This is a genomic window from Rhizobium sp. LCM 4573 (assembly GCF_001854865.1).
Lineage (GTDB): Bacteria > Pseudomonadota > Alphaproteobacteria > Rhizobiales > Rhizobiaceae > Neorhizobium.
Genome location: NZ_MDDW01000006.1, coordinates 1 through 190,138, shown reverse-complemented (window position 1 = coordinate 190,138; position 190,138 = coordinate 1). Strand labels below are relative to the sequence as shown.

Genomic DNA, 190,138 nt, shown 5'->3' with positions numbered 1-190,138 from the left:
CGGATCGGGGGCTGCGGTCAGCGCCAGCGGCGATGCTGAGTGTCGCATTTCTAACTGGCTGGCGGCGCCGCACCTCTAACCAGCTTTGACATTGGGTGTCGGGATGCGTTCTGCTTTGAACTGCGGCTAGCCGGGTGGAATCCCCTATTCGGTCGCCAATACCGACGTATTGATATTGGGCTGACGCCGGTGTTGGATCATCGTGTATGGAGCTCGACAATTCCGCCGGCGCGTACCGTTATTCCGCGGCTGTCTGCATTTCCTCGATTTCGATCTCGTAGGAGTAGCCTTCCAGCATGGCATAGGCCTGTTCTATGGCCTTTATATCGGCTTCTGCCTTGGTCATGGCCTCGCCGATCGTATCGCAGCGTGCCTTCAGCATGCGGCCGAGCACATCGGTTCCGGGTTTCCTGCCGATGCGGTCGATATGATTGCGAATGCGCGCGCGGTGACGCTCCATTTCGAGAATGTGGAAGCGCGCCTGGACGATCTTGTCCGTGAGCTTTCTGCGCATGGCGGCGACCGGATCGAAGCTGCCCGGCTCGCGCTCGTCGAGGATGACCTCGTTGACGAGCATTTCCAGCACCAGTACCCCCTGCAGATCCATGGGATCGGCAAGCGCCGGATCGTAGCCGGTATCGTCATAAACCTTGCGGCGTACGGGATCGTTGAGCAGCTCGTAGGATGTCGTGAGCTTGCCGAAGGCCTCCGCATCGCCGCCGGAATCGGGATGCGCCTTCTTCACCCGACGGCGGTAGGCAAGCTTGATGGCTGCGGCATCCGCATCGCGTGAAACACCAAGCGTCTCGTAAGGATCGATCACTGTTCCACCTGTCTCCGGGGAAATGAATCCAGCTTCGTCGCCGTCCTAACGGGTCCGGCTCCCGGCCTCAACCCCTTACGGAATCTTGTGGCCAATTAGCGGCAATGGCAAGGCCGCAGATCATCGACGCGAAAATCCGAGCCACGGCCGGCGGCCTTCCGATACGGGTGCCATGAGAAAACTCAGCAGGATGAAGGGCAGCAGAACCAGGAAGCTGGCGACGAGGCCGGCATGTTCCGCGATGAAGCCGAGCAGTGGCGGAACGCCGATCGTGCCGAGCATCAAGGTGAGCGCAAGGGCCGCCAGGCTTTCGGATGCCTGCCCCTTGCCGCGCTCGATCGCGGTGGAGACCGCCAGAGGAAATGCCAGCGCAACGCCGCAGCCGATGAGGAAGAGCGCAAAGCCGCCGGCAACCAGTCCCGGCGCGGAAACGAGCAGGATGACGCCCGCTCCCACCGAGATAGCCGAGCCGCGCAGGAGCGTCGCGGCGCCGAATTTATCGCGCAGCATATCGCCGCTGAGCCGTGTCAGGCCCATGCCGATCGTGAAGGTGGCGTAGAGCATTCCAGCTGCCGTAGGATCGGCACCCAGGACCTCGCGGATGAAGAAAATGCCCCAATCATAGACCGCGCCTTCGACGATGCAGAGACCGAAGACCATCACGCAGATCAACAGGATCGTCCTGTCGGGAAGCACATAGACCGGCCTCTTGCGATCCGGTTGAATTACCGGCGCAGAATCCCGGGGCATCATCCGGAAGGCGATGAGGCAGGAGAGGATCACGAAGGCGGCGGCCATCGCCTGGTGGAAGAAAGGCGTCACTCCTCTGCCCGCCAGGAACCCGGAAATCAGCGAGCCTGCAAGCAGGCCGATCGACCAGAAGCCGTGGCTGCGTGAGAGGATTTTTCTGCCGGTGCGCTGCTCGATGCCGGTTGCGATCATATTGGCGGCGACATCGAAAATGGTCCGAAAGAAGCCGAAGAGGAAAAAGCAGAGCAGGAAGCCGCTGATCGGGACAATCGTAAGCAATGGCGTGAGCAGAGCCGTAATCCACAAGGTGGCGACCGCCGTCAGACGGGGTGTCAGCCGGTCGGTCACGCGGCCGGCGATGGGCAGCGCCAGGAAGGTTCCCAAGGGCGCGCTGAGCAGGGTGAATCCCAGGATCGCCTTGTCGACGCCGAGCGAAAGCTGGATGGCCGGCAAGCGCGTGAACAGGGAAACGAAGAGGATGGCATTGCAGAAATAGAGCAGCGCGGACGGCGCGAGCGTAGACATGAAGGAATCCGGCGAATCGCAATTTGCTTCATTCCTGGCATTCGCCATGCGCGGCCACAAGATTTCATTGCGAAAGGCTGCATTGTTCAGCGCGCAGGCTTTCCATGGTAGGCTTCCTTCGTCACGTTTGGAGAACGCCTATGCCGGTTCGTTTCGCCTCCGCTTTCGTGTTTCTTATTCTCGTTTCCGCCCTGCCCTCGAGAGCCGAAGACCCGGTGGCGGAAGCCCAGGCCGTTATTGCCGAACAGATCGACGCGCTGATGGCCAACGATGCCGAGAAAGCCTATTCTCACGCTTCTCCCGGCATCCGCAGCCTCTATCCTGACAAGGACCGGTTTCTGGACATGGTGCGCAGGAGCTATCCACCGGTCTATCAGGCCGGAAACTATGCTTTCGGCCGCTCCAAGCTTGTCGGCGGCGGCGAGATGGTTCTGCAGGAAGTCATGATCACGGACCCGAAGGGCAAGGACTGGACCGTCATCTACGAGCTGAGGCTGATGGATGACGGCAGCTACAAGGTCAACGGCGTGCGGATGCTTGCGAATACCACCAGCACCGGTATCTGAGGCCGGTGCTGGCCGGTGAGATCAGACGTCACCCCTCGCCCAGGCTTCCTGCGTTTCGGCATAGAAGTCGGCAAAGCGTCCCTCGGCGATCGCCTTGCGGATGCCCTTCATCAGGTCCTGGTAATAGGAAAGGTTGTTCCAGGACAATAGCATGCCGCCGAGCGCCTCGTCGGAGCGCACGAGATGGTGCAGATAGGCGCGGGAATAATCGCGCGCCGCCGGGCAGCTCGACTCCTCGTCCAGCGGACGCAGATCTTCGGCATGTTTGGCGTTGCGGATGTTGATGCGGCCGCGGCGCGTGAAAGCCAGACCATGCCGGCCGGAGCGGGTCGGCATCACGCAATCGAACATGTCGATGCCGCGCGCCACCGATTTCAGAATATCGTCGGGTGTGCCGACACCCATCAGGTAGCGCGGCTTTTCGCTCGGGAGAACCGGAAGCGTCGTTTCCAGCATCTGCAACATCACATCCTGCGGCTCGCCGACCGCGAGGCCGCCGACCGCATATCCCTTGAGATCGAGCTCTCTCAATCCCTCGGCGGAGCGGATGCGGAGGTTCGGCTGATCGCCACCCTGGACGATACCGAACATTGCCTTGCCGGGTTGGTTGCCAAAGGCGATCTTGCAGCGCTCCGCCCAGCGAAGCGACAGTTCCATGGCCCGCTCGATCTCCTTGGGCTCGGCCGGCAGCGCCACGCATTCATCGAGCTGCATCTGGATATCGGAGCCGAGCAGGCCCTGTATCTCGATGGAGCGCTCCGGGGACATGTGGTGCAGGCTGCCGTCCACATGGCTCTTGAAGGTGACACCCTTCTCGTCGAGCTTACGCAGCCCCGCGAGAGACATGACCTGAAAACCGCCGCTATCGGTAAGGATCGGATGCTGCCAGCGGATAAGGCTATGAAGACCTCCGAGGCGCGCCACTCGCTCGGCTCCCGGCCGGAGCATCAGGTGATAGGTATTGCCGAGAATGATATCGGCGCCGGTCTCGCGCACCTGGTCGAGATACATGGCCTTGACGGTGCCAACCGTGCCGACCGGCATGAAAGCCGGCGTGCGGATCGTGCCGCGGGGCATCGAAACTTCGCCAAGCCGCGCCCCGCCATCGGTCTTCTTGAGAGTGAACTGGAAATTCTCGGTGGTCATCTAGTCTTTCCGGAAAAGCAGGCTGGAATCGCCATAGGAATAAAAGCGGTAGCCTGTTTCGATGGCATGAGCATAGGCCGAGCGCATGGTCTCCAGCCCTGAAAAGGCCGAGACCAGCATGAACAGTGTCGATCGCGGCAGGTGGAAATTGGTCATCAGCATGTCCACGGCCTTGAAGCGATAGCCGGGCGTGATGAATATGCCGGTTGCTCCGCTCCAGGGCTCGATCACGCCGTCATCGGTGGCGGCGCTCTCTATCAGCCGAAGCGAGGTCGTGCCGACGCAGATGATCCGCCCACCGCGTGCCTTCACCGCATTCAGCCGTGCAGCGGTATCGGCACTAACGTAGCCGATCTCCTGATGCATCTTGTGATCGGCGGTATCGTCGGCCTTGACCGGCAAAAAGGTCCCGGCGCCAACATGCAGCGTGACGAAGTGCCGTTCGATGCCCGCGGCATCGAGGGCGGCAAAGAGCTCAGGCGTGAAATGCAGGCCGGCGGTCGGAGCCGCGACCGCGCCCTCTTCGCGCGCATAGATGGTCTGGTAGTCCTGCCGGTCCTTGTCATCTTCGGCCCGCTTGGCGGCGATATAAGGCGGCAAGGGAATGTGTCCCACCGCCATGATCGCCTCGTCCAGCATCGGGCCGGAGAGATCGAAGCGCAGAGTGACTTCACCGCCCTCGCCCTTCTCTTCCACCGTCGCGGCAAGCGAACCGATCATGCAGGCATTGCCGCCGTGACCGAACTCTATCCGATCGCCTACCTTGATGCGCTTGCCGGGCTTGGCGAATGCTTTCCAGGCATCAGGCGCGGTGCGCATATGAAGGGTGGCGGAGACCTGCTGGCCGCCCGCCCCTTCCCTATGGCGAATGCCTTCGAGCTGAGCCGGGATAACCTTGGTGTCATTGAAGACCAGAGCATCGCCCGGTTTCAGAAAGTCCGGCAGTTCCGAAACGCGGTGATCGGCAAGCTCGGGTTCCCCATCCGGCCGCACGACGAGCAGCCGGGCGCTATCGCGCGGGCTTGCGGGCCTCAGCGCAATGCTTTCCTCGGGCAGATCGAAATCGAACAGGTCGACGCGCATGGGTCAGTTTCCGAACAAGCAAAGCCCGCTCCGACGACGATCGGCGGAGCGGGCTCTCATTGAATGACGATCAGACGTCGGCGGCAACCCGCATGGAGACGATCGAGTCCGGATCGCTGACTGGCTCGCCCTTCTTGATGGTGTCGACGACGTCCATGCCCTCGATGACCTGGCCCCAGACGGAATATTGCTTGTTCAGCCAGGGTGCATCGGTAAAGCAGATGAAGAACTGGCTGTTTGCCGAGTTCGGGTTCTGCGAACGCGCCATCGAGCAGGTGCCGCGCACGTGCGGCGTTGCCGAGAACTCGGCCTTCAGATCCGGCTTCGCCGAGCCGCCCATGCCGGCGCGAGCCGGGTTGAAGCTCTCGCCGCCCTTCTTGCCGTACTGAACGTCGCCGGTCTGCGCCATGAAATCGGCGATGACGCGGTGGAAAACGACGCCGTCATAGGCCTTCTCGCGGGAAAGCTCCTTGATACGGGCGACATGCTCCGGCGCCACCTGCGGCAGAAGCTGAATGACAACCTTGCCCTTGGTGGTTTCCAGGATGACAGTGTTTTCCGGATCCTTGATCTCGGCCATGGCCTTCTCCTTTATGTTTGGCGCATAGGCGATGCGCTTGGAATTTACTTGCCGACGGTGACCTTGATCATCCGGTCGGGATTGGAAACTTCTCCGTTGCCGCCCTCGCCACGCTTGATCTTGTCGACGTTCTCCATGCCCGAGACCACCTTGCCGATCACGGTGTACTGACCGTTCAGGAACGAGCCCTCGGCAAACATGATGAAGAACTGCGAGTTGGCGGAATTGGGGTCCTGGCTGCGCGCCATGCCGACGGTGCCGCGCTCGAAGGGAACCTTGGAGAACTCGGCCGGAAGGTCCGGCAGGTCGGAGCCGCCGGTGCCGGCGCGCGCGGGATCGAATCCATTCTCCATATCGCCGAACTGAACGTCACCCGTCTGAGCCATGAAGCCCTCGATGACGCGGTGGAAGGCGACATTGTCATATTCGCCCTTGGCGGCCAGAGCCTTAACCTGCGCAACATGCTTCGGCGCAACTTCCGGCATGAGCTGAACGACCACCGGGCCGTCCTTGAGCTGGATGGTCAGGAAGTCGTCTTCGGCGGAGAACGCCGGCATGACGAAGGAAGCCAGGGCAAAGGCGCCGGCAATGGCGAGACGAAGCAGTTTCATGCGGAACTCCGATGAGTGAAGGACGGATCAGCGTTTCAGCTTGGCATTCAGGGCGTTCAGGACCGCGGCCGGCACGAAGGCGCTGACATCGCCGCCCATGGCGGCGATCTGCCGGACCAATGTGGCCGTAATGGGCCGGGACGCGGTGCCGGCGGGCAGAAACACGGTCTGGATATCAGGAGCCATCTGGCGGTTCATTCCGGCCATCTGCATTTCATAATCGAGATCGGTGCCGTCCCGCAGGCCACGCACCAGAAGGCTCGCGCCGTGGGCGCGCGCGGCATCTACCACGAGTTTATCGAACGAAACGACCGAGATGTCCTTCGCCTTCTGCGGCAGGACTTCCGTCAGCGAGGCGAGGATCAGTTCCGCCCTCTCCTCGAAGCTGAACATCGGCGTCTTGCCGGGATGAATGCCTATTCCGACGATGACCGTTTCCGCGACATTCAGCGCCTGCACCAGCACATCGAGATGCCCATGGGTCATCGGATCGAAAGACCCGGGATAGAAAGCAGTCGTCATATGCAAGTCCAAGCTGGGTCAGCGATGAATTCCTGGGCCTTTTGTCACGGATGTTCCGGCTCTGCAAGCATGAACGGCGGATGAATGGCGCGTTCAAGGGCGTTTCACACCCGATATGTTTTCATGACCCCCATAGCGAGCAACAAGACTCGCGATCACAGGAGAGAAAGATGCTGGCCGTACTGGTGGCGATCGCCGTGGTTCTGCCGTTTGCCCTCGAGGCCGCACTTTCCCTTCTTGCTGAAGTTGAGGCCTTGGGCGATTCGAATCATGAACGCCAGATGAACAGGCCATTCAAAGTCGCTTCAGCGCGGATGGGTTAATTCTCTCTCAAAATGCGGTGGAACCTGTGCGTGCATCCGCGCGTTCAGGCAAACGAGAAGGACAACGGAGATGCTCGCGAAAAGGAAAACGATCGCGCTCGACAAGATCACGATGATCAATGTGGTTTGGACGGCAATGATCGCAGCCATGCTGACAGCAACGGTGACCCTTTATCAAGACAATTCCGGGCAGGCAGACCTGAACTATCCGCAGCTGACGGGTCGTTACTACGACACGAATTATTATAACGGCGGATAACGCAAACTGGAAAGGATGGCCATGTTCGTGACACTGACTGTACTTGCAGGTTTGATCAGCATCATGTTCGTGGCATCCGTGGCCTCCACCATTGGAGCACTTCGTCGCGAAAACGAAGACATGAAGGATTTTGCCCGGCGTCACAGCACGTTCTGAGGCAGACGAGTAGTGGAACTGCCTACGAGACTCTCCCGTCGCGTCGCAGTTCAAACAAAAGCCGGAGGATGAGAATCCTCCGGCTTTTTATCGTTCATGGGACCTGAAGACTGCGGCGCGACTATTCCGTCGCGCCTTCGTCTGTACCGCCGTTCTCCGGCGCGGCTGCGCCGAGATCGCCGGTTTCGGCATCGATCTCTTCCGGCAGGCCATTGCCGTTTTCCTCGTCGCCTTCCGGCTCGCTGATGCGCTCGACCGAAACCACCTTCTCATCCTTGGCGGTAGAGAAGATCGTCACGCCCTTGGTGGCGCGGCTCGCGATGCGAATGCCGCCGACCGGCACGCGGATCAGGACACCGCCATCGGACACGAGCATGATCTGGTCGTTGTCCTCGACGGGGAAGGCTGCGACGAGTTCGCCGATTTCGGCCGTCTTCGACGTATCCGTCGCTCGGATGCCCTTGCCGCCGCGGCCGGATGTGCGGAAATCGTAGGAAGACGAGCGCTTGCCGAAACCCTTTTCCGAGACCGTCAGCACGAATTGCTCGCGTGCCTTCAGCTCTTCATAGCGTTCGTCGGAAAGCTGTCCCTCCTCGGTGACTTCCTCGCCGACGAGAGCGATATCCTCTTCATCGACGCCCGCCGCACGGCGTTCGGCAGCCGAACGCTTGAGGTAGGCCGCGCGCTCCCAGGGCTCCGCATCGACATGGCCGACGATCGTCATGGAGATGATGCGGTCGCCGTCTCCCAGCGATATGCCGCGAACGCCGATCGAATTGCGGCCGGCAAAGACACGGACGTCGTCCACCGGGAAGCGGATGCACTGGCCGAGCGCCGTGGTCAGCAGCACGTCGTCGCGATCGGTGCAGGTTTCCACGGACAGGATCTCGTCGCCCTCATCGAGCTTCATGGCGATCTTGCCGTTGCGGTTCACCTGTACGAAATCCGACAGCTTGTTGCGGCGAACGGTGCCGCGCGTCGTCGAGAACATCACGTCGAGGTTATCCCAGCTCGCTTCGTCCTCGGGCAGCGGCATGATCGTGGTTATGCGTTCGCCGGGTTCCAGCGGCAGCATGTTGATCAGCGCCTTGCCGCGGGATTGCGGCGTGCCGATAGGCAGGCGCCAGACCTTCTCCTTGTAGACGATGCCACGGGAGGAGAAGAACAGCACCGGCGTATGGGTATTCGCCACGAAGAGGCGAGTGACGAAATCCTCGTCGCGCGTGGCCATGCCGGAGCGGCCCTTGCCGCCGCGTCGCTGTGCCCGGTAGGTGCCGAGCGGCACGCGCTTGATGTAGCCGAGATGCGAGACGGTGACGACCATGTCCTCACGGGCGATGAGATCCTCATCGTCCATGTCGGGGCCGCCTTCCATGATCTCGGTACGGCGGGGCGTGCCGAATTCGTCACGAACGGCCGCAAGCTCTTCCTTGACGATCGACTGGATGCGCAGGCGCGAAGAGAGGATGTCCAGGTAATCGGCGATTTCGGCGCCGATTTTGTTGAGTTCGTCGCTGATTTCGTCGCGGCCGAGCGCCGTCAGACGGGCAAGGCGCAGTTCCAGAATGGCGCGCGCCTGCTCTTCGGACAGGTTGTAAGTGCCGTCCTCGTTGATCTTGTGGCGCGGATCGTCGATCAGGCGGATCAGCGCCTCGACATCATGCGCCGGCCAGCGGCGGGTCATCAGCTGTTCACGGGCGGTCGCCGGATCGGGTGCGCGGCGAATGAGAGCGATGACTTCGTCGATGTTCGCAACGGCGATCGCGAGACCGACCAAGACGTGGGCACGCTCGCGCGCCTTGCGCAGCAGGTACTTGGTGCGGCGGCTGACGACCTCTTCCCGGAACGAGACGAAGGCGCGCAGCATATCGAGAAGCGTAAGCTGCTCCGGCTTGCCGCCGTTCAGCGCCACCATGTTGCAGCCGAAGGAAGTCTGCAGCGGCGTGTAGCGGTAAAGCTGGTTGAGGATGACGTCCGCATTGGCATCGCGCTTCAGCTCGATGACGACGCGATAGCCTTCGCGGTCGGACTCGTCGCGCAGGTCGGAAATGCCCTCGATGCGCTTTTCACGCACCAGTTCGGCCATCTTTTCGATCATCGTCGCCTTGTTCAYCTGGTAGGGAACTTCGGTGATGATAATCTGCTCGCGATCGCCGCGCATCGGCTCGACATGGGCACGGCCACGCATGATGACCGAGCCGCGGCCGGTCTCGTAGGCCGACCTGATGCCCGAGCGGCCGAGGATCATGGCTCCGGTCGGGAAATCCGGACCGGGGATGATCTCCATCATTTCGGGCAATTCGATTGCCGGGTTGTCGATCAGGGCAATACAGCCGTTAATGACCTCGGAGAGGTTGTGCGGCGGAATATTGGTCGCCATGCCGACAGCGATGCCGCCTGCGCCGTTGACCAGAAGGTTCGGGAATTTCGCCGGCAGCACGACGGGTTCCGATAGCGTACCGTCGTAGTTGTCGCGAAAATCGACCGTTTCCTTGTCGAGATCGTCGAGCAGCGAATGGGCGGCCTTTTCCAGCCGGCATTCGGTGTAGCGTTCGGCTGCCGGCGGGTCTCCGTCGATCGAGCCGAAATTGCCCTGACCGTCGATCAGCGGCAGGCGAAGCGACCAGTCCTGCGCCATGCGGGCGAGCGCATCGTAAATCGCCATGTTGCCGTGAGGATGGTATTTACCCATCACATCCCCGGTAACGCGGGCGCATTTGACGTATTTCTTGTTCCAGTCGATGCCGAGTTCCGACATGCCGTAGAGGATGCGCCGGTGCACCGGCTTCAATCCGTCACGGACATCGGGAAGCGCGCGACTCACGATCACGCTCATGGCGTAATCGAGATAGGACCGCTGCATCTCCTCCATGATGGAAATGGGCTCGATGCCGGGAGGCAGCTTTCCGCCGCCGGGTGTGCTTTGCTCAGTCAAATCGGATCAGATCTCTGTTCGGAATCAGTTGCTTTGTGTATATCGGAAAGCGCTGCGAAGCGCCAATTTCCGGCAGGGTTTTGAACAGCTTTTGCGGCCTTTGCGAGGCGCCGGGACAGCGTGCGGAGCGCCTTCGACAGGAAAGCGTTACGGCAGGCTTTACCTTCCCTGCCCGTCTGTCCTAACAATCTTCGCCATCACCCGCAAGGACTGCCGGCCCGGAGGTTATATGGCTACGCCCGACATGCTGATCAATGCCCTGACGACCATGCTGGTCACGCTCGACCCGCCCGGTCTGGCGCCGGTTTTCCTGGGGCTTACAGTCGGCATGACGGCGCTCCAGCGGCGGCAGGTCGCGTTCAGGGGCTCGCTGATCGGGTTCGGCCTTCTCGCCGCCTTCGCGATATTCGGATCGGGGATACTCGGGCTGCTCGGCATCTCCATCGGCGCATTCCGCATCGCAGGCGGGCTGCTGCTCTTCTGGATATCCTTCGAAATGGTCTTCGAGAAGCGCCAGGAGCGCAAGGAGAAGACCTCGCAGGCCGCGATTACCATCGATCACATCCACAATATCGCGGTCTTCCCGCTGGCGATTCCGCTGATTGCCGGGCCGGGAGCCATATCCGCGACGGTGCTTCTGGCCGGGACCTTTACCGACGCCCTGGACCGGGCCCTGCTTATCGCCGTCATCGCGCTGATCATGCTGCTGGTCTATGCGACCCTGCTCATCGCGGAACGGCTGGATCGCTTTCTCGGCGTCACCGGGAGGGCGATCCTCACGCGGCTGCTCGGCGTGATCCTCGCCGCCCTTTCCGTCCAGTTCGTGGTCGATGGGGTACGCTCGGCCTTCAATCTTTGATTTTTGGCTTTAATTTTTGATTATCGAAGACTGTCGTTTTTCGACGGGATGCGTTAAAGAGGCGCCGCCTCAATCATCCCCACGAAATCGAAAGCTCGGATAAATGAGACGCTTGCTGCGGCGATTCCTGCCGGAAGCCATCCTCATCAGCCAGAAGGAACGGATACGCTCGGCGATCGGCGCACTGACGGGGATCCTGATCACCGGCCTGCTCGGCGGGCTGGTCTTCAAGTCTGATCCGATGCTGCCGGCACTGATCGCGCCGATGGGGGCGTCCGCGGTGCTGCTCTTTGCCGTGCCTTCGAGCCCGCTTGCCCAGCCGTGGTCGGTGCTCGGCGGCAACATGCTCGCCGCCACGATCGGGGTTACGGTCGCGCTGCTCGTGCGGGATCCGCTGCTGGCGTCGGCACTGGCGATCGGAGTGGCGATTGCGGCGATGATGGCGCTGCGCTGCCTCCATCCGCCGGCAGGCGCGATCGCGCTGACCGCCGTGCTCGGCGGCCCGGCCATTCACGAACTCGGCTATGGTTTCGTCATCTGGCCGGTCGCCGGTAATTCCCTGGCGATGGTTCTGCTGGCGCTCGCCTTCAACAATCTTACCGGCCGCGCCTATCCGCATGCGATGAAGCCGCAGCAGACCGATCACGGCACGTCCGACCCGGCGCCGATCGAGCGCATCGGCTTCCGCTCGGAGGATCTGGACGAGGTGCTGAAGGAATATGATCAGGTTCTCGACATCGACCGCGACGATCTCGAAACCATTCTCAGAAGGACGGAGCTGCGCTCCTACCGCCGGCGGGCGGGCGATCTGGTCTGCGCGAGCATCATGTCGCGCGACGTGATCGCGGTGGCGCCAGACAACTCGTTGAAGGAAGCGCAGGATCTCATGCGCGCCCATCACATCAAGGCCCTGCCCGTCACCAATGACAGCGCCGAAGTCGTGGGCATCGTAACCCAGACCGATTTCCTCGAAAAGACGAACTGGGTGAAGGGCCGGGCGACGATCGGCCTTGCCCAGAGGCTGCGCCTGGCGCTCAAGGGCGCAAGCGCGCCGAACGACACCGTGAAGGACATCATGACCAGCCCGGTGACGACGATCGGCCCCGATACACCTGTTTCCGAGGCGATCGTGATCTTCGCCGAAGCGGGGCTGCATTACCTGCCGGTCACGCGGCAGAACGGCAAGCTCGTCGGCATCATTTCGCAATCCGACCTACTCGTCTCCATGCTCGCCGACAAAGCAGAGGCTGTCAGCGGCCCGCTTCTTTCGGCTCAGACAGGGTCGAAAGCAGAAAAATCCGCCATGCTGGCGGAAGTCTGACATCCCTCGCCGGCACGCATTCTGGCGCAGGAAACAAGAACGCCTCCCGCTCGCTGTCGAACGGGAGGCGTGTAGTGCCTTGGCTGCCAAATCGGCAGGTCTGATCAGAACGGGATATCGTCGTCCAGATCGCGCGAGAAATTGCCGCCGGAAGACCCGCCGCGGTTCTGGCTGCCGCCGGCAGAGCGACGATCATAGTCATCTCCACCAGAGCCGCCGAAGTCACCGCCAGCGAAATCGTTGCCGACCCGATTGCCGCCGCCGAAGCCGCCACGATCGCCACCGCCCTCGCCGCGGCCGTCCAGCATGGTCAGGGTCGAATTGAACCCCTGCAGGACCACTTCGGTCGAGTAACGATCGTTGCCGTTCTGGTCTTGCCACTTGCGGGTCTGGAGCTGACCTTCGATATAGAGCTTGGCGCCCTTCTTCACATATTGCTCGACGACCTTGCAGAGGCCTTCGTTGAAGACGACCACCGTATGCCATTCGGTCTTCTCGCGCCGCTCTCCGGAATTGCGGTCGCGCCAGCTTTCCGACGTGGCGATACGAAGGTTTGCGATGGGCCGGCCGTCCTGGGTCCGGCGGATCTCCGGATCGGCTCCCACATTCCCGATCAGGATCACCTTGTTCACGCTACCAGCCATAACTCTCACCTTGTCCGCCGCTTGACGCGGCCTTGAAATCCAATGCGGCACTCTAACCTATCGGCCCTTTCGATGGGGCCATGGCGAAGTTTAATCCACAAGCAAATTTGTTCTTTATTTGTTCTAATTAATCCCTATAGTGCTGTCAACCGACTCAGGAACAGCCCTGCACAGCCGCAGTTTCGTCTCGACAGGCGCTGATCAATCACTACATAAGGACCTTCGAACCTCCCCGAAGAGCATGAAGATGAGCGAACTGAAGACCATATCCATTCGTGGCGCGCGCGAGCACAACCTGAAGGGCATCGACCTCGATCTGCCGCGCAATTCGCTGATCGTCATGACCGGCCTTTCCGGCTCCGGCAAATCGTCGCTGGCATTCGACACCATCTATGCCGAGGGACAGCGGCGTTATGTCGAAAGCCTTTCGGCCTATGCGCGGCAGTTCCTCGAAATGATGCAGAAGCCGGATGTCGACCAGATCGACGGGCTTTCGCCGGCAATCTCGATCGARCAGAAGACGACTTCGCGCAACCCGCGCTCCACGGTGGGTACCGTTACCGAAATCTACGACTATATGCGCCTGCTCTTCGCGCGCGTGGGCGTGCCCTATTCGCCGGCGACGGGCCTGCCGATCGAAAGCCAGACCGTCAGCCAGATGGTCGATCGCATCCTCGCATTCGAGGAGGGAACGCGTCTTTATATATTGGCGCCGATGATCCGCGGCCGCAAGGGCGAGTACAAGAAGGAACTCGCCGATCTCATGAAGAAGGGGTTCCAGCGCGTAAAGGTCGACGGCCAGTTCTACGAGATCGCGGACGTGCCGGCGCTCGACAAGAAATACAAGCACGACATCGACGTGGTGGTGGATCGTCTGGTGGTGCGGTCCGATATCGGCGCGCGCCTGGCGGACAGTCTCGAAACCTCGTTGAAGCTTGCGGATGGACTGGCGGTTGCCGAATTCGCCGACAAGCCCCTGCCCGCTGAGGAGACGGCCGCCGGCGGGTCCGCCAACAAGTCTCTCAACGAGACCCATGAGCGCGTGCTTTTTTCCGAAAAGTTCGCCTGCCCCGTCTCCGGCTTCACCATTCCGGAAATCGAGCCGCGGCTTTTTTCCTTCAACAATCCGTTCGGCGCCTGCCCCACTTGCGACGGCCTCGGCTCGCAGCAGAAGGTGGATGCCGCCCTGATCGTGCCTGAGCCCGCGCGCACGCTGCGCGACGGTGCGATCGCGCCCTGGGCGAAATCCACGTCTCCCTACTACAATCAAACGCTCGAAGCGCTCGGCAAGGTGTTCGATTTCAAGCTCTCCAGCCGGTGGAACGAGCTTTCCGAAGCGGCGCAGAACGCCATTCTCAACGGGACCGAGGACAAGATCGAGTTCCACTATGCCGATGGCGCGCGCTCCTACAAGACGGTGAAGAATTTCGAAGGCATCGTTCCGAACCTGGAGCGCCGCTGGAAGGAGACCGACAGTGCATGGGCGCGCGAGGAGATTGAGCGCTACATGTCGGCGGCTCCCTGCCCCGCCTGCGACGGCTATCGCCTGAAGCCGGAAGCACTGGCGGTGAAGATTAACAAGCTGCATATCGGCGAAGTCACCAACATGTCGATCAAGCTGGCGCGCGATTGGTTCGAGGTTCTGCCCGAGGCGCTGAACACCAAGCAGAACGAAATCGCGGTACGCATCCTCAAGGAAATCCGCGAACGCCTGCGTTTCCTCAACGATGTGGGACTGGATTATCTCAGCCTGTCGCGGAATTCAGGCACGCTTTCGGGCGGCGAAAGCCAGCGCATCCGGCTGGCCTCACAGATCGGCTCGGGCCTGACAGGCGTGCTTTACGTGCTCGATGAACCCTCGATCGGGCTTCATCAGCGCGATAACGCGCGTCTTCTCGATACGCTGAAACACCTGCGCGACATCGGCAATACCGTGATCGTGGTGGAGCATGACGAAGACGCGATCCTGACGGCCGACTACGTGGTGGATATCGGCCCGGCGGCCGGCATCCATGGCGGCGAGGTGGTGGCGCAAGGTGCGCCGGCCGACATCATGGCCAACTCCAAGTCGCTCACCGGAAAATATCTTGCCGGCGAACTCGGCGTTCCGGTGCCGGCCGAGCGCCGCAAACCGAAGAAGGGCAAGGAGATCAAGGTCGTCGGCGCCAGGGGCAATAACCTCAAGAACGTCACCGCCTCCGTTCCGCTTGGCGTGTTCACAGCCGTCACCGGAGTTTCGGGCGGCGGCAAGTCGACCTTCCTCATCGAGACGCTCTACAAGGCAGCCGCCCGGCGCGTCATGGGCGCGCGCGAGATCCCGGCCGAGCACGACCGCATCGACGGCTTCGAGCATATCGACAAGGTGATCGATATCGACCAATCGCCGATCGGCAGGACGCCCCGCTCCAACCCGGCGACCTATACGGGCGCGTTTACGCCGATCCGCGACTGGTTCGCGGGCCTGCCCGAGGCGAAGGCCCGCGGTTATGCCCCCGGTCGTTTCTCGTTCAACGTCAAGGGCGGGCGCTGCGAGGCCTGCCAGGGCGATGGCGTCATCAAGATCGAGATGCACTTCTTGCCAGACGTCTACGTCACTTGCGACGTCTGCCACGGCAAGCGTTACAATCGCGAGACGCTGGATGTGCATTTCAAGGGCAAGTCGATCGCCGACGTGCTGGACATGACGGTCGAGGAAGGCGTCGAATTCTTCTCGGCGGTCCCCGCCGTGCGCGACAAACTGCAGGCGCTCTTCGATGTCGGCCTCGGCTATATCAAGGTTGGCCAGCAGGCCAACACGCTTTCGGGTGGCGAGGCGCAACGCGTCAAGCTAGCCAAGGAACTGTCGAAGCGCTCGACCGGACGCACGCTCTACATCCTCGACGAGCCGACGACGGGACTGCATTTCCATGACGTCGCCAAACTTCTGGAAATGCTGCAGGAGCTGGTGAACCAGGGCAATTCGGTAGTGGTGATCGAGCACAATCTCGAAGTCATCAAGACGGCCGACTGGATCATCGATATCGGTCCGGAAGGCGGAACCGGCGGCGGCGAAATCGTCGCTGCGGGTACGCCGGAGCAGGTCGTCCAGGAAAAGCGCTCCTATACCGGCCATTTCCTGAAGGAGCTTCTGGATCGGCGCCCGGCGAAGAAGGTGGAAGCGGCGGAATAGGCCGTCATTTCAGGGAGGAATTGATGACGAAATCCGGCACGATCCGCACGGGCATTGGAGGCTGGACCTTCGAGCCGTGGGAAGGCACGTTCTATCCCGACGAGCTGCCAAAGAAGAGGCAGCTCGAATATGCGGCGAGCAAGCTGAAGGTCATCGAGGTCAACGGCACCTATTACGGCTCTCAGAAACCGGAAACCTTCGCCAAATGGGCCTCCGAGGTGCCAGACGGATTCATATTCTCGCTGAAGGCGAGCCGCTTCACCACCAACCGCAAGGTTCTGGCCGAGGCGGGGGAATCGATCGAGAAATTTCTTGGTCAAGGGCTGACGGAGCTTGGAGATCATCTCGGCCCCCTGCTCTGGCAGTTCGCGCCGACCAAGAAGTTCGAGCCGGAGGATTTCGAGGCCTTCCTGAAGCTTTTGCCGAACAAGCTGGACGGATTGAAGCTGACGCATGTGGTCGAGGTGCGGCACGACAGTTTCAAGGTGCCGGAATTCATTTCGCTGCTTGCGAAATACAACATCGCCCCGGTCTGCGCCGAACATTTCGACTACCCGATGATCGCGGACGTGACCGGCGATTTCGTCTATGCGCGCCTGCAGAAGGGCTCGGACGACATCAAGACCTGCTATCCCGAAAAAGACCTCAAGGCCTGGGCGAAACGGCTGCGGACCTGGGCCGAAGGCGAGGTTCCGGACGATCTGCCCTTGATCGACGAGACGCGTGAGGTCAAGAAGCAGCCGCGTGACGTCTTTGCCTTCTTTATCCACGAAGGCAAGGTGAACGCGCCCTACGGCGCCATGGCGATGGCTGAGCTTCTTGAAGGCTAGAGACTGAGTTGCCCGACATGGGCGACGAGGTCTTCGGCCGTCATCCCCCTACCCGCCTGCCTGGCGGCTTCGCCGTGCTGATAGACCGCGGCGGCCGCAGATTCGAAGCCAGGCATGCCCTGCGCAAGTAATGCGCCGATCATGCCTGCCAGCACATCTCCCGAACCGGCGGTCGCAAGCCAGGGCGGCGCATTGGTGTTGATAGCGGCACGCCCGTCCGGGGCGGCGATCACCGTGTCTGCTCCCTTGTAGACGATGGCAGCATGGGCACGCTCGGCGGCTTTCACTGCCCGTTCCACCTTGCTGAGGTTCTCGTCTTCCGCCAGATCCGGAAAAAGTCTCGCGAATTCTCCTTCGTGCGGCGTCAAAACGAGGCGGGTTTCGCCTGCCGCAAATGCCTCGAACAGCTGCGAGGGATCGTTCTTGAAGGAGGTGATRCCATCGGCATCGAGCACGAGCGGCCGGTCCTTCACAGCGAGGACAAACTGGCGGGCTTTTTCTCCTATCCCGAAACCGGGACCGAGCACGAAGGCGGAGAGCTTGGCCGAGTTCAGCCAATCGTTCAGGTCCGCGACTGTTTCCACCTCGTGCAGCATGACTGTCGTCAGGGAGCTTGCATTGACCGTGATGGCATCCGACGGCGAAGCCACGGTTACCAACCCGGCCCCGTTTCGAAGGCCTGCGGCTGCGGAAAGACGGGCTGCGCCCGTCCTGCTTCCCTCGCCGGAGAAGACCGCGAGATGCCCGCGGCGGTATTTGTGTGAGCTTGGGTCGGGTCGCGGCAGATGCTCCCGCCAGAATTCCGGGCGATTCTCGCCAATCTTTCCGGCAACGCTTTTCAGGATGCGTCTCGGAATCCCGATATCGAAAACCTCCGTGTCACCACAGAGTGACCGGCCAGGCATCAGCAGATGTCCCGGCTTCCATGACATGAAGGTGACGGTGAGTTCGGCTTGAAACGCCCCGCCCAACGGCTTGCCGCGCCGCCCGCAAAGGCCGGAAGGCAGATCGATCGCGATAACAGGAAGGTTGGCCGCCTCCACCCGGCGGATCATCTGAATCACGTCCTCCGTCAAAGTGCGGGTCAGCCCCGCTCCGAAGAGAGCGTCGATAACGACGTCGCCGAATCGGGGTTCATAGGCCCGCAGCTCCGAGCCGACCTTTGGGCAAAGATCGAAGGCACGTTTTGCGTCGCCCTTCAATTTCGCGGGATCGGAGAGATGAAAAACCGCAACTGTAGCGCCTGCTTCCATGAGCGTTCGGGCGGCGACATAGCCGTCACCGCCATTGTTGCCGGGCCCGCAAAGCACGGCAAAACGATAGGCATGAGGAAATCGTCTTAGCGCAGCCGCAGCCACCGCTTGACCCGCCCGTTCCATCAGGTCGAAGGATATGATCCCGGAGCGGGCAGCCTCGGTATCTGCCGCGGCCATTTCTTCGGGCGTGAGAACCATGGTTTCGATGCCGGAGGTCATGGCTCCCATTGAAAGGAATCGTTGCACAGAAAACAAGCCGTCAATTGAAATAGAGGGTGATTATACATTAGGCATTTGATTGATAATTAATCATTTGCATGGCTGGAAAGCTGATCATCTCACCGACCGGAAATCTGCGAAATTTTCTCGAAATGAACTCTTCATCATCGAGTTTCGCAGAATTCTTGGTTGGTTTTACCCTGAAACTCGGCCATTCGACACGTTCGCACCTGCAAAATGCGAGTTTTCTGCAAATTCGGCTTTCCAGACTGGCACGATATCTGCATTAAGTAGGCCAAGCGGGTCGCGGCCCGCTTCAAGGGAGAAGCGGAGAGATATTTTCTCATGAAAAAGATCGAAGCGATCATCAAGCCTTTCAAGCTGGATGAAGTGAAGGAAGCTCTGCAGGAAGTCGGTCTTCAGGGCATCACCGTAACGGAAGCGAAGGGCTTCGGGCGGCAGAAGGGGCATACCGAGCTCTATCGCGGCGCCGAATATGTCGTCGACTTCCTGCCGAAGGTGAAAGTCGAAGTCGTGCTGGCGGACGAGAATGMGGAAGCGGTCATCGAGGCCATCCGCAATGCCGCCCAGACCGGCCGCATCGGCGACGGAAAGATTTTCGTCTCCAATGTGGAGGAGGTCATCCGCATCCGCACCGGCGAAACCGGTATCGACGCCATCTGACCGGCGCCTTTAAACGACTGGCCGCTCGGGTCAGGGTTCAACTCGTCATCTTGCAATCGAGGAAACGTTAAATGACGACCGCAAGCGAAATCATGAAACAGATCAAGGAAAACGACGTGAAGTTCGTGGACCTGCGCTTCACCGACCCACGGGGAAAGCTGCAGCACGTCACCATGGACATTTCCGCCGTTGACGAGGACATGTTCGCCGACGGCGTCATGTTCGACGGCTCCTCGATCGCCGGCTGGAAGGCAATCAACGAGTCCGACATGGTGCTGATGCCCGACCCGGCAACGGTCCACATGGACCCCTTCTTCGCCCAGTCGACCATGGTCATCTTCTGCGATATCCTCGATCCGATCTCCGGCGAGGCCTACAACCGCGATCCGCGCGGCACCGCAAAGAAGGCCGAAGCCTATCTGAAGGCATCCGGCATCGGCGACACCGTCTTCGTAGGCCCCGAGCCGGAATTCTTCATCTTCGACGACGTGAAGTACAAGGCCGACCCCTACAACACCGGCTTCAAGCTCGATTCTTCCGAGCTGCCCTCGAACGACGACACGGATTACGAGACCGGCAACCTTGGTCACCGCCCGCGCGTCAAGGGTGGCTATTTCCCGGTTCCGCCGGTCGACAGCCTGCAGGACATGCGCTCCGAAATGCTGACCGTGCTCACGGAAATGGGCGTGGTTGTCGAAAAGCACCACCACGAAGTGGCCTCGGCCCAGCATGAACTCGGCGTCAAGTTCGACACACTCGTGCGCAACGCCGACAAGATGCAGATCTACAAGTATGTCGTGCATCAGGTTGCGAATGCCTATGGCAAGACCGCAACCTTCATGCCGAAGCCGGTCTTCGGCGACAACGGTTCGGGCATGCACGTTCACCAGTCGATCTGGAAGGATGGCAAACCGACCTTCGCCGGCGACGAATATGCAGGCCTTTCCGAGAGCTGCCTCTATTACATCGGCGGCATCATCAAGCATGCCAAGGCCATCAACGCCTTCACCAACCCGACGACGAACTCCTACAAGCGCCTCGTTCCGGGTTACGAAGCTCCGGTGCTGCTCGCCTATTCGGCCCGCAACCGTTCCGCATCCTGCCGCATTCCGTTCGGCTCCTCGCCGAAGGCAAAGCGCGTCGAAGTCCGCTTCCCGGACCCGACGCAGAACCCCTATCTCGGCTTTGCGGCCATGCTGATGGCCGGCCTCGACGGCATCAAGAACAAGATCCATCCCGGCAAAGCCATGGACAAGGATCTCTACGACCTGCCCCCGAAGGAACTCAAGAAGATCCCGACGGTTTGCGGATCGCTGCGCGAAGCGCTCGAAAGCCTCGACAAGGACCGCAAGTTCCTGACCGCAGGCGGCGTCTTCGACGACGATCAGATCGACGCCTATATCGAACTGAAGATGACCGAGGTCATGCGCTTCGAAATGACGCCTCACCCGGTCGAGTTCGACATGTACTACTCGGCCTGAAACCGGTTTCTACCGGACCTCAACGGAAAACGGCGGGCTTTGGCCCGCCGTTTGTGTTTTGTGAGCTTTGCTGTCTGTCCTGAATGAATGACAGACTGCCGGCAGCCCTTTTCCGCCGCCTGCCCTCTAGCGATAGTCGCGGCAGAACGAAGGTGCGCCCTTCCCCAGGAGCCTGCAGGATCTTTTGATTTCGGATGTTATGAGCTCGCAGGAGTTCTGCGCGTTGCAGGGCGGCCGCGTCGCCGTCGTGACTGCCAGGCACATGCGCACAAGCCGTGCCGCTGCGGTCTTGCCTGCGACGGATTCACAGCTTGCCGGGCCTCCTCCGATATTGCCCTCCACCTCGTCGAGCCATTCCAGCTGGGTGGAAAGGTCTCTTGCTCTCTGGCTCGCAAGAGCCTTCTGGCAATCGGCATTCGAGGTCATGCTGGGAAAATTCGCCTGCCGGTAGCGGCATTCCGCATCGCGATACCGTTCCCACGCCCGCTGTGCTTCAAGCAATTGGCGCTTGCCGCTTTCCTGCAGTCTGGATGCGATCCTGGACTGCATGATCTCGACCTCCTTGATGGTTTGGGCCGTCGAAATCGATGCACTCGATATCAGGATAAGGGCGATCGTAGCTAAACGTTTCATGATCCGTCACCGGTTGTTGAACTGGTTCGGGATATAGCCGATTTTCCACCGCCTTGCGGCCGGAGATGGTACCAAACCGGAAGCAATCTGAAAGTTTGACAGGCAAGACCATGCCTCCGATCTTCCAGGAGTCGGAATGACATTCAATTGCCCGAGCGCATATGGAACGATATCTGCTTCGTCGCATTGCAACTCTTGATGCGGAATGAATTCATTCCCACATCAGGATGCGAAAGGACATCGCACCATGAAACAACGCAACGCAAAATTCAGGATCGGAGAAGTGGTTCGCCACAAGGTGTTCCCGTTCCGGGGCGTCGTGTTCGACGTGGACCCGGAATACTCCAACACCGAGGAATGGTGGAACGCCATCCCCGTGGAGATCCGTCCCAACAAGGATCAGCCCTTCTATCACCTGCTCGCTGAAAACGACGAAACGGAATATGTCGCCTATGTCTCGGAACAGAACCTCGAGCATGATGAGAGCGACACGCCGCTGAGAAATCCTCAGGTCGCGCAGATTTTCGATCGTGGCCCGTCCGGGCAGTTGAAGCCGAAGGTGATTCTGGCCCACTGACTTCCGATAGACAGCCGTGAATCGAAGGCGCCGGGCCTCCCACCGGCGCCTTTTTCCATTCCGGAATCGAAAAGCCCGGCGCGAGGCCGGGCTTTGAAACTTAAAAGCTTGAGAGCTTAGTTGCCCTGCTTGGCAGCGTTCTGGGCGTCTTCCAGCTTCTTGCGGGCCTCTTCAGCCTTGCGCTGCATTCCCTCTTCGAGGTTGCGCTGGCTTTCGGCGAGCTGCGCCTGCGGCATGGCCGGGCCGTCGAAGGCGCCGGTGAAGCCCTGCAGCGAAATGCGGATCGGGTTCGGCGCACGACGGAAGTTGATGGACGTAAAGACCACTTCGCCGCCCTTCTTGAGGCTTGCGATCATGGGATCGGTGAGCGGCACTTCGGCGGTGCACTTGTCGGGCAGGCAGACGGCGTAGTCGAGCTTCTGGCCCTTACCGCCATCAATCTGCATGACGATGCCCGGCGGGATCAGGCGCGCGGTCGGTACCGAAACCTGCAGGATCTTGCGGTTCACCTTGCCTTCCACCGTGATCAGGCCAACGGCGGTGATGAGCTGGCCGTTCTGAGCGAGAAGCACGTTCTGCACGACGCAGAGATCGCTGTCGTCCTGCTTGGTGCAGGTCTTGAACCAGCCGAGCGGCGGGGCGCCCGGAGCGCCGGCAGCCGGAGCCTGTGCGGCGGCAGTGATGGGCAGCGCGCTCGCGCCGATCGAAAGAGCGAGAGCGGACATCGCCGTCCGCATAACCTTGGTTGCCTTAAGCTTCATAACGAAATCCGTCTCCTGAAATCCGTTCGGGGCGACGTCCGCCGCCTCCCTCGGGGTGTCCTATTGCCCTTCACCTGTCGGTCAAATGAGGCAATTGAATGACCCGCCGTCCGGCAACCCTGTTACATCGCGGCCGCTCCGATATCCAGCCCTCATCACGTATTTTTTGGCGATTACCAGGGCTTTGAAGCCTATCTTTCCACTTGGYCGCAGTTGGTCGCCCCATCTCGATCAGGTATTTTGCAGCGAATCAGAGACTATTTCCATAGTAGGATGGACCATGCGCCRCATCGTTCCGCTCATCGCCGCACTCGCCCTCGCCGGACAGGCTTTCAGCCAGCCTCTGCACGGGATCGCCATGCATGGTGAGCCGGAGCTTCCCGCCGATTACAAGTATTTCGACTATGTCGATCCGAATGTGAAGAAGGGCGGACGCGTGCGGTACGGCGTCGTCGGCACTTTCGACAGCCTGAACCCGTTCAACCTGAAGAGCATACGCACGACGGCTCGCGGCATTTGGGACAATATCTTCGGCAACCTTATCTACGAACCGCTGATGCAGCGTTCCGGCGACGAGCCGTTCTCCCTTTATGGATTGCTTGCCGAAACCGTGGAATGGGACGAGGAGCGCAGCTTCATCCAGTTCAATCTCAATCCCAAGGCCAAGTGGTCGGATGGGCAGCCGGTGACGCCGGAAGACGTGATCTTCAGCTTCGAAGTGCTGCGGGATAGAGGCCGAATCCCCTTTTCCAACCGTCTGGACACCGTCGAGAAGATAGAGAAGGTCGGCGAGCACAGTGTGCGCTTCACCTTCAACGAGAAGGCGGATCGTGAAATTCCCCTGATCATCGCCTATGCGACCCCGATCCTGCCGAAACATGCGATCGATCCGGCCACCTTCGAGCAATCCACGCTCAAATTCCCCGTCGGCTCGGGTCCTTACAAGGTGAAGTCGGTAGTTCCCGGCGAGCGGATCGTCTACGAGCGCAATCCCGACTACTGGGGCAAGGATATTCCGTCCAAGGTGGGTCTCGACAACTACGACGAAATCGTCGTCGAATATTTCCTGCAGGAGAACACCCTGTTCGAGGCATTCAAGAAGGGCGTGCTCGATATCTATCTCGACGGCAGCCCGACTCATTGGGCGCGAGCCTATGACTTTCCGGCGGTCTATAGCGGCGCGGCGGTAAAGGAAACCTTCAAGCCGGACCTGCCGACGGGCATGCTCGGTTTCGCCTTCAACACGCGCCGGCCGGTCTTTGCGGACCGCAATGTCCGGGCGGGTCTTTCGCTGGCCTTCGATTTCGAATGGGCGAACAAAAACCTGTTCGAGAACTCCTATACCCGTACCGAGAGCTTCTGGCAGAATTCCAGCCTTTCCTCATTGGGCAGACCAGCGAGCGAGCGGGAGCTTGCGATCCTGGGCCCGATGAAGGACCGAATCGATCCGGACGTGCTTGACGGCACCTATCGCCTGCCGAAGACGGACGGCACCGGCGCGGACCGCAAGGTGTTGCGCAAGGCCGTGGACCTCCTGAAGGCCGGCGGATACACGATCAAGAACGGCCGCATGTCGGATGCTTCCGGGAGGCCCCTCGCCTTCGAGGTGATGACCCAGAACCAGGATCAGGAGAAGCTGGCGATCGCCTATCAGCGGACCCTGCGGATGATCGGAGTGGACATGATGATCCGTACCGTGGACGATGCGCAGTATCAGGCGCGTTCGGGCAATTTCGACTACGACATGATCCTGAAATCCTACCCCTCGTCACTGTCGCCGGGTATCGAGCAGGTCGGCCGCTGGGGCTCGGCTTCGCGTGACCGGCAAGGCAGCTTCAATTTCGTTGGTACCGCCGATCCCGATCTGGACAAGCTGATCGAGGCCATGCTCGTCGCGCGCAGCGAGGAGGATTTCGAGGCGGCGGTCCGGGCTTATGACAGGATGCTGATTTCCGGCCATTATATCGTGCCGCTCTACCATGTAGCAGAACAATGGGTGGCGCGCCGCAGCCATATCGGCTATCCGGAGAAGGTGCCGCTCTACGGCTACCAGCTTCCCGCCTGGTTCGACAAGCGGGCTCAGTAATCTAGCCACATCGAGCCGCTCGGAAGCGGCTTTCCGAAGAAAGGATGCGCCCATGGAACGGGTAACCATCGACGTCGTTTCGGACGTCGTCTGCCCCTGGTGTTATCTCGGCAAGGCGCGGCTGGAGCTGGCGATCGCCGAAGTGCAGGACGAGTTTGGGGTCGACGTCCACTGGCGCCCCTATCGCCTCAATCCCGATTATCCGCCGGAAGGCGTGGACCAGAAGAAGGCCCTGATCGCCAAGCTCGGCGGAGAGGAAGCTGTGGAGCGGGCGCATGCCACGCTGACCAAACTCGGCGAGGAGGTCGGCATCCGCTATAACTTCGACGCGATCAAGATCGGCCCGAATACTCTCGATGCCCACCGTCTTCTGCATTGGGCGCTGGTGGAAGGCCGCGAGGTGCAGGACCGGGTGGCGACCGCCCTTTTCAAGGCGAATTTCGAGGAAGGCAGGAATATCGGCGACCATGCCGTTCTGCTCGACATCGCCGAACAATGCGGCTTGGAGCGGAAAGTCATCGAGAACCTGCTGGCGAGCGATGCCGACAAGGACACGGTTCTCGACGAGATAGAGGCGGCCCAGAAGATGGGCGTCAACGGAGTACCCTTCTTCATTATCGACGGTCAGTATGCGGTCAGCGGCGCGCAAACGCCGGAGGTCTTCGTCAATGCGCTCAAGGAGATCGCACAGATGAAGTCCGAAGCCCGCAAAGGCATGATCTGACCGGAGGTTCATGTGCAGACGGACCACACGACGAAGGGCGTGCTTCTCGCCTTCGCCTCCTTTGCTGCGTTCGCCTTCAGCGACGCGGCCGTCAAGATGATCGAAGGCGCGTTGCCGCCTTATGAAACGGCATTCCTGGGCGCCATTTTCGGCCTTGCCGGCTTGCCATTCCTCCTGAAATCCGGCGATCGCTGGACGGACATCTTCCGGACGACGAACCGGCCGCTCTGGCTTCTCCGTTTCGTCGCCAACAGCCTCGGCGTGCTCGGCAGCGTCATCGCATTCACGCATCTCTCGATGGCTGAAGCCTTCGCGCTGATCTTCCTGCTGCCCTCCTTCGTCACCATCATGTCGGTGATCTTCCTCCAGGAGAGCGTGGGAATCCGGCGATGGAGCGCTGTCGTCATCGGCTTTGCGGGTGTGTTAATCGTCCTTCGTCCTGGCTTCCGGGAGCTTTCGATCGGACATCTCGGCGCAATCTTCGGCGGCCTTTCCGGAGCGATCTCTATCGTCATCTTCCGCGCCATCGGCCCGTCGGAAAAGAACATCTCGCTCTATGGCGCGGGTGTGCTGGGCGTGCTCTTCATCTGCGGCCTGCTGATGATTTCCGATTTCAGGGTTCCGAACGCGACCGAATGGGTGATGCTGGCGGGCTATGGCCTGCTTGCAGCGCTGGCGACCGTGCTCCTCATGTATGCCGCCAATCATGCGCCGGCGGCGATGATCGGCCCCACCCAATACAGCCAGATGTTATGGGCCGTTCTCTTCGGCTATCTGATCTTCGGGGACACGATCGACCTGCCCATGCTGATCGGCATCGTGCTCATCATCGGATCCGGACTTTTGACGCTTGCCCGTGAAAAGGCACGCAACGTTCCGCTGCCGCGCTCCGTCGCGACTGATCCGCAGGCATCGGTCGTCACCAAGCCGGAAATCGAAGCCGATCTCTGATCAGTTCTCCTGTTTTGCCAATTCCGCGAACTGCGTCATCACCTGGGCGGCGGCGGCGAGCCGCTTTTCCGGTGACGGCAGGTCGCGCGTCAGGAACACGCTCTGATCCGGCCGGATCTTCGCGAGCGTGCCTTGCTTGGCGATATAGCCGACGAGCGCCGCCGGATTGGGGAACTGCTTGTCGCGGAAGGAAACGACGATCCCCTTCGGGCCGGCATCGAGCTTTTCGACATTCGCCTTGCGGCAGAGCGACTTGATGTAGACGACCTTCAGGAGGTTCTGCACCTCGACCGGCATGGGGCCGAAGCGGTCCACCATCTCGGCGCCGAAACCGTCTATCTCCGGAAGTTCGGTCAGTTCGCCCAGGCGGCGGTAGAGACCCATGCGAAGATGCAGGTCCGGTACGTATGAATCCGGGATCATCACCGTGATGCCGACGGAAATCTGCGGCGACCAGCCGGTATCGACGATTTCGTCTTCGCCCTTCACCTCGGCGACAGCCTCCTCCAGCATCTGCTGGTAGAGCTCGAAACCGACTTCCTTGATATGGCCCGACTGCTCCTCGCCCAAGAGATTGCCTGCGCCGCGGATATCGAGATCGTGGCTGGCGAGCTGGAAGCCGGCACCCAGCGTATCGAGCGACTGCAACACCTTGAGACGACGCTCGGCGGTCGGCGTCAGCGGCTTGTTGACGGGCAATGTGAAGAGCGCGAAGGCGCGCACCTTGGAACGGCCCACGCGGCCGCGAAGCTGATAAAGCTGCGCCAGACCGAACATGTCGGCGCGATGGACGATCAGCGTGTTGGCCGTCGGCACATCGAGCCCAGATTCAACGATCGTTGTCGAAAGCAGAACATCGTATTTGCCGTCATAGAAGGCGTTCATGATGTCTTCCAGCTCGCCCGCCGGCATCTGCCCATGGGCGACGGCCACCTTCAGTTCCGGCACGTCCGATTGCAGGAAGGCCTGTATCTCCGGCAGGTCGGCAAGACGCGGGCAGACGTAGAAGCTCTGACCGCCGCGATAATGCTCGCGCATCAGCGTCTCGCGGATCACCAATGGATCGAAGGGCGAGATGAAGGTGCGCACCGCCATGCGGTCGACCGGCGGCGTGGTAATCAGCGAAAGCTCGCGGACACCGGTCATGGCAAGCTGCAGGGTGCGCGGGATYGGGGTCGCCGAGAGCGTCAGCACATGCACGTCGCTTTTCAGCTCCTTCAGCCGCTCCTTGTGCTTGACGCCGAAATGCTGCTCCTCGTCGATAATGAGAAGGCTCAGGTTGGCGAACTTGATGCCGGCGCCGAGAAGCGCATGGGTTCCGACGACGATATCCACCTTGCCGTCGGCGAGGTCCTTCTTCGTCTGCGCGAGCTCCTTTGCGGGGACGAGGCGCGAGGCCTGCGCGATGGTGATCGGCAGGCCGCGGAAGCGTTCCCGGAACGTCTTGTAGTGCTGGCGGGCGAGCAGCGTAGTCGGCACGACGACCGCCACCTGCGCTCCGTTCATCGCCGCGAAGAAGGCGGCGCGCAGTGCCACCTCCGTCTTGCCGAAGCCGACGTCGCCGCAGACGAGGCGATCCATGGGACGGCCGGCGCCGAGATCGTCCCGGACCGAATCGATGGCGTTCGCCTGATCGTCCGTCTCGTCATAGGGGAAGCGCGCGGCGAATTCGTCATAGAGGCCTTCCGGCGTCGTCAGAACCGGCGCGCGTCGGGTAATGCGCGCTGCGGCGATGCGGATCAGGCTGTCCGCCATGTCGAGCAGGCGCTTCTTGAGCTTGGCCTTGCGCGCCTGCCAGGCGCCGCCTCCCAGCCTATCGAGCTGCGCTTCGGCCGCATCCGAGCCGTAGCGCGAGAGGAGGTCGATGTTTTCGACGGGCAGGAAGAGCTTTGCCTGATCGGCATAGTGAAGTTCGAGGCAGGCGCGCGGGGCACCGGCGGCTTCGATGGTGACGAGGCCGACGAAGCGGCCGATGCCGTGCTCGGCGTGGACCACGAGCGAGCCTTCATCGAGACCCGCCACCTCGGTCAGGAAATCGGCGCCACGCTTGCGGCGCTTGCCGCGGCGGATCATGCGGTCGCCGAGGATATCCTGCTCGCCGATCACCGCGATCCGGTCCGTCTCGAAACCCGCCTCGAGGCTAAGGACGGCGGAAGCCGCCTCCCCTTTCTCCAGCTTGTCGAGATCGGCGAGCTTTGCGATCGGTCTGACGCGTTGAAGCCCGCGCTCCTCCAGCACCTGCATCAGCCGGTCGAGGGAACCTGCCGACCAGCCGGTAATCAGCACCCTGACGCCTTCGGCGCGTTTGTCCGCGATGTGCTTGACCACGAGGTCGAAGACATTGACGCGTTCGCCGCGATCCTTGTCCTCGGCTTGCGCCTTTGCCCAGCGCGGGCCGGCATGCGCATCCAATGTCACCACCGGGCGACCTTCGGCGTCGATCTCGTTGAACGGGGTCAACCGCAGCGCGTCGCAAGCGTCGAGCGCGGCGGAAAAAGCCTTGCCGTCGAGATAGAGCTGGCTTGGCGATACCGGCTTGTAGGGCGTGGCCTGCGCGGCTGCTCCCTTGCCCTGCGTGCCGCTGTCGCGCCGGGCGTCGTAATAATCGAGCACCAGCTTGGAACGCTCGTTCGCCGCCTCACGGGCAGTGTGGTCCGTGACGATGCGAAAACCCTTGAGATAGTCGAACGCCGTCTCCAGCCGGTCATAGAAAAGCGGCAGCCAATGCTCCATGCCGGCATAGCGCCGGCCTTCGGAGACGGCCTGGTAGAGGGCATCGTCGCGGGTCGCTGCGCCGAAGAGCGACAGATAGTTCTTGCGGAAACGGCTGATCGTATCGGGCGTCAGCGTCACCTCGCTCATGGGATTGAGGTCGAGCGAACGGGCCTGGCCCGTCGTGCGCTGGCTCGCCGGATCGAAGGAACGGATCGATTCCAGCGTGTCGCCGAAGAAATCGAGGCGCACGGGCTCTTCCGTGCCGGGCACGAAGACATCGAGGATGCCGCCGCGCACCGCGAATTCGCCCACTTCGCGTACCGTGGAAACGCGCTCGAAGCCGTTGCGCTCCAGGCGCGCGGCGAGGTCATCCATGCGGACCTGGTTGCCGGGCTTTGCCGAGAATGCGAGACTTTCGATCACCTCGGACGGCGCGATCTTCTGCAGCATGGCATTGACCGTGACGAGCACGATTGCCGGATGCGGTTTTCTGGCATGCGCGATGAGGCCGGAAAGTGCCGAAAGTCTCCGGGCGGAGACATCCGCACTCGGCGAGACCCGGTCGTAGGGAAGACAGTCCCAGGCTGGCAATGTCAGGACGGGAATATCCGGCGCCACGAAAGACAGCATTTGCTCGAGATCGGGCATGCTCTGCCCGTCGGACATCACATAGGCGACGGACTGGCCGGCGCGCACGAGTTCCGCCAGCAGGAGCGGCTCCATGCCGGGCGGCACATTGCCGACCGTCAGCGCGCTTCCGACCGTCGCTATACGTCCTGCATCGAAACCTGGGATCATGGGTATGGAGTTCATGGGGTCTGCTTGAGCCTCGCTTCCAACGAGGTCGTGGTCACCGGATCGAAATCCGGCTTGTAGGCGGCGACGCGCTCGTAAAGCGGCGTCTGCAAGTGGTCCGGGAGAGGCCTGGCACCGGTGATCCAGGCATGAAGATCGTGATCGTCCTCGCCCATGATCGCCTCGAATTCATCGAGTTCCGCATCCGAGAGAGTGCCGATCTCGGCCTCCGCGAAGCTGCCGAAGACGAGGTCCATTTCCCGGATGCCGCGATGCCAGCAGCGATAGAGGATGCGCCGGCGGCGAGGATCGAGATCGGCGCTCGTGCGCGCAAGTCCAGTCATGTCCGTATCCTTTGTTGCGGTTCATATAGGATGCTTTTCCGCCCCCGTCACCTTGCCAGATAGCCAAAATCCATCGCATTTTGCTGCCATGCGTCCTGCAGTCCTTGACCCTCTGTTCTCTTCCGTCGCGTCGCTTGCGGGCGTCGGCCCGAAGCTTGCCGAATTGATCGCGCGTGTGACGGGCCGCGAGGACGCAGACGATTGCCGGGTGATCGACCTGCTTTTTCACGCCCCCTACTCGCTAATCGACCGGCGCAATCGCCCCGGCATCGCGCTGGCACCCCAAGGGGCCATCGTCACAATCGAGGGACGTGTCGACCGGCATCAGCCGCCTCCGCGCGGCAAGCCGAACGTCCCCTATCGCGTCTTCCTGCATGACGAGACCGGCGAATTGGCGTTGACGTTTTTTCGTGCCAAGGGGGATTGGCTGCAGAAATCCCTGCCGCTTGATGAAACGGTGATGGTCAGCGGCAAGGTCGACTGGTTCAACGGCCGGCCGTCCATGGTTCATCCGGATTTCATCGTGAAAGCTTCCGAGGCGGAAAACCTGCCGCTGATCGAACCCGTCTATCCGCTGACCGCCGGCCTTTCGCCGAAAGTGCTGCGAAAGGCGATCGACGGCGCAATCGCACGGCTTCCGGCCTTGCCAGAGTGGATCGATAAGGCTCTTTTCCAGCGTCAGGGATTTCTTTCCGCCGCCGACAGCTTCCGTCGCTTGCACGATCCGCGCGACGAGGCGGATATCGATCCGCAGTCCCCCGCCCGACGGCGGCTTGCCTATGACGAGTTCCTCGCCGGCCAGGTGTCGCTCTCGCTCGTGCGCCAGCGGCTACGCCGGGTTCCCGGAGAACCGATCAGGGTCAAAGGCGATCTTGCCGCGAAGATCATCGCTAATCTGCCCTTCTCGCTGACCCCAAGTCAGAAGAGCGCCGTCGAAGACATCTTGAAGGACATGGCGGGCGACACTCGCATGCTGCGCCTTCTGCAGGGCGATGTCGGCGCGGGCAAGACGCTGGTCGCCCTGCTTTCCATGGCGGCGGCGGTCGAGGCCGGCGGACAGGCTGTGCTGATGGCGCCGACGGAAATCCTGGCGCGGCAGCATTTCGCGACGATTTCCAAGCTGGCGGGGCCGGCCGGGATCAATGTCGAGGTGCTGACCGGCCGCACCAAGGGCCGTGAGCGCGATGCCATTGCGGAAAGGATCGCCTCCGGAGAGGCGCAAATCGTTATCGGCACGCACGCGCTTTTCCAGGATGCGGTCAACTATCACAATCTGATGCTTGCCGTGGTGGACGAACAGCATCGCTTCGGTGTGCACCAGCGCCTTCGGCTGACGGCGAAGGGAGTTTCACCGCATATGCTGGTGATGACCGCGACGCCCATTCCGCGCACATTGGTGCTTGCCGCCTTCGGCGACATGGATGTCTCGAAGCTCACCGAAAAGCCGGCCGGCCGCAAGCCGATCCAGACCGTGACGATACCGACGGAACGTATCAACGAGATCGTTTCCCGGCTGAGAGCCGCGATCTCGGAAGGAAAGAAGGCCTATTGGATATGCCCGCTGGTCGAAGAGTCGGATGTATCCGACCTGATGTCGGCCGAAGAACGTCATGCCGTGCTTGCCCGCGAACTTGGCGCCGCCAATGTCGGCCTCGTCCATGGGCGCATGTCCGGGCCTGAAAAGGATGCGGTGATGACCGCCTTCAAGAGCGGCGAAATCCGGCTACTGGTGGCGACGACCGTCGTGGAAGTCGGCGTCGACGTGCCCGACGCGACGATCATGGTCATCGAACATGCCGAGCGGTTCGGACTCGCGCAGCTTCACCAGCTTCGCGGCCGTGTCGGGCGCGGTGACGAAGCCTCCACCTGCATCCTCCTCTACAAGGGACCGCTCAGCGAAACCGGAAAGGCCCGACTCTCCATCCTGCGTGACAGCGAGGACGGCTTCCTGATCGCCGAGGAAGACTTACGTTTGCGCGGCGAAGGCGAACTTCTCGGCACCCGCCAGTCCGGCACGCCCGGTTTCAGGATCGCCAGCCTGGAGGCGCATGCGGACCTGCTCGAGATCGCCCGCAAGGATGCCGCCTATCTTCTGGAGCGCGATCCCGAGCTCGTCAGCGAGCGTGGCCAGAACATGCGCGTGCTCCTCTACCTTCATCGGCGCGACGAAGCGATCCGGTTCCTGCGGGCGGGGTGAACGAAGTCTTCTCGCGAGCCGTCAGGAGCGGGAGGGCTCCGCGGGCGGTGCGGCTGGAAGCGCGACGGTATCTGATTTCCTGGGCTTGTATTCCGGTGCGATCAGACCTCCGGAGATCAGGAGCTTCGCCCCCTCCTCCGGCGTCATGTCGAGCATGATGATCTTGCTCTTCGGCACGAACATCAGGAATCCGGCAGTCGGAACCGGCGTCGGCGCCAAGAACACGGCCATCATCTCCTCGCCTTGCTCATTAAGGCGCGCGGCCACCTCGCCTTGCGCATTGCCGGCTATGAAAACCAACGCCCAGGTGCCGGGGCTCGGAAACTCGATCAGCCCGACCTTCTTGAAAGAGGTAGACTGCTCCTTCAGCACGGTCTCGAAGATCTGCTTCAGGCTCTTGTAGATCGTCCGGACGAGCGGCATCCGGTGCAGCAGGGATTCGCCGAAATTGACGATCGAGCGGCCGATCAGGTTCTTGCCGAGAAAGCCGATAATGGTGATGAACACCACCGCGATCAGCAGGCCCGTGCCGGGAATGGTGATGTTGAAGTAATATTGGGGGTCGTAGCGCTGCGGAATATAGGGTGTGACCCAGCTATCGGCCCAGTCGATCAGCGCGAAAGTCAGCCATATGGTGATGGCAAGCGGCGCGCAGATGATGAGCCCTGCCAGGAAATTATTCCGGATGCGCCCGGCCAGCGAAATTCTTTCCGGACTGTCGTTCATCCGCGTTCCGTCATGTCATGCTATGTCGTCATAAAAGGCCTTATGATAGGCGACAATGCCGGATGCCATCGGCCCATGCAAGGCCAGCGCCATGAAATAGTCGGGCGGAAAATCGGGCAATACGAGATCGTCATTCCGCGTGAAACCGAAGCGGCCGTAATACGCGGGATCGCCGGCCACCACGCAACCCGCGGCACCGATCGCGCGAAGCTCCTCCAGGCCTTTCCGGATCAATGCGCTGCCGATCCCCTCGCCTTGCCGTTGCGGGTGGACGGAAACCGGGCCCATGCCATACCAATCCATCACGCCGTCGGAGATTTCCACCCGGGAAAAGGCAACATGGCCAAGGATTTCCCCACCCTCGTCCGCGACCAGGGAGAGAACCAGGGCGCCGGCTTTGCGCAGCCGATCGACGATCAGCGGCTCGCTTCCGTCGCTGTGCGGATGGCCGGAGAAGGCCAGTTCCGTCACCGAATGGATCGCGGCCTCATCGCCGAGATTTTCCGGCCGGATAATCATTCCACCGTCACCGACTTGGCAAGGTTGCGCGGCTGGTCGACGTCGGTCCCCATGAAGACGGCCGTGTGATAGGCGAGCAGCTGAATGGGCAGCGAGAAGATCATCGGCGCGATGATCTCGTCCACATTCGGCAGCGTGATCGTCGCCATGGTCGGCAGCTTGGAGGCGGCAGCGCCCTTCTCGTCGGTGATGAAGATGATCCTGCCGCCGCGTGCGGCCACTTCCTGCATGTTCGAGACCGTCTTCTCGAAGAAGCGATCATGCGGGGCGATAACGATCACCGGCATGTTCTCATCGATGAGCGCGATAGGCCCGTGCTTCAGCTCGCCCGCAGCATAGCCTTCGGCGTGAATATAGGAGATTTCCTTGAGCTTCAGCGCGCCTTCAAGCGCCAGCGGATAGCTGGTGCCGCGGCCGAGATAGAGTACATCCTTGAAGCGGGAGAGATCGCGCGAGAGCGTTTCGATCTGCGGCTGAACCTCGTTCAATACCCGGCTCATGATACGCGGCATCTCGGCGAGATGCCGGACCATTGCCGTTTCCTGCTCGGCCGATACCGTTCCGCGCGCGCGGCCGGCGCCGACCGCGAGTGCGGCCAGCACAGCGAGCTGGCAGGTGAAGGCCTTGGTGGAAGCGACGCCGATTTCCGGCCCTGCCAGGATCGGGAAGATAGCGTCGGATTCGCGGGCGATCGTGGATTCCCGAACATTTACGATCGCGCCGATCTTCAGCCCTTCCTGCTTGCAGTAGCGCAGCGAGGCAAGCGTATCTGCGGTTTCCCCGGACTGCGAGATGAAGAGAGCCGCCTGCGAGGGCGAGAGCGGCAATTCGCGGTAGCGAAACTCGGAGGCGACATCGATCTCGACCGGCAAGCGTGCATACCGCTCAAACCAGTATTTGCCGATGAGACCGGAAAGGTAGGCTGTGCCGCAAGCGGAGATCGCAAGGCCGGAGAGCTTGCCGAAGTCGATCGCCGTGTCGTTTGCCTTCACCGTATTGGCGGCGAAGTCGATATAGTGGCTGAGTGCGTGCGAGATGATCTCCGGCTGCTCATAGATTTCCTTCTCCATGAAGTGCCGGTGGTTGCCCTTGTCCACCATGAAGGCGGAAGCCTGGGAAATCTGGCTGCGCCGCTGCACGGGCTTGCCGGAATAATCGACGATCTCGACGCCCCCTGCGGTCATGATGGCGCAGTCGCCATCGACCAGGTAGGTGATCTCGTTGGTGAAGGGCGAAAGCGCGATGGCATCCGAGCCGAGGAACATTTCGCCCTGCCCGTGGCCGATCGCCAGCGGAGGCCCGAAACGGGCGGCCATGATCGTGCCCGGATCGTTCTCGAACATCACCACCAGCGCATAGGCGCCGGCGACGCGGTTCAGCATGGCAAGCATCGCCGCGCGGCGGTCGAGACCCTGACGCAGATATTTGGCGAGGAGATGGGCAACCACTTCCGTATCGGTCTGGCTCTCGAAGACCGCGCCTTCGGAAAGCAGTTCATCCTTCAGCTCGGAGAAGTTCTCGATGATGCCGTTATGGACGACGGCCACACCCTCTACGAAATGCGGATGAGCATTGGTCTCGTTCGGCACGCCATGGGTGGCCCAGCGGGTATGGGCGATGCCGATCCTGCCCGGCAGCGGCTCGGCATCAAGCAGCTTTTCCAGGTTGAACAGCTTACCCTCGGCGCGGCGCCGGTCCATCCTGCCGCCGTGGATCGTCGCGACGCCGGCGGAATCATAGCCGCGATATTCGAGCCGCCGAAGCGCATCGACGAGCCGCCCCGCCACCGCTTCCCTTCCGACGATCCCGACAATCCCGCACATGAACAATCTCTCCGTTTGGTTGAACCGGGCGAATTCCTAGCGGATTGCCCGCTTTGCGCAATCCGCCCAGCGGTCACTTTCGATGTATGAAAGTAACGCGAACGCTTTAACGCCACCTTTCAGCCGAAACATCACTGCCCGGTGACATTGCATTCAGGGAACCACCGGCGTCCCATGCGGTTATTACGAGCGTGACGCAACCGGTCGAGGACCATGACCAATCAGGACAACGACCCCATCGTTCAACCGAGCGATCCCCCGGCAGAAAAGGCCGTGAAAAGGCAAGCAGGTCGCGGCCTCGTGCTGTTCATCATCGGCCTCGGCGTCGCGGCGTTCGTGCTCTATCTGACGATCATCCTCTACGCCGGAATTACGAGCTAGGCTTTCGCCTTCTTCGCAGCCTTGAAGGCAAGCGCCCGCTCGCGAATGGCTTTTGCGCGCTCCGGCTTCACCTCCTGCCGCGCTCGACCGAGCGCAAGAGCGTCGGCGGGAACATCGGCGGTGATGACGCTGCCGGAGGCCACATAGGCTCCATCACCGATAGAGACCGGCGCGACGAGAGCGGAGTTCGAACCGATGAAGGCATTCGCGCCTATGCGGGTCACATGCTTGTTCACGCCATCGTAGTTGCATGTGATGGTGCCGGCACCGATGTTCGAATGCGCGCCCACGAAGGAATCGCCGATATAGGTCAGGTGGTTGACCTTGGCGCCTTCGCCGATCTCGGCCTTCTTCACCTCGCAGAAATTGCCAACCTTCGAATCTGCTGCAAGATGCGCGCCAGGACGCAGCCGCGCGAAAGGCCCGACTGTCGCGCCAGCGCTCACATGCGCGCCTTCCAGGTGCGAGAAGGCGTGAACGACGGCGCCACCCTCGATCGTGACCCCCGGTCCGAAGACGACATTCGGCTCGATCAGCGCGTCCTGGCCGATCTCGGTGTCGTAGGCGAGGAAAACGGTTTCCGGCGCGATCATCGTAACACCCGCAAGCATCAATTCGTGGCGGCGCCGCTCCTGCCAAAGCTTTTCGATCTGGGCGAGTTCGGCGCGGTTGTTGCAGCCGGTCAGTTCGGCCTCCGGCGCATCCACCGCGACGACCTTGCCGCCGGCCTCGCGGGCTATCTCGACGATATCAGTCAGATAATATTCGCCCTTGGCGTTGTCGTTGCCGATCTTTTCGAGAAGCGAGAGCGCCTTGCGTCCGTCGATCGCCATCAGCCCGCTATTGCACCAGGTGACCTTGCGCTCCTCATCGGTCGCATCCTTTTCCTCCCGGATCGCGACAAGCTCACCGTTTTCGACAAGCAGGCGGCCGTAACCGGTCGGTTTATCGGTATGAAAGCCGATCACCACCACGTCCGCCCCCTCGGCGAGCTTCTGCCGCGCCGCCAGAAAGGGTGCCGAGGTAATCAGAGGCACGTCGCCATAGGCGACGAGGACATCATCATAGCCACGCGCGATCGCCTCCTTCGCCGCGAGCACGGCATGGCCGGTTCCGAGGCGCTCGGTCTGCAGAAAAGCCTCCACCGTGACGTTCTCGACGGCGCCGGCTTTGGCGACAGCATCGGCATCGCGCCCGACCACGAGCGCCGCATCCGTCATGCCCGCGGAGGCCACCGCCGCCATCACGTGCGCGATCATCGGCCGACCGGCGATCGGGTGCAGCACCTTCGACATGGAGGACTTCATGCGGGTGCTGTCGCCGGCGGCGAGGATCACGGCAAGGCAGGAGCGGCTCATCAGGGTTCTCCGATTCAATCCATTTTGCGGGCTTTTAGCAGCAAGACGGTTGAAGGGCGATAAACAGCTTGTATCCCGAAGAAACAAAAAGGGCGCCCGAAGGCGCCCTTCATCTCACCCTCCCCTCAAGGGGACATGAGCCCGGCACTACTGCGGGAGCTTGTCGTCCACGCCTTCGACGTAGAAGTTCATGCCGAGCAGCACGCCATCCTCCGGCTTTTCGCCGGCAGCGAGCCAGGCCGAACCGTCCTGCTTGTTGATCGGGCCGGTGAAGGGGTGCAGCTCACCCGACTTGATCTTGGCTTCGGTCTCTTCAGCCATTGCCTTCACGTCATCCGGCATGTTGGTATAGGGCGCCATGGTCAGGATGCCGTCCTTGAGGCCGTCCCATATCTGCTCGGATTTCCAGGTGCCGTCGAGCAGCGCGTTGGTGCGCTTGATGTAATAGGCGCCCCAGGTATCGACGATCGCGGTGAGCTGCGTCTTCGGACCGGCGGCGATCATGTCGGACGCCTGGCCGAAGGCGAGGATGCCGCGCTCGGCGGCAACCTGCATCGGCGCCGTCGTGTCGGTATGCTGGGTCAGGATATCGACGCCCTGGTCGATCAGGGCCTTGGCGGCATCGGCTTCTTTGCCGGGATCGAACCAGGTGTTGGCCCAGACGACCTTCAGCTTGAAATCGGGATTGATGGACTTCGCGCCGAGTTCGAAGGCATTGATGCCCATCACCACTTCCGGGATCGGGAAGGACGCGATGTAGCCGGCGAGGCCCTTTTTCGACATCTTCGCGGCGATCTGGCCCTGGATATAGCGACCTTCATAGAAGCGGGAATTGTAGGTCGCGACGTTCGGCGCGGCCTTGAAGCCGGTGGCATGCTCGAACTTGATATCCGGGAATTTTTCGGCGACCTTGATCGTCGCATCCATGAAGCCGAACGAGGTGGTGAAGATCAGCGCGCAGCCGGAACGGGCCATGCGCTCGATCGCGCGCTCCGCATCCGGACCTTCCGGCACGCTTTCCAGGAATGGCGTCTCGATCTTTTCGCCGAGCGCCTTCTGCAGCTCCTGGCGGCCGATATCGTGAGCCTGCGTCCAGCCGCCATCCGTCTTCGAACCGACGTAGATGAAACAAACCTTGGTCTTGTCCTGTGCGGACGCGCCGGTCGCAAGCCCGCCCAACAGGGCTGCCGAAGCGGCAAGGGCGATAATCAGTTTCTTCATTTCTAACCTCTATTGGCGTGAAGACGGATTGTTTTCCACCGCGGTCACCGGTCGGGAACGAATGGTTTCCCGAGCGAAGCCGGCGTATTGATGAGCGTCGTGCGGCGATTATGCGAGATGATGATCAGCACGACAATAGTAGCCGCATAAGGAAGTGCGGAGAGGAGCTGGGTAGGCACGCCGATGCCGAAAGCCTGGGCGTGCAATTGCCCGATCGTGACGGCTCCGAAGAGATAGCCGCCGGCCAAAACCCTCCGCGGCCTCCAGGACGCGAACACGACAAGAGCAAGCGCAATCCAGCCACGGCCGGCGGACATGTTCTCCACCCATTGCGGCGTGTAGACGAGCGAAAGCTGCGCGCCCGCCAGACCTGCGCAGGCGCCCCCGAACATGACCGCGAGATAGCGCATGCGGACGACATGGATGCCGAGCGCATGGGCGGAGCCGTGATTGTCGCCGATTGCACGCAACTTGAGGCCCGTACGGCTGCGGAACAGAAACCAGTGGATGCCGACAATCAGGGCAACCGAAAGATAGAAGATCAGGTCCTGGTTGAAGAGTACCTTTCCGAAGAAGGGAATTTCCGAAAGGAGCGGGATTGAGATCGGCTGCAGCTTGATGCCGGGCTGGCCGACGAAGCTCTCGCCGATCTGTCCGGAAAGCCCGAGCCCCAATATGGTGAGCGCAAGGCCCGTTGCGACCTGATTGGCAACGAGCGTCAGCGTCAGGAAGCCGAAAAGCAGGGAAAACAGCGCTCCGCCGGCAATCCCGGCCAGGATGCCGATATAGGGCGAGCCGGTGTACCGGGTGGCGGCGAAGGCGAAAACGGCGCCCATGATCATCATGCCCTCGACCCCGAGGTTCAGGACGCCGGAACGCTCCGCCACCAGCTCGCCGAGCGCTGCGACGACCAGGGGGGTGGATGCGGTGATGACCGTCAGGAGGATCGCTTCGAACATGTCAGCCCCTCGCCTCCGGCTTGGCTCCAGCGAATATCAACCGGATGCGATAGTGGATGAGCGTGTCGCAGGAGAGCACGAAGAAGAGCAGCAACCCCTGGAAGACGCGGGCCACCTTATCGGAAATGCCGATCGAAAGCTGCGCCGCCTCGCCTCCGAGATAGGTGAGCGCCAGCACCAGGCCGGCGGCGATGATGCCGAGCGGGTTCAGGCGGCCGAGGAAGGCGACGATGATAGCGGTGAAACCGTAGCCCGGCGAGATGATCGGCTGCAGATGGCCGATAGAGCCGGAGACTTCCGAAATCCCCGCAAGGCCGGCAAGCGCGCCCGACAGCAGCATGGAGAACCAGACCATGCGTCTCGCGGAAAAACCCGCAAAGCGCCCTGCCCGCTCCGATTGGCCGAGCACCGAAACCTCAAAGCCCTTCAGCATGAAGCGCATCATGAACCAGACGGCGATCGCCGCGAGGATCGCGAAAATGAAGGCCCAATGCGCCCGGCCGGAGGCAAGGATTTCCGGAAGCACCGCTTCGGTGACGAAAGCCTTGGTCTGCGGGAAGTTGTAGCCCTGCGGATCGCGCCACGGCCCGCGCGTCAGCCAGTCCAGATAGAGCTGGGCGATATAAACGAGCATCAGGCTCGTCAGGATCTCATTGGTGTTGAAGCGCGTCTTGAGAAGGGCCGGAATGCCGGCATAGAGCGCGCCGCCGATCATGCCCATGACGAGCATCAGCGGCAGGATCATCGGCGAATGCCATTCGGGATTCATGACCGGCAGGATCGAGCCGGCAATGGCGCCCATGGTGAACTGGCCTTCGGCGCCGATATTCCAGTTGTTGGAGCGAAAGCAGACCGAAAGGCCGACTGCAATCAGGATCAATGGCGCGGCCTTGATCGCGAGTTCATGCAGCGACCAGACTTCCAGCAGCGGCTCTACGAAGAAGCTGTAAAGCGCATCCATGGGGTCTTTGCCGAGGAGGCTGAACATGAGTGCGCCAAACGCCAGCGTCAATGCGAGCGCGAGCAGCGGCGATACTACCGAAAACAGGCCGGATACGCGCGGGCGCTTCTCGAGCTCAATGCGCATGAGCGGTCTCCGGAATAGAATGGCTTTCGTGAATGCCGCCCATCATCAACCCGATGCGCTCCAGCGTCAGCTCCCCGGCCGGATACGATTTGGACAGCCTGCCTTCGGAAATGACGGCGATGCTGGTCGCCACCTCGAAAATCTCATCCAGATCCTGGCTGATGACGACGACGGCGGAGCCCGCCTTGGCGAGATCGATCAAGGCCTGGCGGATATGGCTTGCGGCACCGGCATCCACGCCCCAGGTCGGCTGGTTGACGACCAGCACAGCCGGCTGGCGATCGAGCTCGCGTCCGACGATGAATTTCTGCAGATTGCCGCCGGAAAGAGAACCGGCCTGCGGGTCCTCGCCGCTCTTGCGAACATCCATGGCCTCGCAGATGCGCCGCGTGGCGGAACGGACGGCATCTTGACGGATGATCGACATGCCGCCGCCAGTCAGAAAAGCCCGCTTGTCCGACTGGCTGCGGGCAAGCAGCAGATTGTCGGAAAGCGGCATGGCGGCGACCGCCGCATGGCCATGCCGTTCCTCGGGCACGAAGCCGGCACCTAGCAATCTGCGACCGTTGATGCCAAGCCGCCCTACCGGCCTGCCCCGCAGCCGGATCGCGTTGTCGTCCGCTACCGGATATTCACCGGAAAGCACATCGAAAAGCTCGCCCTGGCCGTTTCCCGCGACACCTGCGATCGCCAGGATCTCGCCGGCGCGAACCTTCATGGAGATGTTCTTCAGCGACACGGCAAAGGGCGTGCGCGCAGCGACGGAAAGGCTATCCATTTCGATCTGCACATCGCCCAGCTTCGCGGTTTCGTCGCGATGCACCTCCGCCACGTCGGAGCCGACCATCATGCGGGCAAGCGAGGCCGGCGTCTCCTGCTTCGGGTCGCAGGCTCCCCTCACCTTGCCGTGGCGCAGGACGGTGGCGCGGTCGCAGATGCGGCGCACCTCCTCCAGCCGATGGCTGATATAGAGGACCGATCGGCCTTCCGCCTTGAGCTTGAAAAGCGTCTCGAACAGCCGATCGGCCTCCTGCGGCGTCAGCACCGAGGTGGGTTCGTCCAAAATGATGAGACTCGGATTCTGCAGAAGCGCCCGCACGATCTCGATGCGCTGGCGCTCGCCGACGGAAAGGTCCGCCACATGCGCCTTCGGATCGAGCGGCAGGCCGTAAGCCTTGGAAAGAGAGGCTGCCTCGTCGGAAATCTTCGAAAGGGAGATCCTCGGATCGAGCGACAGCGCGATATTCTCCGCGACCGTCAGGGCTTCGAACAGCGAGAAATGCTGGAATACCATTCCGATGCCGAGGCGGCGCGCCTCGCCCGGAGACCTGATCGTAACAGGCGCCCCGTTCCAGAGGATCTGGCCGGCTGTCGGCTCGAGCACGCCGAACAGCATCTTCACGAGAGTGGACTTGCCGGCGCCGTTTTCCCCAAGCAGGGCGTGAATTTCACCGGCCGCGACGTCCAATTCTATCGCGTCGCAAGCGGCAAAATTACCGAAAAGCTTGGTCAATCCCCGCACCGACAAGAGCGGAACAGCCGCCGGACCTTCGGATACAGTCACTGAACCCCCTCGTTCGCTCCGTTCCCGCCTTCTTCGAGGCTTTGGTCGATACGAAGCGCATTGTTTTGAACGCCGCCCGGCCCTTCAATCCGGACGTTCCATTGATAACGTTTTTGTTGCTACGCACAACTCCAAAGAAAGACTTCCCGGAGAAACCTTCGATTATCCACCGAGCTTCGGAAAGAGCTGCAGCACCGCGCCGATGCAGTAGAGATAGATGCCCGTCACGACGACGCCGAGAACCAGCCAGGGCGGCGAGTCAAAATGCAGAAGCAGCGAATAGCCGCCCATGGCACACCACAGGAGGAAGACGCCGAGGTTCAATATTCTCAACCGTTTGACCCGCACCGGATGCAGGAAATTGATCGGCAGGAAGGTCAGCACGACGGATATGGAAACCACGACCATCGCCGTCACAGCGCTCGCCTGGATCACGAAGAGGGTGAAGACCACCATGTTCCAGACGACCGGAAAACCGGAGAAGAAGTATTCGTCCGTCTTCATTCCCGTGTCCGCATAGTAGATCGCGCTCGACACGACGATCATGCCGGCCGCCACGAAGGACCAGGGCTCGCCGATCATGCCGCTCTGATAGAGCGCAAAGGCCGGCAGCAGCACATAGGTGACGTAGTCGATGATGTTGTCGAGCGTATCGCCGGACCAGTTCGGCAGGACCTCCTTGACCCGCACCTTGCGGGCGATCGGCCCATCGATCCCATCGACGAGCAGCGCCAGTCCCAGCCACCAGAACATATCCACGAAACGCCGTTCGGCCGCGGCAACCACGCCGAGGAAGGCGAGGAACGATCCCGATGCGGTCAGCAGATGGACGCTGAATGCCCGGATTTCGGCATAGGGCACGTTCCGGTAATTGAAGATTCGTCTGATCACGCGTCAGCCCCGCCTTTCCTCGATTGTCCGAGGTATGCGGCCAATCAGGGCGCTTTGCAACGGTCAGCGCCCGTAACACTCGGTTCCACCACAGCAAATTGGCGGTTTTTCCACGGGCGTGCCGACTTGTCCCATGGATATGGCCGGCTTCAGGCTCTAGATAGCGGAGAAGCGAATTCCCATCGCGCAGGTCGCGCGACGGGTCGAACGGGATGAAGGACATGCAGGATTTCGAGATCGCAGTCGTGGGCGGAGGACTTGCCGGTTCGATAGCGGCGCTGGCGCTCGCCCGCGGCGGGCGCAAGGTCGCCTTGGTCGCGCCGGCGGCGGAAAAAACCGACGAGCGTACAACCGCGTTGATGGACCAATCGATCCGCCTGCTCGAACGGCTCGGCCTTTGGGAAAGAATAGCGCCGCTCGCCGCCCCCCTCTCCGTCATGCAGATCATCGACGCCACGAGCCGCCTCTTGCGGGCGCCGACGGCCCAGTTCCGTTCCGCCGATGTCGGGCTTTACGCCTTCGGCTACAACATTCCCAACCGCGTCCTCCTGGAGACGCTTCAGGCGGCGGTTGCCGCCGAAGCAAATATCACCCGTCTGGACACCAGCGTCACCGTGCTTGACCACTCTCCCGAGCGCGCAACGCTGTCGCTTGCCAATGGCGAAACGATAGCGGCCGCATTCGTGATCGGAGCGGATGGGCGCAATTCCAAGGTCAGGGAAAGTATCGGGATTGGTGCGCGCCGCTGGTCCTATCGCCAGTCCGCGGTCGTGTTGAACTTCTCTCATACGCTGCCGCACGGCAATGTCTCGACGGAATTCCATACCGAGACCGGCCCCTTCACGCAGGTGCCGCTCCCGGGCCTGCGCTCCAGCCTCGTCTGGGTCGTGAAGCCGGAGGAAGCCGAGCAGCTGATGGCCTTGCCGATCGAGGAATTGTCGCGAGAGGTCGAGGCGCGCATGCAGTCGATGCTCGGCAAGGTCACCGTGGAGCCCGGCGCCCAGACCTGGCCGCTGTCGAGCCTGATGGCCGACCGCTTCGGCAAGGACCGGATGGCGCTGGTCGGCGAAGCCGCGCACGCCTTTCCGCCGATCGGTGCGCAGGGCCTCAACCTCTCGCTACGCGACGTCATCACGCTTTCGGAACTGCTTACCATCGCCGCAGACCGGCCGATCCCCACCGATGCGGGCGACCGTTTCAATCGCCGCCGCCGGGCGGACATCATGAGCCGCACCTTCGGCGTGGATCTCCTCAACCGGTCGCTGCTCAGCGATTTCCTGCCCACGCAAATGGTGCGCGCTGCCGGTCTTCACATCCTCAACAGCGCGCCGCCCTTCCGCAACCTGCTGATGCGCGAGGGGCTCGAACCCGGCGGGGGCTTCCGGGCCATTTTCGATACCCTACGGAAAGAGGTCCGGCGGTAGGAAACCGCCGGTGATCAGATAGAGCAGTACGGGTAGCGTCAGGACCGAAAGTGCAGTCGTGATCAGCACGGTCGCCGAGGCTCGCTCCTGCCAGATGCCGTATTGCTGGCTGATGACGAAGACGTTGGTGGCCGTCGGCAAACCCGCGAGTAGCACAGCCGAATAGACCCAAACGGGATCGAAACTCCCTGCCGCCGATAAGACCAGGTAGACGGTGGCGGGCAGGAGAACGAGTTTCACAAGCGAGAGATAACCGATCTCTACCGGCACGCGTTTCAGAGGCCGAAGCGCCAGCGTGACGCCCATGGCGAAGAGCGCACAGGGTGCTGCAGCTTGAGCGAGATAATCCACCAGCCGCTGGAATGCGAGCGGCGGCTCAAGCCCGGAAGCCGCCACGAGAAAACCCAGCGCCGTGGACAGAATGAACGGGTGAAGCGCCACCTTGCGCACAACCTCGAAGGCGACCTGCGTGGGCGGGCGCTTGTCGCCACCGGCAACGGCCATCATCGCCGGGGCAACGATGAAGTGCATGGCGTTTTCGAAACAGACGATCAGCGCGACCGGAACGGCCGCCGCCTCCCCGAAGGCGAGCAGAGCCAGCCCCGGCCCCATATAGCCGATATTGCCATAGGCGCCAGCGAAGGCTTGGATCGTGGAATCACCGAAGGAATTGCGCCGCAACCAGGCGATCAGGAACAGGACGGCATAGACGAGATAGGTCGCCGCGATGTCCGTGGCGATGAAATCGATCCGCGCCAGATCCTCGATCGGGGTTCGCGAGACAAGCTTGAAGAACAGCGCCGGCAGGGCCGCATAGATGATGAACGTGTTCATCCAGCCGAGTGCCTCGGCGGGCTGCCTGGTGATCCTGGCTGCGATATAGCCGATGAGGATCAGCCCGAAGAAGGGCAGCAGAAGGGCTATGATAGCGGCCATCGGTTCCTTCCGTGAGGACCACGGTGTGTTCGGAAGAACTTCCGTTAGCCGATTTGCATCAGGATTGGAAAGGTCTGCTGGAACCAGATCGCGACGGAACTGACGAAACCGAAGATGAAAGCGAGGCCGGTCAGTATCAGGAAGACGCCCATGATCTTTTCCACCGTTCCGAGATGATGGCGGAAACGGGTGAGGAAACGCATGAACGCGCCGGAAAAGCCCGCCGCAATCCAGAATGGCACCGCAAGCCCGAGGGAATAGATGGCGAGCAGCGTCGCCCCCTCGCCCACCGTGTCGCGAGAGGCGGCCACGCCGAGGATCGCTCCAAGCACCGGGCCGATACAGGGCGTCCAGCCGAAAGCGAAGGCGAGGCCCATGACATAGGCACCGGACAGGCTCGCCGGCCTGCCCGAACCCTGGAACCGCGCTTCGCGGGCCAGAAGACCGATTCGGAACACTCCGAGGAAATTGAGGCCCATGACGATGATGATGACGCCGCCGATCTTCGACAGGAGATCGAGATGCTGGCGCAGAAGCACGCCGATGGATGACGCACCTGCCCCGAGCGCGACAAAGACGGTGGCGAATCCGAGCGTGAAGAAAAGCGCCGAAGTCAGTACCGCGCGGCGTGTGGCGGCAGCCGCGACCTGCGTTTGGCCGCCACGGAACTGATCGACCGAAATGCCCGCCATATAGCAGAGATAAGGCGGCACGAGCGGCAGAACGCAGGGAGAAAGGAAAGACAGTGCGCCCGCCAGAAGCGCGCTCAGCAGGGATATTTCGGCAATCGACACGTCTTGCTCCGAACGGCGAACCTTGAAGGTTCTGATGCCCGCCCTCCTAAACAACGCAAGCCGCGAATGCCAATCACCTTTTCGCGCGAGCGGGCAAAAGCGGCAACAAGCCGCATTTTTGCTGTTTTTCCGGGTTGACCGCAAAGGGTCGTCTGCATATGTTCCGCGCACTTTCGGGGACGCACCATAGCGCACCCGGCGTGAGAGCGTAGCTCAGTTGGTAGAGCAACTGACTTTTAATCAGTAGGTCCAGGGTTCGAATCCCTGCGCTCTCACCATTTTTCGACCAATTCCCCGCCTAAATGACGACGCAGTTGTGGCCTCCTCATCCGCCCGGCGTCGACGGATTGATGGGAGGCGTCGATGATCCGGCGGGAGCCGGCTCGTTCGCGTCCGGAGGGGATGTCGTGGTCGATTGACGGGTCGAATCACGTCCTTCCTCACCGACCTGTGCCCATATCACCAGCCCCACCAGCGCAGTCAGAATGACGGCGATCCAGGCGCCCCACCGGGAGCGACGGCGGAGCTCCGGTCTCTCGTCGCTATCATATCTGGTCCGATCCGGATCGTGACTCATGTTCACCTCCTACCTGGGCGAACCGTTCAAGGGATCGCATGTTCCGAGGGAACCTCGAAGCGCCGGCGCGGTTCTTCAGTCATGGACGAGCGAGAAAAGCGATTGAAAGACACCGATCGAACGGCCGGCTTCAACATGATGAAGTTCGTCGCGATCATTTTCGTGATCGCACTGGCGATCGCCGCAGTCTGGTTTTTCGTCCTGACGCCGGCCGACCCCAATGCCGTATCGGGCTGACAAGGTTAGAGAAATGTTTGAAGGAAACATTCCGCTCATAGCGATGGCGGGGATTATTGTATTGCTTTGCGGGGCTATCGGCTACTGGACCCTGCGCTCAAGAAAATAGCAGAACCGCCAAGCACCCCCTCGAACAGAAACCCCGAAGCACCCCGCCGCGTTTTTCGACCGCAAGGGAGTATTCGTCATGAGCACGAAGAACGGATTTCTCACCCTGGCTATCGCTTTTGCGGCAGGTGTCGTCATTGCGCTTGCCTTGTTGCGGCCTCCGGGACCGGTCACGACCGAGAAGACGGATCGGCTTGCCGGCTCCTCTGTCGAAACGGCGTTCCTGCCGGAACGATTCGGCGTCCCACCGCGCAATCGATGAAGATCGAGCGGGGATTAGACCTGAACAAGGCTAAGTTCCGGAGCGCCGAGCACCCGCAACGCCTCGAGGAGCTTAGCGGCGACTTCTTCGTTTCCTTCATGTACGGCGAGTTCGTAGGCAGCCATGCAACGCCATGTCAGTTCCTGCGGAACCGCCGTCATTACCGGCAAGGGGCACAATACACCGGCATAATGAGCAGGCTCCCCCATCTGATTGCGAAAGCAGCGCCCGAAGGCCAGGACATTCATCACCGAACCGTCGCGATGGACCGTGCGAAATTCCTCGCGATAAGGTTCGCCGGTTATCACCGCCTCGCGAATCGCATGCGCCACCCTCTTGCGATCATCCTCGTGCATTCGATCCATGAACATGCCGAGCGGCAGGCCATGCGCTGCGTCCCGCTCGTCCAGGTCGAAGTAGCGGGCGACCGCGCTATCGCAATAGACCGCATCGATGGACAGATCCCAGGTAAAGATACCGGGCTCTTCGTAGGCATGCCCGCTCACGGGACCGTTCTGGTCGTTTCCGGCTTCAGATGCCATCCTCTTCTCCGACTCGGGCAACAACGGGCGGAAGTCTAAGTCAGTAGATTACAGTCTCAAGTGGTGCTCAATCAGCAAATAGAGGGATGAATATACGGAAGATGACGTAGTTTCGGCCGGCTCATCAACACTCTCGCTCGCGGTGGAAACAATGGCGCGGACCGTTCTGCCGCACCGCCGCATTACCGATTATTCACTAGGTTTGCGCCGTTTCCCATGGCATTGGAAACCGGATGCAGCCGCCGGTAGAAGATCGAATCACACGCTTTTCCCTTGGCTTCGGTGTGCCTGCACTTATCTAGATCGGGTCTCAACGAGGGTCATAGACGTGAACGTGCAGAAGAATATCGATGCGGCCAGCAAGGCGGACAAGAGCGCGGACCTCGCCGCCGTTCTTGCGGCTTCGGGCAACCGCCGCTCGCGTTCGCGCCTCGGTCTCTGGCTTCTTGTTCTGGCGCTCGCCGCCGGTGGCGGCGCTGCGGCCTATTTCTTTTTTGGCGGCAACGGGCCGCGCTATGACTACACCACCCAGCCGGTGAACCGCGGTGATCTCTCCGTCATCGTAACGGCTACCGGATCGGTGCAGCCGACGGACCAGATCGATATTTCCAGCGAGCTTTCCGGCACCGTGCGGAAAGTCAACGTCAGCTATAACAGCGGTGTGAAGGCGGGCGACGTGCTGGCCGAGCTGGACACCAACAAGCAGGAGGCCGACGTCCAGAGCGCGCGAGCCCAACTCGCCTCCGCAAAGGCGAACGTGCTGAAGGCCGAAGCCGAGGCCGCATCTGCGAAGACCACGCTCGATCGCCTTTCAGGTCTCGTCAGCAACCGGGTTTCCACTCAGCAGGAATTGGATGCCGCGCGCTTCGCCCATGATGCGGCGCTCGCTACGAAGGCGGTCAACGAGGCATCGGTTCTCTCGGCCGAAGCGAACCTTCGCCTCGCGGAAGTGAACCTCTCCAAGCTCAAGATCATATCGCCGATCGACGGCATCGTGCTGACCCGCGATGTCGAGCCCGGCCAGACGGTCGCCTCCTCGCTCAACGCGCCGGTGCTTTTCACCATCGCAGGCGATCTGCGCCAGATGGAACTGCAAGTCGCGGTCGACGAGGCCGATGTCGGTCAGGTGCGCGAGGGCCAGAAGGCGACGTTTTCGGTCGACGCCTATCCCGAACGCAATTTCCCGGCTTCCATAGAGGCTGTGCGCTTCGCCTCGGAAACCGTTTCCAACGTGGTCACCTACAAGGCGATCCTCACCGTCGACAATGCCGACCTCCTGCTGCGGCCGGGAATGACCGCGACGGCTGACATCGTGGTCGAGGAGGTTTCAGACGCCTTGCTCATTCCGAATGCGGCGTTGCGTTTTTCCCCGCCCGCGACGAACGCCCGCGGTCGCGGCAATTTCCTGACCCGGCTGTTTGCGCCGCCGCGCCGCGGCAACCGGGGAGCCAATGCGGAAGGGGCAGCCGGCAACGGCCGCGCCGTCTGGGTGCTGCGCAACGGCGCTCCTCAACGTGTGGCGGTCGAGGCCGGCGCGACGGACGGGCAGTTCACGGTTCTGCGCTCGGGCGAATTGAAGGAAGGCGATCTCCTGATAACCGATGCGGCCATCCGCGCGGGCTGAGGAAGGCGATGACCGAAGCTCCCCTCATCGAATTCAGGCAGGTCTCGAAATTCTACGGCCATGGCGAGGCGACCATCCGCGCTCTCGACCGGATCGACCTGTCGATCGCCCGCGGGGAGTTCGTCGCTATCATGGGGCCGTCGGGTTCGGGAAAATCGACGGCGATGAACATCATCGGCGGGCTCGATGTCCCCTCCTCCGGAGAATATCTCTTCCAAGGCATCCCGACAGGCAGTTTCGACCGCTCTCAACTGACATTGCTTCGCCGGCACATGCTGGGCTTCGTCTTCCAGGGCTTCAACCTGCTCGCCCGCACCTCGGCCGTCGAAAACGTCGAACTGCCACTCGTCTATCGCGGCATGGATGCGCGCGAACGCCGCGAGCGGGCGCTTGTCGCACTTGCCCAGGTGGGATTGAGAGGCCGCGAGGGACACACGACACAGGAGCTCTCCGGCGGCCAGCAGCAGCGCGTGGCGATCGCCCGCGCCATCGTCACCGATCCGGCTGTCCTGCTGGCCGACGAACCCACAGGCAATCTCGATACGAAAACCAGCATCGAGATCATGGAGCTCATCACGAAACTGAATCGGGAGCGCGGCATCACCGTCATCATGGTCACCCATGAGGAGGACATCGCCGCCTATGGCAAGCGGCTGCTGCGCTTCGTCGACGGACATCTCTCTTCCGACCAGTTGCAGGCGCAGGAGGCCGATCATGTTCTTTGAGACGGCCAAGCTTGCCTGGCGCTCGATCAGCCGCAATATGCTGCGCTCCTTCCTGACGGTGCTCGGCGTCGTCATCGGCGTTGCGGCGGTCATCGCCATGGTGACGGTCGGCAACGGCACGACCGCCAAGGTGCAGCAGGAGCTTTCCCGCCTCGGGACGAACACGCTCTTCGTTCGGCCAGGTCAATGGGGACCAGGACGCGCGAGTACGGAAGCCAAGCGTTTCACCGACAAGGACATCCTGGCGATCCGGAACCAGGTGAGCGGATTGCGGGCCGTCGCGCCCATCAATCGCGGAACGGCAACGGCGATCGCCGGCGGGCGCAATCATTCCACCAGCGTGATCGGCACCAACAACGACTATCTGATTGCCCAGGATTGGGAGATCGGGCTCGGCCGCAATTTCCTCGCCGCAGAGGAGCGCGGCCAGGCGGCCTGCCTCATCGGGGAAACGGTGCGGCGGGAGCTTTTCGGCGCCGCCAATCCCGTCGGCCAGAACATCCGCGTCAGCAACATCGCATGTCCGGTCATCGGTGTGCTCGCCGTCAAGGGCCAGTCCGGCATGGGAGATGACCAGGACGACACGATCATCATGCCGCTCAAGCTGCACCAGCGGCGGATCGGCGGCACGACGACCATCTCCAGCATCATCCTCTCCGCGCAGGACGGCGTCTCCACCGCCAAGGTCCAGTCGGACGTCGAAAGCCTGCTGCGGGAACGGCGGCGCATCGCCATCGGCCGCGAGGATGATTTCTCGGTCAACGACATGACCCAGATGGCCGCGGCGATGACGGGCACTACGGTCCTGCTCACCGGCCTTCTCGGCGCGGTCGCTGCCGTCAGCCTGCTCGTGGGCGGCATCGGCATCATGAACATCATGCTGGTTTCGGTGACCGAGCGGACCCGCGAGATCGGCATCCGGCTTGCGATCGGAGCACTGGAAGGCCAAGTGCTGACCCAGTTCCTCGTGGAAGCGGTGATGCTGTCTATCTTCGGCGGCGTAACTGGAATCATCGCCGGGCTGGCGCTCGCCTATGGTGTCGTCAGCTTCCTCGGCGTGCCCTTCGTGGCGAGCCCCACGATCATCGTGCTTGCCTTCGCCTTTTCCGCGGCGATCGGCATGATCTTCGGCTATTTTCCCGCTCGCCGTGCCGCGCAGCTCAATCCCATCGAGGCGTTGCGACATGAATAGAGCGGCGCCACGCGTGTGCGGCGGGTGTTTTTCGTCATTCTCGGGCTTGTCCCGAGAATCTGCGGCGGCCTAATATATTGAAATGGCTTATATCCTCGGGACAAGCCCGAGGATGACGACCGTAGTCGATGTCAGACCCGCGCTTCAGCTTCGCGCTGCTTTGCAAGCGCGGCGAGATCGGCGGGCTTGAGTTCGACGGACTCGCCGCAGCCGCAGGCCGAGGTCTGGTTCGGATTGACGAAGGTGAAGCCCGACCGCATCTTGGTGACTTCGAAATCCATCTGCGTGCCGAGGAGATAAAGCACCGCCGATGGTTCGACCCATACCTTCGCGCCTTCGCGCTCGATCAAGTCGTCCTTGGCACTGGGCTCGGTGACGAGATCGATGGTATATTCCATGCCGGCGCAGCCGCCCTTCTTGATCCCGACGCGAACGCCCTTGGCATCCGGTCCGGAATTCTGGACGATCTGCTTCACGCGCGCCGCGGCGGCATCGGTCATCGTCATCACTGCAAAGCCCATGGGCCCATTCTCCTTCCACAGCCGGGTTCAAGGTCCGGTGTTTCCGATTCAAATTTAATGCCGGTGTCCTAACGGATCAATACCAGCCAAGCGCTACCTGCGCTTCCTCGGACATCCGTTCTGGCGTCCACGGCGGATCGAAGGTCATTTCCACCTCGACGCCGGACACGCCTTCCACGGCACCCACCGCATTCTCGACCCAGCCCGGCATTTCGCCGGCAACCRGGCAGCCGGGGGCGGTCAGCGTCATGACGATTTTCACCATACGGTCATCTTCGATATCGATCTTGTAGATAAGGCCGAGTTCGAAAATATCCGCCGGAATTTCCGGATCGTAGACGGTCTTCAGCGCCGCGATGATGTCGTCGGAAAGCCGGGCGATCTCTTCGTCCGGGATACTGGACTTGATGATCCCCTCGCGGGCATCCCACTTCGGAACCGTTTCATCCATGGCCATGGCAGAATTCCTCAGGCAAAGAAGTTTCGCGCATAGTCGAGCGCGTCGGCAAGCGCGTCCACCTCGGCGCGGGTATTGTACATGCCGAAGGACGCCCGGCATGTGGAGGTGACACCGAAGCGTTTCAAGAGCGGCTGGGCACAATGGGTTCCTGCGCGGACCGCGATGCCTCTCCGGTCTATCACCATCGAAACGTCATGGGCATGAATGCCGGCGAGTTCGAAGGCGAAGATGCCGCCCTTATCCGGTGCGTTTCCGAAGATGCGCAGCGAGTTGATAGCCCGCAGCCGCTCGGTCGCATAGGAGGTCAGATCGGCCTCGTGGCGGGCGATCGCCGCACGGCCGATCTTCTCCATGTAATCCAGCGCATAACCGAGCCCGATCGCCTGCACGATCGGCGGCGTACCGGCCTCGAAACGATGCGGCGGATCGTTATAGGTAACGTTATCCTCGCTCACCTCGAAGATCATCTCGCCACCGCCCTGGAACGGCCGCATCTGTTTCAGCCGGTCCACCTTGCCGTAAAGCACGCCGATACCGGACGGGCCGTAGAGCTTGTGGCCGGTCATCACGTACCAGTCGCAATCGATATCGCGAACATCGACCGGCATGTGCACCGCGCCCTGGCTGCCGTCGACCAGCACCGGAATGCCACGCTCATGGGCAATGCGGCAGACTTCCTTGACCGGCACGATCGTGCCGAGCGCATTGGACATGTGGGTGATGGCAACGAGCTTGGTCTTTTCCGTGAGGCTCTTTTCGAAATCCTCGATGTGGAAGGCGCCGTCGTCGTCCACCGGCACCCATACGAGTTTGGCGCCCTGCCGCTCGCGGATGAAATGCCAGGGCACGATATTGGAGTGATGCTCCATGATCGTGACGACGATTTCGTCGTCTTCACCGATATTCGGCATGCCCCAGCCATGGGCGACCGTATTGATCGCCTCGGTTGAGGATTTCGTGAAGACGATCTCGTCCACGGAACCGGCGTTCAGGAAGCGGCGCACCTTCTCGCGCGCCCCCTCATAGGCCTCGGTCGCGGCATTCGAGAGGAAGTGCAGGCCGCGATGCACGTTGGCATACTCGTTCGAATAGGCGTTGGCGATCGCGTCGATGACGACCTGCGGCTTCTGGGCCGAGGCGCCATTATCAAGGTAGACCAGCGGCTTGCCATAAACCTCGCGCGACAGGATTGGAAAATCCCGCCGGACCGCTTCAACGTCGTAGGCCATTGCCGCCGGATTACCCTGGTCCATGTCAGACATGCCTTTCAAGCCAATGCGAGATGACGCCTTCCAGCGCCTCGACCAGCTTTTCTTCCTCGAGTTCCTCGACGATCTCGGCAACGAAAGCGTTGACGAGCATGGCGCGGGCCTTCGCCTCCGGAACCCCGCGCGCCATCATGTAGTAGAGATGGTTGCGGTCGATATCGGTGACGGTCGCACCATGGCCGCAGATCACGTCGTCGGCGAAGATCTCGAGTTCCGGCTTCGCGGAAAACTCGCCTTCGTCTGACAGCAGCAGCGTATTGCAGGCCATCTTGGCGTCGGTCTTCTGGGCATCGGGCGCGACCCGGATCATGCCCTGGAACGCTCCGCGGGCGCGATCGAAGACGACGTTGCGGAAGGTTTCCGTGGACGTCGTATGCGGCACGTTGTGACCGAGCACGAGCGTTACGTCCGTGTGCGTTTCAGCGCCCAGCAGGTTGACGCCGCGCAGCGTCAGCTCGGCGCCTTCACCTTCAACGTTGATGCGCAGCTCCTGCCGGACGAGCTTGCCGCCGGCATTGACGACGAAGAGCCGCAGCTTGGACTCGGAGCCGAGCTTGACGCGCACCTGGCCGAGATGGGTATCGGAAGCACCCTGCTCCTGCAGGACGATCCAGGTGATCTCGGCACCGTCTTCCACCGTGAGGTCGCTGACGGACGAGACGAACGCGCCCTCTTCCCCAACCGAGCGATGCCGCTCGATCACGGTTGCCTTGGAGCCGGCGCCGAAGGTTGCGGGAAAACGGGTGTGGATCTGGCCCGCGCCATGCAGCGCCTGCAGTTCCACCGGCTCCTCAAGTTCCGTTCCGGCGGGCACGGCAATGGCGAAACCATCACGCACGAAGCTGCCGTTGATCCGGCCGATCGCATCGTCCTTGTCGAGTGCCGTCAGGCCGGCAGCAGCGGTGCCTTCGGCGAGCGCATCCTTGAAGGTCGAGACTTCGATGCCATCGACTTCGGCCTTGGCATCGGCATCGCCCTGCCGCACGGAAAGCACCTTCGATCCCTCCACGAGGGCGGCAATCTTTTCGATTACCGGCGCCTGCTCATCGGCCGGGATTGCGCGCAACAGCGTCTTGAGATCGGTGTAGTGCCAGGATTCGATGCGGCGGGTCGGCAGACCGGCCTTTCTCAGATCGTCCAGCAGCCGGTCGCGGGCACCGATCACGGCGCCATTGCCGGGCAATTCTCCGACCTGCGCGGTATAGGCTTCCACGAGCGCCGTTTCGGCGGCTGTCAGCCGGTTTGTCGTCTGAATGTTCATGGACGGCTCCCTTCCGCGATCAGGCCGCTTCCCCGATGATGTCGGAGTAGCCCTTGGCTTCGAGTTCGAGCGCCAGTTCCTTGTCGCCCGAGCGGATCACCTGGCCCTTGTAGAGGACGTGAACCGTGTCCGGCACGATGTAGTCGAGCAGGCGCTGGTAGTGGGTGATGACGATCACGGCGCGATCTGGGGATTTGAGCGCGTTCACGCCGTCGGCAACGATCTTCAGCGCATCGATGTCGAGACCGGAATCGGTCTCGTCCAGGATGCAAAGCTGCGGCTCGAGCAGAGCCATCTGCAGGATTTCAGCGCGCTTCTTCTCACCGCCGGAGAAACCGACGTTCAGCGGACGACGCAGCATGGCCGGATCGATCTTGAGCTTTTCGGCGGCTTCCTTGACGCGGCGCATGAATTCCGGCGTCGTCAGTTCCTCTTCGCCTCGCGCCTTGCGCTGCTCGTTCATGGCGACCTTGAGGAATTGCATGGTCGCAACGCCCGGAATTTCGACCGGATACTGGAAGGCCAGGAAGATGCCCTTGGAGGCGCGCTCCGCCGCGTCGAGTTCCAGGATGCTTTCGCCGTTATAGAGAATGTCACCCTCGGTGACTTCGTAGTCTTCGCGGCCCGAGAGAATGTAGGACAGCGTCGACTTGCCAGAACCGTTCGGTCCCATGATGGCGGCGATCTCGCCGGGTTTCACGGTGAGGTTCAGGCCACGGATGATCTCGKWKSCSKYYTYSKSSWTGMRRRMRWRMAGGTTCTTGATCTCAAGCATTTGTATATCCTTTTCGGACGAATTTTGCGTACTCACGCTGTGCGTGCGAATTGTTAGGAAAGCCGATTAACCAACCGAACCTTCAAGCGAAATCCCGATCAGCTTCTGGGCCTCGACCGCGAATTCCATCGGCAGTTCCTGGATGACTTCCTTGACGAAGCCGTTGACGATGAGCGCGATGGCTTCCTCTTCCGGAATGCCGCGCTGCATGACGTAGAACTTCTGATCTTCGGAAATCTTCGAGGTCGTCGCCTCGTGCTCCACCTGGCCGGATGCATTCTTCACGTCGATATACGGCACGGTATGCGCGCCGCACTTGTCGCCGATCAGTAGCGAGTCGCAGTTGGTGAAGTTGCGGGCATTCTCGGCCTTGCGATGGATCGAGACCTGGCCGCGATAGGTATTCTGCGACTTGCCGGCGGAAATGCCCTTGGAAATGATGCGGCTCGACGTGTTCTTGCCGAGATGGATCATCTTCGTTCCCGAGTCGATCTGCTGATGGCCGTTCGAAACGGCGATCGAGTAGAACTCGCCGCGCGAATTGTCACCACGCAGAATGCAGGACGGATATTTCCAGGTGATCGCCGAACCGGTCTCGACCTGCGTCCAGGAGATCTTGGAATTCTTGCCGCGGCAATCGCCACGCTTGGTGACGAAATTGTAGATGCCGCCCTTGCCCTGGGCGTCKCCCGGGAACCAGTTCTGCACGGTCGAATACTTGATCTCGGCGTCATCAAGAGCAACGAGCTCGACCACCGCCGCATGGAGCTGGTTCTCGTCGCGCTGCGGCGCTGTGCAGCCTTCCAGATAAGAAACGTATGCACCTTCTTCGGCGATGATCAGCGTGCGCTCGAACTGGCCAGTGTTCTTCTCGTTGATGCGGAAGTAGGTGGAAAGCTCCATCGGGCAACGAACGCCCTTCGGCACGAACACGAACGAGCCGTCGGTGAAGACCGCCGAATTCAGCGTCGCATAATAGTTGTCGGAGGTCGGAACGACCGAGCCGAGATACTTCTTTACGAGTTCCGGATATTCGCGGATCGCCTCCGAGATCGACATGAAGATCACGCCGGCCTTCTTCAGCTCTTCCTTGAAGGTGGTGACGACCGAAACGGAATCGAAGACCGCATCGACGGCAACCTTGGACTTCTCGACGCCGGCCAGGATTTCCTGCTCGCGCAGCGGAATCCCAAGCTTTTCGTAGGTTTTCAGAAGCTCCGGATCGACCTCATCGAGCGACTTTGGGCCGGTCACGTTCTTCGGAGCGGCATAGTAATAGATGTCGTTGAAATCGATCTTCGGATATTCGACACGCGCCCAGGTCGGCTCTTCCATGGTCAGCCAACGCTTGTAGGCTTCCAGGCGCCATTCCAGCATCCATTCCGGTTCCTGCTTCTTGGCGGAAATGAAACGGATAATCTCTTCCGAAAGACCTTTCGGCGCCTTGTCCACCTCGATGACGGTTTCAAAGCCGTATTTGTACTGGTCGATATCGATCCCTCGGACCTGATCGATTGTTTCCTGGACAGCAGGCATGGTCATTCTCCAAAATCTTGCCGGTTCAAATTCCGGCAATCGGTCATTGGCTTGGGGAGGTCAAAGTTCCACCCCTATTTAGGGGCCAGAAGGCGGTTTTCACACCTTTTGGCAAGCGGAAATTTGCGCTTCCGCAAATTTGTCGGCGGTCACGCCGCCTCGCCGGCCGGCTTGCGTCGGCCCGCTATCTTGGTGAACGCGGCAAGCGCTCGTGCGATATCCTCTTCCGTCGTCGTCGGCCCAAGAGAAATTCTCAACGCGCCGAGCTTCGGATCGTGTCCCATGGCGGTCAGCACATGGCTTTCACCGACTTTGCCGGAAGAGCAGGCGGAGCCCGCCGACAAAGCGATACCCTCGAGATCGAAGGCGATCTGCCCGGTTTCCGATTTAAGACCCGACAGGGTGAAAAAGGTGGTGTTGGCCACCCGTGCCGCCTGAGATCCATGGATGAGCACGTCGGGAACAGTCTCCCGCATGCCTGCTTCCAGCCGGTCGCGCAAGGTCGCGATCGCTTCATTCCGTTCGGCAAGTCCTGCGAGCGCAGATTCCGCCGCCGCGCCGAAACCCACGATGGCATGGAAGTTTTCGGTCCCCGAGCGGTGACCCTTTTCCTGCCCGCCACCCCGGATCAGAGGTGCCGGCATCAGCACTTCGCCGCGGGAAATGAGCGCGCCAACGCCCTTCGGGCCGCCGATCTTGTGCGACGAGAGGATCAGAAAATCCGCGTCCAGTGCCGCAATATCGAGGGGAATACGTCCGGCCGCCTGGACGGCATCCACGACCATCAGCCCGCCATGGGCATGCACCAGACGGGCAGCCTCCGTCACCGGCTGGATGATGCCGGTCTCGTTGTTGACGAGCATGACGGCCACCATCGGCAGGCCTTCGGAACGATCATGTGCAGCAAGGAGCCGTTCAAGCGCGGCGATATCCACGATGCCTTCCGGCGTCACCGGCACCTCGGTCACCTGACCGGATGCAAAGCGGCCGCCCTCGCGAATCGCCGGATGCTCGATCGCCGAAACATACAGCCGGCTGAAGGCGAGCGGGGAGCGCCCCATGCGGTAATCCGGAGTGAGGACATGATTTGCCGCTTCGGTCGCGCCGCTGGTGAAGATCACGTGGGCCGGTTCCGCGCCGGCAAGCGCGGCCACCTGTCGCCGGGCCCTGTCGACGGCAGCACGCGCCGCGCGTCCCTCACCGTGCACCGAGGAAGCATTTCCCGGCAGTCTCAGCGCATCGATCATGGCGGAGCGCGCGGCTTCTCCCAAGGGAGCCGTTGCGTTCCAGTCCAGATATATGCGTGGCTGTGCCATTGCCTGATCCGGTTCCGTATCTAAATAGCCATCGAATTTCACAGAAGCTGCCCAGCGGACCGCATTTTCCTTGAAATTTCCGTCAGGCTTAGCTTATGAGACGTCCGAACGGCGCTGCTCAGCGCCAGTTTCGAATGGTTCTAAACTGTTTTAGAAAAGCTGACTGGCTTCGTCAAGTCAAACTCGATGCGATGATCAGTTCCGAACCACCACGCTGACCGGAGTACCGATGCCCGAAGTGATTTTCAACGGCCCCGCGGGCCGCCTGGAAGGTCGTTATCAGCCTTCCAAGGAAAAAAGCGCGCCGATCGCGATCATCCTGCACCCGCATCCGCAATTCGGCGGGACGATGAACAACCAGATCGTCTATCAGCTTTTCTATATGTTCCAGAAACGCGGCTTCACGACGCTTCGATTCAATTTCCGGAGCATAGGGCGCAGCCAGGGCGAGTTCGATCATGGCGCCGGCGAGCTTTCAGATGCGGCTTCCGCGCTCGACTGGGTGCAGAGCCTGCATCCGGATTCGAAGAGCTGCTGGGTGGCCGGCTATTCCTTCGGCGCCTGGATCGGCATGCAGCTTCTCATGCGCCGTCCGGAGATCGAGGGCTTCATCTCCGTCGCGCCGCAGCCGAACATCTACGATTTCTCCTTCCTGGCTCCCTGTCCTTCGTCGGGTCTCATCATCAATGGCGATTCCGACAAGGTCGCGCCGGAGAAGGACGTCAACGTGCTGGTGGAGAAGCTGAAGACGCAGAAGGGCATCCTGATCACCCATCGCACGGTGCCGGGCGCCAACCACTTCTTCAACGGCCAGGTGGAAACCCTGATGGGCGAGTGCGAAGATTATCTCGACCGCCGCCTGAACGGCGAGCTGGTGCCGGAGCCCGCCGCCAAGCGCATCCGCTGAACGACGAGGCCGCCGAGCAATCAATCGGCGGCCTCTTTCCTACTTCACTCTGCTGATATGCGGTTTGGCGGCCGTCGGTGACGAAACTTCCCGCGCAGCTTCCCGCACGCGGTTGCGCCCTGCCCGTTTTGCCTCGTAGAGCGCCACATCGGCATCCCGCATGGCATCTGCCGGCCTTGCACCCGGAACGAGTTCAGCCATGCCGAAGCTTGCCGTCACCGATAGGGCGTTGGGCAGGCCAGCGACCTTCATTTCCTCCGTTCCGCTCCGCAGTGCATGCGCGAACATGGCCGCCATCTCCATGCTCATGCCCGGCAGGAATACGGCGAACTCCTCGCCCCCTATGCGTCCCACCACTGATTTGACCGGCGCGCTCGAACGCAGGAGATCGCCGAAGGCGCGGATGACCTGGTCGCCTGCCTCATGGCCATGGGCATCGTTGATGCTCTTGAAATGATCCAGATCGCAGATGATGAAGGCATGGCGGACATCCGGCGACCTGGCGAGGGCCGCCGAAACGCCGTGGTCGAAGCCCCGCCGGTTGGCGAGGCCGGAAAGCGGGTCCTGCTCCGAAATGCTGCGTTCGTCGGCCATGATGCCCAGCACGAACACGGAAAGCAGCGTCAGCCCCACCGCAACGATCAGGATTGCCGTCGAGCTCTGGGAGACCAGCGCATAGTTGGTGCCGATATAATCCTTGGCCGTTTGCCCGGCGCCGACCGCGACCGCAAGACCCGCCTTGGCGAAGAAGTGCAGGCCGGTCAGTAAAAGGAGCCAACCCAAGGCTCGGTCCAAAGCGCGGCAATGCGGTAGCGCGTTCGCGTCGAGATCACGGCGAACGCCATCGCGAAGCAGATGGCGATAAAGAGATTAACCACCAGAAAGAAAGCTGCGCCGTTCATCGTTCTTCAGATGCAGGAATTCCTGCATGGCCCCCATGCCGTCCATGCGACAATAGAATGCCGACGAGAAGAAAATGTTAAAGTCCGATCCAGATGCGCCGGCAGATCAGGGTTTGGCGAGCACTCCGCCTGTTACCGGCTCTGCAACGCCAGTCGTTCCGGGAAAAGTCAGCGGCAGGTCCTTGAGCGACCGCACGGCAAGATAGGCCCAAGCCTCCGCCTCCATGGCGTCGCCGTCGAATCCTGCCTCTTCCGCGGTGATCACACGGGCATTCTGCTCTCCCGCAAGGGCCGCGAGATCCCCCATCAGCACCCGGTTCAGCCTTCCACCGCCGCAGATGATGTAAAGCGCCGGGCGCTCCGGCAGATGCGACGCCGATTTGAGGATCGCGGCCGCCGCGACATAGGCGAGCGTGCGCGCTCCGTCGGCGAGTTCCGCTTCGCTGCCCTTCGGCGGCAGAAAGTCGTTGCGATCGAGTGAGCGCCTTGTCGCAGCGGTAAAGAAGGGGTTCGAAAGATAGCGTTCCGCAAGCGCGGCGACGATGCCGCCTTCCGAGGCGATCATCCCGCCCTGGTCATAGGGGATGCCGGCATGCGTCTCCACCCACTGATCGATCAGCGTGTTGCCGGGGCCGCTGTCATAGGCGAGGATCGTGCCGTCACGGCCGATGAAGGTAAGGTTGGAAATGCCGCCGATATTGACGAAGCAGACCGGCGCCTCCCTCGCTGCGAGCCCTTGCGCCAGAGCTGCGTGATAGGCCGGCACCAGCGGCGCGCCCTGCCCTCCATGCTCCATGTCCTTCGCCCGCATGTCGTAGACAACGGGTATTCCGGTCTCTGTGGCCAATAGTTTTCCGTCGCCGATCTGGACGGTCAGCGCCTCGTCGGGCCGATGCAGAACCGTCTGGCCGTGAAAACCGATCACGTCGATATCGGCAGCACTCAAGCCATTCCCTTCGAGAAACAGGCGCACGGCTTCCGCGTGCCTTAAAGTCAACTCCTTCTCGATCGCGGCGAGATCACCCGGCCGTTCCGTCCTCACCCGGATTTCCCTGGCCTCATCGAGCGCGAGCTTCAATCGGTCGCGGAATGCGGGATCATAGGGAACGCCGAGAAACGCGCCGCGCTCCACCCTGCCCTCGCCGTCGGTCGCAAGCAGCGCCACATCGATGCCATCCATCGAGGTGCCGCTCATCAGGCCGATTGCCGTTTTCATTCCGTTCATTGATCTCACCCAGAATCACTTTTGAAGTGATTATGCGAAAAAACAATGCTAGACGCCGCCTCGCAAAATCAAAAACAAGTCCTTCCAGGGATCAATCATGTCCAGGTTCAAATCCGATTTTCTCCGCACGCTCGACGAACGCGGCTTCATCCACCAGATCTCCGACGAGGCTGGTCTCGACGAACTGTTTTCGAAGGAAACCGTGACGGCCTATATCGGCTACGATCCGACGGCATCGAGCCTGCATGTCGGCCACCTCACGCAGATCATGATGCTTCATTGGCTCCAGGCGACCGGCCATCGCGCCATTTCGCTGATGGGTGGCGGCACCGGCATGGTCGGCGATCCCTCCTTCAAGGAAGAGGCGCGCAAGTTGATGACGGTCGACATAATCGAGGAGAACATCACTTCACTGAAGCACGTCTTCTCCAGCTACCTGGATTACGAAAAGTCCGGCAATCCGGCGCTCATGGTCAACAATGCCGAATGGCTGCGGCCGCTGAACTACCTGGAATTCCTTCGGGACGTTGGCCGGCACTTCTCGGTTAACCGCATGCTGTCCTTCGACAGCGTGAAGACCCGCCTCGACCGCGAGCAGTCGCTTTCCTTCCTGGAATTCAACTACATGATTCTCCAGGCGTACGACTTCGTCGAACTGAGCCGCCGCTACGGCTGCCGTCTGCAGATGGGCGGCTCGGACCAGTGGGGCAATATCGTCAACGGCATYGATCTCGGCCACCGCATGGGCACGCCGCAGCTTTACGCGCTCACCTCGCCGCTGCTGACAACTTCGTCGGGGGCGAAGATGGGTAAATCCGCATCCGGTGCCGTCTGGCTGAACAAGGATCTCCTGCCCGTCTATGACTTCTGGCAGTACTGGCGCAATACAGAAGACGGTGACGTGATCCGCTTCCTCAAGCTGTTCACGACGCTGCCGATGGACGAGATCGCTCGCCTTTCGGCTCTCGCCGGCTCGGAAATCAACGAGGTCAAGAAGATCCTCGCCACCGAGGTTACCGCCATGCTGCACGGCCGGACCGCAGCCGAGGAAGCTGCGGAGACGGCGCGAAAGACCTTTGAGGAAGGTGCTCTTTCCGAAAATCTGCCTTCGGTCGAAATTCCGGGTGCAGAGCTCGATGCCGGCATCGGCCTGCTCTCCCTCATGGTCAAGGCGGGGCTTGCCGCCTCGAACGGCGAAGCCCGGCGGCATGTCCAGGGCGGCGCGGTACGCATCAACGATGAAGCCGTCACGGACGAGCGGAGGATCGTCGGTTCGGGAGAGCTGACTGCGGATGCAGTCATCAAGCTTTCGCTCGGCAAGAAGAAGCACTTCCTGATCCGCCCTGTCTGAGCGGATCATGAATCTCATTGAAAAAGGCCGCTGTTGCGGCCTTTTTCTTTACTGGAACTCGAAGATCTGCCGGAAGACGCCCGGCGCGATCAGCGAAAGCGGATTGACTGTCAGCTTCGGCGTATCGAATGGGCCTTCCAACTTGAAGGTGATGCCGAGGAGGCCGCGATCGGTGCCATTGCCGAGAAAGATGCCGATCAGCGGCAATTCGGCAAATAGGCGGTTCAAGCCGTAAGCTGGCATGAAGGTTCCGGTCATCCCCATATTGCCGGCCGCGTCGCGCAATACGCCCTGGAAGGTCGCGCCGATCTGTTCGCCGCGCACGACACCATTGTCGACCGCGAGCGATCCGTTGCGGTAGACGAGCCGGGCAAAGCCGCGCTGGAATTTGGCCGAACTGACATCGATATCCCGCTTGACCGCCGAGTTGAGGCTGCGGCCATCCTTGCCCACCGGCGTGGACACCATGGATTGAAGCCGGGATTCATTGACGAGGGAGAAGCTGCGGATATCGATCGAGCCGCCCCAGGCATTACCCTGCTGTGCCCTCAGCCGCAGGTTCAGAAGACCGCCGCGCATGTTGTTGTAGAGGTCCATGAAGCGGGCGACAGCTCCCGCGTCTCCGCTGGTGATCGATATCGTGTTGCCGCGGCTCATCTCGCTCACGACCGCCTGTCCGCTGCCCGTCACACCGGAGAAGTCAGCCGAGGAGACCTCGCCGTCGCGAACGGAAAACAGAAGCGAGACGTTGGAAAGGCTTTCATCGCCAAAGCCGATCATCCGGTCGAGCTTGGCGCGAATGGTTGCCCTGCCGGCGTCCTCCTTGTTTCCTCCGTTATCGGCCTTCAACCGTGTGATGACCGGCCTGATATCCGCCACCGCTCCCGAGATCGAGATGTCATAGGCGCCTTTCGCCCGCTTAACGGCAACGCTGTAATCGTCTGCGGGCGAAAGCTTCACTCGGGAGAATTCCGCGGCTGTCAGTCCGTCATCGATGAGCGTCAGATTTCCGCGAGCGCCGAAGCCGTCGCCCTTCAGGTCGAAACTGCGGAGATCCGCGCGGTTACCCTCGCTCGATAGTTCGAACTTCGCCGTGGCGCCGATCCCGCTGCCCTTTGTCCAGCCAAGCCACGGCACCGAAAGCGCCGCGCGCGTCAGGTCGAGCGAGACTGCCTGCCGGCGCTCGTCGAGCCATGTCAGCTCCGCCGCGATCGTGCCCTCCACGATATCGGAAAGCCCGGGCGCCAAGCGCTCGCGCTGTTCGTCGTTGAGGGTGGCCTTGATGACCCGCTCGCGCTGGACCTTGGAAACAGTACCCACCGGCTCCACGAGCTTTATATCCGCCGGAACATCGTCGACCGTGCCCTTGACCGCGAGCCGCGCCGCCTCGGTATCGACATCGAATGTACCGGTAAGCCCGCCGAAGCGACGGCCGGAAAGCTCCGGCAGAAGGTCCACATCATCGAGATTGAGATGGGCATTCCACGTGGGCTTCGGCGGGTTCTGATTGGAAATCAGGCCGAAACGCGCCTTGACGTCCGCCTTGGCTCCGCCGGCGAAATCCTCCGGCTTGAAACCGGTGCCTTTCAGCGCGTTGAGCGGCTGGAAATTTGCCAGTTCCGTCAGGGCGTCGGCGGAGCCCGATACCTTGACGGCGAGATCGGCCATGAGCGGCTTGCTGTAGGTCGAGGCGATGGCGAAGGTACCGCCATCCACGCTCACCGCGCGTCCGGAAGGAAAATAAGACCTGGCGTTCGCGACGGAAACGTTCAGCGCCTCGCCCTTCAGATCGAAATGCCCGGCTATGTCGCGCAGCGGGGGAATGTGGCCCGGCAGGTCCAGTCGCGCGTCGGCAATATCGAAGCTGATCCGAAGCTCGTTTTCGTCGAGTTCCAGCGGGATGCCCGGCCCATGCATCCGGCCGGCCGGAATGAAGACGGCGATCGATCCGTTGGTGACAGTGCCGCCGAACATGTTTTCGGCGACCCAGGTGCGCGGGTTCCTGGCCATCCAGAACGGCCATAGCTGCTTGACCCCCGTGACCTCCATGCTCGGAAGGCGCGCGCCGAAGCTGATCTCGGGCGATTGTTCGCCGAAGCGGATCATCAGCGAGCCGGCCATGGTGCCGCGCGGACTGGAGACCAGCATGTCATCCACCTGCAGCTCGCGCGCTTCCGACAGATATCGCCCACCCGCCTTCAAATCGAATCGCGTCGGCTCCTCCGAGGAATTCTCGGCGGCAGCCACTCCGCCGCTAACCAGCAGATCGAGGCCGTATCCCGGCCGCGTCTCATTCGGGTCGAGCCGGTTGAGATCGACGACGGCTCCGGTGATCGGCAAGCTGGTCGGGCCGAAACGCGCCTGCGACTTCAATATCTCGATGGAATTCTTTGCGAAATCGTAGGCGACATTGATCTCCGCGCCGGAGAATTCCTGCGCCACACCGTCGAAATAGAACTCGCCCGCCGACTGGCGCAATACCGCGGAAATGCGCGGCTCGGAATTTTCCCTGGCGCGGACGGCGGAGAGATCGAGGTTCACAGAACCGGTCAGCCCCTCGCGCGGCGCGCCGTTCTCCATCCGCTGCAGCAGAAAGGGCGTCGCATCGAGGCCCGTCAGCTTTGCCGAAAGCGAGCTGGCCACGCCGTTGATGGCATTTGCCGTCGCGGTGAGCTGTGCCGGGCGACCGTCCAGGCTCACCTCCCCCTTGACCTCGATCACGCTCTGCTCGCTGCGCGTAACCACCAGACCGTCGACGACCAGGGTGAGCGGTTTCTCGCCGGGCGCTGCCGGGAAGACCAGGTCGATGCCCGAGATGGTCATCGAATCCGTGCCGGTTCGTTCGATGAGGCCATTGGCCTCGTCGAGGCGCTGGAAAGCCTGTTCGAGCAGAGCCGGCATGGCATCGACCCGCACCTGCGACAGGGGAACCGGATCGCCGGAGGGCAGATGCGCCATATCGATGCTGATGGCATCCGCCTCGATATGCTTGATGGAAACGCGCCCGCCGATCAGCGCGAGCGGATCGATCGCGATGCGCATGGCGCCCGCGCGGCTGAAATGCTCGCCGCTCGCCTTCTCAACGATATCCACGTCCCGCGCCTCCAGCGCAAGACGCAGGCTCGAATCGAAACGCAGCACTGTCGAGCCGACGGTCGCCCTGTAGCGCGGCCCGATCGCATCGTTGAGGGCTGTCTGCGCGCGGGCCGAAAGCGTGCTGTCCACCGCTCCGCCTTCAATGGCGAAGATCGCGCTGCCGCAGGCAAGCAGCACCAGCAGCAGGAAAAGCGCCACTATCTTGCAGGTGCGCTTCACGCGGGAGCGTGGCGCCGGGCAATGGACGATGATGGGATCCTCGGTCTGCGCAGAGGGAAGTTCATGCAGCGGAACGATTTCATCCCTGCTGAAGCTGACCCTTTCTCCGCGAATTTCCGCCATATGTTCCTGAGAATCCGGTATTACCAAGCGCGCCCAGAATCCGACCGATCTGGACGTTCGCGCGGCCACTATATATCGATTGCGGCGACAATCACTCAATATACTGGCGAAAGAAAGGAATTTGATGTCGGACTTGGCGCTCGGCGATGTGGCCCCGGATTTCTCCTTGCCCCGCGACGGAGGCGGCACCGTCTCGTTAAGCGATTTTCGCGGACGGCCGGTCGTGCTCTACTTCTACCCGAAGGACGACACGACAGCCTGCACGGCCGAATCGATCGCCTTCACCGCTCTTCTTCCCGAGTTCGAGGCAGCAGGCGCGGCCGTGATCGGCATCTCTCCGGATTCCGTTGCCAGACATGACAAGTTCGCGAAGAAGCACAGCCTATCCGTCGTCCTCGGTTCGGACGAGGAGACGGAGGTCGCCAATCTCTACGGCGTCTGGAAGGAGAAAAGCATGTACGGACGCACTTTCATGGGGGTCGTGCGCACCACCTTCCTGATCGCCGCCGACGGGCGGATCGCCAGAATCTGGCCGAAGGTCAAGGTCGCCGGCCATGCCGAAGAGGTGCTGGCTGCCGTGAAGGCTCTTTGAGGCGGAGTTTCATATGCCGGGCGAATTCACCATCACCTCGTTGCGCGGCGGTGCGACCACCGCAATCGCAAGCGCCGACCTCGACATCAAGACGCGGCTCGCCCAGGAGACCGCAACGCGCTGGTTCGAGCGCAGGCTTTCGTTGCGTTCGCCACTCGACCCGCCGCTGCTCGATCGTCCCGGACGGCCGGAAAAACCCGAGCTCGTCCCTCCCAAGGCAGTCGAGAAACGTTCGCTTCACACCACGAACGGCCGCATCGCGCTCCTGCACGCGATCGCCCATATCGAACTCAACGCAGTCGATCTGGCGCTTGATATCGTCGCGCGGTTTGCGACCGAGCCGGTGCCGAACTCCTTCTTCGATGGCTGGATGCAGGTTGCGTTCGAGGAGGCGAAGCATTTCCGCATGGTTCGTGCTCGGCTCAACGATATGGGCGCCGACTATGGGGACATGCCCGCCCATGACGGGCTGTGGCAGGCGGCTCACTCCACCCGCAACGATCTCACGGCCAGGCTCGCGGTGGTACCGCTCATTCTGGAAGCGCGGGGCCTCGACGTCACGCCATCGCTCCAGGCGAAGATGCGCGAAACCGGCGATCTCGAAAGTGCCGCGGTGCTCGACGTCATCTACAACGACGAGAAGGGCCATGTGGCGATCGGCGCGAAATGGTTCCGGTTTCTCTGCGCTCGCGAACGGAAAGATCCGGCAGCGACGTTCAAGGAGCTCGTAAGGTCCAACTTCCGCGGGTCCTTGAAGCCTCCCTTCAATGATCTCGCCCGCGCCGAGGCCGGTCTCACGCCCTCCTTCTATCGGTCGCTCACCTCCACCAGTAATGCCTGAAGTTTCGATCTATGGCGAAGGCGCGCAGCTAAGGCTTTGTTAACCTTAAAATTGTGTAATTCCGGAACCGACAGACGGTCACTCACGAGTCGATTTTCCGGGAGAAGCAGGTGGCAAACCGAACCGAAAACCGTGTTTTTGGGAAGCGGAAGCATCAGCACGTCCTCATACTCGCCAGTGGCGAGAAGATCCGACACATGACGGTTCGGCCATGGATGGCCGCGCTGACCTTCTGCTTTCTCGGCACGATGTCGATCGGCTATCTCGCCGCCACCACCTATCTCGTCGTCCGCGACGACCTGATCGGCGCCACGATGGCCCGTCAGGCGCGCATGCAGTACGACTACGAGGATCGCATCGCTGCGCTGCGCGCCCAGCTCGACCGCCTCACCTCCCGCCAGCTCCTCGATCAGCAGGTGGTGGAGCGCAAGGTCGAAAAACTTCTCGAGCAGCAGAACGCGCTTTTCTCCCGTCACGGCAAGCTCGGCTCGCTTCTCGAACGCGCGGAGGAACAGGGTCTGCAGATGCCCGAGATAAAGCAGCCTGCTATCGAGGGGACTGACGGGGAGCCGTCCGGCAAACCCCGGCAAGCCGCGCTCAGCGGCGGAATCCAGGCGATCGAGAACCTTCTGCGCGACAAGAAACCGCCGAGCGCCGCTCCGATCGGTAATGCGCTTGCCTATGCGCCTCTCAGGGAAAACATGGCCGATCGCGCCGACCGGGTCTTCTCCCAGGTCACGCTTTCGCTCAAGGCAGTCGAAAAGGAACAATTCGCCAGGATCGCCAATCTCACGACAGACGCATCCGAGACCGCCGCCGCCATGGCCGCCATCATGCGCCGCACCGGCGTCGAAGTCGAAACCTCGCCGACCTCGCCGGAAAAAGGTCTCGGCGGTCCGTTCGTCGAACCGATGACCAGCGCCAGCGCCTTCGACGCCTCGCTCAACGAACTGGATACCGCGCTCAGCAGGCTGGAAAACATGCGCGAGACGGCGCGCGCACTCCCCTTCGGCAACCCGGCTCCGGGGCGCAGCGTTACCAGCCGTTTCGGCAATCGCATCGACCCCTTCCTCGGGCGGCTTGCCCTTCACGCCGGCATCGACTTTCAAGCCGAGACTGGCGCCAGAGTGCTGAGCACCGGTGCCGGCGAAATCATCGCCGCTGGCCCCTCAGGCGGTTATGGAAACATGGTCGAGATCGACCATGGCCAAGGCATCACGACCCGCTACGGCCATATGTCCCGGGTGCTCGTGAAGATCGGGGACAAGATCGCCGCAGGCGATGTCGTCGGCCTTGCCGGCTCGACCGGACGCTCGACCGGACCGCACGTGCATTACGAGGTGAGGCGCGAGGGCAATGCCGTCGATCCGGCTCGTTTTCTCAATGCCGGCATGAAACTCACCAGTTACCTGAATTGACCAAAAGCATTACTTCGAGGGCCGGAAATATAGCCGGCTCGCCTCCATCATCATTGCGTTCACCAATATAGCTGCCGATCCGGCGAGTTTCCTTGACTTTCAGGCATTTTGGGCCTATGTCGCCGCCAGTTGTCGCGCACGCCCCGTGCATCGACCATAAGTGTTCTTCACGAACCGAAACGGAAACAGAATTCCCTTTGACCACATTTGCTGATCTTGGCCTGAGCCAGAAAGTCCTATCCGCTGTCACCGATGCGGGCTATTCGGTGCCGACACCGATCCAGGCCGGCGCGATTCCCCATGCCCTGCAGCGCCGCGATATCTGCGGTATCGCACAGACCGGCACCGGCAAGACAGCCTCCTTCGTGCTGCCCATGCTGACGCTGCTCGAAAAGGGCCGCGCCAGGGCGCGCATGCCGCGCACGCTGATCCTCGAGCCGACCCGCGAACTTGCCGCCCAGGTGGCGGAGAACTTCGAGAAATACGGCAAGAACCACAAGCTTAATGTCGCGCTGCTGATCGGCGGCGTCTCCTTCGAGGAACAGGACCGCAAGCTCGAGCGCGGCGCGGATGTCCTGATCGCAACACCGGGCCGTCTGCTGGACCATTGCGAGCGCGGCAAACTGCTGATGACCGGCGTCGAAATCCTGGTCATCGATGAAGCCGACCGCATGCTCGACATGGGCTTCATCCCGGATATCGAGCGGATCGCCAAGATGATCCCCTTTACCCGGCAGACGCTGTTCTTCTCGGCCACCATGCCCCCAGAAATCCAGAAGCTGGCAGACCGTTTCCTGCAGAATCCGGAACGGATCGAGGTAGCGAAACCCTCCTCGACCGCGAAGACTGTGACGCAGCGCCTGGTCGCTTCGCATCACAAGGATTATGAGAAGCGCGCCGCCTTGCGCGATCTCATCCGCGCCCAGGACGACCTGAAGAACGCGATCATCTTCTGCAACCGCAAGAAGGACGTGTCCGACCTCTTCCGTTCGCTCGAGCGGCACGGTTTCTCGGTCGGCGCGCTGCACGGCGACATGGACCAGCGCTCGCGCATGACCATGTTGGCCAACTTCAAGGACGGCAATATTCAGCTGCTCGTCGCTTCCGACGTCGCCGCGCGCGGCCTCGACATTCCCGACGTCAGCCACGTCTTCAACTTCGACGTTCCGATCCATGCTGAAGATTACGTCCACCGCATCGGCCGTACCGGCCGCGCGGGCCGTTCGGGCCGTGCGTTTACCATCGTAACCCGCAGCGATACCAAATATGTCGATGCCATCGAAAAGCTGATCGGCGAAAAAATCGAATGGCTGAACGGCGATCTTTCGGCATTGCCGCCTGCTGTGGAGAGCCGAGACGAAGGACGTGGCCGCAAGGGTCGCGACCGTGATAAGGAGCGCGGCCGCGGCAAGCGGGGTGATTCGGGTCAGAAGGCTGACGCGAAGAGCCGGGACAACCAGATGGACGCCGACGAGGTATTCGTGGAAGCGAGAGTGGAAAACGTGAAATCGGAGCGCAAGGCCGACAACAGAAGGCCGCAGACCGGCAACCGCAACACGCGGCCGAACCCGGCCAACGACGATCATCGCGAACGCCGCTCGCGCCATCATCGCGATCACGACGACGGCCCGACACCGGTTGGCTTCGGCGACGATATCCCCGCCTTCATGCTGATTGCCGCCAACGCCAAGGCCTGACAGCCGATGAGCATGCCCGGCATCGATTTTCCGGGCCTCGGCGTGGGCCTGGTCATTTTGCGTGACCGCAAGATCCTTCTCTACAAGCGCATGCGCGCTCCCGAGGCCGGCCACTGGAGCATCGTCGGCGGGAAAGTCGACTTCATGGAACCCGCGGAAGCGGCGGCGCGCCGCGAGGCCGAGGAAGAAACCGGGCTGGAGATCCGGCGGATAAAGCTCATCGGTTCGGCCGAACTCATTACACCATCCGACAATCAGCACTGGATTTCATTGCTTTACGTCGCCGATGAATTCAGTGGCGAGCCACGGCTGACGGAGCCGGACAAGCTTTCGGATTTCGGCTKGTTCGATCGCAGCGAACTGCCGGAGCCGCTTTCCGCCTTCGCCAAGGCAGCGATCGAGGCGCTACCCGTCGGTGGTTTCCGTTGACGCGGACTTACTTGGCCCGCATAGCGGCCTCATAGGCCAACCGCACCCATTTCGCCATGATGTCCGGATCATCGAACGCATCCTCGGGTATCGACCAGTAGGGCATCGCCACCGGCGTCTTCTTCTTGTTCTCGTAGACCCATTGACGCGCGCCGGCCTCTTCGAATTCCGGGGCACTCACCTCGTCCGCCTTGAGCAGCATCTCCCCACGCAGCTCGATCCCGACGATCAGGCCTTGGTGATAGATGCCCTTGCCGCCGAACATCCGGCGGATCGAAACCGGGCCCAGCCCTTCGAACATCTCTTCGATTGCCGCGTTATCCACAAACTTACCTCTTGAGAACCCCGCCGGCGGCCGTCACGGCTTCGGGCGTATCCACATCAAGATGTGCCGCAGGCCCTATATCAATATCGAGCATCGGCAATCCAGAACTTTCAATGAGGGCCCGCGCGCCGACATCGCCTTCGAGCCTCATCACGGCATCGAAAGTGGCGCGCGGCAGGATAATGGGATTACCGCGCTTGCCATCCGATACGGATCGGACGATCACRCCGCCGCCGGCTTCCTTGAAGGCCGAGACGAGCTTATCCAGGTGCCCCGCCGTGATGCCCGGCATGTCCGCCAGCATCACCAGCACRCCGTCGCAGGGTTTCATGGCCGGCACGGAGAACCCGGCAATCAGCGAGCTGGCCATACCGGAGGCATAATCCGGGTTGAAGACCACGCCCAGATCAAGGCCCGTAAGGCTTTCCTCGATTTCCTCGCGGCGATGGCCGACGACGGCCACGACCGGATCAAGCTGGCTGGCGGCCAGCATGGCGGCCGTCCGGCGCACGAGCGGTACGCCCTCGAATTCCGCAAGCAGCTTGTGGGGACCGCCCTGCCCCATTCGTCGCGCCTGACCCGCAGCCAGCAGAAGTCCTCCGACCGTGACGTCGTGCGGCTTGCGTGCCTTCACATCGCGCGGCTGCGGTCTTGACGGGATTTCCATCAGCAGCCCCCCGACGCCCATGCCCTGAATGTCGAATGCGGTAGGCTCTTCACCGACCAGCAGGCGGTTCAGCACCCAGTCGAAACCGTTTTCCTTCGGCGAGCGCGCACAACCCGGCGCGCCGACCACCGGGGTCTCACCGATCCGGCCAAGCACCAACAGGTTTCCGGGGTCCACCGGCATTCCGACATGCTCCACCTCGCCGCCGGCTGCTCGGATCGCGGCGGGGATGACATCGTCGAAATCGGCCACGGCCGAGGCTCCGAAGACGATGATCATCGCCCGCTCGTCATTTCGATCGCGCGTAACCTGCCGAAGCGTTTCAGCAAGCGGTTCCGTTGCGTGAGGAACTCTTCTCTCATTAATGAGCCGGCTACCGGAAATCGAAAGCCGTTGCTCCAGCAGCCGCGCGGTGCGATCCATCACGGAAGTTTTCAGCGATGGCAATTCCGTAGCCACCAATGTCACCGTACGGGGACGGTAGGGTTTCACCTCGAAGGCGGTCGACCTCGAAAGGAGACCGGTAGCGGCCCTCACCTTGTCCCGCGATACCGCCAGCGGAATGATCTTCACGGTCGCGACCATGTCACCGGTCCGCACAGGCACATGATCGGCGAGACAGGCCAGCGTGATCGCTGGATCGATGCGGTTCAGTTCGTCCACGACAGCCTTGTCCGCCACGAAGATGCCGTCGATCTTTGCATAAACGTTCACGCGGCCGGTGGTGGCCTCGGAGAAGCGCAGGTAATCCGGAGCGATCGCATTGGCGATCTCGCGGGAGGCTTCGTCTTCCAGCAGGTCATCCGGTCCCACCCTCAGCGCGACCACGCTATCGATACCCTCTCCCACCAGGGTCTCGATGTCATTGACCGTCAGCACATGTCCCTTTGAGAGCCGACCGCTGGACAGACGGATGCTGTGGGCAAGCACCACCCCTTCCGCGTTCCGAAGCTCGAAGGTGCCGAACGGCATTTCGGTCACTCCCCGGTGACGAGATCGCTGACGAGATCGCGACGGCGGAAGGCCTGGACGATCTGGGCAAGGGTGGCGAGTGCGATTTCAGCCGGCGTGGAAGCACCGATGTCCAGGCCGATCGGAGCGGCGATTCGAGCGATCTCCTCGCCCGAGCGACCCATTTCCTTGAGCCGTTCCACCCTTTTCGCATGGGTCTTCCGGCTTCCGAGCGCGCCCACGTAGAAGCAGCCGGTACGGAGTGCTTCCGAGATCGCATAATCGTCGATCTTCGGATCGTGCGTGACGGCGGCGAGCGCCGTGTATGCGTCGAGCGGGCGCTTCTTCAAGACATCTTCAGGCCAATCGGCGACGAGATCGACGCCTTCAAAGCGCTCACCCGTGGCGAAGGCCGTGCGCGGGTCGATGATGGTAAGATCATAGCCGGCAACCGGAGCCATCCGCGCCAGAGCCTGGCTGATGTGGACGGCGCCGATCACAACGATGCGCGGCGGCGGCAGATGTACGTTCAGAAAATAGGACCGGCCTTCGGCTTCGAGTGTGGAAGACTTGCCGGTGCGAAGGGCCGCATGGACAGACTCGCCCAGCAGCCCGTCGACCTTGTCTCCTTCAAGGATCACGCGTCCGTCGCCGTCCCCGAGGTCGGTTACGAGAATGGCCGCCCGGCGCGCCTGCCGCGCGGCATTCAGCGCCTTCAATGCCTGCACATCCATTAGCCAAGCCTTTCGAGATAGACCTTGATCCTGCCGCCGCAGGAGAGGCCGACACGCCAGGCGGTCTCGTCGGCTACGCCAAACTCCAGCATTTTCGGCTGCCCGGAAGCAATCACATCCAGTGCCTCGGCAATCACGGCGCCTTCGACGCAGCCACCGGAGACGGAGCCCTCGAAATTGCCCTCGCCATCGATGACAAGGTGGCTGCCGGCCTGCCTGGGGGCGGAACCCCAGGTTTCGATGACCGTGGCGACCGCCACATCGCGGCCCGCATTCTTCCACGTTTCGGCGGTGATTAGAGGATCAAGCGTATCGAGGTCGGTCATGCGGTCCTCCTGCCGAGTCGAGAAAACGTCTTGGATCGGCAGACTTTACATGTTGATCCGAAAGCGCCGCCGCAAGGTCCGCCAGCGATTGAAGATTATGAACTGCGCGAAATTCGTCCACATGCGGCAGCATGGCTCGCACTCCGCGTGCACGCGCCTCGAAACCGTCGAAGCGGAGCAGCGGATTGAGCCAGATCAGGCGACGGCAGGAGCGGTGCAGCCGATCGATCTCGGTCTCGAGCTGCTCTACCCCTTCGCGCTCCAGTCCATCGGTAATCAGCAGCACTACGGCGCCCTGCCCCAGCACGCGGCGCGACCACAGACGATTGAATTCGGCCAGCGTCGCGCCGATCCTCGTGCCTCCCGACCAGTCGCGAACCGCTGCCGCACAAGCCGCCAACGCCTCGTCCGGATCACGACGGCGCATCTGACGGGTGACGTTTGTCAGCCGCGTGCCGAACAGGAAGGTGTGTACGCGAGTGCGCTTTTCGGTCAGGGCATGCAGGAAATGCAGGAATATGCGGGTGTACTGGCTCATGGAGCCGGAAATATCAGCCAACACCACCAGCGGCGGCGGCGTCTGCTTTCGCTCCCGGAAGCGCGGAAGAATGAGGTCGCCGCCGCTCCGCATCGCCTGCCGCATGGTGGCGCGCGGGTCGATCTTCCGCGAATGCGTCGACGCCCGGAAGCGGCGGGTCGCGACTTCATCGAGCGGCAGCGCAAGCCGTGCAAGCTCCCGGCGCGCGGCGGCGAGCTCGGCCGTCGTCATCTGGGCGAAATCCATCTGCCTCAGCATTTCCGAACCGGAAGTCGTGAAGCGGGCGTCGATCTCGATTTCGGGCGGCATCTTGCGGTCCGTCGTCTCGGGCCGCTCCGCCACCAGCGCATCGGCTACACGGGCGCTGCCCGCGCGCTGCTTCTCCTGCTCGCGGCCGGTCGTTTTCGGAGACATCATGGCGATCATCTTGCCGACGAGGTCGCGCGACCGCCAGAAGAGCCGGAAGGCTTCGTCGAAGACCACCTGGTCCTCATGTCTTTTCACAAAGACGGCCGAAAGCGCCGCATGGAATTCCTCGCGGGAGCCGATGCCGATCGCATCGACCGCTTCGATCGCATCGGCGGCAGCCGCGGGACCGGTCTTCAGCCCGGCCCGGCGCAACACACGGGAAAAATAGACGAGATTGTCCGCGATCCGCCCATCGCCGGCAAGGGCCGGTGGAATGATGATTCCGTTCTCGGGCCCGTCACCCATGGCTCAACCCGCCGCTGTAAGCTCAGCTTTCACCTCGGAAAGCACGCGCGCGCCCTCGCCGCCCTGGATGCGCGCAATATCATCCTGATACTTCAGGAGCGTGCCCAGCGTATCCGCGATGGTTTCCGGATCGAGCGCGACGCGGTCGAGTTCGGTCAGCGCCGTCGCCCAGTCGATCGTCTCGGCCACGCCGGGGTTCTTGAAGAGGTCGAGCGTTCTCAGCTTCTGCACATAGGCAACGATCTGCCGCGACAGGATCTCACCGCATTGCGGCGCCTTGCGCCGGACGATTTCAAGCTCCTGCTCCGCATCCGGATAATCCACCCAATGATAGAGACAGCGCCGCTTCAGCGCATCATGGATCTCCCGCGTGCGGTTGGTGGTGATGACGACGATCGGCGGTTCGGTTGCCTTGATCGTTCCGAATTCGGGGATCGTCACCTGAAAATCGGAAAGCACTTCCAAAAGAAAGGCTTCAAAGGCCTCGTCGGTGCGGTCGAGTTCGTCGATCAGGAAGACCGGAGCCGGTTCGCCGGCCTGCCCGAGCGCCTGTAGCACCGGCCGGCGGATGAGGTGGCGTTCGGAGAAGAGGTCGCTCTCGAGCTTCTTGCGATCCTTGATGCCCACAGCTTCGGAAAGGCGGATATCCAGCATCTGCGCGGGATAGTTCCATTCGTAGACGGCTGAGGAGACATCGAGGCCCTCATAGCACTGCAGCCGGATCAGCGGACGCTGCAGCGCCTTTGCCAGCGTCTTTGCGATCTCAGTCTTGCCGACCCCTGCCTCGCCTTCGAGGAACAGCGGCCGCTTCATCTGGAGCGCTAAGAAGACCACAGTGGCAAGCGCCCGGCCGGCAAGGTAATCCTCGCGGCTTAGTAGCGCGATGGTTTCCTCGATCGAGGCGGGTAGCGGCGGCATAAGTTCTCCCTTTTTGGGAGCAAGTCTACAGAGTGCGGAAATCCCGGTCCAGATAGATGAGCGACGGGTTGTGCGGGCCGAAATGCAGCCCGACCACTTCTCCGAACATGACGAAATGGGTCGAGACCGGCTTGATGTCGACAAGCCGGCAATCGAAGGAGACGACCRCATCGGAAAGAACCGGCGCGCCGGTTACGAGCTTGCGCCATTCGCCCATCGCGAATCGCTCGTCGACGGCCACGCCGCTCAGGCCCGCAAAGGCGGTCGCCAGTGCCTCATGATGAGCGGCCAGCGAATTCAGGGCGAAGACTCCGCTCTTCTCGAAAATCGCATTGTTCTCGTTGCTGCCGTTGAGGCACACGAGCACCGTCGGCGGGTTGTCGGAAACGGAACAGGCCGCGGTCACGGTAACGCCGCGCCTGACGCCTTCATGTTCCGTGGCGACCACCTGCACATGGCCGGCATATCGCGCCATGGCATTGCGATAGAGAGCGGGCGTGAGGAGCTGCTGGTCCGTCAAAAAATTCTCCGTGGGACCGGGAAGTCCCTCAATGTTACGCCGGATATCGTGGCACCGATAGACCATTTCCAGAGCGGCGCCAAAGCTTTTGGTTTCCGGCGATATCCCCTATAGCCGATTCTCTTTGACGCAGGCGATCAGCACGCTAAAACGCGGTTAAGCAAGGGCTTAGGAAATCATGACGTTGAGACGCATCGCCACCGCCCTCGTCCTGGCATCGGCATTCGCCCACAATGCGGCATCCGCCGCGGTCATCGGCGTGGTGGCGCCGAAAAGCGGGCCATACGCCCTCCTCGGCACCCAGGTTCTGGAAGGCGCGCGTGCGGCAGCGACGGCCGGCGGCGACCGGCTCGTCGAAGTTGACGAAGCCTGCGAGACGGGAACCGGAGCGGCGCTCGCAGACCAGCTAGCGGCCGCCAAGGTCGAAATCGCCATCGGCTTTCTTTGCGTCGAGACGCTTTCCGAAGCACTGCCGGTGCTGAAGAATGCAAGCATTCCGGCCATCAGCATCTCCGTTCGTTCGAAAATCCTGATGGAAGACGCGATGCGTGGCGGCTGGTCTTTCTTCCGCATGGCGCCGGTCGAAGGCGACGAGGCGGAAACGCTTTCCGAAATCATTCTTTCGGATTGGAAAGCTCATCCGGTCGCGGTGATCGAGGACGGCACGATCTACGGCCGGGAGCTCGCGAGCGCGGTGCGCCAAAGGCTGGAGGGCGGAGGGATCACGCCGGTCTTCACCGATACGTTCCGCCCCGGCCAGGAGCAGCAGATCGCGCTGGTGCGCCGGCTTGCAAGGGCGGGCGCGACGCATGTGATGATCGGCGGCGATCGGAACGACATAGCGATTATCGCGCGCGACGCCGCGGCGGAGAATATTCCGCTGACCATCCTCGGCGGCGATACGCTGAGAGCTGCCGATCGCCCCGTTCCGCTGCGCGAAGGCGTGCTTGCGGCGGCCCTTCCCGATTACGCCGCGTTGCCAGAAGCGGCGCAGGCAGTCGCTGCCCTTGCGGCCCGGAACATAACTCCCGAGGGTTATATGCTGCCTTCCTACGCCGCGGTGGAACTCGCCCGCCACGCGATCGCCAGCGCCGCAGCAGAGAACAAGCCGCTGACGGAAATCCTCGTCGAGGCTTCCTTTCCGACGGTGATCGGCGCTATCGATTTCGATGACGGGCACGAACTCGCCGCCAATCCGCTTCAGCTTCAGGAATGGAGAAATGGGGCATTCACGCCGGTTCGTCTCTCGACCGAGTGACGTATCCTTACGATTGTCCCACTGACGAAGCGATGATAGAGCAGGCGCGAGACAGCCGGAGACCTGCCAAATGACGCTCCCCATCCGCATTGCCCCTTCAATTCTCGCCGCCGATTTTTCGAAACTCGGCCAGGAAGTGCGCGATGTCGTGGAAGCGGGCGCCGATTGGGTTCACCTCGACGTCATGGACGGGCACTTCGTACCCAATATCTCCTTCGGTCCGGATGTCATCAAGTCGCTGCGCCCCTACGCAAAAGCCTTTTTCGACTGCCACCTGATGATCTCTCCGGCAGATCCCTATCTCGAAGCCTTCGCGAAGGCAGGCTCCGACGGCATAACCGTGCATGCGGAAGCCGGCCCGCACCTGCATCGCTCGCTGCRGACCATCCGCGCTCTCGGAAAGAAGGTCGGCGTAACGCTCAACCCCGCCACACCGTTTTCCGTGCTGGAAAACGTGCTGGATGATGTGGACCTCATCCTCATCATGAGCGTCAATCCGGGTTTCGGCGGACAGAAGTTCATTCCGGCGATGGTGGAGAAGATCCGTGCCGCCAAGGCTCTTATCGGCGCCCGCCCGATCGAGCTTGAAGTGGATGGCGGCATTACCGCCGAGACGATCGGCGAAGCAACCGCTGCCGGCGCAAATGTCTTCGTCGCCGGCTCGGCCGTGTACAAAGGCGACGGCATCGAATCTTATCGAGCCAATATCGCTCGGCTGAAGGACGCGGCGGAGCAAGGGCGCAAATGATTTCGGCACTGCGATCATCGGTTATTGCCATCACGGCGGCACTCATCGCCGGCTCCGCGCCGGCTGCCGATATCGCCAGCTTTCAACCGATTGGCTTCTCTGCCGATGGAAAAGTCTTTGCCTTCGAGGAGTTCGGAATCCAGGACGGATCGGGCTTTCCCTATTCGAACATCTATGTTCTGGACCTGGAGAAGGACAATTATCTGCCGGGCACTCCCTACCGAGTTCGCCTGGATGACGAGAAAGCCACCCTTGCCGAGGCACGTCGCCAGGCTCGCGACAAGGCGGAGGGGCTCGTCGCCAATCACGGGCTTGCCGATCATCCCGGGGAAATCCTCGCGTTCAATCCGATTACCGAGATCGATACAAATCCTCACCGGCTCCGTTACCGCGACTACGCCGTCATTCCGCCTGTCGGCGAGCCGGATACGCTGACGCTGGAGGAAATTCCGCAAGCGCCAGACGATCGCTGCTCCGGCATGGTGGAGAAAATGGCGGGCTTTCGGCTGCGGATCACCGAGGAAGACGGTAAGCCCGCCGACCTGCTGATCCATGAAGACCAGAGGGTTCCGGCTTCCCGCGGCTGTGCGACGGGTTATCGTCTGGCTGGGGTCATGGGCGGCGCGGCAACGGATCGCTCGCCCTTCAAGGTCGCGCTCGTCATGGTCCTCAGCCTCGGTTTCGAGGGCTCCGACGGACGCTGGATCGCCGTCCCGGTCAAGGCCGCGCCATAGTTTCCGCCATATCCGCCGTACTGAACATTGAGCTTTGACCGGCTTCTTGCTACAGCGGCCCCGACGAAGCGTAGGAAGACAAAGCCCATGATCCCCCGTTATTCGCGGCCCGAGATGGTCGCCATCTGGTCCCCCGAAACAAAATTCCGCATCTGGTTCGAGATCGAGGCGCATGCCTGCGATGCGCTCGCAGCGATCGGCGTGATCCCGAAATCGGCTGCCGAGACCATCTGGGAAAAGGGCGGCAAGGCCGAATTCGACGTCGCCCGCATCGACGAGATCGAAGCGGTCACCAAGCACGACGTCATCGCCTTCCTCACCCATCTCGCCGAATTCGTCGGTCCCGATAGCCGTTTCGTGCATCAGGGCATGACCTCGTCCGACGTGCTGGACACCTGTTTCAACGTGCAGCTCGTGCGTGCCACGGATCTTCTATTGGCCGACATGAACAAGCTTCTGGAGGCTTTGAAGCGCCGCGCCCTCGAGCACAAGGACACCGTCACCATCGGCCGCAGCCACGGCATCCATGCGGAGCCGACGACGTTCGGCGTCAAGCTCGCCCAGGCCTATGCGGAATTCGACCGCAACAAGACCCGTCTCCTGGCCGCGAGGGAAGAGATCGCCACCTGCGCGATTTCCGGTGCGGTCGGCACCTTCGCCAATATCGATCCCCGCGTCGAGGAGCATGTCGCAGCGGCCATGGGGCTCAAGTCGGAGCCCGTTTCGACGCAGGTCATCCCGCGCGACCGCCATGCCATGTATTTCGCGACCCTTGGGGTCATTGCTTCCTCGATCGAGCGGCTGGCGACTGAAATCCGCCATCTGCAGCGCACTGAAGTCCTGGAAGCCGAGGAATATTTTTCGCCGGGCCAGAAGGGCTCGTCGGCCATGCCGCACAAGCGCAATCCGGTTCTCACTGAAAACCTTACCGGCCTTGCCCGGATGGTCCGTTCCTATGCCATGCCGGCTATGGAGAATGTCGCGCTCTGGCACGAGCGGGACATTTCCCACTCCTCGGTCGAGCGCATGATCGGACCGGATGCCACCGTAACACTCGACTTCGCGCTCGCGCGCTTGACGAGCGTGATCGACAAGCTGCTGGTCTATCCGGAGAATATGATGAACAATATGAACAAGTTCCGCGGGCTTGTTCATTCGCAGCGTGTACTTCTCGCGCTTACCCAGGCAGGCGTTTCACGCGAGGATGCCTATCGCCTCGTCCAGCGCAACGCCATGAAGGTATGGGAACAGGGCAAGGACTTCCTGGAAGAGCTTCTGGCCGACCAGGAGGTCCGCGCGGCGCTTTCCGAAGAGGAAATCCGCGAGAAGTTCGACCTCGGCTACCACACCAAGCATGTCGATACGATTTTCAAGCGGGTCTTCGGCTGAACGCCATAACCGCTGAAATTGCCTGCCGCCGGGTCATGCCGGCGGCATTTTTGTTTCCAGGCGTCAGCTTGGCTGGCGCATTTCGCCCTCGGCGGGCACGATGATCTTGCGATACAGGTGCCAGGTCGCATGGCCGAGGATCGGCATGATGACAGCAAGCCCGGCGAAGATTGGAATGGTGCCGATTGCCAGCAGCACCGCAACGATAAGGCCCCAGAACGCTACCGGCACCGGATTGGCGAGCGTGGCGCGCACGCTCGCATCGACGGCGGCTGCGGCACCCACATCCCGATCGAGCAGCAGCGGGAATGCGACGACGGTCGTTGCGAGCACCACGACCGCAAAGAGGAAACCGGCAAGATTGCCCCAGAGGATCACTCCCCTTCCCTCGGGCGTCGTCAGCACCTGCGACAGGAAGGATGAGACGGAGGCGGGTACGGCCTCGCCGAAATAGGCGGTATAGATAGCCTGAGCCGTGAGAAGCCAGACAACGAACAGGGCAAGCAGCAGGAGCGCTACCGCGACGATCGACGGCAGCGCCGGTGATCTCTGCACATCCAGCGCGTGGCGCCAGGAAGTGTCCATGCCGCGCTCCCGGCGGCGGCTGATCTCATAGAGGCCGATGGCCGCGATCGGCCCCAGCAGGGCGAAGCCCGACATCAACGGATAGATCAGGGGCAAGAGATTGGCTCCGGAACTCCACAGCGTGAGCACCACGCCGGCAATCGGATACATCAGGCACAGGAAAACATAGTGCGAAGGCTTTTCCCGGAAATCGTCCCATCCAAGCCGCAGGGCGTCCATGATGTCGCCTATGCCTATCCTGCGAACAGCCGGGCGCACGAAACTGTTGTCCGCGCCGGCCATGACATGAAATGCCGTCATGACACCGTCTCCTCCTTGGCAGCCGGCGGCGGAGAAGGCTCGGCAAGACAGGTTGCCGAGACGCTCAGGCTGCCGGCATGTGATGATCCTAGCGGATTTTGAGAAATCTGGCGCCTTTTTGCTTGACTTCAATAGGTGTCGATCTCACATCGGCGCCATCATGAAAGTATCCGAAGCAGAAATCCTGATCATTCCGGGTTACACCAATTCCGGGCCCGGACACTGGCAGACGCGCTGGGAGGCGAAGCTTTCGACGGCGCGCCGTGTGGAGCAGGCCGAATGGTCGAAGCCGGTGCGCGAAGACTGGGTGGCACGCGTCGCCGAAGAGGTGAATGCCGCAGTTAAGCCGGTGGTGCTGGTCGCCCATTCGTTGGGCGTACCTTCTGCCGTCCACGCAATCCCGCAATTTCGCAAGAAGGTTGCCGGCGCCTTTTTCGTCGCCCCGCCGGAACTCGACAATCCCGAGATCCGGCCGAAGCATCTGATGACCTTCGGCCCCTATCCGCGCGATCCTCTGCCCTTTCCGTCATTGATGATCGCAAGCCGCAACGATCCATTCGGCTCTTATGAGCATGCCGACGATATCGCCAGCGCCTGGGGTTCGCTCATAATCGACGCGGGTGAGACGGGCCATATAAACGCGGAAAGCGGCCACGGCCCCTGGCCTGAAGGTACGATGGTTTTCGCGCAATTCCTCAGCCAGCTGAAGCCCTGACGGAAGCTGCACGACGCCGCGATGCAAAGTAGAGAACAGCAAAAAGCCGCACCCGATGAGCGCGGCTTTTTGATTGGGTGATGTGAGGTTTACTGTTCGAGCTGGGCCACGGCCTCGGCGAGGAACTGGTACATTTTCGTACGGATGTCCTCGTCCGAAATCGAAACGCTCGCGGCATCGAAATCCTTGCGCAGCTTGCGGAAAACGTCTTCCTCGCCGGCTTCCTCGAAATCGGCGGCGACGACTTCCTTGGCATAAGCTTCAGTATCGCTCTTGCCAAGAAGGTCCGCGGCCCAGAGGCCGACCAGCTTGTTGCGGCGGGCTAGCGCCTTGAACTTCAATTCCTGGTCGTGTGCGAACTTGTTTTCGAAGCCTTTTTCGCGATCGTTGAACGTCGTGGCCATGCGGATCTCCCAAACGATTGGTCGCCTTGACCCATAATCAAACCGGCACCGAAGCGCAATGCGCTTTGTCGACCGGAGCGGCGATGTCCGGCGATGAAGCCGCCATACCGCCCGCCGGACACATCTCTTCCGGCGTTGATGCCGCCGGACTGTCATAAAACTGTCGCAAAACTCGTCAGGGATTGCTGTCCCCGTTCGACCGAGGAGTTCGAAGCGTGGAATAGCCGGGATCAGGAGGGCTCAAATGCATAATTCGAGATCGATCACACTTGGCGGTTCCCGTATGGATATCAAAGTCGTGTCACTCGTCACGATGATCATCCTTGTCATAACGGCTTTGGTCGTTGCTGCCGACACATGGTGGGGTATCGACCACCATGATCTGATGAGAGATCCAAATGCAATCGCCAACCATCCACGTTATTTCGGCATAATCTCCAATCTCGGCGTCGTCCTATGGATCGCGAGCGCCGCGGTCGCGCTTCAGGCCTATGCCTCGCTGGGCTTGAAACGGCGGGGAGAATTCAGCGGACTACTCTTCTCCGGAGGAATTTTCGCGACATTGATGGGGCTCGACGACCTTTTCATGCTTCACGAGTCGATTTCCGTCACGGGCCTGGCCGAGCCGCTTATCCTGCTTCCGCATGCGATATTCCTGGCAGTGTGCTGCTATTACGCCTGGCTTATGCGAACCGAAACGCCCTGGCTGGTGCTTGGTGCGGCCATCACCTCCTTTGGCCTGTCCCTGCTCTTCGATCTCTACCCCTCGTATTTTCCGGGACAGATGCTCCTCGAGGAGGGTTTCAAACTGTATGGAATCTTCCTGTTCTCCGCCTATATGTTCCTCGTCGGCCACGCCGCTTTGAGGCGCTAGCCGACCGAGCGCTCGGCAAGGGCATCCGGAAAACAGGCGAGCACCATTTTTCTTGTTCATAGCCGCTGTTTTTATTCCGCAACGGCAGCGCCGGCGGAACAACGTTTCGAGAATCCGTGTAATCTCAGGACCAATGCTCATGGTGAAGGCACCGGCCCAATGCCGCTTCCGACAAGGTTAAGAGGTCTGCATTGTGAAATGCGTTCTTTTCCGATAAGGGACCGCTTCAACGATCTTCCACTGCGTCCGCATTACCGACGCCAACAACGAGACAAGAAATCATGAACCGTCGCCGCCGTATCTACGAAGGCAAGGCCAAGATCCTTTATGAAGGCCCGGAACCGGGCACGCTGATCCAGTTCTTCAAGGATGACGCCACCGCATTCAACAAGAAGAAGCACGACGTCATCGACGGCAAGGGCGTTCTGAACAACCGCATCTCGGAATACCTCTTCACGCATCTGAACAAGATCGGCATCCCGACGCACTTCATCCGCCGGCTGAACATGCGCGAGCAGCTGATCAAGGAAGTGGAGATGATCCCGCTCGAGATCGTGGTGCGCAACGTCGCAGCCGGCTCGCTGTCGACCCGCCTCGGCATCGAGGAAGGCATGGTTCTGCCGCGTTCGATCATCGAATTCTACTACAAATCGGATTYGCTCGCGGACCCGATGGTTTCCGAAGAGCACATCACCGCCTTCGGCTGGGCGAACCCCGCCGAGCTCGACGACATCATGGCGCTCGCGATCCGCGTCAACGACTTTCTTTCCGGCCTCTTCCTCGGCGTCGGCATCCAGCTCGTAGATTTCAAGATCGAATGCGGCCGCCTCTACGAAGGCGACATGATGCGCATCATCCTGGCCGACGAGATTTCACCGGACAGCTGCCGTTTGTGGGATATCGAGACCAAGGAAAAGATGGACAAGGACCGTTTCCGCCGGGATATGGGCGGCCTTCTCGAAGCCTATTCCGAAGTCGCCCGCCGGCTCGGCATCATCAATGAAAACGAACCGATCCGCGGCACCGGCCCGGTTCTCGTCAAGTAATCATCGGGGGTAGATCAGTGATCAAGGCACGCGTGACCGTCACGCTCAAGAATGGCGTTCTAGACCCGCAGGGCAAGGCGATCGAAGGCGCGCTCGGCAGCCTCGGCTTTTCCGGCCTCGGCCATGTGCGGCAGGGCAAGGTCTTCGACATCGAAGTGGATGGCGCCGACAAGGCGAAGGCTGAGGCCGATCTCAAGGAAATGTGCGAGAAGCTTCTGGCAAACACGGTCATCGAGAATTATACTATAACTCTCGACTGAAGGTTGTGGTTCCTGTGATGGCTGAGATCACGAATGAATTGATGTATGAGCTTCTGAAGCGCATGCATGCCGAAATAGGTAACCTGCGGGAGGACCATAGGGGCCTTCGGCAGGACTTTATCAGCCTTCGCAATCACATGCATGTCATGCAGGGCGACATGAACAACCTGCACACGACGATGGCGCAAGTTCTCGTCCGTCTCGATCGTATCGAAAATCGCCTCGAACTGCGCGAGCTCGCCGAGGCACAGGCAAGGTTTGAACCGCACCCATGAAATCCGCAGTCGTCCAGCTTCCCGGCCTCAATCGCGACCGCGACATGATCGCCGCGCTTACCAAGATTTCCGGCCACGAGCCCGTCACCGTCTGGCAGACCGAAACCGAAATCCCGGATGTCGATCTGATCGTCATCCCAGGCGGCTTCTCCTACGGTGATTATCTGCGCTGCGGTGCGATCGCAGCCCGCATGCCGGTCATGCAGGCGATCAAGGAAAAGGCCGACCAGGGCGTGAAGGTTCTCGGCGTCTGCAACGGCTTTCAGATCCTTGTCGAAGCGGRAATGCTGCCGGGCGCGCTGATGCGCAATACTTCGCTCAGGTTCGTTTGTAAGGAAGTGAAGCTGGAAGTGGTGAACGCCGAGACGGATTTCACCCGCGCCTATGAAAAAGGCCAGGTCATCCGCTGCCCGGTCGCVCATCACGACGGCAATTACTTCGTCGATGCGGATACCCTCGCCTCCATGGAAGACAAGGGGCAGATCGTCTTCCGCTATACCGACGGCACCAATCCGAACGGCTCGCTCAGCGATATCGCGGGTGTCATCAATGCCCGCGGCAACGTGCTCGGCATGATGCCGCATCCGGAAAACCTGATCGAGGCGGCCCATGGCGGCAATGATGGGCGCGGCATCTTCGCCTCCGCCCTCGACGTGATCGCTGCTTAACCTTCCCCTCACCATACCGTTGTAGAACGGCGCGTGCCCCTTTTCAGGATATCCCGATGCCGTTCTACACCCGCAGCCTTACCCTCGTTCTCCTCGCCRCAGCCGGCGCGATGCTGACAGCGTGTCAGGCAGACAGGAAAACGGCACCCTCTCCCAATAATGCCGCCTTGCCCATGATGGAGCGCGTCGCGCTTTCGGCGAACGCCTGCTGGTTCAAATCGGGAGATGCCGCCTTCAAGCCCTATCGGCTGGCGCCGGAACTCAATTCCTTCTCGGGCCGTCCGCGCATTCTCGCCGTGCCACGCAACAGCCCGGAATCCCGGCCGGTTCTCGTCGTTCAGGCGGAGGGCAATCCCGCCAAGCTCGATGCCTTCGGTCCGATAATGGCCGGTGAAACCGGCGAACGGATCAAGCGCGACGTATTACGCTGGGCAGGCGGCGGCAAGGGTTGCTGAGAAACGCCGCCTCGGCCTATTTTCATCGAATCCCGCAACCGTTGAACATCTGTCCAGCCACAGCTTAAGCGATGCATGGACGCCGCGCCGTCCTCGTCCTACCAATCGTTAGGGATCGCCCAAGCGATTCGGTGAGGTGGACGAATGTTGATGAAATCCCATTGCCGTCATGTTCTCCTTTCGGCCGGACTGGCCGCAGCGACCTTCTCAACTGCGATCACTCCCGCAAATGCTCAGGAACCGATATTCGACGAGGCCCGCTTCGGCGTGCTCACTTCCATCGATAGTGGACGCCATGAAGACGGTGTATTCGCGACGGGCATGATCTTCTTCGACCCTTGGGGTCATGATGAGGCGCAAGGCGTCGATAAGCTTCTACGCCCTCGAATCCATATAGGGGGAGACCTGAGCACAGGGGGCGAAGCCAATCAGGTCTATGCCGGCTTTTCCTGGACCGCCGATCTCACGGATCGGCTGTTTCTCGAGGTGGGCGTCGGCGGGGCGGTTCACGACGGCGATCTCGACTATGACGGCGGATCCGGTCCGGCGCTCGGCTGCCGCCTGCTTTTCCACGAATATGCGGCCGCCGGCTTCAAGCTCACCGATAACTGGCGCCTCACCGCGCAGATCGAGCACTCCTCTCATGCGGAGCTCTGCGACGGCCCGAACGACGGCCTGAGCCGCGCCGGCGTCATGGTGGGCTACAAGTTCTGAATTCATTCCGTGAGGAATCGCTACTGAATTCCTGATAAGAAAAGACCCGATGCGCCGGTTGGGAGGCGACATCGGGCCTTGCTTCCAACGATGCTGGAAGCAGAAAATTCAGAACAGGAAACGCGACTTGGCCGCTTCGCGGCGCGCTTCCACGCGCGTCAATCCGATATCCCGCAACTGCGCCTCTTCCATATCGAGCAATGCAAGGCGTCCTTTCCGGCGGATATTCCAGTTTCGATAGATGTCGATCAATCCAAGCACGCCCTTGCGCGGCGCCGGCAAAGGCGACGGAGCCAATAGATCACCGCTCGCCCGGAGTTGCGACTCGCGAACAAAGCTGTCGGGGTAAATTGTATCGATTGTCGCAAGATATTCGTTCAACCTGCGCATATCGCACCTGCCATACAAGTCATTTAGTGGTGCAATTCTTTTACATTGACCAAAAAAGAGGGACAATGTACAGAATTGTCACCATGACAAGTTGGCTTCCAGACATCAAAGAGGGCAAAAGCCCGCTCTATATTCGCGTGGCGGACCAGATCGAGGATGCGATCATGGCCGGCGACCTGCAGGCCGGCGCGAAACTGCCGCCACAGAGAAATCTGGCTTACGACATAGGCGTGACGATCGGCACGATCAGTCGCGCCTATTCCCTCCTGCATGAGCGGGGTCTCGTCAGCGGAGAAGTCGGGCGCGGCACGTATGTTCGCTCGCGACCGGAAATTGCGTCGCAGGATGCCAATGATCCGGCAACAGTCAGTTTCGCGGGCACCCGCCCCTTCCACCCTCCGCCGGGCAAGATCCGGTTCGACAGCACCGCGGCACCGGATGTCGGGCAGAATCAGATAATCGCCAGCGTTATAAACGAAATCATGCGGGACCATCCCCGGGAGATCGCAAGCTACACGCGGAGCTTTCCCGACCACTGGTCCGAAGCAGGGGCGCGCTGGCTCTCCTACAGCAAGTGGACGCCCGCGATCGACTCCGTCGTGCCCACGCTCGGAGCGCACGCCGGCGTCATGGCCATTATCTCCTCCCTCACCAGCCCCGGCGACAGGATCGTCTTCGAGCATATGACCTATTCCCAGATCAGCCGCGCAGCCGGGCTGATCGGACGGCGGAGTTCGCTCGTGGACTCGGACGATTTCGGCGTTCTGCCTGAGGATTTTGAGCGGGTCTGTCTCCAGCAGCACCCGAAGATTGCCTTCTTCATGTCCTCAGCCCAGAACCCGACGCTGGCAACCCTGCCGCTCGATCGTCGCAGGGAGATCGCCGATATCGCACACAGGCACAATGTCTGGCTGATCGAGGACAATCTTTACGGAGCGATGAACAAGAAGGACATTCCGCTCATTGCGGAGCTGGCACCAGACCGGACCTTCGTCATCGACGGATTGTCGAAATCCGTCGCAGCCGGCGTTCGTGGGGGCTGGGTTGCCTGTCCACCGCATTTTGCCCAGCGCGTCCGCATAGCTCACAAGATGATAACCGGCGGATTGCCCTTCATGCTTGCGGAACTTTGCTCCCGCCTCGTCCTCTCCGGAGAGGCCGAACGCATCTGGGAGCGATGCCGTGAGGAGATCAACGCTCGCGAGGCGCTCGCGAAGGAAATCCTTGCCGGCTATGATTTCAACTCCAATCCGGATATTCCCTTCCTCTGGCTCAAGCTACCGGAACCATGGCTTTCGGCGACCTTCAAGAACGCTGTGCTGGCCGATGGCGTGCTCATCGACGATGAGGACGAATTCAGGGCCGGACGATCGGGAAAGATCACGCACCGCGTCCGCATCGGGTTTTCCTCACCTCACACGCGCGAGGACGTGTCAAACGGCCTGAAGGTCGTTCGGCGTCTGCTGGAAAACGGCTCGGCCGGCTACGACAGCCTCGCTTGAGGCCGTCTGGACGCGGGTCCGCCCCGCCGTTTCACCGTCTCCGGTCCGCGCAACCAAAGCCCTGCGGAAAGCGGGGTTTTCCGGTATTTTCCTGTCGCGTGCCGCAAACACATGCGCTAAAGAGGCGCAACGCTTCAGAACGGTCAGCCATTCTAGGAACACCGATGACGATCCCCAATACGATCCAGATTACTCCCGAACTCGTCGCTTCGCATGGCTTGAAGCCGGATGAGTATCAGCGCATCCTGGACCTGATCGGCCGTGAACCGACCTTTACCGAACTCGGCATCTTTTCGGCGATGTGGAACGAGCACTGCTCGTACAAATCCTCCAAGAAATGGCTCCGGACGCTGCCGACCAAGGGGCCTCGCGTCATCCAGGGGCCAGGCGAAAACGCCGGCGTCGTGGACATCGATGACGGCGACTGCGTGGTCTTCAAGATGGAGAGCCACAACCATCCCTCCTATATCGAGCCCTATCAGGGAGCGGCGACCGGCGTCGGCGGCATCCTGCGCGACGTATTCACCATGGGCGCCCGGCCGATCGCGGCCATGAATGCGCTGCGCTTCGGCGCGCCCGACCATCCGAAGACCAAGCATCTCGTATCCGGCGTGGTTGCCGGCGTCGGCGGCTACGGCAACTCCTTCGGCGTGCCCACCGTCGGCGGCGAAGTGGAGTTCGACGAGCGCTATAACGGCAACATTCTCGTGAACGCTTTCGCAGCCGGCCTCGCCAAGAGCGATGCGATCTTCTACTCCAAGGCCGAGGGCGTCGGCCTGCCGGTCGTCTATCTCGGCGCCAAAACCGGCCGCGACGGTGTCGGCGGCGCGACCATGGCGTCTGCCGAATTCGACGAGTCGATCGAGGAGAAGCGGCCGACTGTTCAGGTCGGCGATCCCTTCACCGAAAAGTGCCTCCTGGAAGCCTGCCTGGAACTCATGCAGACCGGCGCGGTCATCGCGATCCAGGACATGGGTGCGGCCGGCCTCACCTGCTCTGCCGTGGAAATGGGCGCCAAGGGCGATCTCGGTATCGAACTCGATCTCGACAAGGTGCCGGTCCGCGAAGAGCGCATGAGCGCCTATGAAATGATGCTCTCCGAGAGCCAGGAGCGCATGCTCATGGTTCTCAAGCCGGAAAAGGAAAAGGAAGCCGAGGCGATTTTCCACAAGTGGGGCCTCGATTTCGCGATCGTCGGCAAGACCACCGATGACCTTCGCTTCCGCATCCTGCATCAGGGCGAGGAAGTCGCGAACCTGCCGATCAAGGAACTTGGCGACCAGGCGCCGGAATATGATCGGCCGTGGATTCAATCGAACGGCCCCGCGCCCCTGCCCGCCTCCCAGGTCGCAGCGCCTGCTGACTACAACGAGGCCCTTCTGAAGCTCGTCGGCTCCCCCAACCAGGCAAGCCGCCGCTGGGTTTACGAACAATACGATACGCTGATCCAGGGCAATTCTCTGCAGCTCCCCGGAGGTGACGCCGGCGTCGTGCGCGTCGACAATCATCCCTCCAAGGCGCTCGCCTTCTCCTCCGACGTGACGCCTCGCTATGTGGAAGCCGATCCTTTCGAGGGCGGCAAGCAGGCGGTCGCCGAATGCTGGCGCAACATCACCGCGACGGGTGCCGAGCCGCTCGCGGCCACCGACAACCTCAACTTCGGCAATCCGGAAAAGCCGGAAATCATGGGCCAGCTGGTCGGCGCGATCAAAGGGATCGGCGAGGCCTGCAAGGCGCTCGATTTCCCGATCGTCYCCGGCAATGTCTCGCTCTACAACGAGACCAATGGCGTGGCGATCCTGCCCACTCCGACGATCGCCGGCGTAGGGCTTTTGCCCGACTGGTCTAAAATGGCGAAAATCGGCTCGGCAAACGACGGCGACAAGCTGATCCTCATCGGTGTAGACGGCAGCCATCTGGGCTCCACCGTTTACCTCCGCGATATCCTCGGACAGACGGACGGCCCGCCGCCGGAAGTCGATCTCACCGCCGAGCGGCGCCACGGCGACTTCGTGCGTTCGGTGATCCGCAACGGTCAAGTTACCGCCTGCCACGATATCTCCTCGGGCGGCCTCGCCATCACCCTGGCGGAGATGGCGATGGCATCCGGCAAGGGCATGACTGTCAGCCTTCAGGACAAGAAGGGTCTGCCGCATGCGCTGCTTTTCGGTGAAGACCAGGCCCGCTACGTGATCGCCGTCCCGGCCGATCTCGCCAATTTCGTGGAAGCGAATGCCGAAGCGGCAACCATCCCCTTCCGCCGRCTTGGCACCGTAGGCGGCGACAAGCTGGTCATCGACGATCTCATCAGCCTTGCGGTGGTGGATCTCGCCAACGCCCATGAAAGCTGGTTCCCCGGCTTCATGGCTTGATGAGGGAGGCGCAGGCTTTTCTTGCGCCTCACCTTTGGAGGGCGGATAATATTCCCTGTCGATAGAACGGCGCTCCCGCTTTGACCGCCGGCCTTGTTTGAGGCACTCTCGATTCGATTGAACTCCGCTTTTGAGTCTGCGGAGGAGGAAAGGACGACAAAAACATGCCCATGAGCCCAGGCGAAATCGAAGACCTCATCAAGGCCGGCATTCCGGGTGCCCGTGTCACCATACGGGACCTCGCCGGCGACGGCGATCACTATGCCGCCGAGGTCGTCGCCGAAGCCTTCCGGGGCAAGAGCCGCGTGCAGCAGCACCAGATGGTTTACGAGGCGCTCAAGGGCAATATGGGGGGCGTGTTGCATGCGCTGGCGCTACAGACCTCCGCGCCCGCCGACTGAGACCCATGGCCGATCTCATCAAGGAACTCGTGACCGGCGTCGTCGAGAACGTCATGCGGGAGCTTCTCAAGAAGTCTCATGGACGGACCACGCCCAAGCGGAAGAAGAGGCAAACGCGTTCGGCCACCGGTAGCGCTGTCCCCTCCAGGCCGGCCAAGAAGAAAACGCCGGCCCGCAAGCAGGTGAGCCGACGCCGCACGGCTGCTGCCCGAAGCCGCCAGCGCGCCCGCTGATCGTTCCATCAGGGATTTTGATGACTTCCCCGCTGGAAATTCCCGCGGCGCGTGTTATTTAAAGGCGAACAGCGATCCGGACCTTGAACCCGGATAGACAAGGATTTGACATGAGCGCGATTCACGATTTCATCGACAACGAAGTGAAGACGAACGACGTGGTTGTCTTCATGAAGGGTACTCCGCAGTTTCCGCAGTGTGGCTTTTCCGGCCAGGTCGTCCAGATTCTCGATTATCTGGGTCTCGACTACAAGGGCGTGAACGTGCTCGCCGACGCTGAAATCCGCCAGGGCATCAAGGATTATTCCAACTGGCCAACCATTCCGCAGCTCTATGTGAAGGGCGAGTTCATCGGCGGATGCGATATCGTCCGCGAGATGTTCCAGTCTGGTGAGCTGCAGAGCCATCTTCAAGAGCAGGGCATCAGCGTCCGCGGCGCCGCCTGATCCTCCCGTCCCCGCTCCGCGGGGGCCTTTCATGACCTTTTCTTTCGAGGCGCCGTGCAAACGGCGCCTTTCAACGTCTTTGGGAATATCGCTGTGACAAATCCTTCACAAACCGCTTCCGTTGGCCTCAGCGGCATGGGCAAGGTTGAATTCATCGCCATGATGGCCATGCTGATGGCGCTCAACGCGCTGGCGATCGACATCATGTTGCCCGGCCTGCAGGAAATCGGCGCCGCGCTCGGCGTCGAGAACGAGAACCACCGGCAATACGTGGTGTCCGCCTACGTTCTGGGCTTCGGAGTGGCCCAGCTCGTCTATGGCCCCCTCTCTGATCGCTTTGGGCGCCGTCGGCCGATGATCATCGGACTGGTGATCTACATTCTCTCTTCGCTCGCAGTCGTCGCGGTCCCGTCCTTCGCGGGCCTGCTGGCGCTACGCTTCATCCAGGGCGTCGGTTCGGCGGCGACGCGCGTGATAACCGTGTCCATCGTCCGCGACATCTAYGGCGGCCGCGCCATGGCCGAGGTGATGTCGCTGATCATGATGGTCTTCATGGTGGTTCCGGTCATCGCGCCGGGCACCGGTCAGATCATCCTGCTCTTCGGCGACTGGCATCTGATCTTCGTCTTCATGGCGGCTGCGGCGCTTGCGGTGGTCATCTGGATGAACATGCGCCTGCCGGAAACCCTGCATGCCGAGGACGTACGGCCGTTCACCCTCTCCTCCGTACTCGACGGTTTCCGCATCGTGCTCACCAACCGTGTTGCGCTCTGTTATACCATCTCGAGCACCTTCATCTTCGGTGCGCTGTTCGGATTCATCAATTCCGCGCAGCAGGGCTATGTCGGCATCTATCAGCTTGGCGTCTGGTTCCCGGTCGCCTTCGCGGCGGTGGCGGTTTTCATGGCCTTCTCGTCCTTCATCAACTCGCAGCTCGTGGGGCGCTTCGGCATGCGCCGCCTCTCCCATGGCTCGCTGCTCGGCTTCATCGGGATCACCTTCCTGTGGCTGATGGTGCAGATCTTCGGCCCGCAGCCCATGCCCTTCCCGCTTTTCCTGGCCTTCTTCGCGCTGGCCATGTTCCAGTTCGGCTGGATTGGGTCGAACTTCAACTCGCTCGCGATGGAGCCGCTAGGCCATGTCGCCGGAACGGCATCCTCCGTACTCGGCTTCATGGGAACGCTCGGCGGCGGTGTGATCGGCGCGATGATCGGACAGGCATTCAACGGCACCGCCCTGCCGATGGTCGCCGGCTTCTTCACGGTTTCGGTGATCGGTCTGATCTTCGTGCTGATCGGCGAAAAGGGGAAACTGTTCCAGCCTCATAACCCGCCGGTGTGACGTTTTCGGAAGGCGGCGGCGCAGCCAAGCGCCCCGCCCCGATTAGTCAGAGCGTGAAGACCTCACGCCGCAGCGCTTCCCAGCTTTCGGGATCGGTCGAAATCAGAAGGCCGCCGCTTGTGTGCCGCGGTAGATAGCGCGATCCATCGAAACGCGCCACATGAGCCCCGGCCTCAGCCGCAATCAGCGCGCCGGCCAGATGATCCCACGGCATCATCTTATTATACATGAGATAATGCGCATAACCGCTGGCAAAGGCACGATATTCATGGGCCGCGCAGCGATAGGACATCACATAGCGCACCTTGGCGAGATTACCGAGGATTTCCGCACGACGTTCTGCCGGCAGGAAGCCCGTGGACGCCATTCCGACCATCTGCTCCATCGACGCGGCTGGGGCGACGCGAAGCGGTTGTGAGGAGCCGTCCGGACGGCGGAGGAAGGCGCCGGCCCCTTTCTCGGCCATGACCCAGTCGTCGCCCATCGGATCGTAGATGATGCCGGCCACGGTCTCGCCCTTCCAGACAACCGAAGCCATGACGCCGAAGGCGGGAATGCCCGAGGCGAAGTTGAAAGTGCCGTCGATCGGATCGACTACCACCGCGAAATCGGCATCCGGCAGCCTGCCGAGCAAATCGGGATCCGCTGCGACCGACTCCTCGCCGACGAAGAGTGCGTTCGGCACCAGGGTCTCGATCTCCCGCTTGAGCATCCGCTCGGCAGCCTCGTCAGCCTCAGTCACCAGATCGGTCGCCTCGCTCTTCGCGCGAATATCGCCGCGGCCGAGCCGGCGAAAGCGCGGCAGTATCTCGGCCTTGGCGGCCTGACGAAGCAGATCGGCAAGGCGAGCGACATCGAGCGGCAAAGTCATTCTGAAATCCTTGGAGCGGCGGAAAGGCCGGCGAAATCGAAGAGTTTCGGATCGAGAAGGTGGGACGGGTTCGCGTGCGCCAGTGCCCGAAGCATCGTATCCTTCCGGCCCGGCATGCGCGCCTCGATATCGGCGAGCATAGCCTTCATGGCGTTGCGCTGCAGGCCGTCCTGCGAGCCGCAGAGATCGCAGGGAATGATAGGGAACTGCATGGCGGCGGCGAATTTCGCAAGGTCGTCCTCCGCGCAATAGGCCAGTGGCCGCAGCACCATCAGATCACCCTCGTCGTTCAGGAGTTTCGGCGGCATTGCCGCAAGCCTGCCGCCGTGAAAGAAGTTCATAAAAAAGGTTTCTAGGATATCCTCGCGGTGATGCCCGAGCACCAGCGCATCGCAGCCCTCTTCGCGCGCGATGCGGTAAAGATTGCCGCGCCTGAGCCGCGAACAGAGCGAGCAATAGGTCGCGCCCTGCGGAACCTTCTCCTTCACCACCGAATACGTATCGCGGTATTCGATCCGGTGTCTGACGCCGATCGAGGTCAGGTAATCGGGAAGCACGTGCTTCGGGAAATTCGGCTGGCCCTGGTCGAGATTGCAGGCGATCAGTTCCACCGGCAGCAGTCCACGCCATTGCAGATCCAGCAGAACAGCGAGCAGCGAATAGGAATCCTTGCCGCCCGAAAGGCCGACAAGCCAGCGCTTCTGGCCCTTCAGCATGCCGAAATCGTCGAAAGCCTGGCGCACCTGCCTCAGTAGTCGCTTGCGCAGCTTGTTGAAGGAAACGGAACTTGGCGCACCGGCGAAAAGGGCTGGAACGAGCCCGTTTTCGGCCTCTTCATCCAGTTCATCGGCGATTGCCGTCACTATCCCCATTCGCCTCTCCTGAAAGGCCGCGGAAATACGGGCCGCTCATGGTGATGCGTGCCGCCCGGGAGCGGCGCGCTTCCATTCCTGCATCAGGCCCCGAGAGCGGCAGCCACGGCCGCGATGGCCTCCTGCGACTTCGAGCCGTCCGGACCGCCCGCCTGCGCCATATCCGGTCGGCCGCCGCCGCCCTTTCCGCCAAGAGCGGCCGACGCGACCCGAACGAGGTCCACGGCGCTGAAACGCTCCGTCAGGTCCGGCGTAACGGCGACAACCGCGCTCGCCTTGCCGTCGGCGGAAACGCCGACCAGCGTAACGACGCCCGAACCGAGGCTCGCCTTGCCTTCGTCGGCCAATCCCTTGAGGTCCTTTGCATCGATCCCTTCAAGGGATTTTCCGAGGAACTTGACGCCGCCGATTTCCTGAACGTCATCGCCGGCGCCAGCCTGCCCGCCGCCCATGGCGAGCCGGCGCTTGGCTTCGGCGAGCTCGCGCTCCAGCTTGCGCCGCTCCTCGATAAGCGCTTCGATGCGCGGCAGAACTTCCGCCGGCTGCACCTTGAGGGTACCAGCAAGCGATTTCACGCGCTCGTCCTGCTCGGCGAGATAGGTCCGAGCGGCATCACCCGTGAGCGCCTCGATGCGGCGCACACCCGCTCCGACCGCACTTTCGGAAAGAACGCGCACAAGGCCGATATCGCCGGTAGCGTTCACATGCGTCCCGCCACAGAGTTCCAGCGAATAGGTCTTTCCGGCCTTGGAACCCTCGAGCCCCTTGCCCATGGAAACAACACGCACTTCATCGCCGTACTTTTCCCCGAACAGTGCCATCGCGCCTTCGGCGATCGCGTCGTCGACGCTCATCAGGCGCGTGGAAACGGGAGAATTCTGCAAGACGATGGCGTTTGCCATGTCTTCCACCTTCTGCAGTTCCTCGGCCGTCATCGGCTTCGGATGCGAGATATCGAAGCGAAGCCGCTCCGGCGCCACGAGCGAACCCTTCTGCGCCACATGTCCGCCCAGAACCTCGCGCAGCGCTTCGTGCAGCAGGTGCGTGGCGGAATGGTTGGCGCGCAGGCGCGAGCGGCGCTCGTGATCGACTGCCAATAGAACCGCATCGCCGGTCTCCAGCGTGCCGTCCGAAATGGTTGCCGTGTGGACGAAGAGCCCCTCGCCCTTCTTCTGGGTATCCGACACGGTCAGGCGCGCATGGTCCGTGGAGATCACGCCGGTATCTCCGACCTGGCCACCGGATTCTCCATAGAACGGGGTCTGGTTGACGACGACCTGAACTTGATCGCCGGCGGAGGCACTATCGATGACCTTGCCGTCCCTGACGATCGCCTGCACCACGCCTTCGGCGGTTTCGGTGTCGTAACCCAGGAATTCCGTGGCGCCGTGCTTTTCCTTGAGCTCAAACCAAACGGTTTCGGTCGCCTTGTCGCCGGAGCCTGCCCAGCTCGCGCGGGCCTCCGCCTTCTGGCGCTCCATGGCGTCGGTGAAGCCGGCAATGTCGACGCCGATCTCGCGGGCGCGCAGGGCGTCCTGGGTCAGGTCGAGCGGGAAGCCGTAGGTGTCGTAGAGCTTGAAGGCGGTCTCGCCATCCAGCATGTCGCCCTTGCCGAGCGTGCTGGTCGCATCGGACAACAGCGAGAGGCCGCGCTCCAGCGTCTTGCGGAAACGGGTTTCCTCCAGCTTGAGCGTCTCGGAAATCAGGGCCTCCGCACGCACGAGCTCCGGATAGGCGCGGCCCATTTCCTGCACCAGGATCGGCAGAAGCTTCCAAAGCAGCGGCTCACGCGCGCCGAGAAGCTCGGCGTGGCGCATCGCGCGGCGCATGATCCGGCGCAGCACGTAGCCGCGGCCCTCGTTCGACGGCAGGACGCCATCCGCAATCAGGAAAGCGGAAGAGCGCAGGTGATCGGCAATCACGCGGTGGCTGGCGCGGCGTTCGCCCTCGGCCTTCACGCCGGTCGCCTCCACCGAAGCGGAGATCAGCGCCTTGAACAGGTCGATATCGTAATTGTCGTGCACGCCCTGCAGGACGGCAGCGACACGCTCGAGACCCATGCCCGTATCGATCGAGGGGCGCGGCAGGTCGATGCGTTCTTCCTTCGTCACCTGCTCGTACTGCATGAAAACGAGGTTCCAGATCTCGATGAACCGGTCGCCGTCTTCTTCCGCAGAGCCGGGAGGACCGCCCCAGATATGGTCGCCGTGATCGTAGAAGATTTCCGAACAAGGGCCGCAGGGGCCGGTATCGCCCATGGCCCAGAAGTTGTCGCTCGTCGGGATGCGGATGATCTTCTCGTCCGGCAGTCCGCCAATCTTCTTCCAGAGGTCGAATGCCTCGTCGTCCGTATGATAGACCGTGACCAGAAGGCGATTGCGATCGAGCCCGAATTCCTTGGTAATCAGGTTCCAGGCAAGCTCGATGGCGCGCTCCTTGAAATAATCTCCGAAGGAGAAATTTCCGAGCATTTCGAAGAAGGTATGATGGCGCGCGGTATAGCCGACATTGTCGAGGTCGTTATGCTTGCCGCCGGCGCGCACGCATTTCTGAGCCGTTGCCGCCGTGGAATAGGGGCGAGTTTCAAGACCGGTAAAGACGTTCTTGAACTGTACCATGCCCGCATTGGTGAACATCAGGGTCGGATCGTTGCGCGGCACCAGCGGACTGGAGGATACGACCTCGTGCCCATTCTTCCGGAAATAGTCGAGGAAGGTCGACCGGATGTCATTCACGCCGCTCATGCTAAGCCCTTTATTCCGCTGACTGCGGTTCAATCGCCGAAAAACCACTGGCTTTTATCGTTCGGACCCACCGCTGTCCAGACGAACGCAAACCGGCCGCTCATCTTTCCCAGATGGCGGCCGGCGAACGAACCCAGCGATGGATGGAAATGCCTCACATATCGGCATCATCTCCTTCACCGCTGTCGGGGCCGCCGTTCTCCAGGAAGCGATCGGCAATCAGGCCGGCATTCTGGCGCAGCGCCATCTCGATCTCGCGCGCCAGCTCCGGATTGTCGCGCAGGAAGAGCTTGGCGTTCTCGCGGCCCTGCCCGAGGCGCTGACTGTTATAGGAGAACCAGGCGCCGGACTTTTCGACAATGCCTGCCTTGACGCCGAGATCGACCAGTTCGCCGGTCTTGGAGACGCCTTCACCATACATGATGTCGAATTCGACCTGCTTGAAGGGCGGCGCCATCTTGTTCTTGACGACCTTGACGCGGGTTTGGTTGCCGACGACTTCCTCGCGCTCCTTGACCGAGCCGATGCGGCGGATGTCGAGACGGACGGAAGCATAGAATTTCAGCGCGTTGCCGCCTGTCGTGGTTTCCGGAGAGCCGAACATCACGCCGATCTTCATGCGGATCTGGTTGATGAAGATCACCATGCAGTTGGAACGCGAAATGGAGGCGGTGAGCTTGCGCAGCGCCTGGCTCATCAGGCGGGCCTGAAGGCCCGGCAGGCTGTCGCCCATTTCACCCTCGATTTCGGCCCGCGGCGTCAGTGCCGCGACCGAGTCCACCACCAGCACATCGATCGCGCCGGAGCGCACCAGAGTATCGGTGATCTCGAGCGCCTGCTCACCCGTGTCCGGCTGAGAAATCAGAAGGTTTTCCAGATCGACCCCGAGCTTGCGGGCATAGACCGGATCGAGTGCATGTTCGGCGTCCACGAAGGCGCAGATGCCGCCCTTCTTTTGCGCCTCGGCAATGGTCTGCAGAGCCAGCGTCGTCTTGCCCGAGCTTTCCGGGCCGTAAATTTCAATAATGCGCCCCTTCGGAAGACCGCCCACGCCAAGTGCGATATCGAGGCTGAGCGAACCGGTCGATACCGTTTCGATCTCCACGACCTTCTCGTTCGCACCAAGCTTCATGATCGATCCCTTGCCGAAGGATCGTTCGATCTGCGACAGTGCCGCTTCCAGCGCCTTGCTCTTATCCACCGATTTGTCCTCTACGAGCCGCAAAGAATTTTGTGCCATCCGATCCACCTTTAGGTTATTGAAGCCGCGCAGGCAATGAAGCAGCCGATGTGAATTTCGTACATGTTTTGTTCCAGTTTTGCAAGCGCCCCTCAACGGATTGAGAAGAAAAGATTATCCGGCCTGTGTTCTTCGCTTGTTCCAGCCGGGTGGGTACGCGTTCGGGGCACATAACGATCGAGATCAACAACCTGAAATCGCAGCGAATCAAACCTTCCGAGGGGATGGGAAAATGAAGAAGATTCTGGTCCTTGGCGGAGCTCATATCGATCGGCGCGGAAGGCTTTCGGGCGAGACGGCAATGGGCGCCAGCAATCCCGGCCACTGGCTCGAGGATGTCGGCGGCGGCGRCTTCAATGCGGCGCGCAATCTCGCACGTCTCGGCCATGCGGTGCAGATGGTGGCGCCGCGTGGCGGGGATGACGCGGGCGAGCGCGTGGCGGCAGCCGCCGGCGAGGCGGGCGTCGATGACTGCTCCTTCGTTTTCCTCGACCGACCGACACCGAGCTACACCGCAATCCTGGCCCATGACGGCAATCTCATCGTCGCCCTTGCCGATATGGAACTCTACCGCTTCTTTACGCCCCGGCGCCTGCGCATCCGCGCGCTCCGAGAGCGGTTCGCCACCGCCGATCTTATATTATGCGACGCCAATTTGCCTGCCGACACGCTGGAGGCGATCGCCGCATACGCTCACGAGAAAGCCAAGCCGCTTGTGGCGATCGGCGTTTCGCCGGCAAAGGTCACCAGGTTCGCCGGCTGCCTGCAGCGCATGGATTTCCTGTTCATGAATGCCGCGGAGGCGGAAACTCTTGCGGGCGAGCGGCCGGAAAGCCCTGCCGGATGGCCGGAACTTCTGCGCGGCAGCGGATTGAAGGGCGGCGTGGTCACGCAAGGCGGCGGCCAGGCGGTCGCATTTTCGCAAGCCGAAACCGTGCTCTTCGCCCCTCCCCCTGCCACGATCGTCGATGTCACCGGGGCCGGAGATGCGCTGGCGGCGGGCTTCATCCATGCGCTGCTTTCAGGTGAAAGCCTTTCGCAAGCTCTCCGCTGGGGGACCGCCGGCGCCCTGATCGCGCTCCGTTCGCCCCGGTCGGTGGCGGATGATCTTTCGCAAGAAGCGCTCGATCAGGAGCTGCTCCGTCTTTCAGAACCTGAACCGGCCTGAAATCACCTCTGCTCGTCGAGCATTTCCCGCACGGCGACGGCAAGCTGCTTCAGCGAGAACGGTTTCGGCAGGAAGCCGAACTTGGCGTCCGCCGGCAGGTTGCGCGCGAAGGCGTCTTCCGCATAGCCGGAAACGAAGATGAACTTGAGGTCCGGATAAGACTTGCGCAGTTCAGCAAGCAGGGTCGGACCATCCATTTCGGGCATGACCACGTCGGAGACGACGATATCGACCTTGCCGTCCAGTTCCTGCATGATCTCCAGCGCTTCCGTCCCGGAACCCGCTTCGTGGACCGTATAGCCGCGGGTCTCGAGCATCCGCTTGCCGCCCCGGCGCACAGCCTCCTCGTCCTCGACCAGCAGAACGACGGCGGAGTTTCCGGTCAGGTCTACGCTGTGGCCGGCCTCCACGGGCGCGGCCGCCGAGGCTGCCTCCGTCTTTTCGCCTTCGGCAGTTGCATCGCCTGCAGCATGCTCCCTGGGCGCCTGCTCCTCCGGAACGTGCCGCGGCAGGAAGATGCGGAAGCTCGTCCCCTTGCCGAGCTCCGATTGCGGATAGATGTAGCCGCCGGATTGCTTGACGATGCCATAGACCATGGAAAGGCCGAGACCAGTGCCCTTGCCCACTTCCTTGGTAGTGAAGAAAGGCTCGAAGATCTTGTCCATGATTTCCGGCGGGATGCCCGTGCCGGTATCCGACACTTCGATCATCACGAAATCCTCGGCCGGCAGGTCCGCCTGATGGAGGCTTGCGGCCTCGTTGGCCGGAACGTTGCGCGTCTTGACAAGGATCGTGCCGCCTTGCGGCATGGCATCGCGGGCGTTGACGCAGAGGTTGATCAGCACCTGTTCGAACTGCGAGAGGTCGGTGCGCACCGGCCACAGATCGCGGCCGTAATCCACGTCGAGCTTCACATTGGTGCCGGAGATCAGCCGATCGACCAGCATGCGCAGATCGCCCACCACATCCGTGAGGTTCAAAACCGCGGGCCGCATGGTCTGCTTGCGGGAGAAGGCAAGCAACTGGCGCACCAGAACGGCGGCCCGGTTGGCGTTGCGTTTGATCTCCATGAGATCGGCGAAGCTCGCATCGGATGGACGCGCCTGCAACAGCAGATGGTCGGAGGAGAGCAGGATCGCCGTCAGCACATTGTTGAAATCGTGCGCGATACCGCCTGCAAGCGTGCCGACCGCATTCATTTTCTGCGTCTGCGCCATCTGGGTTTCGAGCGCCTTCTGCTCGGTCGTCTCGAAGGCATAGACGATGGCCACCTCTTCCGGTGCCTCGTCGCTCGCGTCGATCACGGCGTTGACGTAGAAGCGAACGTAGCGGTTTTCCTCGCCCGGATAGCGGGAATCGATCGGAGGAATGTCTCCCTGCCCGTCCTTGGCGGCGGCAAGCGCCTGCAGGAGCTGCGGTCGCGTGTTCTCATGGACGATGGCATCCAGCATGGCGCCCGTTTCGACGTCGTCGCGAGAGACCACGCCGGCGAAAAGCTTCAGGAAAGGGGCATTGATGCGCAGGATCTTGCCTTCGCCGTCGACGGAGGCGATCRCCATCGGCGTGTTGTTGAAGAAGCGCGTGAAGCGCATGGCGGACGCCGACTGATCATCCCCCTCGCCGCCCCTCGGGCGGGCAAGCACGATGGTGCGGCTTTCTCCCGGCGCCCCATCGCGCATGGAGCTTACGCTGTGCACCAGCCTGACCGGCAGGCTTTGGCCATTGGTGCGGCGAAGATCGAGATCGAGCGTCTCGGTACGCTTGAGGCCGGGGGCAGCCTGCACGGACTGGATGAGCGCCATGCCTTCGCCGGCCACCAGATCGGCCATGCTGATCGAGCCCGGCGCGAATTTGGTGAGGTCGATGCCGAGCCATTCGGCAAGCGTCGCGTTCAAGTAGAATATCTCGCCTTTCCTGCCCGCCGAGAAGAAGCCCGCCGGAGCATGGTCGAGATAGTCGATGGCGTTCTGCAGTTCGCGGAAGAAGCGTTCCTGCTCGTCACGCTCGGGCGTGATATCGGTGATCTGCCAGATGTCGAGCTGGTTCTTCCGCTTGTCTCCGGAAGCGAGCAGCCGGGCCTTGAGTCGATACCAATGCGCGCCGGAGCCGTTTTCGGTGGCGCGGCCGAGCGGCTTCATCAGCCGGAATTCCTCATGCCCTTCCCGGCCCTCGCGCAGCGCCGTCGTCAGGCGATAAAGTGCCTCGGTCGAATCACGCGTCCTGGAAAGCAAGGTCTCCAGCGATTGCACGTTGCTCGCCTTCGTCGCGCCGGTCATCCTGCCATAGGCGGCATTGGCGTAAAGAATATGGCCTTTGGGATCGGTGATCRGGATTCCGTCCGGATGATTGGCCAGGAAGCCGCGCGCCAATTCCTCCGATCGGGATTGCGGCATCACCTCCACAAGGCCGATGAGGGAAGACACCACGAAGAAGATGCCGACCATGGCGAGGATTCCGAGAATGCCGAGCATCACCTCGTTATCCAGCGCATGCTGGAAGAAGACGAAGGCCACTGCGACCCCGATCAGCACGAAAGCGAGCAGCAGGATACGGATGATCGTGCCGCCGCGCGCTCCGCGCTCCACCAGCGGCGCCTCATAGTTGCCGCCCTGCTGCAACCTCGTCATCTACCCCTCACATTTCGACCGGTCGACGAGCGCGGCCGTAGAAAACTGCGGAATTCCTCCACGATTCTCTCTTAGCAAGTTGAAGCTGAAGCAAAAAGCTCCGAAGCACAGAAAAGCCGGGATAGTGGTCCAGATTGCCCTCGCGCGGCCGTTCGTGCTTGCCACGAGGTGAAAAAAATCGTCATCTGCCCCGGTAGTAGTCCCCCGGGGCAGTTCGAAGGAGAACCGAAAATGGTCGAAGAACTGATGGGCGCCTATGGCAGCCGCTTCGTGATCGCGATCCTGGGGGTGGCCGTCGGCCTTCTCTGCCTGATCGCCGTCCTCTGGCTGCTCAGGGGCCGCAGCGGCCCCTCGCCTTTCGTGCGCGGCGGCAAGAACAGGCAACCCCGATTGCAGGTGCTCGACGCCGCCGCCGTCGATACGCGCCGGCGGCTGGTGCTCGTGCGCCGCGACGACGTCGAACATCTCATCATGATCGGCGGTCCCACGGATATCGTCATCGAAAGCAGAATCGCTCCGGCAGGACCGCCTCGGACCATGCCGGCTCAGATTGCGCCAGTCCCGGCGGAGGCACCCGTTGCCGCCAAATCCCGCCCCGTGCCGGAACCGCGGACCGCGGCAGCCGAGCCCCATCTGACCGCCACGCCCGAGCAACGCCTCGCGGCCGCCGGCCCGACGTCCATGGTCGCCGCACGTGCCGTTACTCCCGAGCCGGAAGCAACCCCTGCCCGGCCGCGGCAGGAACCGGTCCTGCAGGCTCCGGACGAAACGCCGCACCAGATTTCCCGGCCCGCCCCCGGCGTCAATCAGGCGGAGGACATGCTGGAGGCGGCACGCGGCCGTGTATTCGGCGGCGCGACCGAGCCTGTTCGCGCTGCGCCCGTGCAGGCGGTCCAGCCCGACGCGGGAAAAGTCTTGGGCAGCGACTTCGAACGTATTCTGGAAGAAGAAATGGCCAGCAATCTCGCCGCACGGCAGGCCGCGGCTTCTGGAGACAACCGGGCGCCGCCGCCACGCAATCCGGCCGTACCCCCAGTCACCGGCGCGACGCCCGAACCCACGCTTCAGGCCGAGGTCGCACGCATTTTCGGTGAAATGTCGGTCACGCGCGACAAGTGAGCGCGCAGCGCCGCTTCGATGTCGCCTTTGTTCCGCTCATGAAAAAGGCACGGTTTCCCGTGCCTTTTTAGTTCGTTTCCGGTCCCAGCGGCGATTTATTCGTCGCGATAGACCTTTTCGCGGCGCTCATGGCGCTCCTGAGCCTCTATAGAAAGCGTGGCGATCGGACGGGCATCCAGCCGCTTCAATCCGATAGGTTCGCCGGTTTCCTCGCAGTAACCGTATGTGCCGTCATCGATCCGCTGGAGGGCGGCATCGATCTTGGCGATCAGCTTGCGCTGGCGGTCGCGGGCGCGAAGTTCAATGGCTCTGTCGGTTTCGGAGGAGGCCCTGTCGGCGAGATCAGGGTGATTTGCGCTTTCTTCCGCCAGATGGCCCAGCGTTTCGCGCGCTTCTCTCAGGATGTCATTCTTCCAAGCGATCAGCTTCGCCCGGAAATAGGCTCTCTGTTTTGCATTCATGAACTCGTCGTCTTCCGAGAGCACATAATTGCTAAGATCGATCTTCTCACTCAACGCGATTCTCCCGAAGAACATCTCTTGGCGCGCTCTATATCCTATTCGGCTATCCCCGTTCAAGCCTTACAACTCGAAACAAGAGATTATTTAAAACTGTCATAAAAATGGGCTAAGCGACTATTATTTAAGCTTTTATTCCGTATCGGCCGAGCAACCGGACCGCACCTCACGCGCTTGTGCTATGGGCCAGCGCAGCCCGAGTGGCGGTTGACGAACATCCCCTTGCGGAGCTACGCAGTCGTTCAAACGGAGTTGCGGCCCCGGCATGCTCACCATCGATCCTCCACCTTTCCGTATCTATCTCCTAAGGCACGCCAAGTCCGGCTGGGCCAAGCCGGACGAGCGGGATTTCGACCGCACGCTCGACGATCAGGGCTATGTGGAGGCGGAAATCGTTGCGGATATAGCGGCCGACAGGAACTATCGTCCCGATATCGTCATCTGCTCCACGGCTGTGCGCTGCCGGCAGACGGCCGATGCCATACGGCGGGCAATGGACGAAACGCTGGAGATGGTCTTCGTGGACGAACTCTACAACGCGCCACTCGCCACCTATCTCGCCCTGCTCGCGGCGCAGGAGGAAAAACAGTCCGTCATGCTCGTCGGCCATAACCCGACGATCGAGGAAGCGCTGGAAGCGCTGGTTGGCGCCGATCACATGGTCGCCGCGATCCCCGGCGGCTTCCCGACCGCCGGCCTTGCGGTGATCGACCACCGGGGTGTGACATCCGGCGCGGAGACCGGCTGGGTCATCACGGATTTCATCACCGCCTGACGGTTGCAGCCGCGGCAACCACACACTCCTTTGCATGCGCGGTATCGCAGACTATATAAGATCGAAATTTCATCCGGGATGACGCCTTGCCGCCTTCTCTCACAAGCTTCACCGACGATGCGCGGATTGCCCTCGACAATCTCGCAGACCGCGCCACCGGCCTTGTTAATCCGACGGTGAGGCTCGGCGTTACCGGCCTTTCGCGGGCCGGAAAAACCGTATTCATCTCCTCGCTGGTCCACAATCTCCTCAACGGCGGGCGCTTGCCGCTGTTCGAGGCCATGCGTTCCGGACGCGTTTCGGCGGTCAGGCTCGAACCCCAGCCCGACGACGCTATCCCTCGCTTCCAATATGAGGACCACATCCAGGCACTGGTACGCGATCGGGTATGGCCGGATTCGACCCGTGCGATATCGGAATTGCGCATAACTCTGGATTACGAGAGCGCCAGCGGCTGGAGCCGGATGTTCTCGCGTGGCCGGCTTTCCATCGATATCGTCGATTATCCGGGCGAATGGCTGCTCGACCTGCCGCTCCTCGGGCAGGATTACTCGACCTTCAGCGAGAACACCGTAAATCTCGCCAAAACCGGCATACGCGAGGAATTGTCGCGTGAATGGCTGTCCCTCACGGGCAGCATCGAAATGGATGCACCGGCCGATGAAATGACCGCGAAACGCCTGGCCGAAGCGTTCACCGCCTATCTTCGGGCCTGCAAGGCGGACGAGCGCTCGCTTTCGACGCTTCCGCCCGGCCGCTTTCTGATGCCGGGCGATCTCGAAGGATCTCCGGCGCTCACCTTCGCTCCCTTGCCGAATATTCCGCAGACCCGCGCGCCGAAGGGATCGCTTCGCGCCATGATGGAACGGCGTTACGACGCTTATAAGTCGGTGGTGGTGAAACCCTTCTTCCGCGAACACTTCGCGCGGCTCGACCGGCAGATCGTGCTGGTGGACGCCCTGCAGGCGATCAATCGCGGTACGGAAGCCGTGCAGGATCTGGAGCGTGCGCTCACCGATGTGCTTGCCTGCTTTCGTTCCGGTCACAACAGCCTCATATCTTCCCTGCTCGGCCGGCGTATCGACAAGGTACTCGTTGCCGCCACCAAGGCCGATCACCTCCACCATGAGAGCCACGACCGCCTGGAACGGATCGCGGCGCGGATGGTGGATCGAGCGATCGAGCGCATCGGCATGTCGGGCGCGGATATCGACGTGATGGCGATCGCCTCTGTCCGCGCCACGCGCGAGGCCACAGTGAAGGAAAGCGGGCAGCTTCTCCCAGTCATCGTCGGCACACCGATGGCGGGAGAAACAATCAATGGCGAGCGATTCGACGGCGATAAGAAAACAGCCATATTTCCTGGTGACTTGCCGGAAAATCCTGAAGCATTCTTTCAGCAGATGGAAGCCTTGTCGCCCACTCTGCCGGATATTAATGTGATACGGTTCCGCCCGCCCACGCTGGAAGAGACCGGCGGCGGGCTCAAGCTCTCCATTCCCCATATCCGGCTCGATCGCGCCATGCAGTTCCTGTTCGGAGACCGCCTCGCATGAGACCGCCCGAAAACCAGAAAGACCAGCAGAATCGCCGACCTGCCTCGTTCGCGATCGAGGAAGAGGAATATAGGGAACCTCCGCAAGCACTTCGCCGCGCTCCGCGCAGTTTCGCCGATGACGTCGTCGTCACCCCCGATGAGGAGGATCCTTTTCTCTCGCCCGCCGAGCTTGCTCCCGAGGCAATCCCGATGGCAGAACCGCGGCGCCGGAAGTTCTCCTTCGCCAATCTCGCGCTGGCGGCCTTCGGAACCTTCCTGTCGCTCGCGTTCGGCCTTTGGGCGGACCGGGTCGTCCGCGATCTCTTCACGCGCGCCGACTGGCTCGGCTATGCGGCGCTTGCCGCGCTTGGGCTCGGACTGATCGGCCTCGTCGTCGTCGTCGGCAGGGAAATTCTCGGGATTATGCGGCTTTCCGCCGTGCAGACGCTGAAGGCAGAGGCGGAAGAAGCCATCACGGCTCCGCGGCCGGCGCCGGCCCGTGCCGTCACCGCCAAGCTCGTCAGGATTCTTTCCCATCGCGCCGAAACCGCCAAGGGCCGCGCAACCCTCGACGCTACCAGCGAAGAGATCATCGACGGGCCGCAGCTCATCGAACTGGCGGAACGTGAATTGCTCGCGCCGCTCGATCGCAAGGCCCGCGCCCTCATCCTCGGCTCATCCAAGCGCGTCTCGATCGTAACCGCGGTTAGCCCGCGCGCCATCGTCGATCTCGCCTTCGTGCTTTTCGAGGTGAGCCGGCTCGTCCGGGCCATGGCCGAACTCTATGGAGGCAGGCCCGGCACGCTCGGCCTCCTGCGGCTGATGCGTGACGTGATCGCCCATCTCGCGGTCACCGGTTCGATCGCCGTGGGCGACGGCCTCGCCCAGCAGGTTCTCGGCCAGGGACTCGCCTCGAAACTCTCTACCCGTCTCGGCGAAGGCGTGATAAACGGGCTGCTGACGGCCAGAATCGGTATCGCCGCCATGGATCTCTGCCGCCCTCTGCCTTTCCGCGCGCTCAAACGACCGGGCATCGGCGATTTCATCTCCGACATCACGGCAGCGGGTACGCGGCGAGAAACCTGATTGGCGTCCGAACGCTAATTAAGCAATCCCGAAACAGGGCACAGATACCACTCGTTAACCATTCCGAGCGTAGGTTGCGACGAGTTCAGGTTGCTGCTTTGCCCGAGGAAAATTCCATGTTTTCGCGCTTCTTTTCGCTGTTTGGCGGGCTGGCCGCCGTGACCTTCGCAGCCTCGTCGGCGCTGGCGCCGGAAGCGCTCGCGGCCTCTCGCGATCAAGTCTTCTTCCAATCGGTTTCAGGCATCTGGAAGGGACCGGGCGAGATCGTCGCCGGCAAATACAAGGGCACCAAATTCACCTGCCATCTTACCGGCGAACCCGCGCCGGGCGGCGAAACCGGCATGAAGCTCGACGGCACGTGCCGCGTCGGCGTCTTCAAGCAGCCGATGTCGGCCGTCATCACCCATAACGGCAAGGGCTACCAGGGCAAGTTCCTCGATGGTGCCGAAGGCAAGGGCCTCGACATCATTTCCGGCTCCGTCAGCGGCGACAAGGTCGTGATGGGCATCAACCGCGCCAAGCTGAACGGCGCGATGGTCGCCAGCCTGCGTGGCGACAACAAGATGAACATTACGATTTCGGTGAAGGTCGAGGATCAGATGGTGCCGGTGATCGGCCTTACGCTCGATCGGGACATGGATTCGATCGCCGTCGGTTCGATCCGCTGAAAAGGCGCGGCGGCGCTCAAGGAGCCCGCCACCAATCCCCGCTGTCCTGGACTACCTTGATTCCAGCGACATCCGCTTTCGCCAGCCATGCGGCGATACTCTTTCCCTTGACGTTCAGGCCAGGCGCGATATCGGCGAGCGGTATCAGCACGAAGCTCCGCTCCGTCATGCGCGGATGCGGCAGTTCAAGCTTCTCCGTCTTCTGCTCGCGGCTGCCGAAAGTCAGAACGTCGATATCGATCGTGCGCGGCCCCCATCGTTCCAGCCGTTCCCTTTTCATGTCCCGCTCGATCGAAAGACAGGCATCGAGCAGGGCCTCGGGCTCCAGCGAGGTTTCGACCAGCGCGCAGGCATTGAAGAAATCTGCTTGATCTGTCTTTCCCCAGGGAGGGGTCGCGTAGAGCCGGGAAACCGCCAGCACGTGRCAATCCTCGCGGCTGTCGAGCTGGTACAATGCCCTTGCCATCGCGGCGGGCGGATCGCCGATATTGCCCCCGAGCCCAAGGGCGGCCACCTGCCAGCCATCATGGGATATGCTCAACACGCACCTCCGCGTGATCGAGAATGCCGGGAATAGGTACGCTCGGCTTGCGCACGGTTATCGCCGTGCGGCGGATCTGCGGAAAACGCTCGCAGAGCGCCAGCGCGACATCCCTGGCCAACGCCTCGATGAGCTTACGCCGCTGGGTGGTCACGACCTTCTCGACGATCTGGAAGGCAGTACCGTAATGGACAGTCTTCGCAACGTCGTCGGTATCGAGCGCTTCGTCCGCATCGACCTCCATGACGACATCCACGAAAAACCGCTGTCCGAGGAATTCCTCCTGCTCCAATGCGCCGTGCCTTGCGAAGAAGGAACAGTTCTTGAGCGTAATCGTATAGGTCATGCGGTACCCTCCGTTCCCGTTTCCCTCTCCGCCGCGATCATCGCATCGGCGATCGCAAGAGCGTCCCTGCTTGCTGCGACATTGTGAACGCGGAAGATGGCCGCGCCGGCAAGCCGCAGGATCGCGCAGGTCGCAGCCGTTGCGATATCACGTTCTTCAGCCTCTCCGCGTCCGGTGAGCGACCCGACGAACCGTTTGCGCGACGTGCCGACAAGAAGCGGCAACCCCAGCCGGTGCAGTTCGCCGAGCCTCGTCATCAGCCGCACATTCTCGTCCACGTCCTTCGCAAATCCGAATCCGGGATCGAGAACGATCTTCGCCCGCTCCACACCCGCCGCGTCCGCTATCTTCAGCGACTGCTCAAGGAAGAGCTCCTGGTCGGCAATCACGTCGCCAAGCTTTTCCCGCCCCCGCCCGGTATGCATGATGCAGAGCCCTGCCCCGGTCTCGGCCGCAACGCGGGCGATCTCGGGTTCGCGCTGGAGCCCGTGCACGTCGTTGATAATGTGCGCTCCGGCGGCCATCGCAAGTCTTGCGGTTTCGGCCCGATAGGTATCGACGGAGATCAGCGCGTCGGTTTCGGCGGCGAGCCTTTCGATCACCGGCAGAATCCTGTTCTGCTCTTCGGCGGCACTCACATCCGCAGCTCCGGGCCTGGTCGACTCGCCTCCGATGTCGAGAATTGCAGCACCTTGTTCCAGACATTCGAGACCATGCGCAACCGCCGCCTCGACATTCGCGTAGAGCCCACCGTCCGAAAAGGAATCCGGCGTGACGTTGACGATCGCCATGATATGGCCACGAAGGCCGAGTTCGAGACTGCGCCCGCCACCGACCTGCCATAGTGTGTTGCGCGGGGATATCACCTTCCGCCCATCTCTCGGGGAGTAACGCAATTTTTTCCAGCCTTTGTGTTGCGCTTGGGTTGGCTATGCCCCAAGCTCGAAGCAAGTTCAACGTTGCAGGCCTGAGAATGTTTTTGATGTGCCGTTTCCGCCGGATTGTCGGCGGAGCCCTCTTCCTTTCCATGATTCCGGCCATCACGCATGCCGATCCTCTGATCAACAAGACCTATTCCTATTTCCGGATCGGCGGCCGCACGGCGGAAGACCTGGATAAAGAGCTCGAAAAGCGCGGTCCGGTGACGAGAACGACCGGCCATCGACATCCCGGCGCGACGGAGATCAAGTTCGGCGGCGAAGTCACCTATGTGGAGCGCGAAGGACGCTGCGCCGTCGGCGGCGCCAAGATCACCTTGCGCACCCACCTCATTCTTCCCCGCTGGAACAATCGCCGCCGCGCCGAAAAGGATCTCGTGATGATCTGGGACGCGCTCTCGGCCGATATCAAGCGGCACGAGGAGCGCCATGCCGAAATCGCCCGCAACTACGCACGCACGCTGGAGCGGGATTTGAAGAGGCTGCCCACCAGCCGAAGCTGCCAGGCACTGGAAAAGCAGGTGGCGGAAACGACGCGCCGCGTTCTGGAGGCTCACGACCGCGATCAGCTCCGCTTCGATCAGGTGGAATCGAAGAATTTCGATGCGCGCATGATGCGGCTTCTGAAGTATCGCATGCAGCAAAACGGCCGCTGATCAAGGCCGCGCGCGCCGTCAAAAGCCCCTTTCCCGTTTCGGTAAGCCACGCCTCCACCACGATTTTTCGGGGGAGTGCGATTTATGGTAATGGCCTAATAAAGGAAATTCGGCTAGAAATTCAAACATGATCTTTAGCCGACTGATTCTCCGGAGATCGCGGCAAGGACGAGGCGACCGGTACCTGCCCGTCGTGTGTTGGGCGCTGTGTCGCATGCAGTTTTGAAGTTCAGTCCGCGTGTTTCTGCCCCTGAGTGCCGTTCTCCTGGCGCGTCCCCAAGCCGCAGGTGTCTCCTCCCTCGCCCGCGGTGATGCGCCCGCCTTGCCTCGCTTGCCGCTCCCAGCGCAGCGAGGCGTCTTTTTTTTTGGGGGGACTTGCGGAAAGATCAGGCCTGGCGTTCCGGCACGTTCACCACCAGTCCGTCGAGTTCCTGGGTGATCTTGATCTGACAGGAAAGGCGCGAAGTCGGTCTCACCTCGTAGGCGAAGTCCAGCATATCCTCTTCCATGGGTGCCGGCGGACCGACCTTGTCCGTCCACTCCTCATCCACATAGACGTGACAGGTGGCACAGGCGCAGGCGCCGCCGCATTCGGCCTCGATGCCGGGAACGGAATTGYGGACCGCATTCTCCATCACGGTGGAGCCGGTCTCCGCTTCTAGCTCGAAGCGCGTACCGTCGAAGGCAACGATGGTGAGTTTCGTCATGATCAGGAAATCCGGTAGGGGTTGGTGGTAGACGGGATTTATCTAGGCGGCGCCGTCTTCCAATAAAACCCCCGGCCAGTCAACATTCGCGGGCGACGCCGGCCATCCGGCCGGCGCAGGGAGCCGATTGTGTGCCGCCTCAGCGGCAAAGCTTGAGAATGAAGTTTTCAGCCTCGACGACGGCGGCACCGACCGCCGCCTGGAGGGCGGCATCCGATCCATGCGCTTCCAGCCGCTCGGCGGCTTGAGCGACCCGGAAAGCGCCTACGCCCTTTGCGGCCCCCTTCAGCCGGTGGGCAACCGCGACGACGGCCTTCTCATTTCCGGCGGACATATCCTGAAGGGCCTTGCGCGCCTGGCGGGCGAACATCTGCAGCACCTCGATTTCGAGGGTCTTGTCGCCCATGGTCTGGGTGGCGAGATGGACAAGATCGATTGGCCGGGACTGGGAAGGGCAACCGCCCTGCGGATTGTCTGGAGCTTCGAACGCGATACTAACCGCTGCCATGGACTATTTTCCTGCTCTAATTTTCCAAGTGTCCCGTTTTTGCCGGGCAAGGCGGCTATCCCGTCAAATTCCGGCACAATCGCGGCAGAAATCTTCCCATATGGTTAATATCTGCTAAGCTCCCATAATTTTAGGCCTTTTGCACATTTCCATGGTTTAAATTCTGTTAACAAGCTTCCGCGTCCAAGCCGCCTACGGGGCGATTTAATTGTACCGTTTGCACGAATGTGCCACTACAGTACGGTTAGGATGGCGGGGAGATTACTCCTTTTGCCGCGGATGGCAGGCTGGTAAGTTTTCCTTATCATCCGTTTGAAAGAACAGCCGTCTGAAATTGAAAGTGAAATGGAAATTCCGGCATCCGGCGACGGAAAAAGGGATTTCCGGCAGGCAGTATCCTTCTGTGCGGGACCACTGGGCGGGGGTGCGTACGAGGAACGGCCGGGCGAGTATGTAACGAGGCGTAACCGCATGGCGAAGAATACCAGCAGCGAGTCGATCGACGAGACCGCGTTCCAGGCTCTGGAGGATGCTCTAAAGATCGATTTCAACGATGAGCCGGAATCTCGCCCCAGGTCCTCTGCGAAACCCTCGGGCCAGAAATCCTCGGCAAAGAGTTCCGCGTCCCACGCCTCGGAGGCCAGAGTGTCAGATACGCCAAGCCAGCGCCCTACCCCGCAGCGCCGCGAACAGCAGGCCGAACCGCCCCGCTCCGCATCGCCCGAAGCCGCACCGCGCGCTCCGGCTTTCGAGCCCGCCAACGATAGCGGTCGGCGCAACCCGGTCACCATGCTTCGCGCGCTCGAAAGCGGCTCGATGCGCTCGTCGCTGCGCAACGCGACTTTGATATCCGTTCTCTGGGCGGTTGCCGGCCTCGGTCTCGGACAGCTGATCTACGGAAGCCGCATCTGGCAGCTCGGCTCGGTCGCCGAGGTTCTGGCCATTCCAGGCGTCGTTGCCATTCTGGTCGGCATCATCGTGCCGATTCTGCTCTTCTACGCCTTCGCGATCATGATGGCGCGCGCGCAGGACCTGCGCAATGCGGCCCGCTCCATGGCAGAGGTGGCTCTGAGGCTTTCCGAGCCGGAAACCATCGCCAGCGAGCGCATCATGACGGTCGGCCAGGCCGTCCGCCGCGAAGTCTCGGCCATGAACGAGGGCATCGAACGCACGATCGCCCGCGCCGCCGAGCTCGAAACCCTGGTGCACTCCGAAGTGAACGCGCTGGAGCGCAGCTATGCCGACAACGAGTTGCGCATGCGTGGCCTCGTGCACGAACTCGGCTCGGAACGCGACTCGATCGTCAACCATGCCGAGCGCATCCGCTCGTCCATCGTGGGCGCGCATGAGCAGTTGAAGGAAGAGCTTTCGCTCGCGACGGAGGAGATTTCCGTTCGCCTGGCGACCTCCGGCGAGGCTTTCGCCTCGATGATCGACACCCGCGCCGCAGCCCTCATGGAAAAGTCCCATGCGGCCGGCGAAGCCCTGGGCACGCTTCTTTCGGCCAAGGCCGACACCCTGCTGCAGACGCTGAATTCCTCCGGTTTCGCGCTCGCCCACGAATTCGACGAGCGGCTGGAAACCCTGACATCGACGCTTGCCGATCGCGGCCAGGCCCTTCTCGGCGAATTCGAGACACGCGCCTCCACGCTCGATGCCAACACCGAGAAGCTGAACGCCGCTCTCGCCGAGCGGACGCGCCAGCTCAACGAAACGCTGCTAGCCCGCACCCGCGAGATCACCGAAGGCCTGAACGAGGGCGAGCGGTCCATCACCGGCACGCTCGACGACGTCATCACCACCCTGCACCGCACGCTCGACGAGAAGGGCACGACCTTCCGGAGCAGCCTGCAGAGCGCGGCGGACGACGCGATCATGGATCTCGACCTGCGCACCGGCCTCTTCGAGGAGCGGCTGCAGGCGACCGTTGGCCAGCTGAGCACCAGCTTCGACGACGGACTGGTGCAGTTCACCACCGCCTTCGACCAGCGCGCGGGTACCCTCGACAGCAAGCTGATGGACAGCCTCGCCCGCATCAACGAGACGGTCGCGGGTGGCTCGGAAGCCATCGAGGGCATCCTGAGCTCCAGCATTGAACGCATCGGCTCGGCGCTCACGGACCAGTCGCTGGCGCTGGCTACGACGCTCGGCACCAGCCAGGAAGTGCTGGATTCCATGCTCGACAGTCGCACGCGCGAACTTTCCGATGCGCTTGCGGCGCGATCGGAGGAGATCCAGAGCGCGATCGGCTCCACGCATGAGCGGATCGACGCCGTTCTCGGCGAACGCGGGGATGCCCTCCTAGAAGGCCTGGCGAAGAGCCAATCCCGTTTCGAGGAAACGCTCGAGACGCGTTCGGACGCCATCATCGGTACCGTTTCGGGCGCCCATGACCGCATGGCTGACGTTCTGGACCGGAGCACCGCGGCACTTTCCCGGACGCTTTCCGACAGCGAGAACCTGCTCGGCGAAAATCTCGGCCGCCGCGTCGAACAGGTGAGCGAAGCGCTCGCCACCAACGGCGAACGCCTGGCCGAGCTCATCGAACGCAAGGCTTCCGTCGTCGAAAACGCATTGTCCGGTGCCCCGGATCGCCTGGCGAACATTCTCGATGAGCGCGCGGAAACCATCACGCGCACGCTTGCCGAAAGCGAGGAGCGGCTCGGAGCCGGCCTCGACCAGCGCGTTTCCGACTTCAACCGCACGATTACGCAGAACAGCGACCGGATTGCCGAAATCTTCGACGACAAGGCGATGGAACTCACCACGTCCTTCGCGCTCAGCGAAGACCGCTTCGCTGGAATGCTCGACGAGAAGGCGGCTTCTCTTCTTAATTCCGCCGCCGATGCCGACAGCCGGCTCGAACAGGCATTTGCAAGCCGCTCCGAAGCTATCCGCGCCGCTTATGCGGAAAACCAGCAGCGGCTCGATCAGTCGCTTGAAAGCCGGACCGCCGATCTCACCCGTGTTCTGGAGACCAATAGCGGGCGCATCGAGGAAGCCGTGGGCTCTGCCGCCAGCCGGATCGAAACGGCTCTCGGCGATGGTTCGCGCCAGTTCCAGGAAAGCCTGACCAGCGGGCTGGAAAACATGGAATTCACGCTCGCCACGTCGCAGGAGCTGCTGACGAGCACCCTTGCCGGCTCGCATGAGCGCCTGGAAGCAACGCTCGGCCAGGGCAACGAGCGCATGGCGGAGACCGTCCATGCGGCCAACCGGCAGATGTCCGAGACGCTGGATTCGGGTTACGACCGCATGCGCCAGACGCTCGAAGAGCGCGGCAACATGATCTCCGTCGCATTGACCGATGCGCAGGAGCAGATCGGCAACATGCTGTCCGATCAGGCGACCTCGATCGGCACGACGGTCGCCGCCAGCGCCGGAATGCTGGAAATGTCGCTGGAAAGCCATCAGGACGCTCTGCGCGCTGCCATCGACGGCGCGGGCGAGACTCTTGAACAGCGGCTGCGCGAAACCGCCGGCGACATTGCCGGCCGCCTCGGCGAGGCCGCGGGCGAAATCAGCCGATCGGCGGACGCCTTCTCCAGCCGCATCGAACAGACGGTCGGCGGCGTCTCCACGGCGCTCGACCAGACGGGCGAGAAGATCGAGACCACTTTCGGTGGCCTCGAAGGCCGTATCCGCGACGAGCTCGGCAATGTCACGCAGCTGGTGGATGATGCCGGCCGCAGCCTTGCGAACACGCTCGGCCAGCGGACCAGCGACATCGAGCGCATCGGCGGCGAGATCGCCACGCGCATCGACGAAACCCTCACGGCCCGCACCGCCGACATCGAGCGCATCAGCACGGAAGCGAGCCAGCGCATCGCCGAAACCATGGACGGCCGCACCGCTCATATCGAGGAACGCCTGTCCACGATGGATCGGGCGCTCACCATCGGACTCGACAACGTCACCCGCACGATCGAAGGCAAGGCTTCGGGGCTTGCTTCGACGCTGCGGGAAGCCGTCAGTGCCGCCGCTCAGGGGATGGACAGCGAAGCCATGCGCTCGGCGGAATTGCTCGCCCGCGCAGGTTCGGAGTTCACCGAAGAACTCAATACCCGCAATGCCGAGTTCACGAAGGCGATCGAGGACCGCTCGAGCGAGATCGTCGAGCGCATCTCCGAGACCCAGAACCGTCTGGCAGGCCAGGCGGCGACCGTCGCGCAGGCATTCTCCGATGCCGGCAACGCGATCGTCAACAAGGTTGCCGAAGCGGACTCGCTGGTGAAGCGCCAGGTCACCGCGATCTCCGAGGCACTCGGCGAAGCTGAGCGGACGCTGGAAGCGCGCGGCGGCACCATTCGCAGCACGCTTTCCGAAACCGCCGGCGAGATCAACGCCGCGATGGACTCCGTGGACCGCGCCCTCGCCGCTCGTAGCGATGCGATCCGCTCCTCGCTCGACAGCCGCACCCGCGACCTGAACTCCATGCTCGCCGGCCGCTCGGAAGAGCTGTCGCGACTGATCGACGAGAAGGCGCGTCCGATGATCGAGGGCTTCGCCCAGACCGGTCGCGCCGCCGCCGATCAGATGGCCGCAGCCGCCCAGGCGAGTACCGAGCGCCTCGTCGCCGCCGCCGAAGAAAGCACCAACCGCATCCGCAGCGAAAACGACGCACTGGTCGACGCGATCGCGGCACGCACCAACGATACGCTGGCGGCCATCGCACAGCGCGCCGAGGACGCGGCCGGCACAATCCGCTTCGCCGAACAGGGCCTGTCGACCAGCGTCAACAGCCTCATTGACCGCCTTGCAAGCAGCAATGCGGATATTTCGACCGTCGTCCATCAGGCACTGCAGGATATGCACGCGGCGGCGGACTATGCCGCGCAGCAGTTCGTCGGCGTGGACGAGAAACTCGACTCGACGGCCACGCGCTTCTCGGAAGCGGCAACCCAGGCAGCCGACATGGTTGCCGGCTCCAGCCGTCTCCTCGAAAACAACATAGATCGCCTGTCGAACATTTCCGGCCAGACGCTCAGCCAGGTCGGCGGCATCGTCGCCCGCTTCGACGAACATTCCAAGGTTCTCGCCCAGGCATCCGAACTGCTCGGCGCCGCCCAGTCCAACCTCGCCAGCACGCTGGACGAACGCCAGACGGCCCTGCGCACGCTCTCCGTCGGCCTCGTCAAGCGTTCGGAAGAGATCGAAGCGACGATGCGCGGCATGACCACCCTTATCGAAGGTGCCTTCGACCGGGCGGAGGATCGCTCCTCACATGTCGCCACGCGTCTCCGCGAAGACCTCATGGCCTCCTTTGCCGATATCGGCCGCACGCTTGGCGATACCCAGCAGCGCGCCGAACTCACGGCGGGCGCCATGCGTGAAGCCCTGCAGGGGGCAAGCGAGGAGGCAAACCGCGCGCTCGAATCGACTCTCACCGAGGCGGAGCGCCGCTCGCGGGATGTCGCAGAGCGCATGCGGGGCGGCATCACAAACTCGCTGGACGAAATCGACCGCCTTCTGTCGGATGCCGCGCAGCGTTCGGACAGCGCCGCCGACAAGCTTCGCGAGACGCTACGGCAGTCCGTCGAAGAGGCGATCGGCCGCTTTGCCGGCGCGACGGACGAAATCCGCCGCTCGGCCAACGAGATCCGCAACGAACTGGATACGACCCGCTCCGAACTGAAGCGTGGCGCCTTCGATCTCCCCGAAGAAGCCAAGGAAAATGCAGCCGCGATGCGCCGTGCGGTGGCCGAGCAGATCAAGGCCCTGCAGGACCTCTCCCAGCTCGTCGGCCGTTCAACCCAGCAGCTCGAGGTCTCGGAACCGGCTGCCGCTGCTCGTCCGGCTCCTCAGCCGCAGCCGGAGCGCCCTGCTCCGACAGCACAGGTTCAGCCGGCTCCCCGCGCGGAAACCTATTCCAGCGGTCTGAGGGGTACGCTTGGGCTCGAGCGTTCCGCGCCGGCCCAAACGCCGGCTCAGGCACAGGCATCGGTCCAGGCGCGCGGCTCGGAACCGGCAACCCGGCGTGAAGACGGCGGCGGYTGGATCAGCGATCTCCTGCGCGGCGCCTCCCGTGACGACGCCAATCAGTCTGCGCGCCAGCAGCCGGCCCGTCCGGCAAGCGAAGCAGCCCCCGCGGCAAAAAGCGCTGGCGACAATCGCAATCCGCGCCACATGGTGGAATCGCTGAACTCGCTTTCGGTCGATATCGCCCGCGCGATCGATCATGACGCTTCGGTCGATCTGTGGCGCCGTTACCAGCGCGGCGAGCGCGACGTCTTCACGCGTCGCCTCTACACGCTGAAGGGCCAGCAGACCTTCGACGAGATCAAGCGCAAGTATGACCGCGAACCGGAGTTCCGCACCGCCGTCGACCGCTACATCGCGGATTTCGAAAAGCTGCTTGCCGATGTCGCCCGCACCGATCGCGACAAGAGCGTGACGCAGAGCTACCTGACTTCGGATACGGGCAAGGTCTACACGATGCTCGCCCACGCGGCAGGCCGGTTCAGCTAAGCCGCCTGCCAAGCGGAGACCAAAAACAAAACGGCCGCCTTCAGGGGCGGCCGTTTTGTTGTTGTAGAGGAAGTCGGTTGCTTATGCCGGCCATCGCGACCTCACATCGAACGGAGCGCCCAGTCGACGATCTCGGAGCCGACCTTCGCGAAGGCTCTGTCCAGGGCCGAGACGAAATCCCGGTTCTCTGAGCCGGAGACCGGCGTGCTCGCCTTGAAGGTGTTCTGGGCGCGAACGGTGCCGTTGCGGTCGTTCAGTATCTTGGCGGAGATCTCCACATTCGCCACCCGCGCACCATTGGTCGTGACTTCGAAGGTGCGGATATCCGTCACCACCTGATAGTCGATCGCCAGCCCCTGCCCCGGCTTGCCCACGCCGCCGAGCCTGCCGGAATTCTCGAATGCCTCGACGAGCTTCGACTGCACCATGCGCGGCAGGCGATCGCCCCAGCGGGAATTGGCGAGATACTGGACTTCCGAGGGGGAGACGCGCACCACGACCTGCTCGCTATCCAGCATTTTCAGCGCGGTCGGCTCCGGCACCAAGATCTGGCGGTTACGGGCGGAAGGCCCGTCCACCGCCGGCGTCAGTGAAAGATCGAATGTGTCGTTGTTCGCCTTGCTGCCGCATCCGCTCAGCAATGCCGCGGTCAGCGGCAGCGCGAGCAGAAGCGCATGGCGACGCCCGAAATACCCCGCACCTCTCATGAAATCCTCAATGTTCTGGCGAACTTACCGCCGCGTCCTGCCGTCATATTCCTTCACCGTCTCACCGCCGAAGATAAGGCGCTGCGGGTTTTCGTCGAAATTGCTGATCGTGTCGTTGAGCGTGCGAACGGTGCGGCGCGTATCGTCGACCAATGTCTGGATGTCACGCAAACCACTCGAGGAGAAGCGCTGCAGATTGTCCGCGATGGGACCGATGCGGGCGTTCATGTTGTCGGCAACCGTACGGAAGCTTTCAAGCGTGCGCCGCGCTTCGGCAAACAAGGATTGGGAATCGCCGCCCGAAACCATGCCATCGACCTTGGCGAGAATGCCGTCGACGCGGTTGGAGGCATTGTTGAGCTTTTGCGCGAGTTCGGTGAAGTCGCCGATCGCCTTGTCGATATCCTCCCGGCGTCCGGCAACGCTTTCCACCACCACGCGGGCGGAGGCGACGGCGCTGCGGGCATCTTCCGAGGCTGCCGTGAAATTGTTGATCGCCGTTCCGACATTGTCCGCATTGACGGCGGTAAGCAGCGTATCGGCCCGTCTCAGCACCGTCTGCGCGTCCTGGCCTGCCTTTTCGAAGCTCGAGGCGGCGTTCTTCACGTTCGCGACCACCTGCCCGAAATCGTCAGAGGCGTTGGCAACGTTGCGCGTGATGCGATCGGCATTGGAGACGACGGAATTGATCTTCTGCGCATCGACGGCGCGCACGAGCTGTTCGGCGGCCTCAAGCGTCGAATCCAGACGGCCGGAAACACCGTCGATGGTTCTGGAAAGCGTGGAGAGGCTTTCCAGGAACTCGTCGATGCTGTCGGAATTGCGGCTGAGCGCGGAGGTAAAGGTTTCAACGTTGCGGATCGTCTGGGTCAGAGGTCCCCGAGCATCGGCCACAAAGCCCTGTATATCGGAAATCGCCTGGTCGGCCCGGTCGAGGATCTTGTCGGCGGTCGCGAGCAGGTTGGTGACGCTCGATTGATCGGCGATCAGAACGGCGGGTTGTCCCGTCTCGATAGCCCTTTCCAGGATGTTCTCTTCGCCCGTCCTTCCGCCGGAAAGCTCGATATAGGCGGCGCCGGTGAGGCCCTGCACTTCCAGGACCGCCCTGGTCGAGGGGAAGACGGGCGCATCGGCCCGCACTTCGGTGAAGGCGATGGAGAATTGCGGATCGTCTTGGTCGATCGTCAGACTGCGCACGCTGCCGACCGCGATGCCGTTGAAGCGCACCGGCGAGCCGACGGAAAGGCCGTTTGCCGATCCGGGAATGCGAATCGCAAGTTCCGCCCTCGGTCCGCCACGGCCGTATTCCGCCATCCAGTAGACGAAACCGAATGCGGCAGCCACGACCAGCAGGGTGAAGAAGCCGACGAGGGCGTAGTTGGCTCTGGTTTCCATGCGTTCAGGTCACTTCTCTGTCTCGTCCACCTCGGGCTGCTCGGAAGTTACAACGGCGCGCGCCCGCTTCCCGCGGAAATAGGATCGAACCCATGGATCGTCACAGGCGAACATATCCTCAAGCGTCCCCTCCACCAATACCCGTTTCTGTCCGAGCACGGCAATACGGTCGCAGACGGAAAAAAGGCTGTCGAGATCGTGCGTTACCATGTAGACGGTGAGCCCGAGCGTATCTCTCAGCTTGGCGATCAGCATGTCGAACTCCGCCGCTCCGATCGGGTCGAGACCGGAGGTCGGCTCGTCGAGGAAGACGAGGTCCGGATCGAGCGCCAGCGCGCGGGCGAGTGCGGCCCGCTTGATCATGCCTCCGGAAAGCTCGGAGGGGTATTTGTCGGCGGCATCCGGCGCGAGGCCCACCATTTCGATCTTCAGATAGGCAAGCTCGTCCATCAACGACTGCGGCAGGTCGAGATATTCCCGCATGGGAAGCTGGATGTTCTCCTTGACGGTCAGCGCCGAAAACAGCGCGCCGTGCTGGAAGAGGACGCCAAGACGCATGTCCAGTGCCATGCGCTCGTCATCGCTGGCCCGCTCGTAATTGCTGCCGAGAATGTGAATGGTCCCGGTGCGATGCGGCAGCAACCGCAGCACGGTCCGCATCAGCACCGATTTGCCGGTGCCGGAAGCGCCCACGAAGCCGAGAATCTCGCCGCGATAGACGTCGAGATCGAGGTGATCCAGGACGATGTTGGAACCGAAGCCTACCGTCAGGTCGCGCACGGACAGCACGACCTGCCTCTCCTCCGCGCTGTTTTCCGGTATCCTCGCCATATCGTTCACGCGCCGCCCCTCAGAAATCGATCGCCGAGTAGAAGATCGCGAACAGCGCGTCCATCAGGATGACCGCGAAGATCGACTTCACCACCGAGGCGGTGACATGCTGGCCGAGAGATTCGGCGCTGCCGCCGACCTTCATGCCCTCGACCGCCGCCACTATGCCGATCGCCAGCGCCATGAACGGCGCCTTGATCATGCCCGAGGCGACCGATGAATTGTCGATTGCCTCGTGCAGCCGCGACAGGAAGGTATCGAAGGTGATGCCGGAATAGCTCCATGCAATGATCGCCGCGCCGAAAAGGGCGGCGAAATTCGCCAGGATCGTCAAAAGCGGTAGAACCACCGTCAGCGCCACCAGACGCGGGAAGACGAGCACGCCGACCGGGTTGAGGCCGATCACGGTCAGCGCGTCGATCTCCTCGCGCATCTTCATCGAGCCGATTTCGGCGGTGATCGCGCTGCCCGAACGGCCGGCGATCATGATCGCCGTCAGAAGCACGCCGATTTCGCGCAGTTGCAGGATGCCGACGAGATCGACGACGAATATCTCGGCGCCGAAATAGCGAAGCTGGAATGCGCCCTGCTGGGCGATGATCGCGCCGATCAGAAAGGACATCAGGGTGATGATCGGCACCGCGCGAACGCCCATGTGGTCGATCTGGTTGACCACCGAGGCCGGCGAAATCCCGGCACCACGTCCGAACTTGAGCTGTGCGCCCCGCACGGCGGAACCCAGAATGTGCATGGCCGCGTAGAAGTCGCTGCCGAGATCGGCGATCAACTTACCGAGCGGAGCAAATATGCGCTCGAACAGCGTTCCGCCCTCCCGGCCTTTCTTCGGCGGGGCCGGCACTTTTTCCGGAAGAACCTCGATCAATTCCCTGAAGGCGCCGTTGGGGCTCGCCAGCGCGGTTTCGCGACCTTGCGCCTGCTTTGCCGTCATAAGCCTGCGGATCAGCCAGGCGCCTGCAGTGTCGATACCTTCCACGCCCGAGATATCTACCTCAAGCCGCCCCTGCCCGCCGGACCGTCCCAGCTTTTCCAGAGTGGGCAGGACCTTCGCGATGCTCTGGTTGCGCCAATCGCCCGTCAGCACATAGCGCTCGCCGCCCTGGACGTTCTCGGCCCTTATCTCGGCGTTGCGGCTTTCGGCTGGCATCAAAGTCACAGGCATCTTTCGCGGTTCGGAACCTCGCCTTCGGCACTGATCAGTTGATCGCGCCAGCGAGACCGGCAATATAGCTGCCTTCACCGGAATTGCCATGTCGGGAACACGCAAAACCATGGGCCGTCACCTCGAAGCCACAATCGAAACCTTTCCGATCGCAGGTCTCTTCACCATCTCGCGCGGCTCCAAGACGCAGGCCGAAGTCGTGACCTGCACGATCCGCCAGGATGGCCTTTCGGGACGCGGAGAATGCGTACCTTACAAGCGCTACGGCGAGAGCATCGAAGGCGTCATGGCGGATATCCGCGCGGCTGCGGCCGCGATAGAGGATGGGCTCGACAGGCAGGCCCTGCAGGAGATCATGAAGCCGGGCGCTGCCCGCAACGCAGTGGACTGTGYGCTTTGGGATATCGAAGCTAAGCAAAGCGGCAGGCGCGCAGCGGCAGCCATCGGCATCGAATCACCCAGGGCACTGGTGACGGCGTTCACCCTCTCGCTCGCGGAACCGGAAGCCATGGCCGCCGAAGCGAGGAAGAATGCGGCGCGCCCTCTCCTCAAGGTGAAGATGGGAACAGCCGACGATACCTCCCGCATCCGCGCGGTCCGGGCGGCCGCGCCGGATGCGGGAATCATTCTGGACGCGAACGAGGGCTGGACGGAGGAGAACCTTGCTCGACACATGTCGGCCGCGGCGGAAGCCCGGATATCGCTGATCGAACAGCCCCTGCCCGCCGGCCGGGATGCCGCACTTGCCGGAATTAAGCGAACCGTGCCGGTCTGCGCCGACGAGAGCGTGCATTCCACCGGCGATCTCGCAAGCCTCCGCGATCGTTACGACGCCGTCAATATCAAGCTCGACAAGACGGGCGGGCTGACGGAAGCGCTCGCCATCAAGTCGGAAGCCAGGCGGCTCGGCTTTTCCGTGATGGTCGGCTGCATGGTCGGCTCCTCGCTTGCCATGGCTCCGGCGGTCCTGCTGGCGCAGGATGCGGATTTCGCCGATCTCGATGGCCCGCTCCTGCTCGCGCGCGATCGTCCCGGCGGCTTGCGCTACGAGGGCTCGCTGGTTTTCCCGCCGGAACCTGCGCTCTGGGGCTGAATACGGGCGGCGAGCACCACACCGACAAGCCCGATCGCAGCAAAAACCGCCATCAGCATATAGCTCGGCAGTCCGTATTCCCTGTAGATCAGGCCAGACAGGAAGGTCGAGAGCGCCAAAAGAGCGCCGTTATAGAAGAAATAGGCCCCTTGCGTAGAGGATGCCTGGTCTTCACCAACCGTCTCCGCCAGGCGGTGCTGCACGCCGATATGCACGAAGGCGAATGTGAGGGCATGGCTGCATTGCAGGGCAAGATAGCCCCAGAAGCCGAGCGGCAGAGGAAACAGCATCCATCGCGCGATCGCGACCGCCGAGCCGAGCCGGATCAGGGTCCAGGGCGAAAAGCGTCGGGCCAGCCATCCGGCCGCGAAAAAGACCAGGATCTCGGCGATCACACCCGCGCTCCAAAGCATGCCGATCGCCCCTCCGGAAAAGCCGATCTGCTGCCAGTGGATGGCGGAGAAGGCATAGAACATCCCATGACTCGCCTGAACAGCCGACGTCCCGATCATCAGGGCGTGCAGGTCCATGCGCCGGAGCAGGCTGGGTCCGCCGCCAGCCTCCGGTGAAATCCCCGCTGGCTGCGCGCGGCCGAGACGCGGCGCTGCATAGGCCGCAACGATCGTCAGCAGGAAGACGATCGAGAGCGCCGAAGGGACGACCGTTCCGCCCCAGATGCCGATGAGCTCGCCGGCAAGCAGCGTGGATACGACGAAGCCGATCGAGCCCCAGACACGCATGGCGCCATATTGAAAGCCCCAGCGCTGCACGCCGGTGACGGCGATCGATTCGACGACCGGGACATAGGGAGCGAAGACGGCCGCCTGCAGGCCGAATACGACCAGTACCGGCCAGAACCCTTCCGTCACGAAAAGGGCCAGAGCCGTCAGGAGGGATAGAACTCCGGACCATAGAAGCACATTGGCCCGCTCGGGTATCCGGTCGGCCAAAGCGCCTGCAAGAGGAGCGGCGATCACCCGCAGGATCATCGGCGCGGCGAGCACGATGCCGATCTCCACCTCGTTGAAGGTGAGCGATTCCAGCCAGACCGGAAAATAGGGCAATGCGATGCCATTCACCGCGATCGCCGCGCCATAGGCCAGCGCGCAGCGCAGTTGGAAATGGCGGGGTGCGAGGTCCGCCGGGCGTGCAGTGGTCACGGGGATAACGGATAGGTTGAGAAGACTATCGCTTCCCTAGCACAGCTCGCCGCCCGCGCCTATGGCCAGAATTTGGGGTTGATGAGAACCCGTCAGGCGGCCTGCACATCCTCGACGGATTGCGGCTTCGTAAGCGTCATGATGTCGGCGCCGGTGCCCATCCGCTGCCAGGAGATCATTTCGAGCGTGCCATCCCGATGCTCGGCCACGGCGGTGCAGCTTTCCACCCAATCGCCCGTATTGACGTAATGAATGCCGTCTATGTCCTGCATCACCGCATGGTGAATGTGCCCGCAGATAACGCCGTCTACATTGTTGCGGCGCGCCTCTTCCGCCACGACGTTCTGGAACTCGCCGATGAAATTGACCGCATGCTTGACCTGCAGCTTGGCCCAGGCGGAGAAAGACCAATAGGGCATGCCGAGCTTGYGGCGGATCGCTGCCAGCCAGCCGTTGACGACGATCGCCGCGTCATAGGCCCAGTCGCCGAGATAGGCGAGCAGCCGGGCATTGCGCACCACGACGTCGAATTCGTCGCCATGCAGGATGAGATATTTCTTCCCGTCGGCCATTTCGTGGATCATGCGCTCGGCCACTTCTATGCCGCCGAAATGCATGCCTGGAAAATCGCGCAAGAATTCGTCGTGATTGCCGGGGATGTAGACGATCCGCGTGCCTTTTCTCGCCTTGCGCAGAAGCTTCTGAACGACGTCGTTGCACCCCTGCGGCCAGTACCAGTTCCGCTTCAGCCGCCAGCCGTCGACGATGTCGCCGACGAGAACGATGGTTTCGGCTTCGTGGTGACGGAGAAAATCCAGGAGGAATTCCGTGCGTGCCGCCTTGGAGCCGAGATGCACGTCGGAAATGAACAACGTCCTGAAATGCCTGATCTGTGGACCGTTCACGAAGCTGCCCTTTCGTTGCCCGCTTGCAGCCTTCCAAAATCAGACTCGTGTTTCAGGAAGATGACAAGGCGCCGCTTCGCGGCTGCCCGGCGCAATTCTGACGCAGTCTTAAATTTGATGCTGTCCACCCCTGCCGATTGATGTAAGGAGGGTTTCTGTTTCGAAGATATGGGTAGTGCAATGGCAGAAGGAACGATGGATTCTCAACAGAAGTCGCAGGGCACGCCGGCAGGTGGCGATCTCGATGAGCAGGCGCTGTTTTTCCACCGTTATCCGCGTCCGGGCAAGCTGGAGATCCAGGCGACCAAACCGCTCGGTAACCAGCGCGATCTGGCGCTTGCCTATTCGCCGGGCGTCGCTGCACCCTGTCTGGCGATCCGCGACAATCCGGATGCCGCAGCCGATTTCACCGCCCGCTCCAATCTCGTCGCCGTGATTTCCAACGGTTCGGCGGTGCTCGGTCTCGGCAATATCGGACCGCTCGCCTCGAAGCCCGTCATGGAAGGCAAGGCGGTGCTCTTCAAGAAGTTCGCGGGCATCGACGTGTTCGATATCGAGATCGATGCGCCGGAGATCGACGCGATGGTCTCGACCGTCTCGGCGCTCGAGCCGACCTTCGGCGGTATCAATCTCGAGGATATCAAGGCCCCGGAATGCTTCGAGGTGGAACGCCGGCTTCGCGAGAAGATGAACATCCCGGTCTTCCATGACGACCAGCACGGCACCGCGATCATCGTCGCCGCCGCGATCCTGAACGGCCTCGAACTTGCCGGCAAGGACATCGCCGAGGTGAAGATCGTCACTTCCGGCGCAGGTGCTGCCGCGCTCGCCTGCCTGCATCTCCTCGTCTCCCTCGGAGCGAAGAGGGAGAACATCTGGGTTCACGACATCGAGGGCCTCGTCTACGAGGGCCGCACCGAACTCATGGACGAATGGAAGGCGATCTACGCGCAGAAGAGCGACAAGCGCACGCTCGCCGAAAGCATCGGCGGCGCGGACGTCTTCCTCGGCCTCTCCGCTGCCGGCGTGCTGAAGCCCGAGCTACTTGCCCAGATGGCGGAAAATCCGCTCATCCTGGCACTTGCCAACCCGACGCCCGAAATCATGCCGGAGCTTGCCCGCAAGGCGCGCCCGGATGCGATGATCTGCACCGGCCGTTCGGATTTCCCGAACCAGGTCAACAACGTCCTTTGCTTCCCCTATATCTTCCGCGGTGCGCTCGATTGCGGCGCCCGCACGATCAACGAGGAAATGAAGATGGCGGCGGTCCGGGCGATCGCCGCACTTGCCCGCGAGGAAGTTTCCGACGTCGCAGCCCGCGCCTATTCCGGCGATACGCCGGTCTTCGGACCCGACTATCTGATCCCCTCGCCCTTCGATCCGCGGCTGATCCTGCGCATTGCGCCGGCCGTCGCCAAGGCTGCGGCGGAAACCGGCGTGGCCGCGCGCCCCATTCATGATTTCGACGCCTATCTCGACCAGCTCAACCGGTTCGTCTGGCGCTCGGGCTTCGTCATGAAGCCGATCTTCACTGCCGCCAAGGACGCCGAGAAGAAGCGCGTCATCTTTGCCGAAGGCGAGGACGAGCGCGTGCTGCGCGCCGCCCAGGTGCTGCTCGAGGAAAACATCGCGCGACCGATCCTCATCGGCCGCCCCTCGGTCATCGAGGCGCGTCTCAAGCGCTTCGGCATCCGCATACGGCCGAACGTCGATTTCGCCGTGGTCAACCCGGAAGACGATCCGCGCTACCGCGAATATGTCGAGGATTATTTCGCACTGGTCGGCCGCAACGGCATCAACCCGGAAGCCGCGCGCACGATCGTCCGCACCAATACCACCGTCATCGGCGCGCTTTCCGTGCGGCGTGGCGAGGCCGACGCGCTGATCTGCGGCCTTGAAGGCCGCTATGACCGCCATCTGCGCGACGTGGGCCAGATCATCGGCAAGCGGCCGGGCGTGTGCGCCTTCTCCGGCCTCAGCCTCATCATTTCCCAACGTGGCGCGATCTTCTTCAGCGACACCTTCGTCAACTACAATCCGTCGGCCCGCGAAATCGCGGAGATCACGGTGCTTTCCGCGCAGGAAATCCGCCGGTTCGGCATCACCCCCAAGGCGGCGCTGATCTGCCACTCGAATTTCGGCTCCAGAAACTCCGAAAGCGCCGCCAAGATGCGCGAAGCGCTCGGCATCGTTCGGGAACTCGCGCCCGATCTCGAAGTCGACGGCGAGATGCAGGGCGGCTCGGCGCTTTCCGAAGCGCTGCGCAAGCGCGCCATGCCGAATAGCACGCTGACGGGCGAAGCGAACCTGCTGGTCTTCCCCAATCTCGATGCCGCCAATATCACGCTCGGCATCACGCGGGAGATGATGGATGCGCTGCATGTCGGCCCGATCCTCCTCGGCACCGCAATGCCGGCGCATATCCTGTCGCAGTCGGTGACCTCGCGCGGCGTCGTCAACATGGCGGCGCTCGCCGTGGTGGAGGCATCGCAGCCCTAGAGCATGTCACGCAAAAGTGTCCTGAAACGTGAAAGCGGATGCGATGTATCCACACGCTTCAGGCACGGCTATTATGACATTATCAACCGACCAGTCCGATGATCGAGGCTCGAACTGAAACCTCACCGGATGACGCCATGCAAGCTCGCGGGTTCCTGATCGCTCCTCTTCTGGCCATTGCGCTCCTGCCGGTTGCAGCGGCAGCGCAGGAACGGCCCGCATGCGAGGCGCTTCAGCGCAGGCTCGGAAACAGCCCGCAGGTCATCGGCAGCACGGCCGAGGTGCGATATCACGCGCAGGAACTTAGCCGGCTCAACGCCGATATCCGCGATCTCAGGACCGAAATGCGGCGGGCGGGCTGCGGCGCCGGCAGCATCGTTTCCTTCGGTGGCCCGGACGACATCTGCAGCGACATGCAGAACGAGCTCGCGGCCATGGAGGCCGACCGCCAGGACATCATGATGCGGCGCGACGAGGCACGGTCGCTGGTACGGCCGACGATGGATCGATCCGGGATTCTCGCGGCATTGCGACAAAACGGCTGTGACGTGACGGAGATTTCCGCCTTGCCGCAAGCTGCCGAACCCGAGCATTCCGGCAATGCCGCCATCGAACCCTATTCCGGCATCACAAACCTGCGCACCCTTGCTCCGACGCAGTCCTCCGAGCCGGCCAAGACCGCCGAGGTGAAGCCGGAGCCGCCGCCGGAGCGCCCCTATGACCGAAACCAGAAGGTGCGCAGCGTCGGGCCGCAATTCTTTCCGGAAGAAAACGATATCGACCTTGCCAACCCGGCTTCGCCGGGACCGCAGCCCATGCAATGATTCAGCGGCCGGGTTCCTGCCAGCGGTCGCGAAAGACCAGGTCCTCCAGCGGCAGCCGTTGCCGCCAGCCCTTGATCGCCAGTTCCGGCTCCGGGTAGAGCCGGTCGACATAGCCGAGGCAAAGCCAGGCGACGATCTCGATCCRCTCGGGAATACCGAGCAGCCCGCGCACGTCCTCGTCGCGGAAAATGCTGACCCAGCCGACACCCACCCCTTCGGCGCGCGCCGCAAGCCAGAGGTTCTGTACCGCGCAGACCGTGGAATAGACGTCCATGCAGGGATTGTGCGTGCGACCGAGCACGACCGGCCCCGCGCGGTCGGGATCGCAGGTGACGCAGATCGAGAGCGGCGCCTTGCGGATGCCCTCGAGTTTCAGGCTCCTGTATTGATCCCGCTTCTCCTCGGGAAACATCGCCTCCGCTTCCGCATTGGCGCGCGAGAAGGCAGCCCAGGCCGCCTCGCGCACGGCCGGGTCGCGTATCAGGATGAAGTTCCACGGCTGCATGAAACCGACCGAAGGCGCCGAATGAGCGGCTCCCAGGAGCCGCGCCACAAGGTCGTCCGGCAGCGGCTCGGGAAGGAACTGGTCGCGCACATCGCGCCGGGTCTCGATCGCCCGGTAAACGGCCTCGCGCTCGGCGGGCTCGAACGCGGCGGCAGCCTCCAGCGCGGTATCCTTCTCAACGCTCATGGGATCGGAAAATAACGGACATAGGCGAACCGCTCTCCGTCCGGCGCCCAGTTCGGCGAGTTCATCGTGCCCTGCCCGCCGAAGAGATCGAACAGCGTCTCGACATTGCCCCCATCCATATCCATCAGCCGCACTCTGACGTTTTGGTCGCGCGGATGATCGAAGACATCGGCGTCGTAGGAGATGAAGACCACCTTGTCACCATTCGGTGACGGATGCGGGAACCAGTCTCCATAATCGCTGCGGGTAATGCGCTCCGCCGTGCCGCCCGCGGCCGGAACGCGCCATATCTGCATGAGCCCGGTGCGGCTGGAGTTGAAGTAAATCCACTTCCCATCCGGCGAATAATCCGGCCCGTCATTGCGGCCCTCGCCGAATGTCAGCCGCTTCTCCTCGCCGCCTTCGACATCGATCGTGTAAATATCGAAGACTTGGTCGCGGATGCCGCAATAGGCGAAGGTCTTCCCATCCGGCGACCAGCCGTGCCAGTAGGATGGAAGGTTTCGCGTCACCAGCCTCGGCTCGCCACCCTCGGCCGGCAGCACATAGATCGCCGACTTGCCGAATTCCACCTTGTCGGAAATCGCGATCAGGCTGCCGTCCGGCGAGATGCCGTGATCGTTGTTGCACTCTCTCGCGAAGCCGGTATCCAGAAGCTCAGGCCCGCCGTCACCCTGTGGTGACAGCCGATAGAGCAGCCCTTCGCTATTGAGCAGCAGGTAGCTGCCGTCCGGCGACCAGTTCGGCGCCTCGAACAGCTGCTCCGTCTGCCAGACGACGCGGCTCTCGCGCGTGCGGATGTCGAAGATCTCGATCGAGCTACGAAGCGCCATTCCTAGTCCTACCGGTCGCGGAAACGGTTGGTGATCGGGTAACGGCGGTCGCGGCCGAAATTCTTCTTGGTGATCTTCACGCCGGGAGCCGACTGGCGGCGCTTGTATTCGGCCAGATAAAGCAGGTGCTCGATACGGTGCACGGTCGCCACGTCATACCCCCGCTCCACGATCTCTTCCGTGCTCATCTCCATCTCAACCAGGCATTCCAAGATATCGTCGAGCACCGGATAGGGCGGCAGCGAATCCTGGTCCGTCTGGTTGGGGCGCAGCTCGGCCGAAGGTGCCTTGGAGATGATGTTCTTCGGGATCACCTCTCCCGTCGGCCCCAGCGCGCCGGGCGGCAGATGCTCGTTGCGCCAGGCAGCCAGCGCATAGACCTGCATCTTGTAGAGATCCTTGATCGGGTTGAAGCCGCCGTTCATGTCGCCGTAGAGGGTCGCATAGCCGACCGACATTTCCGATTTGTTGCCGGTCGTTACCACCATGGAGCCGAACTTGTTGGAGATCGCCATCAGGATCGTGCCGCGGGCACGGCTCTGCAGGTTTTCCTCGGTGATACCCTCGTCGGTCCCCTCGAAAAGCTCGGAAAGCGCGGATGAGAAGCCGTCGACCGGCTCGGCGATCGGCACGATGTCGTAGCGGCAGCCGAGCGCTCTTGCGCAATCGGCGGCATCCCTGAACGAATCCTCCGACGTATAGCGATAGGGCAGCATGACGGTGCGCACCCGCTCCTCGCCCAGCGCATCCACCGCGATCGCCGCGCAGATCGCCGAATCGATGCCGCCGGAAAGGCCGAGCACCACGGACTTGAAGCCGTTCTTGTTGACGTAGTCGCGGAAGCCGAGCAGGCAGGCACGGTAATCCGCCTCCTCCTTTTCCGGAATGCGCGACATCGGCCCATTCATGCAACGCCAGCCTTCGCCATTCCTTTTCCAGTCGGTCATCGCAATGGCCGGCTCGAACTGGCTCATCTGAAAGGCGAGCGAATTGTCGGCGTTGAGCGCGAAGCTCGCGCCGTCGAAAACCAATTCGTCCTGCCCGCCGACCTGGTTGGCGAAGAGAAGCGGCAGGCCGCTCTCGATCACCTGGCGCAGCGCCACCTGATGGCGGACATCCACCTTGCCGCGATAATAGGGTGAACCGTTCGGCACGATCAGGATCTCGGCGCCGCTTTCGGCCAGCGTCTCGCAGACGCCCATGTCGTTCCAGATTTCCTCGCAGATCGGAATGCCGATCCGGACACCCCTGAAATTATAGGGTCCGGAAATCGAACCCTCGGTGAACACCCGCTTCTCGTCGAACTCGCCGTAATTGGGCAGATCGACCTTGTCCCTTATGGCGACGATCTTGCCGCCGTCCAGCAATGCCACCGAATTGTGCCGCCCCTCCTCACCCTGGCGCGGAAAACCGATGATGACGCCGGGACCGCCATCGGCGGTATCGGCAGCCATATCCTCCACCGCCTTCAAACAGGCTCTCAGGAAGGCCGGTTTCAGCACCAGATCCTCCGGCGGATAGCCGGAGATGAAGAGTTCGGTGAAGACGATGAGCTCCGCCCCTTCGCGGGCGGCATCCTTTCGTGCTTCGCGGGCTAACGCCAGGTTGCCGGCGACATCGCCGACCGTGGGGTTGAGCTGTGCAACGGCGATACGCAGGGTCTGGCGGTTTTCTTCGGTCATGACAATGATTTAACGTTGAGATCGAATAGCGGCAACTTCGCCCTAGCACATTTTTTCAACATCGTCTCGTCAGCCATCCGCAACTTCACCGGCGGATTCCCGCCCCCGGCGGAGGCGTTTTCCACTACTATTGTTTGCATAAATCGAGAATCGCTCAATTTTTACGGAGTTTCCTAATCTCCAATTAGCGTCCGCCCCTCACGATGTTCGACATTACATTTATGTGCGGGGTTGGGGTAATGACGGCACGACTCAAACACCTGTTATGCTCGCGATCGGGCGCCTCGGCGGTGGAATTCGCCATCATCGCGCCGGTCTTCTTTCTGACGCTCTTTTCGCTGATCGGCTACGGCATCTATCTGAGTGCCGCTCATTCGGTGCAGCAGCTCGCGGCGGACGCCGCCCGCACCGCTGTCGCCGGCCTCAACGCCACCGAGCGGAAAGAGCTCGTCCGCAATTTCCTCGACACGTCCACGATGAACCACGCCTTCCTGAAGAAGGATCATCTGACGCTRGACGTCGAGGACGACCCGAAAAACCCCAATCAGTTCACCGTCGCCATCGAATACGACGCCGGCGACCTGCCGATCTGGAATCTCTTCAGCTATGCCCTGCCGGATCAGCGTATCCGCAGGTTCTCCACCATGAGAATGGGAGGGATATGATATGCGGGGACTGTGGCATACCTCACGCGGGATACTGAGGGACAGGCGCGGCAATATCGCCATTTCGGCCGCGCTCACCTTTCCGGTGGTCATCGGCGCACTTGCGCTCGGCATAGACTACGGCAGTCTCACGCTTCAGAAGCGCACGCTGCAGCAGACCGCCGATCTCTCGGCGATCGCCGCCTCCAGCGCCCTGAACAAGCCGGAAGAAGCGGTGCTCTCCTATTTCCAGATGAACGGCCAAAATCTCGCCGTCCGAACGGAAACCGGCGCCATCACTCCGGAGGGCGAGATTCCCTTCGATCCGGAAAGGATTTTCGACAATCGAGACGGCTACGCCATGCTCGTAAAGGGGCGCTACGTACCCGATCCCGAAAAACCCGTCGATCAGCGTTTCCAGGCGGGCGTCCAGCCCTATGATGCCGTGAAGGTGACGGTCGTGCGCAAGAGCGATCTCTTCTTCGCCGGGAGCTTCGCCACCCCGCCGGAACTGCGGGCCACCGGCACGGCCGCAAGCAACAAGGTGGCCRCCTTTTCGGTAGGCTCGCGGCTTGYAAGCCTCGACGGCGGCATATTGAACGCGCTGCTCGGCAAGCTCCTCGGCACCACGGTGTCGCTGAAGGTCATGGACTATCGGGCGCTGGTGGATACGCAGGTCAACCTGCTGCATGTGCTGGATGCGCTCGCGGTCGACCTCGGCCTGACCGCAGGCACCTATTCCGAGGTGCTGGCGACTGAAATCACCTATGGCAGGCTGCTCGATGCGCTCGGCAAGACCACAGGCGTCACGCCGGCCGTCGATACCGTGCTGAACACGCTCGAAAACGCGCTCGGCAGAACGCAGGTCAAGCTGAAGCTCGAGGAAATCCTGGCGCTCGGCCCGCTTTCGGAAAACCTCGTCGGCCAGGGTGACGGGCTCATGGTCAAGGCGAGCCTGATGGACATCATCTCGGCCGCAGCCGTCGCCGGCAACAATGGCAGGCAGCTCGCCATCGATCTCGGAGCCACCATTCCGGGGCTTGCCTCGGTTTCGCTCGATCTCGCGATCGGTGAGCCGCCCGTCGGAACGCCGCCCACCGCCGTCGGCGAACCGGGTACGGTCGTCCGCACCGCTCAGACGCGGCTGGCGTTGCGGGTCGCGGTCGATGGCCTTGCGGCGATCGCAGGGCTGAAAGTGGAAGTACCGCTCTATCTGGAAGTCGCCCATGCGGAAGCGCGGCTTGCCGATATCCGCTGCGGCGCCGGGTCTCCGGGCACTGTCGATGTCGAGGTCGTTCCCGGCGTCGCTTCCATCGGGCTCGGCAAGGTCGATCAGACCGCCTTCGAGAATTTCGGCACGAAACCGCGTGTGACGGAGGCAAAAATCCTCTCGTCGCTCCTCATCAATATAACCGGCAAGGCGGATATCGTCGCGGGCAATCTCACGAAGAAGACGCTGACCTTCTCGCCCGCCGACATAGCCGCGGCGCGCGTTCAGAGCGTATCAACCAGCGACACGCTGACGAGCCTGGTCACCTCACTTATCCGCCGGCTCAAACTGGAAATTCAGCTCGGGGTGCTGGCCATCGGCACGCCAACGCTCATCCAGAATGCGCTGGCCGACACGCTGAGCCTCTTGACCAAGCCCGTCGATGCGCTGCTCTACAACGTGCTGCTGACCCTCGGGGTCAGGATCGGCGAAGCGGATGTGCGGGTCACAGGAGTGAGCTGCCAGCGTCCGGTACTCGTCCAGTAATCCGGCACGAAGCTCGGAAAGCAGAAAGGCCGGCGTTTCCGCCGGCCTTCTTCATGTCTGCTCTTCGAAAACGGCCATTCAGCCGTTCACGACCATGCGCTTTTCGTCGCGGCCGCTCTTCATGCGCTCGGCAAGCAGGAAGGCCAGTTCCAGCGCCTGGTCCGCGTTGAGGCGCGGATCGCAATGGGTGTGGTAGCGATCCTGTAGGTCGCCGGCCGTCACCGCGCGGGCGCCGCCGGTGCATTCGGTCACGTCCTTGCCGGTCATCTCGACATGGATGCCGCCCGGATGCGTGCCTTCCGCGCGGTGGATCTGGAAGAAGCTCTCCACTTCCGACAGGATCCGCTCGAACGGCCGGGTCTTGTAGTTGTTGAGCGTGATCGTGTTGCCGTGCATCGGATCGCAGGACCAGACGACCTTCTTGCCTTCGCGCTCGACGGCGCGGATCAGCTTCGGAAGGCTGTCAGCGACCTTGTCGTGGCCGAAACGGCAGATCAGCGTCAGACGGCCTGCTTCGTTCGCCGGGTTCAGCGCGTCGATGAGCTCGATCAGATTGTCGGGCTGCAGCGAGGGGCCGCATTTCAGGCCGATCGGGTTCTTGATGCCGCGGAAATATTCCACATGCGCATGGTCGAGCTGGCGCGTGCGGTCGCCGATCCAGATCATGTGGCCGGAGGTGGCATACCAGTCGCCTGAAGTGGAATCGACGCGGGTCAGCGCTTCCTCATAGCCCAGAAGCAGCGCCTCGTGGCTGGTGAAGAAGTCCGTCTCGCGCAGGCTCGGCTGGTTTTCCGCCGTGATGCCGATCGCCTTCATGAAATCCATGGTTTCGCTGATGCGGTCGGCGAGCTTGCGGTAGCGCTCGCCCTGCGGGCTATCCTTCACGAAACCGAGCATCCACTTGTGGACGTTTTCGAGATTGGCATAGCCGCCCATCGCGAAGGCGCGGATCAGGTTGAGCGTCGCGGCCGACTGCCGGTAGGCGTCGAGCTGGCGCTCCGGGTTCGGCGTGCGGGATTCCGGGGTGAAATCGATACCGTTGATGATGTCGCCGCGATAGGACGGCAGCTCTACCTCGCCCTGCTTCTCGATGTTCGAGGAGCGCGGCTTTGCGAATTGGCCGGCGATGCGGCCGACCTTCACGACCGGAAGCTGCGCGCCATAGGTCAGAACCACGGCCATCTGCAGGAAGGAGCGGAAGAAGTCGCGGATATTGTCCGCACCATGCTCCGCGAAGCTTTCGGCGCAGTCGCCGCCCTGCAGCAGGAAGGCATTACCTTCCGCAACGCTTGCGAGCTGCTTCTTCAGACGACGGGCCTCACCGGCAAAAACGAGCGGCGGAAAGGTCGCAAGCTGTGCTTCCGTTGCGGCCAGCGCGGCCTGGTCCGGATATTCCGGGACCTGCTGGATCGGTTTCTGCCGCCATGTGCTCGGGGTCCAGTTCTGTGCCATCTTACTCACCTGTTTGCCGCATCGGCGAATGCCGCCGCGCGCCTTCGATCTCGGGGATGCGGGCTTATAAACCTTAACGAAGCTCTTGCATAGCGGCAGTTACGGCCGAACGCACGCGGCATTGAACCCGCTACTTTTGAGGGGTCCACCGCATTCGACCGGGCTGAAATCCGCCTCTCTCGCTCAGGCGTCCACGCGCTCGCCGTTCACCACCCGGTAGCTCGGCTTGTACATGGTGACGAGTTCTTCGGCCGCCGTCGGATGCACCGCCATGGTGCGGTCGAAATCGTCCTTGGTGAGCCCGGCCTTCAACGGAATGCCGAGAAGTTGCGCCATCTCGCCCGCGTCGTGGCCGAGAACGTGCGCGCCGACCACCTTGCGGCTCTTCGCATCGACCACGAGCTTCATGATCATCTTCTCAGTGCGGCCCGAGAGCGTCGCCTTCATCGGCCGGAACTCCGCGCGGTAGACCTCGATCGCGGGATATTTCTTGCAAGCCGCCTCCTCCGACAGTCCGACCGTGCCGATCTCGGGCTGCGAGAAGACGGCCGTCGGAATAAGTTCATGATCGGGCGCCGTCGGATTGTCCTTGAAGGCCGTCTCGATGAAGCACATCGCCTCATGGATCGCCACCGGGGTCAGCTGTACCCGGTCGGTGACATCGCCGAGCGCATAGATATGCGGCACGCTCGTGCGGGAATATTCGTCCACGACGATCGCGCCGCGCTCGTTCATCTCGACGCCGGCGGCCTCCAGGCCGAGCCCTTGCGTGTTCGGATCGCGCCCGAGGGCCAGCATGATCGTATCGACTGCAATCGTCTCGCCGCCGAGGGTGCGGGCGACGAGCCCGCCGGCCGGCGCCTTCGTCACCTCCTCGATAACGTCTGTCAGGATGATGCGGATGCCCTTTTCCACCATCGCCTTGTGGAGGCCCTGGCGCATGTCCTGATCGAAGCGGGAAAGGATCTCCTTGCCGCGATAGATCAGCGTCGTATCAACGCCAAGCCCATGGAAGATATTGGCGAATTCCACCGCAATATAGCCGCCGCCGGAAATCAGGATCGAGCGCGGCAGCTCAGGCAGGTCGAAGGCCTCGTTGGAGGAAATGCAAAGCTCATGCCCCGGAAGGGCGACGTGCGGGTTCGGCGAGCCGCCGGTCGCGATCACGATCTTTTCCGCCGTAACAGTCTTGCCCGTATTCACCAGCCGGATCGTGTGGGTATCCACCAGTTCCGCCCGGGTCTCCAGAACCTCGGCGCCGTTATTTTCCAGTCCCCTGCGATAGAGGCCTTCGAGACGGGCGATCTCCTTGTCCTTGGCGGCGATCAGCTTCTTCCAGTCGAAGGTGCTCGTCCCCACCTCCCAGCCGAAGCCGACGRCATCCTCGAAATGCTCGCCGAATTGCGAGGCGTAGACGAAGAGCTTCTTCGGTACGCAGCCACGGATGACGCAGGTTCCGCCGAAACGGTATTCTTCGGCGATCGCCACCCTCTTTCCGAGCGAGGCGGCGACACGGCCCGCCCGCACGCCTCCCGATCCGCCACCGATCACAAAGAGGTCGTAATCATAGGCGGCCATGGGGTGTCTCCTTCGGGGGTAGAGGAATGTGGCACTCATATAATGATTGCGGCCGGAAAAGGAAAAGGCCGGATCGCTCCGGCCTTCACAAAATCCTTTTGCCGATGCGGCACTTACTGCTGCGGCTGGCCTTCGGCCGGCGGCGCCACGCTTTCGGCGGTCGGCGCCTGGACGGGAGCCGCATCGATCACGCCGCGAAGCTTTTCGCTGCTCTGGGCGGTCAGGTCGCGGGAAATGCCGTTCGCCCAGATCTCGGCGGATTTTGCAAGTTCGCGGGCAACCAGCGGACCGTTGGTCAGGAGCTTCTTGCCGGCCTCGGTGCCGTAGAAGGCGGTAATGGCCTTGAGTTCGTCGATGGTGAAGGTCTTGGCGTAGGTCGTCGCGGCCTCGCGCTCCAGGTCGGAACGGCGGGCGGCGAGGCTGATTGCCACCTCGTCGACACCGGCGGAAATCTGCTCCTGGAAGTTCGGCGATGCCTGGATGAACTCGGCCTTCAGCCGCTCGGCGAGGTTCGGCAGGATGGCATCATAGCGATCGGTGGCGTTGATCGCGTCGATCGTCGCGCGCGCGGCGGCAAGATGCTCCTCGGAAATCTCCTGCGCGCTCACGGGCGCAGCAAAGGCGCCGGCAAGAAGAATCGCAACAGCGGCGGCACGCCCAAAAACCGCAAATCTGACCATGAGTTGATTGCTCCTGTAAATTATTTCGCCTTCAGCGTCCGCAGTCCCGCCGGACCGGCGATGATCGCGAAGGACGCCATATTGATGAACAGCCCGTGTTCGACGACACCGGGAATCGAATTCAGCTCGCCAGAGAGAGCCTCTGCATCAGGAATACGGCCAAAAGATGCGTCGAAAATGAAGTGGCCGCCGTCCGTCGTGAACGGGTCTTCGCCGGCTTTGCGCAGCGTCAGCTCGCCTGAAAGACCGAGACGCTCCGCCGCCTTTTCGATGGCGATGCGGGTAGACGTCTGGCCAAAGGGGTTGATCTCGATCGGCAACGGAAAGGCGCCGAGCGTATCCACGAGCTTGGTTTCGTCGGCTATGACGATCATGCGGCTCGAAGCAGCCGCAACGATCTTCTCGCGCAGAAGCGCGCCGCCGCCGCCCTTGACGAGGCTGAGATCGCCGTCCACCTCGTCGGCGCCATCTATCGTCAGATCGAGCTCCGGAAGTTCGTCCAGGGATTTCAGCGGCACGCCGAGCTCAAGGCAGAGCCTCGCGGTGCGCTCGGATGTCGGAACGCCCTCCACCCGCAGCCCCTCGGCCACCTTCTCGGCGAGCAGCCGGACGAATTCCTCCGCCGTCGAACCCGTACCGATGCCGAGCCGCATGCCGTCCTCGACATAGGCCAGCGCCGCCTCGGCTGCCTTGATCTTCATTTCCCGGGCGTCCATGCGCCAAAAGCTCCCCCGATGTTTCGCCGAACCGCTGTTTACACGGCTCCCCCGCCAAACGAAAGACCCCGATCGCGTGAAAACAGGCATAGTCTCCGGCAGGCTTAATCGCCTCATCATTTGCATTTGCCGCCGCCATTGCCTAAGTCGGGTGTCCAACCTTCCTGCGACCTCACGAGGTGTTCCGGTGAATTCTCCCCTCGTCATCTTCGATCTCGACGGCACGCTGATCGATACGGCGCCCGATCTCATCGACAGTCTGAACCATACGATCGCGGCGGCCGATCTCGCTCCCGTCACCTTCGCGGACCTCACCCATCTCGTCGGCCAGGGAGCGCGCGTAATGATCCGCCGCGCCTTCGAACTTCGCGGCAAGCCGCTCGACGAGAAGGACGTGGAGCCTTTGCTCGAGCGCTTCCTCGCCCATTACAAAGTCAACATGCCGGGCGAAAGCCGCCCCTATCCGGGCCTCATCCAATGCCTGGATCGCCTTTCAGCCGCCGGCATGAAGCTCGCCGTCTGCACCAACAAATCGGAAGAGCTTGCCCTGCCGCTTCTCGAAAAGCTCGGCCTGACGCAGCGTTTTACCGCAATCACCGGCGGGGATACGTTCCCCGTCCGTAAACCCGACGCGCGCCACATCCTCGGCACGATCGAGCGCGCCGGCGGGTATCCGGAAAACAGCGTGATGATCGGCGACAGCATCAACGACATCCTGGCCGCTCGCAATGCCGGCATCCCCTCGATCGCCGTCACCTTCGGCTATTCGGACGTTCCGGTGCACGAACTCGACCCGGACTACGTGATCGACAGCTTCGACCAGCTCACCGCCGAATTGATCGGGCAAGCGATCGTCGAGGGCGTTAAACTTCAGCCAGTCATCGATAGCGCGACGGCCTGATCCGGCGAGGCCTGCCATGAGGATCGAGCGGGTCGAGCGAATTTCCGCAAGCGATATTGCGGACTGCGACTTCTCCTTCGACGTGACCTCGGAGCTCAAGGCTCCCTGGGACCCTTTCCTCGATACCAGAGACGTCGAAGCCTACGCGAAGACCTATGAATTCGACGAGGATGAAGCAACGGCGAATGAGGATCGCGCCGTGATCGCGATCCTCGATGCCGGCCGGGTCCGTGGCCATGTGATCGTCTCCAAAAGCTGGAACGGCTATGCGGAGATCGATGACATCCAGATCGACCGGCCGCTTCGCGGGGCGGGCCTCGGCCGCCGGTTGATGGATCATGCCGTCAAATGGGCGAAAGCGCGGGACCTGCCAGGCATCCGCCTCGAAACGCAGTCCAACAATGTGGCCGCATGCCGGTTCTACAAGAAATACGGTTTCGAACTCGGCGGATATGACGAACATCTCTACAGCGCGCTCGGCCAATCCCGCCGGGAAACGGCGCTGTTCTGGTATCTCTTCTTCAAAAAAATAACGGGCGGCGCATTGCTGCACCGCCCGCCTTTGGTTTGGCGCCTTATTAGGCCTGCGGGGTTCTTGCCTTGGTGGTCGCCTCGAAAGCCTTCTCCACCGCCGCGTCCCGGCCGTAGACGTCGTCGAAATACTCCACCACGCCGTCCTTGTTCGGCCAGGCGGTGAAATAGGCCACGTAGACCGGAATCTTCGCCGTCACCTTGGCAGCGACATTCTTGCCGGCCGCGATCCGCGCAGAAACGTCCGCCTCGGTCGTGCCGAGGACCGCGGCCGCCATCTTGCGCGGCTCGGCGAGTCGTACGCAACCATGGCTCAGAGCCCGCATATCGCGCTGGAAATAGCTCTTCGAAGGCGTGTCATGCATGTAGATCGCATGGGCGTTCGGGAAGAGTATCTTCAGATCGCCGAGCGCATTGTCGCTCGACGGCGGCTGACGTACAGAAATCCCCCTGGTCGATCCGTACCAGTTGACGTTGCGCGAGGGGACCGTGCGGCCGTTGACGGCCACCTCGTAACCGAGCCGGTCTAGGTAGGAAGGGTCCGAGCGCAGCTTGGGCAGCATTTCGTTGACGATGATCGACTGCGGCACGCCCCAATAGGGGTTGAATTCCACCGTCTCGATCTGATCTTGGAAGAAATAGGTCTGGTTCGACTTCGAGCCGATGACGACGCGCATGGAGAACTGCTCGGCGCCGTTCTCGTGATAGTTTACCGTATAGGCGGGCTGGTTGATGAAGACATAGCGGTCGCCGAGATTGTCCGGCAGCCAGCGGGCCTCTTCCATGGCGACGACGAGCTTGCGGATCTTGTCCTCGGCGCTATGGCCGGTCATGGCACGCACGGTGGCAGGGCCGATGACGCCGTCCGCCTTCAATCCCGCTTCCTCCTGGAAGGACTTCACGAGATCTACGAGTTCGGGCGTGTAGTCGGTCGACTGCTGATAGCCGGCAAAGATAGCGGAGTGTTTGGTCTTCAGCGCATCGGAGCCTCGGTGCTCGATCGCCGCGACCACATTGGCCATTTCCGGGCTGCTCTTGCCCGGCTTCAGGATCAGGTTTTCAGGCAGCGCGATCGCCGCGCTCTCCTTGCTGGCCTCCGCCTTCAGCCTGGCAAGCTCCGCCTTCAGCGCGTTGAAATGGGCGCTTTGCGGCGCCAGACTTTCCAGATAGGCGCCGGCATCCGTGCTGTTCTTTACGAAAGGAAGCACGACGGAAAGGTTCACGTCCTTGCGCTTCAGGTCGTGATAACCGGAAATCCGGTTCGGATCGACGCGCCCGCGGATCATGTCCTGCGCGAAGGTCAGCACCTTGGCTGACAGGGCAAGCTCGAACCGCATCAGTTGCCGTTCATGCGTCTCGATCGCGGAAACGGCCGAAGCGTCCGACGCTTCAACGGCTTCGTCGGTCGCGGAAACAGGCTCTATGCTTGCGGTGGTCAGCTCCGGAACCGGCAGCACGTAGTCGGCCGGATCGAGCCCGTAATCGCCGGCCTTTTCGAACGTGGCGAGCACGGCCCTTGCCTTCTCGGTGACATCGCCATCGGCGACCCAAAGGATCTTGGTGCCTGATCGGCCGTAATAGGTCTCCAGCACCTGCGCGACGTCGCCGGTCGCCATCACCTTGGCCTCCGCCAGGAAACGGCTCTCGTCCGTCGCTGTCGCCGCCGCAAAGCCGTCCGTCTTCACGGCGCGCATCGCATCCGTCTTGTAGGTGTAATAGGTCGGGCCTGTGACTTTCGGCAGCGGCTCAGGATCGCGGTCGCGGACGGGTGCGGACGGCTGGCGCCTCGCGACGTTCGGCGCCGGAGCAGGTTCCTCGGCGACCGGCGCGCGCTTTGCCGGCCCGCCGCGAATAAGATCGAGAAGCGTCATGGCATGGGCAGGTGCAACACCTCCGGCAAGCAAGGAAATGCCCGACGCGAGCGCAAGCGCGATCGAAGTCCTGTTGAGTTTCTGCTGCAATGTCGTCCCCGTGCCTGAGTCCGCGTGACCACGCGTTTTGAAGAAGTATCACGGCATCCAGAGAATGCCATGAGAGATGGAAATAAAGCCCGGCTCTGCGGGCCGACTCGGCGGGCCTGGAAAGCGCGCCGGTTCGCAAGCGAAAGGTTAAGAAAATATTCGTTAAATTTTTACTGATGCGACGCCGGCAAGGCCCGGCATTCCTGTAAGATGCCTCGAATTAAATTTGGCTGCGTGGCACAAAAGGCACGCCGTTTTCTGTGAACGCGAACCACCCACGGCCCGCTCCCGCTTGGGCGAATCGCTTTCCCCGCGTGCTAATCGTTTAGAAAGTGCCCTGCCCTCTTGCGCGCTTCCGCGTAGTTGAATACTGCCTGCGGCAGCAATCCACCTGGACGAAAACAAAGGCAGCGAAGATGGCATCGACCCGCACGGAAACCGATACGTTTGGCCCGATCGAAGTGGCGAGCGACCGTTACTGGGGAGCCCAGGCGCAGCGCTCGCTTGGCAATTTCAAGATCGGCTGGGAAAAGCAGCCGCTTTCCGTGGTCCGCGCGCTCGGCATCGTCAAGCAGGCCGCCGCCCGCGCCAACATGAACCTCGGCGGACTTGATCCGGCTCTCGGCAAGGCGATCGAGGACGCAGCCCAGGAAGTCATCGACGGCAAGCTCGACGACCACTTCCCGCTCGTCGTCTGGCAGACGGGTTCCGGCACGCAGTCGAACATGAACGCCAACGAGGTCATCTCCAACCGGGCGATCGAAATGCTCGGCGGCACCATGGGCTCGAAGAAGCCGGTGCATCCGAACGACCACGTCAACATGAGCCAGTCGTCGAACGACACCTATCCGACGGCCATGCACATCGCCTGCGCCGAGCAGATCGTTCGCCATCTCATCCCGTCGCTGAAACATCTGCATGCGGCACTGGACGCAAAGGCGAAGGCCTTCGCGCACATCATCAAGATCGGCCGCACGCATACCCAGGATGCCACGCCGCTGACCCTCGGCCAAGAATTCTCCGGCTATGCGGCCCAGATCGCGTCCTCGATCAAGCGCATCGAACTCACCCTGCCCGGCCTCTACGAACTCGCCCAGGGCGGCACCGCTGTCGGCACAGGCCTCAACGCGCCGGTCGGCTTTGCCGAAAAGGTCGCCGAGGAGATCGCCAAGATCACCGGCCTTCCTTTCGTCAGCGCGCCGAACAAGTTCGAGGCGCTCGCCGCCCATGACGCGATGGTCTTCGCGCACGGCGCGATCAATGCGGCTGCCGCGGCCTGCTTCAAGATCGCCAACGATATCCGCTTCCTCGGCTCCGGCCCGCGTGCCGGCCTCGGAGAACTGGCGCTTCCGGAAAACGAGCCGGGCTCCTCCATCATGCCGGGCAAGGTCAACCCCACCCAGTCCGAAGCCATGACGCAGGTCTGCGCCCACATCTTCGGCAACCAGGCGGCGATCACCTTCGCCGGCAGCCAGGGCCATTTCGAACTCAACGTCTACAATCCGATGATGGCCTACAACTTCCTGCAGTCGGTGCAGCTCCTCGGCGATGCCGCCGTCTCCTTCACCGACAATTGCGTGGTCGGCATCGAGGCCCGCGAGGACAATATCAAGCGCGGCGTGGAAAACTCGCTGATGCTGGTAACGGCGCTGAACTCCAAGCTCGGCTACGATGCCTGCGCCAAGATCGCCAAGACGGCCCACAAGAACGGCACGACGCTTCGCGAGGAGGCCGTCGGCGGCGGATACCTCACCAACGAGGAATTCGATCAGTACGTTCGCCCCGAAAACATGATCGGCCCGAAGTAACCGGCCAGCCCGTGATCCATTGATCGCACCCGCTTCAGGCCTCGGCAAGAAGCGGGTGCGTTTGCGCCGTCCTATGCCGCAGCGCAATAGGATAAAGTATAAAGTAATACTGGTAGCCAATGGGCTTTGAGCGGGGAGCAAGAATAAATTGTTCCAAGCGAAATAACTTCATTCCTTTTCGAATAGTTTTCATTTAACTTCAGCCAAATATAAGGGGCTGGGTTTATTCGGAGTTCATCTATGACGACGGCGAATGCGCCGAAAGCGCAAACGGCTGACGTTATGAGTCAGATCATCTATGCCGTGCGGTCGATGGGGGTGGCGCCGGTCCCGCGCAATTATCAACTATTCTATGAAGCTTATATCGGTTCGCATCCGGACCTGACGCGCGATCTCGCCGCGCTCGGAAACCGCGCCACGCAGGAAGAGCTCGACAGGCTTGCGCAGATCCATATCGGCGGCGGCCAGACCGATATCGTCGAGCGAGCGCATACGAGATTGCTCGCCGAACTCGAAGGGCTCCTGAACGTCCTGCACCAGGAGCAGCGCTCGCTCGAAAGCTACAGCAAGCTGCTGAGCGAGACGGCGCTCAGGATCAGCTCCAAGAGCAGTTTTTCGAGCGATATCATCCGCAGCGCGATCGCGCTTCTCAGCGAAGCGACCGGCGACAAGATGGTCCATGGAGAAAGAACCGCTGGAACCGTCGCCCAGAGTTCCCAGGAAATCGACGAGGTCCGCAAGGAGCTCGACGAATACAAGCGGATCGCCAATACCGATTCGCTGACGCGGCTCGCCAACCGCCGCGCCTTCGACGAGCGGCTAACGTCGATCTACGACAACGCCGCAATGCTGCCCTTCACGGCCCTCGTTCTCGCCGACATCGACAATTTCAAGAAGATCAACGACAGCTACGGCCACCCGGTCGGAGACAAGATCCTCGCGACGGTCGGCACCGTCATCCGCGCCAATGTCCGCAACGAGGTTTTCGTGGCGCGCACGGGCGGGGAGGAATTCGCCCTCCTCGTCGAAGGCAATACGCCCGACGAGGTGATGGCGATCTGCGAGCGCATCCGCCGGGCCGTGGAAACGCGCACCTTCCGCAATTCCCGCACCGGGGTGAACTACGGACCGATCACCCTCTCGCTGGGCTGCGCCATGGCATCGCAGGCGAACGACCCCGGCGAGCTCTACGCCCACGCCGATACCGCCCTCTATCACGCGAAGAACGCGGGGCGGAACCGCACGAGTTTCTTCGAGGAAGAGATGAAGAGCGAGTATGTCGGCAAGAGCTGGCTCATCTACCGGAAATAGAGGGCGAACGAAGGTCAGGCCCATTGGTTCCTATAGCATCGATGACGGCGATGGGCCCGAACTGCATCCGAAATGGGATTAGCTAACGTCCGCTTTGGCCGAACGCCTCAAGTCCAAATGACCTGCTCCGAGTTTGCACCGGTTTTTTAAAACCAGTTTTGGGCAGCCGAAGACAGCCTAAAATCCCTTTTTACTGCGTGAACTAATTGCCAATTTGTCCACGAGTTCATCAGGAATAGGCTTACTCACCGAGAACGTAACCCCGGTCTTGGTTGCCTTGAGTTTCAAAGAAGCGATCTCGCCGGCATGGGCGGCAATCGCACCCGGATCGACATATAGACCGCATTGTTTACTGAAGGCGGCATAGCCCGCGATGATCGTTTCTTCGATCTGAAATCCGGGCATATCGTACTTCATGACTTCTTCGGCGTCCGGTAGTGCCCGCGATAGCTGCGCGCGCAGTCGGCCCAACATGGCGCGAAACTGCTCCGGTGCGGCGGCTATATAAGCGTCATGATTATCCTTCTTCACCATGCCGACAATATGCCTTTCAGCATGTTCAAAGGCAACAAACGGGCGCTAAAACTCTCGATGCCGCGGCCTGTCTCGGCGCTCCTGAGCGCTTCCGGCCTCAGCTTCCAGCTTCGATCTCCGACGACATGTCCATCGCCGCCGCGACGATGGCGCGTCTCAGCCATATGTGCCTGGGCGCATCCTGCTGGCGCGCGTGCCAGGCGAGGCTCATCGTGAAACTGTCCAGGTCCAGGGGCGGCGGCAACGATACCAGACGCCTCATGCTGGCGGCCGCCCGCGCCAGGCTCGATGGCAGGGTCATGATGAGGTCGGAGCGAGCGGCGATCTCGACCGCCGCGAAGAAGTTCGGTACGCGCAGCTTCACCCGCCGCGTTCGCCCCATCCGCGCCAGCACCTCATCGACGGGCGCCGCGCCCACGCCGGTAACACTCACCACGATATGCTCGAGCGCCAGAAAACGGTCGAGCGTGAGCTTTCCGGCGCGTGCCGGGTGATCCGCCCGCATCAGCGTCACGAGGTTTTCGTCATAGAGGCGGCGCCGGCGGATGCCGCCCGGCGCGCCGTCGATCAGCGCCACCATCGCATCGGCGCTGCCTTGCTCGAGCAGATCGAAACCGTTCGAGCCCGGCGCGACGATATCGAGATCGAGGGACGGCGCCTCGCGGGCGAAGCGGGCGAGCAGATGCGGCGCGAGCGCCGCGGCCTGTAGATCGGGCGCAAGCAGCCGAATGCGCCCCGTCGCCGTCGCCGGATCGAACGCGTTCGCCTCCAGCATTTGCCCCACGCCTGCCAGTATTCCGCGTAGCGCGGGCCGCATTTCCTCGGCGCGGGCGCTGAGGAGATAGCCGCCCGGCCCGTCAACCAAAAGTGCGTCCGAAAACAGTGCGCGCAGCCGCCCAAGCGCCCGGCTCACGGCCGGCTGGCTCATGCCGAGCCGGTGGGCTGCCCGTGTCACGCTCTTCTCCTCCAGCAGCGCATCAAGCGCCACCAGCAGGTTGAGATCGATCCCGCGTAAATTCACTTCGTGCATGTTGACTATATATCACATGCATTGGACGCATGAAACGCCCGCGCCTATGCTCCTTCTATCGAGCTAACCGAAGGAGAAAGATCATGTATGTCGTACTTGGAGCAAGTGGACGGGCCGGCGGCGAAGTGGCACACGCCCTCATCGAACGCGGCGAGGCGGTGCGGGTCGTCGTCCGCCGTCGAGAACAGGGTGAAAAATGGCGCATTCGCGGTGCCGAGGTGGCCGTCGCGAACATCGAGGATGCCGAGGAGATGATCGATGCGCTGAGGGGCGCATCGGGGGCGTTCCTCCTCAACCCGCCGCCGGTGAGCGGCGATCCGTATGCCCAAACGGAAAAATTCGGCGCAGCGCTCGCCGATGCGGCACGGAAGGCGCGTCTGCCCAAGGCCGTCATCCTGTCGTCCATCGGAGCGCAGCATGCCTCCGGCACCGGGATTATCGCCACACTCCACCGGTTCGAGACGCTGCTTGACGGAGCGGCATCCTCGATCGCCTTCATGCGGTCCGGCTATTTCGTGGAGACCTGGAGAGAGGTGGCGCAAACCGTCATGTCGGACAGCGTACTGCCGACCTTTATCGATCCCTCTCGGAAAATCCCGATGGCGAGTACCATCGATGTCGGCCGCACCGCGGCGGACTTGCTGGGCGAAGAGTGGAGCGGCAAGCGGGTCGTCGAGCTGGCTGGACCGGAAGAATGGAGCGCCGGCGATGTGGCGTCGGCCTTCTCGGGCGTTCTCGGCCGTCCCGTCACACCAGTGCTGGTTCCCCCGGAGGACCGCGCCGCGCTGCTTGCCGAGGAAGGCGTACTCGGCGAGGTGGCGGACGCGCTTCTCGGCATGTACGAGGGTATCGCCAATGGGCTGTTCGCACGGCAAAAAGATACCGAACACCGGCGCGGCATCGTTTCCCTAAAGACGGCAATAGAGCGCCTCATCGCAAAAAGCTGACGGAGCCGGCGCTGCAGCAGCGGCTCACCACATGGTTCGTGCGGCGCGGCCTGCCCATTCCCGGTCATAGGTTTCCTGATCGAAATCCGCTTTCGCCGCCTTCAGGAGCGTGCCGGGCGTGGGCAGGTCCTTCGGATCCACGAAGTGGACCGGGTTCCAGAGCTCGGCGCGCATCAGCGCCCGCGCGCACTGGAAATAGACCTCACCGATCGTGATGACGGCGACGCTGCGCGGATGTTTCCCATCCATTTCAAAGCTCTGCAGAAGGGCGGGCTCTACCGAAATCACCGCGCTTCCATTCACCCGCATGGTCGTGGTCGATCCGGGGATCAGGAACATCAGCGCGACGCGCGGATCGCGCACGATGTTGAGGAGCGAATCGATCCGGTTGTTGCCGCGCCAGTCCGGCAGCAGCAGAGTGGCCTCGTCCCTCACCCGCACCGCGCCGCCGAGATCGCCGCGCGGCGAGCAGTCGAGCCCTTCCGGGCCGACGGTCGCAAGGCCCACGAAGGGCGAGGCCTCGATCATCTGCCGGTACTCGGGCGTCAGCGTCCGCGTCACCTTGACGAGCGAGGCTTCGGAAGCCCCGTCATAGATTTCCCTGAGCTGCTCGACGGATGTGATGATGGTCATGATGTCCTGCCCGATGAATGCCGGGCAGAGCCTATGCCACGGTTATGTGACGATCAAGCGACACCGCGCCCGGTCCTGTCGATCCTCCCGCAACCCTCCCCCTCCAGGAAGGACCGGATCGCCTCTATCACCTCGGGCGAGCTTACGATCCGCCGGTGGCCGAGGCCATTGGCCCAGAGAAACCGGACCGAAGGCAGGCGTTCGTAGCGCCGCGCATGCGCCGCATCCACTTCCTTGTCCTCCTCCGCATGCACCACGAGCAAGGGCACCCCGAGCCGTTTGATCACCGGCACGCCGTCGATATCATCCAGTCGGGCGCCGGCGACGGTTTCGGCGTGACCGATCAATCGCAACTTCACCTGCGCCGTCAGGCCGACCATTCGCGAGAACCCGTCGAACAGCCAGCGGACATGGCTCGGCGAGCCGATCACCGCCAGCTTGCCGGGTGAAAACGTGCCGGCATTCTTCATCACGCCGCCTGCCGCGAGCACGAGGCTCGCGCCTCCAAAAGAATGTCCCACGGCAGCATCGAAGGGCCCGAAACGCTTTTCCGCCTCCGCGATGGTGTCGACGGCAAGCCGTATGTGCAGCTGTCGTCCGCTCGATGCGCCATGGCCGGGAAAATCCAGGACCACAACCTCCGCCCCGCCTTCCGCCAGACCGGTCGCGAGCGCCGAGATATAGGCGGCATTGGAGCCCCAGCCGTGCACCACGAGATAGCGCGCGCGGCCGGGCGGCCCGTCGCCGTTGAACCGATAGGCCGTGACGGTCTTGCGTCCGACCGGAAATGAAATCTGTTGCGCGTCGGCGAGCCTCAAGCGCCCCTCCGCCTCGGCCATTCGGGCCTTTTCGCTCTTCGGCCGGCGCGACGGCGTCAGGCAAAAGAGCCTGAAGGCAAGCCGGCCGGCGGCCGCGGGCGAGATATTGCCGATGGCGGCGAATCCCAGACTGATGACCTTGGTGGCAAAGGATGGCATAGTGAGATGATCCGATGAATGTTCAATACTGAACAATAAAGTACAAGCATGAACAAAAATCAATCCCTCCCCTGGGATCATCCGCGTTTTCGAAGCTGGGTTGCCGTGGCTCGCGCCTGCCAGCTCATGCAGACCGTGCTGACGCGCGAGCTTGCCGAACTCGACATCAAGCCCCCGCATCTCGACATTCTCGTCAATCTCTATCGCTTCGAAGGCATTTCGCAGCAGGAGCTGGCCCGCAAGCTTCTGGTCGGGCGCTCCAACATGAGCATGACGCTACCGCAGATGGAAAAGCGCGGGCTCATCGAGCGCCGGGGCGACAGCCGCGACAAACGCGTCCTCAGGCTCTTTCTCACCGCCGAAGGGCGGCGGATAGCCGCGCAGGCGATGGCGATCCAGACCTCACTCATCGAGCGCACGCTGTCCTCGACGCCGATCGAGCAATGCACGGCGCTCGCCGAATCGATGGAGAAGATCATCCTCGCGCTGCAGGCGGAAGCCGCCGACGAGGCGGCCGAGTCCGCGTGAACGCTTCAGCGGGGGCGACGCGCGTCGCGGCTCAGCCCCTTCTCCGCGAGCTCCCGTTCGTATTCGGCAAAGAGTTCCCCGCCACGTTCGCCGAGTTCGCGCAGATAGGGCCATGTGTAGATGCCGCTGTCATGCATGTCGTCGAAGCCAATGCGCACCGCATAATTGCCCGCCGGCGTCATGCTCACGATCGCGACATCCCGCTTGCCGGGCACCGTCACCTTCTGGCCGGGTCCATGCCCCTGCACTTCCGCTGAGGGGGAAAGCACGCGCAGCATCTCCGCCGCGAGTGAAAAGGCTCTTCCGTCGCTGAAGGTAATGTTCAGGGTGCGCCGATCCTTCGAGACCCGCAGTTCCGTCGGCCAGATATCGCTCATCGCAATCGATCCGTTGTAAGTCCCGTTGTAACTCGTTGCCTGGAGGATTATGAAGTTGATTGATCCATCGCAAGCGATTTTGATCGCCGATCGATTATCCCGCACTTGACGGTGAGACCGCCAGCGCCCACGTTCGATGGATCAGGAGGTAACGCGTGAACAGTTTTGCAGGATCGCTCGACAGGGCAGCACCGCTGGTTGCCGACAAGGCGCCGATGATCGACCCGTTCGGCCGCGCGGTCACCTATCTGCGCGTATCGGTCACCGACCGCTGCGACTTCCGCTGCACCTATTGCATGGCCGAGYACATGTCCTTTCTGCCCAAGAAGGACCTGTTGACGCTCGAAGAACTGAACCGGCTCTGTTCCGCCTTCATCGCCAAGGGCGTACGCAAGCTGCGCCTGACCGGCGGGGAACCGCTGGTGCGCAAGAACATCATGTTCCTCGTGCGCGAACTTGGCAGGCATGTGCAGTCCGGCGCGCTGGACGAGCTGACGCTGACCACGAACGGTTCGCAGCTCGCCCGCCATGCCGACGAGCTCTACGATTGCGGGGTGCGCCGCATCAACGTCTCGCTCGACACGCTCGATCCTCAAAAATTCAAGGAAATCACCCGTTGGGGAGATTTCCACAAGGTCATGGAAGGCATCGATGCCGCCCAGAAAGCCGGCCTGAAGATCAAACTCAACGCCGTGGCCCTCAAGGATTTCAACGAGCACGAAATCCCTGAAATGCTGCGCTTCGCGCATGGCCGCGGCATGGATATGACCGTCATCGAGACCATGCCCATGGGCGAGATCGAGGAAGACCGCACCGATTGGTACCTGCCGCTCTCCAAGCTGCGGGCCGATCTCGAAGAGCGGTTCACGCTTGTCGATATCCCCTATAAGACGGGGGGGCCGGCACGCTATGTCGACGTGAAGGAAACCGGCGGACGCCTCGGCTTCATCACACCGATGACCCATAATTTCTGCGAAAGCTGCAACCGCGTGCGGCTTACCTGCACCGGCACGCTCTACATGTGCCTCGGCCAGAACGACGCGGCCGATCTCTGCACGCCGTTGCGCGCTTCCGAGAGCGACGACTATCTCATGGCCGCGATCGATGAAGCGATCTCGCGCAAGCCTAAGGGCCACGATTTCATCATCGACCGCGAGCACAAGAAACCCGCCGTCGCCCGCCACATGAGCGTCACGGGCGGTTGAACCGGTACAGGTCGATCTTCGTCACGTCCTGCTGATCGAAACGCCGCCGTCGGCCAGCATTGCCGAGCCCGTGACGAAACTCGCCATGTCCGATGCCAGGAAAAGGGCTGCCTTCGCGATTTCTTCCGGCTGCGCCACGCGTTTCAGCGCATGCAGACCGTTGATGAAGGCCACCGTCTCCGGTGCCGCCCCCGGAAAATTGATGGGATTGGCCTGCGTATCGACCCCGCCCGGCAGCAGCGCGTTGACGCGGATGTTCTGCGTCCCGAGTTCGGCCGCGAGCACCTGCACCAGGCCGATCAGCCCCGCCTTGGCCGCCGCATAGGGTCCCATGCCGGGCATTCCAGCCGAATATCCGACGAAGGTGGAGGTGAATATCATCGAGCCGCCTCCCCGTTTCATCATGGCCGGCGCCTGATATCTCGCCGCCAGGAATCCGCTCGTGAGATTGAGGTCGATGTTCTCGCGCCAATCGGCCAGCGAAGTCTCGCTGACCGGCCCATAGCTCGACGTGCCGCCGGCATTGTTGAAGGCGATGTCGAGGCCTCCGAAGCGCTCCACCGCCGTCGCCACGAGTTCCGCATGCAGCGCCTCGTCGCGAATGTCGCCCGCCACCGCGACGGCTTCGCCGCCTGCCGCCACGATCTCCCCAACGAGGCTGTCGAGCTCGGCCTGTCTCCGTGCGGTGACCACCAGGCAGGCGCCTTCCGCCGCGAAAAGCCTGGCCGCGGCCCGGCCGATGCCGGCGCTCGCGCCGCTGATGATGGCAACCTTGTCCTTGAATAGCGTCATGTCTGTCATCTCCTGTTCTGCGGGATACTGTTCCCGTCCTGGAGATCACAAACTCAGCCCTTCGAAGCCACCCGTTTCCTGCCGAAAGCGAAAAGCCGGGTGACGCTCCGGCTCGCCTCACGACATACACGACGTCATCCTCGGCCTTGTGCCGAGGATCTGCTGACCTATCGTTAAGTGACTGGTCGAGTTATGGACGTGGTTAGATGCTCGGAACGTCCTCCGGTTTAACCCGAGGATGAGCCTGACGAAAAAGGGGAATTGTCGCCCTTTGTCAGCGGTCTGAGGCCGGGGCAGCACCCCGGCTTTGGTTTTGCCGTCTATTCAACACTCAGGCGGCGTCGTAGCGACGTGCTTGCGCATGGGGCATAACTCGCGGCTCGCCCGTTCTGAACCGCTCGATCTTTTCGGAAAGCGTTTCCACGCGCTGCCTGAGGCCATGGATTTCGGCATTGTTCTCCTCAACCATGGCCGCATTGCGCTGCGTGATGAGTTCCACTTCCTGCACCGCGCTCGTCACCTCCTTGATACCGGTCGCCTGCTCTCCCGTCGCCGATGAGATGGAGGCGACCAGTTTGCGGATATCGGTCACATGCGAGATGATCCGGTTGAGCGCGCCGCCGGTCTCCTCCACCAGGCTCACGCCATTGCTGACCTGCGAAGAACTTACCGAGATGAGCTGTTTGATCTCTCGGGCGGCACCTGCGCAACGTTGCGCGAGTTCGCGCACTTCCTGTGCCACGACCGCGAAACCGCGTCCCGCCTCCCCGGCACGCGCGGCCTCCACGCCGGCATTCAGCGCCAGCAGGTTGGTCTGGAAGGCGATCTCGTCGATCACGCCGATGATCGTGGCGATCCGGTCGGAGGAGCGGCTGATTTCGCCCATGGCGTCCACGGCACGCGCCACCACTTCGCCGGAGCGCACGGCGAACTCTTCCGCCTCATTGACCGAAACCGAGGTCTGCTTGGCGCTTTCGGCGGTCGAGCGGACGATATCGCTCAAGTGGCGCAGAGCCCGCGAACTCTGCTCCAGGGCCGCCGCCTGCTGCTCGGTGCGGCGGGCGAGGTCATCGGCGGAGGCCGCGAGATTGCCGGTGCCGCCGTCGATCTCCTCGGTCGTGAACCGCACGTCGGCAAGCGTCGCGCGCAGGGCTTCGACAGCCTGGTTATAGGTGCGCGCCATCTCCACGAAATCGGCGGGCAGGTTCTCGTCCATGCCCTGTTCCAGATCACCATCGGCAAGCTTGCCCAATACTTCGGAAAGCGCCGTCAGCGCCTGCCTCTGCTCGGCGGCGATGCGGGCGCGTTCGGCAGCGCGGCGCTCGGCCTCGGCCGCCGAAAGCTCGCGGGATGCCGCGGCCTCCTGTTCCAGCCGCACGTTTTCGAGCGCGGCATCCCGGAAAACCGTGACGGAGCGCACCATGTCGCCGATCTCGTCGCGGCGTTCGCGGCCCTCGATCCTCACTTCGAGGTCTCCGTCTGCAAGCCGCTTCATCACTTCCGTCACGCGTTTCAACGGGCCGCGCAGGGTTTCCACCAGCATCAGCCCGCCGGCGATCGCGAGCAGCGTCCCGACGACCATGGCGATGACCGAAAGCCTCGCGGAACGTTCGCTATCCTCCTTGCCCACCTCCTGGGCCTGGGCGACGAAATTCTTCAGTCCCGCCATGCCGGCCGTCAGCGCCTCCGTGGCCGCGCCGCGCGCCTGGCGCCATTCTCCGGCAATTCGCAGCATCTCTGCCGATTTTTCGTCCACTGCCTTCAGAAGCGGCTCCAATCCGGGCGCGAAATCACGCATGGCGGCATTGCGCGGATTGAGTTCGGAAACCTTGGCGCTTGAAGTCCTGAGCTCGGCAATATCCGCCAGCACGATGCCTCGCGCCTCCTCGGTCAGGTGTGAGGAAAACCGCTCCGCATGCAGCCGCATCGCGTTGATGACCGTGAGCGACGTGTCGATCTCCTCGAGAAGATCGCGAAGTGTGGCGACATCGTCCTCCAGATCCACGAAACGTTCCGCTGCATCGCCGGATTTCTTCGACACTTCCGCCTGCAACTCGCCTTGCCACCTCATGAAACCGCTTGCGGCCACCCGCAGGGTCTGGCTCTTGGTCGCCGGTTCCATGGCCTCTTCGGCGGTCGCCGTCATCTTCTCCGCCGCCTGACGGATCGGCTCCATGGCCGTCTTGCTCCTCGGCGAAAGCATGGGCTCGATAGCCGCGAACTCCTTGAGAAGCGTCCCGCCATAGAGCGTGGCGGCCTTGGCGGTGGCCTCGTCGGTTTCTGCCTTGCGCACCGCATCGCGCAGGTTTTCGATCCGATGTGCTATGGATTTGTAAGCGAAGGCCTCGAACAGCATCGCTTTCGCGAACCGCTCCTTGCCTTCGAACTGCTTGCGGACCGTCTCGATCTGCTGGTCGACCGCGGTCGCCAGCGTGCGGATCTCGTCGAATGCCGCCTCCATCTCCCGCGCATTTTGGTCGCGCCGTTCCTTGATCGCCCACAGGGCATCCGCACGCTCGCGCATCTGCGGCGCAAGCGCCTTCACGGGTGCCACCCGTTCACGATCGCCCTCGGTTACCAGCAGGCCCTCCAGCGCCGCCACTCCCTCTTCCTGGCGGTCGATGCCCGCTCTTAATGCCGTAAGCGAGGCCTCGTCCGGCTTATCGGTGAAATCCTGGAGAGCGGCCTGGAGTTCTTCGAAATCGCCGATGTTCTCGATCGTCGCACGCGCGACCGTCATATGGCCGTTCAGCATGCTGGACGTGTAGTAACCGGCAAGGCCGACACCGGCGATGAGGAGGATGAGCGGCACCACGAAGAGCAGGACCTTGGTAGCGATCCTTCGGCTCTGAAGCATGCGATCGATGAACGACATGATACCCCCGGCTGGAATATCTGCCGGTTTCGCTGGCGGCATTCGCGAAACGGCGCAGATGCGATTCCAGCCTCATGCGGGAACAAGGAAGCGCTAGGTTGCGCAATTTCCATTGAACAAGCGTTAATCCGTTTCGCAACGAAGCGATTTCGCCGATGCCGGCTTCCCCCCGCTGGCTCCGCGGGCGTACCGCCGTGACCGCAATGGTACTGGCAGCCGCCTGCCCCATGCTTTAGAACAACGCAGCGGTTGCAAGGGAATCGGAAATGCCCCTCTCGGAAAATGCGCGCGGCGCGCTGTTCATGTCCATAGCCATGGCAGCGTTCACCTGTAACGATGCGCTCGTGAAATTCGTCACGTCCGAGCTTAGCATCGCCCAGATCATGGCGGTGCGCGGCATCATGACGATGCTGCTCGTCTACGCAGCCGCGCGAACCGTAAGCTCTCTCGGGTCATGGCGGGTCATGCTGCACCCGCTGGTGCTGCTGCGCGGCACCTTCGAGATCGGCGCGACGCTGACCTTCCTCTCGGCACTTGCCAATATCGAATTCGCCAACGCCTCCTCGATCATGCAATCCCTGCCGCTGGCCGTCACGCTGGGGGCGGCACTCTTCTTCGGAGAACCGGTCGGCTGGCGGCGCTGGACCGCCATCGCGGTCGGCTTCCTGGGCGTTCTCCTGATCCTGAAACCGGGCCCGGAGGGCTTTGCGCCCGCTTCGCTGTTCGCCGTGGGCGCGGTCTTCTTCACCGCCGCCCGCGATCTCACCACGCGCCGCATGAGCAAGGATATCCCGACGCTTTCCGTGACGCTCTTCACCACGCTCGCCAACACGATCATGGGTACCCTGCTCATCTGGCCGATGGGCGGCTGGCAGCCGGTGAGCGCCGGCACCTTCACCTGTCTGGCGATCGCTTCGGTCGCCGTATTCGTAGGCTATCAATCCGTCATCATGTCGATGCGCGGCGGCGAAATTTCCTTCGTCGCGCCCTTCCGCTACACGAGCCTCGTCTGGGCGCTCATCATCGGCATCCTGTTCTTCGGCGAAGCCCCCGATTTCCTCATGCTCCTCGGAGCGGCGATCGTCATAGGCTCCGGCCTTTACACCTTCTATCGCGAGGCGAAACGCCGTACGGTCACGGCCGCGAAAACCAGTCCCGTCAGCCCGTCTGCCTGACGGCTGCAAGAGGAGCACCACGTGCAGCAGCAGAGCCGCTTTCTTGACAGAACGACACCGCCGCATATAGCAACGCTCGTCCTCGTTTGTGGGCTCGGCGCCCTCTGCATGAATATCTTCCTGCCGTCGCTTCACGCCATGGCAGAGCATTTCTCGACGGACTACGCAGTCATGCAGTTTGCGGTTTCCGGCTACCTCGCTGGCACAGCATTGCTGCAACTGGCGATCGGTCCGCTTTCGGACCTTTTCGGCAGGCGGCCGGTGCTGATCGCAGCCATCGCCATCCTGCTCATCGGCACGCTGATCTGCGCCTTCGCGCCCAATGTCACCATTTTCATGATCGGCCGGCTGCTGCAGACCACCATCGTCGCGGCCTTCGTGCTGGCGCGTGCCGTCGTCCGCGACATGGTGCCCATGGAAGAAGCCGCCTCGATGATCGGCTACGTCACCATGGGCATGTCGCTGGTTCCGATGGTCGGCCCGACCATCGGCGGCGTCCTCAACGATCTCTTCGGCTGGCAGGCAAGCTTCGCCGCGCTCTTCATTCTCGGTCTCGCAGTCCTTACCCTCGTCTATGCGGATCTCGGCGAAACCAACCATGCGCGCGCCGCCAGCTTCTCCGCCCAATTCCGGTCATGGCCCGATCTTTTCCGGGCGCGGCGCTTCTGGGGCTATGTGCTGACCTCCACCTTCTCCTCCGGCGTCTTCTTCGCTTTCCTGGGCGGCGCTCCTTTCGTCGGCAGCGTTGTCCTCGAAATGACCCCCTCCATGCTGGGCCTGCATTTCTTTCTCTTCGCGGGTGGCTACATGGTCGGCAACTTCTTCTCCGGCCGGTATGCGCGGCAGGTCGGCATCACGCGCATGATGCTCATCGGAAACATCGTCAGCATTGTCGGGATAGCTTTCACGCTGTTGCTCACACTTTATCTCCGTCAGGTGCCTATCGCCTTTTTCGGCCCGCTCTTTCTCGCGGGAGTGGGCAACGGCGTGACCCTGCCGAGCGCCAATGCGGGCATGGTGAGCGTGCGTCCGCACATGGCGGGTGCCGCATCCGGCCTCGGCGGCGCGATCACCGTCGGCGGCGGCGCCCTGCTCTCGATTCTTGCCGGCGCCGTGGTCAGCAAGGAGACCGGCACCCTCCCTCTGCTGGCAATCATGGGCGTGTCGGCTCTGCTCGCGATCCTCGCCACCGAATATGTCCGCCTCGTCGATCGCCGCGAAGGCGCTTCTGCCTCGGGTGCCCGGTCATGAGCAACAAACCGCCGGCCCTCATCCTCGCGGGCGGAAAATCGTCCCGCATGGGCCGCGACAAGGCATTCATCGAGCTCGGCGGCGAGACCATGCTCGCCCGCATTCTCCGCCGGCTGAAACCTCAGGTTTCGGAGATAGCGCTCAACGCACCGGCGGATTTTCCCGATCCGCCCGTTGACGCACAGGGCCTCCACCTGGTGCCGGACATCATCCCCGGACAGATGGGGCCGCTTGCCGGAATTCTCTCCGGCCTTCGCGATCTCGAAACCCGTAGTTCGAAAGCCACCCATCTTCTGACCGCCCCATCGGATAGCCCATTCTTTCCGGAGAACCTGGCCGCGCGGCTCGATGAGGGCATGGATCATCCGCAGACCATCGTCGTCGCAAGCTCCAGCGGCAGGCAGCATMCAGTCTTCGGGCTCTGGCCGGTCGCGCTTGCCGACGATCTGCAGGCATGGCTCTCCAATCCGGAAAACCGGCGCATCAGGGACTATCTCCTCCGTCACCGGGTGGTGACAGTCGATTTCGGCTTCATCGAAACCAGCCGTGGACCGCTCGACCCGTTCTTCAACATCAACACGCCGGAAGAGCTCGCAGAAGCGCGGGCCTTCCTGGAGGCGCTTGCATGACCAATACCCCTCGCATCTTCGGCATTGCCGGCTGGAAGAATTCCGGAAAGACCGGGCTCGCCGTGCGGCTGGTGGAGGAGTTCACCCGCCGCGGCTATGCGATCTCCACCATCAAGCACGCTCACCACGATTTCGACATCGACAAGGTGGGCGCCGATTCCTACCGGCATCGGCAGGCCGGCGCCCATGAAGTGGCGATCGTTTCCGGCACACGTTTTGCGATCATGCACGAGCTGCGCGGCGAACCCGAACCGTCCTTTCAGGAAATCCTCTCCCGTCTCGCGCCATGCGATCTCGTTCTCATCGAAGGCTACAAGCGCGAGCCGGTGCCGAAGATAGAGGCGCGACGACTGGAATCGGCCCGCCGCGATTCGCTCGCGCCGACCGATCCCCATATCGTCGCCATTGCCGCCGATCATTCGGTCGAGGATACCGATCTTCCGGTTTTCGACCTGAACGACACTGCGGCGATCGCCGATTTCATCGTGAAAGTGACGGGCCTGCCCTGAGGCGTTCAGCCGCGCCACGTCATCCAGACGCCCACCAGCGTCACCGCCAGCCCCACGAACATCGCCGCCGTCAGCGGCTCCGAAAACATGGCCCATGCCCAAAGCATGGTGACGGGCGGGCTCAGATAGATCGCCGCGCTGACCTGCGCCACCGGGAAAAGGCGCAGGCTCGTATAGTAGACCGAATAGGCGACGAAGGTGGCGATCAGCACCAGCCACGCCATGCCCACGGCGAAATCCCGGGTCATCGGCGGGACGAGGCTGCCCTGCATCAAGGCACACAGACCGAACAGTACCGAGCCGGTGAGCGTATGGATGCAGAGGCTCTGGTGAACGGGCATGTGCTGGGTCCGCCGCCGCCGGTAGAGAACCGAGGCGACGGCAAAGATCAGCATGGAGCCGACGGTCAGCCCATAGGCCCAGAGCGGAGCCGTGCCGAAACTGAGGCTGTCGAACGACACGATCAGAACGCCGGCGACGGCAATCGCCGTGCCCAGCCATTGCCGCGCGCTCAGCCGTTCGCCCAATACGGGTTGCGACAAGGCGGCGATCGCCAGCGGCAACAGGTCCGCGGTCAGGGCGACCAGCCCCGTCGGCACCCGCTGCTCGATCGCCAGCGCAAAGCCGCCCAGATAGAGGAATACCGACATCACCCCGAAAAGCATCTGCTCCCGCACCGCTCGCAGCCGCATCCGGGGCCCGATCGCCAGCGCGAAGGGCAACAGGATCAGCCCCGACAGAAGCGTGCGCCAGAACAGAAGAAGCATCACGCCGGCCTCTTCGCTGGCATAGCGGATACCCACGAATCCGGAACTCCAGCCGAACACCAGAAGCGTGGCCATGAGAGGCCAAAGGAAACGATGCTGGTTGGGCGCGGGGCGGGAAAGGGTATGATCGGTCATGAGGCTCTCGGCTGCATATCTCTCGCCGATCATCCATAGGACGGGTTACGCCGGCCTTCACATGACAAATTTCGATCAAGGTATGACAATCCAGCCGAAATTATAATGAGGAATTGCCTGAAACGCTCGTAATCTGCATAATCCGTAGAGACAATGCACGGACGAGGCAATGACAGAACTCAACGGCCGACGTTTGGAAATCGATGCGCTGCGCGCCCTATGGGCGGTCCGCCACCATGGAGGCGTCAGCCGGGCTGCGGAGGCCCTGGGCCTGTCGCAATCCGCCGTCAGTCACAAGATCAAGCGGCTCGAAACGAGCCTCGATTGCGACCTGCTCAGCCGCAAGGCCGGAGCGCCGATGTTCACCGCCGCCGGCGAGGACCTGCTGGATTATGCCGGCCGCATACTCGGCCTGCATGACGAGGCGCTTCTAAGCCTTTCGAAAACGCCGCTTGCCGGGCGCATCGCCCTCGGGCTCACGGAAGACACGACCTGCACCGATCTGGCGCGCATACTCGGGCGCTTTCGCCGCCTGCACCCGCATGTCTCGGTCCGCACCAAGGTCCGCATGAGCCTCACCCTGCGGGCCATGCTGGAACAAGGGGAACTCGATGCGGCGATCGTGCAGGTTTTTGCCCATGAGGTCCGGCCGACCGATGTCGTTCTCTTCCGGGAGCAGCTTCATTGGGTCAAGCACCCGGATCTCACGCTGCCGCAGGACGGTCCGATCCCCTTCCTGTCCTTCGACGACGAATGCTTCTATCGCCGGTGGGTGCTCGATATCGGACAGGACGGCGGTGTCGTTCTCGAAACGGTGTTCGAATGTACGAGCGCGGCAGGCATTATCGCGGCCGTCACTTCGGCTCTCGGCGTGGCGCTTTTGAACGGACGCCATCTGCGCCCCGAGATGCAGGTCATCGCCCACGGCCTACCCTCGCCGCCCGCGCTGGCCTATGTGGTGCGCCGCGCACGAAAGGCGAGAAACCCGGCGCTCGATACGCTCGTCGCAGAAATCGAGAGCGAGATCAGCCGCTATGGCGGACTGGTCCTGGCGAGCTGAGAAAGACCCCAAACCAATAAAAAGGCCGCCGGGTATTGCCCGGCGGCCTCCGCTGTTCAGGATACGATCCGACCTTACCGGTTCGAGGCGACCGGCTTCACCAGCGGGGTGATACGGCGGATGGTGACGCGGCGGTTTTCCTGTTCCGGCCCTTCGGTGCGGATCTTCAGGTAGCGCTCGCCATAGCCCTGCGTCGCGAGGTTTTCCGGCGGAATGCCGAAGGCTTCCGTCAGAACCGTGGCGACCGATTCCGCGCGCCGGTCGGAGAGAATCAGGTTGCTCTCGTCCGAGCCGACCGCATCCGTGTGGCCTTCGATGAGGAAGGTCTCGCCCGGATTGCCCTCCAGAACCCGGTTCATCGCTTCGGCGACCTGCCGCAGCGAACTTGCCTGGTTCATCGGGATTTCCGCGCTGCCCGTCGCGAAGGTAATCGTATCCAGATCGATACGGCGCACCTTGTCGCGAATGCGGGCGGAGTAGCGGACCTCGTCCAGCGAATAGACGCGCTCCACGCGCTCGACCGGCGGCTGTTCCAGGAACTCGTAATAATCCCGGTCCGGTTCGCTCGACGTGTCGATGATGTATTCGTCGAGCGGCACGGTCAGCCGCATCGGCGGCAGATCGAGGCCCGGATCGCGCCAGACATAATCGGGACGATCCTCCATCATGTCAGGTGCGTAGTAGAGCACGTATTCCTCGCCATCGACGATGCGCGAGCGCTGGACGATCTCGCCATAGCGGTTGCGGATGGTGACGATCTGCACGCCGCCATCCCGGTCGATCACTTCGCGGATGCGGCCGCCACGCAGGCGCTCGTATTCCGGCTCGTAGCCTTCACGATAGAAGCGCCGGCTGTCGTCGTGACGCACGAAGGTGCGGTTATCGATCGAGATGATGACGCGGCCGTCATCCCGGTCACGATCGCTGCCGAGATCGCTGTCGCGCAGGTCGCGATATTCCCAGCCGCGCTGCCGCTCGAATTCCGGTCGGCGGTCGAGCCGCTCGCCCTGCTCTTCGGTCACGGCGCGGATTTCGATCTGCGGACGATCTCCGCCGCGGAAAGCCTGGGCTTCCTCATCGGATTTCGGCGGTTCAGCCGGGGCCTCCGCCTGGGCCGGCTGGCCCTGATCGGGAGCGGCAGGCTGCCCCTCGGCCTGTCCGCCAGGCTGGCCATCACCACGGCGAGGCCGCTCACGCGCACCTTGCGGGGCGCCTTCCTTGGCGCTGTCTAGCACTGCCGCGCCGTTTTCGACCGGCAGCACGACCGGCTGATCAGCAGGCGCGGAGGCCGGGTCCTCGGCAATCTGGCGGGCGCGCTCCACTTCCTCCGGCGTGGTCGGCGGCTGAGGCTGGGCCTGCTGCTGGCCTTCGGCGGGAGCCGTCGGCACGGCTGCACCATCCTGCGTCTGGCCGCCTTCGGCCGGTGCAGCGCCGGGTTCGGCGGGCGTAGTTCCCGGCTCAGCGGGCGTTGTTCCGGGCTCGGTGGAGGGAGCCTGTCCACTATCGGGAGCTGTTTGCTGTCCCGGAGCCTGCTCGGACGGCTGGGCCGGCGTCTGTCCATCAGATGGGCTCGGGGCCTGCTGGCCATCTTGCCTCGTTTCCGGCCTTGTTTCAGGCTGGCGATCCTGCTGCTCCCCTTCAGCCGGGGCCTGGCGCTGCTCGGCAGGAGCTTCGCGGCTTTCCGGCTGCCGTTCGCCCTCGGGTGCGCGTTCGGATTCAGGGACCTGCCGACGCTCGGGCTCTCCTCGCCCGGAGGGAGCCCCTTCGCGCTGTCGCCGTTCAGGTGCGGCTTCACCTTCCGCAGGACGCTCCCCTTCGGGTGCGGCTTCCCGCTGCCGCTCGCGTTCGGGCCTGGATTCCCGCTCCTGCTGACGCTCCGGTTCCGCCTGGGGAGCTTCCTCGCGGCGCGGCTCTTCTTCCCGCGGCGCCTCCCGGCGCTCGGGCCGCGCTTCGGGCTCGGGCGCCCTCTGCTCTACCTCGGGCGGTGCTTCCCGCTGCCGCTCCGGAGCCGGCTCCGGCCGCTCTTCCTGCGGGCGCTCCTGCCGCTGAGGTTCCTGCTGGGGCTCTTCCTGCTGCTGCGGCTCTTCCCGCCGTTTGCGCCGGCCTTCGCCTTCCTCTCCTTCCTCGGCGCCGGGCGGCAGAATGCGCTGCTGCACCTCGATGACGGCAGGCGCCTCATGGAGAGGCGCATGGGGCGCCGACGGCATTGCGCCGGCGGGCTGGATCATCAGCGGCAGCGAGACAAAAGGCATCGCAACGCTGCTGAAGAGTTTGAATTTTTTCGACATCGACATTTCCTCTTCTCGGGTGTCGTCCCTTCTTTCGCCCGCGCTCTTCTTGATCTTCTGACCGGCGGGCTTGGTGGCGGCTCAACTGTGTGGAACCGGAAAATGTTCCGCGAGAGACTGGTGAGGTCGGGCTGAACCTCTCCTGAACGCGCCGTTCATCTCGAGCCGTGGGGAATGCCGGACGTGCACGTAAAATGCCGTTGCAATTTCGGTCGCAGCGGTATCTAAAAGTCTCGGCGGGACCATTCGTGGCCCTGCTTTCCGACGCGGCAAAAAAGATCAACGGCCGCGCGGTCCGCCAACAGAGAGGATCATCATGCGTATCTCCACACGTTTCTTCGCAGCCGCCTCGATCGCCGCGCTCTCGCTGTTCGCCGGCTCGGCCATGGCGCAGGAAAAGCTCGTCATCGGCACCGAAGGCGCCTATCCGCCCTTCAACAATCTCGAAGCTGACGGTACCCTGACCGGCTTCGACATCGATATCGCCAAGGCGCTCTGTGAGGAAATGAAGGTCACCTGCGAATTCGTGACCAATGACTGGGACGGCATCATTCCGGCGCTCCAGTCGAAGAAGTTCGACGCCATCGTCGCTTCCATGTCGATCACGCCGGAGCGCAAGCAACAGGTCGACTTCTCCAAGAAATACTACAACACTCCGCCGGCGATCGCCGTGCCGAAGGATTCCGACATCACAGCCGCGACGCCCGAGGCGCTTGCCGGCAAGTCGATGGGCGCGCAGGGCTCCACGACCCATTCCAACTACGCCGAAAAGCACATGCCGGATTCCGACCTGAAGCTTTATCCGACGGCTGACGAATACAAGCTCGACCTCCAGAACGGCCGCATCGATGCCGTCATTGACGACGTGGTCGTGCTGTCGGAATGGGTGAAGTCCGATGCCGGCGCCTGCTGCAAGATCCTCGGCACCCTGCCGATCGACGTCGAGATCAACGGCGAAGGCGCAGGCATCGCCGTGCGCAAGGGCGAAACCGCGCTTGCCGACCGCTTGAGCGCAGCGATAGCGGGCATCCGCGCCAACGGCAAGTACAAGGAAATCAACGACAAGTATTTCGACTTCGACGTTTACGGCGACGATTAATCACATACCTGTCAGATCATCAGTCGGCGGGAGGCTTGCCCTTCCGCCGATTTCCCTTTTAATGAGACCGAATCTAAAGCGGCGATAATACTGAATCTAAAGCGGCAGTCATAAAGCCGCAGGGGAAAATCAGCTTATGAGCGGATTCTTTTCCGCCCTCACAACAGCGCTCGATCCGCTCTGTGGTCCTGTCGGCATCTTTTCGCTGCTCGGTTCCGATACGCTCGTCGCCTGCGGCGACGCCGGCTGGGGCGACGAAATCGCCTTCGGCGTCAAGGTCACCATCACGCTCGCGCTCGCGACGCTGCCGGTCGGGCTAATCATCGGCTTCCTGATCGCGCTTGCGGCGCAATCGGAAGAAAAGCTGCTGAGGCTCGCCGCCGGCATCTATACGACGATCTTCCGTGGCCTGCCGGAACTGCTCACCCTCTTCATCGTCTATTACGGGCTGCAGATCCTCATCCAGTCGGTGCTCGCCTCCTTCGGCATCGAGCAGCGTATCGAGATCAACGCCTTTTTCGCCGGCATGGCAGCACTCGCCGTCGTCTTCTCTTCCTATTCGTCGGAGGTGCTGCTTTCGGCCTTCCGCGCGATCCCTAGGGGCCAGTACGAGGCCGGCGATGCGCTGGGTCTGCGCCGCGCGCGCACCATACGGCTCATCATCCTGCCGCAGCTCATCCGCATCGCTCTGCCCGGCCTCACCAATCTCTGGCTGATCCTGCTCAAGGATACATCCTACGTCTCCATCATCGGCCTTGCCGATATCCTGCGCCAGACCGGCATTGCCGCGCGCGTCAGCAAGGAGGCCTTCTTCTTCTACACGCTCGCCTGCCTGCTCTACCTCGTGCTGGCGCTCCTCTCCTCGGTCGGCCTCGGCTTCGTCGAACGCTGGACGCGCAAGTCGGGGGCTCGCCGATGACCTATGTGAAAGAGCTCATCGCCCCCCGCCCGGCGCCGAAGGTCGAGCGGCGCCCGCTGACTGCGGCCAGAATTGCCGGCATGGCGATCCTGGCGCTCTGGCTGCTGCTCGCGATCGCGCTCATCGGTATGGTCATCAGCGGCTGGGATGAGCAGAAATTCCTGCGTTACGGCCCGCGCTATCTCTCCGGTCTCTGGACCACGATCTCGCTGGTGGGGCTCGCCATAATCCTCGGCGCCATCCTGTCCCTGCCGATCGCTTTCGCGCGAATGTCGAAGAACCGCGTCGCCAATGCCATCGCCTATGGCTATGTCTACGTCTTCCGCAGCACGCCGCTGCTGGCACAGCTTTTCCTGGTCTATTACGGGCTCGGCAGTTTCCGGCCCCAGCTCGAAGCGGTCGGCCTCTGGTGGTTCTTCCGCGAGGCTTGGTATTGCGGCCTCTTTTCCCTCACCCTAAACACGGCCGCCTATCAGGCGKAAATCCTGCGCGGGGCGATCGAAAGCGTGCCGCACGGCCAGCATGAGGGGGCGGCGGCACTCGGCCTTCCGAAATGGGTCGCCTTCCGCAAGATCATCCTGCCGCAGGCGCTCATCGTAGCGCTCCGCCCCTACGGCAACGAGATCATCCTGATGATCAAAGGGTCGGCGGTAGTCGCCATCGTCACGGTATTCGACCTCATGGGCGAGACGCGTTACGCCTTCTCCCGTACCTTCGACTACCAGGCCTATCTCTGGGCGGCGATCTTCTATCTCGCCATCGTGGAAACGCTCCGCCATGTCTGGGCAGCGCTCGAAAACCGGCTGACGCGCCATCTGAAGCGCTAAGGCGCGCCTTGGCAGCACTCGATTACGAATGCTGCTAAGCATTTGAAATTTTTACCTGAATAAGCACCTTTCGGCCAATTGTAAAGCCGAGATTAACCATGGCATGCTTCCCTTTGGAGACGGCGAGGAAACGCCGTTCTCCAGGACGATAAACGGGAACATGCCATGAAGTCTGAAATGGAAATGATGCTGAAGGGCTACGGCCTCACCACCGCCCAGATCTTCTACCACCTGCCGGATCATCCGATCCTGCTGCAGACCTATGTCTGGCAGGATTACGATCTCGCCCCGGATTTTCCCGAAATGAAAGGGTTTCTGAAATTCTGGCAGGAGACGCTCGACGGACCGCTGCATTCGGTGCGCTATGTCCACCGCAGGCTCATCGCAGCCGGGGAATGGCGCGCATTGAAGGGCGAATTCATCCTCCACTGAGGAGGCCTCGGCGCTATACGTGCACTTCGCCGTGGGCCAACTCGCCTTCACCCTGGCCGCGATGCAGCGAGGCGATGAGTATGGCGGTGTAGAAGATCGCCACGAAGATCATCACGCCCCAGCCGGGTACGGGGCCGAGCGTCGCATTGTTGACCGCCTCCGTCCATGAGAAGACCACGTCCGCCCTCGCCTCGTCGGGCAAAAGCTTGGGCGTCGAGATTTTCAGCGCCCAGGCCATCAGCAGGATGAGGTACATCCAGCAGTAATTGCGCCTTATGCGCCGGAAGAGCGCTTCCTGATAGCTTATCAGGAAGTGCGGATCTCTGAGGCTTGAGGCGATCGATGCGGCCCAATCCGGCTTCAGGTCCGCCTGCGGGTTGAGAGCCTGGGCGAAATAGTGGCGCTCCAGCTTGCGCACCCGCGCCCGATAGACGTCGAAGAAGCGGTAGCGCCGGGCCTCGATCAGCAGCAGAACGGAAATCAGCAGCATGCCGAACAGTATCACGCCGTGGTGCGATGTCGGCGTCGAAAGCGAAACCGAAAGCAGCGCCGCGACCATGGTGATCGCCCAATTGGAAGTGCGGTCGATACGGTCGCGCCAGCTCGTCATCCGGCCCATTTCCCCGCGATAGTAATGGATAATCATAGTGGCCTTTTCGGCCGAGGTGATGGGCAGCGAAGGCGCGCGCCTTTCGACATTCTGCTCGAGAGCACTGGGCTTTTCATCGCCCGCCATGGCCGTTCTCCGGATCGCATGCGAAGCCCCTGCCCTTATGTTCCTTCAACGATTGGAGGCTCGCGGCGTTCCCGATCATGGACAAATGCCGGCTATCGGCTTAAAGCCCGGCGAACACTGGAGACATGCCCCATGAGCAAGATCGACGAGGAAGCGCTGGCCGAGGCCTATAACCGCGCATTGGCGCTGGAGAAGGCGGGCGATATCGATGCCGCCGTGAAGGCCTATGAGGAGGTGCTGGCGATCGATCCGGAAGATCACGGCGGCGCGGCGGTCCGCATTGCCGCCCTCGGCCGCGGCGAGACCCCGCCCAAGGCGCCGGATGCCTATGTCGAGACCCTTTTCGACCAGCATGCGGAAAGCTTCGAGGACATCCTCGTCGACCAGCTCGGTTATGCGGTGCCCGTCATGGTGCGCCAGCGCCTGCAGGAACTGAAGCTCGGCCCCTTCAAGCGCATGCTCGATCTCGGCTGCGGCACCGGGCTCACCGGCGGCACGCTGCGCGATATGGCGGAGGACATCACCGGCATCGACATTTCCGAAAACATGGTCGAGATCGCGCACGAGAAAGATCTCTACGAGACGCTCTACGTGGCGGAAGTCGAGGATTTCCTTGAGGACAACGACGACGAGCCCTTCGACCTCGTCACCGCGACGGACGTACTGCCCTATCTCGGCGCGCTGGAACCACTCTTCTTCGGCGCGGCGGAAAACATGGTGCCGGACGGCATCTTCGTCTTCTCTTCCGAAACGTTGCCCGCGGAAACCTCCGGCGGACGCTCCTATGTCGTCGGGCCTCACCAGCGCTTTCTCCATTCGGAAGCCTATATCCGCTCCCGGCTGGCCGATACGGGCTTCGAAATCCTCGAAATTTCCGAGATCAACGTGCGCATGCAGGACGGCAACCCAAGCCCCGGCCATCTGGTCATCGCGCGGTTGAAGGGCTAAATCTCCTCCCCAACGGAGGATTCGGAATGACTGCACAGCACTATTTCCGGGCTCAGGCCTATAATAACGCCTGGGCCAATCACCGGCTTCTCAAGGCCTGCGCTGGGCTGTCGCCGGCCGAACTCGAAGCTCCGCGCGTGAGCTTCTTTCCCTCGATCATCCACACGCTCAACCACATCCTGACGGTCGACTGGCTCTATATCAGCGCGCTGGAAGGCAATTGCATCGGCTCGGCCGCCTTCGAGCCGGAAATCCCGTTTCACCAGCTTGCTGATCTCGAGCGGGAGCAGCGCGCCGCCGACCGGCGCCTCATCGATCACTGTCGCCAGCTCGATTCCGAAAGCCTGAAACAGGAAGTACGCATTCCGCGCGAGACCCATGTTCAGGTCGAGACGGCGGATCGCATATTGCTGCATCTTTTCCAGCATCAGATTCATCATCGCGGCCAGGTCCATGCCATGCTTTCCGGCACGTCGGTCAAGCCGCCGCAGCTCGACGAATTCTTCCCCGCCGATCCCGCCGAACAGGCCCTGCGCCGGCAGGATTTCGCCGAACTCGGTTTCACCGAAGCCCTCATCTGGAGCTGACGATGACGTATTTCCTCATCAAGTCCCTGCATCTCATTTCGAATTTCCTGCTGATCGGCGGCATGCTGGTCAATACCTTCGTCATCGGCATGGTGCCTCCGGCGATCCGCTCCGGCGTCATCCCGGCGCTGCGCCGCTACGACCGCACGGTGACCACGGCGGCTCTCGGCGGCGCCTGGCTCTTCGGCCTCATCCTCGCCTTCACCTATGGCTTCTACACGTCCGGCTGGTTCGGCGTGAAATTCCTGATCGTGGTCATGCTCTCGGCACTGCACGGCATGCAGGGCGGCTGGCTGAGGCGCATGGAGGCCGACCCGAAGCTCGATCCGCCCGGTTTCGTGCGCGCCGGCATGCCGATCGTGCTCGTCTCGGTCGTCGCCGTCGTTTTCCTGGCCGTCGTCAAGCCGTTCTGAGGCCACTTTCCACACGACAAAGAACCTAACCGGACCTAACTCGCCGGGGCCCGCTTTCCGATCATGCCGGTTTGTTCTAATCCTCGAATATCGAACGAACGACGGAGGATCAGCATGGCAAAGGTGGCATTCATCGGCCTCGGCGTAATGGGTTTCCCGATGGCGGGGCACTTGAAGGAAAAGGGCGGCCACGAGGTCACCGTCTACAACCGCACCGCCGCCAAGGCCAAAGCCTGGGCGAAGAAATACGGCGGCAAAACCGCGGCCACGCCTGCGGAGGCGGCGCGGGACGCCGATTTCGTCTTCACCTGCGTCGGCAATGACGACGACCTTCGCTCCGTTACCACTGGCCCGGATGGCGCGCTTTCCGGCATGAAGGGCGGCGCCGTCCTCATCGACAACACCACCGCCAGCGCCGAAGTCGCGCGGGAACTCTACGAGGCCGCCAAGGCGAAAGGCGTGGAATTCATCGACGCGCCGGTCTCGGGCGGACAAGCGGGCGCGGAAAACGGCGTGCTGACCGTCATGTGCGGCGGCGACGAGGCCGTCTTCGAAAAGGCGAAGCCTGTGATCTCCGCCTATGCCCGCATGGTCGGGCTCATGGGTCCCGCGGGCGCCGGCCAGCTCACCAAGATGATCAACCAGATCTGCATTGCCGGCCTCGTGCAGGGCCTCGCCGAAGGCATCCATTTCGGCAAGCGCGCCGGCCTGGATATAGAGAAGGTCGTGGAGGTCATCTCCAAGGGTGCCGCTGGCTCCTGGCAGATGGAGAACCGCCACAAGACGATGAACGAAGGCAAATACGACTTCGGCTTTGCCGTCGACTGGATGCGCAAGGATCTCGGCATCGTGCTCGCGGAAGCCCGTAGCAATGGCGCCAAGCTGCCGGTAACGGCGCTGGTCGATCAGTTCTACGGCGACGTACAGGCGCTCGGCGGCAACCGCTGGGACACGTCCTCCCTGCTCGCCCGGCTGGAGAAGAAGTGATCGGCCCCTCCTCCGGCACGTCGGAAATCGTCGCGCATCTCGAAACGCTGCGCTCGGAGGAGAACGTCCACGGCATGGCGCGTTTTGGCATCGCAACCGAAACGGCGCTCGGCATTTCCAATCCGCAATTGCAGAAGATCGCGCGCCTCATCAAGCGCGATCATCGCCGCGCGCTCGATCTCTGGCGCACCGGCATCCGCGAGGCGCGCGTGCTGGCACTCTATACTGCCGAACCGGGGGCGCTGACGCTGAGCGAGGCCAAGGCGCTCGCAGAAGACTTCGGCTCGTGGGAAATCGTCGACACGGCCGCCGATCTCTTCGTGAAGGCGCCGTTCTGGCAGGAACTCATTGCCGAATTCGCGGCGGATTCACGCGAATTCGTACGCCGCACCGCCTTTGCGATGATCGCCTCCGCCTCTGTCCAGCGACACAGGAAACCGGACGAAGCCCTGCTGTCCTTCCTGCCCCTGATAGAGGAATACGCGACTGACCCGCGCAATTTCGTGAAGAAGGCGGTCAACTGGGCGCTCCGCAACATCGGCAAGCGAAACCGCGCCTGCCATGGCCCCGCGCTTGCCCTCTCGGAAAGGCTTGCCGACTCGACGGAAAAGACCGTCCGCTGGATCGGCAAGGATGCCGTCAGGGAACTTTCCAGCGAGAAGATTCTGGAGCGGCTGAAGCTAAAAAATAGAGCGAGCAACGCCCTTTAGCGCCTGAATTTCCCATTTAACTCCGACGATTTAAAGCTGCAGTCAACAGCAGCCGTGATTCTATAGGAAAATTCAGATTCCGCATTTAACCCCCTCCTTGGCAAGGCAAACTCCCAACAACTCTTCAGCAGCGACTATCGGAGTCGCGGAGTGTATTTTTAGGGGCCCTCTATGAGGAAAGACGCGTGCTTAATTGCTCTGAGATTTCTCGCATCTTCTGCAGCAACGCTCTTAAATCGCGGCGCGCTTATCAAAACTCCAGGCGGGCTTGAAATCCGCGCACCAACCGCGACCGGGGTCGTTTTGATATTAAAAGAACTAGAAACAACTCAATCTATGAGCCGGTCGATAATCAATTATCCTGAAAAGGTTACCCAGCGGCGTGCACGCCGGGTTTAACCAAGAAACAGTGCGAATGGGTCACTTTATCGCCATTGGCCCGTTCTTCCACCAGCCCATCGCCTATCTCAGGATCGACATAATAAGAAGAGACACCTTGTTTCCGCGCTTCCGCGCGTTCATGGGGGCCGATATCCGCTATGACTTCCTTCTTCTTCCGAATTATCTCAAGCATTCGCATGACCACCTCTTCTCGCAAGCAGTATAGCGGATAGTCAGAAGAAATCCACGCCCGCCTATTCCTCGCCGGATTTCTGGTTGTCGAGCATCATGTAGTCGAGCGGCAGTTCCGTCGTGTACTTGATCTGCTCCATGGCGAAGACGGAGGACACGTCGCGGATTTCGATCCTGGCGATCAGCCGCTTGTAGAAGGCGTCATAGGCCGCGATGTCCGGCACCACCACGCGCAGAAGATAATCCACGTCGCCGCTCATGCGGTAGAACTCCACCACTTCCGGGAAATCCACCACCACTTCGGAGAAGCGTTTCAGCCATTCGATCGAGTGGCTGGCGGTGCGGATCGACACGAAGACCGTGACCTTGGTGTTCACCTTGACGGGATCGAGCAGCGCCACGCGGCGGCGGATCACGCCGTCCTCCTCCATCTTCTGGATGCGCCGCCAGCAAGGCGTGGTCGAAAGCCCCACCTTCTTCGCAAGGTCGGCGACGGCAAGCGTGGAATCCTCCTGCAGAATGCGCAGGATCTTACGGTCAAGACGGTCCATTCAAAGTTCCCTCGAAATGATTTTCCTCTATATAGCCTATTTGGCGGAGGTTAACCGAAAATTGTTTCCCCGAACGAGACTTTCCACATGCTGCTGCAGTAAAGGCAGCACCTCTTCCTTGAACCAGGGATTGCGCTTCAACCAGCCGGTATTGCGCCAGCTCGGATGCGGCAGCGGGAGCACGCGCGGTTCCTGATTGGCGAAGAAGTATTCGCGCCAGTTCCGAACGGTCTCGGTCATTCCTTTCTTGCGGCGCGACCCTAGGTGCCACGCCTGCGCATGCTGGCCGATCGCCAGCACGAGTTCGACCTGCGGCATGGCGGCCAGCGCCCGCGCCCGCCACAGCGGCGCGCATTCCTTGCGGGGCGGCAGGTCGGAGCCCTTGTCGTCATAGCCGGGAAAGCAGAAGCCCATCGGTACGATGGCGAAGAGATCCGGATCGTAGAATTCCTCGCGCGTCACACCCATCCACGCGCGCAGGCGATTGCCGGAGGCGTCGTTGAAGGGCAGCCCGCTCTCATGCACCTTGAGGCCCGGCGCCTGCCCCGCGATCAGCACGCGCGCAGCCGTCGAAAGAACGGCGACGGGACGCGGCTCGTGCGGCAGACGATCCGCCGGACCCCGCGGAGGCTCGTCGCGACAGATGCGGCAGGCCGCGATCTCTCCGCGCAGCAGCGCGATCTGCCTGTCCGCTTCCTGCAGGTTATCGGTCATTCTGCGAACATTCCGCCGAGCCAGCCTCGTAGTTTCGCCCACAAATTCCGGAAAGCGTCTCCGTCATCCGGTCCCTCCATCATGCCGCGCATCCGGCGCCATTGGCGCGGGCGGTCGAATTCGCCTGCCCAGAGCCCCTTTTCCTCGCGCTGAGCGGCCTCCTCCTCGTCGATATAATCGCTGCCCGAAGCGACCGCCATTCCCATGCGGACGAGCCTGGCATTGATGTCGGTATCGCCCGCCTGACAACGCACCAGGATGCGCTGATAGTGATCGCGCGCAAAACCGTAACACTCGGCGGAAGCGGCGGAAATGAGGCGGGCGAGCGCCTGTCTCGCCTCCCTGCCGCAATTCCAGGAGCCCTTGGGCGATCCGCAAACCTGGTCGAATTCCGGTGCGTCGAGCCCCTCCAGCCGCAGCTTCTCGACGCCGGCGGAAAGCGTGTCGCCGTCGAGCGCCCGATAAGGTCCGGGTATCGGAGGATCGGTGTTCCGGTCGAGCTTGGCGACGATCAGCAGAGCCAGAACGACGAAGCAGATAAACAGGAGGCCGTCACGAAGGGTCCGGAAAATTCGCGTCACGATCCTGCCTCATATGGAAACAGAAGCTTCAGAAAAATGGCAAACAAATCCTTGCCTAGCAGTATCTTCTTAAGATTTCACCGCTAATCTCCCACCATCCGGAACTCAACTTCCTGTGGCAATGAGTAGCGGCGTCAGTACCTCGACCGACAAGATCATCGTTGACCGATCGCGCGGCCACCGCAACAAGGCCGTCTCGAAAGCCGTCCGCGCGACCCGCGAACGCCTCCAGTCGAGCGCCAACGGCAACCAGGCCTTCGATCGCGACATGCTGGCGATGCATGTCAGGGCCATTCTCCAGGGTGCGCTCATCATGCCGCTCTTGGTCGCGCTCGTCACAGGTATCGGCATCTACATAAGCCCCGGCACGGACCTCATCGGATGGGCCTTGCTCGTTCTCTGCCTCCACGCGCTCCACGTGCTGCTCGCGCGGCGGGCAAGCCGCAAGGAGCTTGGCGCAAACGACACGCCCAAATGGCGGATGCGGTTCCTGCTGGCGCAGGTGGTGATTGGCTGCGGCTGGGCGGCGTTCGCGCTCAGGGATTGCAGCGCCTGCGGCGGAGACGGATTCTACTTCTACAAGGGCGCGGTGCTGCTCGTCGCCATCTCCATCATGGCCATGGGCGGCTTCATGCTGCGCCAGGGCGTCCTTTTCGGCTTTCTGCCGGTGATTGCGGCACTTATCGTGCAGGCGGCGTTTTCCCGCAATCCGCTCGATATCGGCATGACCGCGATCTGTGCGACGGCGGGCGTCTTCTTCCACTACATCGCCGATCGCCTTTACCGGAACAGCCTGACGCTGATGTCCTACCAGTCGGAAAAGGACAATCTCATCGCCGAGCTGGAAGTCGCCAAGTCGATGTCCGACGAAGCCCGCCGGCGCGCCGAGGAGGCCAACCTCGCCAAGTCGCGCTTCCTCGCCTCCATGTCGCACGAGCTGCGCACGCCGCTCAACGCCATTCTCGGCTTTTCCGAAGTCATGAATTCGGAGGTTCTGGGGCCGCTCGCCAACCCCACCTACAAGGAATATGCGGGCGACATCCATCGCTCCGGCCAGCACCTCCTCAATCTCATCAACGAGATACTCGACCTCTCGCGCATCGAGGCCGGGCGCTACGATCTCAGCGAGGAAGCACTGTCGCTTCTCGAAATAGCCGAGGACTGCATCGGCATGGTCCAGCTTCGCGCACGCGGCAAGGACATCACCATCCACGAGCAGTTCGAACCGCAGCTTCCGCAGGTCTGGGTGGATGAGAAGGCCATGCGGCAAGTCCTTCTCAATCTCCTGTCAAACGCGGTGAAATTCACGTCCCAGGGCGGCGAGATCACCGTCAAGGTCGGCTGGACCGCCGGCGGAGGGCAATACGTCTCGATCAGGGATAACGGCCCCGGCATCCCGGAGGAGGAAATCCCGGTCGTGCTTTCGGCCTTCGGCCAGGGCTCGATCGCCATCAAGAGCGCGGAACAGGGCACCGGCCTCGGCCTGCCGATCGTTCAGGCAATTCTGGCCAAGCATGACGGCCACTTCGTCCTGCGGTCAAAGCTCAGGGAAGGCACCGAAGCCATCGCCATCCTGCCTGCGACGCGAGTGCTCCAGACACTCCCCGCCGTCAGCGACGCGCCTCCGGTCGAACGCCGCCGCAAGAGCTTTGCTTGAGCCCCCTGTACTACCCTTTGTTGCTGACGCCTGCCTGCTCGAATGTCGCCATGCCCGAATGGCAGGCGGCGGCGGCCTTGACTATGCCGGCCGCAAGCGCCGCCCCCGTACCCTCGCCGAGTTTCATGCCGAGAGCCAGAAGCGGCGTCTTGCCGAGTTTCTCGATCGCGCGCAAATGGCCCGGCTCCCCGGAGACATGGCCGATCAGGCAGTGGTCGATGGCGGCTGGGTTGGCGGCCTTCAGGATCGAGGCGGCGGCCGTCACCACATAGCCGTCGAGCAGCACGGGGATCTTCTCCATGCGCGCGGCGAGGATCGCGCCGGCGATCGCCGCGATCTCGCGGCCGCCGAGCCGCCGCAGCACCTCCAGCGGGTCGGAAAGATGGTCCTTGTGGAATTCCACCGCTGCTTTCACAGCCGCGATCTTGCGCTCCAAAAGCTCGCCGTGCGAGCCGGTCCCCGGCCCCACCCAGTCCTCCGCCTCGCCGCCGTAAAGCGCCAGATTGATCGCCGCCGCGACCGTCGTATTGCCGATCCCCATTTCGCCGATGCACAGAAGATCGGTCCCGCCGGCGATCGCCTCCATGCCGAAGGCCATGGTCGCGGCGCAATCGCGCTCGGAAAGCGCCGCTTCGCTGGTGATGTCGCCGGTCGGATAATCCAGCGCCAGGTCGAAGATCTTCAAGCCAAGATCATGGGTCACGCAGATCTGGTTGATGGCAGCACCACCGGCCGCGAAATTCTCCACCATCTGCTGCGTTACCGAGGAGGGATAGGGCGTGATGTTGTGCTTCGTCACGCCATGGTTGCCGGCAAAGATCGCCACCAGCGGCCGGGTGACGGCGGGCGACCTGCCGCTCCAGGCGGCGAGCCAGTAGGCGATCTCCTCCAGTCGCCCGAGCGAACCCGGCGGCTTGGTAAGTTGGGCGTCGCGCTCGCGTGCCGCGACCAGAGCCCGGCTGTCCGGCCCCGGCAGATTCTGGATCAGGTTGCGGAAATCGTCGAAAGGCAGGCCGCTCACGCTCATTCAATTGTCTTTCTTCGCTCGGCCGGGCAACTTGTGTTTCCCGGCAAATCAGGATTTCTTGCGGCTTTCATAGTCGGGCAACGACGGAGGGACAACTGCCAAACGCGACGGATTTCATCGACGACCTCGCCCGTTCGGTCGGCTTCCTCAGCCGCCTGCCCGTGCCGGACCGCTTTTTCCGGGGCCATGACGGCTCCATGGCGCGCGCCGTGCGCGCCTTTCCCGCGGCCGGCCTCCTGCTGGCGTTGGGTCCGGCAATCGTCCTCTACCTGCTGCTGCGCTCCGATGCCGATCCCCTGCTCGCCGCGCTGATCGCGCTTGCCCTGATAACGCTGATGACCGGCGCGCTGCACGAGGATGGACTTGCTGATGCGGCAGACGGGCTCGGCGGCGGACGCGATGCGGAACACGTCCTGACGATCATGAAGGACAGCCGAACCGGCAGCTACGGCGTCGTGGCGCTCATCCTCTCCTTCGGATTGCGCGCGTCGGCCCTCGCCTCGATCGTCCGCAGCGAGGAAGCATGCGCCGGCGCCTTGGCGCTGCTTGCCGCAGCTGCGCTCAGCCGCGCCATCATGGTCGGCCATTGGAGCGCCCTGCCCTCTGCCCGAGCCGCAGGCGTTGCGGCTTCCGCCGGAATGCCGGAAGAGTCCATCCGCAATGTCGCGCTCGCCATCGGCGCTGCTGCCGCCATAATCCTGCTGCTGCCGGCTTTCGGTTTTTTCGAAACCCTGTTCACGCTCGTCGTCGCCGGCCTTGCCGGTTTCGGCTTCACCCGTTTCGTCGCGCACAAGCTCGGCGGCCATACCGGCGATACGATCGGAGCCACGCAACAGATCACCGAGATAGCGACGCTTGCGGCCCTTGCTCTTGCGGCATGAAACCACGATATATTTCAACATGATTTCGCCCTGCATCCTCGTCTGCTCCATCGATGACAAGACCGGCTACTGCTTCGGCTGTGGTCGCACGCGCGACGAGATCGCAAGCTGGATCGATTACACGGATGAGGAGCGGCGAACCCTCATGGCGCTGCTTCCGGCACGGCTCGAAACCGTGGAACGGCGGCCGCGCCGCGAAACGCGCCGTCGGCGGCTGGCTCAGGGGCCGGCAAAGGAGCGCGACAGCGTATGAACGGTCTGACCTTCGTTCTTCTCGTACTCGGAATCGGGCTGGCCTTCCTGGTCTTCAATCATGACAGCGGCCAGACGCTCGGCCTTTCCAACGACGAGTTCGGACGTTTCATTTATCTGCTGCCGATCGCCGGCCTGCTGGGGGCGGGCATCCTTGCCGGCCGTCGCGGTGGTTTGAGCCAGTCTCTCCGCTATATCGCCATCTGGCTCCTGATCATCCTGGCGCTCGTCGCCGCCTATCTCTATCGCGACGACGCCCGCGGCTTCGCAGCGCGCATGTATGCCGGCCTCGTGCCCGGCAGCGCCGTGGTCGTCACAAGCGAGGGCGGCAACGAGGTCATCATCCACAAGACGATGGGCGGGCACTTCCAGGCGAATGTTGCCGTGGATGGAGAAACGCTTCCCATGCTGGTCGATACCGGCGCAAGCGCGGTGGTGCTCACCTACGAGGACGCCGCCCGCATCGGCCTCGATCCGGCCGAACTGCGCTACACCTTGACCGTGATGACCGCGAACGGAAGGGCGAGCGCCGCCCCCGTCAGCATCGACGAAATCGCTATAGGCCCCATCGTCCGCCGCAACGTCCGCGCCATGGTGGCGGAAGACGGCCGGCTCGACCAGAGCCTGCTCGGCATGACGTTCCTCGCGACGCTCGGTTCGCTGCAGATGCAGACGGACGAGCTGAGATTGCGCGATTAGAGCGTTTCAGGGCTAACTCCTCAGCCTGTATCCGGTCCGGAAGATCCAGCCGAGCACCGAAAGGCAGATCAGCAGGAAGAGCCCGATCATGCCGAGGCTGACCAGCGGGTTGACGTCGGCGATCTCGTAGAAGCTCCAGCGGAAGCCGCTGACGAGATAGAGAACCGGATTGAAATGGCTCACCGCCTGCCAGAAGGGCGGCAGCATGTCGATCGAATAGAAGCTGCCGCCGAGGAAGGTCAGCGGCGGCACCACCAGCATCGGCACGATGTTGAGCTGCTCGAAATTCTTCGCCCATATGCCGATGATGAAGCCGAACAGGCTGAAAGTGATCGCCGTCAGCACCAGGAAAAGCGCCATCATGAACGGATGGGCGATCGAGATGTCGACAAAGAAGGAGGCGGTCGCGAGAATGATGAGCCCGATGATCAGTCCCTTGGTGGCCGCCGCCCCCACGTAACCTATCAGGATTTCGGTCATGGCGACCGGCGCGGAGAGAATCTCATAGATCGTGCCGGTGAATTTCGGGAAATAGATGCCGATCGAGCCGTTGCCGACGCACTGCGTCAGCAATGTCAGCATGATCAGCCCCGGCGTTATGAAAGAACCGTAGGAAACGCCCTCAATCGCTTGAATTCGCGAGCCGATCGCCGTTCCGAATACAATGAAATAGAGCGATGTAGTGATGACCGGCGACACAACACTCTGCAGGAGCGTGCGGCGCATGCGGGCCATCTCGAAGAGATAGATCGATTTGATCGCCTCGAAATTCATGCCTTTTCTCCCACCAGCGAGACGAAGATATCCTCGAGCGAGCTCTGCCGGGTCGAGAGATCGCGGAAATGGATGTTTTCCGCCGAGAGCATCGACAGCAGGGAGRCAATGCTGACCTCGCCTTCCTCCTCCTGATATTCGTGGATCAGCGCGCTGCCGTCCTCCGAAAGCGCAAGGTTATAGGGCATGAGGCTGTCGGGCAGCGCCGGCAGCGGTTCGGAGAGCTCGAGGCGAAGCTGCTTGCGCCCGAGCTTGCGCATCAGGGCTTTCTTGTCTTCCACCAGAAGCAGTTCGCCGCCGTTGATGACGCCCACCCGGTCGGCGATTTCCTCCGCCTCTTCGATATAATGCGTCGTCAGGATAATGGTGACGCCGGTTGCCCGGAGCTTCTCCACCACCTGCCACATCTCGCGCCGTAGCGTCACGTCCACGCCGGCGGTCGGCTCGTCCAGGAAGAGTATCTTCGGCTCGTGCGACAGCGCCTTGGCAATCAGCACGCGCCGCTTCATGCCGCCGGAAAGCTCGCGCAGCATGTTGTCGCGCTTGTTCCACAGCGAAAGTTCCTTGAGAATGCTCTCGATGAGTTCCGGGTTCGGCTTTTGGCCGTACACGCCGCGCGAAAAGCTCACCGTGTTCCAGACCGTTTCGAACTGGTCGGTCGTCAGCTCCTGCGGCACGAGGCCGATCAGCGAACGCGTCTTGCGGAAGTCGCGCACCACGTCGTATCCACCGACCAGCACCTTCCCCGAAGTGGGGTTCACCAGGCCGCAGATAATGGAGATCAGGGTCGTCTTGCCGGCGCCGTTCGGCCCGAGCAGCGCCAGGATCTCGCCCTCGCGGATATCGAGGCTCACGCCCCTGAGTGCCTGAAAGCCGTTGCCATAGGTCTTGGCGAGATTCTGGACGGAAACGATGGCTGCCATGAGAACGGTTCTTTGTGGAATCGATTTGCGGAATTCGCGGCCAATATAGGCACGGCGAATTGCGAAACCATCCCCAAGAGAAGAATATTGCGTTCGCTTTTAGTGACCAATCCGGTCAGAAAACGGTCGTCAGAAAGAACTGCGCCGAGACGAAGATGAGGAAAAGGCCGAAGCCCATTTCGAGCTGGCGCTTCGTCATGGCATGCGCCAGCCGCGCCCCGTATGGCGCCACATAGAGCGTGATCGGGATCAGCAGCAGCACGGCCAGCCAGTTGATGTAGCCGGTCGAGAACGGCGGCAGGCCCGCAACGCCCCAGCCGGCCCAGACGTAGCCCGCCAGTCCCGGCAGCGAGATCAGCACGCCGACGCCCGAGGAGGTCGCGACCGCCTGATGGATCGAGCGGCCGTAGAGCGTCATGAAGGTGTTGTTGAGCACCCCGCCGCCTATGCCCATCAGCCCGGAAAGAATACCGATCCCCGTGCCGACGAGGAATTTCACCGGATTTCCCGGCAGATCGCTGCCGAGGTGCCAGGTGGAGCGGTTGAAGATCATCCGGAAAGCAAGAGCAAGCGCGATCACCGCGAAGATCAGCCGCAGCGCCACGCTTGAGGCCTCCGCCGCGATAGCCGCGGCAATCAGTGTGCCGAGCGGCACGGCAATTACCCAGCCCTTCAGGAGTTCGGTATCCACCGCGCCCTTCTGCCGGTGCGCCATGAAGGAGCGTATCGAGGTGGGCACGATGATGGCGAGCGAAGTGCCTAGAGCCAGATGCATACGCACCTCTTCCGGTACGCCCAGAAGCCCGAAGACATGATAGAAGACGGGAACGAGGATCGCGCCGCCGCCGATCCCGAAAAGCCCGGCGAGCAGGCCCGCCACCACGCCCGCGGCCGCCAGCGCCAGCACGAACATGATCACTTCGGTCATCGGCGGCATGAATCACTCCGGCGGGATATGGCTGCGAGAGGACGGCCCGGTTTTCAACCGCCGCTGTCATTTTTCCGTGACGTTCTTACAGCATTGTTCCCGCGTGGCAAGCAACGGTCGTGCTCCCACGCCGCACGCACCCCTCACATGCGCGACCGTAATGACCAAGTTGTTGGCGTTTTCCCATTTCCGCTTGCCAGGCGCATATTGACCATAAGTGCTGAGCTCATGTCTTCGGAAGCAATGACCTCCCCGCGCGTTCCCGCTTCCGCTCCTTGCCGGCCCCTCGTGCCGGCTTTCTTTTTTATACGGCACCTTTTCGACGCTTCTGCTTCGGCAGCGCGTGACGCCAGGCCGTTTCAAGAGCGGCCGCAAGCTCGTCGTCTTCCAGCTCGGCAAGGACGGCAGTAGTCCAGCCTTGCCGGCCCCAGGCATTCGGCACGGGCGAGAAAGCCTCCGGCGCAGTCAGGCATTTCAGTTCCTGCTCGTCCGGGGTGAACTTGAAATTCGCCGTCAATCCGTCGGGGGCGAGCGTGACGTAATTGCGCGCGACGCGGAAAGCGGCGCGGTCGAAATGCGGCGTCTCGGTGGTCCCTTCGAGCGATAACGCCAGCTCCCGCAATTTCGCCGCCGTCGCCATCGCCGTTCCTCAGTCGCAGTATCGGCGTCCCGCCTTGCGCGAGCGCAGGTCGAAATGGAAGTGGTTCCAGTGCTCTGCATTGCTGCCCGGTCCGAGCACCGTATTGAAATACTTGCAGCTGTCGTTGCGCACCGCCTTCAGCAGCCCCTTTTCGCGGAAGGCGAAGAAGCCCTTCTTGCGCACGTCGATCCGCTTGCCGTTCTTCAGCACGAACTTGCCGACATCGATCGCGTTTCCGCGCGCATGTTCCGACATCGGATTGTATCTCTGGCGGCTGTTGTTCATGCGCCGGCAGGAATAGCCGCCCATGGATTCGATCGTTTTCACGCCCGAGAGATAACGGTAGCGCGAGGATGGAGCGAGCTCGTGCTTCACCCATTTGGCGAAGGCGAGCGTCGTCTGGCAGTTGAGCTTGGTGGCGGGCTTCAGGTCGATGCCGCCCGAAAAACCGCTTACCAGAACCGGGAAGTCGATGCCGCAGCTCGGTCCGTTCGAAATCCTCGGAATATCCCGGAACTCGACGCCGATGCGCCTGAGCTCGGCGCGGCAGCTCACCTCGGAAGCCGGCATGACCTCGCGCACCCTCGGGCGCTCGGGCTCGACCGTCGGGTTTTCCGGCATCAGCATCGCGACTTCCTGCTGCGGCTCGGCCGGCGCGCGGCTCGGCGGGACGACCGGCGACTGGTCGCCCCAGACCATGGGCTGACCGGTAGAAGCACTCTGCAGGCCCGCCCCCTGCCGCTTCGGCGGCACCACCACGATATCGTCCGATATCGGCTGTGCGGATGCGACGGGCTGCGACCGACCTTGCCCCACGGCCACCGGATTGTCGGTGCCGATGCCGCCCACAACCAGCTGATCGCTATTGCCTTCGGCGATCATGCCATCCTGTTCCTCGGCGAGGCCCACCACCTCGCTGTCGGCCGCATTCTCTTCAAAGCCGAACTGGGCGTCCATGTTGACGCCCTCGTCCGGGATGCTCATCGGCCCGCTCCCCGCCGCCGAGGCTTGCGCCATCGCCTCGTCGCTGTCGATCTTCGGCAGACGTCCGGCCGCAGCCGTCGGCGGCGCGACGGGCTGCTGGAGCGGAGCTGATTGAACGCCGGAGGGCGGCGTGGGATAGCCGCCGGCCGGGCTCGGGGTGTCGAGATAATCGATGGCGCCGCTTGTCTGCGAAACGGGTGCCGGCGGCACATGATAGGCCTGGTGGGATATCGGCTCGCGCGGCGGCGTTCCTCGCGGCGTGATCGCGCCCACGCGGGTCGCGCCATCGATCGGCGCCGGCGGCACCAACCCCTCCGCGGAACAGGCAACCAGCATCGTCGAGATCATCAGCAAGGCAATCGCCCGCCGGACAGGGGAAGCATACGCCATACCAGTTGCCACTCTTGTTCCGTATTCGGACATCTGAACGGAACGTTAGCCATAGCGGGTAAAGGAAGACTTGAGAAAACAAGACTTTTTCATGACGCTGATGCCATTTCCGCGCCACTTTCCCGAAACAAGCGGCCCGCCGGGGTCTGCCTCCGGCGGGCCGTGGAAATCGGCGGGGATGGATCAGGCGGCGCGGACGCGCGGGCCTGCCTCACGGGTGGCGGCGCCTCGGGCACCGCCGAGCTTGAAGGCTGACAGCAGGCTTTGCAAGTAAAGGCTCTGTTCGGCGAGCGTCTGGCTCGCCGCCGTGGTTTCCTCCACCATCGCCGCGTTCTGCTGGGTCATCTGGTCCATCTGGTTGACGGATGTATTGATCTCCTGCAGCCCGGTCGCCTGCTCGCGCGCGGCGGTGGCGATCGTTTCCACATGCGCGTTCACCCGCTCCACCAGTTCGGCGATCTCGACCAGCGCCTCGCCCGTGGAACGCACGAGCGTCACGCCGCCATTCACCTCGCGGGCGGAATTGCCGATCAGCGCCTTGATCTCCTTGGCGGCATTGGCCGAGCGCTGGGCAAGCTCGCGCACCTCCTGTGCCACCACGGCGAAGCCACGTCCGGCCTCGCCGGCGCGTGCCGCCTCCACGCCTGCATTCAGCGCCAGAAGGTTGGTCTGGAAGGCGATCTCGTCGATCACCGAGATGATCTGGCCGATGCGGTTGGAGGAATCCTCGATCCGCCCCATGGCCTCGATCGCGTCGCGGACGATCGCGCCCGAACGGCCGGCGCTCTCCTTGGTATTGCCCACCATGCCGCGCGCCTCATGCGCCCTTTCGGAGGCGGTCCGAACCGTCGCGGTGATCTCGTCGAGCGCCGCCGCCGTTTCCTCGAGCGCGGCGGCCTGCTGCTCGGTCCGGCGGGAAAGATTGCCCGTCGCCTCGCTGATGTCGGCCGCACTTTCGCGCACCACATGCCCGGTCTCGGCGATGGCGGCGATCGCGTCGTGCAGCGCGCCGACGGCCGTATTGAAGTCTTCCCGCAGCTTCTCGTATTCCGGCCCGATATCGCCGAGCGAGACGGAAAGATCCCCGCCCGCAAGGCTTTCGAGCGCGCGGCCCAGCTCGTTCATGGCCCGCGTCTGCCGCTCGCCGGCCGCCGTCAGCGTCCGCTCGTTGCTGGCGCGTTCGGCGGCGATCGCCCGCTGCTGCTCGCTCTCGCGGGCCTGCAGGCTCGCGCGTTCCTCGACGCTGTCGCGCAGCACCACCAGCGCCCGCGCCATTTCGCCGATCTCGTTTCTCTGGTCGGTGCAGGGAACCGTCACGCCCGCCTCACCGCCGGCGATCGCCTGCAGCACGCCCTTCACCTGGCCGATCGGGCCGGTGACGCTGCGGACCACCACATAGGCGCCGGCAAGCAGGACCAGCATTCCGATGCCGCAGATCGAGGCGAAGCGTGTGGCGTCGCGCCAAAACATGGCGTGCAGGTCGTCCACGTAGACGCCGGTGCCGACGATCCAGCCCCAGGGCTCGAAACCGGCGACATGCGAGAATTTCTCCACCGGCTCCTCGGCGCCCGGCTTCGGCCAGTAGTAATCGACGAAGCCCTTGCCCTGGGCTTTGACGACATTGACGAACTCCACGAACAGGAATTTGCCGTTCGGGTCCTTGTCGTCGGAAAGATCGCCGCCGTTCATCTCCGGCTTGATCGGGTGCATGACCATCGTCGGGGCCATGTCGTTGATCCAGAAATAGCCCGTGCCGTTGCCGTAACGCATGGTGGCGATGATGTCCTTGGCGGCGGCCTGGGCATCCTCCCGGCTCATGGCGCCCGAGGTTTCAAGCTTGTGGTATTTGGCAAGCACCGTCAGCGCGGCATCGTTCATCTGCGCCAGCCCCGCCTTTCGCTCCACTTCGGAGGAGCGGTAGCTCTGGAACAGGCTGAAGGCCATCGCCCCGCACAGAATGGCGAGCGAAAGCAGTACAAGGCAGCATAGCCGCCAAGAAATGGTAAGGCGCTGCATGGAAATCCCCCTCCCTTGCAAATCACCTTAAATTCTAATGGAGGAACCTTACCAGGTCGTGAAAGGCGCTCCGCCCGCGATAAGGGGTCAAGCCGGTAGCGCGGAACGGTTCCGGAGACGGTGCGTTCTCGGCGCAAAGCCAATCCTCGGCTCCACTCATGGGAGGAGAACGTCATGCCAGGCACCACAGCTCCAGCCGGGGAAGACAGCCAGATCCGCGCGTTCATGGACGGCTTCGCGCAGGCGCTGCGCGCCAGGGATATCGATGCGCTGATGGCGCACTACGCGCCGGATACCGTCACGTTCGACATCCGCCCGCCAGCGCAAGTCAAAGGCGCGCAGGCCTATCGGAAGAATTTCGAGACGTGGTTCGCCTCGGTCGCGGGGCCGATCGATTATGACCTGCACGATCTGCGGATCGCCGCAAGCGGCAAAGTCCGGTTCTGCCACAGCCTGTGTCATGTCCGAAGCACGAGGACGACCGGAGAGACGTCCGATTACTGGGTGCACGTGACCTCCGGTCTCCGCAAGACGAATGGCCGGTGGACGATCACCCACGAGCATATCTCGATGCCGATCGATCTTCAGACGATGCAGGCCCTGCCGGATCGCCAATCATAGACCCGCGGCAAACTGCGGGCCGCTGCGACGTGCGCCCTCCCCGTTACTGTGCATCCCCCACAACGCTCTGGATCAAAACGATCGACGCGGGCTAGTCTCTTCAAGCCGGAATCGCCGGCTCTCATTTGCAGGAGTACAGGATGACCGAGACCAAGCCCACCGGCGAACTCACCTTGCGCACGCTCGCAATGCCCGCCGACGCCAATGCCGCGGGCGATATCTTCGGCGGCTGGGTCATGGCTCAGATGGACCTTGCAAGCGGCATCCGCGCCGCCGAGCGCGCCCGCGGCCGCGTGGTGACCGCCGCCGTCAAGGAAATGGCCTTCCAGCTTCCGGTGAAGATCGGCGATACGCTGAACGTCTATACCGAAATCACCCGTGTCGGCCGCTCGTCGATCACCCTTCAGGTCGAGGCCTGGGCACATCGCGCCCGCTACCGCATTCTCGAGAAGGTGACCGCCGCCACCTTCGTCATGGTGGCGCTCGACGAAGACGGCCGGCCGGTGCCCGTGCCGCCGGAGGAATAGCCATGGACCCGATCCCGGCCGCGGAAACATTCCCGCATATCCGCATCGTCATGGGCATGGTGGTCAGCCTCAGCATCGCGCGGCTATTGAACGGCCTTGCCGGCATCGTGCAGCACCCGAAGGAAGCGCGGCTCTACCTCACCCATCTCGGCTGGGTCGCCTTCATGATGCTGTTCCTGGTGCATTTCTGGTGGTGGGAATACCGGCTGCACGAAGCGGCGATCATCGGCTTCGGGGCCTTCCTGTTCCTGATCCTGTTCTGCTCGCTCTTCTTCTTCCTCTGCGCCCTGCTCTTCCCCACCTCGATGCAGGACTACGACGGCTACGAGCACTATTTCTTCTCGCGTCGAAAATGGTTCTTCGGGTTGTTCGCCGGCCTCCTGGCAACCGACACCCTGGATACCGCCCTGAAAGGCCGGGACTATTTCACCTCGCTCGGCTGGGAATATCCGCTGCGCACCGCACTCTACATCGTCCTCAGCCTGATCGCCGCCTATACCGCCAGCAGGCGCTTTCACGCTGCCTTCGTCGTCTTCGCGCTCGTCTATCAATTCTATTGGATCTGGCGGATCTACGATATTCTGACATGAGGCCGGGGAACGGGTGAAAGCCCTGCGGAATTGAGATTACTCGAACAGGAGTAATCTCCATGAGCAGCATGGAACCGAAAGAGTTCGTCCTGGCAGGCGTCACCATGAAGCTCCTGCTGTCCGGCGAGCAGACGGACGGCCAGTTCTGCCTTCTCGAAAATACGAGTGGCGGAAACACGAGTACGCCGATCCATGTCCATGCCAGAGACGATGAGACCGTCTACATCATCGAAGGCGAACTGACCGCGGTGATCGATGGAGAAACGCGCCGGCTGACCGCCGGCCAGAGCATTTTCCTCAAGCGCGGAGTGCCGCATCGCTTGATGAATACCACCGGCCGGCCGGCACGCTATATCCTGATCGCTACGCCCGCCCTCTTCGACAAATTCCTGGCGGAAGCCGGCCGCGAATTGAAGCAAGATGAAACGGCCGGGCCGCCGACGCCCGAGGAGATCGACCGCCTAAAGAATGCCTCCCCGAAGTTCGGCATCACTTTGCTGCCCGGCTGGCCGGATCGGAGGTGATGATCGGACCAACAGGCGATCCATAAGCTATCGGCTGCCGGGCAGCTCAACCCAGCATGGGCATCGATCCCAGGCCCAGTATGTCGTTGAGCAATGCCACTCCGATCCCGGCGGCGACGAACCCGATCCCAATCAGGAACAGCCGCCTCGCGCGGTCGTATTTGGCGGCGATCAGCGAGTCGCGGGCCAGAAGATCGGCAAAGACCTTGACCTGCAGGGCGATCCCCACCGTCAGCAGCAGCATCGGCACGATATCGATCCGGCTCCAGTCGTTCGGATTGGAGACCCAGCGGCTGATGAAGCTCAGGGAAAAGCCGAGAATGATGCCGGCAGCCGTCAGCGAGYCGTTGCGGAATGTCGCATCGATCCTCTCCTCCGGACCGGGCTCGGTCATGACGCTCTCTCCGGGTGATCCCCTCGCAAAGAAAGGCAGAAATTCCCGGAATCGGCAAGGGTACTGCACTTGGCGCGGATCGCAGAGYGCTACGCTCCATGTCGTGCTCAGCCTGGTAGCCGCCTTTGACAATGCACCAGAGGCACCAGGTTGTCTTCACAGTTGCCTAACAATTCGACAGAATATGGCAGACCTACGACACTCTGACGTGAGGAACAGCCTGTGGTTCTTTTATAGATTGAAAGATATCGTATTTGAGTTGGGCATGGACGGCCATGCCTGGTTTCACTAGAGGAGCAAGCGTATTTCTCGCAAAGGCGTGCCTATCGTTTCCAATTTGCGTAAGCCCTAGAATGCGCTTCGTCTCTGTGTAGATACTTCCAGCAACGGACTTAATATCGTCCGGAGGATTGCCGCGCGCCACGCTGTCGGCGATGGCCTGTTGCTTAGCCGTAAGCACTGCGGAAACCTCTTCCGGCTTACCCGATGAATTGCATAGCGCCGTTAATACCTCGTCGTCGAAAAGGTAGGCTTCCAAGTGACGACGACCAAGGACGGCCACGCCTTTCTGTTTGTATGCTGCCACATCATTCGGCGCGTGGTCATCAAGATCGATGAGCCGTGTCACCTTCATGCCAACCGCTACTTTCGGCAACGTGGTGGCTAGAGCGAGGAAATCGCCAGATACCTGACTTGAACTACCTGCCGAAATGAACGTCACGTCCGGCAGTTCCTCTGCAAAAATCGTCGAGTAAATACGTGCGTCGTGCTCGACATTCTTGCCTGGGACAGCGCCAAGGGGATTGCCTTCGCAGATTACAACCTCACGCGGTGCAACGAGCGTGGCGAGGTCATCCAAGGCAACATGTAACACGCTTTCCCAAAATGCGCGCGATGGCTTCGTGGGTATAATAGTTGTCTCGTTGTCGAAGTCATGCCCGCCGAAATCAAGGAATACAACGGAACTTGGGTCAGCGTCATAAAGTTCCCTCGCCTTCCGCATCATACCAATCGAATGCGACGCGATCCAAAGTTGCGACTTTACTGGTAGAAGATCAAGTAACTCCTCCAATAATGCGCCTTGTACCCTAGTGTTCATGTGCGTCTCTGGCTCATCTATGCAATAGATCGCATCCGCATAGCTCTTACGCTTCACCACAAAGTCCAGAATTAAGTCGAATGCCGCCTTCTCGCCACCGGAAAGGTTTCGGTAATCGAAATTCTTGGTTTCGCCCTTATCAAACTGGAAAGTACCCTGGTTCAAGGGATTGCCGACACCGACGAAAACCAGATCAGGAAATAGCCTTTTCAACGGTTCGCGGATCTCTCCGAGGACCTTCTCTCGGTAGGTACCTATCGTGGTCGAAGCAGCTTCGTTAGCGAAAAGGTCCTCCATGGCTTGGGAGGCAAGCCGGCCATAGTTGATTGCTACAGTGGCATCTGTCTCGATCAACTTATTTAGTTTTAGGCTCTCAAGAACAGGCCCCTGTCGGGAAAGTGATTTCGAAACAAATTCGGGATCGTGGCGATAAGCGGAGCGGACGTACACTGCACCCCGAGTGAGTTTCCCACCTGGAGTGCTCCCCGTTTCACCGGACAGTCGGCTTAGGTTGAGATAGCCCTGATGAACTGGCGAGGGGAAGCCAWTTTCAGAGCGGAATGGGGATGGATTTCATTATAGTCCTCGATCCATCCATCGATCTGCCGGAGCGCAGTTTCCGCGTCCGGAAGGGTTGAGATGCGGACATAGTCCCGCTTCAGGGTTTTGACGAAGGCTTCG

Annotated in this window: 185 protein-coding genes, 1 tRNA gene and 1 pseudogene; 90 read left to right on the top strand and 97 right to left on the bottom strand. The window is 62.1% G+C overall.

What is annotated here, in order from left to right; genetic code table 11:
* Positions 1 to 238 precede the first annotated feature (238 nt).
* The gene (locus tag LCM4573_RS13400; RefSeq protein ID WP_071006813.1) at positions 239 to 823 is read right to left on the bottom strand and encodes a J domain-containing protein; all 585 of its coding nucleotides are present in this window, start codon (positions 821 to 823) and stop codon (positions 239 to 241) included.
* 120 nt (positions 824 to 943) lie between these two features.
* A complete protein-coding gene (locus tag LCM4573_RS13395; protein WP_157895506.1) occupies positions 944 to 2,098 on the bottom strand; it encodes an MFS transporter in 1,155 nt (384 codons plus the stop codon).
* Positions 2,099 to 2,238: 140 nt separating this feature from the next.
* Here LCM4573_RS13395 and LCM4573_RS13390 point away from each other — a divergent pair, with 140 nt between their 5' ends.
* The gene (locus LCM4573_RS13390) at positions 2,239 to 2,664 is read left to right on the top strand and encodes a DUF4864 domain-containing protein (RefSeq protein ID WP_071006811.1); all 426 of its coding nucleotides are present in this window, start codon (positions 2,239 to 2,241) and stop codon (positions 2,662 to 2,664) included.
* A 21-nt stretch (positions 2,665 to 2,685) separates the two neighbouring features.
* On the opposite strand, the gene tgt is transcribed toward LCM4573_RS13390, so the two are convergent.
* The 5 genes from tgt to coaD form a co-directional block, all read right to left on the bottom strand.
* Positions 2,686 to 3,810, bottom strand: coding sequence for a tRNA guanosine(34) transglycosylase Tgt (gene tgt, locus LCM4573_RS13385; RefSeq protein WP_071006810.1), 1,125 nt, complete (start codon positions 3,808 to 3,810; stop codon positions 2,686 to 2,688).
* Positions 3,811 to 4,893 (bottom strand): tRNA preQ1(34) S-adenosylmethionine ribosyltransferase-isomerase QueA, encoded by a 1,083-nt coding sequence (gene queA / locus LCM4573_RS13380; protein ID WP_071006809.1) that lies wholly within the window; start codon positions 4,891 to 4,893, stop codon positions 3,811 to 3,813.
* Between the two features lie 70 nt (positions 4,894 to 4,963).
* Complete coding sequence (locus LCM4573_RS13375; RefSeq protein ID WP_071006808.1) at positions 4,964 to 5,473, bottom strand: peptidylprolyl isomerase; 510 nt, start codon at positions 5,471 to 5,473, stop codon at positions 4,964 to 4,966.
* Between the two features lie 44 nt (positions 5,474 to 5,517).
* On the bottom strand, positions 5,518 to 6,084 hold the full coding sequence (locus LCM4573_RS13370) for a peptidylprolyl isomerase (RefSeq protein WP_071006807.1): 567 nt from the start codon (positions 6,082 to 6,084) through the stop codon (positions 5,518 to 5,520).
* A 27-nt stretch (positions 6,085 to 6,111) separates the two neighbouring features.
* Positions 6,112 to 6,606 (bottom strand): pantetheine-phosphate adenylyltransferase, encoded by a 495-nt coding sequence (coaD, locus tag LCM4573_RS13365; protein WP_071006806.1) that lies wholly within the window; start codon positions 6,604 to 6,606, stop codon positions 6,112 to 6,114.
* Between the two features lie 170 nt (positions 6,607 to 6,776).
* Between coaD and LCM4573_RS28085 the strand changes: the two genes are divergently transcribed.
* The 3 genes from LCM4573_RS28085 (at position 6,777) to LCM4573_RS28785 (ending at position 7,344) form a co-directional block, all read left to right on the top strand.
* Positions 6,777 to 6,929 (top strand): hypothetical protein, encoded by a 153-nt coding sequence (locus LCM4573_RS28085; RefSeq protein WP_157895505.1) that lies wholly within the window; start codon positions 6,777 to 6,779, stop codon positions 6,927 to 6,929.
* Between the two features lie 70 nt (positions 6,930 to 6,999).
* Complete coding sequence (locus LCM4573_RS13360; protein WP_071006805.1) at positions 7,000 to 7,188, top strand: hypothetical protein; 189 nt, start codon at positions 7,000 to 7,002, stop codon at positions 7,186 to 7,188.
* A gap of 21 nt (positions 7,189 to 7,209) precedes the next feature.
* Entirely contained in the window at positions 7,210 to 7,344 is a 135-nt protein-coding gene (locus LCM4573_RS28785; protein ID WP_274534854.1) for a hypothetical protein, read from the top strand.
* 121 nt (positions 7,345 to 7,465) lie between these two features.
* Here the strand turns inward: LCM4573_RS28785 and gyrA are convergent, their stop codons facing one another.
* The gene (gene gyrA, locus LCM4573_RS13355; RefSeq protein WP_071006803.1) at positions 7,466 to 10,279 is read right to left on the bottom strand and encodes a DNA gyrase subunit A; all 2,814 of its coding nucleotides are present in this window, start codon (positions 10,277 to 10,279) and stop codon (positions 7,466 to 7,468) included.
* 229 nt (positions 10,280 to 10,508) lie between these two features.
* Here gyrA and LCM4573_RS13350 point away from each other — a divergent pair, with 229 nt between their 5' ends.
* Positions 10,509 to 11,138, top strand: coding sequence for a MarC family protein (locus LCM4573_RS13350; RefSeq protein WP_071006801.1), 630 nt, complete (start codon positions 10,509 to 10,511; stop codon positions 11,136 to 11,138).
* 103 nt (positions 11,139 to 11,241) lie between these two features.
* A complete protein-coding gene (locus tag LCM4573_RS13345; RefSeq protein WP_071006799.1) occupies positions 11,242 to 12,459 on the top strand; it encodes an HPP family protein in 1,218 nt (405 codons plus the stop codon).
* Between the two features lie 104 nt (positions 12,460 to 12,563).
* Here the strand turns inward: LCM4573_RS13345 and LCM4573_RS13340 are convergent, their stop codons facing one another.
* Positions 12,564 to 13,103: a single-stranded DNA-binding protein gene (locus tag LCM4573_RS13340; protein WP_071006798.1), complete on the bottom strand. Its 540-nt coding sequence runs from the start codon at positions 13,101 to 13,103 to the stop codon at positions 12,564 to 12,566.
* Positions 13,104 to 13,350: 247 nt separating this feature from the next.
* Here LCM4573_RS13340 and uvrA point away from each other — a divergent pair, with 247 nt between their 5' ends.
* Both uvrA and LCM4573_RS13330 read left to right on the top strand, forming a co-directional pair.
* Positions 13,351 to 16,272, top strand: coding sequence for an excinuclease ABC subunit UvrA (uvrA, locus tag LCM4573_RS13335; protein WP_071006825.1), 2,922 nt, complete (start codon positions 13,351 to 13,353; stop codon positions 16,270 to 16,272).
* 23 nt (positions 16,273 to 16,295) lie between these two features.
* The gene (locus tag LCM4573_RS13330; RefSeq protein ID WP_071006796.1) at positions 16,296 to 17,102 is read left to right on the top strand and encodes a DUF72 domain-containing protein; all 807 of its coding nucleotides are present in this window, start codon (positions 16,296 to 16,298) and stop codon (positions 17,100 to 17,102) included.
* On the opposite strand, the gene LCM4573_RS13325 is transcribed toward LCM4573_RS13330, so the two are convergent.
* Positions 17,099 to 18,577 carry a bifunctional ADP-dependent NAD(P)H-hydrate dehydratase/NAD(P)H-hydrate epimerase gene (locus tag LCM4573_RS13325; RefSeq protein WP_071006794.1) on the bottom strand — a complete coding sequence of 493 codons (1,479 nt, stop codon included), beginning with the start codon at positions 18,575 to 18,577 and terminating at the stop codon, positions 17,099 to 17,101. The two genes, LCM4573_RS13330 and LCM4573_RS13325, sit on opposite strands and share 4 nt — an antisense overlap.
* 345 nt (positions 18,578 to 18,922) lie before the next feature.
* On the opposite strand from LCM4573_RS13325, the gene LCM4573_RS13320 reads away from it, so the two are divergent.
* Positions 18,923 to 19,261 carry a P-II family nitrogen regulator gene (locus LCM4573_RS13320; RefSeq protein ID WP_071006792.1) on the top strand — a complete coding sequence of 113 codons (339 nt, stop codon included), beginning with the start codon at positions 18,923 to 18,925 and terminating at the stop codon, positions 19,259 to 19,261.
* Between the two features lie 71 nt (positions 19,262 to 19,332).
* Complete coding sequence (gene glnA, locus LCM4573_RS13315) at positions 19,333 to 20,742, top strand: type I glutamate--ammonia ligase (RefSeq protein ID WP_071006790.1); 1,410 nt, start codon at positions 19,333 to 19,335, stop codon at positions 20,740 to 20,742.
* Positions 20,743 to 20,868: 126 nt separating this feature from the next.
* On the opposite strand, the gene LCM4573_RS13310 is transcribed toward glnA, so the two are convergent.
* A complete protein-coding gene (locus tag LCM4573_RS13310) occupies positions 20,869 to 21,375 on the bottom strand; it encodes a lysozyme inhibitor LprI family protein (RefSeq protein WP_083347430.1) in 507 nt (168 codons plus the stop codon).
* A 247-nt stretch (positions 21,376 to 21,622) separates the two neighbouring features.
* Here LCM4573_RS13310 and hspQ point away from each other — a divergent pair, with 247 nt between their 5' ends.
* The gene (hspQ, locus tag LCM4573_RS13305; RefSeq protein ID WP_071006786.1) at positions 21,623 to 21,952 is read left to right on the top strand and encodes a heat shock protein HspQ; all 330 of its coding nucleotides are present in this window, start codon (positions 21,623 to 21,625) and stop codon (positions 21,950 to 21,952) included.
* A gap of 116 nt (positions 21,953 to 22,068) precedes the next feature.
* Here the strand turns inward: hspQ and LCM4573_RS13300 are convergent, their stop codons facing one another.
* Positions 22,069 to 22,713, bottom strand: a complete 645-nt coding sequence (locus tag LCM4573_RS13300) for an invasion associated locus B family protein (RefSeq protein ID WP_071006784.1) — start codon at positions 22,711 to 22,713, stop codon at positions 22,069 to 22,071.
* Between the two features lie 280 nt (positions 22,714 to 22,993).
* On the opposite strand from LCM4573_RS13300, the gene LCM4573_RS13295 reads away from it, so the two are divergent.
* Genes LCM4573_RS13295 through LCM4573_RS13285 form a run of 3 tightly spaced genes read left to right on the top strand, consistent with a single transcriptional unit; the run spans position 22,994 to position 26,474 of the window.
* Positions 22,994 to 24,799 (top strand): extracellular solute-binding protein, encoded by a 1,806-nt coding sequence (locus LCM4573_RS13295; protein WP_071006783.1) that lies wholly within the window; start codon positions 22,994 to 22,996, stop codon positions 24,797 to 24,799.
* A gap of 52 nt (positions 24,800 to 24,851) precedes the next feature.
* Positions 24,852 to 25,523 (top strand): DsbA family oxidoreductase, encoded by a 672-nt coding sequence (locus tag LCM4573_RS13290; RefSeq protein WP_071006782.1) that lies wholly within the window; start codon positions 24,852 to 24,854, stop codon positions 25,521 to 25,523.
* Between the two features lie 12 nt (positions 25,524 to 25,535).
* The gene (locus LCM4573_RS13285; RefSeq protein WP_071006781.1) at positions 25,536 to 26,474 is read left to right on the top strand and encodes a DMT family transporter; all 939 of its coding nucleotides are present in this window, start codon (positions 25,536 to 25,538) and stop codon (positions 26,472 to 26,474) included.
* Here LCM4573_RS13285 and mfd read toward each other — a convergent pair whose 3' ends face one another.
* Positions 26,475 to 29,987 (bottom strand): transcription-repair coupling factor, encoded by a 3,513-nt coding sequence (mfd, locus tag LCM4573_RS13280; protein ID WP_071006780.1) that lies wholly within the window; start codon positions 29,985 to 29,987, stop codon positions 26,475 to 26,477. It lies immediately after the preceding gene.
* Between the two features lie 11 nt (positions 29,988 to 29,998).
* The gene (locus tag LCM4573_RS13275; RefSeq protein WP_071006779.1) at positions 29,999 to 30,328 is read right to left on the bottom strand and encodes a succinate dehydrogenase assembly factor 2; all 330 of its coding nucleotides are present in this window, start codon (positions 30,326 to 30,328) and stop codon (positions 29,999 to 30,001) included.
* A gap of 88 nt (positions 30,329 to 30,416) precedes the next feature.
* Here LCM4573_RS13275 and recG point away from each other — a divergent pair, with 88 nt between their 5' ends.
* On the top strand, positions 30,417 to 32,525 hold the full coding sequence (gene recG, locus LCM4573_RS13270; protein ID WP_071006778.1) for an ATP-dependent DNA helicase RecG: 2,109 nt from the start codon (positions 30,417 to 30,419) through the stop codon (positions 32,523 to 32,525).
* A gap of 21 nt (positions 32,526 to 32,546) precedes the next feature.
* Here recG and LCM4573_RS13265 read toward each other — a convergent pair whose 3' ends face one another.
* From LCM4573_RS13265 to glmS, 3 genes are read right to left on the bottom strand one after another with little or no spacing between them, the layout of a single operon-like run.
* A complete protein-coding gene (locus tag LCM4573_RS13265) occupies positions 32,547 to 33,251 on the bottom strand; it encodes a DUF502 domain-containing protein (protein ID WP_071006777.1) in 705 nt (234 codons plus the stop codon).
* A 15-nt stretch (positions 33,252 to 33,266) separates the two neighbouring features.
* Positions 33,267 to 33,770, bottom strand: coding sequence for a GNAT family N-acetyltransferase (locus tag LCM4573_RS13260; RefSeq protein WP_071006775.1), 504 nt, complete (start codon positions 33,768 to 33,770; stop codon positions 33,267 to 33,269).
* Positions 33,767 to 35,593: a glutamine--fructose-6-phosphate transaminase (isomerizing) gene (gene glmS / locus LCM4573_RS13255; RefSeq protein ID WP_071006773.1), complete on the bottom strand. Its 1,827-nt coding sequence runs from the start codon at positions 35,591 to 35,593 to the stop codon at positions 33,767 to 33,769. Before glmS ends, LCM4573_RS13260 begins: the two co-directional genes overlap by 4 nt.
* 213 nt (positions 35,594 to 35,806) lie before the next feature.
* Here glmS and LCM4573_RS28080 point away from each other — a divergent pair, with 213 nt between their 5' ends.
* Entirely contained in the window at positions 35,807 to 35,974 is a 168-nt protein-coding gene (locus tag LCM4573_RS28080; protein ID WP_157895504.1) for a hypothetical protein, read from the top strand.
* Here the strand turns inward: LCM4573_RS28080 and glmU are convergent.
* From glmU to pcsA, 6 genes are all read right to left on the bottom strand, one after another.
* Positions 35,971 to 37,332: a bifunctional UDP-N-acetylglucosamine diphosphorylase/glucosamine-1-phosphate N-acetyltransferase GlmU gene (glmU, locus tag LCM4573_RS13250; protein WP_071006771.1), complete on the bottom strand. Its 1,362-nt coding sequence runs from the start codon at positions 37,330 to 37,332 to the stop codon at positions 35,971 to 35,973. The genes LCM4573_RS28080 and glmU overlap by 4 nt on opposite strands.
* Before the next feature lie 147 nt (positions 37,333 to 37,479).
* Positions 37,480 to 38,553: a BMP family ABC transporter substrate-binding protein gene (locus LCM4573_RS13245; RefSeq protein ID WP_071006769.1), complete on the bottom strand. Its 1,074-nt coding sequence runs from the start codon at positions 38,551 to 38,553 to the stop codon at positions 37,480 to 37,482.
* Positions 38,554 to 38,597: 44 nt separating this feature from the next.
* Positions 38,598 to 39,512 (bottom strand): ABC transporter permease, encoded by a 915-nt coding sequence (locus tag LCM4573_RS13240; protein WP_071006768.1) that lies wholly within the window; start codon positions 39,510 to 39,512, stop codon positions 38,598 to 38,600.
* A 1-nt stretch (position 39,513) separates the two neighbouring features.
* Positions 39,514 to 40,599, bottom strand: a complete 1,086-nt coding sequence (locus LCM4573_RS13235) for an ABC transporter permease (RefSeq protein WP_071006767.1) — start codon at positions 40,597 to 40,599, stop codon at positions 39,514 to 39,516.
* Positions 40,589 to 42,163 (bottom strand): ABC transporter ATP-binding protein, encoded by a 1,575-nt coding sequence (locus LCM4573_RS13230; RefSeq protein WP_071006766.1) that lies wholly within the window; start codon positions 42,161 to 42,163, stop codon positions 40,589 to 40,591. The genes LCM4573_RS13235 and LCM4573_RS13230 overlap by 11 nt, the downstream gene beginning before the upstream one ends.
* 162 nt (positions 42,164 to 42,325) lie before the next feature.
* On the bottom strand, positions 42,326 to 43,054 hold the full coding sequence (gene pcsA / locus LCM4573_RS13225; RefSeq protein WP_198539719.1) for a phosphatidylcholine synthase: 729 nt from the start codon (positions 43,052 to 43,054) through the stop codon (positions 42,326 to 42,328).
* A gap of 221 nt (positions 43,055 to 43,275) precedes the next feature.
* Here pcsA and LCM4573_RS13220 point away from each other — a divergent pair, with 221 nt between their 5' ends.
* Complete coding sequence (locus LCM4573_RS13220; protein WP_071006765.1) at positions 43,276 to 44,478, top strand: UbiH/UbiF family hydroxylase; 1,203 nt, start codon at positions 43,276 to 43,278, stop codon at positions 44,476 to 44,478.
* On the opposite strand, the gene LCM4573_RS13215 is transcribed toward LCM4573_RS13220, so the two are convergent.
* Both LCM4573_RS13215 and LCM4573_RS13210 read right to left on the bottom strand, forming a co-directional pair.
* Entirely contained in the window at positions 44,455 to 45,414 is a 960-nt protein-coding gene (locus tag LCM4573_RS13215; RefSeq protein ID WP_071006763.1) for an AEC family transporter, read from the bottom strand. The two genes, LCM4573_RS13220 and LCM4573_RS13215, sit on opposite strands and share 24 nt — an antisense overlap.
* Before the next feature lie 44 nt (positions 45,415 to 45,458).
* On the bottom strand, positions 45,459 to 46,208 hold the full coding sequence (locus LCM4573_RS13210; RefSeq protein ID WP_071006762.1) for a cytochrome c biogenesis CcdA family protein: 750 nt from the start codon (positions 46,206 to 46,208) through the stop codon (positions 45,459 to 45,461).
* 202 nt (positions 46,209 to 46,410) lie between these two features.
* Between LCM4573_RS13210 and LCM4573_RS13205 the strand changes: the two genes are divergently transcribed.
* A tRNA-Lys gene (locus tag LCM4573_RS13205) sits at positions 46,411 to 46,486 on the top strand.
* A 47-nt stretch (positions 46,487 to 46,533) separates the two neighbouring features.
* Here LCM4573_RS13205 and LCM4573_RS27920 read toward each other — a convergent pair.
* Positions 46,534 to 46,785 (bottom strand): hypothetical protein, encoded by a 252-nt coding sequence (locus LCM4573_RS27920; RefSeq protein ID WP_131818963.1) that lies wholly within the window; start codon positions 46,783 to 46,785, stop codon positions 46,534 to 46,536.
* A gap of 102 nt (positions 46,786 to 46,887) precedes the next feature.
* Between LCM4573_RS27920 and LCM4573_RS28780 the strand changes: the two genes are divergently transcribed.
* Complete coding sequence (locus LCM4573_RS28780; protein WP_274534853.1) at positions 46,888 to 47,022, top strand: hypothetical protein; 135 nt, start codon at positions 46,888 to 46,890, stop codon at positions 47,020 to 47,022.
* Positions 47,023 to 47,209: 187 nt separating this feature from the next.
* On the top strand, positions 47,210 to 47,392 hold the full coding sequence (locus tag LCM4573_RS13200; protein WP_071006761.1) for a hypothetical protein: 183 nt from the start codon (positions 47,210 to 47,212) through the stop codon (positions 47,390 to 47,392).
* 14 nt (positions 47,393 to 47,406) lie between these two features.
* Here the strand turns inward: LCM4573_RS13200 and LCM4573_RS13195 are convergent, their stop codons facing one another.
* Positions 47,407 to 47,934, bottom strand: coding sequence for a PAS domain-containing protein (locus LCM4573_RS13195; protein ID WP_071006760.1), 528 nt, complete (start codon positions 47,932 to 47,934; stop codon positions 47,407 to 47,409).
* A 328-nt stretch (positions 47,935 to 48,262) separates the two neighbouring features.
* On the opposite strand from LCM4573_RS13195, the gene LCM4573_RS13190 reads away from it, so the two are divergent.
* The 3 genes from LCM4573_RS13190 to LCM4573_RS13180 are packed head-to-tail and all read left to right on the top strand — an operon-like array spanning position 48,263 to position 51,475.
* Positions 48,263 to 49,558, top strand: a complete 1,296-nt coding sequence (locus LCM4573_RS13190) for an efflux RND transporter periplasmic adaptor subunit (protein ID WP_407071732.1) — start codon at positions 48,263 to 48,265, stop codon at positions 49,556 to 49,558.
* 8 nt (positions 49,559 to 49,566) lie between these two features.
* Positions 49,567 to 50,283, top strand: a complete 717-nt coding sequence (locus tag LCM4573_RS13185) for an ABC transporter ATP-binding protein (protein ID WP_071006757.1) — start codon at positions 49,567 to 49,569, stop codon at positions 50,281 to 50,283.
* On the top strand, positions 50,273 to 51,475 hold the full coding sequence (locus tag LCM4573_RS13180; protein ID WP_071006755.1) for an ABC transporter permease: 1,203 nt from the start codon (positions 50,273 to 50,275) through the stop codon (positions 51,473 to 51,475). The genes LCM4573_RS13185 and LCM4573_RS13180 overlap by 11 nt, the downstream gene beginning before the upstream one ends.
* A gap of 131 nt (positions 51,476 to 51,606) precedes the next feature.
* On the opposite strand, the gene sufA is transcribed toward LCM4573_RS13180, so the two are convergent.
* From sufA to LCM4573_RS13145, 7 genes and pseudogenes are all read right to left on the bottom strand, one after another.
* Positions 51,607 to 51,996, bottom strand: a complete 390-nt coding sequence (sufA, locus tag LCM4573_RS13175) for a Fe-S cluster assembly scaffold SufA (RefSeq protein ID WP_071006753.1) — start codon at positions 51,994 to 51,996, stop codon at positions 51,607 to 51,609.
* Positions 51,997 to 52,072: 76 nt separating this feature from the next.
* Positions 52,073 to 52,453 (bottom strand): SUF system Fe-S cluster assembly protein, encoded by a 381-nt coding sequence (locus tag LCM4573_RS13170; RefSeq protein WP_071006752.1) that lies wholly within the window; start codon positions 52,451 to 52,453, stop codon positions 52,073 to 52,075.
* 11 nt (positions 52,454 to 52,464) lie between these two features.
* Complete coding sequence (locus tag LCM4573_RS13165; protein WP_071006751.1) at positions 52,465 to 53,709, bottom strand: cysteine desulfurase; 1,245 nt, start codon at positions 53,707 to 53,709, stop codon at positions 52,465 to 52,467.
* A gap of 1 nt (position 53,710) precedes the next feature.
* A complete protein-coding gene (sufD, locus tag LCM4573_RS13160) occupies positions 53,711 to 54,985 on the bottom strand; it encodes a Fe-S cluster assembly protein SufD (RefSeq protein ID WP_071006749.1) in 1,275 nt (424 codons plus the stop codon).
* A gap of 19 nt (positions 54,986 to 55,004) precedes the next feature.
* Positions 55,005 to 55,760, bottom strand: a pseudogene (gene sufC / locus LCM4573_RS13155) (Fe-S cluster assembly ATPase SufC).
* A gap of 66 nt (positions 55,761 to 55,826) precedes the next feature.
* Positions 55,827 to 57,296, bottom strand: coding sequence for a Fe-S cluster assembly protein SufB (gene sufB / locus LCM4573_RS13150; RefSeq protein WP_071006748.1), 1,470 nt, complete (start codon positions 57,294 to 57,296; stop codon positions 55,827 to 55,829).
* Positions 57,297 to 57,445: 149 nt separating this feature from the next.
* Entirely contained in the window at positions 57,446 to 58,612 is a 1,167-nt protein-coding gene (locus tag LCM4573_RS13145; RefSeq protein WP_071006822.1) for a cysteine desulfurase family protein, read from the bottom strand.
* A 229-nt stretch (positions 58,613 to 58,841) separates the two neighbouring features.
* Between LCM4573_RS13145 and LCM4573_RS13140 the strand changes: the two genes are divergently transcribed.
* Positions 58,842 to 59,519, top strand: a complete 678-nt coding sequence (locus LCM4573_RS13140; RefSeq protein ID WP_071006746.1) for an alpha/beta hydrolase — start codon at positions 58,842 to 58,844, stop codon at positions 59,517 to 59,519.
* A 39-nt stretch (positions 59,520 to 59,558) separates the two neighbouring features.
* Here LCM4573_RS13140 and LCM4573_RS13135 read toward each other — a convergent pair whose 3' ends face one another.
* The 3 genes from LCM4573_RS13135 to LCM4573_RS13130 form a co-directional block, all read right to left on the bottom strand.
* A complete protein-coding gene (locus LCM4573_RS13135; RefSeq protein WP_071006745.1) occupies positions 59,559 to 60,302 on the bottom strand; it encodes a GGDEF domain-containing protein in 744 nt (247 codons plus the stop codon).
* On the bottom strand, positions 60,281 to 60,421 hold the full coding sequence (locus LCM4573_RS28540) for a hypothetical protein (protein ID WP_244505306.1): 141 nt from the start codon (positions 60,419 to 60,421) through the stop codon (positions 60,281 to 60,283). Before LCM4573_RS28540 ends, LCM4573_RS13135 begins: the two co-directional genes overlap by 22 nt.
* A 106-nt stretch (positions 60,422 to 60,527) precedes the next feature.
* Positions 60,528 to 61,646 (bottom strand): anhydro-N-acetylmuramic acid kinase, encoded by a 1,119-nt coding sequence (locus tag LCM4573_RS13130; protein ID WP_071006744.1) that lies wholly within the window; start codon positions 61,644 to 61,646, stop codon positions 60,528 to 60,530.
* Positions 61,647 to 61,743: 97 nt separating this feature from the next.
* On the opposite strand from LCM4573_RS13130, the gene tyrS reads away from it, so the two are divergent.
* Positions 61,744 to 62,997, top strand: a complete 1,254-nt coding sequence (gene tyrS / locus LCM4573_RS13125) for a tyrosine--tRNA ligase (RefSeq protein ID WP_071006743.1) — start codon at positions 61,744 to 61,746, stop codon at positions 62,995 to 62,997.
* A gap of 48 nt (positions 62,998 to 63,045) precedes the next feature.
* Here tyrS and LCM4573_RS13120 read toward each other — a convergent pair whose 3' ends face one another.
* The gene (locus LCM4573_RS13120; RefSeq protein ID WP_071006742.1) at positions 63,046 to 66,435 is read right to left on the bottom strand and encodes a DUF3971 domain-containing protein; all 3,390 of its coding nucleotides are present in this window, start codon (positions 66,433 to 66,435) and stop codon (positions 63,046 to 63,048) included.
* A 124-nt stretch (positions 66,436 to 66,559) separates the two neighbouring features.
* Here LCM4573_RS13120 and LCM4573_RS13115 point away from each other — a divergent pair, with 124 nt between their 5' ends.
* From LCM4573_RS13115 to LCM4573_RS13095, 5 genes are all read left to right on the top strand, one after another.
* Complete coding sequence (locus tag LCM4573_RS13115) at positions 66,560 to 67,027, top strand: peroxiredoxin (RefSeq protein ID WP_071006741.1); 468 nt, start codon at positions 66,560 to 66,562, stop codon at positions 67,025 to 67,027.
* A 13-nt stretch (positions 67,028 to 67,040) separates the two neighbouring features.
* Complete coding sequence (locus LCM4573_RS13110; protein WP_071006740.1) at positions 67,041 to 67,868, top strand: ferritin-like domain-containing protein; 828 nt, start codon at positions 67,041 to 67,043, stop codon at positions 67,866 to 67,868.
* Between the two features lie 110 nt (positions 67,869 to 67,978).
* The gene (locus LCM4573_RS13105; protein WP_071006739.1) at positions 67,979 to 69,286 is read left to right on the top strand and encodes a M23 family metallopeptidase; all 1,308 of its coding nucleotides are present in this window, start codon (positions 67,979 to 67,981) and stop codon (positions 69,284 to 69,286) included.
* 197 nt (positions 69,287 to 69,483) lie between these two features.
* Positions 69,484 to 70,983 carry a DEAD/DEAH box helicase gene (locus LCM4573_RS13100; RefSeq protein WP_071006738.1) on the top strand — a complete coding sequence of 500 codons (1,500 nt, stop codon included), beginning with the start codon at positions 69,484 to 69,486 and terminating at the stop codon, positions 70,981 to 70,983.
* 6 nt (positions 70,984 to 70,989) lie between these two features.
* Positions 70,990 to 71,412, top strand: coding sequence for an NUDIX domain-containing protein (locus tag LCM4573_RS13095; RefSeq protein ID WP_071006737.1), 423 nt, complete (start codon positions 70,990 to 70,992; stop codon positions 71,410 to 71,412).
* A 7-nt stretch (positions 71,413 to 71,419) separates the two neighbouring features.
* Here the strand turns inward: LCM4573_RS13095 and LCM4573_RS13090 are convergent, their stop codons facing one another.
* Genes LCM4573_RS13090 through LCM4573_RS13060 form a run of 7 tightly spaced genes read right to left on the bottom strand, consistent with a single transcriptional unit; the run spans position 71,420 to position 77,105 of the window.
* Complete coding sequence (locus LCM4573_RS13090) at positions 71,420 to 71,737, bottom strand: TfoX/Sxy family protein (protein WP_071006735.1); 318 nt, start codon at positions 71,735 to 71,737, stop codon at positions 71,420 to 71,422.
* A 4-nt stretch (positions 71,738 to 71,741) separates the two neighbouring features.
* Positions 71,742 to 73,376 (bottom strand): NTP transferase domain-containing protein, encoded by a 1,635-nt coding sequence (locus LCM4573_RS13085; protein WP_071006733.1) that lies wholly within the window; start codon positions 73,374 to 73,376, stop codon positions 71,742 to 71,744.
* A 5-nt stretch (positions 73,377 to 73,381) separates the two neighbouring features.
* Positions 73,382 to 74,089, bottom strand: a complete 708-nt coding sequence (locus tag LCM4573_RS13080) for an XdhC family protein (protein WP_071006731.1) — start codon at positions 74,087 to 74,089, stop codon at positions 73,382 to 73,384.
* Complete coding sequence (locus LCM4573_RS13075) at positions 74,089 to 74,415, bottom strand: XdhC family protein (RefSeq protein WP_071006729.1); 327 nt, start codon at positions 74,413 to 74,415, stop codon at positions 74,089 to 74,091. Before LCM4573_RS13075 ends, LCM4573_RS13080 begins: the two co-directional genes overlap by 1 nt.
* Entirely contained in the window at positions 74,393 to 75,667 is a 1,275-nt protein-coding gene (locus tag LCM4573_RS13070) for a VWA domain-containing protein (protein WP_071006728.1), read from the bottom strand. The genes LCM4573_RS13075 and LCM4573_RS13070 overlap by 23 nt, the downstream gene beginning before the upstream one ends.
* Before the next feature lie 3 nt (positions 75,668 to 75,670).
* A complete protein-coding gene (locus LCM4573_RS13065) occupies positions 75,671 to 76,585 on the bottom strand; it encodes a MoxR family ATPase (protein WP_071006727.1) in 915 nt (304 codons plus the stop codon).
* Between the two features lie 25 nt (positions 76,586 to 76,610).
* Positions 76,611 to 77,105, bottom strand: a complete 495-nt coding sequence (locus tag LCM4573_RS13060; protein WP_071006725.1) for a flavin reductase — start codon at positions 77,103 to 77,105, stop codon at positions 76,611 to 76,613.
* 175 nt (positions 77,106 to 77,280) lie between these two features.
* On the opposite strand from LCM4573_RS13060, the gene LCM4573_RS13055 reads away from it, so the two are divergent.
* The 4 genes from LCM4573_RS13055 (at position 77,281) to purB (ending at position 81,234) form a co-directional block, all read left to right on the top strand.
* Positions 77,281 to 78,363, top strand: coding sequence for an ABC transporter substrate-binding protein (locus LCM4573_RS13055; protein ID WP_071006724.1), 1,083 nt, complete (start codon positions 77,281 to 77,283; stop codon positions 78,361 to 78,363).
* A gap of 70 nt (positions 78,364 to 78,433) precedes the next feature.
* Positions 78,434 to 79,111: a ribulose-phosphate 3-epimerase gene (gene rpe, locus LCM4573_RS13050; protein ID WP_071006722.1), complete on the top strand. Its 678-nt coding sequence runs from the start codon at positions 78,434 to 78,436 to the stop codon at positions 79,109 to 79,111.
* A complete protein-coding gene (locus tag LCM4573_RS13045) occupies positions 79,108 to 79,845 on the top strand; it encodes a DUF2259 domain-containing protein (RefSeq protein ID WP_083347427.1) in 738 nt (245 codons plus the stop codon). The genes rpe and LCM4573_RS13045 overlap by 4 nt, the downstream gene beginning before the upstream one ends.
* 87 nt (positions 79,846 to 79,932) lie before the next feature.
* Complete coding sequence (gene purB / locus LCM4573_RS13040) at positions 79,933 to 81,234, top strand: adenylosuccinate lyase (RefSeq protein WP_071006721.1); 1,302 nt, start codon at positions 79,933 to 79,935, stop codon at positions 81,232 to 81,234.
* Between the two features lie 63 nt (positions 81,235 to 81,297).
* Here purB and LCM4573_RS13035 read toward each other — a convergent pair whose 3' ends face one another.
* Positions 81,298 to 82,119, bottom strand: coding sequence for a DUF2189 domain-containing protein (locus LCM4573_RS13035; protein WP_071006720.1), 822 nt, complete (start codon positions 82,117 to 82,119; stop codon positions 81,298 to 81,300).
* Between the two features lie 160 nt (positions 82,120 to 82,279).
* On the opposite strand from LCM4573_RS13035, the gene LCM4573_RS13030 reads away from it, so the two are divergent.
* Positions 82,280 to 82,834, top strand: coding sequence for an alpha/beta hydrolase (locus LCM4573_RS13030; RefSeq protein ID WP_071006718.1), 555 nt, complete (start codon positions 82,280 to 82,282; stop codon positions 82,832 to 82,834).
* Between the two features lie 89 nt (positions 82,835 to 82,923).
* Here the strand turns inward: LCM4573_RS13030 and LCM4573_RS13025 are convergent, their stop codons facing one another.
* A complete protein-coding gene (locus LCM4573_RS13025) occupies positions 82,924 to 83,238 on the bottom strand; it encodes a DUF1476 domain-containing protein (RefSeq protein ID WP_071006716.1) in 315 nt (104 codons plus the stop codon).
* 244 nt (positions 83,239 to 83,482) lie between these two features.
* Here LCM4573_RS13025 and LCM4573_RS13020 point away from each other — a divergent pair, with 244 nt between their 5' ends.
* The 7 genes from LCM4573_RS13020 (at position 83,483) to LCM4573_RS12990 (ending at position 87,530) form a co-directional block, all read left to right on the top strand.
* Positions 83,483 to 84,112 (top strand): hypothetical protein, encoded by a 630-nt coding sequence (locus tag LCM4573_RS13020; RefSeq protein WP_071006715.1) that lies wholly within the window; start codon positions 83,483 to 83,485, stop codon positions 84,110 to 84,112.
* Positions 84,113 to 84,393: 281 nt separating this feature from the next.
* Positions 84,394 to 85,158, top strand: coding sequence for a phosphoribosylaminoimidazolesuccinocarboxamide synthase (gene purC, locus LCM4573_RS13015; protein ID WP_071006714.1), 765 nt, complete (start codon positions 84,394 to 84,396; stop codon positions 85,156 to 85,158).
* A 17-nt stretch (positions 85,159 to 85,175) separates the two neighbouring features.
* Positions 85,176 to 85,418, top strand: a complete 243-nt coding sequence (purS, locus tag LCM4573_RS13010) for a phosphoribosylformylglycinamidine synthase subunit PurS (RefSeq protein ID WP_071006712.1) — start codon at positions 85,176 to 85,178, stop codon at positions 85,416 to 85,418.
* Positions 85,419 to 85,435: 17 nt separating this feature from the next.
* The gene (locus LCM4573_RS13005) at positions 85,436 to 85,693 is read left to right on the top strand and encodes a hypothetical protein (protein ID WP_071006711.1); all 258 of its coding nucleotides are present in this window, start codon (positions 85,436 to 85,438) and stop codon (positions 85,691 to 85,693) included.
* Positions 85,690 to 86,361: a phosphoribosylformylglycinamidine synthase subunit PurQ gene (purQ, locus tag LCM4573_RS13000; RefSeq protein WP_071006710.1), complete on the top strand. Its 672-nt coding sequence runs from the start codon at positions 85,690 to 85,692 to the stop codon at positions 86,359 to 86,361. Before LCM4573_RS13005 ends, purQ begins: the two co-directional genes overlap by 4 nt.
* Before the next feature lie 56 nt (positions 86,362 to 86,417).
* Entirely contained in the window at positions 86,418 to 86,816 is a 399-nt protein-coding gene (locus tag LCM4573_RS12995; protein WP_071006709.1) for a hypothetical protein, read from the top strand.
* A 144-nt stretch (positions 86,817 to 86,960) separates the two neighbouring features.
* A complete protein-coding gene (locus LCM4573_RS12990; protein ID WP_071006708.1) occupies positions 86,961 to 87,530 on the top strand; it encodes an acyloxyacyl hydrolase in 570 nt (189 codons plus the stop codon).
* Positions 87,531 to 87,638: 108 nt separating this feature from the next.
* On the opposite strand, the gene LCM4573_RS12985 is transcribed toward LCM4573_RS12990, so the two are convergent.
* Positions 87,639 to 87,920: a DUF1127 domain-containing protein gene (locus LCM4573_RS12985; protein WP_071006707.1), complete on the bottom strand. Its 282-nt coding sequence runs from the start codon at positions 87,918 to 87,920 to the stop codon at positions 87,639 to 87,641.
* 83 nt (positions 87,921 to 88,003) lie between these two features.
* Between LCM4573_RS12985 and LCM4573_RS12980 the strand changes: the two genes are divergently transcribed.
* The 6 genes from LCM4573_RS12980 to LCM4573_RS12955 all read left to right on the top strand — a co-directional run bounded on the left by LCM4573_RS12980 (position 88,004) and on the right by LCM4573_RS12955 (position 94,215).
* Complete coding sequence (locus LCM4573_RS12980; protein WP_071006820.1) at positions 88,004 to 89,422, top strand: PLP-dependent aminotransferase family protein; 1,419 nt, start codon at positions 88,004 to 88,006, stop codon at positions 89,420 to 89,422.
* 164 nt (positions 89,423 to 89,586) lie between these two features.
* The gene (gene purL / locus LCM4573_RS12975) at positions 89,587 to 91,794 is read left to right on the top strand and encodes a phosphoribosylformylglycinamidine synthase subunit PurL (protein ID WP_071006706.1); all 2,208 of its coding nucleotides are present in this window, start codon (positions 89,587 to 89,589) and stop codon (positions 91,792 to 91,794) included.
* Positions 91,795 to 91,958: 164 nt separating this feature from the next.
* Entirely contained in the window at positions 91,959 to 92,195 is a 237-nt protein-coding gene (locus LCM4573_RS12970) for a BolA family protein (RefSeq protein WP_071006705.1), read from the top strand.
* A gap of 5 nt (positions 92,196 to 92,200) precedes the next feature.
* Positions 92,201 to 92,428: a hypothetical protein gene (locus LCM4573_RS12965; RefSeq protein WP_071006704.1), complete on the top strand. Its 228-nt coding sequence runs from the start codon at positions 92,201 to 92,203 to the stop codon at positions 92,426 to 92,428.
* Positions 92,429 to 92,538: 110 nt separating this feature from the next.
* Positions 92,539 to 92,874, top strand: coding sequence for a Grx4 family monothiol glutaredoxin (gene grxD / locus LCM4573_RS12960; protein ID WP_046792354.1), 336 nt, complete (start codon positions 92,539 to 92,541; stop codon positions 92,872 to 92,874).
* Positions 92,875 to 93,009: 135 nt separating this feature from the next.
* A complete protein-coding gene (locus LCM4573_RS12955) occupies positions 93,010 to 94,215 on the top strand; it encodes a multidrug effflux MFS transporter (protein WP_071006819.1) in 1,206 nt (401 codons plus the stop codon).
* Positions 94,216 to 94,261: 46 nt separating this feature from the next.
* On the opposite strand, the gene LCM4573_RS12950 is transcribed toward LCM4573_RS12955, so the two are convergent.
* The 4 genes from LCM4573_RS12950 to recA form a co-directional block, all read right to left on the bottom strand.
* The gene (locus LCM4573_RS12950) at positions 94,262 to 95,086 is read right to left on the bottom strand and encodes an inositol monophosphatase family protein (protein WP_071006703.1); all 825 of its coding nucleotides are present in this window, start codon (positions 95,084 to 95,086) and stop codon (positions 94,262 to 94,264) included.
* The gene (gene ttcA, locus LCM4573_RS12945; protein ID WP_071006702.1) at positions 95,083 to 95,958 is read right to left on the bottom strand and encodes a tRNA 2-thiocytidine(32) synthetase TtcA; all 876 of its coding nucleotides are present in this window, start codon (positions 95,956 to 95,958) and stop codon (positions 95,083 to 95,085) included. The genes LCM4573_RS12950 and ttcA overlap by 4 nt, the downstream gene beginning before the upstream one ends.
* 83 nt (positions 95,959 to 96,041) lie before the next feature.
* Positions 96,042 to 98,702: an alanine--tRNA ligase gene (gene alaS, locus LCM4573_RS12940; protein WP_071006701.1), complete on the bottom strand. Its 2,661-nt coding sequence runs from the start codon at positions 98,700 to 98,702 to the stop codon at positions 96,042 to 96,044.
* A 154-nt stretch (positions 98,703 to 98,856) separates the two neighbouring features.
* A complete protein-coding gene (recA, locus tag LCM4573_RS12935) occupies positions 98,857 to 99,942 on the bottom strand; it encodes a recombinase RecA (RefSeq protein WP_071006700.1) in 1,086 nt (361 codons plus the stop codon).
* A 232-nt stretch (positions 99,943 to 100,174) separates the two neighbouring features.
* On the opposite strand from recA, the gene LCM4573_RS12930 reads away from it, so the two are divergent.
* Positions 100,175 to 101,110: a carbohydrate kinase family protein gene (locus LCM4573_RS12930; protein ID WP_071006699.1), complete on the top strand. Its 936-nt coding sequence runs from the start codon at positions 100,175 to 100,177 to the stop codon at positions 101,108 to 101,110.
* 2 nt (positions 101,111 to 101,112) lie between these two features.
* Here the strand turns inward: LCM4573_RS12930 and cckA are convergent, their stop codons facing one another.
* Positions 101,113 to 103,737: a cell cycle histidine kinase CckA gene (gene cckA, locus LCM4573_RS12925; protein ID WP_071006698.1), complete on the bottom strand. Its 2,625-nt coding sequence runs from the start codon at positions 103,735 to 103,737 to the stop codon at positions 101,113 to 101,115.
* 231 nt (positions 103,738 to 103,968) lie between these two features.
* Between cckA and LCM4573_RS12920 the strand changes: the two genes are divergently transcribed.
* Positions 103,969 to 104,856, top strand: coding sequence for a flagellar biosynthetic protein FliO (locus LCM4573_RS12920; RefSeq protein ID WP_071006697.1), 888 nt, complete (start codon positions 103,969 to 103,971; stop codon positions 104,854 to 104,856).
* Between the two features lie 95 nt (positions 104,857 to 104,951).
* Here LCM4573_RS12920 and dksA read toward each other — a convergent pair whose 3' ends face one another.
* Entirely contained in the window at positions 104,952 to 105,371 is a 420-nt protein-coding gene (gene dksA / locus LCM4573_RS12915) for an RNA polymerase-binding protein DksA (RefSeq protein ID WP_071006696.1), read from the bottom strand.
* Positions 105,372 to 105,639: 268 nt separating this feature from the next.
* Here dksA and LCM4573_RS12910 point away from each other — a divergent pair, with 268 nt between their 5' ends.
* The 4 genes from LCM4573_RS12910 (at position 105,640) to LCM4573_RS12895 (ending at position 109,440) form a co-directional block, all read left to right on the top strand.
* On the top strand, positions 105,640 to 106,149 hold the full coding sequence (locus LCM4573_RS12910) for a histidine phosphatase family protein (RefSeq protein WP_071006695.1): 510 nt from the start codon (positions 105,640 to 105,642) through the stop codon (positions 106,147 to 106,149).
* A gap of 86 nt (positions 106,150 to 106,235) precedes the next feature.
* Positions 106,236 to 107,705 carry a YcjX family protein gene (locus LCM4573_RS12905; RefSeq protein WP_071006694.1) on the top strand — a complete coding sequence of 490 codons (1,470 nt, stop codon included), beginning with the start codon at positions 106,236 to 106,238 and terminating at the stop codon, positions 107,703 to 107,705.
* Complete coding sequence (locus tag LCM4573_RS12900) at positions 107,702 to 108,772, top strand: YcjF family protein (RefSeq protein WP_071006693.1); 1,071 nt, start codon at positions 107,702 to 107,704, stop codon at positions 108,770 to 108,772. Before LCM4573_RS12905 ends, LCM4573_RS12900 begins: the two co-directional genes overlap by 4 nt.
* Before the next feature lie 116 nt (positions 108,773 to 108,888).
* The gene (locus tag LCM4573_RS12895; protein ID WP_071006692.1) at positions 108,889 to 109,440 is read left to right on the top strand and encodes a hypothetical protein; all 552 of its coding nucleotides are present in this window, start codon (positions 108,889 to 108,891) and stop codon (positions 109,438 to 109,440) included.
* Between the two features lie 16 nt (positions 109,441 to 109,456).
* On the opposite strand, the gene folK is transcribed toward LCM4573_RS12895, so the two are convergent.
* The 3 genes from folK to folP are packed head-to-tail and all read right to left on the bottom strand — an operon-like array spanning position 109,457 to position 111,193.
* On the bottom strand, positions 109,457 to 109,984 hold the full coding sequence (gene folK, locus LCM4573_RS12890) for a 2-amino-4-hydroxy-6-hydroxymethyldihydropteridine diphosphokinase (protein ID WP_407071731.1): 528 nt from the start codon (positions 109,982 to 109,984) through the stop codon (positions 109,457 to 109,459).
* A complete protein-coding gene (folB, locus tag LCM4573_RS12885; RefSeq protein WP_071006691.1) occupies positions 109,965 to 110,327 on the bottom strand; it encodes a dihydroneopterin aldolase in 363 nt (120 codons plus the stop codon). The genes folK and folB overlap by 20 nt, the downstream gene beginning before the upstream one ends.
* Complete coding sequence (gene folP, locus LCM4573_RS12880) at positions 110,324 to 111,193, bottom strand: dihydropteroate synthase (protein ID WP_071006690.1); 870 nt, start codon at positions 111,191 to 111,193, stop codon at positions 110,324 to 110,326. Before folP ends, folB begins: the two co-directional genes overlap by 4 nt.
* A gap of 107 nt (positions 111,194 to 111,300) precedes the next feature.
* Here folP and LCM4573_RS12875 point away from each other — a divergent pair, with 107 nt between their 5' ends.
* The gene (locus LCM4573_RS12875; RefSeq protein WP_071006689.1) at positions 111,301 to 111,921 is read left to right on the top strand and encodes a DUF922 domain-containing Zn-dependent protease; all 621 of its coding nucleotides are present in this window, start codon (positions 111,301 to 111,303) and stop codon (positions 111,919 to 111,921) included.
* Between the two features lie 386 nt (positions 111,922 to 112,307).
* On the opposite strand, the gene LCM4573_RS12870 is transcribed toward LCM4573_RS12875, so the two are convergent.
* Together LCM4573_RS12870 and LCM4573_RS12865 are read right to left on the bottom strand one after the other, a co-directional pair.
* On the bottom strand, positions 112,308 to 112,628 hold the full coding sequence (locus LCM4573_RS12870) for a 2Fe-2S iron-sulfur cluster-binding protein (RefSeq protein ID WP_071006688.1): 321 nt from the start codon (positions 112,626 to 112,628) through the stop codon (positions 112,308 to 112,310).
* A gap of 139 nt (positions 112,629 to 112,767) precedes the next feature.
* On the bottom strand, positions 112,768 to 113,136 hold the full coding sequence (locus tag LCM4573_RS12865) for an Hpt domain-containing protein (protein WP_071006687.1): 369 nt from the start codon (positions 113,134 to 113,136) through the stop codon (positions 112,768 to 112,770).
* 645 nt (positions 113,137 to 113,781) lie between these two features.
* On the opposite strand from LCM4573_RS12865, the gene LCM4573_RS12860 reads away from it, so the two are divergent.
* Positions 113,782 to 119,604 (top strand): hypothetical protein, encoded by a 5,823-nt coding sequence (locus LCM4573_RS12860; RefSeq protein ID WP_338012586.1) that lies wholly within the window; start codon positions 113,782 to 113,784, stop codon positions 119,602 to 119,604.
* 101 nt (positions 119,605 to 119,705) lie between these two features.
* On the opposite strand, the gene LCM4573_RS12855 is transcribed toward LCM4573_RS12860, so the two are convergent.
* Genes LCM4573_RS12855 through LCM4573_RS12840 form a run of 4 tightly spaced genes read right to left on the bottom strand, consistent with a single transcriptional unit; the run spans position 119,706 to position 123,702 of the window.
* Entirely contained in the window at positions 119,706 to 120,311 is a 606-nt protein-coding gene (locus LCM4573_RS12855) for an ABC-type transport auxiliary lipoprotein family protein (RefSeq protein ID WP_071006685.1), read from the bottom strand.
* Between the two features lie 24 nt (positions 120,312 to 120,335).
* Positions 120,336 to 121,706, bottom strand: coding sequence for an MlaD family protein (locus LCM4573_RS12850; RefSeq protein ID WP_071006684.1), 1,371 nt, complete (start codon positions 121,704 to 121,706; stop codon positions 120,336 to 120,338).
* A 9-nt stretch (positions 121,707 to 121,715) separates the two neighbouring features.
* Positions 121,716 to 122,537, bottom strand: coding sequence for an ABC transporter ATP-binding protein (locus LCM4573_RS12845; RefSeq protein WP_071006683.1), 822 nt, complete (start codon positions 122,535 to 122,537; stop codon positions 121,716 to 121,718).
* A 19-nt stretch (positions 122,538 to 122,556) separates the two neighbouring features.
* Positions 122,557 to 123,702, bottom strand: a complete 1,146-nt coding sequence (locus LCM4573_RS12840; protein WP_071006682.1) for an ABC transporter permease — start codon at positions 123,700 to 123,702, stop codon at positions 122,557 to 122,559.
* A 124-nt stretch (positions 123,703 to 123,826) separates the two neighbouring features.
* Between LCM4573_RS12840 and dgcA the strand changes: the two genes are divergently transcribed.
* A complete protein-coding gene (gene dgcA / locus LCM4573_RS12835) occupies positions 123,827 to 124,810 on the top strand; it encodes an N-acetyl-D-Glu racemase DgcA (RefSeq protein ID WP_071006681.1) in 984 nt (327 codons plus the stop codon).
* On the opposite strand, the gene LCM4573_RS12830 is transcribed toward dgcA, so the two are convergent.
* Entirely contained in the window at positions 124,762 to 125,970 is a 1,209-nt protein-coding gene (locus tag LCM4573_RS12830; RefSeq protein WP_244505305.1) for an MFS transporter, read from the bottom strand. The two genes, dgcA and LCM4573_RS12830, sit on opposite strands and share 49 nt — an antisense overlap.
* A 92-nt stretch (positions 125,971 to 126,062) precedes the next feature.
* Positions 126,063 to 126,875 (bottom strand): UDP-2,3-diacylglucosamine diphosphatase, encoded by an 813-nt coding sequence (locus LCM4573_RS12825; RefSeq protein ID WP_071006679.1) that lies wholly within the window; start codon positions 126,873 to 126,875, stop codon positions 126,063 to 126,065.
* A gap of 195 nt (positions 126,876 to 127,070) precedes the next feature.
* Here LCM4573_RS12825 and LCM4573_RS12820 point away from each other — a divergent pair, with 195 nt between their 5' ends.
* A complete protein-coding gene (locus LCM4573_RS12820) occupies positions 127,071 to 129,374 on the top strand; it encodes an NADP-dependent malic enzyme (RefSeq protein WP_071006817.1) in 2,304 nt (767 codons plus the stop codon).
* 137 nt (positions 129,375 to 129,511) lie between these two features.
* On the top strand, positions 129,512 to 130,198 hold the full coding sequence (locus LCM4573_RS12815) for a hypothetical protein (protein WP_071006678.1): 687 nt from the start codon (positions 129,512 to 129,514) through the stop codon (positions 130,196 to 130,198).
* A gap of 1 nt (position 130,199) precedes the next feature.
* On the opposite strand, the gene bluB is transcribed toward LCM4573_RS12815, so the two are convergent.
* Genes bluB through LCM4573_RS12800 form a run of 3 tightly spaced genes read right to left on the bottom strand, consistent with a single transcriptional unit; the run spans position 130,200 to position 133,404 of the window.
* Positions 130,200 to 130,889, bottom strand: coding sequence for a 5,6-dimethylbenzimidazole synthase (gene bluB, locus LCM4573_RS12810; RefSeq protein WP_071006677.1), 690 nt, complete (start codon positions 130,887 to 130,889; stop codon positions 130,200 to 130,202).
* The gene (locus tag LCM4573_RS12805) at positions 130,886 to 131,722 is read right to left on the bottom strand and encodes a TolB family protein (protein WP_071006676.1); all 837 of its coding nucleotides are present in this window, start codon (positions 131,720 to 131,722) and stop codon (positions 130,886 to 130,888) included. Before LCM4573_RS12805 ends, bluB begins: the two co-directional genes overlap by 4 nt.
* Positions 131,723 to 131,730: 8 nt before the next feature.
* A complete protein-coding gene (locus LCM4573_RS12800; protein ID WP_071006675.1) occupies positions 131,731 to 133,404 on the bottom strand; it encodes an NAD+ synthase in 1,674 nt (557 codons plus the stop codon).
* A 239-nt stretch (positions 133,405 to 133,643) separates the two neighbouring features.
* Between LCM4573_RS12800 and LCM4573_RS12795 the strand changes: the two genes are divergently transcribed.
* Both LCM4573_RS12795 and LCM4573_RS12790 read left to right on the top strand, forming a co-directional pair.
* On the top strand, positions 133,644 to 134,069 hold the full coding sequence (locus LCM4573_RS12795) for a TadE/TadG family type IV pilus assembly protein (RefSeq protein ID WP_071006674.1): 426 nt from the start codon (positions 133,644 to 133,646) through the stop codon (positions 134,067 to 134,069).
* A 1-nt stretch (position 134,070) separates the two neighbouring features.
* Positions 134,071 to 135,804, top strand: coding sequence for a TadG family pilus assembly protein (locus LCM4573_RS12790; RefSeq protein ID WP_071006673.1), 1,734 nt, complete (start codon positions 134,071 to 134,073; stop codon positions 135,802 to 135,804).
* A 78-nt stretch (positions 135,805 to 135,882) separates the two neighbouring features.
* Here LCM4573_RS12790 and LCM4573_RS12785 read toward each other — a convergent pair whose 3' ends face one another.
* The 4 genes from LCM4573_RS12785 to rpiA all read right to left on the bottom strand — a co-directional run bounded on the left by LCM4573_RS12785 (position 135,883) and on the right by rpiA (position 140,230).
* Positions 135,883 to 137,256 carry a class II 3-deoxy-7-phosphoheptulonate synthase gene (locus LCM4573_RS12785; RefSeq protein WP_071006672.1) on the bottom strand — a complete coding sequence of 458 codons (1,374 nt, stop codon included), beginning with the start codon at positions 137,254 to 137,256 and terminating at the stop codon, positions 135,883 to 135,885.
* 183 nt (positions 137,257 to 137,439) lie between these two features.
* Entirely contained in the window at positions 137,440 to 138,834 is a 1,395-nt protein-coding gene (gor, locus tag LCM4573_RS12780; RefSeq protein ID WP_071006671.1) for a glutathione-disulfide reductase, read from the bottom strand.
* A gap of 113 nt (positions 138,835 to 138,947) precedes the next feature.
* A complete protein-coding gene (locus LCM4573_RS12775; protein ID WP_071006670.1) occupies positions 138,948 to 139,514 on the bottom strand; it encodes a DUF2059 domain-containing protein in 567 nt (188 codons plus the stop codon).
* Positions 139,515 to 139,534: 20 nt separating this feature from the next.
* The gene (gene rpiA, locus LCM4573_RS12770) at positions 139,535 to 140,230 is read right to left on the bottom strand and encodes a ribose-5-phosphate isomerase RpiA (RefSeq protein WP_071006669.1); all 696 of its coding nucleotides are present in this window, start codon (positions 140,228 to 140,230) and stop codon (positions 139,535 to 139,537) included.
* Positions 140,231 to 140,417: 187 nt separating this feature from the next.
* Here rpiA and gph point away from each other — a divergent pair, with 187 nt between their 5' ends.
* Positions 140,418 to 141,131 carry a phosphoglycolate phosphatase gene (gene gph, locus LCM4573_RS12765; RefSeq protein WP_338012585.1) on the top strand — a complete coding sequence of 238 codons (714 nt, stop codon included), beginning with the start codon at positions 140,418 to 140,420 and terminating at the stop codon, positions 141,129 to 141,131.
* A gap of 16 nt (positions 141,132 to 141,147) precedes the next feature.
* A complete protein-coding gene (locus LCM4573_RS27240; protein ID WP_083347424.1) occupies positions 141,148 to 141,828 on the top strand; it encodes an N-acetyltransferase in 681 nt (226 codons plus the stop codon).
* Here the strand turns inward: LCM4573_RS27240 and LCM4573_RS12755 are convergent.
* The gene (locus tag LCM4573_RS12755) at positions 141,710 to 143,533 is read right to left on the bottom strand and encodes a murein L,D-transpeptidase (RefSeq protein ID WP_083347431.1); all 1,824 of its coding nucleotides are present in this window, start codon (positions 143,531 to 143,533) and stop codon (positions 141,710 to 141,712) included. The genes LCM4573_RS27240 and LCM4573_RS12755 overlap by 119 nt on opposite strands.
* A 506-nt stretch (positions 143,534 to 144,039) precedes the next feature.
* Between LCM4573_RS12755 and fumC the strand changes: the two genes are divergently transcribed.
* Both fumC and LCM4573_RS12745 read left to right on the top strand, forming a co-directional pair.
* Positions 144,040 to 145,431, top strand: a complete 1,392-nt coding sequence (fumC, locus tag LCM4573_RS12750; protein WP_071006665.1) for a class II fumarate hydratase — start codon at positions 144,040 to 144,042, stop codon at positions 145,429 to 145,431.
* A 240-nt stretch (positions 145,432 to 145,671) separates the two neighbouring features.
* The gene (locus tag LCM4573_RS12745; protein WP_071006664.1) at positions 145,672 to 146,742 is read left to right on the top strand and encodes a GGDEF domain-containing protein; all 1,071 of its coding nucleotides are present in this window, start codon (positions 145,672 to 145,674) and stop codon (positions 146,740 to 146,742) included.
* A gap of 177 nt (positions 146,743 to 146,919) precedes the next feature.
* On the opposite strand, the gene LCM4573_RS12740 is transcribed toward LCM4573_RS12745, so the two are convergent.
* Complete coding sequence (locus LCM4573_RS12740; protein WP_071006663.1) at positions 146,920 to 147,276, bottom strand: iron chaperone; 357 nt, start codon at positions 147,274 to 147,276, stop codon at positions 146,920 to 146,922.
* 97 nt (positions 147,277 to 147,373) lie between these two features.
* Positions 147,374 to 148,306: a LysR family transcriptional regulator gene (locus LCM4573_RS12735; protein ID WP_071006662.1), complete on the bottom strand. Its 933-nt coding sequence runs from the start codon at positions 148,304 to 148,306 to the stop codon at positions 147,374 to 147,376.
* Between the two features lie 83 nt (positions 148,307 to 148,389).
* Here LCM4573_RS12735 and LCM4573_RS12730 point away from each other — a divergent pair, with 83 nt between their 5' ends.
* Entirely contained in the window at positions 148,390 to 149,253 is an 864-nt protein-coding gene (locus LCM4573_RS12730; RefSeq protein WP_071006661.1) for an NmrA family NAD(P)-binding protein, read from the top strand.
* A gap of 24 nt (positions 149,254 to 149,277) precedes the next feature.
* On the opposite strand, the gene LCM4573_RS12725 is transcribed toward LCM4573_RS12730, so the two are convergent.
* Positions 149,278 to 149,886 (bottom strand): pyridoxamine 5'-phosphate oxidase family protein, encoded by a 609-nt coding sequence (locus tag LCM4573_RS12725; protein ID WP_071006660.1) that lies wholly within the window; start codon positions 149,884 to 149,886, stop codon positions 149,278 to 149,280.
* 53 nt (positions 149,887 to 149,939) lie between these two features.
* Entirely contained in the window at positions 149,940 to 150,863 is a 924-nt protein-coding gene (locus tag LCM4573_RS12720) for an alpha/beta hydrolase (protein WP_071006659.1), read from the bottom strand.
* Positions 150,864 to 150,911: 48 nt separating this feature from the next.
* On the opposite strand from LCM4573_RS12720, the gene LCM4573_RS12715 reads away from it, so the two are divergent.
* The gene (locus LCM4573_RS12715; RefSeq protein ID WP_071006658.1) at positions 150,912 to 151,391 is read left to right on the top strand and encodes a MarR family winged helix-turn-helix transcriptional regulator; all 480 of its coding nucleotides are present in this window, start codon (positions 150,912 to 150,914) and stop codon (positions 151,389 to 151,391) included.
* 5 nt (positions 151,392 to 151,396) lie between these two features.
* Here LCM4573_RS12715 and LCM4573_RS12710 read toward each other — a convergent pair whose 3' ends face one another.
* On the bottom strand, positions 151,397 to 151,768 hold the full coding sequence (locus LCM4573_RS12710; RefSeq protein ID WP_071006657.1) for a gamma-butyrobetaine hydroxylase-like domain-containing protein: 372 nt from the start codon (positions 151,766 to 151,768) through the stop codon (positions 151,397 to 151,399).
* 215 nt (positions 151,769 to 151,983) lie between these two features.
* Here LCM4573_RS12710 and moaA point away from each other — a divergent pair, with 215 nt between their 5' ends.
* Positions 151,984 to 152,973, top strand: coding sequence for a GTP 3',8-cyclase MoaA (moaA, locus tag LCM4573_RS12705; RefSeq protein WP_407071733.1), 990 nt, complete (start codon positions 151,984 to 151,986; stop codon positions 152,971 to 152,973).
* A 21-nt stretch (positions 152,974 to 152,994) separates the two neighbouring features.
* Here the strand turns inward: moaA and LCM4573_RS12700 are convergent, their stop codons facing one another.
* Complete coding sequence (locus LCM4573_RS12700) at positions 152,995 to 153,765, bottom strand: SDR family oxidoreductase (protein ID WP_071006655.1); 771 nt, start codon at positions 153,763 to 153,765, stop codon at positions 152,995 to 152,997.
* A gap of 331 nt (positions 153,766 to 154,096) precedes the next feature.
* On the bottom strand, positions 154,097 to 156,640 hold the full coding sequence (locus LCM4573_RS12695; protein ID WP_071006654.1) for a methyl-accepting chemotaxis protein: 2,544 nt from the start codon (positions 156,638 to 156,640) through the stop codon (positions 154,097 to 154,099).
* A gap of 266 nt (positions 156,641 to 156,906) precedes the next feature.
* Here LCM4573_RS12695 and LCM4573_RS12690 point away from each other — a divergent pair, with 266 nt between their 5' ends.
* The 4 genes from LCM4573_RS12690 to mobB are packed head-to-tail and all read left to right on the top strand — an operon-like array spanning position 156,907 to position 160,204.
* A complete protein-coding gene (locus LCM4573_RS12690; protein WP_071006653.1) occupies positions 156,907 to 157,815 on the top strand; it encodes a DMT family transporter in 909 nt (302 codons plus the stop codon).
* Positions 157,816 to 157,836: 21 nt separating this feature from the next.
* Positions 157,837 to 159,066, top strand: coding sequence for a multidrug effflux MFS transporter (locus LCM4573_RS12685; RefSeq protein ID WP_071006652.1), 1,230 nt, complete (start codon positions 157,837 to 157,839; stop codon positions 159,064 to 159,066).
* On the top strand, positions 159,063 to 159,695 hold the full coding sequence (gene mobA / locus LCM4573_RS12680; protein ID WP_071006651.1) for a molybdenum cofactor guanylyltransferase MobA: 633 nt from the start codon (positions 159,063 to 159,065) through the stop codon (positions 159,693 to 159,695). Before LCM4573_RS12685 ends, mobA begins: the two co-directional genes overlap by 4 nt.
* Entirely contained in the window at positions 159,692 to 160,204 is a 513-nt protein-coding gene (mobB, locus tag LCM4573_RS12675) for a molybdopterin-guanine dinucleotide biosynthesis protein B (RefSeq protein ID WP_071006650.1), read from the top strand. The genes mobA and mobB overlap by 4 nt, the downstream gene beginning before the upstream one ends.
* Before the next feature lie 5 nt (positions 160,205 to 160,209).
* Here the strand turns inward: mobB and LCM4573_RS12670 are convergent, their stop codons facing one another.
* Positions 160,210 to 161,106 (bottom strand): DMT family transporter, encoded by an 897-nt coding sequence (locus tag LCM4573_RS12670; protein ID WP_071006816.1) that lies wholly within the window; start codon positions 161,104 to 161,106, stop codon positions 160,210 to 160,212.
* 169 nt (positions 161,107 to 161,275) lie between these two features.
* Between LCM4573_RS12670 and LCM4573_RS12665 the strand changes: the two genes are divergently transcribed.
* On the top strand, positions 161,276 to 162,166 hold the full coding sequence (locus LCM4573_RS12665) for a LysR family transcriptional regulator (protein ID WP_071006649.1): 891 nt from the start codon (positions 161,276 to 161,278) through the stop codon (positions 162,164 to 162,166).
* A 74-nt stretch (positions 162,167 to 162,240) separates the two neighbouring features.
* Here the strand turns inward: LCM4573_RS12665 and LCM4573_RS12660 are convergent, their stop codons facing one another.
* Positions 162,241 to 164,454, bottom strand: coding sequence for an OmpA family protein (locus tag LCM4573_RS12660; RefSeq protein ID WP_071006815.1), 2,214 nt, complete (start codon positions 164,452 to 164,454; stop codon positions 162,241 to 162,243).
* A gap of 316 nt (positions 164,455 to 164,770) precedes the next feature.
* Between LCM4573_RS12660 and LCM4573_RS12655 the strand changes: the two genes are divergently transcribed.
* The 4 genes from LCM4573_RS12655 (at position 164,771) to LCM4573_RS12640 (ending at position 167,731) form a co-directional block, all read left to right on the top strand.
* Positions 164,771 to 165,553, top strand: a complete 783-nt coding sequence (locus tag LCM4573_RS12655; RefSeq protein WP_071006648.1) for an ABC transporter substrate-binding protein — start codon at positions 164,771 to 164,773, stop codon at positions 165,551 to 165,553.
* A 136-nt stretch (positions 165,554 to 165,689) separates the two neighbouring features.
* Positions 165,690 to 166,472: an ABC transporter permease gene (locus LCM4573_RS12650; RefSeq protein ID WP_071006647.1), complete on the top strand. Its 783-nt coding sequence runs from the start codon at positions 165,690 to 165,692 to the stop codon at positions 166,470 to 166,472.
* Complete coding sequence (locus tag LCM4573_RS12645; protein WP_071006646.1) at positions 166,469 to 167,299, top strand: ABC transporter permease; 831 nt, start codon at positions 166,469 to 166,471, stop codon at positions 167,297 to 167,299. The genes LCM4573_RS12650 and LCM4573_RS12645 overlap by 4 nt, the downstream gene beginning before the upstream one ends.
* 165 nt (positions 167,300 to 167,464) lie before the next feature.
* The gene (locus LCM4573_RS12640; protein ID WP_071006645.1) at positions 167,465 to 167,731 is read left to right on the top strand and encodes an usg protein; all 267 of its coding nucleotides are present in this window, start codon (positions 167,465 to 167,467) and stop codon (positions 167,729 to 167,731) included.
* 13 nt (positions 167,732 to 167,744) lie between these two features.
* Here the strand turns inward: LCM4573_RS12640 and LCM4573_RS12635 are convergent, their stop codons facing one another.
* Positions 167,745 to 168,467, bottom strand: a complete 723-nt coding sequence (locus LCM4573_RS12635) for a DUF2270 domain-containing protein (RefSeq protein ID WP_071006644.1) — start codon at positions 168,465 to 168,467, stop codon at positions 167,745 to 167,747.
* 132 nt (positions 168,468 to 168,599) lie between these two features.
* On the opposite strand from LCM4573_RS12635, the gene LCM4573_RS12630 reads away from it, so the two are divergent.
* The 5 genes from LCM4573_RS12630 to LCM4573_RS12610 all read left to right on the top strand — a co-directional run bounded on the left by LCM4573_RS12630 (position 168,600) and on the right by LCM4573_RS12610 (position 172,112).
* Positions 168,600 to 169,415, top strand: a complete 816-nt coding sequence (locus LCM4573_RS12630; RefSeq protein ID WP_071006643.1) for a class I SAM-dependent methyltransferase — start codon at positions 168,600 to 168,602, stop codon at positions 169,413 to 169,415.
* 26 nt (positions 169,416 to 169,441) lie between these two features.
* The gene (locus LCM4573_RS12625) at positions 169,442 to 170,002 is read left to right on the top strand and encodes a DinB family protein (protein ID WP_071006642.1); all 561 of its coding nucleotides are present in this window, start codon (positions 169,442 to 169,444) and stop codon (positions 170,000 to 170,002) included.
* 2 nt (positions 170,003 to 170,004) lie between these two features.
* Positions 170,005 to 170,415, top strand: a complete 411-nt coding sequence (locus LCM4573_RS12620; protein WP_071006641.1) for a CopD family protein — start codon at positions 170,005 to 170,007, stop codon at positions 170,413 to 170,415.
* A gap of 63 nt (positions 170,416 to 170,478) precedes the next feature.
* Positions 170,479 to 171,402, top strand: a complete 924-nt coding sequence (locus LCM4573_RS12615; protein WP_338012584.1) for an NAD(P)-dependent oxidoreductase — start codon at positions 170,479 to 170,481, stop codon at positions 171,400 to 171,402.
* Positions 171,399 to 172,112: a DNA alkylation repair protein gene (locus tag LCM4573_RS12610; protein WP_071006639.1), complete on the top strand. Its 714-nt coding sequence runs from the start codon at positions 171,399 to 171,401 to the stop codon at positions 172,110 to 172,112. The genes LCM4573_RS12615 and LCM4573_RS12610 overlap by 4 nt, the downstream gene beginning before the upstream one ends.
* Before the next feature lie 370 nt (positions 172,113 to 172,482).
* Here LCM4573_RS12610 and LCM4573_RS27915 read toward each other — a convergent pair whose 3' ends face one another.
* The 4 genes from LCM4573_RS27915 to LCM4573_RS12590 form a co-directional block, all read right to left on the bottom strand.
* Positions 172,483 to 172,686: a hypothetical protein gene (locus LCM4573_RS27915; RefSeq protein ID WP_131818962.1), complete on the bottom strand. Its 204-nt coding sequence runs from the start codon at positions 172,684 to 172,686 to the stop codon at positions 172,483 to 172,485.
* A gap of 61 nt (positions 172,687 to 172,747) precedes the next feature.
* Positions 172,748 to 173,236 (bottom strand): Lrp/AsnC family transcriptional regulator, encoded by a 489-nt coding sequence (locus LCM4573_RS12600; protein ID WP_071006637.1) that lies wholly within the window; start codon positions 173,234 to 173,236, stop codon positions 172,748 to 172,750.
* Between the two features lie 36 nt (positions 173,237 to 173,272).
* Positions 173,273 to 173,950 (bottom strand): uracil-DNA glycosylase family protein, encoded by a 678-nt coding sequence (locus tag LCM4573_RS12595; RefSeq protein ID WP_071006636.1) that lies wholly within the window; start codon positions 173,948 to 173,950, stop codon positions 173,273 to 173,275.
* Positions 173,947 to 174,531 carry a thermonuclease family protein gene (locus LCM4573_RS12590; protein WP_071006635.1) on the bottom strand — a complete coding sequence of 195 codons (585 nt, stop codon included), beginning with the start codon at positions 174,529 to 174,531 and terminating at the stop codon, positions 173,947 to 173,949. Before LCM4573_RS12590 ends, LCM4573_RS12595 begins: the two co-directional genes overlap by 4 nt.
* 121 nt (positions 174,532 to 174,652) lie before the next feature.
* Here LCM4573_RS12590 and LCM4573_RS12585 point away from each other — a divergent pair, with 121 nt between their 5' ends.
* Positions 174,653 to 176,188 (top strand): HAMP domain-containing sensor histidine kinase, encoded by a 1,536-nt coding sequence (locus LCM4573_RS12585; RefSeq protein WP_071006634.1) that lies wholly within the window; start codon positions 174,653 to 174,655, stop codon positions 176,186 to 176,188.
* A 10-nt stretch (positions 176,189 to 176,198) separates the two neighbouring features.
* On the opposite strand, the gene cobT is transcribed toward LCM4573_RS12585, so the two are convergent.
* Positions 176,199 to 177,215, bottom strand: coding sequence for a nicotinate-nucleotide--dimethylbenzimidazole phosphoribosyltransferase (cobT, locus tag LCM4573_RS12580; RefSeq protein ID WP_071006633.1), 1,017 nt, complete (start codon positions 177,213 to 177,215; stop codon positions 176,199 to 176,201).
* A 95-nt stretch (positions 177,216 to 177,310) separates the two neighbouring features.
* Here cobT and LCM4573_RS12575 point away from each other — a divergent pair, with 95 nt between their 5' ends.
* From LCM4573_RS12575 to LCM4573_RS12565, 3 genes are read left to right on the top strand one after another with little or no spacing between them, the layout of a single operon-like run.
* Complete coding sequence (locus LCM4573_RS12575) at positions 177,311 to 178,096, top strand: adenosylcobinamide-GDP ribazoletransferase (protein WP_071006814.1); 786 nt, start codon at positions 177,311 to 177,313, stop codon at positions 178,094 to 178,096.
* A gap of 19 nt (positions 178,097 to 178,115) precedes the next feature.
* Entirely contained in the window at positions 178,116 to 178,349 is a 234-nt protein-coding gene (locus tag LCM4573_RS12570) for a DUF1289 domain-containing protein (RefSeq protein WP_071006632.1), read from the top strand.
* On the top strand, positions 178,346 to 179,047 hold the full coding sequence (locus tag LCM4573_RS12565; RefSeq protein ID WP_071006631.1) for a TIGR02281 family clan AA aspartic protease: 702 nt from the start codon (positions 178,346 to 178,348) through the stop codon (positions 179,045 to 179,047). Before LCM4573_RS12570 ends, LCM4573_RS12565 begins: the two co-directional genes overlap by 4 nt.
* A gap of 12 nt (positions 179,048 to 179,059) precedes the next feature.
* Here LCM4573_RS12565 and LCM4573_RS12560 read toward each other — a convergent pair whose 3' ends face one another.
* From LCM4573_RS12560 to LCM4573_RS12535, 6 genes are all read right to left on the bottom strand, one after another.
* Positions 179,060 to 179,821: an ABC transporter permease gene (locus LCM4573_RS12560; protein WP_071006630.1), complete on the bottom strand. Its 762-nt coding sequence runs from the start codon at positions 179,819 to 179,821 to the stop codon at positions 179,060 to 179,062.
* Positions 179,818 to 180,744, bottom strand: coding sequence for an ABC transporter ATP-binding protein (locus tag LCM4573_RS12555; RefSeq protein ID WP_071006629.1), 927 nt, complete (start codon positions 180,742 to 180,744; stop codon positions 179,818 to 179,820). Before LCM4573_RS12555 ends, LCM4573_RS12560 begins: the two co-directional genes overlap by 4 nt.
* Positions 180,745 to 180,859: 115 nt before the next feature.
* Positions 180,860 to 181,681, bottom strand: coding sequence for a sulfite exporter TauE/SafE family protein (locus LCM4573_RS12550; protein ID WP_071006628.1), 822 nt, complete (start codon positions 181,679 to 181,681; stop codon positions 180,860 to 180,862).
* A 295-nt stretch (positions 181,682 to 181,976) separates the two neighbouring features.
* The gene (locus LCM4573_RS12545) at positions 181,977 to 182,312 is read right to left on the bottom strand and encodes an MmcQ/YjbR family DNA-binding protein (protein ID WP_071006627.1); all 336 of its coding nucleotides are present in this window, start codon (positions 182,310 to 182,312) and stop codon (positions 181,977 to 181,979) included.
* Between the two features lie 9 nt (positions 182,313 to 182,321).
* Positions 182,322 to 183,686, bottom strand: a complete 1,365-nt coding sequence (locus LCM4573_RS12540; protein WP_071006626.1) for an extensin family protein — start codon at positions 183,684 to 183,686, stop codon at positions 182,322 to 182,324.
* Between the two features lie 183 nt (positions 183,687 to 183,869).
* On the bottom strand, positions 183,870 to 185,702 hold the full coding sequence (locus tag LCM4573_RS12535; RefSeq protein WP_071006625.1) for a methyl-accepting chemotaxis protein: 1,833 nt from the start codon (positions 185,700 to 185,702) through the stop codon (positions 183,870 to 183,872).
* A 174-nt stretch (positions 185,703 to 185,876) separates the two neighbouring features.
* Between LCM4573_RS12535 and LCM4573_RS12530 the strand changes: the two genes are divergently transcribed.
* From LCM4573_RS12530 to LCM4573_RS12515, 4 genes are all read left to right on the top strand, one after another.
* Positions 185,877 to 186,323, top strand: a complete 447-nt coding sequence (locus tag LCM4573_RS12530) for a nuclear transport factor 2 family protein (RefSeq protein ID WP_071006624.1) — start codon at positions 185,877 to 185,879, stop codon at positions 186,321 to 186,323.
* A 140-nt stretch (positions 186,324 to 186,463) separates the two neighbouring features.
* The gene (locus LCM4573_RS12525) at positions 186,464 to 186,850 is read left to right on the top strand and encodes an acyl-CoA thioesterase (RefSeq protein ID WP_046792435.1); all 387 of its coding nucleotides are present in this window, start codon (positions 186,464 to 186,466) and stop codon (positions 186,848 to 186,850) included.
* Positions 186,851 to 186,852: 2 nt separating this feature from the next.
* A complete protein-coding gene (locus tag LCM4573_RS12520; protein WP_071006623.1) occupies positions 186,853 to 187,440 on the top strand; it encodes a hypothetical protein in 588 nt (195 codons plus the stop codon).
* A gap of 59 nt (positions 187,441 to 187,499) precedes the next feature.
* On the top strand, positions 187,500 to 187,964 hold the full coding sequence (locus LCM4573_RS12515; protein WP_071006622.1) for a cupin domain-containing protein: 465 nt from the start codon (positions 187,500 to 187,502) through the stop codon (positions 187,962 to 187,964).
* 46 nt (positions 187,965 to 188,010) lie between these two features.
* Here LCM4573_RS12515 and LCM4573_RS12510 read toward each other — a convergent pair whose 3' ends face one another.
* The 3 genes from LCM4573_RS12510 to LCM4573_RS12500 form a co-directional block, all read right to left on the bottom strand.
* On the bottom strand, positions 188,011 to 188,358 hold the full coding sequence (locus LCM4573_RS12510) for a hypothetical protein (RefSeq protein ID WP_071006621.1): 348 nt from the start codon (positions 188,356 to 188,358) through the stop codon (positions 188,011 to 188,013).
* A gap of 193 nt (positions 188,359 to 188,551) precedes the next feature.
* Positions 188,552 to 189,907: an AAA family ATPase gene (locus LCM4573_RS12505; RefSeq protein ID WP_244505304.1), complete on the bottom strand. Its 1,356-nt coding sequence runs from the start codon at positions 189,905 to 189,907 to the stop codon at positions 188,552 to 188,554.
* A 56-nt stretch (positions 189,908 to 189,963) separates the two neighbouring features.
* Positions 189,964 to 190,138, bottom strand: a 175-nt coding sequence (locus tag LCM4573_RS12500; protein ID WP_157895503.1) for an integrase core domain-containing protein, incomplete at its 5' end; no start/stop codon positions are given.

What these genes read in the sequence shown, in the direction of transcription:
- LCM4573_RS13220 (WP_071006765.1), top strand. Translation starts at nt 43,276, where the DNA reads ATGCAGGATTTCGAGATCGCAGTCGTGGGCGGAGGACTTGCCGGTTCG.
- grxD (WP_046792354.1), top strand. Translation starts at nt 92,539, where the DNA reads ATGAGCGCGATTCACGATTTCATCGACAACGAAGTGAAGACGAACGAC.
- LCM4573_RS13180 (WP_071006755.1), top strand. Translation starts at nt 50,273, where the DNA reads ATGTTCTTTGAGACGGCCAAGCTTGCCTGGCGCTCGATCAGCCGCAAT.
- LCM4573_RS12585 (WP_071006634.1), top strand. Translation starts at nt 174,653, where the DNA reads ATGAGTAGCGGCGTCAGTACCTCGACCGACAAGATCATCGTTGACCGA.
- LCM4573_RS13120 (WP_071006742.1), bottom strand. Translation starts at nt 66,435, where the DNA reads ATGGCGGAAATTCGCGGAGAAAGGGTCAGCTTCAGCAGGGATGAAATC.
- LCM4573_RS12595 (WP_071006636.1), bottom strand. Translation starts at nt 173,950, where the DNA reads ATGACCGATAACCTGCAGGAAGCGGACAGGCAGATCGCGCTGCTGCGC.
- LCM4573_RS12730 (WP_071006661.1), top strand. Translation starts at nt 148,390, where the DNA reads ATGTATGTCGTACTTGGAGCAAGTGGACGGGCCGGCGGCGAAGTGGCA.
- LCM4573_RS12650 (WP_071006647.1), top strand. Translation starts at nt 165,690, where the DNA reads ATGAGCGGATTCTTTTCCGCCCTCACAACAGCGCTCGATCCGCTCTGT.
- LCM4573_RS12720 (WP_071006659.1), bottom strand. Translation starts at nt 150,863, where the DNA reads ATGCCATCCTTTGCCACCAAGGTCATCAGTCTGGGATTCGCCGCCATC.
- LCM4573_RS12600 (WP_071006637.1), bottom strand. Translation starts at nt 173,236, where the DNA reads ATGGACCGTCTTGACCGTAAGATCCTGCGCATTCTGCAGGAGGATTCC.
- LCM4573_RS13045 (WP_083347427.1), top strand. Translation starts at nt 79,108, where the DNA reads ATGATTTCGGCACTGCGATCATCGGTTATTGCCATCACGGCGGCACTC.
- recA (WP_071006700.1), bottom strand. Translation starts at nt 99,942, where the DNA reads ATGGCACAAAATTCTTTGCGGCTCGTAGAGGACAAATCGGTGGATAAG.
- LCM4573_RS13240 (WP_071006768.1), bottom strand. Translation starts at nt 39,512, where the DNA reads ATGTTCGAAGCGATCCTCCTGACGGTCATCACCGCATCCACCCCCCTG.
- LCM4573_RS12635 (WP_071006644.1), bottom strand. Translation starts at nt 168,467, where the DNA reads ATGGCGGGCGATGAAAAGCCCAGTGCTCTCGAGCAGAATGTCGAAAGG.
- LCM4573_RS12695 (WP_071006654.1), bottom strand. Translation starts at nt 156,640, where the DNA reads ATGTCGTTCATCGATCGCATGCTTCAGAGCCGAAGGATCGCTACCAAG.
- LCM4573_RS28785 (WP_274534854.1), top strand. Translation starts at nt 7,210, where the DNA reads ATGTTCGTGACACTGACTGTACTTGCAGGTTTGATCAGCATCATGTTC.
- LCM4573_RS12565 (WP_071006631.1), top strand. Translation starts at nt 178,346, where the DNA reads ATGAACGGTCTGACCTTCGTTCTTCTCGTACTCGGAATCGGGCTGGCC.
- LCM4573_RS12900 (WP_071006693.1), top strand. Translation starts at nt 107,702, where the DNA reads ATGAGACCGCCCGAAAACCAGAAAGACCAGCAGAATCGCCGACCTGCC.
- LCM4573_RS12740 (WP_071006663.1), bottom strand. Translation starts at nt 147,276, where the DNA reads ATGGTGAAGAAGGATAATCATGACGCTTATATAGCCGCCGCACCGGAG.
- LCM4573_RS13350 (WP_071006801.1), top strand. Translation starts at nt 10,509, where the DNA reads ATGGCTACGCCCGACATGCTGATCAATGCCCTGACGACCATGCTGGTC.
- LCM4573_RS12910 (WP_071006695.1), top strand. Translation starts at nt 105,640, where the DNA reads ATGCTCACCATCGATCCTCCACCTTTCCGTATCTATCTCCTAAGGCAC.
- LCM4573_RS13360 (WP_071006805.1), top strand. Translation starts at nt 7,000, where the DNA reads ATGCTCGCGAAAAGGAAAACGATCGCGCTCGACAAGATCACGATGATC.
- LCM4573_RS28540 (WP_244505306.1), bottom strand. Translation starts at nt 60,421, where the DNA reads ATGAACGGCGCAGCTTTCTTTCTGGTGGTTAATCTCTTTATCGCCATC.
- LCM4573_RS13195 (WP_071006760.1), bottom strand. Translation starts at nt 47,934, where the DNA reads ATGGCATCTGAAGCCGGAAACGACCAGAACGGTCCCGTGAGCGGGCAT.
- LCM4573_RS12550 (WP_071006628.1), bottom strand. Translation starts at nt 181,681, where the DNA reads ATGCCGCCGATGACCGAAGTGATCATGTTCGTGCTGGCGCTGGCGGCC.
- LCM4573_RS13165 (WP_071006751.1), bottom strand. Translation starts at nt 53,709, where the DNA reads ATGGACCAGGGTAATCCGGCGGCAATGGCCTACGACGTTGAAGCGGTC.
- LCM4573_RS12690 (WP_071006653.1), top strand. Translation starts at nt 156,907, where the DNA reads ATGCCCCTCTCGGAAAATGCGCGCGGCGCGCTGTTCATGTCCATAGCC.
- LCM4573_RS12725 (WP_071006660.1), bottom strand. Translation starts at nt 149,886, where the DNA reads ATGACCATCATCACATCCGTCGAGCAGCTCAGGGAAATCTATGACGGG.
- LCM4573_RS12560 (WP_071006630.1), bottom strand. Translation starts at nt 179,821, where the DNA reads ATGAATTTCGAGGCGATCAAATCGATCTATCTCTTCGAGATGGCCCGC.
- LCM4573_RS12620 (WP_071006641.1), top strand. Translation starts at nt 170,005, where the DNA reads ATGACGTATTTCCTCATCAAGTCCCTGCATCTCATTTCGAATTTCCTG.
- LCM4573_RS13075 (WP_071006729.1), bottom strand. Translation starts at nt 74,415, where the DNA reads ATGACCGACCTCGATACGCTTGATCCTCTAATCACCGCCGAAACGTGG.
- LCM4573_RS12990 (WP_071006708.1), top strand. Translation starts at nt 86,961, where the DNA reads ATGTTGATGAAATCCCATTGCCGTCATGTTCTCCTTTCGGCCGGACTG.
- LCM4573_RS13130 (WP_071006744.1), bottom strand. Translation starts at nt 61,646, where the DNA reads ATGAACGGAATGAAAACGGCAATCGGCCTGATGAGCGGCACCTCGATG.
- LCM4573_RS13185 (WP_071006757.1), top strand. Translation starts at nt 49,567, where the DNA reads ATGACCGAAGCTCCCCTCATCGAATTCAGGCAGGTCTCGAAATTCTAC.
- LCM4573_RS13345 (WP_071006799.1), top strand. Translation starts at nt 11,242, where the DNA reads ATGAGACGCTTGCTGCGGCGATTCCTGCCGGAAGCCATCCTCATCAGC.
- LCM4573_RS13215 (WP_071006763.1), bottom strand. Translation starts at nt 45,414, where the DNA reads ATGGCCGCTATCATAGCCCTTCTGCTGCCCTTCTTCGGGCTGATCCTC.
- LCM4573_RS12805 (WP_071006676.1), bottom strand. Translation starts at nt 131,722, where the DNA reads ATGGCGCTTCGTAGCTCGATCGAGATCTTCGACATCCGCACGCGCGAG.
- LCM4573_RS12615 (WP_338012584.1), top strand. Translation starts at nt 170,479, where the DNA reads ATGCCGGTTTGTTCTAATCCTCGAATATCGAACGAACGACGGAGGATC.
- LCM4573_RS13265 (WP_071006777.1), bottom strand. Translation starts at nt 33,251, where the DNA reads ATGAACGACAGTCCGGAAAGAATTTCGCTGGCCGGGCGCATCCGGAAT.
- LCM4573_RS13025 (WP_071006716.1), bottom strand. Translation starts at nt 83,238, where the DNA reads ATGGCCACGACGTTCAACGATCGCGAAAAAGGCTTCGAAAACAAGTTC.
- LCM4573_RS12525 (WP_046792435.1), top strand. Translation starts at nt 186,464, where the DNA reads ATGACCGAGACCAAGCCCACCGGCGAACTCACCTTGCGCACGCTCGCA.
- hspQ (WP_071006786.1), top strand. Translation starts at nt 21,623, where the DNA reads ATGAAACAACGCAACGCAAAATTCAGGATCGGAGAAGTGGTTCGCCAC.
- LCM4573_RS28080 (WP_157895504.1), top strand. Translation starts at nt 35,807, where the DNA reads ATGACCAATCAGGACAACGACCCCATCGTTCAACCGAGCGATCCCCCG.
- LCM4573_RS12655 (WP_071006648.1), top strand. Translation starts at nt 164,771, where the DNA reads ATGCGTATCTCCACACGTTTCTTCGCAGCCGCCTCGATCGCCGCGCTC.
- LCM4573_RS13370 (WP_071006807.1), bottom strand. Translation starts at nt 6,084, where the DNA reads ATGAAACTGCTTCGTCTCGCCATTGCCGGCGCCTTTGCCCTGGCTTCC.
- LCM4573_RS12640 (WP_071006645.1), top strand. Translation starts at nt 167,465, where the DNA reads ATGAAGTCTGAAATGGAAATGATGCTGAAGGGCTACGGCCTCACCACC.
- LCM4573_RS12920 (WP_071006697.1), top strand. Translation starts at nt 103,969, where the DNA reads ATGGTCGAAGAACTGATGGGCGCCTATGGCAGCCGCTTCGTGATCGCG.
- tgt (WP_071006810.1), bottom strand. Translation starts at nt 3,810, where the DNA reads ATGACCACCGAGAATTTCCAGTTCACTCTCAAGAAGACCGATGGCGGG.
- LCM4573_RS12985 (WP_071006707.1), bottom strand. Translation starts at nt 87,920, where the DNA reads ATGCGCAGGTTGAACGAATATCTTGCGACAATCGATACAATTTACCCC.
- LCM4573_RS12850 (WP_071006684.1), bottom strand. Translation starts at nt 121,706, where the DNA reads ATGGAAACCAGAGCCAACTACGCCCTCGTCGGCTTCTTCACCCTGCTG.
- LCM4573_RS12950 (WP_071006703.1), bottom strand. Translation starts at nt 95,086, where the DNA reads ATGACTTTGCCGCTCGATGTCGCTCGCCTTGCCGATCTGCTTCGTCAG.
- LCM4573_RS12840 (WP_071006682.1), bottom strand. Translation starts at nt 123,702, where the DNA reads ATGCCAGCCGAAAGCCGCAACGCCGAGATAAGGGCCGAGAACGTCCAG.
- LCM4573_RS13235 (WP_071006767.1), bottom strand. Translation starts at nt 40,599, where the DNA reads ATGCGCATTGAGCTCGAGAAGCGCCCGCGCGTATCCGGCCTGTTTTCG.
- LCM4573_RS28085 (WP_157895505.1), top strand. Translation starts at nt 6,777, where the DNA reads ATGCTGGCCGTACTGGTGGCGATCGCCGTGGTTCTGCCGTTTGCCCTC.
- alaS (WP_071006701.1), bottom strand. Translation starts at nt 98,702, where the DNA reads ATGAGCGGCGTGAATGACATCCGGTCGACCTTCCTCGACTATTTCCGG.
- glnA (WP_071006790.1), top strand. Translation starts at nt 19,333, where the DNA reads ATGACGACCGCAAGCGAAATCATGAAACAGATCAAGGAAAACGACGTG.
- LCM4573_RS12530 (WP_071006624.1), top strand. Translation starts at nt 185,877, where the DNA reads ATGCCAGGCACCACAGCTCCAGCCGGGGAAGACAGCCAGATCCGCGCG.
- LCM4573_RS13310 (WP_083347430.1), bottom strand. Translation starts at nt 21,375, where the DNA reads ATGAAACGTTTAGCTACGATCGCCCTTATCCTGATATCGAGTGCATCG.
- LCM4573_RS13070 (WP_071006728.1), bottom strand. Translation starts at nt 75,667, where the DNA reads ATGGGTGACGGGCCCGAGAACGGAATCATCATTCCACCGGCCCTTGCC.
- LCM4573_RS12775 (WP_071006670.1), bottom strand. Translation starts at nt 139,514, where the DNA reads ATGGTCAGATTTGCGGTTTTTGGGCGTGCCGCCGCTGTTGCGATTCTT.
- LCM4573_RS13140 (WP_071006746.1), top strand. Translation starts at nt 58,842, where the DNA reads ATGCCCGAAGTGATTTTCAACGGCCCCGCGGGCCGCCTGGAAGGTCGT.
- LCM4573_RS12545 (WP_071006627.1), bottom strand. Translation starts at nt 182,312, where the DNA reads ATGGCGACGGCGGCGAAATTGCGGGAGCTGGCGTTATCGCTCGAAGGG.
- fumC (WP_071006665.1), top strand. Translation starts at nt 144,040, where the DNA reads ATGGCATCGACCCGCACGGAAACCGATACGTTTGGCCCGATCGAAGTG.
- LCM4573_RS12865 (WP_071006687.1), bottom strand. Translation starts at nt 113,136, where the DNA reads ATGGCAGCGGTTAGTATCGCGTTCGAAGCTCCAGACAATCCGCAGGGC.
- LCM4573_RS12970 (WP_071006705.1), top strand. Translation starts at nt 91,959, where the DNA reads ATGCCCATGAGCCCAGGCGAAATCGAAGACCTCATCAAGGCCGGCATT.
- LCM4573_RS12700 (WP_071006655.1), bottom strand. Translation starts at nt 153,765, where the DNA reads ATGACGCTATTCAAGGACAAGGTTGCCATCATCAGCGGCGCGAGCGCC.
- LCM4573_RS12815 (WP_071006678.1), top strand. Translation starts at nt 129,512, where the DNA reads ATGCAAGCTCGCGGGTTCCTGATCGCTCCTCTTCTGGCCATTGCGCTC.
- LCM4573_RS12570 (WP_071006632.1), top strand. Translation starts at nt 178,116, where the DNA reads ATGATTTCGCCCTGCATCCTCGTCTGCTCCATCGATGACAAGACCGGC.
- LCM4573_RS13080 (WP_071006731.1), bottom strand. Translation starts at nt 74,089, where the DNA reads ATGGATGTGCAGGCATTGAAGGCGCTGAATGCCGCGCGGCAGGCGCGC.
- glmS (WP_071006773.1), bottom strand. Translation starts at nt 35,593, where the DNA reads ATGTGCGGGATTGTCGGGATCGTCGGAAGGGAAGCGGTGGCGGGGCGG.
- LCM4573_RS13275 (WP_071006779.1), bottom strand. Translation starts at nt 30,328, where the DNA reads ATGACTGGACTTGCGCGCACGAGCGCCGATCTCGATCCTCGCCGCCGG.
- LCM4573_RS12710 (WP_071006657.1), bottom strand. Translation starts at nt 151,768, where the DNA reads ATGAGCGATATCTGGCCGACGGAACTGCGGGTCTCGAAGGATCGGCGC.
- LCM4573_RS12670 (WP_071006816.1), bottom strand. Translation starts at nt 161,106, where the DNA reads ATGACCGATCATACCCTTTCCCGCCCCGCGCCCAACCAGCATCGTTTC.
- LCM4573_RS12785 (WP_071006672.1), bottom strand. Translation starts at nt 137,256, where the DNA reads ATGGCACAGAACTGGACCCCGAGCACATGGCGGCAGAAACCGATCCAG.
- sufD (WP_071006749.1), bottom strand. Translation starts at nt 54,985, where the DNA reads ATGAACATTCAGACGACAAACCGGCTGACAGCCGCCGAAACGGCGCTC.
- LCM4573_RS13330 (WP_071006796.1), top strand. Translation starts at nt 16,296, where the DNA reads ATGACGAAATCCGGCACGATCCGCACGGGCATTGGAGGCTGGACCTTC.
- LCM4573_RS12855 (WP_071006685.1), bottom strand. Translation starts at nt 120,311, where the DNA reads ATGAGAGGTGCGGGGTATTTCGGGCGTCGCCATGCGCTTCTGCTCGCG.
- LCM4573_RS12520 (WP_071006623.1), top strand. Translation starts at nt 186,853, where the DNA reads ATGGACCCGATCCCGGCCGCGGAAACATTCCCGCATATCCGCATCGTC.
- LCM4573_RS27915 (WP_131818962.1), bottom strand. Translation starts at nt 172,686, where the DNA reads ATGCTTGAGATAATTCGGAAGAAGAAGGAAGTCATAGCGGATATCGGC.
- LCM4573_RS13260 (WP_071006775.1), bottom strand. Translation starts at nt 33,770, where the DNA reads ATGATTATCCGGCCGGAAAATCTCGGCGATGAGGCCGCGATCCATTCG.
- LCM4573_RS12745 (WP_071006664.1), top strand. Translation starts at nt 145,672, where the DNA reads ATGACGACGGCGAATGCGCCGAAAGCGCAAACGGCTGACGTTATGAGT.
- LCM4573_RS13375 (WP_071006808.1), bottom strand. Translation starts at nt 5,473, where the DNA reads ATGGCCGAGATCAAGGATCCGGAAAACACTGTCATCCTGGAAACCACC.
- LCM4573_RS12755 (WP_083347431.1), bottom strand. Translation starts at nt 143,533, where the DNA reads ATGACGCTTCTCGATCTTATTCGCGGCGGGCCGGCAAAGCGCGCGCCG.
- LCM4573_RS12820 (WP_071006817.1), top strand. Translation starts at nt 127,071, where the DNA reads ATGGATTCTCAACAGAAGTCGCAGGGCACGCCGGCAGGTGGCGATCTC.
- LCM4573_RS12540 (WP_071006626.1), bottom strand. Translation starts at nt 183,686, where the DNA reads ATGGCGTATGCTTCCCCTGTCCGGCGGGCGATTGCCTTGCTGATGATC.
- LCM4573_RS13390 (WP_071006811.1), top strand. Translation starts at nt 2,239, where the DNA reads ATGCCGGTTCGTTTCGCCTCCGCTTTCGTGTTTCTTATTCTCGTTTCC.
- LCM4573_RS13115 (WP_071006741.1), top strand. Translation starts at nt 66,560, where the DNA reads ATGTCGGACTTGGCGCTCGGCGATGTGGCCCCGGATTTCTCCTTGCCC.
- LCM4573_RS12660 (WP_071006815.1), bottom strand. Translation starts at nt 164,454, where the DNA reads ATGTCGAAAAAATTCAAACTCTTCAGCAGCGTTGCGATGCCTTTTGTC.
- LCM4573_RS12515 (WP_071006622.1), top strand. Translation starts at nt 187,500, where the DNA reads ATGAGCAGCATGGAACCGAAAGAGTTCGTCCTGGCAGGCGTCACCATG.
- coaD (WP_071006806.1), bottom strand. Translation starts at nt 6,606, where the DNA reads ATGACGACTGCTTTCTATCCCGGGTCTTTCGATCCGATGACCCATGGG.
- mobB (WP_071006650.1), top strand. Translation starts at nt 159,692, where the DNA reads ATGACCAATACCCCTCGCATCTTCGGCATTGCCGGCTGGAAGAATTCC.
- LCM4573_RS13005 (WP_071006711.1), top strand. Translation starts at nt 85,436, where the DNA reads ATGGCTGAGATCACGAATGAATTGATGTATGAGCTTCTGAAGCGCATG.
- sufA (WP_071006753.1), bottom strand. Translation starts at nt 51,996, where the DNA reads ATGGGCTTTGCAGTGATGACGATGACCGATGCCGCCGCGGCGCGCGTG.
- ttcA (WP_071006702.1), bottom strand. Translation starts at nt 95,958, where the DNA reads ATGGGGATAGTGACGGCAATCGCCGATGAACTGGATGAAGAGGCCGAA.
- LCM4573_RS13340 (WP_071006798.1), bottom strand. Translation starts at nt 13,103, where the DNA reads ATGGCTGGTAGCGTGAACAAGGTGATCCTGATCGGGAATGTGGGAGCC.
- LCM4573_RS12800 (WP_071006675.1), bottom strand. Translation starts at nt 133,404, where the DNA reads ATGACCGAAGAAAACCGCCAGACCCTGCGTATCGCCGTTGCACAGCTC.
- LCM4573_RS12715 (WP_071006658.1), top strand. Translation starts at nt 150,912, where the DNA reads ATGAACAAAAATCAATCCCTCCCCTGGGATCATCCGCGTTTTCGAAGC.
- rpiA (WP_071006669.1), bottom strand. Translation starts at nt 140,230, where the DNA reads ATGGACGCCCGGGAAATGAAGATCAAGGCAGCCGAGGCGGCGCTGGCC.
- LCM4573_RS13200 (WP_071006761.1), top strand. Translation starts at nt 47,210, where the DNA reads ATGAGCACGAAGAACGGATTTCTCACCCTGGCTATCGCTTTTGCGGCA.
- LCM4573_RS12845 (WP_071006683.1), bottom strand. Translation starts at nt 122,537, where the DNA reads ATGGCGAGGATACCGGAAAACAGCGCGGAGGAGAGGCAGGTCGTGCTG.
- LCM4573_RS13020 (WP_071006715.1), top strand. Translation starts at nt 83,483, where the DNA reads ATGCATAATTCGAGATCGATCACACTTGGCGGTTCCCGTATGGATATC.
- LCM4573_RS12535 (WP_071006625.1), bottom strand. Translation starts at nt 185,702, where the DNA reads ATGCAGCGCCTTACCATTTCTTGGCGGCTATGCTGCCTTGTACTGCTT.
- purB (WP_071006721.1), top strand. Translation starts at nt 79,933, where the DNA reads ATGATCCCCCGTTATTCGCGGCCCGAGATGGTCGCCATCTGGTCCCCC.
- LCM4573_RS27920 (WP_131818963.1), bottom strand. Translation starts at nt 46,785, where the DNA reads ATGAGTCACGATCCGGATCGGACCAGATATGATAGCGACGAGAGACCG.
- queA (WP_071006809.1), bottom strand. Translation starts at nt 4,893, where the DNA reads ATGCGCGTCGACCTGTTCGATTTCGATCTGCCCGAGGAAAGCATTGCG.
- LCM4573_RS12895 (WP_071006692.1), top strand. Translation starts at nt 108,889, where the DNA reads ATGTTTTCGCGCTTCTTTTCGCTGTTTGGCGGGCTGGCCGCCGTGACC.
- LCM4573_RS13145 (WP_071006822.1), bottom strand. Translation starts at nt 58,612, where the DNA reads ATGGCACAGCCACGCATATATCTGGACTGGAACGCAACGGCTCCCTTG.
- glmU (WP_071006771.1), bottom strand. Translation starts at nt 37,332, where the DNA reads ATGAGCCGCTCCTGCCTTGCCGTGATCCTCGCCGCCGGCGACAGCACC.
- LCM4573_RS13030 (WP_071006718.1), top strand. Translation starts at nt 82,280, where the DNA reads ATGAAAGTATCCGAAGCAGAAATCCTGATCATTCCGGGTTACACCAAT.
- LCM4573_RS13300 (WP_071006784.1), bottom strand. Translation starts at nt 22,713, where the DNA reads ATGAAGCTTAAGGCAACCAAGGTTATGCGGACGGCGATGTCCGCTCTC.
- LCM4573_RS12665 (WP_071006649.1), top strand. Translation starts at nt 161,276, where the DNA reads ATGACAGAACTCAACGGCCGACGTTTGGAAATCGATGCGCTGCGCGCC.
- LCM4573_RS13395 (WP_157895506.1), bottom strand. Translation starts at nt 2,098, where the DNA reads ATGTCTACGCTCGCGCCGTCCGCGCTGCTCTATTTCTGCAATGCCATC.
- LCM4573_RS12735 (WP_071006662.1), bottom strand. Translation starts at nt 148,306, where the DNA reads ATGCACGAAGTGAATTTACGCGGGATCGATCTCAACCTGCTGGTGGCG.
- LCM4573_RS13245 (WP_071006769.1), bottom strand. Translation starts at nt 38,553, where the DNA reads ATGAAGAAACTGATTATCGCCCTTGCCGCTTCGGCAGCCCTGTTGGGC.
- LCM4573_RS12630 (WP_071006643.1), top strand. Translation starts at nt 168,600, where the DNA reads ATGAGCAAGATCGACGAGGAAGCGCTGGCCGAGGCCTATAACCGCGCA.
- cobT (WP_071006633.1), bottom strand. Translation starts at nt 177,215, where the DNA reads ATGAGCGTGAGCGGCCTGCCTTTCGACGATTTCCGCAACCTGATCCAG.
- LCM4573_RS13110 (WP_071006740.1), top strand. Translation starts at nt 67,041, where the DNA reads ATGCCGGGCGAATTCACCATCACCTCGTTGCGCGGCGGTGCGACCACC.
- LCM4573_RS12625 (WP_071006642.1), top strand. Translation starts at nt 169,442, where the DNA reads ATGACTGCACAGCACTATTTCCGGGCTCAGGCCTATAATAACGCCTGG.
- LCM4573_RS13035 (WP_071006720.1), bottom strand. Translation starts at nt 82,119, where the DNA reads ATGACGGCATTTCATGTCATGGCCGGCGCGGACAACAGTTTCGTGCGC.
- LCM4573_RS12965 (WP_071006704.1), top strand. Translation starts at nt 92,201, where the DNA reads ATGGCCGATCTCATCAAGGAACTCGTGACCGGCGTCGTCGAGAACGTC.
- LCM4573_RS27240 (WP_083347424.1), top strand. Translation starts at nt 141,148, where the DNA reads ATGAGGATCGAGCGGGTCGAGCGAATTTCCGCAAGCGATATTGCGGAC.
- folB (WP_071006691.1), bottom strand. Translation starts at nt 110,327, where the DNA reads ATGACCTATACGATTACGCTCAAGAACTGTTCCTTCTTCGCAAGGCAC.
- LCM4573_RS12980 (WP_071006820.1), top strand. Translation starts at nt 88,004, where the DNA reads ATGACAAGTTGGCTTCCAGACATCAAAGAGGGCAAAAGCCCGCTCTAT.
- recG (WP_071006778.1), top strand. Translation starts at nt 30,417, where the DNA reads ATGCGTCCTGCAGTCCTTGACCCTCTGTTCTCTTCCGTCGCGTCGCTT.
- LCM4573_RS12875 (WP_071006689.1), top strand. Translation starts at nt 111,301, where the DNA reads ATGTTTTTGATGTGCCGTTTCCGCCGGATTGTCGGCGGAGCCCTCTTC.
- LCM4573_RS13290 (WP_071006782.1), top strand. Translation starts at nt 24,852, where the DNA reads ATGGAACGGGTAACCATCGACGTCGTTTCGGACGTCGTCTGCCCCTGG.
- LCM4573_RS13065 (WP_071006727.1), bottom strand. Translation starts at nt 76,585, where the DNA reads ATGCCGCCGCTACCCGCCTCGATCGAGGAAACCATCGCGCTACTAAGC.